This window comes from Bradyrhizobium sp. LM2.9 (assembly GCF_054056555.1).
The window spans coordinates 4,707,340-4,930,148 of record NZ_JBSRYJ010000002.1 but is presented as its reverse complement, the minus strand read 5'-3'; the positions used below and the strand labels follow the sequence as shown (position 1 = coordinate 4,930,148).

The 222,809-nt window shown below is 64.2% G+C and carries 199 protein-coding genes, 2 tRNA genes, 29 pseudogenes and 1 riboswitch (2 of these 231 only partly in view); of the genes and pseudogenes, 121 read left to right on the top strand and 109 right to left on the bottom strand.

Annotation, left to right across the window (positions count from 1 at the left end):
• Together ACVWW3_RS25710 and ACVWW3_RS25705 are read right to left on the bottom strand one after the other, a co-directional pair.
• Positions 1-681, bottom strand: partial view of a ribonuclease T2 family protein gene (locus ACVWW3_RS25710; protein ID WP_456648252.1) — the 5' portion only. Its footprint begins 12 nt before the window's first position; 681 of the gene's 693 nt are visible here — the first part of the coding sequence; its start codon is at positions 679-681; its stop codon lies off the left edge, out of view.
• A gap of 138 nt (positions 682-819) precedes the next feature.
• Positions 820-1,284: a hypothetical protein gene (locus tag ACVWW3_RS25705; RefSeq protein ID WP_456649747.1), complete on the bottom strand. Its 465-nt coding sequence runs from the start codon at positions 1,282-1,284 to the stop codon at positions 820-822.
• 181 nt (positions 1,285-1,465) lie between these two features.
• Between ACVWW3_RS25705 and ACVWW3_RS25700 the strand changes: the two genes are divergently transcribed.
• Together ACVWW3_RS25700 and ACVWW3_RS25695 are read left to right on the top strand one after the other, a co-directional pair.
• Positions 1,466-1,759 carry a hypothetical protein gene (locus tag ACVWW3_RS25700; RefSeq protein ID WP_247352976.1) on the top strand — a complete coding sequence of 98 codons (294 nt, stop codon included), beginning with the start codon at positions 1,466-1,468 and terminating at the stop codon, positions 1,757-1,759.
• Positions 1,760-1,804: 45 nt separating this feature from the next.
• On the top strand, positions 1,805-2,335 hold the full coding sequence (locus ACVWW3_RS25695; RefSeq protein ID WP_456648253.1) for a DUF3617 domain-containing protein: 531 nt from the start codon (positions 1,805-1,807) through the stop codon (positions 2,333-2,335).
• Positions 2,336-2,355: 20 nt separating this feature from the next.
• Here ACVWW3_RS25695 and ACVWW3_RS25690 read toward each other — a convergent pair whose 3' ends face one another.
• From ACVWW3_RS25690 to ACVWW3_RS25680, 3 genes are read right to left on the bottom strand one after another with little or no spacing between them, the layout of a single operon-like run.
• Complete coding sequence (locus ACVWW3_RS25690) at positions 2,356-3,744, bottom strand: ATP-binding protein (RefSeq protein WP_456648254.1); 1,389 nt, start codon at positions 3,742-3,744, stop codon at positions 2,356-2,358.
• A gap of 24 nt (positions 3,745-3,768) precedes the next feature.
• Positions 3,769-4,500, bottom strand: a complete 732-nt coding sequence (locus tag ACVWW3_RS25685) for a response regulator (protein WP_247352981.1) — start codon at positions 4,498-4,500, stop codon at positions 3,769-3,771.
• Positions 4,497-5,039, bottom strand: coding sequence for a MarR family winged helix-turn-helix transcriptional regulator (locus ACVWW3_RS25680; protein ID WP_247352983.1), 543 nt, complete (start codon positions 5,037-5,039; stop codon positions 4,497-4,499). The genes ACVWW3_RS25685 and ACVWW3_RS25680 overlap by 4 nt, the downstream gene beginning before the upstream one ends.
• Positions 5,040-5,378: 339 nt before the next feature.
• On the opposite strand from ACVWW3_RS25680, the gene ACVWW3_RS25675 reads away from it, so the two are divergent.
• A complete protein-coding gene (locus ACVWW3_RS25675) occupies positions 5,379-6,461 on the top strand; it encodes a branched-chain amino acid aminotransferase (RefSeq protein WP_456672175.1) in 1,083 nt (360 codons plus the stop codon).
• Between the two features lie 81 nt (positions 6,462-6,542).
• On the opposite strand, the gene ACVWW3_RS25670 is transcribed toward ACVWW3_RS25675, so the two are convergent.
• Positions 6,543-6,677: a hypothetical protein gene (locus ACVWW3_RS25670; RefSeq protein WP_456648255.1), complete on the bottom strand. Its 135-nt coding sequence runs from the start codon at positions 6,675-6,677 to the stop codon at positions 6,543-6,545.
• Here ACVWW3_RS25670 and ACVWW3_RS25665 point away from each other — a divergent pair.
• From ACVWW3_RS25665 to ACVWW3_RS25650, 4 genes are all read left to right on the top strand, one after another.
• Complete coding sequence (locus ACVWW3_RS25665) at positions 6,676-7,200, top strand: YegJ family protein (RefSeq protein WP_456648256.1); 525 nt, start codon at positions 6,676-6,678, stop codon at positions 7,198-7,200. The two genes, ACVWW3_RS25670 and ACVWW3_RS25665, sit on opposite strands and share 2 nt — an antisense overlap.
• A 50-nt stretch (positions 7,201-7,250) precedes the next feature.
• Positions 7,251-8,771 carry a histidine--tRNA ligase gene (gene hisS, locus ACVWW3_RS25660; RefSeq protein ID WP_456672174.1) on the top strand — a complete coding sequence of 507 codons (1,521 nt, stop codon included), beginning with the start codon at positions 7,251-7,253 and terminating at the stop codon, positions 8,769-8,771.
• A gap of 55 nt (positions 8,772-8,826) precedes the next feature.
• Positions 8,827-9,075 (top strand): tautomerase family protein, encoded by a 249-nt coding sequence (locus ACVWW3_RS25655; protein ID WP_456648257.1) that lies wholly within the window; start codon positions 8,827-8,829, stop codon positions 9,073-9,075.
• Between the two features lie 86 nt (positions 9,076-9,161).
• On the top strand, positions 9,162-9,557 hold the full coding sequence (locus tag ACVWW3_RS25650; protein ID WP_456648258.1) for a thioesterase family protein: 396 nt from the start codon (positions 9,162-9,164) through the stop codon (positions 9,555-9,557).
• A gap of 132 nt (positions 9,558-9,689) precedes the next feature.
• Here the strand turns inward: ACVWW3_RS25650 and proC are convergent, their stop codons facing one another.
• Positions 9,690-10,514: a pyrroline-5-carboxylate reductase gene (gene proC, locus ACVWW3_RS25645; protein WP_456648259.1), complete on the bottom strand. Its 825-nt coding sequence runs from the start codon at positions 10,512-10,514 to the stop codon at positions 9,690-9,692.
• Positions 10,515-10,697: 183 nt separating this feature from the next.
• On the bottom strand, positions 10,698-11,198 hold the full coding sequence (locus tag ACVWW3_RS25640) for a type III secretion system chaperone family protein (protein ID WP_354052651.1): 501 nt from the start codon (positions 11,196-11,198) through the stop codon (positions 10,698-10,700).
• A gap of 431 nt (positions 11,199-11,629) precedes the next feature.
• Positions 11,630-11,789: riboswitch (FMN riboswitch) on the top strand.
• A 76-nt stretch (positions 11,790-11,865) separates the two neighbouring features.
• On the opposite strand from ACVWW3_RS25640, the gene ACVWW3_RS25635 reads away from it, so the two are divergent.
• A complete protein-coding gene (locus ACVWW3_RS25635) occupies positions 11,866-12,429 on the top strand; it encodes a 6,7-dimethyl-8-ribityllumazine synthase (RefSeq protein ID WP_456648260.1) in 564 nt (187 codons plus the stop codon).
• 85 nt (positions 12,430-12,514) lie between these two features.
• On the opposite strand, the gene ACVWW3_RS25630 is transcribed toward ACVWW3_RS25635, so the two are convergent.
• The 4 genes from ACVWW3_RS25630 to ACVWW3_RS25615 all read right to left on the bottom strand — a co-directional run bounded on the left by ACVWW3_RS25630 (position 12,515) and on the right by ACVWW3_RS25615 (position 16,559).
• Positions 12,515-13,549 (bottom strand): D-alanine--D-alanine ligase family protein, encoded by a 1,035-nt coding sequence (locus tag ACVWW3_RS25630; RefSeq protein WP_456648261.1) that lies wholly within the window; start codon positions 13,547-13,549, stop codon positions 12,515-12,517.
• A complete protein-coding gene (locus ACVWW3_RS25625) occupies positions 13,546-14,574 on the bottom strand; it encodes a putative zinc-binding metallopeptidase (RefSeq protein ID WP_456648262.1) in 1,029 nt (342 codons plus the stop codon). Before ACVWW3_RS25625 ends, ACVWW3_RS25630 begins: the two co-directional genes overlap by 4 nt.
• Positions 14,575-14,788: 214 nt before the next feature.
• The gene (locus ACVWW3_RS25620; RefSeq protein ID WP_247352999.1) at positions 14,789-15,742 is read right to left on the bottom strand and encodes a ribose-phosphate pyrophosphokinase; all 954 of its coding nucleotides are present in this window, start codon (positions 15,740-15,742) and stop codon (positions 14,789-14,791) included.
• 193 nt (positions 15,743-15,935) lie between these two features.
• On the bottom strand, positions 15,936-16,559 hold the full coding sequence (locus ACVWW3_RS25615; RefSeq protein WP_354107044.1) for a hypothetical protein: 624 nt from the start codon (positions 16,557-16,559) through the stop codon (positions 15,936-15,938).
• A 93-nt stretch (positions 16,560-16,652) separates the two neighbouring features.
• On the opposite strand from ACVWW3_RS25615, the gene ACVWW3_RS25610 reads away from it, so the two are divergent.
• Complete coding sequence (locus tag ACVWW3_RS25610) at positions 16,653-17,225, top strand: hypothetical protein (protein ID WP_456648263.1); 573 nt, start codon at positions 16,653-16,655, stop codon at positions 17,223-17,225.
• Positions 17,226-17,228: 3 nt separating this feature from the next.
• Here the strand turns inward: ACVWW3_RS25610 and pgeF are convergent, their stop codons facing one another.
• From pgeF to ACVWW3_RS25590, 4 genes are all read right to left on the bottom strand, one after another.
• Complete coding sequence (pgeF, locus tag ACVWW3_RS25605) at positions 17,229-17,996, bottom strand: peptidoglycan editing factor PgeF (protein ID WP_247447854.1); 768 nt, start codon at positions 17,994-17,996, stop codon at positions 17,229-17,231.
• Entirely contained in the window at positions 17,993-19,111 is a 1,119-nt protein-coding gene (locus tag ACVWW3_RS25600; protein ID WP_456648264.1) for a class I SAM-dependent methyltransferase, read from the bottom strand. Before ACVWW3_RS25600 ends, pgeF begins: the two co-directional genes overlap by 4 nt.
• Before the next feature lie 21 nt (positions 19,112-19,132).
• Complete coding sequence (gene lgt / locus ACVWW3_RS25595; protein WP_456648265.1) at positions 19,133-19,975, bottom strand: prolipoprotein diacylglyceryl transferase; 843 nt, start codon at positions 19,973-19,975, stop codon at positions 19,133-19,135.
• A 210-nt stretch (positions 19,976-20,185) separates the two neighbouring features.
• Positions 20,186-20,917 (bottom strand): dienelactone hydrolase family protein, encoded by a 732-nt coding sequence (locus ACVWW3_RS25590; RefSeq protein WP_456648266.1) that lies wholly within the window; start codon positions 20,915-20,917, stop codon positions 20,186-20,188.
• Between the two features lie 167 nt (positions 20,918-21,084).
• On the opposite strand from ACVWW3_RS25590, the gene ACVWW3_RS25585 reads away from it, so the two are divergent.
• From ACVWW3_RS25585 to ychF, 4 genes are all read left to right on the top strand, one after another.
• Complete coding sequence (locus tag ACVWW3_RS25585) at positions 21,085-21,336, top strand: accessory factor UbiK family protein (RefSeq protein ID WP_456648267.1); 252 nt, start codon at positions 21,085-21,087, stop codon at positions 21,334-21,336.
• Between the two features lie 222 nt (positions 21,337-21,558).
• On the top strand, positions 21,559-22,278 hold the full coding sequence (locus tag ACVWW3_RS25580) for a 50S ribosomal protein L25/general stress protein Ctc (RefSeq protein ID WP_456648268.1): 720 nt from the start codon (positions 21,559-21,561) through the stop codon (positions 22,276-22,278).
• A 58-nt stretch (positions 22,279-22,336) separates the two neighbouring features.
• Positions 22,337-22,942, top strand: a complete 606-nt coding sequence (gene pth / locus ACVWW3_RS25575) for an aminoacyl-tRNA hydrolase (protein ID WP_247353017.1) — start codon at positions 22,337-22,339, stop codon at positions 22,940-22,942.
• Between the two features lie 5 nt (positions 22,943-22,947).
• On the top strand, positions 22,948-24,045 hold the full coding sequence (gene ychF / locus ACVWW3_RS25570; protein ID WP_247353018.1) for a redox-regulated ATPase YchF: 1,098 nt from the start codon (positions 22,948-22,950) through the stop codon (positions 24,043-24,045).
• 150 nt (positions 24,046-24,195) lie between these two features.
• Here ychF and ACVWW3_RS25565 read toward each other — a convergent pair whose 3' ends face one another.
• Positions 24,196-24,492, bottom strand: coding sequence for a DUF4282 domain-containing protein (locus ACVWW3_RS25565; RefSeq protein WP_211381495.1), 297 nt, complete (start codon positions 24,490-24,492; stop codon positions 24,196-24,198).
• Positions 24,493-24,649: 157 nt separating this feature from the next.
• Here ACVWW3_RS25565 and ACVWW3_RS25560 point away from each other — a divergent pair, with 157 nt between their 5' ends.
• From ACVWW3_RS25560 to ACVWW3_RS25550, 3 genes are all read left to right on the top strand, one after another.
• Positions 24,650-25,102: a MaoC family dehydratase gene (locus ACVWW3_RS25560; protein WP_456648269.1), complete on the top strand. Its 453-nt coding sequence runs from the start codon at positions 24,650-24,652 to the stop codon at positions 25,100-25,102.
• Positions 25,102-25,584, top strand: coding sequence for a MaoC family dehydratase (locus ACVWW3_RS25555; RefSeq protein ID WP_456648270.1), 483 nt, complete (start codon positions 25,102-25,104; stop codon positions 25,582-25,584). Before ACVWW3_RS25560 ends, ACVWW3_RS25555 begins: the two co-directional genes overlap by 1 nt.
• Positions 25,585-25,783: 199 nt before the next feature.
• Complete coding sequence (locus tag ACVWW3_RS25550; RefSeq protein WP_015688514.1) at positions 25,784-25,930, top strand: hypothetical protein; 147 nt, start codon at positions 25,784-25,786, stop codon at positions 25,928-25,930.
• Between the two features lie 40 nt (positions 25,931-25,970).
• Here the strand turns inward: ACVWW3_RS25550 and ACVWW3_RS25545 are convergent, their stop codons facing one another.
• The 5 genes from ACVWW3_RS25545 to ACVWW3_RS25525 all read right to left on the bottom strand — a co-directional run bounded on the left by ACVWW3_RS25545 (position 25,971) and on the right by ACVWW3_RS25525 (position 29,241).
• Positions 25,971-26,108 (bottom strand): hypothetical protein, encoded by a 138-nt coding sequence (locus ACVWW3_RS25545; protein WP_187437467.1) that lies wholly within the window; start codon positions 26,106-26,108, stop codon positions 25,971-25,973.
• Positions 26,109-26,396: 288 nt separating this feature from the next.
• The gene (locus tag ACVWW3_RS25540; protein ID WP_007596788.1) at positions 26,397-26,819 is read right to left on the bottom strand and encodes a hypothetical protein; all 423 of its coding nucleotides are present in this window, start codon (positions 26,817-26,819) and stop codon (positions 26,397-26,399) included.
• A gap of 193 nt (positions 26,820-27,012) precedes the next feature.
• On the bottom strand, positions 27,013-27,918 hold the full coding sequence (locus ACVWW3_RS25535) for a hypothetical protein (RefSeq protein ID WP_456648271.1): 906 nt from the start codon (positions 27,916-27,918) through the stop codon (positions 27,013-27,015).
• A gap of 215 nt (positions 27,919-28,133) precedes the next feature.
• Entirely contained in the window at positions 28,134-28,574 is a 441-nt protein-coding gene (locus tag ACVWW3_RS25530) for a nuclear transport factor 2 family protein (RefSeq protein ID WP_354107035.1), read from the bottom strand.
• A 214-nt stretch (positions 28,575-28,788) separates the two neighbouring features.
• Entirely contained in the window at positions 28,789-29,241 is a 453-nt protein-coding gene (locus ACVWW3_RS25525; RefSeq protein ID WP_456648272.1) for a nuclear transport factor 2 family protein, read from the bottom strand.
• Between the two features lie 303 nt (positions 29,242-29,544).
• On the opposite strand from ACVWW3_RS25525, the gene ACVWW3_RS25520 reads away from it, so the two are divergent.
• From ACVWW3_RS25520 to ACVWW3_RS25510, 3 genes are all read left to right on the top strand, one after another.
• Positions 29,545-29,787 (top strand): hypothetical protein, encoded by a 243-nt coding sequence (locus ACVWW3_RS25520; RefSeq protein ID WP_456648273.1) that lies wholly within the window; start codon positions 29,545-29,547, stop codon positions 29,785-29,787.
• Positions 29,788-29,956: 169 nt separating this feature from the next.
• Positions 29,957-30,307, top strand: a complete 351-nt coding sequence (locus tag ACVWW3_RS25515; protein WP_456648274.1) for a hypothetical protein — start codon at positions 29,957-29,959, stop codon at positions 30,305-30,307.
• 60 nt (positions 30,308-30,367) lie between these two features.
• Complete coding sequence (locus ACVWW3_RS25510; RefSeq protein ID WP_456648275.1) at positions 30,368-30,715, top strand: hypothetical protein; 348 nt, start codon at positions 30,368-30,370, stop codon at positions 30,713-30,715.
• 95 nt (positions 30,716-30,810) lie between these two features.
• Here ACVWW3_RS25510 and uvrB read toward each other — a convergent pair whose 3' ends face one another.
• From uvrB to ACVWW3_RS25490, 4 genes are all read right to left on the bottom strand, one after another.
• The gene (gene uvrB / locus ACVWW3_RS25505) at positions 30,811-33,801 is read right to left on the bottom strand and encodes an excinuclease ABC subunit UvrB (protein WP_456648276.1); all 2,991 of its coding nucleotides are present in this window, start codon (positions 33,799-33,801) and stop codon (positions 30,811-30,813) included.
• Between the two features lie 94 nt (positions 33,802-33,895).
• Positions 33,896-34,123, bottom strand: a complete 228-nt coding sequence (locus ACVWW3_RS25500; protein WP_247447888.1) for a hypothetical protein — start codon at positions 34,121-34,123, stop codon at positions 33,896-33,898.
• A 57-nt stretch (positions 34,124-34,180) separates the two neighbouring features.
• Positions 34,181-34,408, bottom strand: coding sequence for a hypothetical protein (locus ACVWW3_RS25495; protein WP_247320737.1), 228 nt, complete (start codon positions 34,406-34,408; stop codon positions 34,181-34,183).
• Positions 34,409-34,521: 113 nt separating this feature from the next.
• Positions 34,522-35,439: a LysR substrate-binding domain-containing protein gene (locus tag ACVWW3_RS25490; RefSeq protein ID WP_456672173.1), complete on the bottom strand. Its 918-nt coding sequence runs from the start codon at positions 35,437-35,439 to the stop codon at positions 34,522-34,524.
• 125 nt (positions 35,440-35,564) lie between these two features.
• On the opposite strand from ACVWW3_RS25490, the gene ACVWW3_RS25485 reads away from it, so the two are divergent.
• The 3 genes from ACVWW3_RS25485 to ACVWW3_RS25475 all read left to right on the top strand — a co-directional run bounded on the left by ACVWW3_RS25485 (position 35,565) and on the right by ACVWW3_RS25475 (position 37,447).
• Entirely contained in the window at positions 35,565-36,344 is a 780-nt protein-coding gene (locus tag ACVWW3_RS25485) for a TSUP family transporter (protein ID WP_456648278.1), read from the top strand.
• Complete coding sequence (locus tag ACVWW3_RS25480) at positions 36,341-36,571, top strand: hypothetical protein (protein WP_456648279.1); 231 nt, start codon at positions 36,341-36,343, stop codon at positions 36,569-36,571. Before ACVWW3_RS25485 ends, ACVWW3_RS25480 begins: the two co-directional genes overlap by 4 nt.
• 177 nt (positions 36,572-36,748) lie before the next feature.
• Entirely contained in the window at positions 36,749-37,447 is a 699-nt protein-coding gene (locus ACVWW3_RS25475) for a glutathione S-transferase family protein (RefSeq protein WP_456648280.1), read from the top strand.
• Positions 37,448-37,462: 15 nt separating this feature from the next.
• On the opposite strand, the gene ACVWW3_RS25470 is transcribed toward ACVWW3_RS25475, so the two are convergent.
• Positions 37,463-37,675, bottom strand: a complete 213-nt coding sequence (locus tag ACVWW3_RS25470) for a cysteine-rich CWC family protein (protein WP_456648281.1) — start codon at positions 37,673-37,675, stop codon at positions 37,463-37,465.
• A gap of 114 nt (positions 37,676-37,789) precedes the next feature.
• Between ACVWW3_RS25470 and ACVWW3_RS25465 the strand changes: the two genes are divergently transcribed.
• The 3 genes and pseudogenes from ACVWW3_RS25465 (at position 37,790) to ACVWW3_RS25455 (ending at position 40,976) form a co-directional block, all read left to right on the top strand.
• A complete protein-coding gene (locus tag ACVWW3_RS25465; protein WP_456648282.1) occupies positions 37,790-39,352 on the top strand; it encodes a DUF1800 domain-containing protein in 1,563 nt (520 codons plus the stop codon).
• A gap of 2 nt (positions 39,353-39,354) precedes the next feature.
• Positions 39,355-40,573 (top strand): annotated as a pseudogene (locus ACVWW3_RS25460) (DUF1501 domain-containing protein).
• Positions 40,574-40,652: 79 nt separating this feature from the next.
• Entirely contained in the window at positions 40,653-40,976 is a 324-nt protein-coding gene (locus tag ACVWW3_RS25455; RefSeq protein ID WP_247353042.1) for an antibiotic biosynthesis monooxygenase family protein, read from the top strand.
• 16 nt (positions 40,977-40,992) lie between these two features.
• Here the strand turns inward: ACVWW3_RS25455 and ACVWW3_RS25450 are convergent, their stop codons facing one another.
• From ACVWW3_RS25450 to ACVWW3_RS25425, 6 genes are all read right to left on the bottom strand, one after another.
• On the bottom strand, positions 40,993-41,934 hold the full coding sequence (locus tag ACVWW3_RS25450) for an aldo/keto reductase (protein ID WP_456648284.1): 942 nt from the start codon (positions 41,932-41,934) through the stop codon (positions 40,993-40,995).
• A 303-nt stretch (positions 41,935-42,237) separates the two neighbouring features.
• Positions 42,238-42,693 (bottom strand): GNAT family N-acetyltransferase, encoded by a 456-nt coding sequence (locus tag ACVWW3_RS25445; RefSeq protein WP_247447649.1) that lies wholly within the window; start codon positions 42,691-42,693, stop codon positions 42,238-42,240.
• 65 nt (positions 42,694-42,758) lie between these two features.
• On the bottom strand, positions 42,759-43,571 hold the full coding sequence (locus tag ACVWW3_RS25440) for a PAS-domain containing protein (RefSeq protein WP_456648285.1): 813 nt from the start codon (positions 43,569-43,571) through the stop codon (positions 42,759-42,761).
• A 129-nt stretch (positions 43,572-43,700) separates the two neighbouring features.
• On the bottom strand, positions 43,701-43,895 hold the full coding sequence (locus ACVWW3_RS25435) for a hypothetical protein (protein ID WP_456649841.1): 195 nt from the start codon (positions 43,893-43,895) through the stop codon (positions 43,701-43,703).
• A gap of 37 nt (positions 43,896-43,932) precedes the next feature.
• A complete protein-coding gene (locus ACVWW3_RS25430; protein WP_456648286.1) occupies positions 43,933-44,109 on the bottom strand; it encodes a hypothetical protein in 177 nt (58 codons plus the stop codon).
• A gap of 156 nt (positions 44,110-44,265) precedes the next feature.
• A complete protein-coding gene (locus ACVWW3_RS25425) occupies positions 44,266-44,916 on the bottom strand; it encodes a glutathione S-transferase family protein (RefSeq protein WP_456648287.1) in 651 nt (216 codons plus the stop codon).
• 595 nt (positions 44,917-45,511) lie between these two features.
• On the opposite strand from ACVWW3_RS25425, the gene ACVWW3_RS25420 reads away from it, so the two are divergent.
• The 8 genes and pseudogenes from ACVWW3_RS25420 to ACVWW3_RS25385 all read left to right on the top strand — a co-directional run bounded on the left by ACVWW3_RS25420 (position 45,512) and on the right by ACVWW3_RS25385 (position 54,163).
• A complete protein-coding gene (locus ACVWW3_RS25420; RefSeq protein ID WP_247447646.1) occupies positions 45,512-46,714 on the top strand; it encodes a pyridoxal phosphate-dependent aminotransferase in 1,203 nt (400 codons plus the stop codon).
• Positions 46,715-46,878: 164 nt separating this feature from the next.
• Positions 46,879-47,358, top strand: coding sequence for a DUF992 domain-containing protein (locus tag ACVWW3_RS25415; protein ID WP_247353057.1), 480 nt, complete (start codon positions 46,879-46,881; stop codon positions 47,356-47,358).
• Between the two features lie 138 nt (positions 47,359-47,496).
• Entirely contained in the window at positions 47,497-49,545 is a 2,049-nt protein-coding gene (locus ACVWW3_RS25410) for an elongation factor G (RefSeq protein ID WP_456648288.1), read from the top strand.
• A 175-nt stretch (positions 49,546-49,720) separates the two neighbouring features.
• On the top strand, positions 49,721-49,993 hold the full coding sequence (locus tag ACVWW3_RS25405) for a helix-turn-helix domain-containing protein (RefSeq protein ID WP_247353060.1): 273 nt from the start codon (positions 49,721-49,723) through the stop codon (positions 49,991-49,993).
• A 95-nt stretch (positions 49,994-50,088) separates the two neighbouring features.
• Positions 50,089-51,845, top strand: a pseudogene (locus ACVWW3_RS25400) (SulP family inorganic anion transporter).
• Between the two features lie 84 nt (positions 51,846-51,929).
• Positions 51,930-52,770, top strand: a pseudogene (locus tag ACVWW3_RS25395) (shikimate dehydrogenase).
• Positions 52,771-52,835: 65 nt separating this feature from the next.
• Positions 52,836-53,462, top strand: coding sequence for a hypothetical protein (locus ACVWW3_RS25390; protein WP_456648289.1), 627 nt, complete (start codon positions 52,836-52,838; stop codon positions 53,460-53,462).
• 73 nt (positions 53,463-53,535) lie between these two features.
• A pseudogene (locus ACVWW3_RS25385) lies at positions 53,536-54,163 on the top strand (hypothetical protein).
• Positions 54,164-54,293: 130 nt separating this feature from the next.
• On the opposite strand, the gene ACVWW3_RS25380 reads toward ACVWW3_RS25385, so the two are convergent.
• Positions 54,294-55,430, bottom strand: a complete 1,137-nt coding sequence (locus ACVWW3_RS25380) for an alpha-hydroxy acid oxidase (protein WP_354052584.1) — start codon at positions 55,428-55,430, stop codon at positions 54,294-54,296.
• Between the two features lie 132 nt (positions 55,431-55,562).
• On the opposite strand from ACVWW3_RS25380, the gene ACVWW3_RS25375 reads away from it, so the two are divergent.
• From ACVWW3_RS25375 to ACVWW3_RS25320, 12 genes and pseudogenes are all read left to right on the top strand, one after another.
• Positions 55,563-55,730 (top strand): hypothetical protein, encoded by a 168-nt coding sequence (locus tag ACVWW3_RS25375; protein ID WP_247353068.1) that lies wholly within the window; start codon positions 55,563-55,565, stop codon positions 55,728-55,730.
• 221 nt (positions 55,731-55,951) lie between these two features.
• Complete coding sequence (gene glmM / locus ACVWW3_RS25370) at positions 55,952-57,298, top strand: phosphoglucosamine mutase (protein ID WP_247447639.1); 1,347 nt, start codon at positions 55,952-55,954, stop codon at positions 57,296-57,298.
• Positions 57,299-57,394: 96 nt separating this feature from the next.
• Complete coding sequence (locus tag ACVWW3_RS25365; RefSeq protein ID WP_456664301.1) at positions 57,395-58,645, top strand: MFS transporter; 1,251 nt, start codon at positions 57,395-57,397, stop codon at positions 58,643-58,645.
• A gap of 226 nt (positions 58,646-58,871) precedes the next feature.
• Positions 58,872-59,699, top strand: coding sequence for an outer membrane protein (locus tag ACVWW3_RS25360; protein WP_247353070.1), 828 nt, complete (start codon positions 58,872-58,874; stop codon positions 59,697-59,699).
• Between the two features lie 231 nt (positions 59,700-59,930).
• A complete protein-coding gene (locus ACVWW3_RS25355; RefSeq protein ID WP_456648292.1) occupies positions 59,931-60,695 on the top strand; it encodes an outer membrane protein in 765 nt (254 codons plus the stop codon).
• Positions 60,696-60,766: 71 nt separating this feature from the next.
• Positions 60,767-61,357 carry a glutathione S-transferase family protein gene (locus tag ACVWW3_RS25350; RefSeq protein WP_247447637.1) on the top strand — a complete coding sequence of 197 codons (591 nt, stop codon included), beginning with the start codon at positions 60,767-60,769 and terminating at the stop codon, positions 61,355-61,357.
• 25 nt (positions 61,358-61,382) lie between these two features.
• Positions 61,383-61,848 (top strand): annotated as a pseudogene (locus ACVWW3_RS25345) (GNAT family N-acetyltransferase).
• A gap of 158 nt (positions 61,849-62,006) precedes the next feature.
• Entirely contained in the window at positions 62,007-62,213 is a 207-nt protein-coding gene (locus tag ACVWW3_RS25340) for a hypothetical protein (RefSeq protein WP_247353076.1), read from the top strand.
• 79 nt (positions 62,214-62,292) lie between these two features.
• Positions 62,293-63,465 (top strand): phosphoserine transaminase, encoded by a 1,173-nt coding sequence (locus tag ACVWW3_RS25335; RefSeq protein WP_456648294.1) that lies wholly within the window; start codon positions 62,293-62,295, stop codon positions 63,463-63,465.
• 119 nt (positions 63,466-63,584) lie between these two features.
• A complete protein-coding gene (gene serA / locus ACVWW3_RS25330; protein ID WP_247353079.1) occupies positions 63,585-65,174 on the top strand; it encodes a phosphoglycerate dehydrogenase in 1,590 nt (529 codons plus the stop codon).
• 159 nt (positions 65,175-65,333) lie between these two features.
• Positions 65,334-66,508: pseudogene (locus ACVWW3_RS25325) on the top strand (thiolase family protein).
• Positions 66,509-66,784: 276 nt separating this feature from the next.
• A complete protein-coding gene (locus ACVWW3_RS25320; RefSeq protein WP_456648295.1) occupies positions 66,785-68,350 on the top strand; it encodes an FAD-dependent monooxygenase in 1,566 nt (521 codons plus the stop codon).
• A gap of 67 nt (positions 68,351-68,417) precedes the next feature.
• Here the strand turns inward: ACVWW3_RS25320 and ACVWW3_RS25315 are convergent.
• Positions 68,418-71,854: pseudogene (locus ACVWW3_RS25315) on the bottom strand (PAS domain S-box protein).
• Positions 71,855-72,433: 579 nt separating this feature from the next.
• On the opposite strand from ACVWW3_RS25315, the gene ACVWW3_RS25310 reads away from it, so the two are divergent.
• Both ACVWW3_RS25310 and ACVWW3_RS25305 read left to right on the top strand, forming a co-directional pair.
• The gene (locus tag ACVWW3_RS25310) at positions 72,434-72,868 is read left to right on the top strand and encodes a phasin (RefSeq protein ID WP_456648297.1); all 435 of its coding nucleotides are present in this window, start codon (positions 72,434-72,436) and stop codon (positions 72,866-72,868) included.
• 194 nt (positions 72,869-73,062) lie between these two features.
• Positions 73,063-73,139 (top strand) — tRNA-His (locus ACVWW3_RS25305).
• Between the two features lie 135 nt (positions 73,140-73,274).
• Here ACVWW3_RS25305 and ACVWW3_RS25300 read toward each other — a convergent pair.
• Entirely contained in the window at positions 73,275-75,032 is a 1,758-nt protein-coding gene (locus tag ACVWW3_RS25300; protein WP_456648298.1) for a DUF262 domain-containing protein, read from the bottom strand.
• 159 nt (positions 75,033-75,191) lie between these two features.
• Between ACVWW3_RS25300 and ACVWW3_RS25295 the strand changes: the two genes are divergently transcribed.
• Together ACVWW3_RS25295 and ACVWW3_RS25290 are read left to right on the top strand one after the other, a co-directional pair.
• Positions 75,192-75,728: a DarT ssDNA thymidine ADP-ribosyltransferase family protein gene (locus ACVWW3_RS25295; protein WP_456648299.1), complete on the top strand. Its 537-nt coding sequence runs from the start codon at positions 75,192-75,194 to the stop codon at positions 75,726-75,728.
• Between the two features lie 17 nt (positions 75,729-75,745).
• The gene (locus ACVWW3_RS25290; protein ID WP_456648300.1) at positions 75,746-76,396 is read left to right on the top strand and encodes a DarT1-associated NADAR antitoxin family protein; all 651 of its coding nucleotides are present in this window, start codon (positions 75,746-75,748) and stop codon (positions 76,394-76,396) included.
• 134 nt (positions 76,397-76,530) lie between these two features.
• Here ACVWW3_RS25290 and ACVWW3_RS25285 read toward each other — a convergent pair whose 3' ends face one another.
• Positions 76,531-77,028 carry a hypothetical protein gene (locus ACVWW3_RS25285; RefSeq protein WP_456648301.1) on the bottom strand — a complete coding sequence of 166 codons (498 nt, stop codon included), beginning with the start codon at positions 77,026-77,028 and terminating at the stop codon, positions 76,531-76,533.
• A gap of 534 nt (positions 77,029-77,562) precedes the next feature.
• On the opposite strand from ACVWW3_RS25285, the gene ACVWW3_RS25280 reads away from it, so the two are divergent.
• From ACVWW3_RS25280 to tenA, 3 genes are all read left to right on the top strand, one after another.
• Positions 77,563-77,778 (top strand): antitoxin Xre/MbcA/ParS toxin-binding domain-containing protein, encoded by a 216-nt coding sequence (locus ACVWW3_RS25280; RefSeq protein WP_456648302.1) that lies wholly within the window; start codon positions 77,563-77,565, stop codon positions 77,776-77,778.
• A 55-nt stretch (positions 77,779-77,833) separates the two neighbouring features.
• Complete coding sequence (locus ACVWW3_RS25275; protein WP_456648303.1) at positions 77,834-78,283, top strand: GNAT family N-acetyltransferase; 450 nt, start codon at positions 77,834-77,836, stop codon at positions 78,281-78,283.
• A gap of 212 nt (positions 78,284-78,495) precedes the next feature.
• Positions 78,496-79,170, top strand: a complete 675-nt coding sequence (gene tenA, locus ACVWW3_RS25270) for a thiaminase II (protein ID WP_354105402.1) — start codon at positions 78,496-78,498, stop codon at positions 79,168-79,170.
• A gap of 500 nt (positions 79,171-79,670) precedes the next feature.
• On the opposite strand, the gene ACVWW3_RS25265 is transcribed toward tenA, so the two are convergent.
• The 5 genes from ACVWW3_RS25265 to ACVWW3_RS25245 all read right to left on the bottom strand — a co-directional run bounded on the left by ACVWW3_RS25265 (position 79,671) and on the right by ACVWW3_RS25245 (position 83,980).
• Positions 79,671-80,270, bottom strand: coding sequence for a mobile mystery protein B (locus ACVWW3_RS25265; protein WP_456648304.1), 600 nt, complete (start codon positions 80,268-80,270; stop codon positions 79,671-79,673).
• Entirely contained in the window at positions 80,267-80,734 is a 468-nt protein-coding gene (locus ACVWW3_RS25260; RefSeq protein ID WP_456648305.1) for a mobile mystery protein A, read from the bottom strand. Before ACVWW3_RS25260 ends, ACVWW3_RS25265 begins: the two co-directional genes overlap by 4 nt.
• Positions 80,735-80,936: 202 nt before the next feature.
• On the bottom strand, positions 80,937-81,881 hold the full coding sequence (locus ACVWW3_RS25255; protein WP_456648306.1) for an AEC family transporter: 945 nt from the start codon (positions 81,879-81,881) through the stop codon (positions 80,937-80,939).
• A gap of 6 nt (positions 81,882-81,887) precedes the next feature.
• A complete protein-coding gene (locus ACVWW3_RS25250) occupies positions 81,888-82,811 on the bottom strand; it encodes an HpcH/HpaI aldolase/citrate lyase family protein (protein ID WP_456672172.1) in 924 nt (307 codons plus the stop codon).
• 2 nt (positions 82,812-82,813) lie between these two features.
• Complete coding sequence (locus ACVWW3_RS25245) at positions 82,814-83,980, bottom strand: CaiB/BaiF CoA transferase family protein (RefSeq protein ID WP_456648308.1); 1,167 nt, start codon at positions 83,978-83,980, stop codon at positions 82,814-82,816.
• A 304-nt stretch (positions 83,981-84,284) separates the two neighbouring features.
• On the opposite strand from ACVWW3_RS25245, the gene ACVWW3_RS25240 reads away from it, so the two are divergent.
• Entirely contained in the window at positions 84,285-84,659 is a 375-nt protein-coding gene (locus ACVWW3_RS25240) for a hypothetical protein (protein WP_456648309.1), read from the top strand.
• A 460-nt stretch (positions 84,660-85,119) separates the two neighbouring features.
• Positions 85,120-85,797 (top strand): AAA family ATPase, encoded by a 678-nt coding sequence (locus tag ACVWW3_RS25235; protein ID WP_456648310.1) that lies wholly within the window; start codon positions 85,120-85,122, stop codon positions 85,795-85,797.
• A gap of 76 nt (positions 85,798-85,873) precedes the next feature.
• Here ACVWW3_RS25235 and ACVWW3_RS25230 read toward each other — a convergent pair whose 3' ends face one another.
• The 5 genes and pseudogenes from ACVWW3_RS25230 to trxB all read right to left on the bottom strand — a co-directional run bounded on the left by ACVWW3_RS25230 (position 85,874) and on the right by trxB (position 89,738).
• Positions 85,874-86,053, bottom strand: a complete 180-nt coding sequence (locus ACVWW3_RS25230) for a hypothetical protein (RefSeq protein ID WP_456648311.1) — start codon at positions 86,051-86,053, stop codon at positions 85,874-85,876.
• Positions 86,054-86,148: 95 nt separating this feature from the next.
• Positions 86,149-86,295, bottom strand: a complete 147-nt coding sequence (locus ACVWW3_RS25225; RefSeq protein WP_247339292.1) for a hypothetical protein — start codon at positions 86,293-86,295, stop codon at positions 86,149-86,151.
• A 175-nt stretch (positions 86,296-86,470) separates the two neighbouring features.
• Positions 86,471-87,379 (bottom strand): 4-hydroxy-tetrahydrodipicolinate synthase family protein, encoded by a 909-nt coding sequence (locus tag ACVWW3_RS25220; RefSeq protein WP_456648312.1) that lies wholly within the window; start codon positions 87,377-87,379, stop codon positions 86,471-86,473.
• A gap of 462 nt (positions 87,380-87,841) precedes the next feature.
• Positions 87,842-88,765 carry a LysR family transcriptional regulator gene (locus ACVWW3_RS25215; protein ID WP_247320655.1) on the bottom strand — a complete coding sequence of 308 codons (924 nt, stop codon included), beginning with the start codon at positions 88,763-88,765 and terminating at the stop codon, positions 87,842-87,844.
• 5 nt (positions 88,766-88,770) lie between these two features.
• Positions 88,771-89,738: pseudogene (gene trxB, locus ACVWW3_RS25210) on the bottom strand (thioredoxin-disulfide reductase).
• A 265-nt stretch (positions 89,739-90,003) separates the two neighbouring features.
• Between trxB and ACVWW3_RS25205 the strand changes: the two are divergent.
• On the top strand, positions 90,004-90,483 hold the full coding sequence (locus ACVWW3_RS25205; RefSeq protein WP_247339296.1) for an Lrp/AsnC family transcriptional regulator: 480 nt from the start codon (positions 90,004-90,006) through the stop codon (positions 90,481-90,483).
• 167 nt (positions 90,484-90,650) lie between these two features.
• Here ACVWW3_RS25205 and greA (ACVWW3_RS25200) read toward each other — a convergent pair whose 3' ends face one another.
• From greA (ACVWW3_RS25200) to ACVWW3_RS25190, 3 genes are all read right to left on the bottom strand, one after another.
• Positions 90,651-91,124 carry a transcription elongation factor GreA gene (gene greA, locus ACVWW3_RS25200; RefSeq protein WP_247339301.1) on the bottom strand — a complete coding sequence of 158 codons (474 nt, stop codon included), beginning with the start codon at positions 91,122-91,124 and terminating at the stop codon, positions 90,651-90,653.
• A gap of 200 nt (positions 91,125-91,324) precedes the next feature.
• Positions 91,325-94,789, bottom strand: a complete 3,465-nt coding sequence (gene carB / locus ACVWW3_RS25195) for a carbamoyl-phosphate synthase large subunit (RefSeq protein ID WP_247339302.1) — start codon at positions 94,787-94,789, stop codon at positions 91,325-91,327.
• 143 nt (positions 94,790-94,932) lie between these two features.
• Positions 94,933-96,102, bottom strand: coding sequence for an MFS transporter (locus ACVWW3_RS25190; RefSeq protein WP_456648314.1), 1,170 nt, complete (start codon positions 96,100-96,102; stop codon positions 94,933-94,935).
• Positions 96,103-96,213: 111 nt separating this feature from the next.
• On the opposite strand from ACVWW3_RS25190, the gene ACVWW3_RS25185 reads away from it, so the two are divergent.
• Positions 96,214-96,585 (top strand): ArsR/SmtB family transcription factor, encoded by a 372-nt coding sequence (locus ACVWW3_RS25185; RefSeq protein WP_247447614.1) that lies wholly within the window; start codon positions 96,214-96,216, stop codon positions 96,583-96,585.
• A gap of 229 nt (positions 96,586-96,814) precedes the next feature.
• Here the strand turns inward: ACVWW3_RS25185 and ACVWW3_RS25180 are convergent, their stop codons facing one another.
• Positions 96,815-97,516, bottom strand: coding sequence for a class I SAM-dependent methyltransferase (locus tag ACVWW3_RS25180; protein ID WP_247447613.1), 702 nt, complete (start codon positions 97,514-97,516; stop codon positions 96,815-96,817).
• Between the two features lie 113 nt (positions 97,517-97,629).
• Here ACVWW3_RS25180 and ACVWW3_RS25175 point away from each other — a divergent pair, with 113 nt between their 5' ends.
• Entirely contained in the window at positions 97,630-98,154 is a 525-nt protein-coding gene (locus ACVWW3_RS25175; protein ID WP_247447612.1) for a Dps family protein, read from the top strand.
• Between the two features lie 125 nt (positions 98,155-98,279).
• Here ACVWW3_RS25175 and ACVWW3_RS25170 read toward each other — a convergent pair whose 3' ends face one another.
• Both ACVWW3_RS25170 and carA read right to left on the bottom strand, forming a co-directional pair.
• Positions 98,280-98,801, bottom strand: coding sequence for a cupin domain-containing protein (locus tag ACVWW3_RS25170; RefSeq protein WP_456648315.1), 522 nt, complete (start codon positions 98,799-98,801; stop codon positions 98,280-98,282).
• 248 nt (positions 98,802-99,049) lie between these two features.
• Complete coding sequence (carA, locus tag ACVWW3_RS25165) at positions 99,050-100,240, bottom strand: glutamine-hydrolyzing carbamoyl-phosphate synthase small subunit (RefSeq protein ID WP_247447610.1); 1,191 nt, start codon at positions 100,238-100,240, stop codon at positions 99,050-99,052.
• 146 nt (positions 100,241-100,386) lie between these two features.
• On the opposite strand from carA, the gene ACVWW3_RS25160 reads away from it, so the two are divergent.
• From ACVWW3_RS25160 to ACVWW3_RS25145, 4 genes and pseudogenes are all read left to right on the top strand, one after another.
• A complete protein-coding gene (locus ACVWW3_RS25160; RefSeq protein ID WP_456648316.1) occupies positions 100,387-101,115 on the top strand; it encodes an alpha/beta fold hydrolase in 729 nt (242 codons plus the stop codon).
• Between the two features lie 33 nt (positions 101,116-101,148).
• On the top strand, positions 101,149-101,604 hold the full coding sequence (locus ACVWW3_RS25155; RefSeq protein WP_247339316.1) for a GatB/YqeY domain-containing protein: 456 nt from the start codon (positions 101,149-101,151) through the stop codon (positions 101,602-101,604).
• 63 nt (positions 101,605-101,667) lie between these two features.
• Positions 101,668-102,807 (top strand): epoxide hydrolase family protein, encoded by a 1,140-nt coding sequence (locus ACVWW3_RS25150; protein ID WP_456648317.1) that lies wholly within the window; start codon positions 101,668-101,670, stop codon positions 102,805-102,807.
• A gap of 10 nt (positions 102,808-102,817) precedes the next feature.
• Positions 102,818-104,430 (top strand): annotated as a pseudogene (locus ACVWW3_RS25145) (AMP-binding protein).
• 131 nt (positions 104,431-104,561) lie between these two features.
• Here the strand turns inward: ACVWW3_RS25145 and ACVWW3_RS25140 are convergent.
• On the bottom strand, positions 104,562-105,368 hold the full coding sequence (locus ACVWW3_RS25140; RefSeq protein ID WP_456648319.1) for a transglutaminase-like domain-containing protein: 807 nt from the start codon (positions 105,366-105,368) through the stop codon (positions 104,562-104,564).
• Between the two features lie 399 nt (positions 105,369-105,767).
• On the opposite strand from ACVWW3_RS25140, the gene ACVWW3_RS25135 reads away from it, so the two are divergent.
• On the top strand, positions 105,768-105,947 hold the full coding sequence (locus ACVWW3_RS25135) for a hypothetical protein (RefSeq protein ID WP_247339425.1): 180 nt from the start codon (positions 105,768-105,770) through the stop codon (positions 105,945-105,947).
• A gap of 18 nt (positions 105,948-105,965) precedes the next feature.
• Here the strand turns inward: ACVWW3_RS25135 and ACVWW3_RS25130 are convergent, their stop codons facing one another.
• From ACVWW3_RS25130 to ACVWW3_RS25120, 3 genes are read right to left on the bottom strand one after another with little or no spacing between them, the layout of a single operon-like run.
• A complete protein-coding gene (locus tag ACVWW3_RS25130) occupies positions 105,966-106,478 on the bottom strand; it encodes an SRPBCC family protein (RefSeq protein WP_456648320.1) in 513 nt (170 codons plus the stop codon).
• The gene (locus ACVWW3_RS25125; RefSeq protein WP_456648321.1) at positions 106,475-106,945 is read right to left on the bottom strand and encodes an SRPBCC family protein; all 471 of its coding nucleotides are present in this window, start codon (positions 106,943-106,945) and stop codon (positions 106,475-106,477) included. The genes ACVWW3_RS25130 and ACVWW3_RS25125 overlap by 4 nt, the downstream gene beginning before the upstream one ends.
• Positions 106,938-107,252 carry an ArsR/SmtB family transcription factor gene (locus tag ACVWW3_RS25120; protein WP_247339426.1) on the bottom strand — a complete coding sequence of 105 codons (315 nt, stop codon included), beginning with the start codon at positions 107,250-107,252 and terminating at the stop codon, positions 106,938-106,940. The genes ACVWW3_RS25125 and ACVWW3_RS25120 overlap by 8 nt, the downstream gene beginning before the upstream one ends.
• Before the next feature lie 116 nt (positions 107,253-107,368).
• Here ACVWW3_RS25120 and ACVWW3_RS25115 point away from each other — a divergent pair, with 116 nt between their 5' ends.
• Genes ACVWW3_RS25115 through ACVWW3_RS25105 form a run of 3 tightly spaced genes read left to right on the top strand, consistent with a single transcriptional unit; the run spans position 107,369 to position 110,017 of the window.
• Positions 107,369-108,814, top strand: a complete 1,446-nt coding sequence (locus ACVWW3_RS25115) for an LVIVD repeat-containing protein (protein ID WP_456648322.1) — start codon at positions 107,369-107,371, stop codon at positions 108,812-108,814.
• Positions 108,815-108,816: 2 nt separating this feature from the next.
• On the top strand, positions 108,817-109,365 hold the full coding sequence (locus ACVWW3_RS25110) for a hypothetical protein (protein ID WP_456672171.1): 549 nt from the start codon (positions 108,817-108,819) through the stop codon (positions 109,363-109,365).
• Positions 109,366-109,399: 34 nt separating this feature from the next.
• Positions 109,400-110,017, top strand: coding sequence for a LysE family translocator (locus ACVWW3_RS25105; protein WP_247339329.1), 618 nt, complete (start codon positions 109,400-109,402; stop codon positions 110,015-110,017).
• An 81-nt stretch (positions 110,018-110,098) separates the two neighbouring features.
• Here ACVWW3_RS25105 and ACVWW3_RS25100 read toward each other — a convergent pair whose 3' ends face one another.
• A complete protein-coding gene (locus ACVWW3_RS25100) occupies positions 110,099-110,905 on the bottom strand; it encodes an N-formylglutamate amidohydrolase (protein ID WP_456648324.1) in 807 nt (268 codons plus the stop codon).
• A 92-nt stretch (positions 110,906-110,997) separates the two neighbouring features.
• Here ACVWW3_RS25100 and ACVWW3_RS25095 point away from each other — a divergent pair, with 92 nt between their 5' ends.
• A complete protein-coding gene (locus ACVWW3_RS25095; RefSeq protein ID WP_456648325.1) occupies positions 110,998-111,909 on the top strand; it encodes a transglutaminase family protein in 912 nt (303 codons plus the stop codon).
• 45 nt (positions 111,910-111,954) lie between these two features.
• Positions 111,955-112,353, top strand: coding sequence for a gamma-glutamylcyclotransferase family protein (locus ACVWW3_RS25090; protein ID WP_456648326.1), 399 nt, complete (start codon positions 111,955-111,957; stop codon positions 112,351-112,353).
• Here the strand turns inward: ACVWW3_RS25090 and ACVWW3_RS25085 are convergent.
• From ACVWW3_RS25085 to ACVWW3_RS25075, 3 genes are all read right to left on the bottom strand, one after another.
• Positions 112,350-112,913, bottom strand: coding sequence for a chlorite dismutase family protein (locus tag ACVWW3_RS25085; RefSeq protein ID WP_456648327.1), 564 nt, complete (start codon positions 112,911-112,913; stop codon positions 112,350-112,352). The genes ACVWW3_RS25090 and ACVWW3_RS25085 overlap by 4 nt on opposite strands.
• A gap of 84 nt (positions 112,914-112,997) precedes the next feature.
• Positions 112,998-113,219, bottom strand: coding sequence for a BrnA antitoxin family protein (locus tag ACVWW3_RS25080; RefSeq protein ID WP_456664613.1), 222 nt, complete (start codon positions 113,217-113,219; stop codon positions 112,998-113,000).
• 34 nt (positions 113,220-113,253) lie between these two features.
• Positions 113,254-113,580: a BrnT family toxin gene (locus tag ACVWW3_RS25075; protein WP_456648328.1), complete on the bottom strand. Its 327-nt coding sequence runs from the start codon at positions 113,578-113,580 to the stop codon at positions 113,254-113,256.
• A 331-nt stretch (positions 113,581-113,911) separates the two neighbouring features.
• Here ACVWW3_RS25075 and dnaG point away from each other — a divergent pair, with 331 nt between their 5' ends.
• Positions 113,912-115,954 carry a DNA primase gene (gene dnaG / locus ACVWW3_RS25070; RefSeq protein WP_456672170.1) on the top strand — a complete coding sequence of 681 codons (2,043 nt, stop codon included), beginning with the start codon at positions 113,912-113,914 and terminating at the stop codon, positions 115,952-115,954.
• Between the two features lie 378 nt (positions 115,955-116,332).
• Positions 116,333-118,483 carry an RNA polymerase sigma factor RpoD gene (rpoD, locus tag ACVWW3_RS25065; RefSeq protein WP_247339343.1) on the top strand — a complete coding sequence of 717 codons (2,151 nt, stop codon included), beginning with the start codon at positions 116,333-116,335 and terminating at the stop codon, positions 118,481-118,483.
• Between the two features lie 107 nt (positions 118,484-118,590).
• Here the strand turns inward: rpoD and ACVWW3_RS25060 are convergent, their stop codons facing one another.
• The gene (locus tag ACVWW3_RS25060) at positions 118,591-118,827 is read right to left on the bottom strand and encodes a hypothetical protein (protein ID WP_007596614.1); all 237 of its coding nucleotides are present in this window, start codon (positions 118,825-118,827) and stop codon (positions 118,591-118,593) included.
• A gap of 582 nt (positions 118,828-119,409) precedes the next feature.
• Between ACVWW3_RS25060 and ACVWW3_RS25055 the strand changes: the two genes are divergently transcribed.
• Positions 119,410-120,216: a lytic murein transglycosylase gene (locus ACVWW3_RS25055; protein ID WP_354052539.1), complete on the top strand. Its 807-nt coding sequence runs from the start codon at positions 119,410-119,412 to the stop codon at positions 120,214-120,216.
• A 63-nt stretch (positions 120,217-120,279) separates the two neighbouring features.
• On the opposite strand, the gene ACVWW3_RS25050 is transcribed toward ACVWW3_RS25055, so the two are convergent.
• Positions 120,280-121,110 (bottom strand): SDR family NAD(P)-dependent oxidoreductase, encoded by an 831-nt coding sequence (locus ACVWW3_RS25050; protein ID WP_456672169.1) that lies wholly within the window; start codon positions 121,108-121,110, stop codon positions 120,280-120,282.
• A gap of 132 nt (positions 121,111-121,242) precedes the next feature.
• Between ACVWW3_RS25050 and ACVWW3_RS25045 the strand changes: the two genes are divergently transcribed.
• The 4 genes and pseudogenes from ACVWW3_RS25045 (at position 121,243) to ACVWW3_RS25030 (ending at position 124,742) form a co-directional block, all read left to right on the top strand.
• Positions 121,243-121,617: a response regulator gene (locus ACVWW3_RS25045; protein ID WP_247441517.1), complete on the top strand. Its 375-nt coding sequence runs from the start codon at positions 121,243-121,245 to the stop codon at positions 121,615-121,617.
• Positions 121,618-121,672: 55 nt separating this feature from the next.
• Positions 121,673-122,284 carry a LysE family translocator gene (locus ACVWW3_RS25040; RefSeq protein WP_456672168.1) on the top strand — a complete coding sequence of 204 codons (612 nt, stop codon included), beginning with the start codon at positions 121,673-121,675 and terminating at the stop codon, positions 122,282-122,284.
• Between the two features lie 568 nt (positions 122,285-122,852).
• A pseudogene (locus ACVWW3_RS25035) lies at positions 122,853-124,065 on the top strand (GGDEF domain-containing protein).
• Between the two features lie 37 nt (positions 124,066-124,102).
• Positions 124,103-124,742 (top strand): annotated as a pseudogene (locus ACVWW3_RS25030) (peptidoglycan recognition protein family protein).
• Between the two features lie 4 nt (positions 124,743-124,746).
• On the opposite strand, the gene ACVWW3_RS25025 reads toward ACVWW3_RS25030, so the two are convergent.
• The 3 genes and pseudogenes from ACVWW3_RS25025 to ACVWW3_RS25015 all read right to left on the bottom strand — a co-directional run bounded on the left by ACVWW3_RS25025 (position 124,747) and on the right by ACVWW3_RS25015 (position 127,405).
• Positions 124,747-125,088: a hypothetical protein gene (locus tag ACVWW3_RS25025; RefSeq protein WP_247339353.1), complete on the bottom strand. Its 342-nt coding sequence runs from the start codon at positions 125,086-125,088 to the stop codon at positions 124,747-124,749.
• A gap of 188 nt (positions 125,089-125,276) precedes the next feature.
• Positions 125,277-126,176 (bottom strand): RNA polymerase sigma factor RpoH, encoded by a 900-nt coding sequence (gene rpoH, locus ACVWW3_RS25020; protein WP_247339355.1) that lies wholly within the window; start codon positions 126,174-126,176, stop codon positions 125,277-125,279.
• A 219-nt stretch (positions 126,177-126,395) separates the two neighbouring features.
• Positions 126,396-127,405: pseudogene (locus ACVWW3_RS25015) on the bottom strand (RluA family pseudouridine synthase).
• Between ACVWW3_RS25015 and ACVWW3_RS25010 the strand changes: the two are divergent.
• The 3 genes from ACVWW3_RS25010 to ACVWW3_RS25000 all read left to right on the top strand — a co-directional run bounded on the left by ACVWW3_RS25010 (position 127,404) and on the right by ACVWW3_RS25000 (position 128,476).
• Positions 127,404-127,748: a hypothetical protein gene (locus tag ACVWW3_RS25010; RefSeq protein ID WP_354052551.1), complete on the top strand. Its 345-nt coding sequence runs from the start codon at positions 127,404-127,406 to the stop codon at positions 127,746-127,748. The pseudogene ACVWW3_RS25015 and the gene ACVWW3_RS25010 sit on opposite strands and share 2 nt — an antisense overlap.
• Before the next feature lie 57 nt (positions 127,749-127,805).
• Positions 127,806-127,880, top strand: a tRNA-Glu gene (locus ACVWW3_RS25005).
• 62 nt (positions 127,881-127,942) lie between these two features.
• The gene (locus ACVWW3_RS25000; RefSeq protein ID WP_456648330.1) at positions 127,943-128,476 is read left to right on the top strand and encodes a 2'-5' RNA ligase family protein; all 534 of its coding nucleotides are present in this window, start codon (positions 127,943-127,945) and stop codon (positions 128,474-128,476) included.
• Between the two features lie 59 nt (positions 128,477-128,535).
• Here ACVWW3_RS25000 and ACVWW3_RS24995 read toward each other — a convergent pair.
• Positions 128,536-129,562, bottom strand: a pseudogene (locus tag ACVWW3_RS24995) (alpha/beta hydrolase).
• 251 nt (positions 129,563-129,813) lie between these two features.
• Positions 129,814-130,515 carry an SEC-C metal-binding domain-containing protein gene (locus ACVWW3_RS24990; protein ID WP_456648332.1) on the bottom strand — a complete coding sequence of 234 codons (702 nt, stop codon included), beginning with the start codon at positions 130,513-130,515 and terminating at the stop codon, positions 129,814-129,816.
• Between the two features lie 774 nt (positions 130,516-131,289).
• Between ACVWW3_RS24990 and ACVWW3_RS24985 the strand changes: the two genes are divergently transcribed.
• Positions 131,290-132,780 carry an amidohydrolase family protein gene (locus ACVWW3_RS24985; protein ID WP_456648333.1) on the top strand — a complete coding sequence of 497 codons (1,491 nt, stop codon included), beginning with the start codon at positions 131,290-131,292 and terminating at the stop codon, positions 132,778-132,780.
• A gap of 3 nt (positions 132,781-132,783) precedes the next feature.
• Entirely contained in the window at positions 132,784-133,755 is a 972-nt protein-coding gene (locus ACVWW3_RS24980) for a CobW family GTP-binding protein (protein WP_456648334.1), read from the top strand.
• A gap of 10 nt (positions 133,756-133,765) precedes the next feature.
• On the opposite strand, the gene ACVWW3_RS24975 is transcribed toward ACVWW3_RS24980, so the two are convergent.
• Positions 133,766-134,143 (bottom strand): tautomerase family protein, encoded by a 378-nt coding sequence (locus ACVWW3_RS24975; protein ID WP_354105362.1) that lies wholly within the window; start codon positions 134,141-134,143, stop codon positions 133,766-133,768.
• Positions 134,144-134,253: 110 nt separating this feature from the next.
• On the opposite strand from ACVWW3_RS24975, the gene ACVWW3_RS24970 reads away from it, so the two are divergent.
• From ACVWW3_RS24970 to ACVWW3_RS24950, 5 genes and pseudogenes are all read left to right on the top strand, one after another.
• Positions 134,254-134,853 (top strand): TetR/AcrR family transcriptional regulator, encoded by a 600-nt coding sequence (locus ACVWW3_RS24970; protein WP_456648335.1) that lies wholly within the window; start codon positions 134,254-134,256, stop codon positions 134,851-134,853.
• Between the two features lie 190 nt (positions 134,854-135,043).
• Complete coding sequence (locus ACVWW3_RS24965) at positions 135,044-138,349, top strand: carboxyl transferase domain-containing protein (protein ID WP_456648336.1); 3,306 nt, start codon at positions 135,044-135,046, stop codon at positions 138,347-138,349.
• Between the two features lie 108 nt (positions 138,350-138,457).
• A pseudogene (locus tag ACVWW3_RS24960) lies at positions 138,458-140,331 on the top strand (sigma-54-dependent Fis family transcriptional regulator).
• 122 nt (positions 140,332-140,453) lie between these two features.
• Positions 140,454-141,341: a LysR family transcriptional regulator gene (locus ACVWW3_RS24955; protein WP_247339372.1), complete on the top strand. Its 888-nt coding sequence runs from the start codon at positions 140,454-140,456 to the stop codon at positions 141,339-141,341.
• Between the two features lie 176 nt (positions 141,342-141,517).
• Positions 141,518-142,948, top strand: a complete 1,431-nt coding sequence (locus ACVWW3_RS24950) for an FAD-binding protein (RefSeq protein ID WP_456648338.1) — start codon at positions 141,518-141,520, stop codon at positions 142,946-142,948.
• Between the two features lie 43 nt (positions 142,949-142,991).
• Here the strand turns inward: ACVWW3_RS24950 and ACVWW3_RS24945 are convergent, their stop codons facing one another.
• Positions 142,992-143,546: a flavin reductase family protein gene (locus tag ACVWW3_RS24945; RefSeq protein WP_354047669.1), complete on the bottom strand. Its 555-nt coding sequence runs from the start codon at positions 143,544-143,546 to the stop codon at positions 142,992-142,994.
• Positions 143,547-143,601: 55 nt separating this feature from the next.
• Positions 143,602-144,699, bottom strand: coding sequence for an LLM class flavin-dependent oxidoreductase (locus ACVWW3_RS24940; protein ID WP_247339375.1), 1,098 nt, complete (start codon positions 144,697-144,699; stop codon positions 143,602-143,604).
• Positions 144,700-144,939: 240 nt separating this feature from the next.
• On the opposite strand from ACVWW3_RS24940, the gene ACVWW3_RS24935 reads away from it, so the two are divergent.
• The 3 genes from ACVWW3_RS24935 to poxB all read left to right on the top strand — a co-directional run bounded on the left by ACVWW3_RS24935 (position 144,940) and on the right by poxB (position 148,317).
• Entirely contained in the window at positions 144,940-145,854 is a 915-nt protein-coding gene (locus ACVWW3_RS24935; RefSeq protein ID WP_456648339.1) for a 2-dehydro-3-deoxygalactonokinase, read from the top strand.
• Between the two features lie 13 nt (positions 145,855-145,867).
• Positions 145,868-146,500, top strand: coding sequence for a 2-dehydro-3-deoxy-6-phosphogalactonate aldolase (locus tag ACVWW3_RS24930; protein ID WP_456648340.1), 633 nt, complete (start codon positions 145,868-145,870; stop codon positions 146,498-146,500).
• 80 nt (positions 146,501-146,580) lie between these two features.
• Positions 146,581-148,317 (top strand): ubiquinone-dependent pyruvate dehydrogenase, encoded by a 1,737-nt coding sequence (poxB, locus tag ACVWW3_RS24925; RefSeq protein ID WP_456672167.1) that lies wholly within the window; start codon positions 146,581-146,583, stop codon positions 148,315-148,317.
• Here poxB and ACVWW3_RS24920 read toward each other — a convergent pair.
• Together ACVWW3_RS24920 and ACVWW3_RS24915 are read right to left on the bottom strand one after the other, a co-directional pair.
• Entirely contained in the window at positions 148,314-148,679 is a 366-nt protein-coding gene (locus ACVWW3_RS24920; RefSeq protein ID WP_247339388.1) for a hypothetical protein, read from the bottom strand. The two genes, poxB and ACVWW3_RS24920, sit on opposite strands and share 4 nt — an antisense overlap.
• A gap of 67 nt (positions 148,680-148,746) precedes the next feature.
• Positions 148,747-149,655: a PaaI family thioesterase gene (locus ACVWW3_RS24915; protein WP_456648341.1), complete on the bottom strand. Its 909-nt coding sequence runs from the start codon at positions 149,653-149,655 to the stop codon at positions 148,747-148,749.
• A 146-nt stretch (positions 149,656-149,801) separates the two neighbouring features.
• Between ACVWW3_RS24915 and ACVWW3_RS24910 the strand changes: the two genes are divergently transcribed.
• Positions 149,802-150,119, top strand: a complete 318-nt coding sequence (locus ACVWW3_RS24910) for a hypothetical protein (RefSeq protein WP_247339390.1) — start codon at positions 149,802-149,804, stop codon at positions 150,117-150,119.
• Between the two features lie 181 nt (positions 150,120-150,300).
• Here ACVWW3_RS24910 and ACVWW3_RS24905 read toward each other — a convergent pair.
• Together ACVWW3_RS24905 and atzD are read right to left on the bottom strand one after the other, a co-directional pair.
• A pseudogene (locus tag ACVWW3_RS24905) lies at positions 150,301-151,771 on the bottom strand (amidase).
• 132 nt (positions 151,772-151,903) lie between these two features.
• Entirely contained in the window at positions 151,904-153,007 is a 1,104-nt protein-coding gene (gene atzD / locus ACVWW3_RS24900) for a cyanuric acid amidohydrolase (RefSeq protein WP_456648343.1), read from the bottom strand.
• A 292-nt stretch (positions 153,008-153,299) separates the two neighbouring features.
• Here atzD and ACVWW3_RS24895 point away from each other — a divergent pair, with 292 nt between their 5' ends.
• The 4 genes and pseudogenes from ACVWW3_RS24895 (at position 153,300) to ACVWW3_RS24880 (ending at position 158,345) form a co-directional block, all read left to right on the top strand.
• Complete coding sequence (locus ACVWW3_RS24895) at positions 153,300-155,633, top strand: Tex family protein (RefSeq protein ID WP_456648344.1); 2,334 nt, start codon at positions 153,300-153,302, stop codon at positions 155,631-155,633.
• Positions 155,634-155,931: 298 nt separating this feature from the next.
• Positions 155,932-156,489: a hypothetical protein gene (locus ACVWW3_RS24890; protein WP_456648345.1), complete on the top strand. Its 558-nt coding sequence runs from the start codon at positions 155,932-155,934 to the stop codon at positions 156,487-156,489.
• A gap of 97 nt (positions 156,490-156,586) precedes the next feature.
• Positions 156,587-157,279 carry a response regulator transcription factor gene (locus ACVWW3_RS24885; RefSeq protein WP_354047650.1) on the top strand — a complete coding sequence of 231 codons (693 nt, stop codon included), beginning with the start codon at positions 156,587-156,589 and terminating at the stop codon, positions 157,277-157,279.
• Positions 157,266-158,345 (top strand): annotated as a pseudogene (locus tag ACVWW3_RS24880) (sensor histidine kinase). Before ACVWW3_RS24885 ends, ACVWW3_RS24880 begins: the two are co-directional and overlap by 14 nt.
• Before the next feature lie 12 nt (positions 158,346-158,357).
• Here ACVWW3_RS24880 and ACVWW3_RS24875 read toward each other — a convergent pair.
• Complete coding sequence (locus ACVWW3_RS24875) at positions 158,358-158,729, bottom strand: response regulator transcription factor (protein ID WP_456648347.1); 372 nt, start codon at positions 158,727-158,729, stop codon at positions 158,358-158,360.
• The gene (locus ACVWW3_RS24870) at positions 158,726-159,592 is read right to left on the bottom strand and encodes a S1C family serine protease (protein ID WP_456648348.1); all 867 of its coding nucleotides are present in this window, start codon (positions 159,590-159,592) and stop codon (positions 158,726-158,728) included. The genes ACVWW3_RS24875 and ACVWW3_RS24870 overlap by 4 nt, the downstream gene beginning before the upstream one ends.
• A 184-nt stretch (positions 159,593-159,776) precedes the next feature.
• Here ACVWW3_RS24870 and ACVWW3_RS24865 point away from each other — a divergent pair.
• From ACVWW3_RS24865 to ACVWW3_RS24855, 3 genes and pseudogenes are all read left to right on the top strand, one after another.
• Positions 159,777-159,968: pseudogene (locus ACVWW3_RS24865) on the top strand (VOC family protein); the annotation flags it as partial.
• Between the two features lie 100 nt (positions 159,969-160,068).
• Entirely contained in the window at positions 160,069-160,944 is an 876-nt protein-coding gene (locus tag ACVWW3_RS24860; protein ID WP_456648349.1) for a dihydrodipicolinate synthase family protein, read from the top strand.
• 115 nt (positions 160,945-161,059) lie between these two features.
• Positions 161,060-163,385, top strand: a pseudogene (locus ACVWW3_RS24855) (xanthine dehydrogenase family protein molybdopterin-binding subunit).
• A 107-nt stretch (positions 163,386-163,492) separates the two neighbouring features.
• Here the strand turns inward: ACVWW3_RS24855 and ACVWW3_RS24850 are convergent.
• The 3 genes and pseudogenes from ACVWW3_RS24850 to ACVWW3_RS24840 form a co-directional block, all read right to left on the bottom strand.
• The gene (locus ACVWW3_RS24850) at positions 163,493-164,689 is read right to left on the bottom strand and encodes an acyl-CoA dehydrogenase family protein (RefSeq protein WP_456672166.1); all 1,197 of its coding nucleotides are present in this window, start codon (positions 164,687-164,689) and stop codon (positions 163,493-163,495) included.
• Positions 164,690-164,704: 15 nt separating this feature from the next.
• Entirely contained in the window at positions 164,705-165,853 is a 1,149-nt protein-coding gene (locus ACVWW3_RS24845; protein WP_456648350.1) for an acyl-CoA dehydrogenase family protein, read from the bottom strand.
• A 5-nt stretch (positions 165,854-165,858) separates the two neighbouring features.
• Positions 165,859-166,714, bottom strand: a pseudogene (locus tag ACVWW3_RS24840) (enoyl-CoA hydratase).
• A gap of 185 nt (positions 166,715-166,899) precedes the next feature.
• Here ACVWW3_RS24840 and ACVWW3_RS24835 point away from each other — a divergent pair.
• The 3 genes from ACVWW3_RS24835 to ACVWW3_RS24825 all read left to right on the top strand — a co-directional run bounded on the left by ACVWW3_RS24835 (position 166,900) and on the right by ACVWW3_RS24825 (position 169,044).
• Complete coding sequence (locus ACVWW3_RS24835) at positions 166,900-167,502, top strand: LemA family protein (protein WP_456648352.1); 603 nt, start codon at positions 166,900-166,902, stop codon at positions 167,500-167,502.
• Positions 167,503-167,640: 138 nt separating this feature from the next.
• The gene (locus tag ACVWW3_RS24830; RefSeq protein ID WP_456648353.1) at positions 167,641-168,543 is read left to right on the top strand and encodes a TPM domain-containing protein; all 903 of its coding nucleotides are present in this window, start codon (positions 167,641-167,643) and stop codon (positions 168,541-168,543) included.
• Positions 168,544-168,546: 3 nt separating this feature from the next.
• Positions 168,547-169,044, top strand: coding sequence for a TPM domain-containing protein (locus ACVWW3_RS24825; RefSeq protein ID WP_456648354.1), 498 nt, complete (start codon positions 168,547-168,549; stop codon positions 169,042-169,044).
• Positions 169,045-169,231: 187 nt separating this feature from the next.
• Here ACVWW3_RS24825 and ACVWW3_RS24820 read toward each other — a convergent pair whose 3' ends face one another.
• Together ACVWW3_RS24820 and ACVWW3_RS24815 are read right to left on the bottom strand one after the other, a co-directional pair.
• Entirely contained in the window at positions 169,232-170,044 is an 813-nt protein-coding gene (locus ACVWW3_RS24820) for an MBL fold metallo-hydrolase (RefSeq protein WP_456648355.1), read from the bottom strand.
• A complete protein-coding gene (locus ACVWW3_RS24815) occupies positions 170,041-170,412 on the bottom strand; it encodes a Crp/Fnr family transcriptional regulator (protein ID WP_456648356.1) in 372 nt (123 codons plus the stop codon). The genes ACVWW3_RS24820 and ACVWW3_RS24815 overlap by 4 nt, the downstream gene beginning before the upstream one ends.
• A 289-nt stretch (positions 170,413-170,701) precedes the next feature.
• Here ACVWW3_RS24815 and ACVWW3_RS24810 point away from each other — a divergent pair, with 289 nt between their 5' ends.
• From ACVWW3_RS24810 to ACVWW3_RS24800, 3 genes and pseudogenes are all read left to right on the top strand, one after another.
• Positions 170,702-171,670 carry a hypothetical protein gene (locus tag ACVWW3_RS24810; RefSeq protein ID WP_456649749.1) on the top strand — a complete coding sequence of 323 codons (969 nt, stop codon included), beginning with the start codon at positions 170,702-170,704 and terminating at the stop codon, positions 171,668-171,670.
• A gap of 94 nt (positions 171,671-171,764) precedes the next feature.
• A pseudogene (locus ACVWW3_RS24805) lies at positions 171,765-173,316 on the top strand (hypothetical protein).
• A 21-nt stretch (positions 173,317-173,337) separates the two neighbouring features.
• Positions 173,338-173,508, top strand: coding sequence for a hypothetical protein (locus ACVWW3_RS24800; protein ID WP_456672465.1), 171 nt, complete (start codon positions 173,338-173,340; stop codon positions 173,506-173,508).
• Between the two features lie 9 nt (positions 173,509-173,517).
• On the opposite strand, the gene ACVWW3_RS24795 is transcribed toward ACVWW3_RS24800, so the two are convergent.
• The 3 genes and pseudogenes from ACVWW3_RS24795 to putA form a co-directional block, all read right to left on the bottom strand.
• Positions 173,518-174,165 carry a glutathione S-transferase family protein gene (locus ACVWW3_RS24795; protein ID WP_456648359.1) on the bottom strand — a complete coding sequence of 216 codons (648 nt, stop codon included), beginning with the start codon at positions 174,163-174,165 and terminating at the stop codon, positions 173,518-173,520.
• A gap of 190 nt (positions 174,166-174,355) precedes the next feature.
• Positions 174,356-175,561, bottom strand: a complete 1,206-nt coding sequence (locus tag ACVWW3_RS24790; RefSeq protein ID WP_354105336.1) for a CaiB/BaiF CoA transferase family protein — start codon at positions 175,559-175,561, stop codon at positions 174,356-174,358.
• Between the two features lie 301 nt (positions 175,562-175,862).
• Positions 175,863-178,863 (bottom strand): annotated as a pseudogene (gene putA, locus ACVWW3_RS24785) (bifunctional proline dehydrogenase/L-glutamate gamma-semialdehyde dehydrogenase PutA).
• Between the two features lie 114 nt (positions 178,864-178,977).
• Here putA and ACVWW3_RS24780 point away from each other — a divergent pair.
• Positions 178,978-179,439, top strand: coding sequence for an Lrp/AsnC ligand binding domain-containing protein (locus tag ACVWW3_RS24780; RefSeq protein ID WP_247348759.1), 462 nt, complete (start codon positions 178,978-178,980; stop codon positions 179,437-179,439).
• A 171-nt stretch (positions 179,440-179,610) separates the two neighbouring features.
• Here the strand turns inward: ACVWW3_RS24780 and ACVWW3_RS24775 are convergent, their stop codons facing one another.
• The 4 genes from ACVWW3_RS24775 to ACVWW3_RS24760 all read right to left on the bottom strand — a co-directional run bounded on the left by ACVWW3_RS24775 (position 179,611) and on the right by ACVWW3_RS24760 (position 183,595).
• Positions 179,611-179,811 (bottom strand): cold-shock protein, encoded by a 201-nt coding sequence (locus ACVWW3_RS24775; RefSeq protein WP_007596519.1) that lies wholly within the window; start codon positions 179,809-179,811, stop codon positions 179,611-179,613.
• A 208-nt stretch (positions 179,812-180,019) separates the two neighbouring features.
• A complete protein-coding gene (gene sorB / locus ACVWW3_RS24770; protein ID WP_247348761.1) occupies positions 180,020-180,328 on the bottom strand; it encodes a SorB family sulfite dehydrogenase c-type cytochrome subunit in 309 nt (102 codons plus the stop codon).
• A gap of 11 nt (positions 180,329-180,339) precedes the next feature.
• A complete protein-coding gene (sorA, locus tag ACVWW3_RS24765; protein WP_456648361.1) occupies positions 180,340-181,539 on the bottom strand; it encodes a SorA family sulfite dehydrogenase catalytic subunit in 1,200 nt (399 codons plus the stop codon).
• A 322-nt stretch (positions 181,540-181,861) separates the two neighbouring features.
• A complete protein-coding gene (locus ACVWW3_RS24760; RefSeq protein WP_456648362.1) occupies positions 181,862-183,595 on the bottom strand; it encodes an adenylate/guanylate cyclase domain-containing protein in 1,734 nt (577 codons plus the stop codon).
• 348 nt (positions 183,596-183,943) lie between these two features.
• On the opposite strand from ACVWW3_RS24760, the gene ACVWW3_RS24755 reads away from it, so the two are divergent.
• A complete protein-coding gene (locus ACVWW3_RS24755; protein WP_456649750.1) occupies positions 183,944-185,473 on the top strand; it encodes a glycosyltransferase family 39 protein in 1,530 nt (509 codons plus the stop codon).
• 30 nt (positions 185,474-185,503) lie between these two features.
• Here ACVWW3_RS24755 and ACVWW3_RS24750 read toward each other — a convergent pair whose 3' ends face one another.
• Both ACVWW3_RS24750 and ACVWW3_RS24745 read right to left on the bottom strand, forming a co-directional pair.
• Positions 185,504-186,532, bottom strand: coding sequence for a YcjF family protein (locus ACVWW3_RS24750; protein WP_456672165.1), 1,029 nt, complete (start codon positions 186,530-186,532; stop codon positions 185,504-185,506).
• Positions 186,529-187,999: pseudogene (locus ACVWW3_RS24745) on the bottom strand (YcjX family protein). Before ACVWW3_RS24745 ends, ACVWW3_RS24750 begins: the two are co-directional and overlap by 4 nt.
• 184 nt (positions 188,000-188,183) lie before the next feature.
• Here ACVWW3_RS24745 and trhA point away from each other — a divergent pair.
• Together trhA and ACVWW3_RS24735 are read left to right on the top strand one after the other, a co-directional pair.
• Positions 188,184-188,879, top strand: coding sequence for a PAQR family membrane homeostasis protein TrhA (trhA, locus tag ACVWW3_RS24740; RefSeq protein ID WP_247348766.1), 696 nt, complete (start codon positions 188,184-188,186; stop codon positions 188,877-188,879).
• 55 nt (positions 188,880-188,934) lie between these two features.
• Positions 188,935-189,729 (top strand): SDR family oxidoreductase, encoded by a 795-nt coding sequence (locus ACVWW3_RS24735; RefSeq protein WP_456648365.1) that lies wholly within the window; start codon positions 188,935-188,937, stop codon positions 189,727-189,729.
• A 172-nt stretch (positions 189,730-189,901) separates the two neighbouring features.
• Here ACVWW3_RS24735 and mdlC read toward each other — a convergent pair whose 3' ends face one another.
• The 4 genes and pseudogenes from mdlC to ACVWW3_RS24715 form a co-directional block, all read right to left on the bottom strand.
• Positions 189,902-191,524: a benzoylformate decarboxylase gene (mdlC, locus tag ACVWW3_RS24730; protein ID WP_456648366.1), complete on the bottom strand. Its 1,623-nt coding sequence runs from the start codon at positions 191,522-191,524 to the stop codon at positions 189,902-189,904.
• Positions 191,525-191,657: 133 nt separating this feature from the next.
• A pseudogene (locus tag ACVWW3_RS24725) lies at positions 191,658-192,510 on the bottom strand (FAS1-like dehydratase domain-containing protein).
• A gap of 15 nt (positions 192,511-192,525) precedes the next feature.
• On the bottom strand, positions 192,526-193,629 hold the full coding sequence (locus ACVWW3_RS24720) for a CaiB/BaiF CoA transferase family protein (protein ID WP_456648368.1): 1,104 nt from the start codon (positions 193,627-193,629) through the stop codon (positions 192,526-192,528).
• Positions 193,630-193,638: 9 nt separating this feature from the next.
• A complete protein-coding gene (locus ACVWW3_RS24715) occupies positions 193,639-194,808 on the bottom strand; it encodes an acyl-CoA dehydrogenase family protein (protein WP_456648369.1) in 1,170 nt (389 codons plus the stop codon).
• A gap of 125 nt (positions 194,809-194,933) precedes the next feature.
• Between ACVWW3_RS24715 and ACVWW3_RS24710 the strand changes: the two are divergent.
• Positions 194,934-195,855 (top strand): annotated as a pseudogene (locus ACVWW3_RS24710) (LysR substrate-binding domain-containing protein).
• A 242-nt stretch (positions 195,856-196,097) separates the two neighbouring features.
• Here ACVWW3_RS24710 and ACVWW3_RS24705 read toward each other — a convergent pair.
• Both ACVWW3_RS24705 and ACVWW3_RS24700 read right to left on the bottom strand, forming a co-directional pair.
• Complete coding sequence (locus ACVWW3_RS24705) at positions 196,098-197,372, bottom strand: cytochrome P450 (RefSeq protein WP_456648370.1); 1,275 nt, start codon at positions 197,370-197,372, stop codon at positions 196,098-196,100.
• 31 nt (positions 197,373-197,403) lie between these two features.
• Entirely contained in the window at positions 197,404-198,669 is a 1,266-nt protein-coding gene (locus tag ACVWW3_RS24700; RefSeq protein WP_247441615.1) for a cytochrome P450, read from the bottom strand.
• A 311-nt stretch (positions 198,670-198,980) separates the two neighbouring features.
• Here ACVWW3_RS24700 and ACVWW3_RS24695 point away from each other — a divergent pair, with 311 nt between their 5' ends.
• Entirely contained in the window at positions 198,981-200,126 is a 1,146-nt protein-coding gene (locus ACVWW3_RS24695; RefSeq protein WP_456649751.1) for a YjgN family protein, read from the top strand.
• Positions 200,127-200,129: 3 nt separating this feature from the next.
• Positions 200,130-201,239, top strand: a complete 1,110-nt coding sequence (locus ACVWW3_RS24690; RefSeq protein WP_456648371.1) for a M48 family metallopeptidase — start codon at positions 200,130-200,132, stop codon at positions 201,237-201,239.
• An 8-nt stretch (positions 201,240-201,247) separates the two neighbouring features.
• Here the strand turns inward: ACVWW3_RS24690 and upp are convergent, their stop codons facing one another.
• From upp to ACVWW3_RS24670, 4 genes and pseudogenes are all read right to left on the bottom strand, one after another.
• Positions 201,248-201,877 carry a uracil phosphoribosyltransferase gene (upp, locus tag ACVWW3_RS24685; protein WP_247348786.1) on the bottom strand — a complete coding sequence of 210 codons (630 nt, stop codon included), beginning with the start codon at positions 201,875-201,877 and terminating at the stop codon, positions 201,248-201,250.
• 99 nt (positions 201,878-201,976) lie between these two features.
• Entirely contained in the window at positions 201,977-203,215 is a 1,239-nt protein-coding gene (locus ACVWW3_RS24680; RefSeq protein WP_456648372.1) for a URC4/urg3 family protein, read from the bottom strand.
• Positions 203,216-203,222: 7 nt separating this feature from the next.
• Positions 203,223-204,480 (bottom strand): annotated as a pseudogene (locus ACVWW3_RS24675) (GTP cyclohydrolase II).
• Between the two features lie 281 nt (positions 204,481-204,761).
• A pseudogene (locus tag ACVWW3_RS24670) lies at positions 204,762-205,398 on the bottom strand (VOC family protein).
• 110 nt (positions 205,399-205,508) lie between these two features.
• On the opposite strand from ACVWW3_RS24670, the gene ACVWW3_RS24665 reads away from it, so the two are divergent.
• Positions 205,509-206,636, top strand: coding sequence for a threonine synthase (locus ACVWW3_RS24665; RefSeq protein WP_456648374.1), 1,128 nt, complete (start codon positions 205,509-205,511; stop codon positions 206,634-206,636).
• 89 nt (positions 206,637-206,725) lie between these two features.
• Positions 206,726-207,532: a class I SAM-dependent methyltransferase gene (locus ACVWW3_RS24660; RefSeq protein WP_247348791.1), complete on the top strand. Its 807-nt coding sequence runs from the start codon at positions 206,726-206,728 to the stop codon at positions 207,530-207,532.
• A 34-nt stretch (positions 207,533-207,566) separates the two neighbouring features.
• Here ACVWW3_RS24660 and ACVWW3_RS24655 read toward each other — a convergent pair whose 3' ends face one another.
• A complete protein-coding gene (locus ACVWW3_RS24655) occupies positions 207,567-208,382 on the bottom strand; it encodes a DUF2927 domain-containing protein (protein ID WP_247441632.1) in 816 nt (271 codons plus the stop codon).
• A gap of 83 nt (positions 208,383-208,465) precedes the next feature.
• Positions 208,466-209,044 carry a L,D-transpeptidase gene (locus tag ACVWW3_RS24650; protein WP_456648375.1) on the bottom strand — a complete coding sequence of 193 codons (579 nt, stop codon included), beginning with the start codon at positions 209,042-209,044 and terminating at the stop codon, positions 208,466-208,468.
• A 92-nt stretch (positions 209,045-209,136) separates the two neighbouring features.
• Between ACVWW3_RS24650 and ACVWW3_RS24645 the strand changes: the two genes are divergently transcribed.
• The 4 genes and pseudogenes from ACVWW3_RS24645 to ACVWW3_RS24630 form a co-directional block, all read left to right on the top strand.
• Positions 209,137-209,262: a hypothetical protein gene (locus ACVWW3_RS24645; RefSeq protein ID WP_256467659.1), complete on the top strand. Its 126-nt coding sequence runs from the start codon at positions 209,137-209,139 to the stop codon at positions 209,260-209,262.
• Positions 209,263-209,309: 47 nt separating this feature from the next.
• Positions 209,310-210,857 (top strand): acetolactate synthase large subunit, encoded by a 1,548-nt coding sequence (locus tag ACVWW3_RS24640; protein ID WP_456648376.1) that lies wholly within the window; start codon positions 209,310-209,312, stop codon positions 210,855-210,857.
• Between the two features lie 183 nt (positions 210,858-211,040).
• Positions 211,041-211,559, top strand: coding sequence for a hypothetical protein (locus ACVWW3_RS24635; protein WP_456648377.1), 519 nt, complete (start codon positions 211,041-211,043; stop codon positions 211,557-211,559).
• 43 nt (positions 211,560-211,602) lie between these two features.
• Positions 211,603-211,789 (top strand): annotated as a pseudogene (locus tag ACVWW3_RS24630) (hypothetical protein); the annotation flags it as partial.
• Between the two features lie 32 nt (positions 211,790-211,821).
• On the opposite strand, the gene ACVWW3_RS24625 reads toward ACVWW3_RS24630, so the two are convergent.
• The 4 genes and pseudogenes from ACVWW3_RS24625 to ACVWW3_RS24610 all read right to left on the bottom strand — a co-directional run bounded on the left by ACVWW3_RS24625 (position 211,822) and on the right by ACVWW3_RS24610 (position 214,782).
• On the bottom strand, positions 211,822-212,349 hold the full coding sequence (locus tag ACVWW3_RS24625; RefSeq protein WP_456648378.1) for a hypothetical protein: 528 nt from the start codon (positions 212,347-212,349) through the stop codon (positions 211,822-211,824).
• Positions 212,350-212,456: 107 nt separating this feature from the next.
• A pseudogene (locus ACVWW3_RS24620) lies at positions 212,457-212,952 on the bottom strand (DUF302 domain-containing protein).
• A 51-nt stretch (positions 212,953-213,003) separates the two neighbouring features.
• Positions 213,004-213,880, bottom strand: a pseudogene (locus ACVWW3_RS24615) (alpha/beta fold hydrolase).
• A 131-nt stretch (positions 213,881-214,011) separates the two neighbouring features.
• Positions 214,012-214,782, bottom strand: a complete 771-nt coding sequence (locus tag ACVWW3_RS24610; protein WP_247441643.1) for an alpha/beta fold hydrolase — start codon at positions 214,780-214,782, stop codon at positions 214,012-214,014.
• Between the two features lie 215 nt (positions 214,783-214,997).
• On the opposite strand from ACVWW3_RS24610, the gene ACVWW3_RS24605 reads away from it, so the two are divergent.
• On the top strand, positions 214,998-215,957 hold the full coding sequence (locus ACVWW3_RS24605) for a cupin domain-containing protein (RefSeq protein ID WP_456649752.1): 960 nt from the start codon (positions 214,998-215,000) through the stop codon (positions 215,955-215,957).
• A 90-nt stretch (positions 215,958-216,047) separates the two neighbouring features.
• Here the strand turns inward: ACVWW3_RS24605 and ACVWW3_RS24600 are convergent, their stop codons facing one another.
• Both ACVWW3_RS24600 and ACVWW3_RS24595 read right to left on the bottom strand, forming a co-directional pair.
• The gene (locus ACVWW3_RS24600; protein WP_456648380.1) at positions 216,048-217,583 is read right to left on the bottom strand and encodes a peroxidase family protein; all 1,536 of its coding nucleotides are present in this window, start codon (positions 217,581-217,583) and stop codon (positions 216,048-216,050) included.
• A gap of 318 nt (positions 217,584-217,901) precedes the next feature.
• Positions 217,902-218,135 (bottom strand): DUF3551 domain-containing protein, encoded by a 234-nt coding sequence (locus ACVWW3_RS24595; RefSeq protein WP_247348800.1) that lies wholly within the window; start codon positions 218,133-218,135, stop codon positions 217,902-217,904.
• A 245-nt stretch (positions 218,136-218,380) separates the two neighbouring features.
• Between ACVWW3_RS24595 and ACVWW3_RS24590 the strand changes: the two genes are divergently transcribed.
• From ACVWW3_RS24590 to ACVWW3_RS24565, 6 genes are all read left to right on the top strand, one after another.
• Positions 218,381-218,719, top strand: a complete 339-nt coding sequence (locus ACVWW3_RS24590) for a hypothetical protein (RefSeq protein ID WP_456648381.1) — start codon at positions 218,381-218,383, stop codon at positions 218,717-218,719.
• A 160-nt stretch (positions 218,720-218,879) separates the two neighbouring features.
• Entirely contained in the window at positions 218,880-219,365 is a 486-nt protein-coding gene (locus tag ACVWW3_RS24585) for a hypothetical protein (protein WP_247441648.1), read from the top strand.
• A gap of 92 nt (positions 219,366-219,457) precedes the next feature.
• Positions 219,458-219,940, top strand: coding sequence for a transcription elongation factor GreA (gene greA / locus ACVWW3_RS24580; protein WP_456648382.1), 483 nt, complete (start codon positions 219,458-219,460; stop codon positions 219,938-219,940).
• Between the two features lie 200 nt (positions 219,941-220,140).
• Entirely contained in the window at positions 220,141-221,727 is a 1,587-nt protein-coding gene (locus ACVWW3_RS24575) for a hypothetical protein (RefSeq protein ID WP_247348807.1), read from the top strand.
• Positions 221,728-221,750: 23 nt separating this feature from the next.
• Positions 221,751-222,311: a hypothetical protein gene (locus ACVWW3_RS24570; RefSeq protein WP_456648383.1), complete on the top strand. Its 561-nt coding sequence runs from the start codon at positions 221,751-221,753 to the stop codon at positions 222,309-222,311.
• A 180-nt stretch (positions 222,312-222,491) separates the two neighbouring features.
• Positions 222,492-222,809, top strand: the 5' portion of a protein-coding gene (locus ACVWW3_RS24565; RefSeq protein WP_456649753.1) for a hypothetical protein. Its footprint extends 360 nt past the window's final position; 318 of the gene's 678 nt are visible here — the first part of the coding sequence; its start codon is at positions 222,492-222,494; the stop codon falls past the right edge of the window.

The window sequence follows — 222,809 nt, the reverse complement described above, 5'->3', positions numbered from 1 at the left end:
GATCGGCGGCATCGTCACCTGGTCGCGGCGGCAGGCGCGGCGGTCGATCTCCTCGCAGGCGCGGAATTGCAGGTCCTTGCTGAGGCAGATGCGGACTTCGGACAGCCGCGTCCGGTTGCACGTGATTGAGACGGCGGCGTTGCCGAGGCCCGGATTGGCCTTGATGAAGGCCTCCTCCACCTCCGCCGGCGCCACGGTCTTGGCCTGCGATAGATCGAGATATTCGGCCGGAATCTTGATCGCGGCGCGCGCCTTTCGGATCGTTTCGAAATAGCTGCGGTCGGCGAGCCCCGAGCAGGTGCCGTGCTTGTCCCACTCGTTGAAAATCAGCCCCGGCGCCGGCATCAGATCGAGCATCGAGGAGACGATGCTGCGATTCAGCCGCGGCGACGGCCGCTGGCAATATTCCGGAAAACCGTTCTCATATTGCGGCCACAGACCATGCACCACGAAAGCGTAGGGCCGTCCGCTGCACTGGATCTGCGAGCGGCCGCCGCGCTCTGCCGCCTCCTCGCAGAAGGAGGGCGACCACGACAGCGACAGCACATAAAAATCGAATTCGCCGGGCGCGTTCTGCCGCTTGTCCTCGGCCTTCGCGCCGCCGGCCAGCGCAGCCAGCCCGGCCGCAAGCGTCAGCGAGATCATCAGGCGGGAGAACGAATGCAATCTGGAATGAAACATGGCGACCCCCTCAACTAGACTGTGCAGCAAGCCTAGCAGGCGATAGGAACATTTCAAGAACAAAATTCAGGCGGCCATTTCAGCCAACCGAATCAGAGCTTCTTGGACTGAGGCTGGGCTGCTTAAGGCTTAGGCTGCTTAAGGCTTGGCGGCGCGGCAGGACGGGTTGTAGGCCCAGTTGCGGTCGAGCCCGACCACGCACCATTCGACGCCCTGGCCGAAGCTGGCGAAGCCGCCATCCTCGATGATCGAGAAGTGCACCTTGCGCATCTTGCCGTCCGTGAGCATGGCCTCGCCGCTGCAAAAGCGGCGCGGAATGTTATCGGGTGCCCAGGGCCGGAACGCGGTCTCGCGAACCGCGGCGAAGCCGGTGATCTTCAACGAGGAATTCCAGAACGAGCTTTCCTTCTCCAAGAACTGGGAAGCGATCGTCGGCAGCGCCCTGTCGCATTCGGAGACGTTGCCGTCATAGCGCGGCCCGCTCAGCCAGAAATTCAGCTCCAGCGGATTGGCGGCCCTGGCCTCACCGAGCGACAGCGCCCCGAACAGGAGGCCGAGCACGGTGGCAAAGCGGAGCGATTTCAGGGAGGTCGAGGCGCGCATGGGCAATCCAGACAGCATGATCTGCGAGGGACGGACGGTGCCGTGAAGGCCGCGCGGGGTCAAGTGCAGCGCGGCAACACTCGCCGACGAGTTGACCACAAGGTCGCAGCAACCGGCCTTCCGTTCTTTCCACCGCCGCCCCGGCACCGTAAACTGCCACCAACCAATCGGAGTGACGGGAATGCGAATCATTGCGGCCGCGGGCCTACTTGCCTTGGGTATGATGGCGAGCCAGTCGGCGCGCGCCGATATCCTTCCGGTGCCTCCGTTCAAGGGCAACGACACCGGCGGCATCATCGCCTATTCGATGGCAACCCAGGTCGATGCGCGGCAGGTCGCGGTCGATCATTGCGCGCGCTACGGAAAAGTCGCGAAATTCCTGGGGGTGCAGGCCTATGAGGGCGGCTACATCTCGTTCTCGTGCCGCTGGGTGCCCTATGGCGCTGCCGACAAGCCGATCCGCACGCTCTACTGAGGCGTTTTCGTAACGCCAGCAATCTCTCAGCCGGGAGCTTCTCACATGACGCGCAAACTCGCTTTGCTCGGCTCGGCCCTTTGCCTCGTCTTGTCGGCCGGCGTAGCCAGCGCCGACGATCTGCCGATGCGCAAAGCTGGTCTCTGGGAATTGAAGATGCTCAGGACCGGTACGCCCGTGCCCGAAATGACCATGCAGCACTGCACCGACGAGACCGTCGACAAGGAGATGAACAACAACGTCTCCCCGATGGCCAAGCAGATCTGCGCCAAGCAGGACATCAAGAAGACCGCGACCGGCTATGTCAGCGATTCCGAGTGCAGTGTCGCCGGCATCAGCACGACCTCGCATGCCGAGATCACGGGCGATTTCAATTCGGCCTACACGGTGAAGACCTCGTCGCACGCACAAGGTGGCGCCGCCGGCGCCGCGGGGCGCGATTCCACGATGACACTCGAAGCCAAGTGGCTCGGAGCCTGCAAGCCCGAGCAGAAGCCCGGCGACATCGTGATGCCGGGCGGCTTCAAGATGAACGTGCGCGACATCGACAAGCTGAAGACGCTGCTGCCGAAATAGGACTGTTGCGGCTACATCCGTTATACCGGTATCCGCACGCTCGCCCTTAATCCGCCCATCGGGCTATCGCCGAGCGTGATGTCGCCGCCATGCGAGCGGGCGATGTCGCGTGCGATCGCGAGGCCTAGGCCGGTGCCGCCTTCGTCCTGGTTGCGGGCGTTGTCCAGCCGCAGGAACGGCTTGAACACCTCTTCGCGCAGATGGGCGGGAATGCCCGGCCCGTCGTCGTCGACCGTCACGGTCAAATAACGGTGATCGCGCTGGCCGGTGATGGCGATGCTTCTGCCGTAGCGGGCGGCGTTGGTGACGAGGTTGGCGAGGCAGCGCTTGAACGAGGCCGGCTTCACCGTGACCACGGGCAGCCCGTTGAACGCGACGGTCGCGGTGTGGCCGTGGCGTTCGGCGTCGCTGCGCAACTCCTCGAGCGCCTGTGCCATGTCGGTCGGCTGCGACTGCTCGCCGGAATCGCCACGGGCAAACGCGAGGTAATCTTCCAGCATCATCGACATCTCGTCGACGTCCTTGCGCATGCCCTCCATTTCAGGGCTGTCGCCGATCAGCGCCAGTTCGAGCTTGAACCGCGTCAGGATCGTGCGCAGATCGTGACTGACGCCGGCGAGCATCGCGGTGCGCTGCTCCATCGTGCGCTCGATGCGCGATTTCATTTCGAGGAAGGCGACCGACGCGCGCCGCACCTCGCGCGCGCCGCGCGGCCTGAAGTTCGGCGCCTCGCGGCCCTTGCCGAAGCTTTCGGCGGCGTCCGCAAGACGCAGGATCGGCTTGATCTGGTTGCGCAGGAACAGCACCGCGACGATCAGCAGGATCGAGGACGTTCCCACCATCCAGAACAGGAAAATCTCCGAGTTCGAGGCATAGGCGGCGCTGCGCTGCGCGAACACGCGCATCACGGCATCGTCGAGCTGGATCCGGATCTCGACGAGGTTGGAGCGGCCGACCGTGTCGATCCAGAACGAGCGCCCGATCTGGCGGCCGAGCTGCACCGACAGGGTCTGGTCGAGCAGCGAGAAGAACGGCTTTGGCCCGGGCGGCGGCATGTCGCCGGCCGGAAGGAAATCGACGACGAGGCCGAGGCGCTGCTGCGCGATGCGGCGGATCTGGTCGCGGTCCTTGTCTTGCGGATAGCCCTTGTAGACGTCGATCAGCGCGGCGATGTCCTGCACCACCGCCGCCGACAGGCGCCGCGTCACCGTGTTCCAGTGCCGCTCCATGAACACGAAGGCGACGACCGACTGCAGGATCACCATCGGCACGATCATGATCAGCAGCGCGCGGGCATAGAGGCCGGTCGGCATCCAGCCCTTGAATGCGTTGCCCATCCAGCCATTGACGGCGGACACGCGGCCGGCGGCGCTCTTCAAAAGCGTCAGGCCGGTATCGATCGTGCTCATAGGGGGCGCTTCACTTCACAAAACTCAAGGCGAGGCGACCAGCCGGTAGCCGATACCGCGCACCGCCTGGAGGAACAGCGGATTGGCGGGATCGGTCTCGATCTTGCGCCGCAGGCGGTTGATCTGCACGTCGACGGCACGCTCGTTGACGCTGCCATTGCCGGTCAGTGCGCTGCGCGGCACGGTCTCGCCGGGCGTCTCCGACAGGATCCGCAGCATCTCGCGCTCCCGGTCGGTGAGGTGGATGACGTCTTCGCCCTGGCGCAACTCGCCGCGGTCGAGATGGTAGACGTAGGGACCGAACGCGATCTTCTCGACCGCTGCGGCCTGCGGCGGCGGCGCGGCGCGCTTGAGGATGTTGTTGATGCGCAACGCGAGCTCGCGCGGCTCGAACGGCTTTGCGACGTAGTCGTCGGCGCCGATCTGCAGGCCCTCGATGCGGGCTTCGGCTTCATGCCGCGCCGTCAGCATCACGATCGGCACCGAGGAGGAGGTCCGGATGAAACGGGCGAGATCGAAGCCGGTCTCGCCGGGCATCATGACGTCCAGGATCAAGAGGTCGAAGTGCAGGCCCATGAGCTTCGCGCGCGCGTCGCTGGCGCTGCCGGCGGTCGAAACGCGATAGCCTTCGCCGGCGAGAAAGCGCGAGAGCAGATCGCGGATGCGGCGGTCGTCGTCGACCAGCAGGAGATGCGGGGCATCGTCGGCCGGGCGTGCCGGCGGGCGGGCGAGCGTGGCAGCGAGCGGCACGGTCACTCCTTGGCGTCGTGGTTGACGGAAGCGAAGATCGTCTCGAGCACCTTGTCCGGATCCTCGCGATCGATCATCGCGCGCAGGAAGCGCTTGACGGTCTCGGCATCCTGCGGCGCCATCTCGGCGAGCGCCCTGGTGATCCGCGTGGTCTGGAGGCCGGCGAGCTTCTGCACCAGCGCCTCGCCCTTCGGTGTCGCAAAGAGCAGGCGTTGGCGGCGATCATTGTCGCCGGTCTTCTGCACGATATACCCCTCGTCCAGGAGCTGCTTGAGCACCCGGCCGAGCGATTGCTTGGTGATGCGCAGGACGTCGAGGAGATCGGCGACCTTGAGACCGGGATAGCGATAGACGAAGTGCATGACGCGGTGGTGAGCCCGGCCGAAGCCGAACGCCTCCAGCTCCTGGTCGGGATCGCCGACGAAATCGCGATAGGCGAAGAACAGCAGCTCAATGATATCCCAGCGCAAATTGCCTCCGTCGCCTGCCGCCGGCCGTGGCTCGGCAGCGTCTTGAGGGGGAGTCGCGAAATTTATGTCAGGCATATTGACGTATCTTGGGTCCAATGTTACAAAACGATCAGCTCGCACGAAATTTTAAATCGTTTCACTGCGGGCGGCATTTCCAGGAGCGGTTGGTGAGCGCCGAACAGGCGGCGACAGCCGGATCAGATCTACCGTGCGATTGTCGAGCGGTGTTCGGCAAAACATACTGGACTTCTGCCTTCCGCAAAAGCATGTCCTCGGCGACATGCTGGCCACGGAAACCGGCCGTAACAAGGCTGGCGGTGGTCCGGCCAGTAACCTAGTCAAGCCAGCCGAGCCCGGAAAAGGGCAGGCGGGCGCCAGAACAGCGCCGCCACCGGCAGCGGGAGGCCTAAGGACATGAGCATGAAATTCGACATCCAGCCCGCATCCAATCCGATCCCCGAGAAGGACCGCGTCGCCAAGCTGGTGGACCCAGGTTTCGGGAGGGTCTTCACCGACCACATGGCGGTGGTTCGTTACAACCAGGCCAAGGGCGGCTGGTACGAGGCGCGCGTCGAGGCCCGCGCCAATTTCCAGATCGATCCGGCCGGCGCCGTCCTGCACTACGCTCAGGAAATTTTTGAAGGCCTCAAAGCCTACAAGCGCGACGACGGCGGCGTGAACCTGTTCCGTCCCGACGCCAATGCGCGGCGCTTCAAGGACTCGGCCGATCGCATGGCGATGGCGCAGCTCCCCGAAGACATCTTCATCGAGGCCGTCGAGCACGTCGTGCGCATCGACCGCGCCTGGATGCCGGGCGGCGAGGGCAGCCTTTACCTGCGTCCCTTCATGATCGCGAGCGAGACCTTCCTTGGGGTCAAGCCGTCCTCCGAATACATTTTCGCGGTGATCGCCTCGCCGGTCGGCTCCTACTTCAAAGGTGGCCCCGCGCCGGTGTCGATCTGGGTTTCAGAGAACTACACGCGCGCCGCGGTCGGTGGTACCGGCGCCGTCAAATGCGGCGGCAATTACGCTGCAAGCCTGCGGGCGCAGGCCGAAGCCATCCAGCACGGCTGCGATCAAGTCGTCTTCCTGGACGCGGTCGAGCGCCGCTACGTCGAGGAGCTCGGCGGCATGAACGTGTTCTTCGTGTTCGAGGACGGCTCGCTCTCGACGCCGCCGCTCGGCACCATCCTGCCCGGCATCACCCGCGACTCCATCATCGCGCTGGCCAAAGACGCCGGCAAGACCGTGCGCGAGGAGCCGTACTCGCTCGACCAGTGGCGCAAGGATGCGGCAAGCGGCAAGCTCAAGGAAGCGTTTGCCTGCGGCACTGCCGCCGTTATCTCGCCGATCGGCAAGGTGCGCTCGGTCAGCGGCGATTTCGAGATCAGCGGTGGCGCCGCCGGCCCTGTCGCCATGGGCCTGCGCAAGCAGCTCGTCGACATCCAGTATGGCCGCACCAACGATCCGCACAGCTGGATCAAAAAGGTGTTTTGAGGTCTCGTGCCCCGGACGCGCTGCAGCGTGAAACGCTGCTGCGCAGAGCCGGGATCCATTTCGCCGCGGATGGACCCCGGATCAGCAGCGCACCACGCCGCCAAGAGGCGGCGCGTTGCGCAGCATCCGGGGAACGCCAGCCGGCATGCCATGAACTCGCTTGCACGACCGCGCGACAAAGTCCGAGACATCAAGGCATTCGGACATCGCGATCATGGCTTCCACGCTTTCCCAACCCCTGAAATGGGCCGTTCTCGCCGCAATCACCGGCGTCACCGTCTTCGGCATCCTGAGCATCGGCCCCAAGCCGGATATCTCCGCTGAGGGCCGTTCGCCCGTCGTCGACGTGCGCACCACCGATCCGGAGATGAACGCCGCGATCGCGCGCGCCCGCGGCACGCTGCCGACATTCTGGGCCTCCTATGAGGCGCCGAAGCCGTCGGAGACAGGGCATGCCCTGAAGGTGCACTTTTCGACCCGCAAAGGCGGTGAGCACATCTGGATGGCCGAGGTGACGAAGCTACCGAACGGGGCTTATTCCGGTCTCTTCGCCAACGAGCCACGCGATCTGCCCGGCAAGCGGGCAGGCGACAAGGTCGAATTCACTGAAGCCGACATCTCGGACTGGATGTTCATGCGCAACGGCAAGATCGTCGGCGGCGAAACCATCAAGCCAACGCTGAAGTCGCTGCCGAAGGCGGATGCGGACGCGCTGAGGGCGCGGATGGAGCAGCCGTAGGGGGCAAGCCGGCAGTTGCCGCACCCCGCGTCGGCTGGTAAATGCCGCGCATGGCCGAAAAACCCAAAAAAACCCCGAAACTGAAGGCGCGGCTGCCGCGCGGGCTCGAGGATCGCGACCCTGCCGCGATCCGGGCGACGCGCGAGATGGTCGAAAAAATCCGCGCCGTCTACGAGCTCTACGGGTTCGAGCCGGTGGAAACGCCGGCGATGGAATACACCGACGCGCTCGGCAAGTTCCTGCCCGACCAGGATCGTCCGAACGAGGGCGTGTTCTCGTTCCAGGATGACGACGAGCAGTGGATCAGCCTGCGCTATGATCTGACCGCCCCGCTCGCCCGCTACGTCGGCGAGCGTTATGGGACCGACGGTCTTGTCCTGCCGTATCGCAGTTATCGCGTCGGCTACGTGTTCCGCAATGAAAAGCCCGGCCCCGGCCGCTTCCGCCAGTTCATGCAGTTCGATGCGGACACGGTGGGATCGGCGACGCCGGCGGCGGATGCAGAGATATGCATGATGGCGGCGGACACGATGGAGGTGCTTGGTGTTCAGCGCGGCCAGTACGTCGTGAAGGTCAACAACCGAAAGGTGCTCGACGGCGTTCTGGAAGCCATCGGGCTCGGCGGCGAAGAGAACGCGGCACGCAGGCTGACCGTGTTGCGCGCAATCGACAAGCTCGACAAGTTTCCCGCCGAGGAAGTGCGCAAATTGCTCGGTCCCGGCAGATGGGATGGCGGCGAAGAAGGCAAGGGCGACTTCACAAAGGGCGCCAATCTGGGCGCGTCTGAGGTCGACGTTGTTCTCGCCATCACCAAACCGCGCGATGATTGGAAAGAGGCCATCGCCGCGGCAGAAACTTACCTCGCCAAGAGCGAAGTTGGTCAGGCCGGCGTGAGCGAGCTGGAAGAGATTGCCAAACTGGTTACGACATCGGGCTACGGCGCTGATCGCATCCGTATCGACCCCTCCGTCGTGCGCGGCCTCGAATATTACACCGGCCCCGTCTACGAGGTCGAACTGCTGCTCGACACCAAGGACGAGAAGGGCCGTCCGGTGCGGTTCGGCTCCGTCGGCGGCGGCGGCCGCTATGACGGCCTGGTCTCGCGCTTCCGCGGTGAGCCGGTGCCGGCGACTGGATTCTCGATCGGCGTGTCGCGGCTTCAGGCCGCGCTGACGCTGCTCGGAAAGCTCGACACAAAACCCGAGTTTGGCCCCGTCGTCGTCACCGTGTTCGATCGCGACCGTGTCGCAGACTATCAGAAGATGGTCGCGAGCCTGCGCACCGCCGGCATCCGCGCCGAGCTCTATCTCGGCAATCCCAAGAACATGGGCAACCAGCTCAAATATGCCGACCGCCGCAACAGCCCTTGCGTGATCATCCAGGGCTCGGATGAGAAGGCGCGCGGCGAGCTGCAGATCAAGGATCTGATCGAGGGCGCGAAGGCGGCGGCTGCGATCGCTTCCAACCAGGAATGGCGCGAGAGCCGCCCGGCGCAGTTCTCGTGCAGCGAGGCCAATCTCGTCGCAAAAGTGCGCGAGGTGCTGGCGCGCCATGACGTGAGCTGGGGCTAGCCATTCGCTGACGCCGCCATGCCCGGGCTTGTCCCGGGCATCCGCCTCCTGTTTGATGGCGCCCGTCAACGGCCGGTGTTCGGCCCCAAGGGAGAGAAAAATGCCTGAGATCACTGTCAGCATGGCCGAAGGCCGCAGCGACGAACAAAAGGCCGGCATGATGCGCGACATCACCCAGGCACTGGTGAAGAATCTCGGCGTCGACGCCGATGCCGTCGTCATCCAGATCAACGAAGCCCCGCTCCGCCACAAGATGAAGGGCGGCAAGACCTTTGTGGAACGCGCGGCGGCGGCGAAGAGATAGCCACTGCTCGAGCGCCAATCACAACTGTCGTCCCGGCCTAGTGCGCAATTGCGCACGGGGGGCCGGGACGACGCCGAGCAAGCAACATGGACGCACGCGACTTCATCACAATCGGCATGAACGCCGAGCGCATGCTGGTGGTGCCAGTAGAGCGTACGGTCGGGCATTTCGTGCCCGGCATGCCCATGGTCTACGCGACGCCGATGATGATCCTGGAAATGGAGATGACGTCGGGCGATGCGATCCGCCCGGCGCTTCAGCCGGGCTGGGTCACCGTCGGCACCGAGGTCGACATCCGGCATCTTGCAGCAGCTCTGGTCGGCGCGACGGTGCGGACGACCGCGAAGGTCGTCGCGGTCGAGCGCCGCGTCATCCGCTTCGAGGTCGAGGCTTTCGAGGGCATGCGAAAGCTTGGCGAGGGCCGCCACGCGCGCGGGCTCGTCAATGTCGAGATGTTCAACAAGCGGTTGGGGACGACGTAGGAGCCGCTTGCTCTGCCTCATCCTGAGGAGACCGCGCAGCGGTCGTCTCGAAGGATGGCTCGCGGGCGAGAGCCGGGCCTGCATGGTTCGAGACGGCGCTTCGCGCCTCCTCACCATGAGGGGATAGCTTCCTTACTTCGCCAGCTCCTTTGACCGCTTCGTCGCCGCCGCGATCGCGCGGATCATCAGATCGCGCAGGCCGGGCTCGCTCATCAGCACGCCGAGGGCTGCGGCGGTGGTGCCGCCGGGCGAGGTGACGTTCTGGCGCAGCGTGCTGGAGGGAAGCTCCGACTGGTGGAGAAGTTCACCGGAGCCGGCGACGGTTTCGCGCGCGAGCTTTGTCGCGAGCGCCTCGGGCAATCCCGCCTCGACACCGGCGCGCGCGAGCTCTTCGGCGAGCAGAAACACATAGGCCGGGCCCGAGCCGGAGACGGCGGTGACCGCGTCCATCAGGCTCTCATCGTCGACCCATTCGACCGAGCCGGTGGCGCGCAGCAGCGCATCGGCCACCGCGCGCTGGGCCGCGCTGACGTTGTTCGCCGCGACCGCGACGGTGATGCCGCGGCCGATCGCGGCCGGCGTGTTCGGCATCGCGCGCACCACGGCGCCACCGCAGACCTCTTCAAGCGAGGCGATCGTGGTTCCCGCCATGATCGAGACCACCGAGGTTTTTTCAGAGACAAATGATTTCAGCTTCGCGCCGGCCTCGCGGAACATCTGCGGCTTCACCGCGACGACCATTGTCTCGACCGTGCCTACCGTCGTCACATCGGGATTGAGCGCAACGCCCTTGGCGGCAAGCGCGGTGATCTCGGGCGAGATGTGCGGATCAACCACAGCGACGCGGCGCGGATCGAGCCCGCCCGAAAGCCATCCGGTCAGCATCGCGCCGCCCATCTTGCCGGCGCCGGCGAGCAGGATGGTGCCGGTGATGTTTTTGAGAGTGCTGTTCGCCATCGCTGTTGCCAATGCCGTCGTCCTGGCGAAGGCCAGGACCCATTACCCCGGCTGGTTCTAGAGGAAGGATGGCAGGGCAACAAGCATCGCGAGCTACGCAAAGACCTCGCGGTATCGGTCCTGGCTTTCGCCAGGACGACGATGGAGAAAGCTGGGCTCGCTCGCCGCCTCGGGAGAGTGTGCTTACGCCTCGCCCACCGTGTCGAACATTGCCGCGTCCATGGCTTCCGTCGTGGTCTTGCCCGCCCACACCACGAACTGGAACGCCGGAAAATAGCGCTCGCAGGCGTGGATGGCGCCGGCGAGCATGGCTTCGCATTGCGCGGTGGAGGCGGCGAGCCCGCCCGGCAGCACCAGGGCCTGCCGGTGCATGATCATGCCGGTGTTGCTCCACAGGTCGAAGTGCCCGACCCACAACTGCTCGTTGACCGCGGCGACGAGCCGCTGCACCTCCGGTCGCCGCGCAACCGGAATCTTCATGTCGAACGCGCAGGCCAGATGCAGCGCCTCGATCTCGCCCATCCAGGTGAAGGAGATCTGGTAGTCGGTCCATTGTCCCTTGGAGACAATCGTGAGTTCGTCTTCGCCGGAGCGTTCAAACGGCCAGTTGTTGCTGGCAGCGATATCCTCGACCACCGCGAGCGGATGGTTTTTCGAATCGATAGTGCCTTCGAGCAGGGACATGCCGTCTCGACCTCTTGCCTTTTTGTTGTCTCTGATACGCACGCGCTTGGTCCGGCGCGCGCTTCCTTAACGTCGTTAAGGCGTTCCCCTCGGAGTCGCTGTAGCGATCCCGGGATCAGCGCGGGCTTGTCGCGGATCAACTGATGTGATTTGCGGAATCTGCGCAACCGGCTGCCGAGTCCGTCCACAAGCCATGACTCGTTCGTCCACAGCTCATCTCGGCCACAATTATTAACGTGGGATGTCCCAACCGGGATGGAGGAGAACAAACCGGAATCGGATTCGCGTGGAATGCCCGATCGTTAATTCCGCCCTGCGAGGGCCGGGTCGGCCAAAGCGGCATGGGACCATGCGATTTCCCCATGCGGAACGTACTTGCTGTGGCAGCTCGCCGGCGCCATATTTCCCTCAGGCCGTTCATTCCGGACGGCCGATGTTCTCAGGGCGGGGTGAAAGTCCCCACCGGCGGTAAGGGCCGAAAGGCCTAAGCCCGCGAGCGCCTTCCTCAAGGTCTTTTACCGAAGGGAAGGGTCAGCAGATTCGGTGCAACTCCGAAGCCGACGGTTAAAGTCCGGATGAAAGAGAACGGTCGGTGGCAGACGCATCGCAGGATGCGGCTGTTTGTCGTTCCGTGTGCCCTGATTCTGGTCCTTAACTGAGGAAAGCCATGAATCAGATGTTGCAAGACCCCCAAACCGAAACGCCCCAACCAACCCAAACGCCGCCGCCGGTTCCACAGGATCCCGCGACGGAGCATCCGCGCTTCGCAAAGCCGCAGCGGGTGGCCTTCGTGCAGGCCTGCTGGCACCGCGACGTGGTCGAGGAGGCCCGCATCGCCTTCGTGAGGGAGGCAGAAGTGCGTCACCTCAATCATGTCGACGTGTTCGAGGTGCCGGGCTCGTTCGAGATCCCGCTGCATGCGCAGATCCTCGCCAAGACACGGCGCTACACCGCGGTCGTCGCGGCCGGCCTCGTCGTCGACGGCGGCATCTACCGCCACGAGTTCGTCGCCGACACCGTGATCAAGGCGCTGATGGATGTGCAACTGCGTACCGAGGTGCCCGTGTTCTCCGCGGTGCTGACGCCGCAGCAATTCCACGAGACCGAGGTGCACTACGATTTCTTCCGCAGGCATTTTGCGATCAAGGGCGTCGAGGTCGCGGCCGCCTGTGCGGAGACATTGCTCGGTCTGGAGCGCCTGCGTGGCCAGGTCGCCGCGGGAATTGTGTAACGTAGCGCAATGACCAGCACCCCTCATCCCGAGGAGCGCGAAGCGCGTCGCGAAGGATGAGGGGCGATTGCTGCCGTGTTCGTCATCACCCCAGCGACACCCCCGCCTTGGCGCGGCTTATTCCGAGCATCAGGATGCGTTGCAGGAGAGCCGGATATTTGAGCCCGGCATGTTGAGCCGCCGTGGCGAACTCCTGGCTCTTGGCGATCTCGGGATTGGGGTTGGCTTCGATGAAATACGGCGTGCCGTCGGCGGAGAGACGAAAATCGATGCGCGCGTAGCCGTCGAGGCCAAGCGCCCGGTAGATGCGTTTCGCGGCCCGCTGAATGCTGGCGGTCACGTCCGGCGCCAGATCCTTCGCAGGCCCGTCGACGATGCCGACCTTCTCCTGATAGTCGGTGTCGTGCTTGGCCTTCTCCGTGGCGATGTGCCGTGACGAACGGCCGCCCATGCTGCCGAATTTCAACTCCCAGACCGGCAGAACGCGTAAGCGATTGTTGCCGAGCACGCCGACGTAAAGCTCTCGCCCCTCGATGAACTGCTCGGCGATGGCGGCGGATTCGCCCCGCTCGTGGATGAAGGCAACCCGCTCCGCCAGCTTCTCGTCGCTGTCGACGATCGATGCCTGCGAGATGCCGAACGAGCCATCCATGTTCAGGCTCTTGACGATCAGCGGCAGCGCAAGACGGGTCGGGCGCTTCACCTTGCGGCGCATCGGGAAGACGGCAAAGGCCGGCGCGGCGATCCGGCGGTGATGCACCAGCGTCTTGGACAAATCCTTCCCGCGCGCCAGGATCAGCCCGCGCGGATTGCATCCGGTATAAGGGACCTTCATCAGCTCGAGATAGCTCGCGATGTGCTGGTCGAAGGCGACGTTGTTGTGGAATTCCTCCAGCAGCGTGAAAACCACGTGCGGCTTGAACTCCTCGATCGCTACGCGCACCGGCTTGATTTCCTCCTGCGCGCCGAGTGGCCGCACCTCGTGGCCGGCCGCGCGCAAGGTGCTCACCACGTCGTATTCCGTTTTCCACGCATTGATCTCCTGTGCGGAGTATCCGTCGGAGGAGTCCGGGGGCAGGAAGTCCGGATGCATCAGCACGAGAATACGGAGACGTCTCATAGCGCGATCCATTTGCGCCGAGACGGGCCAAACAGCGCGTGCATCGTCTTGGCGGTCACGAGGACGGTGAAATCGAGGACGAGCTTCTGTTCGGGGCCGACGGCGCGGAGATCGAGCTCGCGGCAGCGGAAGATCATGTCGTCAAGCACGGCATCGAGCGTGAGCTGGTTCTCGCCCGTCCATCGCGCGACCAATTGCCTGATCTGGGCGCGGTGTCGCCTGATCAGGGTCGAAGCCGGCTTTGAGCGGTGATGCCGTGGATCGGCTGAAAACAGCCGGGAGAGATCGCGGTCGTAGGTCTTCGGGGGCGTGAAGGCGTAGAACGCCTGCTTCTTCTTGTAGTGCTCTTCGAGCGTCTGGCTGAGCCGGCCCAGCGGATCGACACGCTCCCGCGTCGTGACCGACGGCCGCTTTCCCGCGATCTCGCCCATCAGCTCGTCGATATATTCGAGCTTCTTCAGTGCCGGCCAGCCGGCATATCGCGTCCGCCAGTTCGAGCGCGGCCGCAGCCACACCGCAAAGGTCTCGGCGAAATCCTCGTCCGGATGGCTCTGCGCATACCACAGCCGCAGATGCTGGACGTAACGCCTGCTCGCCGGATTGGGCCGGTAATAGCGCGGATAGTGTTTCGACGACGGGCCGAACAATTGCTGCCAGCGCCGGCGGCGTTGCAGCTGATAGCCGTGCTGTATGGCGTGGCCCGCTTCGTGACGGAGGATGGCCATGCATTCGCGCCAGGTTCCGCCCTCGACGTCGAACATCATCTTCTTCTCGAGCTTCATCAGGCGGGGATGGGCGAGATAGAAGGGGATGGCGATGCCGGGGACGCCTCCCGGGCTGAACCATTCGCTCGAGATCCAGGTATGCGGCCGCAGCCGGATGCCGCGCTCCTCGAGCTCCTCGTGGAGCGTGCCGACACAATCATCGAGCCAGGTGCCTTCGACCGTAACCCTCAGGCTGGAGAGCCGTTGCTTGAGCAACTCGTCATCCGACAGCTTTTCCCAAGCGAATTTCCGGCGTGGCATCAGGCATCCAGAGGGCAGAGATGACTCGGTATCCGGATGATGTCATGGGGCGGGGCCGGCAACAACCCGCGAGGTCTTCGAGGCGTGCCGCGGCGCGTCGGCGCCCGTGGCCATGTGGTGCGCAAAGTGAAGCGTGCTCACCGATTGCGCCGCAAAGAAAAAGGTGGGCACGGCGCCTCGCGCCATTGCTCACCCTGCGACATCGCGAAGCTAATCAGTCGAACAGGCTCGACACCGATTCTTCCGCCGCCGTGCGCGCGATCGCGTCGGAGATCAGGCTGGCGATCGGCAGCGTGCGGATGTTCGGCGCCTTGCTCACCGCATCCGTCGGCAGGATCGAGTCGGTGATCACGAGCTCCTTCAGCTTGGAGTTTGTGATACGGGCGGCCGCACCGCCGGAGAGCACACCGTGGGTGATGTAGGCGTAGACGTCCTTGGCGCCCTTGGCGATCAGCGCGTCGGCTGCGTTCACCAGCGTGCCGCCGGAGTCCACGATGTCGTCGATCAGGATGCAGGTGTAGCCGGCGACGTCGCCGATCACGTTCATGACCTCGGATTCGCCGGCACGTTCGCGGCGCTTGTCGACGATCGCGAGCGGGGTGTTGATGCGTTTGGCGAGGCCGCGGGCGCGTGCCACGCCGCCGACGTCGGGCGAGATCACCATCGTCTTGGAGAGGTCGAACTTGTCCTTGATGTCCCGCACCATCAGCGGCGCCGCGTAGAGATTGTCGGTCGGGATGTCGAAGAAGCCCTGGATCTGGCCGGCATGCAGGTCGAGCGTCATGACGCGGTCGACGCCGGCCTGCGTGATCAGATTGGCGACGAGTTTTGCCGAGATCGGCGTGCGCGAACCTGATTTGCGATCCTGCCGGGCGTAGCCGAAATAGGGCAGCACCGCGGTGATGCGGCGCGCCGAGGAGCGCCGCAGCGCGTCGGTGATGATCAGCAATTCCATCAGATGGTCGTTGGCCGGGAACGAGGTCGACTGGATGATGAAGGCATCCGAGCCGCGGACGTTCTCCTGGATCTCGACGAAGATCTCCATGTCAGCGAAGCGCCGTACCACCGCCTTGGTCAGCGGCAGGTCGAGACCTTGCGCGATGGCCTGGGCGAGAGCCGGATTGGAGTTGCCGGCGACGAGCTTAATGGAGCCGTTCTTGGCCGACATGGACGCTTCCTCCCGCGCTTTGTTGGACAGGATGTTCAACATCAGAGAATACCCACTGGAAGCACGGTTACGACGGGCGAGGAAATATCAGGCGGAGGGCTGCAATGGCAACCCGGGATGCTACGTTTTCCCTGCGAAATCCTGAGTCCGGTCAACGGTTTGGCCTGAAGTTGGGGCCGTGGTTTAGCGGGGGTTATCGCTCGGCATAGCCGAGCGCCGAGGCCGGCATCCCGGCCGCCGGAGCCTCCGGGATCACGCTCGCCACGGCCGGCCCGCGCAAGCCGGGAGCCGAGCCCGGCGCATCCGGTGTGCCATTGATCATGTTGGAAAGTCCGCTGAATCCGGCCTGGGCGATCTTCCGCAGCACGAGGTCGTCAGCGGCGCCCCACGGATCGCGGCCGCCCTTGGCGGACGTGGGTTCCTCGCCGGAAAGGCGCAGCGCGCGCTGCTGGTTGGCGTCGTAGACGTCCCAGACCCAGGCGATCACGGTTTTGCCGCGGACAATCTGGGCGGAGAGGTAGCTGCGCACGCGGTAGGCGGCCGTCCCCTCGCGGGAGACCACGGACAGGCTGCGCAGCTTGGATTCGCTGTCGAGCACGCCGACCATGCGGTCGAACACTTGCGGCGGCGGCCCGTCGATCGATTCGAACGCGACCGTTGCTCCAGAGCCGGCGCTCGGCGCCATCGCATAGGAGTTCGCAGCACCACCGCCGCCGGCGCAGCCGCCAAGCGCGCAAGCAACCGCAATCGATGCGGCGGCGATCGCGGCGCGCATGATTGTCCCGGTTTGGAGCAGGCGGGTTGACGCTTCCCTCATCGCGCCTTGCGATATCGTTAAAATCGCTTAACGTCTAGGGCAGGCAGGACACAGGGCTTAACCGATCAGGCCAGCGTGCATGGGGAGCGGTCGATGAGAGACCCGGCTTTTGGCTTGATCATCGCGTGCCTTGCCGCAGGCCCGGTGGCCGCAGAGGAGAGCGCTGCGGAGGTCATTCAGTCCTTCGGATTGGTCGGGACGTGGTCGGTCGATTGCAAGCGCGATCCAAATCAGGCTTGCACGAGCAACGGCTGCGGCGCGCGGATGACATACATTGTGCCGCCCTCGGGATCGCCGACAATCAGGAACGTGATAGGGACGTTTTCGCCCGGCCAGGTGCGGACATTCATCAGCACGATCTACGCGGCGACCCGCATCGCGGCCGACAAGATCAAGTTCGTGTCCGTTCAGGATCCTCCGGCGAGCGTCGCGGCGGTGTGGTGGCGTCAGCCTGGCGAGCCTTGGGAGATTGTCCTGTTGAAGGTTGGCGACAAGTATCGAACATTTTCCGCGCATCGCGAGGACAAGAAGAAGTTCGACGTCGAAGAAGGCTTTTACGTCCGGCCGCCGCCGCCACCCCCGCCCGCCAAGACATATGACGAACTGCCGACGAAATGGGATCGCACCCAGCAGCAAGCGCCGTTGTTTGAAAAGTGCAGCGACTGACGCCTACCCTTCGAGCACGATCGCGTGAACGTGGCGGCCGTAATCCGGCTCCTTGCGATGCACCGAGCGGCGATAGCTGAAGAAGCGCTCGTCGGCGTAGGTATCGAGGCCGAGATCGTCGATCATCAGGATGCCCGCGGCTTCCAGACGTTTCCGGATGAAGCCGGCCAGGTCGAACATCGCGTGGCCTTCGCGCACCGACGGGATGAAGAACATGGCGTTGTCCGCATCCGCCTCGATGAAGCGGGCCACGAACTCGTTACCGACCTCGTAGCTGTCCTGGCGGATTAACGGGCCGATCGCGGCGATGATGCCGCTGCGCGAGGCGCCGAGCTTTTCCATCGCCGAGATCGTCGCCTCCAGCACGCCGGTGAGGGCGCCCTTCCAGCCAGCATGTGCGCCGCCGATCACGCGCGCGTTGGGATCGACGAACAGCACCGGTCCGCAATCGGCGGTGGAGACGCCAAGCGCGATGCCCGGCACCTTCGTCACCAGCGCATCGCCCTTCGGCCGCGGCCCGCTGGGCCACGGCGTGTCGGCGACGCGCACGTCGGGCGAATGGATCTGGTGCAGGCTGAGAAAGCGTTCCGGCGCGACGCCGACATGCTCGGCCATGCGGCGGCGGTTCTCTGCGACAAGGGCCTGATCGTCGTTGGAGCCGAGCCCGCCGTTCAGCGCCGAATAGATGCCGCGTGAAACGCCGCCCTCCCGGGTGAAGAAGGCGTGGCGCAGGCCGGGCACCGCCGACAGCAGCGACGAGCCAAGCGTCATGACGCGCCCCTGGCCTGTTCGAGATCGCTCAAGCCCGCAAGGCCGGTCAGACGCGGCTCGGAGATGCCGAGCACCTTGAACATCGAGCCCATGCCGCTGCGCCCGGTATCGGTCAGGCGCTTGAGCGCGATCGAAATGTCGGTGGCGACATCAGGCGTCGCCTTCTGCATCAGCGCGGCTGCACGGGTCTCGATGCCGACGCGCTTGAGGAAATCGCCCTGCGTCACCGGGCCGTGCACGTGGGCGCCGACATCCTCGGCCGCGCGCGCCAGCGCCTGGAAGTCGACATGGGCGGTGACGTCGGCCTGGCCCGGTGCCTTCAGGGGATCGGTAAAGGTGTGGCGCGCGATCGCCTGGAAGGTGTCGCCGGCATCGCTGCGCAGATGGCCGTAGTCGATGATCAGCGCCGCGCCGTCCTGGTCGCGCACGCGGCTGGCGAGCTTCATAACCTCCGCATCGGGCCGCCATTCGAACACGGCCCCGACTGGCGCGGCGCGCACCAGAGGCGGCAGCAGCACCTCGAAGCGCGGCGTCGGTTCGGCCGCAGCGCCGAACTGAAGTTTTCCGTTGGCGTCGACCTCGATCACGCGCTCGTGCCAGCCGTTCTCGTGACGGACCATCTGGTGGATCGGCAGCACGTCGAAATATTCGTTGGCGAGGATGATGCTCGGTCCCTCAGGCACGTCGTCGATGCTGTCGTGCCAGGCGATGTTGCGTACGCCCGCCAGCGTCGCACTCTGCCGGTCGCGCAGGACGGGATTAACCTCGACCATGTGGATGTGAAGCGCCTGGTAGAGCGGCGGCAGCACGCGGAGCGCACGCAGCGCATCCGCCATCATGGTGCCGCGGCCGGGGCCGAGCTCGATCAGCCGCAGGAATTGCGGCGAGCCCATCTGCTTCCACACCGAGGCGGTCCACAGGCCCAAAAGCTCGCCGAACATCTGGCTGACCTCGGGCGCGGTGGTGAAGTCGCCTTCTCGTCCCAGGGGATCGCGCGAAACGTAATAGCCATAGCGCGGGTGCATCAGGCACAGTTCCATGTACCGCCAGACCGGCATGGGGCCTGAGGATTTGATCAGCGCCTTGATCTCGTTGAGTAACGGCTGGTCGGTCACGGCCTATCTTCTCAAAACGAATTAACGAATAGCCCCTGCGGGCTCGGGCGCACCGCGCCTGATAGCCAATACAATAAGTATGCCGCCGACAATAAGCATCGGGATCGACAACAGCATGCCCATGGTTAATCCGCCCCAGAGGTAACCGAGCTGGACGTCCGGTTCGCGGAAATGCTCGCCGATGATCCGGGTCAGGCCGTAGATCAGGATGAAGCTGCCGAGAATGAGCCCCGGCCGCTTCAAGGCGCCGCGGCGGATCATCACGGCGAGGACGATGAAGAGCAGGAGGCCCTCCATGCCCGCTTCGTAAAGTTGGCTCGGATGGCGCGGCACGTCACCCCCGGTCGGAAAGATCATGGCCCAGGGCAGGCTCGGGTCGGCGGGGCGGCCCCACAGCTCGCCATTGATGAAGTTCGTCAACCGCACCAGGAAAATCCCGACCGGCGCAACGCCGCAGGTGATGTCGCCGAGCGACAGGATCGAGATGCCGTTCTTCCAGGCGAACCACATCACCGCCACGACGCATCCGAGGAAGCCGCCATGGAAGGCCATGCCGCCTTCCCACAATTTGAAGATGGCAGCCGGATGTTCGACGAAGAAGGGCAGGTTGTAAAACAGGACATAACCGGTGCGGCCACCGAGAATGATGCCGAGCGTCACCCACAAGATGAAATCGTCGATCTGCGGCAGACTGATCGGCGAGGTGCCGGCCCATAGCCTGTCGTTCTTGATCAGTGCACGTGCATAGAGCCAACCGAAGGTGATCCCGCAGATATAGCCAAGCGCGTACCAGCGGATCGCGAACGGTCCGATCTCGATCGCGATCGGACTGAACGATGGAAAGTCGATGAGCAGAAAGGGCATCGCGCCTTGCTTCTACAGAGTGAAGGGCAAGCAGCGGCCCCGTTGGAGCTGCGCCCCCTCTCCCGCTTGCGGGAGAGGGTTGGGGTGAGGGTGTTTCCGCGTTCGAGATAATCTCCGTGTGGAGAGAACCCCCACCCGGCGCTTCGCGCCGACCTCCCCCGCAAGCGGGAGAGGTGCACCGAGCTCGCGGATAGATCGATCCATCCCGTTCTACACGAGATTGCGGCGATAGAGCGCCAGCAGACGCTCCCAATGCCGCTCGGCGGCGTCGCGGTCATAGACCGGACGCTTGGGGAAGGCGAAGCCGTGATGGGTGCCCGGATAGATCTCGACCTCGGCTTTGGCGCCGCTCATGCCCTGCTTCACCTTCTCGATGATCTCGGCAGGCGCGTAGATGTCGGTCTCGGCGCAGGCGAAGTACAGCTCGGCTTTGGTCTTGGCTGCCGCGAGATGCGGGCTGTCGTCCTGGTCGGTTGCGAGCTGCGTGCCGTAGACCGAGGCGGCGGCCTTGACGCAATCGGGGAAATGCGTGGCGGCGTTGACGGCGTAGCGGCCGCTCATGCAGTAGCCGACGGTGCCGATCAGCTTGGTGTTAGCGGCCGCCTGGCCCTCGGCATAGGTCAGCAGCGCGCGCGTGTCGTCCATGATCATGGGGATCGTGAGCGATCCCATCAGCGCGAACATGCGCTTGCGCTCCGGCGCGTTCGGATCGGCCGGCAACGCGCCGAGCTCCATCACGCCGGAGCGGTAATAGAGGTTCGGCAGCATCACGTAATAGCCCGATGTCGCGAGCCGGCGCGCCATGTCGCGCAGCTCTTCGCGGATCGCCGGCGCGTCCATGTAGAACAGGATGACCGGAAACGGCCCGCCGCGTTCGGGATGGCTGATGAAGGTTGCGGTGTGACCGTCCTTGGTGGGGATCGCGATCTGCTGGTCGATCATCTCGAGCGCCTTTGTGATTCTTCTTATGCAGCGACGTTGAATACGATTGCAAGGAAACCGGGGCATGACAAGGATACCGCCGCTCGGCCCTTGAACCGGGCCAAACGGATTGCCATTGTCTCCCGGCGCGTTCGCGCAGAGTTATCGAAGGCCGCCAGGAGACCGACATGACCCAGACCAACAACCGGTTTTTCGACGAGATCGGCCGGCTGATGAACGATGCCGCCGGTGCCGCCCAGGGCGTCAAGCGCGAGGTCGACACCGTGTTGCGCACCCAGGCCGAAAAATTCCTGCGCGACATGGACCTGGTCAAGCGCGAGGAGTTCGAGGCGGTCAAGGACATGGCCCGGCTCGCCCGCGAAGAGAACGAGGCCCTGAAGGCCCGCATCGTGGCGCTGGAAACCAAGCTCGGCGGCTAAGGCGCCAACCGGGAACGAACCGCGGCATGAAGTTCCCGGGTTTCGCCGCTCCATCCGGTCTATCCGGTCCTCACCGGCGGCCCATTCTCCTTGTCATTTCCGCATCTTCCGGGTAAAAGCCCGCCACGTCCGCGGCCCCCGCACCCCTGGAGGCTTGCTGCGGCGTATGCCATGGGCCGCCTTGCGGCCCATTAACTTTTGCAAAAACAAGGACTTAACGTTATGGCGACCGTCAAGGAATTGAAGGCGACCGCACGTCCGAAGAGCGGCAAGGGGGCCGCCCGGGCTGAGCGTCGCGCCGGGAGAGTGCCCGGAGTGATCTATGGCAACAACCAGCCCCCGCTGACGATCTCGATCGAAGATCGCGAACTGCGCACGCGCATTCTTGCCGGCCGGTTCCTGACCACGCTGGTCGACATCGACCTCGAAGGCAACAAGCACCGCGTGATTCCGCGCGACTACCACCTCGATCCGGTCAAGGACTTCCCGATCCACGTCGACTTCATGCGGCTCGGCGAAGGCGCCACCATCCGCATCAGCGTTCCCTTGCACGTGGTGAAGGCTGAAGGTTCGCCCGGCGTGAAGCGCGGCGGCGCCGTGAACATCGTTGCGCATGCGATCGAGCTCGAGTGCGGTGTGGAGAACATCCCGCAGTTCATCGAGGTTGATGTCGGTTCGCTCGAAATCGGCCACTCGCTGCATCTCTCCGACGTCAAACTGCCGGCCGGTGTGAAGGCGCTGACCTCGGAGGACGCGACCCTTGTGACCATCGTGCCGCCGTCCGGCTACGCCGAAGAGCAGAAGGCTGCGGCTGCTGCTCCGGCTGCGGGTGCTGCTGCTCCGGCGGCCGGTGCTGCCGCTCCTGCTGCGGGTGCTGCTCCGGCAGCGGCTGCCAAAGCTCCCGCTGCCAAGGCTCCCGCCGGCGGCGACAAGAAGAAGTAATCTCTCAAAGCCGGCGCGCGGTCTCTGACCGCGCGCCGAGCGAGGGGCGCGCCGCGTCATGCGACTCTTTGTTGGGCTCGGCAATCCCGGCCCGAAATTCGCACGTAACCGGCACAATGTCGGCTTCATGGCCGTCGACGAGATCGCGCGGCGTCACGGTTTCGCGCCTTGGCGCCGCAGGTTTCAAGGCGAGACCTCGGAAGGCACGCTCGGTACTGAGCGCGTGATCCTGCTCAAGCCGGCGACTTACATGAACGATTCCGGCCGCAGCGTTCAGGAAGCGGCAAGCTTCTTCAAGATCGCACCGGGCGACGTCACCGTATTCCATGACGAGCTCGAACTGCCGCCGGGCAAGGTGCGGGTGAAGGTCGGCGGCGGCATCGCCGGCCACAACGGCCTGCGCTCGATCTCGGCGCATATCGGCAACGAGTACCGCCGGGTGCGGCTCGGCATCGGTCATCCCGGCGTCAAGGAACTGGTGCACGGCCACGTGCTGTCGGACTTCGCCAAGGCCGACAACGACTGGGTGGCGACGCTCTGCGACGCGGTGGCCGAGCACGCGGCACTGGTTGCCAAAGGCACGGACGCGACCTTCGCCAACAGGGTGCATCTCGCCATGCAGGCGAAGGGATTTTTGACCAAGGACGACAACGGCAAGGAATAACGCTCGTGGGATTTAAATGCGGGATCGTCGGATTGCCCAATGTCGGCAAATCGACCTTGTTCAATGCGCTGACCGAGACGGCCGCGGCGCAGGCGGCGAACTATCCGTTCTGCACGATCGAGCCGAATGTCGGCGAGGTCGCGGTGCCGGATCCGCGGCTCGACAAGCTGTCGGCGATCGCCAAATCGGCGCAGATCATCCCGACCCGGCTGACCTTCGTTGACATCGCCGGCCTCGTGCGCGGTGCGTCCAAGGGTGAAGGCCTCGGCAATCAATTCCTGGCCACCATCCGCGAGGTCGACGCCGTCGCGCATGTCGTGCGCTGCTTTGAAGACTCCGACATCACCCATGTCGAAGGCAAGATCGCCCCGCTCGCCGACATCGAGACCATCGAGACCGAGCTGATGCTCGCCGATCTCGACAGCCTCGAGAAGCGCGTCGACAATCTCTCCAAGAAGGCCAAGGGCAACGACAAGGACGCCAAGGAGCAGCTCGACCTCGTCAATCGCACGCTGGTGCTGCTGCGCGAGGGCAAGCCCGCGCGCCTCGTTGAGCGCAAGGCGGAGGAGGAGCGCGCTTTCGGGATGCTCGGCCTGCTGTCGTCCAAGCCTGTGCTCTACGTTTGCAACGTCGAGGAAGGCTCGGCCGCGACCGGCAATTCGTTCTCGAAGGCGGTGCAGGAGCAGGCTGCCAAGGAAGGCGCCATTGCCGTCGTCATCTCGGCAAAAATCGAATCCGAGGTTGCCACCATTTCACGTGACGAACGCGCCGACTTCCTGGAGACGCTGGGTCTCGAAGAGGCCGGCCTCGATCGCCTGATCCGCGCCGGCTATACGCTGCTCGACCTCATCACCTATTTCACGGTGGGCCCGAAGGAAGCGCGCGCCTGGACCATCTATCGCGGCACCAAGGCGCCGGGTGCGGCCGGTGTGATCCACACCGACTTCGAGAAGGGTTTTATTCGCGCCGAGACCATTGCGTATGAGGACTATGTCGCGCTCAACGGCGAAGCCGGTGCCCGCGATGCCGGCAAGCTGCGCCTCGAAGGCAAGGAATACGTCGTCGCGGACGGCGACGTGATGCATTTCAGGTTTAATACGTAAGATTCTGGAGTTCGTGCCCCGGACGCAGCGCAGCGCTTCTTCAGCGGAACGCTGCAGAGCGGGGGCCCAGGAGTCTTGATTGGAGATGCATGGGTCCCGGCTCTGCGTCGCGTCATTTCATGCCGCGCCGCGTCCGGGAACACGGAAGCCCTACCGCAATCCGCCGCCCTGGTCCCGGATCGCGCCGAGATGCTCGTTGATGCGGAAGATGATCAGGATCAGCTCCGCGACGATGCGCGAGAACACGATGCCGACGACGACGCTCGCGATCGACGACAGCAGCATCAGGAAACCGCCGAACGGGCTGATCGCCATCATCGCGAGGCCGGAGAAGATGCCGGAGAGGCCGAACAGGCAGATCAGCGCGATCACCAGCCAGTAAAAGGTCTTGATGATCGTCGGCGTGATAAAGCGGTCCCACTGAAACAGGTCGCTGAATGAAAACATCTCTTTCCCCCGGGCGAATCGCGCCCCCGCCGCGTCAATTGACCAAAAGGCGGGTCCGGCCCGACTCGTCGAATGTAGCACGAGCCATGCGGGCCGGCGGGTTGAGATTGCCGCAAAGTGCGGCCACAATCTGTCATTCCCTCAAAGCTTTCCCAAGATGACCCTGACCTTCGAAGATTTTCCGCCCGGCCGGTTCGGAACATTCGGCCCGCGCCATGTCACCCGCGACGAGATCCTGGCTTTCGCCGCCGAGTTCGATCCGCAGCCGATGCACCTCGATGAGGACGCGGCGAGCAAGAGCATGCTGCGCGGCTTGTCCGGCTCGGGCTGGCACCTCTGTTCGCTGATGATGCGAATGATGGCCGACGGCTTTATCACCCGCGTCGCCTCGCTGGGTTCGCCCGGCGTGGACGAGGTGCGTTGGCTGTCGCCGCTGAGACCCGGCGACGACCTCATGCTCGACGTCGACGTGCTGGAAGCGCGTACCTCCAGGAGCCGCTCCGAGCTCGGCATCGTCAAGTTCAAATGCACCGTGCGTAACGCGGCGCGGCAGGCGCTGTGTGAGATGACCTCGCCGATCCTGATCAAGCGGCGCGAAGGGGCGGTTTGATGCGGTTCTTCGAGGACATCGAGATCGGCCATCGTCGCGAGATCGGCGCCTACAATTTCACGGCGGACTCCATCAAGGCGTTCGCCGCGAAGTTCGATCCCCAACGTTTTCACCTCGACGAGGAGGAGGGCAAGAACTCGCTGTTCGGCGGGCTCGCGGCCTCGGGCTGGCATGTCGGCTCGGCCTGTATGAGCCTGCTTGTCGCGGACGGCCAGCGTTTGGCGCGTGAGGCCGCTTCGCGCGGCGAGGAGATCGCGGTGTGGGGTCCGTCGCCGGGCTTTCGCGATCTGCGCTGGATCCGGCCGGTGCTCGCCGGTGACACCGTTGCCTACGCCAACGTCGTCATCGACAAGCGCAGCTCGGCCTCGCGTCCCGGCTGGGGCATCTTGACCGCCCGCACCACCGGCACCAACCAGCGCGGCGAGGAAGTCTACGCCATCACCGCGAGCGCCTTCGTGCCGATGCGCGTGCCGGGCGGTTAGATTCGTTCCAGGATGAACGGCGAAAACAGCGTGCGAGTGTTGCCCCCGCGCTATGGACGCGATTCCAGGTGGCTGCCATAAGCCTGCGCAACATGGTTTTCCCGCGAAGCAGTTGGCGGAACCATCGAGTTGCTAACCAATTATGAACCTGTCGCTGTCTATTTGATCGATCTGGGCAGAGTACAGGGGACAGAGGACCATGGCAGACCGCGGCGCACTCAAGCTGGTCGGATTCATCTTTGCTACCGCGACGCTGGCCGTGATGCTGGTCGCCGGCATGGTGGTGAAGGGCTATGCCGATGGCGGCTACACCCTGGAAGCCTCGAGCGTCGACGCGAGCCGTTAAGAGTTCGTTAACTCCGCGGGCCGCAACGCGGCCTCCGCTTTCAGCGGCTATAGACGAACGCCAATATGGCGATCGCAACCGCCAGCAATCCGACAAAACGCAGCATGATCGTGCCGAACTGGTTCGGCGCCGGCCGCAGCGGTATCGGGTCCGTGTTGTCGGGCCGAATGCTTTCCATGAAATTTCCCCGGCCCGGCCGCAGGGTGCGGGCGCTCGGCATTGGTCGCCAGGGAGAGGTGGAAAGTTCAAATCGGGGAACTGGTCTCGTGTCCCGGACGCGCCGCAGCGCTCTTGCGTTGCTGCGCAGAGCCGGGACCCATCGCGACGCGCGCTCCGTATTGGTATGGGCCCCGGCTCTGCGGCGCGTCACTGCGTGCCGCGCCGCGTCCGGGGCACGAGACCCCACGAATCAAAACCGCCACGTCCCTTTCGGAACGCGGCGGCTGGTGATGCGTGATGCCAGCGATCAGCTGTTGCGCAGGCCGTCGGCGGCGCGCTTCCACTGCGAGACGTTGTCGGCGATCATGCGGGTCGACTTCATCGCGGCTTGGCTGAGCTGAGCGTAGCCGGAGATCTCGCGCTGGACGCGCTGGCCTTCGGCGTGGAGCAGGTCGCGCAAGCTCTCGAGCTCGGAGATCAAATTCTCGATCTCGGCGAGCGAGGTGCCGGCGACGCGCTGGATCAGCGAATTGACGTTGGTGACGGTGGCCTCCGCGCTCGGATCGAGCGGCGGCGCGTCCGTGGCGGTCGCTGCGGGACGGCGCAGATAGGCGATGTCGTTGCGGACGAAGTCACGGATGCCGGCTTCGACTTCCGTCACTGCGGCGAGGTTGGTGTCGATGGTCTCGGTCTCGGTGGTTTCGGTCTTTTCCGGACGCATGGCGTTCATCGTTATTCCCCTGTTCGCGTTGAGCGCAGCGCGAGTGTCCCCCGCACGACGACGTCGGTCAGTGGACTAGGGCGTCGGATTTTGGCGGCAACTTGGCCGAGGTGCGGCAAGGGTGGTCCATTCGGGGGTTTTGCCGTGGCGTATGGTTACGAGAGTCTGAACGCCGCTCGCGGGGAGGGATCCGGGCGCTCAGCTACCAGCTCTTCTTGAAACCCGCCGTCAGGCTCTTGTTGATCGCCCCTTGCGAGGTCTCGCCGACCGAGCCGGAGACGGTGACGTTGTCGAACAGCTTTTGCTCGGCGCCGACCTTGCGCAGCCATTTGTCGTCGGTGGTCGACAGCGACTGGCCCGCGGTGATGCTGGTGCCGGTGTCGATGATGGTGACCTTGGCCGACTGGTCGGTCTCGTAATTGCGCGTGATGTGGCCGCCGACGCCGGGGAGCGCGGTGGTGCCCTGCTGGTTGACGCTGTAGCCGTTCTGGAGTGTCAGCGACGTGTCGTTCGACAGCGGCACCGACTTGGTCAGCGACGCTCCGAGCTTGCTCTGTTCGGCGCCGGGGTCGACGCGGGCTTCCACCGCGGTCTTGTCCCAGATCGCGCCCGCGCCCGGCGCGGTCGCGGCCGCCCAGGCGCTGCCGGATGACTGAGGGACGCTGCCGCCATTGGTGGCCTTCTGTGCCAGGAGCTCGGACATCGTCCGCGGCTCGTTCGTCACCGTCATGTCGGCGCCGATACGGGCGTCCCAGAACGAGGATACCGACTGCTTCACCGTCACCGCCGAGGAGCCGTTGGCGTTGGCGTTCGTCGCCCAGTTCAGCCCGTCCTTGGCGGCGGCCTGCGCGCGCTTCTTGGCGGCAATGATGTCGTTGAGCGTGCCGGCGTCGATCGCGAGCTGGCCCCAGTCGAGCTTGTCGATGTCGATACTGCGGAGCACGTCGGGGTCGTTGACGTCGGGGGCCTCCGCCGCCTCGGCGTCCTCGTCGGGCACTGCGGCCGTGAGCGGAATGATCTGCGCCGAAACCGTCAGCACCGATCCCAAAATGAACGCGGCCGCCAGCACCGGCAGCCTGGTCCAGCCAAAACCCGTCGCGAATTCCATCGTCCTGCCCGTCAGCCCAGTTCACGCTGAGAATGCGGAACCATCGTTGCGAAATTGTGGCGGTTCCATCAACCGCGAACCAACGGGCCGCGCAAAAGGCGCGCGCCCGATGACGAGCTTCTCCACGATTGCATCCGGGCGGGGCTGGAGGCCAGGACGTGTCGCGGGGAGCATCAGCCATCGGTCCCGAACAGCGGGGCCCGTTGGTGTCCCTTTCAGCCGACGCTGGTCATCTTCGGCAGATGAATGGCGCGGCCGAGTGCCTGCTCGACCAAATCAAACGTGTCGATCAGCACGCGCATGCTGGTGAGCTTGCCCGCCCTGAATTGCGCGAACTGCGCGACCCGCAAGCTGATCGGCTTGCTGGAATCCAGCGCGGTCAGCGAATAGCGCAGCATCGACGCCGCGGAATCGACGCCGAGCATGATGCTCTCGCGGTCGAAGCGGCGGACCTGGAAATTGTCGGCGAGCTGGCGGATGACCTCGAGCACGGCGTCCTTGCCCTGGCGTGCGCCGAGGAACGGAAACATGTCGATCGGGCCGTACAGCGCCCATTCGACGTCCTCGTCGATCAGGGCCTCGATGTCCTCGAAATGCCGGTCGTTGATCGCGCGGTGTAACGCACGCGAGAAACGCCAGAGACTGTGCTCTGTCATTTTGGGCAGTCCTGAAGCTGGCTTGCGAAAAACAAAAAACCACCCCAAGCACACAGGAAAGATGCCGCGGGGTCGCCCTACTCATTTGTATACGAACAAAATACGCCATTTCGGCCAAAACGCAATTCACGTTTTCGCAATGCACAATTGATCCCGGTTTGTGGGATTTGCAGTAGACCCCGTAGTTTACCGGTCCGGCCGGTCGGAGAGAGAACTACGCCCTGTCCACCCGCTCGCCCACGATCAGCGGGCCGATCTCACGTTCCAGCACCTGCTGCACCAGGTCGAAGGAATCGATGATCTCCCGGATCTGCGCCACCTGGCCGTTGCGGAAAGTGTAGAACACGGCCATGTCGACCTGAATGATGCGGTCGTTGCTGCGCTTCCTGAAGAATACGCGCAGATAGGCGGCGACCGTGTCGCCTTCGGCGACGATCTGCGGCACCTCGTAGCGGATCTCGGCGTATCGCTCCTGCACGGTGCGCCAGAATTCGCCAAGTTCCTTCTTGCCATGGCAGGGACCCATGTGCGGCAGCACGTCGATTGGCGCGTGGGTGAGGAAGTCGACGTCGTCGGTGCAGCACGACAGCGCGGCCTGGAGGTCGCTGCCGGCGATGGCATCGAGCAGATGCAGCACGCGCTGCCGATTGAGCTTCTCGACTGTCATTCCGCCCGTCCCTCATTGGCCGTGTGGAGTTTGCGCGCAAAGCTAACGCGCGGCCTCGGACACCGGCAATCCGCAACACCACAGGGATGTTGCAGATGATATGACGCGCAAGCGCAATGCCAGGTTCATGGCTGCAATTTAGGGGTTGAGCGGCCTGGCGCCTGCACAAGTTCATACCGCGTTCGGCTGCATGGCGCGCGAAGCCTTGTACGAACGCACAACACCATGAGGCCTCACGCTTATGGAACCGCGACGCGCCCGCGCTCGTTGAAAGGCCGACACCGCATCCGGAGACATCGATCCATGAAATCGCTCGCAGCCATCGCCGCCGCACTTCTCATGCTGGGAGCGACCTCTGCCGCCGATGCCAAAGGCTGCATCAAGGGCGCCGTCGTCGGTGGCGTCGCCGGCCATTATGCCGGCCATCACGGCGTCCTCGGCGCTGCCGCCGGCTGCCTCTACGGCCGCCACCACGCGAAAGAGCAGCAAGAGCAGGAGAGGCAGCGGCCGCGGCAGAGCCAGGTGAACGGGCAGGGCAAGCTGTAGTCCTGTCATTTAGAGACGGCGACCCCGCCGCCGCATCGGCGGTCCACTCCCTCGCCCTGCTTGCGGGGCGAGGCGGAAAGCACCGTCCGCCGAACCAGCGTGACCCGTCTCACATCATGCCTCACACAGCGCAGCTAACGTCCTCCCCATGTCATCAGGAAGACGTGCCATGGCGGCCCTCGCCACCGTCAGAAAGTCCAGCCTGCACAACGCGCTCGAAGGCCTCGCGCTGACCGCGACGCTGCAGAGCTTCCCGACCTTCGCCGCCGCCGCCTTCCTGCTCAAGCTGGTCGGCAACCACGACCTCGTCGGCGATCCCGGCGTCGCCATCTTCGTCGCCATCGCCTCGCTCGCCCATGCACTGCTTGCGGTGACCCTGGGGCCGAGCTTCCCGGCCTTGTTCAAGACCATCTATGTTCAAGACCATCTACGAGCCAAAGTCCTTCGAGGCCCATTTGTCGCTCGCCGACAAGATCACCGCGTGGCGCACCCAGCCCGGTCGCCTCGCTCCAGCTCATGACCATCGTGCTGCTGCTGTCGGTGATGGCGGTAGTGACGGCGAGCGTGGGGTGATCGCATCATGCCCTTCATCACCGCGTCGAAATCCGGCTCGCTCAACTGGCTCGAAGGCTTTGCGCTCACCACAATCCTACAGGGCTTCCCGATCTTCGCCGCCGCTTCACTGATGATGAAGCTGCTAGGAGACTACCGCGGCAGCAGTCCCGTGCTCACCATCGCGTTGGCGTCGGTCTTCTACAGCATCTTCGCCGTCTCGGTCGGCTCGGCATTCCCGAGGCACTTCAAGAACGGCTATGAAGCGCAGTTCTTCGACGCCGGCCTGTCATTCTCCGAAAAAATTGCCCGCTGGCGCGCAAAGCCACGACGTCGGTGCAACTGGTGGCGTCAGTGCTGCTGCTGTCGCTGCTGACGACGATCGCGGGGTGAGGGGGCGTTGTCCTCATTCTAGGGCGCCGGCGAGCCTGGAATCTATAATCACGTGCGGTGCCGGCGGCTCTACGCTCCCTACCTCTTCTTCCACCCACCTCTATGCCCCGGCGCCCCTCCGCTCGAGCGCGGCGATGGCCCGAATTCCGGCCCCGACTGCTTCGAGTCCGTCGGCTGGATGATGCGGCTCTCGCCACCGAACGGCTTTGACGGCGGCGCGCGGTCTGCGCGGTAGGGCAGCGATTCCGGGCCGTGCATCTCGTCGAGATGCGGCTTGTGCACCTTCGAGCCGCTGCCGCCGCCGCTCGCCTTCAGCGCGGAGCTCACGGTCTTTTTCTTCATGGCGCTGACGGGCAGGTTTGCGGCGTCGCCGTATTTCTTCGCTCCCGCATAAGCACCGGCCTTGCCCTGCACCGTGCGCTGCTTGACGGTGGGGTCGTCGACCACGGCGAGCTCGGTGGCGCGCAGGCGCTTGACCTCGTCGCGCAGGCGCGCGGCTTCCTCGAAGTTCAGATCGGCGGCGGCCTCGCGCATCCTTGTTTCCAAATCGCCGAGCACGGCTTCGAAATTGTGGCCGATCGAGATGATGTCGTCGGTCATGTCGTGACCGCCGACCTCGACCAGCACGTGATCGCGCTCGTAGACGCTGTTCATGATGTCGCCGATCGACTTCTTGACGCTCTCCGGCGTGATGCCGTGGGCGGTGTTGTACTCGGCCTGCTTTTCGCGGCGCCGGTTGGTTTCCGCGATGGCGCGTTCCATCGACCCCGTCATCTGGTCGGCGTAGAGGATCACCTTGCCGTCGACGTTGCGCGCGGCGCGGCCGATGGTTTGAACCAGCGAGGTCTCGCTGCGCAAGAAGCCTTCCTTGTCGGCATCCAAAATCGCGACCAGCGCGCATTCGGGAATGTCGAGGCCTTCGCGGAGCAGGTTGATGCCGACCAGCGCGTCGAACGCGCCGAGGCGCAAATCGCGGATGATCTCGATGCGTTCGATGGTGTCGATGTCCGAGTGCATGTAGCGCACGCGAATGCCCTGCTCGTGCAGATATTCGGTGAGATCCTCCGCCATGCGTTTTGTGAGAACCGTGATCAGCGAGCGATAGCCGGCCAGCGCGGTGGCGCGGACCTCGCCGACGAGGTCGTCAACCTGGGTGCGGGCCGGACGAATATTAACCGGAGGATCAATAAGTCCGGTCGGGCGGATCACCTGCTCGACGAACACGCCGCCGCTCTCGTTCAACTCCCAGCCGCTCGGCGTCGCCGACACCGCGACCGTCTGCGGCCGCATCATGTCCCACTCCTCGAAGCGCAGCGGGCGGTTGTCCATGCACGACGGCAAACGGAAGCCATATTCGGCCAGCGTCGCCTTGCGGCGGAAGTCGCCGCGGAACATGCCGCCGATTTGCGGCACGGTGACGTGGCTCTCGTCGGCGAACACCAGTGCGTTGTCGGGGACGTATTCAAACAGCGTCGGCGGCGGCTCGCCGGGCAGGCGCCCGGTGAGATAGCGCGAATAATTCTCGATGCCGGCACAGCTTCCGGTCGCCTCCATCATCTCGATGTCGAAGGTGGTGCGCTGCTCCAGCCGCTGTGCTTCCAGCAGGCGGCCCTGGTCATGAAGCTGGTCGAGCCGCATCTTCAATTCGGATTTGATCGACTTGATCGCCTGCACCAGCGTCGGGCGCGGCGTCACATAATGCGAATTGGCGTAGATCTTGATGAATTCGAGCTCGTCCTGCTTGTGGCCGGTGAGCGGGTCGAATTCCTCGATGTTCTCGACGGTGTCGCCGAACAGGTTCACGCGCCAGGCACGGTCCTCATAGTGGGCCGGAAAAATGTCGATGACATCGCCGCGCACGCGAAAGGTGCCGCGGGTAAAATCGGCCTGGGTGCGCTTGTATTGGAGGGCGACGAGGTCGGCGATGAGCTGGCGCTGGTCGATGCGCTCGCCCTTCTTCAGCGCAAACGTCATTGCGGTGTAGGTCTCGACCGAGCCGATACCGTAGATGCAGGACACCGACGCGACGATGATGACGTCGTCGCGTTCGAGCAGCGCGCGTGTCGCGGAGTGGCGCATGCGGTCGATCTGCTCGTTGATCGACGAATCCTTCTCGATATAGGTGTCGGTCCGCGGCACATAGGCCTCGGGCTGGTAGTAGTCGTAATAGCTGACGAAATACTCGACCGCATTGTCGGGGAAGAAGCTCTTGAACTCGCCATAGAGCTGGGCGGCGAGCGTTTTGTTCGGTGCCAGGATGATGGCGGGCCGTTGCGTCTTCTCGATCACCTGCGCCATGGTGTAGGTCTTGCCCGAGCCGGTGACGCCGAGCAGCACCTGGGTGCGGTCGTGGCGCTGGATGCCTTCGACCAGCTCGGCGATCGCGGTCGGCTGGTCGCCGCGCGGCTCATAGTGGGACTTGAGCTCGAAGCGCACGCCGCCTTCGGACTTTTCCGGGCGGGGTGGCCGATGCGGCGTCCACACCTGCGTCGAACCGTCGTCCTTGCGGAACTCCGGCCGGCCATCGCGGATCAGCGCGTCCAGCGCATCCGCCGTTGCCTTGACGCCGAGCGCCTCCATCTTGCTGCGCGGCGGACGCGCCAGCGCTTCGGCATCGTCCTCTTCAGTCGGAAGTCCAAGCTGACGGGCCAGTTCCGGATCGAGCGTCGGGATCGTGGCCGCGGTTCCGTAATTGGCTTGCGGTGCCTCGTCGAAGCCGGCGTCGCGGGCCCCCGGCGGCTGCGGATTCGGCCGCAGCGGCATCGGCCTGGCATGAGTCCTGGCCGTATCCTGCGGAAACTCTCTCGGGGTCGACGCCCGTGCCCGATGCGCGGCGGCCTCGCCGCCGGAGCGGCGGTCGCGCGAATTGTCCGGCGGCGGCTGGAGCCCGGTACCCGACCCAAGCCCGGCATCGCCGCGATTGATCGCGGGATTGAGCAGATCGGCCAGCGCCGGCCCGATCGGCTGCACGTCAGGACGTGACGCCTTGGAATTTGGCGCCTTCGAGTTGGGGGCCTTGGCCTTGGGGGATTTGCCGGATTTATCGGAGGATGCAGGTTTCTTCGCCATGCACCGAATATGGGGCGAGTCCGCCTCGCAATAAAGAGCGAATGCCCGTCCTGGGTCAGCATGCTGACAGCAGGTTGGCAGCAGGCCGGAAAGATTACGCCGCCGGCACCGGCCCCTCGTCCCCGGCTGCCCGGCGCGGTTCGAGGATGTCGAGATGGATGCCGCCGCAATCGGTGCAGCGCATGGTCCAATACTCGCATCCGGCGCGGCCGCTGATCACGCGGAGCACCGTGAGATCGCCGTCGCATTCCGGGCAGCTGCACAACACATTGCGGGCGTAAATCCTCGGCCGCGGCGTGTCTTCGAATTCGATGACTGACATGAACCGGTCCCCCCTTTACCCTGCGCCGTCCCTGGGTTCGCTTGCAGTCCCGCTCGCTTATTCGTCGTCGCTGTCGTCGGCCCGTCGGCGGAAGCGATCGATGTGATGCTTGGCATCGGCAATCGCGGCGTCGGGATCGGGCCAGGCGAAGCCGACTTCCATGGCCGGAAACAGCACCCCGTCGATGGCAACCGGGCTGAAATCGGCGCGCCTGATCCGGGCGTGCCACAGCCCCTTGCCAGCTTCGAAGGATTCGATGTCAAAGCCGTCGTAGATGGTCGTCATTGTAGTCCCCAAAATGTCCCGCTTGAGCGTCTTGTTGAAGGGTCAGGGGACCACGTTTGCGGATTCCGGGATGTGAAGCCGTTCACAAGCGCCGGGCTTTTTTGGCAGCCAGCCTAGTTCCGCTCCGAGCTGCGGCCGGTTCGCCGGACGCGACGGGCGGCAGGTTCCGACGCCGCGCGCATGATCCAGCGGCGGAAGGCGGCAAAGTCGCGCTGCTCGGTCTGGAAGCTGCGGTAGAGCAGGTACCAGCGCATGCCCTTGGGCACCGAGAGGTCGAATGGTGCCACCAGCCGGCCGGCGGCGAGATCGTCGTCGATATAGGGCCGGATGCCCATCGCGATGCCGAGCCCGTCGGCAGCGGCCTGGAGTGCCTGGCCGTAGAACTGGAACTCCGGGCCGCGCGCGTTGATCCTTGTAAGGCCTGAGGCCTTCAGCCAGATCGGCCAGTCCTCGGGCGAATGCTCGACGCGAATCAGGCTGGGGCCTTTGAGGTCCGCCGGCCGCTTCAGGCTGGAAGCGAGCCGGGGCACGCAGACCGGCGTGAGGTCGCCGGCAAACAGCGGCTCGGCCACCAGCCCCGGCCAGTCGCCGGTGCCGAGCTTGATGCCGCAGCTCCAGTCCTCGCCGAACGGCACCGACGCGCCGCCGGTGGTAAAGCGCACCTCGATGTCGGGCTCTTCGTTGCGAAACTCCGACAGGCGCGGGATCAGCCAGCGCATCGCAAAGGTATGGCCGACGCCGATGGTGAGCACGCGGACGCCCGAGGGTGCCGTCACCTGGGCGGTGAGGCTTGCGAGCGCATCGAAGATCGGCGTCAGCCCGCTCTGATAGGCGCGGCCTGCCTGCGTGAGGAGCAGCTTGTTGGCCTTGCGCTCGAACAGCGCGACGCCGAGCCGTTCTTCCAGGATGTGCACCATGCGGCTGACCGCGGCGGCCGATACACTCAGCTCGAGGCCGGCCGCGGCAAAGCTGCCGGCCCGTGCCGCGGCTTCGAATGCCTTGATGCCGTTGAGAAACAGCAAGCGCCGCAATGACCGACCCTCAGGAAAGCTGATGCCAGGCCAAGATAACTCAGTTTGCGCGCCGGAGGCAAGCGCGGCACGTTCTCCTTCGCTTCTCCACCCGTGCGGGGAGATAGCCAACAGGAGATTCTCTCGTGACGCCGATCATGATCGCTGCCCTTGGATTTCTGATGGTCGGCACCGCGTTCCTGTCGGGCCTGTTCGGCATGGCCGGCGGGTTGATCTTGATCGGTGTGCTGCTGGCCTTGATGCCGCTGCCCACCGCGATGGTGCTGCATGCGATAACTCAGATGGCCTCGAACGGCTGGCGCGCGTTTCTCTGGCGCGCGCATATCCGCTGGCGGCCGGTCGCGAACTATATGGTCGGCGCGACTGTCGCGCTCGCAGCGTGGTCGATCACCCGCTATGTGCCGGATAAGCCGGTCGCGCTGCTGCTGCTCGGCACCACCCCGTTCATGGCGCGGCTGCTGCCCGCCAACATCACGCCGGATCCCGACCGTCTCTGGCAAGGCACCGTCTACGGCACGATCTGCATGGGCCTGATGCTGATGACCGGCGTATCGGGGCCGCTGCTCGACACCTTCTTCCTCGGCGGCGATTTCGGCCGGCGCGAGAAGGTGGCGACCAAAGCGATGTGCCAGCTCGTCAGCCATTTCACCAAGCTGATTTATTTCGGTGGCGTCATCGACCAGGCCGCGACGCTCGATCCGGTGCTCGCCGGGGTCGCGATCTTGGCGTCGATGCTCGGCACCACGCTGGCACGCCGCCTCCTCGAAGCCATGACCGACCAGCAATTCGTGGCCTGGTCGTACAAGCTGATCACCACCATCGCCTGCTACTACATCGCCTATGGCGGCTGGCTCCTGCTTCGTACGCCGGTGCTGGCGGCCTTCGACAAGGGAGGTTTGCAATGAGCGAGACCGCCGATCCGCTGGTGCTGGACTTCGTCGAATGGGTCGCGCGCGAGCCGCGCGCCTATGCCGAGGTCATTGCGACCTGGAAGACCTCGTGCCCGCGCCTCACCATCTGGGAAGACGCCGCCGACCGCGGCTACGTCGCGCGCGAAACGCGACCCGGAATAGGACTGATCATCGCGCTGACGGAAGACGGCGAAAGGCTGCTGCGCACGAACGGGCGTTAGCTCTCGCCACATCCGTCATTGCGAGCGCAAGCGAAGCAATCCAGAATAGGAGACCCTCACCCTGAGGAGCGCGCACCTTGCGCGCGTCTCGAAGGGCGAGGCCGAGATCGGCCTTCATCCTTCGAGACGCGCGTTCGCGCTCCTCAGGATGAGGGGCTGGCAGCTAAGGGCCCTTTCATGTCACTAAAACTCTTCGAACTCGTCGGCACCGACGCCGCGCGCCCGTTCAGCCCTTTCTGCTGGCGCACGCGGATGGCGCTGGCACACAAGGGGCTGGCGGCGGAATCACTGCCCTGGCGCTTCACCGAGAAGAGCGCGATTGCGCCGCACGGCTCGGAGAAGGTTCCGGTGCTGCTGCATCATGACGAGCCGGTGGTCGATTCCTGGGCGATCGCGAACTACCTCGAAGACCAGTTTCCGGATAGCCCGTCGCTGTTCGGTGGCGAGGGCGGCCGTGCCATGGCGCGCATGCTCAATGCCTGGGGCGACATCACCATCGTCGGCGGCATCTTTCCGCTGATCGTCGCCGACATCCCGAAGAATCTGGCCGAGGTCGACGCTGCCTATTTCCGCCAGTCGCGCGAGGCGCGTTTCGGCGGCAAGAGTCTGGAAGAGGTGATGTCGGGCCGCGATGCCGGCGTGGTCGCGTTCCGCAGATCGCTCGAAGTGATGCGTCAGACCCTGAAGAAGCAGCCCTTCATCGGCGGCGCCGCGCCGAACTATGCCGACTACATCGTGTTCGGCGGATTTCAGTGGTCGCGCGTGACGAGCCCGTTCAGGCTGCTGGAAGTCGATGACCCGGTTTATGCGTGGCGCGAAAAACTGCTGGATGCATTCGACGGCATGGCACGAGAATCGCCGGGGTATCCAGTCTAAGCTTCGTAGCCCGGATTACGCTTGCGCTCCATCCGGGCTTCGCGCCGCCGCAGCCTTGCGCAGGCACGCCCGGCACAGACAATCCTCGCCCTTGACCGGCATCGGCAACCGCGCCGTTTCCTCCGCGCACCAGCAGGTGCCGGAGAGGTCGCAACCGAACTCGGTGCCGCAGCGGGAGCAGGTGAGGCGGCGCGGTTCCTGCACTGGAATTTCTTGCGGATTTGTCATGATTTGCGCAAAAGCTGGGCCGTCAGTTTCATGCCGGGTTCATCTCCGGCTGCGGTATATTAGGCCTCGCGCCCGGACTCGGAAAGCGGTTAGCAACGCGCGAAGGACACATCGATGGCCCGCGATTCGCAAGCCGCCCTGGTTGCGCTCAACCGTTTCGGCTTCGGCGCCCGCGGCGGCGCGTCCGGCGATCTCATCAACGCGGCCTCGGATCCGCGCGGGTTCGTCAAGGCGGAACTGAGCCGCCCCAATGGCATACTGCTGGAGGCGCCAGGGCTGCAATCCACGCCGCAGCTCGGACAGGCCGTGTTCGCCTATCAGGACCAGGTCAAGCAGGCGCGCGAGGCCGCCGCCAAAGCCGGCGCGCCGACCGAGGCGCCGGCCGATCAGAAGCCTGGATTGCGTCGCAATCTCTCGCTGAATGCAGTCGCGACCGAGATTGCCGGCCAGATGGCGGAAGCCAAGCCGGCTGACAACAAGCCTGCCGACAATATGGCGAAGCCAGGCGCCATGCAGCCTAACGCGGCGACACCGCCTGTCGTAAGGCCCGCTCCGCAACCGCTCAATGTCATCCAAAAGACCTTTCGCGCCGAGGCGCTGGCGCGGTTGCAGCGCGCGACGCTGGTCGAGTGCGGCTTCACCGAGCGGCTGGTGGTGTTCTGGTCCAACCATTTCTGCATCTCCGCGAGCAAGGGTGAGCTGGCGCGGATTTGGGCCGGCGCGTTCGAGCGCGAGGCGATCAGGCCGAACGTGCTCGGGCGCTTCGCCGACATGCTCAAGTCCGTCGAGCAGCATCCGGCGATGCTGTTCTTCCTCGACAACCAGCAATCGCTCGGGCCGGACTCGCGCGCGGGCCAGAACCGCAAGCGCGGGCTGAACGAGAATCTCGCGCGCGAGATCATGGAGCTGCATACGCTCGGCGTCGGCGGCGGCTACACCCAGCAAGACGTCACCTCGCTCGCGCGCATCATCACCGGCTGGACCTTTGCCGGCCGGCAGGGGCAGTTAGGGGTGCCCGGCTCGTTCGTGTTCAACACCAATGCGCACCAGCCCGGGCCGCAAATGCTGCTCGGCAAGACCTATGAGCCGACGGGCCTTGCGCAGGGCGAGGCCGCGCTTGCCGACATTGCGCGCCATCCCTCGACAGCGAATTTCATTGCCACAAAATTGGTCCGCCATTTCGTCGCCGACGATCCGCCGCCTGCGTTGGTGGCGCGATTGCGCGATGTTTTCGTCAAGACTGACGGCGATCTCAAGGCGATGTCGACGGCGTTGGTCGATTCCGACGACGCGTGGAAGGCGCCGCTGACCAAGATGCGCAGCCCATACGATTTCGTGATCGCCAGCGGCCGGTTGCTCGCGCGCGTGCCGGAGGATCCCGGTAGCTATCTCAATAATCTCAATCTGCTGGGACAGCCGCTGTGGTCGCCGGCTGGGCCGAATGGTTTTGCCGATACCAGCGCCGCCTGGGCTGCGCCCGAAGGCATCAAGCTTCGGCTCGACATCGCCGCGCAAATGGGTGCGCGGCTCGGCAACAATATCGACCCGATCGACCTGCTGGAATTCGCGGCGGCAGATGCTGCCTCCATCGAAACGCGGCGTACCATCGAGCGCGCGGAGTCGCGGCAGCAAGCATTGGCGCTGCTGTTGATGTCGCCGGAAATGCAGAGGAGATGACGATGATCGACTGCGTCGAGAACCGGCTCATCACCTCGCGCCGTAACCTCCTGCTCGGCGGTGCGTCCTTCGCGGCCTGGGCCTATTTGCCGAAATTCGCGCGCGCGGCCGATGGCCGCGACCCCCGGCTGATCGTGGTGATCCTGCGCGGCGCGCTTGACGGCCTCTCGACCGTCGCGCCGGTTGGCGACCCCGACTATGCCGGCCTGCATGGATCGATCGCGCTTACCGCTGACGGTATGCATCCCGCGATCATGCTCGATACTTTCTTTGCGCTGCATCCGGCGATGCCTGAGTTCGCGCGGATGTATCGCGACATGCACGCCGCGGGTGATCCACGCGGTGGCGACGCCCTATCGCGACCGTTCGCATTTCGACGGCCAGGACGTGCTCGAAAGCGGCTACGCCGGCCCGGGGCGCGTGCAATCCGGCTGGCTCAACCGCGCGCTGGAAGCGCTGCCGCGCGGCGAGCGTGTGTCGAGCGGACTTGCGGTCGGCCCGACCACGCCGCTGGTGCTGCGCGGCAATGCGCCGACCGTCGGCTGGGCGCCGGTGGCGCTGCCGCAAGCCGATGACGACACCGCGATGCGTCTGGTCGATCTCTACCGTCACCGCGATCCGGCGCTGGCATCGGCCTTGTCGCAGGGCCTTCAACTCGAGAAGGCTGCGAGCGGCGACGACATGAAGCGGAAGCCCGGCAACGCGGCCGCGCAGATGCGGCAGGTCGCGCGCGGCGCCGCAAAACTGATGGCGGCCGACGACGGTCCGCGCATCGCCGCGCTCGCCTTCGACGGCTGGGACACGCACGCCAATGAGGGCGGGCCAGTGGGGCGCCTCGCGGTCCTGCTCGGCGGGCTCGACGGCGCGCTCGCCGAATTCGAAAGCGGCCTCGGCGAACGCTGGCGCGACACCGTCGTCGTGGTCGCGACCGAATTCGGCCGCACCGCGCGCATCAACGGCACCGACGGGACCGACCACGGCACGGGAACGATCGCGCTGCTCGCCGGCGGCGCGGTGAAGGGCGGCCGCGTCATCTCCGACTGGCCCGGCCTCAAGCTCGCCAACCTTTACGAGGGCCGCGACCTCAAGCCCACTACCGATCTGCGCTCCGTGATCAAGGGCGTGCTGCAGGGACAGTTCGGCCTGTCGGATCGCGTGCTGGCCGAGACGGTGTTCCCGGACAGCGCAGGCGCACGACCGATGAAAGGGCTGGTTGCCTAAACTGTCATTCCGGGTTCGCGCCTTGCGGCGCGTCCCGGAATGGCGACATGATCAGCCGAACATCAGGAGACCATCACCCATGTACATCGCCATGAACCGCTTCCGCGTCACCAAAGGCTCCGAAACCGCTTTCGAGCAGGTCTGGCTTTCGCGCGATACCCATCTGGACAAGGTGCCGGGCTTCGTCGAGTTTCATCTGCTGCGCGGTCCCGAGCTCGAGGACCACACCCTGTACGCCTCGCACACGATCTGGGCCAACCACGCCGCGTTCGAGGCCTGGACCCAGTCGGAGGCGTTTCGTGCCGCGCATCAGCGCGCCGGCGACAACAAGCCGCTGTATCTCGGCCATCCCCAGTTCGAAGGCTTTGAGGTGATGCAGACTGTGGGACGCGGCGCGAAGTAGCACGCCGCCGCAGAGTTCAGCCCAGCGTGATCTTGTCGATCTCGGCAAGATCATCCGCACCGAGCTTCCACGCGACCGCCCTCACGTTCTGCTCGACCTGCTCGACGCGGGTCGCGCCGGCGATCACGCTCGACACTTGCGGGCGTGCAGCGAGCCAGGAGAAGGCGAGCTCGAGCATGCTGTGGCCGCGTACCTTCGCGAAGGCCGTGAGCTTCTCGACGATGTCCTCGTTGCGCGGCGTGACGTAGCGGTCGCGCAGCCGCGGCACCTTGCCGAAGCGGGAGTCATCGGGCGCGGTCTCCCCCTTTCTGTATTTGCCGGTCAGAAGTCCGCTTGCGAGCGGGAAGAACGGCAACAGACCGAGCTTGTATTCCTGCGCGGCCGGCAGCAGATCCTTCTCGATGTCGCGCACGACGAGGGAGTATTCGTCCTGGCAGGAGATGAAGCGGCTGACATTCGTCGCGCGTGCGACGTACTCCGCCTCAGCGACCCGCCAGGCCGGAAAGTTCGAATTGCCGATGTAGCGAACCTTGCCTTGACGGACGAGATCGTCGAGGGCGCGCAAGCTCTCCTCGATCGGCGTCAGTGGGTCAAAATCGTGCTGCTGGTAGAGATCGATGTAATCGGTCTTCAGCCGCTTCAGGCTCGCGTGCACGGCGTCCATGATGTAGCGGCGCGAGGCGCCCTGCTTGGTTCCGTCTTCCGCCATCGGCTTGGAATATTTCGTCGCCAGCACGATGTCCTTGCGGCGATCGCCCAGCACGGCGCCGAGTACATTTTCCGAACCACCCATGTTCGAATAGACGTCCGCGGTGTCGAACAGCGTGATGCCGAGATCGAGCGCGCGATGGATCACCTTGCGCGAGGTCTCCAGGTCGGTGCGTTGGCCGAAATTGTTGCAGCCGAGCCCAACCGCAGACACGCGCAGGCCGGAGGCGCCGAGATTGCGAATTTCCATGGCAGATCCCTGTCAGATGAGCAGCGGCGCATTGTGACCGCCGTACGCCGCAGCAGCAAGCCGCCAGCCGCGTTGCTGCCATACCGACAAGGGACTGCCGACAAGGGACTGCCGACAAGGAACTGCCGACAAGGAACTGCCGACAAAAAAACGCGGCCCCTGTCAGACGCGGCGACTGACGGGGACCGCTTGGAGCGCTTGATCGGTAACGGGGGGCCTGATCAGACGCAGGTGCAACCTAGTCCCGCCATGTTACGCGCGGGTGACAGGCAAAGTTATCCACAGGGCTCGCGATCACGAGGATCAGAAGATCTTGCGATAGACGATGAAGCCGGAGCGCTCGGCGACCTTATCGTACAGGCGCTGCGCCGTGACGTTGGTCTCGTGCGTCTGCCAGTAGACGCGCGGGGCTCCCGCGAGTTTCGCGCGCTCGTAGACGCCGTGGATCAGCGCCGAGCCGACACCTTTGCCGCGAGCAGCCTCAGTCGTGAACAGGTCCTGCAAATAGCAGGACGGCTCGATCGCGGTAGTGCTGCGGTGAAAGAGATAATTCGTCATCCCGAGCAGGCGGCCGTCGCTCTCGGCGACCAATCCGTGCACCGGCTCATAGGCATCGAAAAAGCGCTGCCACGTCACGCGCGTGATTTCGGGGGCGAGCGCAGTCGGGCCCGAGCGGCCGTAGAAGGCGTTGTAGCCGTCCCACAACGGCAGCCATTGTTCGTAGTCCTGCCTCGTGACGGAGCGAATGGTGAGCGACATATGAAATTCCCGCGATCGATGAGCGTCCTTCATACTTGATGATGGACGTGCTGATCAATCGCGCACTACTCCGCGACGCGCAGATAGCGGATCAGCTTGCGGCCCGCGGGATCGCGCAGCGAGCGGTAGTAGTCGGCGCGGGACGGCGCATCGGTATGCCGCACGAGGTCGGTCACGGGCGTGTAGCTCAACATGCGCCCGCCATCGGGCAGCGCGGCGCACACGAAGCGCAACACCTCGCCATTGCGCAAGGCGATGTTGATCGGCGTGGCATCGCCGATCCGCACCATCTCCATGCGCTGGGCGATGAAGGTGCCGAGCTCGTCCTCGGGCAATTCGAACGCGCCGGTGTCGCGGCCGTGATACATCAGCGCGATGAATGGCGGCTTGCCGTCGGCGATGTCGTCCGGCACCGCAAAATAATCGCGGAACGCGCGGTTGATGAACTCGGCGCGCGTCTCGGCATCGAGCAGCACGATGCCGATATCGGCCTGGTCGAGCGCGGCCGACAGCCGCGCGGCGGTGGCGTGGCTCTGACGCTCGGCGGCAAAAATGCCGAGCAGCCGCCCGCGCTTCAGGCCGGTGATGCCTGCGGTGCCCGTGGCCGTCATTGCCAGGAGGCCGAGCTGAACCAGATTCGCCGTGGTAAGGTCGGAAATGCCGTGCTGGCTGAGCAACAGCAGCGCCGCGCCGATGACGGCGACGGCTGCGCTGGCGACGGCGGGCGCGAGACCCGAGAACGCGCCGGCAAGCGCCACGATGCAGACCAGCAGCGGCGCAGGCGAGGGAGTGGGGACAAAACGATCGAAAAGCATCGTCAGCAGCACAGTCGCTGCCGTCAGCGCCGGACCGAAGATCACACGCCATCCGAACCGCATGGGGCTGTCTCGCTCCTCCCCGAACGAGGTAAGGCGGCAACACTGACTGATCGTTGCGCCAATGCGATGCGGTTTCGCGCGGCGCGCTTAACGCGGACTTGCGTCCAAGCGCAAAGCTTTCGGATGATTTTAGACCAAGTGCGCGTGCTTGACGCGTTGTTGCAGCGCGGGCGCATTCAGGGTCGATGTCCCCGGGCCCTTGCGCGTGCCGACCAATATCAGCAGTGATGCCGCGACGAGGATGGCCGCAGTCAGGGTGATTGCAACGACTACCACAGGTGATTTCATCGACGTCCTGTCGCGATGCCGGTCGGCGCGGGGCATGCGGCGCCTTGAAGGCGGGTCCAGGATGAAACGGGAATCAGACCGGCAGGCCCATCGCCATGGTCGCCTTGGTCGACAGCACTGTCAGGGTGACGATCAGGCACAGCGAGAGCGCGGCGACGGCGAGCGAGGCCGCGACCGCGTTGGTCAGCCGGGAAGACGAAACGGTAGCGGGTTGGCCTTGAAAGCCCGCCGCGCCGGACGCCCGAACCATGGTCTAAATCCTTCAAGGCGCGAGCGAATCACCCACGACATCGAACAATTTCACCGTGGCAACCGGCAATATTGCGGCGGCCAGCACGCCGAAAATGGCGAGATTGCGGCAAGGAAGACCGTTGTGCCCGCTATTCGCCAGAGCGCGATCGCTCCGTCAGGCGCCCGCGGCGATGCTGGCGGGGTCCTCGATGTCGGCCGGCCGCCAGTCCATTGCGACGAAGCCGGGGGCCGCTTCCACGCGCTCCAGCCAGTCCCGGATCGCCGGGAAGGTCGAGAGGTCGAAGTCGCAGCGGTCGGCAAGGTGGGTATAACCGTACAGCGCGATGTCGGCGACCGTGAGCTGGCGGGCGGCGAAATAGGCGTTGGTCTTGAGGTGGTTTTCCATCACCTGGAGGGCGCCATAGCCGCGCTCCATCCAGTCCTCCAGCGAATGGGTCTGCAGGTCGCGGCCGCCCCTCACCAGCGACAGCCAGAAATAGGCCGCGCCGATGTTCGGCTCCAACGCGTGCTGCTCAAAGAACATCCACTGCAGCGCTTCGGCACGATCGATGCGGTTCTCCGGCGCGAGCGGAGTGCCGACGGCGACATACCAGAGGATGGCGTTGGACTCGGCGAGATAGCGATCACCGCCGACCTCGAGCAGCGGCACCTGACCGGACGGGTTCTTGGCCAGGAAGTCCGGGGTGCGGCTCTCGCCGCGCAGAATGTCCACCTCGACCGCTTCGTAAGGCAAGTTCAACAGCGCCAGCGCAAGGCGGACCTTGTAGCTGTTGCCCGAGCGTTGCATCGAATAGAGCTTGTACATTCTGAGGATGATTCCGGAAGACGGGAAGGCGCGGCGCTTGTTGCCCTGCAACGCGGCTAAACAATGATGCCGATGCGAATCCGCTGCAAGGGCCAGCCAATAGAAAAACTCGAAAACCCTACCGCATTGCAAACCGGCGGAAGATCATTTCCGTGCGACCATGCAATTCAGTTCACGCTTGCGTCAATTCGTGTGCGCATCGTTACGCACGAGGCGTGCGCTGAAGCCTTCACCTTGTTATGGCCGGGCATAGCCGCCCGAAAGACGGCGTCGCTTCCGGCCTATGTCCCGGCCATCCACGATCTCACTGCATCACCAAAGAACGTCGATACCCGGGACAGCCCGGGCAAGACGACCTGCTGTCGCCAACACGCAAAATTGCTCCGAGGACAAGCCTTGTCGGATATGTGGGATTTGCCTGGCAAAGTTGCGGAAAATTGCGAAGAATCCAGACTTGAAACGCTCCAGACCCGTAAACTTTTGCGAGATCGGACCGAAGTTTCTTGCGGTGCAACGGCACTCGTTTTAGGGTGGTTCATTCCCACAATCGGAGTCGTGAGGCCAAAGGGTTCACGACGCTTGTCAGGAGATGACGATGCCCTTCCTTGCCGCTGCGCTCGACCGTGTGAAGCCGTCCGCCACCATCGCGGTCACGGATAAAGCACGTGCGCTGAAAGCGGCGGGCCGCAACGTCATCGGCCTCGGCGCCGGCGAGCCCGACTTCGACACGCCCGCCAACATCAAGCTGGCGGCGATCCGCGCCATCGAAGCCGGCAAGACCAAGTACACTGCGGTCGACGGCATTCCCGAGTTGAAGGAAGCCATCATCGCCAAGTTTCAGCGCGAGAACGGCGTCGTCTACAAGGCAAACCAGATCATCGTCGGCACCGGCGGCAAGCAGGTGCTCTACAACGCGCTGATGGCAACCATCAATCCGGGCGACGAGGTGATCATCCCCGCGCCGTACTGGGTCAGCTATCCCGAGATGGTGGCGCTCGCCGGCGGCGAGCCGGTGCCGGTGGTCTGCACCGCCGCGGCCGGCTTCAAGCTCCAGGCCGATGCGCTCGAGCGCGCGATCACGCCAAAGACCAAATGGGTGATCCTGTGCTCGCCGTCGAACCCGACGGGAGCTGCCTACACCAGGACCGAGCTGAAGGCGCTCACCGACGTGCTGGTCAAGCATCCGCATGTCTGGGTGATGACCGACGACATGTACGAGCACCTCGTCTATGACGACTTCCAGTTCACCACGGTCGCGCAGGTCGAGCCGAAACTCTACGACCGCACGCTGACCGTGAACGGCGTGTCGAAGGCCTATTGCATGACCGGCTGGCGCATCGGCTATGCCGGTGGTCCGGCGCAGCTCATCAAGGCGATGTCGACGATCCAGTCGCAGTCGACGTCGAACCCGTCGTCGATCGCGCAATGGGCAGCGGTTGAGGCGCTGAACGGTCCGCAGGACTTCATCCCCGCCAACAACAAGGTGTTCAAGGAGCGCCGCGACCTCGTCGTCTCCATGCTCAACCAGGCCAAGGGCATCGAGTGCCCGCGTCCCGAAGGCGCCTTCTACGTCTATCCGTCCTGCGCCGGCACGATCGGCAAGACCGCGCCGTCGGGCAAGGTGATCGACAATGACGAGACGTTCGTGACCGAACTGCTCGAGACCGAAGGCGTTGCCGTCGTGCAGGGCTCGGCGTTCGGGCTTGGACCTGCGTTCCGCATCTCCTACGCGACCAAGACCTCGGACCTCGAAGACGCCTGCAATCGCATCCAGCGCTTCTGCGGCAATCTGCGCTAAGCCTGTCACGACGAAACGAACTGGAATGAAAAGGCCCGCTTCGCGCGGGCCTTTTTTATTCCTGCACGCAATCTGGCACCGCAGGGAATGTTGTGCCATAGACCATTGCGTCACGGGTAGGCGTGCATCTCTGCTCGCATCACGTTCATCGCCGGAGATATTTCATGCGCCGTTCACTCCTTCTCGCCGGGATCGCCGCCGCCAGCCTCGTTGCCTCGGTCGTGGTCGCCGACGCGCAGCAGCGGATGGTGCGGGTCGGCGTGCTCGAATGCCGCGGCGGCGCCAGCGTCGGCTTCATCGTGGGATCGGTGACCAATCTCGGCTGCGTGCTGCGCGCCGAGGGCTTGCCGGAGGATCGCTACGTCGCGACCATCCGCAAAGTCGGCCTCGATATCGGCATCACCCAGGAGACCGCGCTGGCCTGGGGCGTGTTCGCGCCGGTCGACCGGCTCGGACCGGGCGACCTCTCGGGCACTTATGCGGGTGCGCAGGGTAGTGCCTCGGTCGGCGTCGGTCTCGGCGGCAACGTGCTGGTCGGCGGCTCCAACAATTCGATCGCGCTCCAGCCCCTCAGCGTGCAGGGCCAGGTCGGCCTCAACGTCGCGGCCGGGCTTGAGAGCCTGGAACTTCGCCCCGGCCGTTAAGAGCTGGCCGTCAATAACCTGATCTCACTGACGACGCACCGCAGCGATTTTTGATGCTTGCCAAATCTCGGGGACGGGCAGAGCATCTGCGCTTGCCGACCCAATCATGGGCCGAGCTCCACACCAAGGAGGCGGCGAATGGGACAAGACGTCAGAAGTCCCCGAGGTCCACGGTGCATTGCGCTGGTGGGCCCTTTCCAAAGCGGTAAAACCACACTCCTCGAAGCAATCCTGGCGCGAACGGGCGCGATCCCGCGCGCCGGCAGCGTCGATGCCGGAACCTCCGTCGGCGACGCCAGTGCCGAAGCCCGTCATCATAAGATGACCGTCGGGCTCACTGCCGCCACCACGAATTTTATGGGCGACAGCTACACCTTCCTCGATTGTCCCGGTTCCGTCGAGTTCGCCCACGACATGCGCGCCGCGCTGCCTGCGGTCGACGCCGCAATCGTGGTCTGCGAAGCCGACGAGAAGAAGCTGCCGCAGCTTCAGATCATCCTGCGCGAGCTGGAGGAGCTGAATATCCCGCGTTTCCTGTTCCTCAACAAGATCGACCGCGCCAACAAGCGCATCCGCGAAACGCTCGAGATACTCCAGCCCGCCTCGCGCGTGCCGCTGGTGCTGCGCCAGATCCCGATCTGGAACAACGAGCTGATCGAGGGTTTCGTCGATCTCGCGCTGGAACGCGCGTTCGTCTACCGCGAGCACAAGGCCTCCGAAGTGGTCGCGCTCGAAGGCGGCGATCTCGATCGCGAGAAGGAAGCCCGCTTCTCGATGCTGGAGAAGCTCGCAGATCATGACGATGCGCTGATGGAGCAGCTGCTCGAGGACATCCAGCCGCCGCGCGATGCGGTGTTCGACGATCTCGCCCGCGAATTGCGCGAGGGGCAGATATGTCCGGTGCTGATAGGCGCCGCCGCACGCGAAAACGGCGTGCTGCGCCTGATGAAAGCGCTGCGCCATGAGGCGCCCGGTGTCGCGGAGACCGCAAAACGTCTCGGCGTTCCCGAGACCAGGGATGCGCTCGGCTTCGTGTTCAAGACGCTGCATTCACAGCACGGCGGCAAGCTGTCGCTGACGCGGCTGCTCGCCGGCCATCTCGACGACGGTGCCACGCTGCAATCCTCCTCCGGCGGAGCCAGCCGCATCTCCGGGATTCTCGCCGTCACCGGCGCCTACGACACCAAGCGTGGCGCGGCGGAAGCCGGCGACACGGTGGCGCTCGCCAAGCTCGATCCCATAAGCACCGGCGACACGGTCTCGAACGGCAAGACCCAGCCGGCTGCGCTCGCAGCCAGCGAGCCGACGCCGCCGGTGCTCGCGATCTCGGTTGCGGCCACCGACCGCAAGGACGACGTCAAGCTCGGCCAGGCGCTGACGCGGCTGCACGAGGAGGATCCTTCGCTCGTCTTCGTGATGAACGCCCAGACCCACGACACCGTGCTGTGGGGACAGGGCGAGATGCACCTGCGCGTCGCGAGCGAGCGGCTGCGCGACCGCTTTGGCGTCAAAGTTGCCTCGCATCCCCCCGCGATCGGCTATCAGGAGACCATCCGCAAGCCGATCGTCCAGCGCGGCCGCCACAAGAAGCAGTCCGGCGGCCACGGCCAGTTCGGCGATGTCGTGCTCGACATCAAGCCGCTGCCGCGCGGCGACGGCTTCAAGTTCGCCGAGAAGGTGGTCGGCGGCGCGGTGCCGCGCAACTACATCGGCGCGGTGGAAGAGGGCGTCGTCGACGGGCTCACACGCGGTCCGCTCGGTTTCCCCGTCACCGATTTGCAGGTGACGCTGACCGACGGCTCCTATCACAGCGTCGATTCCTCCGACCTCGCCTTCCGCACGGCGGCGCGGGTCGGGCTGAACGAAGGCCTTCCGTTATGCCAGTCGGTGCTGTTGGAGCCGATCCACGTGGTCGAGATCGTCTGTCCGACCGATGCCACCGCCAAGATCAACGCGATCCTGTCGGCGCGGCGCGGCCAGATCCTCGGCTTCGACACCCGCGACGGCTGGAGCGGATGGGACTGCGTCCGCGCCATGATGCCGGAAGCCGAGATCGGCGAGTTGATCGTCGAGCTGCGCTCGGCCACGGCAGGCGCCGGCAGCTTTACCCGCCAGTTCGACCACATGGCCGAAGTGACCGGCCGCGCCGCGGACCAGATCATCGCCGCGCATCAGCACGCGGCGTGAGCCGCCTCTCGCAGTAACAGACGCACGCTCTCGCCCTCTTCCCGTTGTTACGGGGAGAGGGAGACGCACAGCCCGTGGCGGCGAGCACCCTCTTGCGCTCGGCCCGGATTGATGTATTTTACATCATTGTGCATGCTCCAGACATCATTTATAATCTCTCATACGTGAGGCCAAGGTGATCACGTCGTTCCAGATGCGGGCAGCGCGCGCGCTGCTCGGCATTGACCAGAGGGCCTTGGCGGAACTCGCAGGCGTTTCGCTGCCGACCATTCAGCGGATGGAGGCGAGCACCGGCAACGTTCGCGGCGTGGTCGAGACCTTGATGAAGGTGGTCGAAGCCTTTGATCGGGCCGGCGTCGAGCTGATCGGCGAACAGGCGCGCAGCGAAGGCGGCGGACGTGGCGTTCGGCTGAAACAGCCGGGGCCGCCGCGTCGGGTTGGAGCGTGATCCCGCAATGATCATGCTCGGGAGCAGACTTAACTAACGCACCGTCGCGCCCCGATACGCGGCCGCACGATGCATCGGAGCGGTGTGGGCAGGGCATGAGCATCACAGGCGAACACGCAGGCAAGCTGCACCAGCTTCGTCGGCCGACCTTTACCGAACTCTATCTGCCGAAGCTCGTCACCGTGTGGCGCGAGGGCTATGGCTTGTCGGATTTCCGCGCCGATGTGTTCGCGGGCCTCACGGTCGCAATCGTCGCGCTGCCGCTGTCGATGGCGATCGCGATCGCTTCGGGCGTGACGCCGGACCGCGGACTCTACACCGCTGTTGTCGGCGGCTTCATTGCGTCACTGCTCGGCGGCAGCCGGTTCCAGATCGGCGGCCCGGCCGGCGCTTTCATTGTGCTGGTTGCAGCGACTGCCGACCGTCACGGGGTTGACGGCGTGGTCCTCGCCACGCTGATGGCGGGCCTGTTCCTGATCGCCGCGGGCTTCCTGCGGATCGGCACCTATATCAAGTTCATTCCGTATCCGGTGACGGTCGGCTTCACGGCCGGCATCGCCGTCATCATCTTCGCCAGCCAGCTGCGCGATCTCGGCGGGATCACGCTGGTCGCGAAAGAGCCGAGCGAATTCGTCCCAAAACTCGTCGCGCTCGCCGGGGGCCTGCACACCGTCAATCCGTCGGCCGTCGCGGTCGCGATCGTCAGCATTGCCATCATCGCCGGCCTGCGACGCTGGCGGCCGTCCTGGCCGGGCATCCTGATCGCGGTCGTGCTCGCGGCGGCCGCATGTGCCGTGCTGTCGCTGCCGGTGGAGACCGTCGGATCGCGCTTCGGCGGCATTCCGCGCGAACTGCCCGCGCCGGCCTTGCCTGCGTTCTCGCTCGCGAAGGCGACGGCCGTGCTGCCGGATGCGATCGCCTTCGCGCTGCTCGCCGCCATCGAATCGCTGCTGTCGGCGGTGGTGGCCGACGGCATGACTGGACGCCGTCACCGCTCCAATTGCGAGTTGGTGGCGCAAGGCGCCGCCAATGTCGGCGCGGCGCTGTTCGGCGGCATCTGCGTCACCGGGCTGATCGCGCGCACCGCGACCAACATCCGCGCCGGCGCGCGGGGGCCGCTCGCGGGCATGCTGCATTCGATCTTCCTGCTGCTGTTCATGCTGATCGCGGCGCCGCTCGCGAGCTACATCCCCCGCTGGCCGCGCTCGCCGCCGTGCTCGTCGTGGTGGCTTGGACCATGGCAGAGAAGCACGAATTCGCGACGCTCCTGCGCTCGTCGTGGGGCGATGCCGTCGTGCTGCTCGCAACCTTCCTGCTCACCATCTTCCGCGATCTGACCGAAGGCATTTTGGTCGGCTTCGCGCTTGGCGCGGTGCTGTTCATCCATCGCATGGCGGAAATGACGGGCATCGAGGAACGTTCGCCGCTGGTGGCCGCCGATCGTCCCGATGACGGCAATGGCGAGCGCGTGCCTTACGACCCCGCGCTCGCGGTCGATCGCGACGTGCTGGTCTATCGCATCACCGGCGCGTTCTTCTTCGGCGCCGCCTCGGCGATCGGCAGCGTGCTCGACGGCATTGCCGACAAGCGCAAGGGCTTCGTGGTCGACTTCGCCGCAGTGCCGTTCCTGGATTCGACGGCGGCCAACGTGCTGGGACGCGTCGCCGCAAAAGCCCACCGGCAGGGCATCCGGCTGTTCATCACCGGGGCATCGCCTGCGGTTCGCCGCGCGCTGCTCACCCATGGCGTCACGCCGCCGCGAGCGCGTTATCGCGAGACCATCGCGCGTGCCGTCGCCGACATCAAGGGCCGCACGGCCCAGCTCGCGGGCGATGACGCGGGCACGGCCTAGCGCCGCGGCCTTCCCGGGGCGTCCGCGCGCTTGACAGGGCCCGCGGGACGCGAAATGGATCGCCTCCGACGCTCCCAGGGAAGGATGACCGTGACCAATGCTCCCGCAGCCTGTCTGATCGGATGGCCGGCCGCGCATTCGCGCTCGCCGCTGATCCACCATTACTGGCTGCGCACGCTCGGGATCGAGGGCGGCTATCTCATCGAGGCGGTTCCACCCGATAATTTGCGCGACTTCGTGCTGCGGCTGTCACTGCGCGGCTTCGCGGGCGCTAATGTCACCATCCCGCACAAGGAAAGCGTGCTTGAGCTCTCGAAGCCCGATGCCCGCGCGCAGGCGGTCGGAGCGGCCAACACGCTGTGGTTTGCTGACGGCGAGCTGCGCTCGACCAACACCGACGTCGAGGGTTTCGTCGGCAATCTCGACGCCAGCGCGCCCGGATGGGACGCAGCCGGCGAGGCGCTGGTGCTTGGCGCCGGCGGCTCCTCGCGTGCGATCGTGTTCGGGCTGCTCGAGCGCGGCTTCAAGCGCATCCATCTCGCCAACCGAACCATCGCGCGGGCCGAGACGCTTGCAAGACAGTTCGCACCGAACGTGCATCCTGTTACATGGGACGCCGTGAACGACCTCCTGCCGCGCGCAAAACTTCTCGTGAACACGACCTCGCTCGGCATGCACGGTCAGCCTCCACTCGACGTTGAGGTCGCCCGCCTGCCGGACGGCGCCGTGGTCGCCGATCTCGTCTATGTTCCGCTGATGACGCCGCTGCTGGCGGCCGCAAAGGCGCGCGGGCTGAAGACCGCCGACGGCCTAGGCATGCTGCTGCATCAAGCGGTTCGCAGGCTTCGAGCTGTGGTTCGGCCAGCGGCCGCAGGTCACGGCCGAGCTGCGCGCGCTGGTCGAGGCCGATCTCACAAAGACTTGAGAGAATAGCGCGTAATCTCCGGCGTTCTATGTCCGTAGGGACAATAGGGACAATCGGAGACCATCATGTCTGTTCAACGTGCAACTTTCACACGTCCGCTCATCGCCGTCGCGATGGTGGCCGTCTCGACCCTCTCGGCACTTGCGCAAAGGGCGCCGGTGCCGACGCGCGTGCGCGGCACGATCGAAAGCGTCAATGGCGATACGATGCAAGTCAAGTCGCGCAGTGGTGAGGATGTCAAACTCCACATCGCCTCTGGCGTAAACGTGTCGGGCGTTACCAAAATTTCACTCGCCGACATCAAGACCGGCTCCTTTGTCGGTGCCACCACCGTGCCGGGACCGGACGGCGGTGCGAACGCGGTCGAGGTCCACGTGTTTCCGGAGAGCATGCGCGGCACCGGCGAGGGGTCGCGGCCCTATGACCTCAAGCCCAACTCCAGCATGACCAATGCGACCGTGTCGGAGAGCGTGGTCGGCAATGACGGCCATACGCTGCTGGTCAAATACAAGGACGGCGAGAAGAAGGTGTTCGTCGCTGACAACACCCCGGTGGTGACCTTCGTGCCTGGCGACAAATCCGATCTGAAGGCCGGCGCCAAGGTGATCGCCTTCATGAAGCAGTTGCCGGACGGCTCATTCGAGACCAACCGCGTCAGCGTCGGACGCGATGGTCTGACACCGCCGATGTGATTATTGCAGCCGGGAATAGCGGTGGTCACGCGGGGTTGCCGTACTGATCGCCGCAACTCCCTGGAGGGATATCATGCCGAAAGTGAACAACTGGATGCCACGCCTCGTCGTGGCCGCATTCGCCGCTTGCATCGTTACGTCATCCGTCTCGGCGCAGCAGGCGCCGACGGTCCGCATCCGCGGCACCATCGAGAGCGTCGACGGCAACATGCTCGATATCAAGAACCCGCGAAGGTACTGACGTGAAAGTGCGCATGACCGACAACGTCGCCGTCTTCGCGGTGGTGAAGACCTCGCTGTCGGAGATCAAGGACGGCTCCTATATCGGCGTCACCGGCCTGCCCGAGCCCGACGGCACCCAGAAGGCGATCGCCGTGCACATCTTCCCCGAAAACCAGCGCGGCGCGGCCGAAGGTTTTCGTCCCTGGGACGCCCGCGCCAATTCGACCATGACCAACGCCACGGTCTCACAGACGGTGAAGGGCACAGACGGCCAGAACATCACGGTCAAGTACAAGGACGGTGAGAAGAAAGTCGTGGTTCCGCCGGACACGCCGATCGTCACCTTCGTCGCGAGCGACAAATCCGAGCTCAAGCCGGGCGCCAAGCTGATCATTTTTGGTGCGGCGAAGAAGGACGATGGTTCGCTGGAAGCCAACCGGGTGAATGTCGGCAGGGACGGCGTGACGCCGCCGATGTGAGGCGTGAAACTGGCGGAGTCCGGCGCGCTAATACAAGGGTGGGCAAAGGCGCAACGCGCCGTGCCCACCAGCTTTCAACGATCGCAGCAAAATGGTGGGCATGCTTTCGCTTTGCCCACCCTGCGGCGCCTCACATCGCAATGATATGATCGTCGATCTCGTCGATCCTGTTGACGCCGCACAGGCCCATGGTGGTGAGCAGCTCCTTCTGGATGATGTCGATCGCCTTGGCGACGCCGGCCTGGCCCCCGGCGCCCAGGCCGTAGGCGTAGGCGCGGCCGATCATGCAGGACTTTGCGCCGAGCGCGAGCGCGCGCATCACGTCCTGGCCGGAGCGGATGCCGCCGTCGAACATGATCTCCATCCTGTCACCGACCGCGTCGGCGATCTCGGGCAGCACCTCGATCGATGACGGGGCGCCGTCGAGCTGACGCCCGCCATGGTTCGACACGACGAGGGCCTGCGCGCCGGTCTTGGCGGCCTCCTCGGCGTCCTCGACGTCCAGAATGCCCTTGATGACGAGCTTGCCCGGCCAGATGCTGCGGACCCACTCGATGTCCTTCCAGTTCAGCGAGGTGTCGAACTGCGAGGCGGTCCATTCCGCGAGGCGATTGAGGTCCTCGGTGTTCTTCACGTGGCCGGCGATGTTGCCGAAGGTGCGGCGCTTGCCCTGCAGCACGCCGGAGACCCACGCCGGCTTGGTCGCGAAATCCAAAAATTTCGACAGCGTCCACTCGGGGGGGATCGTCATGCCGTTCTTGATATCGGCATGACGCTGGCCGATGACCTGGAGGTCGACGGTGAGCACGAGGGCGCTGCACTTGGCGGCCATCGCGCGCTGGATCAGCTCCTTGATGAAGCCGCGGTCCTTCATCACGTAGAGCTGGAACCAGAACGGCTTCTCGACATTGGCCGCGATGTCCTCGATCGAGCAGATCGACATCGTCGACTGCGTGAACGGGATACCGGCGGCTTGCGCGGCGCGGCAGGCATGGATCTCACCATCGCCATGTTGCATGCCGAGCAGGCCCACAGGTGCCAGCATCAGCGGCATGGTCGAGGGCTCGCCGAGGATCGTGGTCGCGGTGTCGCGTTTGGAGACGTCGACCAGGATGCGCTGGCGGAACTTGATCGCCTGCATGTCATCGCGGTTGGCGCGCAGCGTTTCCTCGGCGTAGGAGCCGCGGTCGCAATAATCGAAGAACGCCTTCGGCACGCGGCGCTGATGCAGTGTGCGAAGATCGTCGATACAGGTGATATGCTTCATGAATTTTTCCCCGGCCCGTCTTTGCATCAGGAGTCTTGCATCGGAAGTCTTGCATCGGAAGATCGAGGGGTCATCTAGCATGGTTGGATGCTCAGCCAAATCGTTTGCATCCTTTGTGGAGAGGAGGTCGCCATGACGAGACCGCACGCCGGACCGACTCCGGAAGAGATCAAGGAGAAGCATGATCTCGAGGAAGCGCTGGAAGAAGGTCTGGAAGAGACCTTTCCGGGCTCCGATCCCGTCAACGTCACCCAGCCGGCGCCGAGCCGCGGCGACGGCCATGTGAAGCGCTCCAGCTAGGGGCGGGTTCCGCGCTGTTTCGGCGTTTTTCGCCGGGAATATAGTGTTAACAAGACGTTATCGGCGCCGTGGCGCGCCGGGTTCCGTAATGATTGATCATATTTTTTGAAGCCAAGTTAGCCGTGATGGCTCTATAAGAGCTCAGCAAATCAGGGATGCGGGGCCCGTTGGGGCACCCGGAGGTTGTAGTGGGGACCCCTGGTTGTTGCGTGGGGGACGATATGAGCCGCAAATATTTCGGGACGGACGGGATCCGGGGCCGCGCCAACGGACTGATCACGCCGGAGCTCGCGCTCAAGGTCGGCCAGGCCGCAGGCCTTGCGTTTCAGCGCGGTGACCACCGCCACCGGGTCGTGATCGGCAAGGACACCCGCCTGTCCGGCTACATGATCGAATACGCGATGGTCGCGGGCTTCACCTCGGTCGGTATGGACGTGCTGCTGGTCGGCCCGATGCCGACGCCGGCGGTGGCGATGCTGACCAAGTCGATGCGCGCCGATCTCGGCGTGATGATCTCGGCCTCGCATAATCTGTTCGAGGACAACGGCATCAAGCTGTTCGGCCCGCAGGGCTTCAAGCTTTCCGACGACGTCGAGAAGCAGATCGAGCAGCTGCTCGACGAGCCCATCGGCAAGCGTCTCGCACAGAGCGCCAGTCTCGGCCGCGCCCGCCGCATCGACGGCGTGCATGACCGCTATATCGAATTCGCCAAGCGCACGCTGCCGCGCGATCTGTCGCTCGACGGCCTGCGCGTCGTGGTCGATTGCGCCAATGGCGCCGCCTACAAGGTGGTGCCGGAAGCGCTGTGGGAGCTGGGCGCGGACGTGATTCCGATCGGTGTCGAGCCCGACGGCTTCAACATCAACAAGGAATGCGGCTCGACCTCGCCGGAAGCGCTGTCGAAGAAGGTGCGCGAGATGCGCGCCGACATCGGCATCGCGCTCGACGGCGACGCCGACCGCGTCATCCTGGTCGACGAGCGCGGCCATATCGTCGACGGCGACCAGTTGCTCGCGGTGATCGCGCAGAGCTGGAAGGAAGACGGACGGCTGTCGCGGCCGGGCATCGTCGCCACCGTGATGTCCAATCTCGGCCTCGAACGTTTCCTGAAAGAGCAGGGGCTCGATCTCGTGCGCACGCCGGTCGGCGACCGCTACGTGCTCGAGCAGATGCTGAACGGCGGCTACAATCTCGGTGGCGAGCAGTCGGGCCACATCATCCTGTCCGACTACGCCACCACCGGCGACGGCTTCGTTGCCGCACTGCAAGTGTTGGCCGTGGTGCAGAAGCTGCGCCGGCCGGTGTCGGAAGTCTGCCACCGCTTCGATCCGCTGCCGCAGATCCTCAAGAACGTCCGCCACAAGGGCGGCAAGCCGCTCGACGACACCAGCGTTAAATCGGCGATCTCCGACGGCGAGCAACGGCTCAACGGCCATGGCCGCCTGCTGATCCGCTCTTCCGGCACCGAGCCGGTGATCCGCGTCATGGCCGAGGGCGAAGACCGCATCCTGGTCGAGGACGTCGTCGACACCATCGTCTCGGCGCTCGGACAGGCAGCGGCGGCCTAGGCGCATCCCAGCCATCGACGATTGGCGGTGGTTTGGCCGCCCCGGTCATCGTAGTCAGGCCGTGCGGCGGTTCGCCGCGCCTGCCGGGATACTCCATTGAACAAGCCTGTCATCGTCTCCGAGGAAACGCTGACCGAGCCCGTCGTCATCAGCGACGTGACGCCGGCGGCGAAGTCGGCCGCAGGGCCGGCCTATGTCGTGCTTGCCGGCATCAGCTTCTCGCACTTCCTCAACGACACCATGCAGTCGCTGATCGCTTCGGTGTATCCTATCCTGAAGGACACCTACGCGCTCGACTTCGCGCAGATCGGCATGATCACGCTGGCGTTCCAGTTCACGGCCTCGCTGCTCCAGCCAGTGGTCGGCCACTACACCGACAAAAAGGCGCAGCCCTATTCGCTGTCGATCGGCATGGCCTCGACTTTCTTCGGTCTCTTGCTGCTCAGCGCCGCCCACCAATATCTCGTCATCCTCGTCGCCGCCGCGTTGGTCGGTCTCGGCTCGGCAGTGTTTCATCCCGAATCCGCGCGCATCGCGCGGCTCGCCTCCGGCGGCCGCTACGGCTTTGCGCAATCGGTGTTCCAGCTCGGCGGCAGTTTTGGCACCTCGATGGGACCGGTATTGGCCGCGCTCATCGTCGTGCCGTTCGGGCAGGGCAGCATCGCCTGGTTTTCCTCGATCGCTTTCCTCGCGATCCTCATCCTCTGGCGCATCGGCCGCTGGTACGAACCGCAGATCAAGGCGAAGAAGACGGTCGCGATCGAGACCCATCCCGACGCGCCGAGCTCGCGTCGCGTCACCGTTGCGCTCCTCGTGCTGGTCGCGCTGCTGTTCTCGAAACAGCTCTACGTCTCGAGCCTGTCGAGCTATTACATCTTCTATCTGATCGACCGCTTTGGCGTGTCGACCCAGGCGGCGCAGATGTATCTCTTCGTTTTCCTCGCAGCGAACGCGGTCGGCGCTTTTCTCGGCGGTCCCCTGGGCGATCGCTACGGCCGCAAGATCGTGATCTGGATCTCGATCCTGGGCGCGCTGCCGTTCACGCTGGCGCTGCCCTATGCGGGGCTCTATGCGAGCGCGGTGCTCTCGGTGATCATCGGCCTGATCATCTCTTCGACGACGTCGTCGATCATCGTGTTCGCGCAGGAGCTGGTACCGCATCGCTTCGGCATGATCTCCGGCGTGTTCTTCGGCGTCGCCTTCGGCATCGGGGGCCTGGGCGCGGCCGTGCTCGGCAAGCTCGCCGACCACACCTCGATCGAGTTCGTCTACCAGGTCTGTGCCTATCTGCCGGCGATCGGCCTGCTCGCGGTGTTCCTGCCCAAGCTGCCGCGGCACGTCCGTTAACGCATCCTGTCTTGCCGCAACGCGGCTTCATACAACGTTAGCGATTGCGACGTTCAGCCGCCGCATTTTTGCAGCGCTCTTGCCGCATCGGCGTGTGAGTTGAGAAAAAATCAACCTTAAAAATTAGGGTTAAGTGGCGCTTAAACATTTGCTGGCATCGTCCGGGCCGTGAGTTTCCAGAACGTGAGGCGCCGTATTTGCCTCACCGGCCAAAAGGACGAAGCCAATGCGTAGCGTTAAGTCTCTCCTTGCCGCGGGTGCGGCAACCCTGATGTCCTCGATGGCGTTCGCCGCCGACATGCCGATCGCAGCGCCCCCTCCGATGTACGCGCCCCCGCCGCCGCCCTCGGACTTCGGCGGCTGGTATCTGCGCGGCGACGTCGGCATGACCAACCAGAGCGCCAAGCGCATCGACAGTGCTACTGCAGCAGCGTTCCCGACCACGACGACGGGGCTCGGTTTCGACTCCTCGCCGCTGTTCGATCTCGGCGTCGGCTATCGCTTCAACAACTGGTTCCGCGCCGACTTGATCGGTCAGTACCGCGGCAAGGCCAATCTGCACGGTGCGGACAACGTCATTGCGCCCGGCTTCGTTGGTTCCAACAATTACAGCGGCAGCAAGTCCGAGTGGGTCGTCATGGCGAATGCCTATGTCGATCTCGGCACCTGGTGGTGCATCACGCCGTTCATCGGCGCCGGTGTCGGCGGCTCCTACAACAAGATCAGCGGCTTCCGTGACGACGGCGTGTCATACAGCCCGTTGCTGAACAACAGCGTCGCCTACTTCGCCGACAACGGGAAGTGGAATTTGGCCTGGGCGGCTCACGCCGGTCTCGCCTACAGGGTCAATCCCGGGTTCACGGTCGAACTGGCCTACAGCTACATGAACCTCGGAGACGCGGCGCCCGGCAACTACCGCTTGTTCGACAACAGCGCCTCCGGTCCGTCCACGATCAAGATCAAGGAGCTCACCTCGCACGATATCAAGCTCGGCGTGCGCTGGGATCTCAACAGCCCGCCGGCCTACATGCCGCCGCTCGTCACCAAGGGCTGATCGTCAGCCTGATCGCTTTAGACTTCTTAACGGCGCGGGATCATCCCGCGCCGTTTTGCTTTGCGTATTTTTCATGGCTTCACCGCGACGAAAGTCCGCGGCGCAACCATTGGTTAAGGTTAACGGGCCATGATCACGAGCGAAAGTTCGAGTTCGATGGAGCGTTCGATGCGTAGGCTTTTGTTGGCGGCGGCGATATTGGGGACGGTCTCTGCCGCGGACGCGGCCGACATGCCGGATCTTCCCGTCCTGCGCGGCGGCTTCACCGACGGCTTGAGCAAGTCCAACGTCAACTGGCAGGGAAGCTATATCGGCGCCCAGGGCGGCTATGGCTCGTCGGACGAGAACTTCAATGGCTCGACCAGCAACATGATGGCGGCATTGTTGGCCGATACCTTGATCGAAAGTTCGATGGGCGTATCGCAGTGGAACCTCGGACTTGGCAAAGCTTCACAGCGCACCAGCGGCTACGGCGCTTTCGTCGGCTACAATGCCCAGTGGGACGATGTCGTACTCGGCCTCGAAATCAGCTACCTGCACGGCAAGTTCGGAGGAATGGCGACAGCATCAGAGCGGCGCGTCAGCGCCACCGTCCTGTCCGACAACAATTTTCACGATGTCACGGCGACTTCCACGTCATCGATCAACATCAGCGACATGGCGACATTCCGCGGCCGCGCAGCTTACGCCTGGGGATGCTTCCTGCCCTACATGTTCGCCGGTCTCGCACTCGGGAATGCCGACATCATCCGCACGGCCAATGTGCAGGACCGCATCAGCGCGACCCAACTCGGTACCTATACCCCACTCGTGCCGCTGAACTCGACGGACGCCCAGCATAACCACTTGATCTACGGCTACACCGCCGGTCTCGGTGTCGACGTCAATCTGGTCGGTGGCCTGTTCTTCCGCGGTGAGTACGAATATGTTCGCTTCAGCTCGGCGGTCGACACCAGCATCAACACCGTCCGCGCCGGTCTCGGCTATAAGTTCTGACGCGCCTGCGCGGGCTGATTGACAGGCCGCTTCCGTCCTGATGCTCTGTCGCTGAACGCACGGGGGCAGAGATGCGGATCTACGGCGATACCAATTCCGGCAATTGTCTGAAGGTGAAGTGGGTCTGCGACAAGCTCGCGTTGCCTTACCGATGGATCGAAATAGATACGCGCAAGGGCGAGACGCGCACGCCGCAATTCCTCGAGATGAACGGCGCCGGCCAGGTGCCAGCCGTCGCCTTCGACGACGGTCGCACGCTGGCGCAATCCAATGCCATCATCCGCTATCTCGCACGCGACAGCGCGCTCGTTCCGCGCGATGCCTTCACGGCCGCCAAGATGGACGAGTGGCTGTTCTGGGAACAATACAGCCACGAGCCCTATATCGCGGTGTGCCGCTTCCAGCTCATCTATCTCGGCAAGGGCGCCTCCGAGCTCGATCCTGAAAAGGTCAAGCGCGGCTATGCGGCGCTCGACCGCATGGAGCAGCATCTCGCCGGCAGCCGTTTCCTTGCTGGGGACGCGGTTTCGCTCGCCGACGTGTCGCTGCTCGCCTATACCCGCGTTGCGCATGAAGGCGGCTTCGATCTCGGCCGCTTTGCCGCCGTCCGCCGCTGGATCGCCGAAACCGAGACCTTTCTCAGGCTTCCCAAGGTGCGGTAAGGCGCGCTGAGGCAGGAGTATCGCAATGAACGCTGAATCCGTCTCCATTCGTCCGGCGCGCCGCGAGGATGTTGCTGCGATCGTCGCGATGCTCGCCGACGATCGTCTCGGGAGCGCACGCGAGCGCGTGGAAGATCCGTTGCCTGGGGCTTATTACGAGGCGTTCGCGCGGGTCGGGCGCGATGAAAATCTCCAGCTCGTGGTTGCCGAGAGCGAGGGCAGGGTGGTCGGCTGCCTGCAACTCGCGATCCTGCCCGGCATCAGCTCGCAGGGCGGTATGCGCGGTCTGCTCGAAGATGTCCGCGTCGCTTCCGATTGCCGCAGCCGCGGGCATCGGCGAGCAATTGGTGCAATGGGCGGTGACCGAAGCGAAAGCGCGCGGCTGCAATCTGGTCGAATTGCTGACTCATCAGACGCGAACAGATGCGCAGCGCTTCTACAAGCGGCTCGGATTTACATCGAGCCACGTCGGCATGACTGTTCGCTTTTGATGCAACGCGCCGCGAGCGTTGCACGATCAGCGAAATCGGATCGCGTGTTCGGTCATGTTAAGAGCTGATAAACTACCCGTTCGTGGTTCACGTGGAACCGGGAGCGAACGGTGCTACGGCAGCGTCTGCAACCGGGCTCGGTCGGTTCGGGGATTTCGATGAAAAGCTATTCGATAATCAAGGTCGGCAACGATTACGTCGTGCAGGCCAATGACAAATGCATTTTGAAAGTCGGCAGCCGCCGCCGTGCCGCGCAATTGATCAGCGATGCCACGGGCTTGCTGAACGCGCTTGCAGTGGTCGAATCCCCGGATATCGCACCGGAGGCGCCATCACTCGCGCGTGAGGTCCCGGAACTTCCTTGACGACTCTTCCCGTTTCCCGTATCAGCCGCGGCGGGACACCTCCCCCCAACGGGAGGCTTACTATCTGGAAGGGTAGACTATGACTGTAGCGAAGCCCGCTTCGCGGCCGAACGTGCCGCATTTTTCCTCCGGCCCCTGCGCCAAGCGCCCCGGATGGAATGCCCAAAATCTCAAGGACGCAGCGCTCGGCCGTTCGCATCGCGCGAAGGTCGGCAAGACCAAACTCAAGCTCGCGATCGATTTGACGCGCGAAGTGCTTGAAGTGCCCGCCGATTATCGCATCGGCATCGTGCCGGCCTCCGATACCGGCGCGGTCGAGATGGCGCTGTGGTCGATGCTGGGTGCGCGGCCCGTCACCACGCTCGCCTGGGAATCCTTCGGCGAAGGCTGGGTCAGCGACATCGTCAAGGAATTGAAGCTCAAGGACGTCACCAAGCTCAACGCTGGCTACGGTGAACTCCCCGACCTCTCCAAGGTCGATCCGAAGTCCGACGTCGTCTTCACTTGGAACGGCACCACATCAGGCGTGCGCGTGCCGAACGCTGACTGGATCAGCGCGACCCGCGAAGGCCTGACCATCTGCGACGCCACCTCGGCCGCGTTCGCGCAAGCCCTCGACTGGGCCAAGCTCGACGTCGTCACCTTCTCCTGGCAGAAGGCGCTCGGCGGCGAGGCCGCGCACGGCATGCTGATCCTGTCGCCCCGCGCGGTGGAACGGCTCGAAACCTACAAGCCGGCCTGGCCGCTGCCGAAGATCTTCCGCATGACCAAGGGCGGCAAGATCAACGAGGGCATCTTCGTCGGCGAGACTATCAACACGCCGTCGATGCTCTGCGTCGAGGATTATCTCGACGCGCTGAACTGGGGCAAGTCGATCGGCGGCCTGAAGGCGCTGATCGCGCGCGCCGACGCCAACACCAAGGTGCTCGCCGACTGGAAGGCGAAGACGCCGTGGATCGACTTCCTCGCCAAGGACGCCGCGATCCGCTCCAACACTTCGGTGTGCCTGAAGTTCACCGATCCCGCGATCACCTCGCTCTCCGAGGACGCGCAGGCTGACTTCTCCAAGAAGCTGGTGGCGCTGGTCGAGAAGGAAGGCGCGGGCTACGACTTCGCGTACTATCGCGACGCGCCCGCCGGCCTGCGCATCTGGTGTGGTGCGACCGTCGAGGCCAGTGATGTCGCGCGGCTGACGCACTGGATCGACTGGGCTTTTGCCGAGACCAAGGCCGCGCTCGCCAAGGCGGCGTGAGCTTTCTTTCTTAGCCTCTCCCCGAACGAACGGGGAGAGGGAGAAGAAACCGCTCCGAGACATCAACTTATTCCGGTCGAAGGCCGCCCTGGTTTCAGGGAAGGTAGAGGATTATCCCCATGACCAAACCCAAAGTTCTCATTTCCGATGCGCTCTCTCCCGCAGCCGTGCAGATTTTCAAAGACCGCGGCGTCGAGGTCGATTTCCAGCCCAATCTCGGCAAGGACAAGGACAAGCTCGCCGAGATCATCGGCAATTACGACGGCCTTGCGATCCGCTCCGCGACGAAAGCGACCGCCAAGATCCTCGAGAAGGCCACCAACCTCAAGGTGATCGGCCGCGCCGGGATCGGCGTCGACAACGTCGAGATTCCCGCCGCCACGGCCAAGGGCATCATCGTGATGAACACGCCGTTCGGCAATTCGATCACGACCGCCGAGCACGCCATCACCCTGATGCTGGCGCTGGCGCGCGAGATTCCGCAGGCGGACGCTTCGACCCAGGCCGGCAAGTGGGAAAAGAATCGCTTCATGGGTGTCGAGATCACCGGCAAGGTGCTCGGCGTCGTCGGCTGCGGCAACATCGGCTCGATCGTCGCCGACCGCGCGCTCGGCCTGCGCATGAAGGTGATCGCGTTCGATCCGTTCCTGTCGCCGGAGCGCGCCAGGGACATCGGCGTCGAGAAGGTCGATCTCGACGATCTCCTGAAGCGCGCCGATTTCATCACGCTGCATACGCCGCTGACCGAGAAGACCAAGAACATCATCGATGCTGCCGCGATCGCCAGGATGAAGAAGGGCGTGCGCCTGATCAACTGCGCCCGCGGCGGCCTCGTCGACGAGCAGGCCGTGGTCGACGCCTTGAATTCCAAGCATATCGCGGGCGCCGCCTTCGACGTCTTCGTCGAGGAGCCCGCCACTGCGAACGTGCTGTTCGGTCACCCCAACGTGATCTGCACGCCGCATCTCGGCGCGTCCACCACCGAAGCGCAGGAGAACGTCGCGCTCCAGGTCGCCGAGCAGATGTCGGATTACCTGCTGACCGGCGCGATCTCGAATGCCGTCAACTTCCCCTCGATCACCGCGGAAGAGGCGCCGAAGCTGAAGCCGTTCATCACGCTCGCCGAGAAGCTCGGCTCGTTTGCCGGCCAGCTCACCGAGACCGGCATCCTCAAGGTCGAGATCACCTATGAAGGCCACGTCGCCGAGATGAAGATCAAGGCGATCACCTCTGCGGTATTGTCGGGCCTGCTGCGGCCGATGCTGGGCGAGGTCAACGTCGTGTCCGCGCCCGTCGTCGCCAAGGAGCGCGGCATGGTGGTCGACGAGATCGTGCGCGCCGCGCAGAGCGACTATGAGAGCCTGATCACCGTGACGGTCGCGACCGAACGCCAGGAGCGCTCGGTCTCCGGCACCGTCTATCACGACGGCAAGCCGCGCCTCGTCGACATCAAGGGCATCCGCGTCGACGCCGAGTTCGGCAAGTCGATGATCTACGTCACCAACGAGGACAAGCCGGGCTTCATCGGCAAGTTCGCAGGGCTTCTCGGCGACGCCAAGATCAACATCGCGACCTTCCATCTCGGCCGTGTCGAGCAGGGCGGCGATGCCATCGCGCTGGTCGAAGTCGACGGCGCGGTGCCGGCCGATCTGCTCGCAAAGGTGCAGGCCCTGCCGCAGGTCAAGCAGGTCAAGGCGCTGACGTTCTGATACGCCCACATATTCCGACCAGCGGAACAACGCCGCCCTCTCGCGAGGGCGGCGTTTTGTTTGGCTGGTAGGCCCCAGTAATTTCCCCGCCGCCTGCAAACTTTGTGTACCAATGGCGCCCAGGACGCTCCGTACCATCGTTCGAAAAGGGAGAAGACAATGCGTGAAGCCGTCATCGTTTCCTATGCGCGCACGGGCCTCGCAAAATCCGGCCGCGGCGGGTTCAACATCACGCCGCCGATGTCGCTGGCGGCCCACGCCATCCAGCACGCGGTGAACCGCGCCGGTGTCGAGAAGGACTATGTCGAGGATTGCTATCTCGGCAATTGCGCCCATGGCGCGCCGAACATCGGCCGCCAGGCCGCGCTGCTCGCCGGCCTGCCGACGACCACCGCCGGCGTCTCGGTGAACCGCTTCTGCTCGTCGGGGCTGCAGACCATCGCGATGGCCGCCAACTCGATCCGCTCCGACGGCGCCGATTGCATCGTCGCCGGCGGCGTCGAGAGCATCTCGATGCCGGGCGGCGGGACGCCGAAGGAGACGATCGATCCGGAATTGCTCAAGGTCGCGCCTGACATCTTCATGGCGATGATCGACACCGCCGACATCGTCGCCGAGCGCTACAAGCTCAGCCGCGAATACCAGGACGAGTTCTCGCTGGAATCGCAGCGCCGCATGGCGGCATCCCAGCAGGCGGGCAAGTACAAGGACGAGATCGTCCCGATGAAGACCAGGATGAAGGTCGTCGACAAGCAGACCAAGGCGGAGAGCATCGTCGACTACGTCGTCGATCGCGACGAGTGCAATCGCCCCGAGACCACGCTGGAAGGCCTCGCCAAGCTCGAGCCGGTGAAGGGCCCCGGCAAGTCCGTCACCGCCGGCAATGCCAGCCAGCTCTCGGACGGCGCCGCCGCCGTGGTGCTGATGGAAGCCAAGGACGCGGAGAAGCGCGGCCTGAAGCCGCTCGGCCGCTTCGTCGCCTGGGCGACCGCCGGTTGCGAGCCCGACGAGAGATGGGCATCGGCCCGGTGTTCGCGATCCCGAAGCTGCTCAAGCGCACCGGCCTGAAGATCGACGACATCGATCTGTGGGAGCTCAATGAGGCGTTCGCCAGCCAGTGCCTCTACTCGCGCGACAAGCTCGGCATCGATCCCGCCAAGTACAACGTCAACGGCGGCTCGATCGCGATCGGCCATCCCTTCGGCATGACCGGCGCCCGGCTCACCGGCCACCTCCTCCAGGAAGGCGCCCGTCGCAAGGCCAAGTGGGGCGTCGTGACGATGTGCATCGGCGGCGGCCAGGGCGGCGCGGGCCTGTTCGAGATCTATAGCTGAGATCAAGCGATATGAATGCGAAAGGCACGGCGCGGCAAGCGCCGTGCCTTTTTCGTTGCGCGTCGATCGCCACGAAACTATATAGCTCGTGTCGGAAAAGGCAGACTTGGTCTGGTAAGCCCAAGTCCTTTCGGTAACGAAAGCTCTGGTCTTTGGCCTTGTGCACGAGATCCCCGCGACGAACATCGGACGCCACCAAGGCGCCCCATCGTTCGTCCGTGTGATTCTCGAAGCCCAGGGAACGCTCCGGTCGAACATCGACCACAGGAGCGTCTCATGCAAACTCAATCGTCAAATCTGCAATCCTCTAGTCCATACGACGTCGTCATTGCGGGTGCCGGCCCCGTCGGCCTGTTTCTCGCGTGCGAGTTGCGGCTCGCCGGTCTCCAGGTCCTGGTGCTGGAGCAATCGCAAGACCCGCATTCGGCGCTGAAGCAACTCCCGTTCGGCCTGCGCGGCCTTTCGATCCCCACACTCGAGGCGTTCCACCGGCGTGGCTTGCTGGACGATATCGTGGCCGCGCAGCACCTTGCCTCAGGCGCCATCAAGTCCGCTGCCCATTGGATGCAGCAGACGCGACGGCCCGCAGGTCATTTCGCCGGCATCCAGTTCTATCAGGACAACATCGATGTCGCGAAGTGGCCCTGGCGTCTGCCAACGCCGGCCGATGCCAGCATCGCGGTCGATATGGAAACTCTCGAATCCGTTCTGGCCGCGCGCGCATCCCGCCTGGGCGTCGAGATCCGGCGCGGCTTCGGCGTCGATGCTGTTGCGGCCTCCGACCAAGACGTGATGGTGCAGGCGGCCGGCGAGACCTTCCGGGGACGCTGGCTCGTCGGTTGCGACGGCGGCCGCAGTACGGTGCGCAAGATGAGAGGCTTCGACTTCGTCGGCACCGCCCCCGAATTCACAGGCTATTCCGTCGAAGTCGAGCTGGCCGATCCGGATAAGCTAAGCCCGGGCCGCAACTACACGCCGACGGGCATGTATACCTTTGCGCAGCCTGGAACGATCGCGATGGTCGATTTCGACGGTGGTGCCTTCCACCGGACCGAGCCGATCACACCCGAGCATGTGCAGAAGGTCTTGCGACGAGTCTCCTGCACCGACATCACCATCACAGCGCTTCGGCTTGCCGCAACCTGGACGGATCGGGCCTATCAGGCCACGACATATCGCAAGGGGCGCGTGCTCCTGGCCGGCGACGCCGCCCACATTCACTCGCCGCTCGGCGGCCAAGGCCTCAATCTCGGTCTCGGCGATGCGATGAATCTGGGCTGGAAGCTGACGGCTGCGATCCGCGGATATGCACCCGCCGATCTCCTCGATACCTATTCGCGTGAGCGGCATCCTGTCGGCGCGCAGATCCTCGACTGGTCGCGCGCGCAGGTCGCGATCATGCGGCCGACGCCGAGCACGCGCGCGCTCCAGGCCATCATGCGCGATCTGATCGAGACCCGGGACGGTGCGAGCTATTTCGCCGAACGCGTGCGCGGCGTTTCGCTCCGCTACGATCCCGGCGGCAGCCATCCGCTTGTGGGCCGCAGTGTTCCCGATTTCGAATTGCTCGATGGAACGACGGTCGGAGAACGCCTCCGGACGGCGAAAGGTCTATTGCTGGATTTTGACGCTCGATCACCGCTTCAAGCGCTTGCGAGCCACTGGAGTGGTCGGATCGATTACGTCGCTGATGACACCAGGGATCGGCTGGGCCTGAGCGCCGTGCTGGTGCGCCCCGATGGTTTTGTCGCGTGGGCCAGTGACGATGCGGCCGACGAGGAGGAAGCTGCTCAGGCCGCATCGCGATGGTTCGGCGAATCCGCGGCGCGCGCATCCGCGTAGCCCGCATGAGCGGAGCGATATGCGGGACCTTTCACGGGTGTCGCTTCGCTCACCCTGACTACGCCGTTCACGCCTTCGCCAGCGCCGGTGCGAACACCACCTCGATCAGCGAGCCGGAGTTCGCCGCGCTCTTGATGTTGAACCGGGCGCGGTTGGCTTCGACCAGGGCTTTGGTCAGCGACAGGCTGAGCGCCGAATTGTCTTCGGCATCGCCGGGCGGTGGCGTCCGGAACGGCTCCATCGCGGCGGCGACTTCGCGCTCGCTAAGGCCATGGCCGGTGTCGCGGATGCGAAGGGCGACCTCGCCGTGGTCGGACAGCGCCGTCGAGACGATGACCTGGCCGCCGGCGCTGGCAAGCCGGATCGAGTTCGAGATCAGGTTCATGGTGATCTGCCGCATCGCGCGCGCATCCACGCTCACCTGCGGCAGCGCATGGCCGAGCGAGGTGCGGATGATGATGCGCTCGCGGTTGGCCTGCGGCTGCATCACGACCACGCAGGCTTCGACCAGGTCATTGAGGTTGAGATTGGCGAAGTTGAGGTCGAGCTTGCCGGTCTCGATCCGCGACAGCTCGAGCAGATCGTCGATGATGGCGATGACGCGCTCGCCGGAGGCGCGGATGTCCTTCATGTACTCGCCGTAGCGCTCGTTGCCGAGCGTGCCGAAACGTTCGGAGATCATCACCTCGGAAAAGCCGATGATGGCGTTGAGCGGCGTGCGGATCTCGTGGCTGATCCGCGCCAGCATGTCGGCCTTTGCATTCGCAGCGCCGTCGACGAGGCGGCGGGCCTGCGTCAGCTCGCTCTCGCCCTGCTTGCCGTGCGAGAGGTCGCGGAAACACGGCAAAGAAGTTCGGGCCGTCGGGCCTGGTGCGGCCCATGATCATCGCGAGCGGAATGACGCCGCCCTTCTTCTCGCGCCCCAGCACCTCGCGGCCGTGGTCGAGCAGGCTCGCGATGTCCTGGCTCTTGAGGTTTTCGAGATAGTCGACGACGACATGCTGGCTCTCCGGTGCAAACAGCGTCACCAGATTCTGCTGCATCAGCGTCTCGCCGTCATAGCCGAACAGCGCCTCGGCGCTGCGGTTGCAGGCGTGGATGTTGCCTTCAGCGTCGAACATGACGATGCCCTCGGCCGTGGTGTCGAGGATCGCGGCGAGATCTTCCGCGGCCGCATCGCCGGCCTCGGGCTCGGGCGCGAAGGGGACGGTCTCCGGGACAATGGTCTCGGTGACGACGGTCTCCGCGATGACGGATGCAGCGGCAACAGGTGAAGCCTGCGGCAGCGCGCAGATCAGCGCGTGCGCGCTCTCGCCGTCCCAGTCGATCGTGTGCAGATGCGCCTCGGTGGTTGGCAGCGGCGCTTCGCCATTGGCGAGCGTCGCGCTGATCGTAACAGGCGTGCCGCCTTGCGACGTGCTGCTGGCCGCGGACACGCCCGGCTCGACATAAAGCGCGTCGAGCCCGCCGGCGTTCTCCAGTGCGCTCAGGCCGGCATAGCCCATGCGCGCGAGGAAGGCGGGGTTGGCGTAGAGCAGGCGGTCGAGCCGATAGATCAGGATGCCCGTCGGCAGCAGGTCGAGCAACGCGCGGTCGCGCGTGCTGTGGCCGTGCGCGGGTGGCGCGGGTTCGTTCAACCATTCGGCCGGTGCGTGTGGGGCTTCCGTCTCCAGCGTCGGCGGTTCGGGCGTGATCTCTGCCGCCGGCGGCTCGGATGAAGCCGCGATGGTTTCCTTGTCGCGTTCGAGGCGCTCGGACAATTGCCGGGCCAGCTCGTTGAACGCGCTGTTCTCGACCGGCGTCAGCGTCGGCGATCTGGTGTCGCCGGGCGCTCGGAACTGGCAGGACATTGGGAGGCGTTTCCACTGGCGTTTCCGGATCGGTTGGGTGTGAATTCGCTTCGGTGACGGGTTCGGGCAGTTCAGCTTCAGGCTCAGGTGCGGGCGGCTCGATCGGTGGAGGCGGCGCCTCCGGTTCAGACTTCGCTTCGGGCTCGGGCTCGACCACATCGGCGGACAGGCTTTGCGGCGCCGGCGGTTCGGCCAGCAGTTCGAAACGCCTGAGCGCCTCAAGCCGGTTGAGGCCGTCGACATCGCGACAGACGCCAAATCCCTTGAAGCCCGCGAAATTGCGCGCGTGATCATAGACGGGCAGCCCTGCAAGCTCGACCGGCAGATGCTCGCCGCCATCGGCCGGCCAGTTCACGGTGATCCCGGCCCAGGTGTCCTCGCTTGCAAGCGCCTGCGCCACGCGGCTTTCAGGATCGAGCGCAAATGCGTCGGCGATCTCGCGCCACGGGCGGCCGAAGCCGGAGGCCGTGTGCGCGCCGATCAGGCGGATGAACTCGCTGGTTGCGAGCACAAAGCGGCCCTCTGCATCCATCTGCCAGAGAAAGCGCAGCGGATGCTGACGCGGTGCGGGCGGCTCTTCGTGGCCCGATGGCGGCTCGACCATGTGTGACGTGATCGGCGCGGCCTGCGGCGACACGATGGCCTCTGGCGAGTTTTCAACCGGAGTCTTTTCAACCAGAGTCTTGTCAACCGGAGTCTTGCACGCGGCTTCGGCGACGGCTTCCTCGACCGCTTCCTGGATCGTGGCGATCTCTGTCGTCGGCTCGCTCAAAGGCGGTTCGTGCGCGATGGTCCCGGTTGCTTCCGGCGCTTCGAGCGGCTCGGCAAAGGCGTCGAACAGCACGAATTCGGATGGAGCCTCGTTCGGCAGCGCGGGTTGCGCATGCTCCGGCACGGCGGCTGGAGGCGCGGGCGGCGCAGCCTCGGGCTGAGCGATCTCCTCGCGCGCGATGTCTTCTTTGGCTTCAGGCGCAGCATCCGCCTCCGCCGTCGCAGCCGCCTGCACGGCAGGCTCGATCAGCGCGACCAGGCCGACATCGGCCCCGCTGCCGACCCGTTGCAGCACCATCTGGCCGATGCCGATCGGCGTCTCGGCGCGGCCCTGGCGGAGCGCATCGCTGCGCGCCTGATCGAGGCCGGCATCAGTGAGATCGCGGAAGCCGAGCAGGGGACGGGCGGTCTCGCTGGCGCCGACGAACAGGCCGTCGGGCGCGAACGCCGCCATCGGCACCTTGGCGTTATCGACGAGACGAAGCAGGCGCTCGACCAGCGGCATGGTGCGTAAGCCGGGGTCCATCGCGGTGACGAGGACCGCGCGGCCGCCATCGGCGAAGTCGAGCCGCGCGCAGGCGCAGGTCATCAGGGTGCCGAGCCGCGCGCCGAAGCCGCGCAGCCGTTCGAGCCGGATGGCTCCGTTCGGAGGTAGCCGGCCGGCAAGCCGGACGACCTGGCGACGGTGGCTGTCGGCGGGCCCGAAGGTCTTGTCCGCCAGCGCAGTGGCATTGGCCGCGCCAAACAGCTTTGCGCCGACCGGATTGGCCCAGAGCACGCGCGTGCCGTCGATCGACCAGAGCCAGGCGGGCAGCGGGGAGGTCGCGTGCACGGCCAGCCGGGGATCGCCCACACCTCGCAACTGGAAATCCGAACTCGTCATCCGACCGGCTTCGCGTCTCGCTTGTCAGCATCAGGGTGCAAGGCTGCCGGGAATGACAGCCTTAAGAAAGGGTTAGTATCGCGCGCCGGCGCGGGCAGGTCCACGGCGCCGGTCCCTGGCGGCGGCCCAAAGCCGCGATAACCTTAATGTGGCTGACCCCGCAAGCCGCTGCGCGCTTGCATCCCCATCCTTCGAGACGCCCGCTTTTTGGCGGGCTCCTCAGGATGAGGGCGGATGACGCGGCACAGATCGGCAGGCACCCATGCCGCCCAGCCTCATCCTGAGGAGACCGCGCAGCGGTCGTCTCGAAGGACGAGGCGCGCGCTCAAATTCCCACCCAAATACCTCAACCAAGGGTTCCCCATCCTCGGAACCTCATCCTCGCCGCGATTAAATTTCGCAATGCACCCTTCCAGCCCGTTGCGTTGCACAATGTTGACATTTTAGGCAGGCATGGTCCCCGCGCTGGGCGAGCCATCATCCGTTTTGCGTTTCCAGTCTTCGTTCCCGTCACCCGGTTGGCCGGCGGGTGCGGCCTGAAGGCTCACTCCGCTTTTTCATTAGTGTGAGGGACAACCCATGACAGGTACGACTGATCCGTTTTCTGCCTCGATCATTCCGTTCGAGGTCCCCGAGCAGATGCGTGCGTTCGCCGAAAAGGGCGTGTCGCAGGCCCGCGAGAGCTACGCCAAGTTCAAGGACGCGGCCGAAACCCACAACGGCACCGTCGAGGCCGTGTTCACCTCCGCCAACAAGGGCGCGAGCGAGTACACCGCCAAGTTGGTGGAGTTCATGAAGGCCAACACCACCGCGCAGCTCGACTTTGCCCAGCAGCTGTTCAGCCTCAAGTCGCCGGCGGAAGCGCTGCAGCTGTGGACCGGCCATACCCGCACCCAGCTCGAGACCTTCCAGTCCCAGGCCAAGGAGCTGGTCGAGCTGACCCAGCGCGTCGCCGCCGCGACCGCCGAGCCGATCAAGGCCAGCGCCGCCAAGCTCTACACGCCCGCCGCCTGATCTGGCTGGCTGGTTTGAGTTAAGAAACCCGGGCCTAGAGCCCGGGTTTTGCTTTGGAAATAACGTCGTTGAGGGCACGATTTGGGCGTCTTGCGGCCTTGCCAAAAACGCCCGTTGCACCTAGTTTCCGCCCCGTCCAGCCCCCCTTAGGTCACGGCCCTTTCAGGGCGCCCAGAGGCGCGGCTCGCAAGGATGCAGTTGTAGCTCAGTTGGTTAGAGCGCCTGTCTGTGGAACAGGAGGTCGGTGGTTCGAGCCCACCCAACTGTACCAGCAATGCGGACGACTTTCCCATGTCAGCAACTTAGCCCGGACCAAGGGTCGGGCGTTGCTGCTCGGAAACCGCGCAATTTGATTTCCTCTGCTCTGACATGACTAACCGCGCTGGCCGCAAAGCCTATCCCTGCCTCAGTAAGGCCAGCGTTTCAGGGCCCAGTCAGCTACTATCTTTGAACGCGCTTGAATGGCCTTGGCATCCCACACCTTTGCCTTCGCCACTTCCCGTGCCGAGGCAAAAATCGAGTCTGCGTAAGCCTTCTTCTTGGTCGCAAATTCGCTCTGACCAGCCGATGGATTCATCGTACCGGTAAGGGGAAGTAAGTTACCCCAGGTATGCACAAGCTTTTCATAGCCGTCCGGAATTACCTTCTCCCAAACCTCCGTTGGCGTTTGAGGAGCAATGTGTTCGATTTGATGCTCGTCTGACGGAGACTCACCCTTAAGGCTCAGTTCGTACTCACGAAGAGCATAATTCGCGATCTTCCTTCTATAGAGTTCGCCCGTCTCGACGGCAGCACGAAATTCGGAATCCTTTGGCCAGTTGATCGTCGGCTTGCCGCTAATGATATCGCGCGTTCGTGTTGGCGTGACGATCTCGTCGAGATTGCTACCTTGAGCATCGCCAACAAGTTCTTGCCAAAGACTTTTAAACACCGCGTGGAGGCCCGTCGGCTCGATGCCCGCGATGGCTCGACGAAACAGAAACGACTCCACGGCATCGAGAGTTGCGCATGTATTTTTCTCGGATAAACGTCCGAGTTCAAACGAGCGCAGCAGCTTCAGCAGGAAGGGATAAATAGATGACGGGCGACCGGAGCGGTAGATGCGATTGACACGAAGCCCGAGTTCAGGGTGTTCGGACTGATAGTCAACACCCGAAGCCAGGGCTAAGTAGGCAGGCTGATACTGCTCTAGATCATCAATGATCGCCTTAGGATTGGATTGATCCCACGACTTTCGAAGCGCTGCGAAGAGGTCTGCCTTCTTCACGTTCGGATTGTGCATCAAACCATAGGGAAATAGAAATCTGTCGAGATCGGCATTCTTATCAGCGAAGCGACCGACGAAAGGCTCCCAACGTGACTCGAACAGGTGCAATGCGGTCTTAGGATCATCGCCCGATCGGGCAAATACTTCGTTTCGCACAAGGTCGGCGACAGTCACCGGTTCTGCGCCGTAGTTGAGTCGCTCAAAGATCTTCGGTGCAACAGTTGGATCGCGTAGCGAAATTGAAACTACGCTTAGTCGCGTCGCCACGACCTCAACTCGATGTTCGAGAGCCTTTAGCCCCTGATCGCGCATCAGTTTGGCCAAGTCCGATCTAATTCGCCGGTATTGCGCGGTCATTGTCCCATCTGCCTTGCCGCTTGGGACGGGTGGCTTCGGCAGATTGGAGGCAACGATCTGATGATTTGCGAAATTCTTGATTTCGATAATGCGCTTCCAGAGCGCAGCAAATTGCCCCCGATCATTGAATGAAGGGACTAGTTTTGTATTTACGTTGAGGCCGGACATCGGCCTCACCAGTAAGTATCGTCCCATAACATCGGACGCCCAGTCGAGTTCACCTGTTGCGGCCGCGACTTCAACAGCCGCCATGACGCAAAGGTAAAGCGTCGTCACACGCTGTTGCCCATCGACGATCATCCAAGTGGGCGGCCGTCCAGGGCCAGACCCTCTCCCGAATGATACTATGACACCCAGGAACTCGGCAGCATTCGTCTCGTCATCAATCTCGTCGATGTCCTGCAGAAGGGCCTTGTAATGGCTCTCCTTCCACATGTATGGACGCTGAAACAGTGGAATTTCCAGGACATTGTCCCCCGCGACAAGATCATAGAAACTAGACTCTTCGGGTACGTCGGTTACCTTCAGCTTGCTATCCATCGATACCCCTCTTGCGAACGCTTCCGCACATTTCTGCGCTGCCTAATTATGACGACGTGCAACCGACGCCTTGTTTGTTCTCGTTGTGTTCTATTACATCTCGATCGTTGCGTCTACCCTACGCCGCTCGCTAAAGTAGCGGCTTTCGAGGAGAGATGTATGGATTTGGATCGTTTTCTGACTCAGGTACTTGGAAAGAGTTCGCAGCATCAGAAATTCTATCATTTTACCGACCGCTGCAATTTGCCTTCTATACGTCAGAATGGCCTCCTTGCAACCGCACAGCTTCGAAGCAAGGGGATGTTTGATAAGATAAAAACTGGAGGGGACGACAACAGCTTGAGCAGTGATCGCGAGAAAGGCACCGACGGATACGTTTGCTTGTGCTTCACGCGCAATCATCCGATGGTCCACATCGCTACGAATGACGAGCGGAAGTTGGATGCTACGTATCTTGAGATCGATCCTTCGATAATCAAGCGTCCTGGCGTCATGATAACAGACGCACCGTCTAACCAATCAGGTGTTCAACGTGTTGCTGCCGCTGCAGCCCTAGATAGCTTGGATCTAGACGTAATCTATAATCGTACAGATTGGAGTGATGCCGCTGTTCAAGCTCGTCTGCAGAAGGCGGAGAAGTATGAAATATTGATCCCAAAGAACCTAGAAATTGCGCACATTGTTGGTGGGCTATAGCCCGATACGAGAGATTGATGGCTGAAAGACCGGTATTCGTGCCTTTGGAAAAGGGCAGCCAGCTTGTGCAAGAAGTCCTAGTTCGTTTTCAGTGGCATCCTGGACTCGCGGCATCTCAAAAGAAGAAGAATGTACAAGAGCTTCACCACTCTGCTTCGGAAATAGGTCTTTCACCTCTACTAGAGATATCGAGCAAATCTGAGTTGGAGGTGGGACAAAAACTAAGTGCGTTTCATTTGAAGATCATCGTGGAGGGTCAGTCGACGACAGTCGAATCCGCGTTCCAAGGCAGCAAGGTATTTGAGTTCGGCGGACCTTTTGTCGATCTCCTTCATAAACCCAGCAGGGAGGCGAAGCGCGACAATCGTGTCCGCGAGTCCGGGCGACTCATACGCTTTGAGCTCGAGGGTAGATCGTATCCCACGTCGCCGATGACCTTATTTTATGATTGGCTTTACTTTCAGGCTCTATCTCCGCACCGGGACTGGATATCGCGTCGGAACGAATGGGCGGGATTTACAGATATTGAGTTCAATCCTGAGCGCTCGGTGAATTGCCAGGCGCGTTCGTTCGCCGCGTTTATCGCTCTGTTAAAGCGGGGGCGATTAGAGCAAGTAATGTCGTCCTTCGAAGCATTTCGAGAACAGATGGAGACTGCATCACTTTAGCTGCCCCGGCGCATTCACCGACGCCCGTTATTGACGAACCTTCTTGCAGTAATAAAGCGCGATGTATGGAGGCATCACCTCATACGGCTCATCCGGCAACATAAACTAGTGCACTGGCACTATGATCTGCGGTGTCACTCTGATTGGTCAGAGCAATTCGTCAATGACTCCGCAATGACGTCGTCGAACAGTTCGATAAACGCCTTACCTCCGAGCAAAAGGTCGTCGTTATCGAATTTCCGGCTGTATTCGGCGACGCCCGGAACCAACCGGTCGAAAACATCCAAGTTTTCGATTTCAAAGGCGAACTTCGGATCATTCTCGCAGTAGATCCTGAAGGTTACCGGCGGCCGGATGCAGTAAGGATTTCCTCCAGTATCGACCCCAACTTCAAAAGTCAGAGCGTCACCAAAGTCTGGACTGGACTTCAGCCATCGATTGCGGCGGCGCTTGAATCCGAGCGCGATACAAAATTCATCCGCAAATGGAACGAAATCACGCTTCTTTCCGGACCAATTGACTGGTCTGATACCCAGACGCTCTCTTTCAGGCTTGTGCAGACTACGGAAAAAAGCAGTCTCGCCTTCACGAAATGCCGCATCGAAGTAGATTTTCTTGTAGCGCTCAAACAAGCACGAGATCAGCGGTGGAGCTCGAAACGGCTCTTCGACGACCCTGTTGAGAAAAAGTTCATCCAGAAGGCGCGAGCGTAGCGTGGCTGGACCATGAAGTTCCTGGTGTCAGGATCGCCCCGTCCAAGCGATTGCATCGTTTCCACAGCGACGTCATCCCAATATCGACTGAGGATATCCGTCTCTTCCTCGCCGCAGGAAGCGATGACCCTTGCTTGCCACGCTCGGTGGAGCGAGTAACCGCGTGCCTCGAAAGCAAGCTGTGTCGGACGACGACCGGGCCAGGTTTCCATTCTACGCAGAAGCCGATGCAATTCCATGAGCCGATGTTCTTTCCAATACTCATCTAAACGAGAGGCTCGTAGCCGTTCCTGCCGCGCCTCCCGCTGCATCACTCCAGGCAGAATTCGGCACGGTGACGGTGCTGGTCGCTCCACCGGACGGCTTGTCCCACATCCTCAATCTAACATAGGGTGCCTGAAGGATTTTCAGATATGCTTTTCAGCCACCTCGTTGGCTGTCGGAGGGCGAGCATTGACGGTCGAAGAGGGCAGCAAAGCCGTGCGGCTGGCGCGGGTCGATCGCCTGGCCGTCAACATGTTCGGCAAAACCGCGAAGGCGCATCGCTGGCTGCGCAAGCCCAAGAAGCTGCTTCGCGGGAAAACGCCGATGGCTTGCCTCACGACGGAGGCGGGCGCGCGCCTCGTCGAGGAGATGTTGCACCGGATCGATCACGGCATCCACGCGTGAGGATCTCGCCGCGTCTGATAGTATATCTGCAAAGCCACGATCCCGGTGTCGTTGCATGACCGAAGTCATTGTCCGCGCTGCGGCAGAACGCGATCGATCCGGGGTGTTAAACCTCTACCGTCACCTTCATCCGCACGATCCTCAGCTGGAGCCAGCTACTGCGGAGCGTGTCTGGTCGACGTTGCTTTCATCAAGTCTCATGACCGTGATCGTGGCGCAAGCAGCGGAGCTTCTTGTATCTTCGTGCACGCTTGCGATCGTGCCCAACCTGTCTCGAGGCGGTAGATCATATGGGGTGATCGAGAATGTCGTCACCCATGCCGACTACCGTCGGCTGGGGCTCGGTCGACGTGTTCTTGCCCATGCGCTCGATGTTGCCTGGCAAGCCGACTGCTACAAGGTCCTGTTGGCGACAGGTTCGAAGCGGGAGACCACACTGCGCTTCTATGAGGGGGCGGGGTTTGAGCGTGACGGCAAAACCTACTTCGAAGTACGCCGTCCCTAGCCGAGTTATACGTATTTGCAAATTGCGCATACTCTTCGGATTGGCTGGGGTTACGGTGACAGTGCACAAAACTCTCGACGCGGAGAGTGCCCTATCCGTAACGCTGCTCAAAGCCAGTTTTGTGCGCGGTCACCGTAGCTCGTCGGATCGCAATGCGCTATCGGTAGCGAACCAAAGGCGTTCATGGACAAGAAAGCCGGGCGAAAAAGATCGTGAGTTTCTTCGAGCGTCTCAAGACAGAAGCATCCGTTGAGTGGCGGGCCTACACCGAGCATCCCTTCACGAACGGATTGGCAGACGGCTCGCTCCCCGAAGCCGCGTTTCGTCACTATCTCGTTCAGGACTACCTGTTTCTCATCGAGTTTGCTCGCGCCTACGCGCTCGCGGTCTACAAGTCGCCCAGACTTGCCGACATGCGTGAAGCAGCGGCCGGACTTTCGGCCATCCTCGATGTCGAGATGAACCTGCATGTGAAGCTCTGTGCCGATTGGGGTCTGTCCCCGACCGACCTTGAACAGGCTCCTCCGGCGGCCGAGATGCTGGCCTATACACGCTACGTGCTCGACGCGGGAATGCGCGGCGACCTGCTGGCTCTCAAGGTGGCGCTTGCCCCCTGCGTGATCGGGTACGCGGAGATCGCAACGCGGCTCGCCTCGCTCCCCCTCGCGGACGCTGCGACGAACGCCTACCGCGTTTGGATCGCCGAGTACGCCGGCGTGCCGTACCAGGAGGTCGCTGCCAAAGCGCGGGCGCATATGGAGCATCTCGCCGATCTCTACGCCACGCCGGCCCGCGAGGCAGAGCTGATTGCGATCTTCAAGGAAGCCACCCGCCTCGAGGCAGACTTCTGGGAGATGGCCTGGCGCGCGGGCCAGCGTGTTCAATAGCCCTTTCGGCAGTCGTCAGGCTCATCACCTGAAAGTTATACAATGACGATTACAGTGCTACTCGATCTGTCGGGCCGAGCTTCCGTCACGATTCCTGAAAGCCTAGCCGAAACCACGTCTGTCGGCCGTCCCCGCTAGACCACATTCATTATTTCGCGTAGTCTTCTCGCACAGCAACATGTCAGCGGAGGTCCTCCGTGGAACATCGCGGCGTAAGCTTCTCCATCGTTGAAATGAGCTATTTATCCGGTTGGCAGTGGACGGTCGGAAAGGGCCGGACCGTATCGGTCGGTGTCTGTGCGACGAGGGGGGACGCGATCCGCCAGGCTCAGACTTTCATTGACGCGATTGTGGACTGGGCTGCCTAAGCGGATCACTCACCGCCCGACTGGTAACGTCACCGTCGCCAGCAGCGCCACCGCCCCGGACAGCGGGTTCACCAGCCGCTGGCATTGAACTGCACAAAGCACGATGACGATTCATCCCAATCACATCGCGCTTTAGAGATCATCTCGCGGACCGACGAACTTCATCAAAGGACCAATGTCATCCTGGTCCGCAGCCTTGAGAGCCGCGATGTAAGCGGTACGCCGCTCATTCATCTTTTGAAGATCATGTCCGCCTGTCCAATCGATTGGTTTTGCCTTGTAGACGCGGTTCAGAACAGCATCCGCCATGATACGGGCGTGCCTGCCGTTACCATTCGGAAACGGGTGAACCTTGACGAGGCGATGGTGCAATCGAATGGCAGCTTCGGAAGGCGAGTAGGTTTTGTTGTCAGCCCAAAACTGGGCGTCATCCATGAGGGTTCGAAGCGCTACAGGGATACGGATGGGATCGATGCCGATGTTTTTCCCCGTCTTTCGGAACGTTCCCACCCAGTCCCAGACGTCGCCGAACAAGCGCTTGTGCAAAATGATGGCGAAGTCGTCGGTCAGAACGTGAGCTCTCTGGCGACCAAGCCAACGCAAGCCGGACTCGATGTTGGCCTGTTCCAATTGATCGAGTTCGCCTTGCGTTGTGATGTGTTTATGCTTCAGCCCGCCAAGCTCGTTTGGGTCGAGCGGCGTCGCTCCCTCGGGATACCAGAGATCGATCATTGATCGCTCCAGAAATTCGAAGGCATTTCCAGCGCGATCTCACGGGTGAGACGTTCGACTTCCCGAGCAATTTTGTCGTCCGGCAGTTTCTGGTTTTCGAGGGCCATGTGCTTGCTGGCCGTGCCGACGATTGCCATGGCCTTTTTTCTAGCCTGAGCCGTAATGAGATCCTCGACATGTCCTGAGGCCGGAATGATCGCGTAGACGAAGCGGCACCCCATCGCCTCTGCTGTGGCTTGCATTGATTTCAGGGTGATGCCGCCCGTGAGTTCGGCACGTTCTGCCGTGGTGACGCGTGCGCGGGTGACGCCCATTTTCTTTGCGACGTCGGCTCCCGACATACCCAGCGCACTGCGGACCGTGCGGAGCCAGCCTTCCGGCGGTGCTTTCAGACTGGCAGCGTTTGCGGCGGCGCTGTCGACGATGTTGCGGTACTGCTGCTGAACGATGGTTTTGACGCTCATGTGGCAAGTCATCCGTATACATAGAGGTTCATTTGGAATACTTATATGTAGCCAAGCGGGGACGTTACGTATAGTTACATATATCCAAAATGTAAATTTATGAATACATATAAGTATTCGATTGAGTGGTGATTTCCGACCCCAGGAGAAGGCCGATTTTCCGGGTATCCCGGCTGAAGTCGCCAGGAGGGCATCGTGAGCCTTACCTCACCCCCGCCATCACCCACACCACCACCGGCAACGTCACCGCCGCCAGCAGCGTGCCCAGCGCCACCGCGCCCGACACCGGGTTCACCAGCCGCTGATACTGGACTGCGAAGATGTACGCGTTGGCGCCGGTCGGCATCGCCGCGAACAGCACGACCACGCCGGCCGCGAGCGGCGGCAGGTCGAGCAGCTTTGCGAGCACGAACGCGGCCGCCGGCATCGCCAGCAGTTTTAACGCGGACATCACGAGGATGCCGAGCTTCTCGCCCTTGACCTCGAACCGGAACAGATTGATGCCGAGCGCGATCAGCGCTGCCGGCGATCCCGCCTGCGCCAGCAGCTCGACGGTCCTGTCGACGACGGGATGAAGGCCGAGACCGGTCAAGCGCCAGAGCAGGCCGAGGCCGATCGCGAGCATGATCGGGTTGCGGGAGAGATCCAGCAGCACCGGCACGATCAGCGACACCGCCGAGGCGGTCTGCTTGCGGTCGACCAATTCCATCTGCAGCGTGCCCCAGAGCCAGAGCAGCGGCGTGTTCACCGACAGGATCAGCGCCATCGGCCCCGCGGCCTCATTGCCCAGCGCCGACAGCGTCAGGGGAATGCCGAGCATCACGATGTTGCCGTAGACCGAGCCGATCGCGAACACGACCCCGTCCTCGCGATCCTCGCGCCGCTTCCGCAGCAGCGCCGAGAGCGCCAGCGCCGCGATCCAGGTGAGCGCGAGCGCGCCGTAATAGGCGCCCCACATCCGCCAGGGGCTGACGCCGGAAAATTCCGACACCACGATGGTGCGGAACAGCAGCGCAGGTATGGCGATGCTGAAGGCGAATTCGGAGATGCCCTTGTGCGCGGTCTCGGAGACGAAGCGAAACAGCACCGCGGCATAGCCCGCCGCGATCAGCGCAAACACCGGCGCGACGATCAACATCGTGGCCATGCGACCCTACGACCCCAGCCCGATAATCCGTCGCGCCATGCGCACATTGGCATAGTCGATCATCTTGCCGTCGAGTGTCACCGCGCCCTGGCCCTGCGCCTCGGCCTGCTCCATGGCCTCGACAACCCGCCGCGCGTGCGCCAGTTCGGTGTCGGACGGGACGAACGCCCGCAGCGTCGGTTCGATCTGGTCGGGATGGATCACCTGCTTGCCGTCAAAACCCATCGCCGCGGCCTTGAGCGCGCTGCTTTCAGTCAATCTGGCATCCCGGAACGCGCCGCACGGACCGTCGATGGCGCGCAGGCCGAACGCGCGCGCGGCCACCAGCAGGCGCATCATCGGATAGGCGAACAGGTCGAGCGGGGCGGAAGCATAGCCGCTCTGGGCGGAGCCCACGTGCCGGTAGCCTTCCGGCGACGCGCCGATTTCCGAGGAGCGGGCGCCGATCGAGGCGGCGAAATCCCCGACACCGAGATGAAGGGCGGCGACGCTTTGGTGCGAGGCGGCGAGCGCGTCGACATTGACGAGACCCAGCGCGGTCTCGATCAGCAGTTCGAGCGTCACAGGCGAAGGTCGACCGGGCGCGGCCGCGCGCAGCTGATCGGCAATGGCGGCGATGTCGCTCGCGCGCTCCGCCTTCGGCACGATCACCGAATCCAGCCTGGGGAGCGCAGCGAGCTTGCGGATTTCCTGCGCGATGAAGGGGCTGTCGACGGCGTTGACCCTGACAGCGACGATCTTGTTGCCCCAATCCAGGGAGGACAGCGACCGCGCAGCTTCCTCCAGCGCCGCACTCTTCTCGGACGGCGGCACGGCGTCCTCGAGGTCCATGAACACCGCATCCGCGGCCGAGGCAGCTGCCTTGGCGACGAGACGGGAGCGATGCGCGGGAACGGCCAGATAGACCCGCGTCGGCCGCTGAGGGGCCATCGTCATGTCTCCTTTGCGAGACCGAGTTCGCTGAGGATGGATTGGTTGTGCTGCCCGACGCCAGGCACCGGATCCATCCGGGGCGACAGACCTGGAATGGTGAGAGCCGGCAGGAAGCTCATCACCGGTCCGCACGGTGAGCCAACCGTTTGCACCCGGGAGCGGGAGCGGAGCTGTTCGTGCTCCAGGAAAGCCTCGACCGAATTCAGATGCGCGTTGGCGATCGAGGCCTCGTCGAGCAGCCGCAGCACCTCGTCACTGGTGATCGCTGCAAAACGCTGCTCGATATGTGTTTGCAGATCGTCCCTGTTCTGCATGCGCAGCGGATTGGTGCGGAAGCAGGGATGGTCGGCAAATGCCGCATCGCCAAGGACAATGGCGCACAGCGATCGCCATTCCCGGTCGTTCTGGATGCCGAAGAAGATCGTGTTGCCGTCTCCGACGCGGAAAGGGCCGTATGGCGCTATCGTTGCATGCTTTGCCCCGGTTCGCGGCAGCGGCCGGCCCGCACTCTGGGTGTAGAAGGCGGGATAGCTCATCCAGTCCGTGATGGAATCGAACAGCGAGGCCTGGAAGGCGGTGCCCTTGCCGGTCCGCTCGCGGCGATACAGCGCCATCAGCACGCCGTTGAGGATGTACATGCCGGTGGCGATGTCGACCACCGAAAGTCCGACCTTCGCAGGCTCCGCCTCGGTGCCGTTGATGGCGAGGACGCCGGCCTCGCACTGGACCAGGAGATCGTAAGCCTTCTTGTTGCTGTAGGGTCCTCCCGCACCATAGCCCGAAACGTCGCAGGCGATGATCCGGGGAAATTTCCGCACGAGCGATGCGGCATCGAGGCCCAGCCGCTCCGCCGCGCCGGGCGCCAGGTTCTGAATGAAGACGTCGGCCTGCGGCAGCAAGGCGTCGAGCACCTTCTGGCCGTCCGGACTTTTGAGGTCGATGGCGAGGCTCTCCTTCGACCTGTTGGTCCAGACGAACTGGCTCGACATCCCGTTCATCACGTGATCGTAGTCGCGGCAGAAATCGCCGTCGCCCGGCCGCTCGATCTTGATGACCCGCGCGCCCCAGTCCGCAAGATGCCGGCTGGCCAGAGGAGCCGCAATCGCCTGCTCGAGCGAGACCACCGTCACGCCCGACAGCGGCAGGTCCGCCTCATTTCGCTCCATGCAATCCGCTCCCGCTTTCGACCAGCGCAGGAGCAAGCCGACCACCCCACGCACATGCTGTGATGATGACATGATGCCCCTGTTTTGCCCGACAAGTCAAACTGCATTTCGTTAAATCCTAAGATTTGAAAGGCCAGCAATCGCCGTGACTTGGCTACTGTGCATGGGGTTGTTTTCTCGTTTTTGTTCGCGAGGCCACCCTGTTGCCGAGACCGCACACGTCCCGGCTTTCGCATCTCCGCTCGGTTGCCAACGAACGCCCATTCACCCACTATTCCGTCCGACTCGACATTTTGGGGGATCAATGCCGGCGTTCCGCTTTAATACATCCATGATGAAATACATGGCTGCTGCGATCTCGGGTATCGCCCTGGCCGTCCTGATCCACCCGGGTGCAGGCTTTGCCTACTCCCAGGAGGAGCAGCAGGCCTGCACGCCGGATGCGATGCGGCTGTGCGGCGACTTCGTTCCGAACGTCGACGCCATCACCGCCTGCATGATCCAGAAGAAGTCGCAGCTCTCGCCGCAATGCCGGGCGTTCTTCCGGCCGGGACCGGAGCCCGGCATGGCGGCCGCGCCCCGCGCCGGCAAGCCGACCAGCATCGCGCCCAAAGCCGCGAAGAAGACCACCAAACCGGCGCCGAAGGTGGCCAAGAAGAAGAAACCCAGCGAAAGCTGAGGGCGCCGCACCGCGTTCCCTTTTTGAAACGCGATCATGCCCGGGCGAAGCGCGCACTGCGTTTGAAGTCCCGGGCATTTGCGTTTCCGGCCCCTCGTTCGACGGCCTTGAGTCAAAATGGCCAGGTCATCAGCCCCACACCAGCCACCGGACTCCTTTTGTTCGCCTCCGCTTGCGGACGCTTGCGACCACGGCGGGATGTAAACGAGTCGCGAAGGCGGTTTGCGCGGCGAGGTTGCATTCCGCATTTTCCCGCCCGCCTGCTCAAAAAACGCACGATTGCTGGGGTGAAGGGCGGTCCGCTGCAGTTGGTCGCTGTCCGTCGCACGCAGCAGTGTGACTCAAAAGCCAACGTGCTTTGTTATTTCATGGCTCCAGCATGACTTACGATAAATTTTTCTTTCCCGAATCACCGCGGTGATTCATTTTCGCTGCCTGGGGTCAATCTGGAGGCAGAGGTATGAACGTTATTGTTTTTGCATCGCGTAAAGGTGGCTCGGGCAAGAGTACCCTGGCCGCGCATCTCGCCGCGCAGATCAAGGCGACCAAGCCGATCCTGCTCGTCGATGCGGATCCGCAAGGCTCGCTCACGCTGTGGCACAAGCTGCGTGGCACCAACGAGCCGCCGATCAAGTCCGCGGTGAACTCGGTCAGCGGCATCGTCTCCACTGCCAAGCGCGACGGTTATGAATGGGTGTTGATCGACACGCCGCCGAACCTGTCGGCCGTCGTCGACGATGCCATCCGCAATGCCACCATGGTCGTGATTCCCGCCCGTCCCGGCGTGTTCGACGTCAACGCGGTGCAGGAAACGATCCAGATGTGCCGTGCGGCCCGCAAGCCCTACGCGGTTGTGCTCAACGGTGCGCCGGCGCGCCGCGACGAGTCCGAAAGCCCGATCGTCACCATCGCCCGCGAGGCGCTGGCGAAGTTCCGGGCTCCGGTGTGGGGCGGCCAGATCACCAACCGTTCGGATTTGCTGATGGCGCTGAGCCACGGCGAAGGCGCGCGGGAATATCAGGCCGAGAGCCGTGCGGCTCAGGAAATCGCAAGGCTGTGGGCGGCGATCGAACGTTCGGTGAAGGCTATTCGCGGCACGGCGTCGGCTTCCGGCGCAATGCACAAGCAGGCGGCGTAATTTCCATAAATCATTCCCCGGACGAAAAACGCGCGGATCTCCGCGCGTTTTGCGTTTCTGGAGATCACTATGAAAGCTAGGCCACCATCAGCATGTAGAACACGATCACCGGCGACAGGGTGAGGATCACCGACCAGATGCCGGCGGCCCAGAGAATGTCCTCGGTGGTAAAGCCCTGCTGTCCGGCGTCGTAATACGACGCCAATTCGTTATGACTATTCACAAACGCCCCCGCGATTTCTTCGCTTATGGGCATGAACGATAGGCGCGATGCTTTAAGATTCCGGGTCGCAATCTCGCGTGCATTCGAACACAGATGCTACCACGGATTAACCATCCGAACGCGCCGTGTCAGGCGAGCCAGACCCGAAACACCAGCACCGGCATCAGGCCGAGCATCACCGCCCAGAAGCCGAACGACGACACCACCAGAATTCCGCGCAACAGATCGGCGGACGCGAATATATCTGCCGCCGGCGGTCGGATGCGTTGCCCCATGGTCATTCCCCCATTTGAAAGACTTTGAATGAAGACGATAGGCGCGATTGCGTAAACGAGCCGTGGATGCGCCATGCGGCAGCAGCGAAGGCGTTGGGGCGCGGTTAACCACGGTGCGTCTTCCCTTCTCCCGCAAGGGAGAAGGGCGAGCGTGCGTGGATCGAAAGAGGAAGCTCTACGCCGCGACTTGCATCCGTCGCTCGATCTCGCGGTCGAGCTGGGCGGCGAGTTCGCTGCCGACTTCGACCATCGGCAGACGCACTTCGGGGCTGTCGATGAGGCCCGTGCGCCACAGCCAGTACTTTGCCGGCGCGGGACTGGGTTCAGTGAACAACAGGCGCGTCAGTTCCGCGACCTCCTGCCAGCGCGCCAGCGCCGCAGCGTGGTTGCCGCGCTTCAGCTCGGCATACACAGCCGCAAACGTCGCGGTCTCGAGATGCGCTGACAGCACGATGCCGCCCTCGGCGCCGTCGCTGAGTGCCTCGAAATAGTTCGCGTCCTCGCCGGTCAGCACGCGAAAGTTCTTGGGACGGTCGCGCAGCAGCGCGATGGATTGCTCGCGGCTCGCGCCGCAATCCTTCAGGCCGATGATGTTCGGATGCTCGGCAAGCCGCAGCAGCGTCTGGTTGGTGATGTTGACCGAGGTGCGATAGGGGATGTTGTAGAGCGCGAGCGGCCAGGCGGCGTGATCGGCGAGCGCCTCGAAATGCGCCAGCACGCCGCGTTGCGACGGCCGCACATAATAGGGGCTCGCGATCAGATAGCCGTCGATCGGCCAGTCCGCGGTTTCATCGAGGCGGTCCTTCAGCCGCGCCGTGTCCGCGCCTGATAGTCCGAGGCAGATCGGAAGCTTGCTGGGGCCGGTGGTCATCTCGTCGCGCACGATGGCGACGAGGCGTTCGAGCTCGGCATCGCGCAGCGTCATACCTTCGCCGGAGGTCGCCCCCAGGATGAAGCCGTCAACGGCCTGTCCGCTGTAATGCCGTGTCAGCCGCCGCAGCGACCTCTCGTCGAGAGCGCCGTCGCGAAACGGCGTCACCAGCGGCAGCCAGAGCCCGTGCAAATGTTCCTGTAGTCCGGTCATGTTCCATCTCCTTCTCGGGAAAAACCTGAGACGAGGGCACATGAAAAAACCCCGTCCAGGCGGCGGGGTTTTCGGGGTTTGGCTCGCGATGACGAAGCTTGTTTAGCGCGCGCAAAAATCCGAGGTCCCCGGATGGGGGACTTTTTTCGAGACGGCTGCCTCGAACGAAATTGCGCACGACTTCGTGATCATTTGAAAATGATGCGGGATGCGCGTGGAACTGTCAACACTCGCGGAACGCGAAAGCCGAAGAGGTCAAAAAAAAGCCGGGCTCGAACGAGCCCGGCTTAAGGTATTGGCCACGTGAGGCCGACACAATCACCTTCCAAGAGGGATTACTGAACTCCCGCGCCACTGGAGGAGGGGGACAAATGCGCAACGCGAAGGCTCAGCGTGCAAACAGTATGAGCTTGACGAGCGGCCTGCAGCAACAGCCGAGGCCGCATGTCAGTCATGCGGAAATTAGGACGGCCAGCGCTGCGCCTTGCTCACCACGAAGTCGCGGAACACCTGCACACGCGCGACCGTCTTCAGTTCTTCCGGATAGACAAAATACGTATCGAGCTGGATCGAATCCGATTCGCCGAACAGCTGCACGAGGCGGCTCTGTTCTTCGATCAAATAGTCCGGCAGCGCCGCGATGCCGAGGCCTTGCTGACAGGCGCGGACGAGGCCGAGGATGTTGTTGACCCTGAAATAGGCTTCGCGCGGACCCGAGCCGTTGCGTCCCGCTTCGACCAGCCAGTTGCGGTTCTGAAGATGCGGCGCGAAGGTGCCGTCGGAGAGCGTGATGATGCGGTGGGAATCGAGCTCCTCCAGCGTGCGCGGCGTGCCGAAGCGCTTGATGTAATCAGGCGAGCAATAGGCGTGGAAGCCCATCGCGAAAAGCTTGCGCTGAATGAGATCCGGCTGCGTCGGCTTGCGGGTGCGGATCGCGACGTCGGCCTCGCGCATCGAGAGGTCGAGCTCTTCGTCGGTGACGATCAGCGAGATCCGGATTTCCGGATAGAGCGCGGTGAATTCGCCGAGCCGCGGGATCAGCCAGTTGATGCCGACCCCGGGCGTGGTGGTGATCTTGAGATCACCGCTCGGCCGCTCGCGGCTGTCGGTCAGTTTGGCGCGCGCCGCCTGCAGCTGCATGAACACGTCATGCGCGGTGCGGAACAGGAGGTCGCCCTGTTCGGTGAGGATCAGGCCGCGGGCGTGGCGGTGGAACAGCGAGACCGAGAGTTCCTGCTCCAGCGCCGAGACCTGGCGTGACACCGCCGATTGCGAGAGGCCGAGCTGCTCGCCGGCATGGGTGAAGCTTCCCGCTTCCGCCGCCGCGTGAAACACCTTCAGCTTGTCCCAGTCCATATCCGTGAATCCGTCGCGTGTTCGTGCCATGATCTTTATTCCGCTGCCGCGCGCTCGCTGGCGCGCAGGGCCAAGAAACGTTCGGCTTCGAGAGCCGCCATGCAGCCGAGGCCGGCCGCTGTGACCGCTTGACGATAAGTCTCGTCGGCGACGTCGCCGGCGGCGAACAGGCCGGGCACCGAGGTGGCGGTCGAGTTCGGGGCGACCTCGACATAGCCCGACGGCTTGAGCTTGACTTGGTCTTTCACCAGCTCGGTCGCCGGCGCATGCCCGATAGCGATGAAGACACCGTCGGCCTTGTGCTCGGTGAGCGCGCCGGACTTGACGTTCTTGAGACGGACATGAGTGACCTTGCCCGGATTGCCTTCGCCGCAGATCTCGTCGATGGCGTTGTCCCAGACCACCTTGATCTTGGGATGCTTGAATAGGCGGTCCTGCAGGATGCGCTCGGCGCGCGGAAATGGTCGCGGCGGTGAACCACAGTCACCTGCGAGGCGAAATTGGTCAGGAACAGCGCTTCCTCGACGGCGGTGTTGCCGCCGCCGACCACGACCACTTCCTTGCCGCGGTAGAAGAAGCCGTCGCAGGTGGCGCAGGCCGAGACGCCAAAGCCCTTGAAGTTTTCTTCGGAGGAGATGCCGAGCCAGCGCGCCTGGGCGCCGGTGGCGAGGATCACGGTCTCGGCGAGATAGACGTCGCCGCTATCGCAGGTGAGGCGGAACGGCCGCTGCGTGGTGTCGAGCTTGATCACCAGATCGGTCTTGATCTGGGTGCCCACATGCAGCGCCTGCTTCTCCATCTGCTCCATCAGCCAGGGGCCCTGGATCACGTCGGCGAAGCCCGGATAGTTCTCGACATCGGTCGTGATGGTGAGCTGGCCGCCCGGCTGGATGCCCTGGATCAGGATCGGCTCGAGCATTGCGCGCGCGGCGTAGATCGCCGCCGTGTAGCCGGCGGGGCCGGAGCCGATGATGACGACCTTTGCATGGACAGCGGCGGACATTTCGACAGATGCCTTTCACGGGGGATTGCAGCGCGGGCGCGGAACGTGCCGGGAGGCCTCGCGGAGGCGCTGAAATATCAGAGCTAATCTAAGCCTTCTGGTGAGCTATGCAAGAATTGCATTCCCTGTCGGCGGATTTTTCCAACAAGGAACAAAAGTCGATTGCGCTGCACGCGCAATAAAATTGCGCTGGTCGGGCCGTCTGCGCTATGAGGATTGCGATAAACGCACCAATAGCGCCGCAAAAGCCAGGAGTTCCTATCACGTGTCGCGGAACCTAGACGAGATCGACCTGAAAATTCTCACCGAGATTCAGGCCGACGGTCGAATCACGAATGTCGAGCTGGCCAGGCGCGTCGGCATCTCGCCACCGCCCTGCCTGCGCCGCGTCCGGGCCCTGGAGGAGGAGGGGTATATCCACGGCTATCGCGGGCTCCTGGACGCGCGAAAGCTCGGCTTCGACGTCACGGTGTTTGCCGCAGTGCACCTCTCTAGCCAGGCCGAGGCTGATTTGCGCGCCTTCGAGGAGTTCGTCCGTGCCGAGCCGCTGGTGCGCGAGTGCTGGATGCTGTCGGGCGAAGTCGATTTCATCCTGAAATGCGTCGCACCCGACATGGCCACCTTCCAGGATTTCGTCACCCATTTGACCGCCGCCCCGCACGTCCGCAACGTGCGGACCTCGCTCGTGCTGCATAACTCGAAGTACGAGGCGGCCGTGCCGCTCGACGTGAGGGGAAGAAGGTAGCTCGCACGATCTCGTGCCCCGGACGCAGCGCAGCAGCGCAAGAACGCTGCAGCGCGTCCGGGACACGAGAGTGAGGGCGCGAGCCCATCACATTTCCAGCAACATGCAGAAACAAAAAAGGCCGCGCAGTGCGCGGCCCTTTTCAAATCACGCGCAACGGCAAATCGCTACCGCCACTCCACCTTGGTGATCTCATACGCCTTGGAGCCGCCGGGTGCGTTGACCTCGACGGTGGCGCCCTTCTTCTTGCCGATCAGCGCGCGTGCGAGCGGCGAGGTGATCGAGATGCGGCCCTTCTTGGCGTCGGCCTCGACTTCGCCGACGAGCTGCCACACGTTCTTTTTCTCGGTGTCCTCATCGACCAGCGTCACGGTGGCGCCGAACTTGATTGTGTCGCCGGACAGCTTGGAAATGTCGATGATGTCGGCGCGCGCGAGCTTGTCCTCGAGCTCGGCGATGCGGCCTTCATTGTGGGACTGCTCTTCCTTCGCGGCGTGATATTCCGCGTTCTCCGAAAGGTCGCCGTGCGAGCGCGCCTCCGCGATATGCTCGATGATGCGCGGACGGTCCTCCGACTGGCGCTTCTTCAATTCTTCCCCGAGCGCGGCAAAGCCGCTCGCTGTCATCGGTACCTTTTCCATCTCTTCTCTCGTCCTTCGGTCGCGCGCGCCCCGAAATGTCAGCGCGCACGCAACTTGATTCGTCAGTCTATCCGGGCTCGACGCCGGACGTTCATATGGGCTTGGCGCCGGAACTGAACAACCAAATGGCCGGACAGTTCCTCCGGTCATTGTGGCTTCATCGCCAGTCACTTAGCGGAAAGTGGGCCTTCCGCTCGCGATCAGGTTTCCGAAAAGTAGCTCTGCAGGGTCCGAACCTCAAGGTCCCCGCCCAGATAGGCGTGGATGCCCTGCGCGGCCGCCACGGCCCCGGAAAGAGTGGTGTAATACGGCACTTTATGCAAGAGGGCCGCGCGCCGCAGAGAACGGCTGTCGGCGAGCGCCTGCGGGCCTTCGGTGGTGTTGAAGACGAGCTGGACGTCGCCATTGGTGATGGCGTCGACGATGTGCGGCCGGCCCTCCAGCACCTTGTTCACCCTCTCGGTCGGGATGCCCTGGTCGGTCAGGAAGCGCGCCGTGCCCGATGTCGCCAGCACCTTGAAGCCAAGCGAATGCAGCTCGCGAACGGCCTCGGCGATGCGCGTCTTGTCGCTCTCGCGAACCGAGACGAACACCGTGCCCTTGCGTGGCACCCGCGTGCCGCCGCCGAGCTGACTCTTGGCGAACGCCACCGCGAAGGAGCGGTCGATACCCATGACCTCGCCGGTCGAGCGCATCTCCGGACCCAACACGGTGTCGACGCCGGGGAAGCGGGCGAACGGAAATACCGATTCCTTGACGCCGACATGCTTGAAGTCCGCCTTCTTCAACTTGAAGTCAGCGAGCTTTTCACCGGCCATGACCCGCGCCGCGATCTTCGCAACCGGCGTGCCGACCACCTTGGCGACGAAAGGCACCGTGCGCGAGGCGCGCGGGTTGACTTCGAGCACGTAGATATCGCCGTCCTTGATGGCGTATTGCACGTTCATCAGGCCGACGACGTCGAGGCCCAGCGCGAGCTCGCGGGTCTGCCGCTCCAGTTCCTCGATCATCTTGGCATCGAGCGAATGCGGCGGCAGCGAGCAGGCGCTGTCGCCGGAATGGATGCCGGCTTCCTCGATGTGCTCCATGATGCCGACGATGAAGGTGTCCTTGCCGTCGCAGAGGCAATCGACATCGATCTCGGTTGCGTCGGAGAGATAGCGGTCAAACAGCAGCGGGTTCTTGCCGAGCACAGTGTTGATCTGCCCGGTCTTGTCGTTCGGGTAGCGCGCCTTGACGTCAGACGGCACCAGCTCCGGCAGCGTGCCGAGCAGGTAATCGTTGAGCTGGTTCTCCTCGCGGATGATCTGCATCGCGCGGCCGCCGAGCACGTAGGACGGGCGCACCACCAGCGGCAGTCCGAGATCGGTGCAGACGAGCCTCGCCTGCTCGACCGAATAGGCGATGCCGTTCTTCGGCTGCTTCAGCCGCAGCTTGTCGAGCACCCGCTTGAAGCGGTCGCGGTCCTCAGCCAGGTCGATAGCGTCGGGCGAGGTGCCGAGGATCGGCACTTCGGCGGCTTCCAGCGCGCGCGCCAGCTTGAGCGGGGTCTGGCCGCCGAACTGCACGATCACGCCATGCAGCGTGCCGTTGGTGCGCTCCTTCGCGATGATCTCCAGCACGTCCTCGGCGGTGAGCGGCTCGAAATAGAGCCGGTCGGCGGTGTCGTAGTCGGTCGACACCGTCTCCGGGTTGCAATTGACCATGATGGATTCGTAGCCGGCGTCATGCAGCGCGAAGCAGGCATGGCAGCAGCAATAGTCGAACTCGATGCCCTGGCCGATGCGGTTCGGCCCGCCGCCGAGGATGATGACCTTCTTCTTGTCGGACGGCGCGCTCTCGTCCGCAGGCGCACCCGCGAACGGCGCCTCATAGGTCGAGTACATGTAGGCGGTGGGCGAAGCGAACTCGGCCGCGCAGGTGTCGATGCGCTTGTAGACCGGGCGGACGCCGAGCGCGTGACGCTTCGCCGTCACCTCCGCCTCCGTCGTCTCCGCGATCATCGCAAGCCGGGCATCGGAGAAGCCCATGGCCTTGAGCGTGCGCATGCCGAACGCGTTGCCCGGCAGGCCGCTCTTGCGGACCTTCGCTTCCATGTCGACGATGCCGCGCATCTCGCTGAGGAACCACGGATCGATCTTGCAGGAATTGAAGATCTCCTCGTCCGACCAGCCGAGCCGCATCGCCTGGGCGACCTGGAGCAGCCGGTTCGGTGTCGGCGTGCCGAGCGCGGCGCGGATCGCGTTCTTGTCGTCGTCGCGGCCGAGACCTTCGATCTCGATCTCGTCGAGGCCGGTGAGACCGGTCTCGAGCCCGCGCAATGCCTTCTGAAGGCTTTCCTGGAAGGTGCGGCCGATCGCCATGACTTCGCCGACCGACTTCATCGACGTCGTCAGTGTGGTGGAGGCGCCGGGGAATTTCTCGAAGGCGAAACGCGGCACCTTGGTGACGACATAGTCGATCGTCGGCTCGAACGAGGCCGGCGTGGCGCCGCCGGTGATGTCGTTGGAGATTTCGTCGAGCGTGTAGCCGACCGCAAGCTTGGCGGCGACCTTTGCGATCGGAAAGCCGGTGGCTTTCGAAGCCAGAGCGGAGGAACGCGACACGCGCGGGTTCATCTCGATGACGACCATGCGGCCGTCTTCGGGATTGACGCCGAACTGCACGTTGGAGCCGCCGGTCTCGACGCCGATCTCGCGCAGCACCGCCAGCGAGGCGTCGCGCATGATCTGGTATTCCTTGTCGGTCAGCGTCAGCGCCGGCGCCACCGTGATGGAATCGCCGGTGTGCACGCCCATCGGATCGAGGTTCTCGATCGAGCAGACGATGATGCAATTGTCTTTCTTGTCGCGCACCACCTCCATCTCGTACTCTTTCCAGCCGAGCACGGATTCTTCGATCAGCACTTCGTTGGTGGGAGACGCATCCAGGCCGCGCTCGATGATGTCGAGGAACTCTTCCTTGTTGTAGGCAATGCCGCCGCCGGTGCCGCCCATGGTGAAGGAGGGGCGGATGATCGCGGGCAGGCCGATCTCGGACAGCGCCATCAGCGCCTGGCCGAGCGCATGTTCCTGATAGCGCTTGCGGCGGTCGCTTTCGCCGAGGGTCCACTGCTGCTCGAGCTCTGCGAGCGCCGCGCCCGAGGCCTTTGCGCGTTCGGCTTGGTACTTGTCGCGGAAGGACTTCTTCAGGGCGGAGGCGTTGGCGAGCCGCGACTTCGGCGTCTCAAGCCCGATCTTGGTCATGGCCTCCCGGAACAGCTGGCGGTCCTCGGCCTTGTCGATCGCGTCCGCAGTGGCGCCGATCATCTCGACGTCGAACTTTTCGAGCGTGCCCTGCCGGCGCAGCGACAGCGCGCAGTTCAGCGCGGTCTGTCCGCCCATGGTCGGCAGCAGGGCGAAGCCGCCGGGGATGGCGTGACGTTCCTTCTCGATGATCTTTGCGACGATCTCCGGCGTGATCGGCTCGATATAGGTCGCATCGGCCAATTCCGGATCGGTCATGATGGTGGCCGGGTTGGAATTGACGAGCACGATGCGGTAGCCCTCTTCCTTCAGCGTCTTCACCGCCTGCGTGCCCGAATAGTCGAACTCGCAGGCCTGTCCGATCACGATGGGACCGGCGCCGATGATCAGGATGGTGGTGATGTCTGTACGTTTGGGCATCAACTCTCGCCGAAGTGGAATTTGGGCACAAAAAAAGGGCGCGCTTGCTGCGCGTCCCTTTGGCCGAGAGCGCGGTGGTCTCCCCTGCGCGCGGGTGGGTCTTAGACCAGTTTTCGGGGCGGCGAAACCCCGAAAAACGCCCATCAACCGGCAATTTTGACCGGTTTTGGTCGGGCCTGCCAGCCACGGGCGAGGTGCACCAGAAGGGCAGCCGAAACGCTCAATCCGCCGACCCAGCCGAGATCAGCCGGGCTCCACGCAGCAAGTACGGCGCCTCCGAAGGCTCCGCCGATCGCGAAGCCGAGATACATGGCCGAGGCGTTGAGGGAGAGCGCAATCATCGAGGCATTGGGGTCGATCCGGATGATGCTGGCGACCTGGGCCGGATAGAACGCCCAGCCCGAAAGGCCCTGAAGGAAGATCGGGCCCAGGATCGCGTAATGCGCCTGGCCGGGGAGGAATTTCAGCACCAGCGAATGCAGGAAGAGCGCGCTGGCCATGCCGGTCAGGCCGAGCGCCGCGGTGACGATGGTGCCCAGCCGGTCGGCCAACAGGCCGCCGAGCATATTCCCGATCGCCGCGGCGGCGCCGAACACCAGGAGCGCGAGGCTGATGCGCGAGGCATCGAAGCCCAGCGCGCGCAGCGGGACCGCGAAATAGGTGAACATTGTGAAGCCGCCGAGCGCCCATAAAATCGTGATCACGAGTGCGATCAGGACATTGCTGTGACGCGCCACCGCCAGCCGCTCGCTGAGCGAGGCCGTGTTGCGCGGCAGGCCGCGGGGTAGGCCGAGCAGGAGGCCGGCGAGCGCGACGGCGCCGATCAGGGCGACCATGGCAAAGGTCGCACGCCATCCGAAGAGGCTGCCGACGAGATTGCCGAGGGGAACGCCGATGACGGTCGCAACCGTGAGTCCCGACGTGACCAGCGCCACCGCGCGGCCGCGCCGCTCCGGCGAGGCGACGGCCACGGATACGGCCAGCGCGGTCGGCATGCACAGCCCGGAGCCCAGCGCCATCAGCATGCGCGAGGCCAGCAGCAGGCCGTAATTGGACGCCACCATCGCCGCGAGGTTTCCGGCGATGAAGGTCGATAGCGCCAGGGCCAGCACGGTGCGGCGGTCGATATTGTTCATCGTCACCGCCAGGATTGGCGAGCCCACGGCATAGGTGAGGGCGTAGGCGGTGACCAATTGGCCGGCGGCGGAGACGGAAATTGACAGGTCGGTTGCGATCGCCGGCAAAAGTCCTGCAATGACAAAGCCTTCCGTGCCGATCGCAAAGGCCGCCAAGGCCAACCAGAATACGCTCATCGGAAAATCCCCATGTTCAATGTTTATTGAACTATCAATTGGACCGGTGCATGAGTCAATTGGTTCAAGAACTATTGAACATCGAGGCCATTTCGCTATGATCGTCAGACCATGAGCCGCACGCCTCCCCACCCCACCCGCGAGCAGATCGAGCTGCCGATGGTTCTGGATTGCCTGAGCGATCCGATCCGGTTGGCGATCGTCTACCAGCTCGCCCAGCAGCAAGGTGTCAGTAGCGAATTGTGCTGTGGCGACTTTAACGCGCTCAGCGGCAAGTCGAATCTCGCCTATCATTTCGCGAAGCTGCGGGAATCCGGTCTGATGCAGACGCGCGTGGCGGGCACCAACCGCTTCATGCGGCTGCGCCACGAGGATCTGGATGCCCGTTTCCCCGGTCTGCTCGATGCGGTGGTGAAATCGGCAGCGAAGGATGCCGACCGGCTTCAGCTGCTGTCGGAGTGCGAAGTGCCTGCTGCGGGTTGAAGCTGAGACGATTGCGCGCCAACGCCGATTTCGCCCTTCGGGCTTCGTCGAGGCAGCCTTCGCTACGAAAGGGCTCGCCTGGCCGAAGCTGGCGAAGGCTGGAGACCCGGCCTGGATTTGAACCAGGATGAAGAGCGATGCACTGCTCTCGCGTAGACGCTTCCGCCACCGGGCCGTGGCGATCATTGCCGATCGGGGTGCGACAAGCCACCCCAGGCAATCGTTATGCTTAACGCACCAAAGGCGGCCGCGCGATGAAGGTCATCCGCCAGCGATTGTGGCCGATATTGCTGTCAGCGCGCTGGACCGCGAAGCCGGCGGTCTTGAGCCTGGCGGTGATCTCGTCCTCGCTATAGCGCTGCAGCCCGATGCGCGTACGCAGATGACGGTAATCTGACAGCGCGGTGCTGATCAGCCCGATCAGCGCATCTTTCAGAAAGCCGTGACGCAGGCCGAAGCTGAGCAGCGCTGTGACGTCCCTGAACATGCCGACGTCGGGCTGGAGGATGTCGCCGAGCACCAGCTTCCCGGAGGGCTTCAAAATACGTCGGAAGTTGAGGAGCGCGGCATCGAGCTCGTCCGGCGTCATGTATTGCGCGACCGAGTTCATCACGGCGAGATCGATCGACTGCTCCTGCATGTTGCGGACCTCGTCGAGCGAGCGGACGCGGATCTTCGTGTTCGGGGCAAACCGCGCGATCAACCGGCCGCGAACGCCGGGCGCGGGCTCGGCGAGGATCAACTTGCCGCAGGCCGCCGCCACTTGGCTCGCGGACAGCGCCTCGCCGCAGGCATAGTCGAGCACGGTCGCCTCGGGCGAGGAGATATAGCCGATGATGTCCCGTGCGATGATCTGGAAGTGCAGGTCGCGATGCAACTTGCTGACATAGATCGTATGCGTCGAGTCGTAATAATCGATCCAATCGTCCATGGTATCTGAGGGCCCCGGCCAAACGGTTCCGCCAAAGGAACCGGCGCTGCCCGCCTGCGTTAGGGGTGCGACGGCGCGCCGTCAATGTCCGCGTCCTAACAGGAAGGTTTCCCGTGAGCAAAGCCCCTACCAAGGTCTCGCCCGACCTCGATACCCCCACCGATCTGTCGCCTCAGGCGGTCAAGAAGGTTTCGGAGGCGCTCAACGTGCTTCTGGCCGATGCGTTCGCGCTGTATCTGAAGACCAAGAACTTCCACTGGCACATCAGCGGCCGGCATTTCCGCGACTATCATTTGCTGCTCGACGAACATTCCGACCAGATCTTCGCCACCACGGACCAACTCGCTGAACGGGTCCGCAAGATCGGCGGCACCACGCTGAAGTCGATCGGCCAGGTCGCGAAACTCCAGACCATCAAGGACAACAACGAGGACTACGTCCCGCCGCGCGAGATGTTGCGTGAATTGATGCAGGACAATAAGCACGTCGCGAGCGCGATGCGAAAAGCGCACGAGGTGTGCGACGAGGCCGGCGACGTCGCCAGCGCCAGCATCCTCGAGAACTTCATCGACGAGACCGAGCGCCGCACCTGGTTCCTGTTCGAAGCCACGCGTCAGGAAGGCGCCAACGAGGCGTAGGGCACGCTGTGGCAGGGTGGGTAAAGGCGCACTCTTCGCGCGCCGTGCCCACCATCTATCTGCAGTTCAAGTCATTTGGTGGACACGCTTGGCTTTGCCCACCCTCTGCGGCGCCGTCGTTGCGACTACCGCCACAACCGCATCAACGCGCCATTCTTGCCCGTCACCGGATCGGCCGGCGGCAGCGCGACGTTTGGAATCGTCTTCAGCGCTTTCGCGTGATTCTCCGGCGTCGCCCGGGTGATCTCCATCTTCGCACCCGTCGGATAGGCGCCGATCACGCAGAAATCCTCGCTCGCCTTGATGCATTGATGCCCGGTGCCGGCAGGGAGAATCGCGACGTCCCCGGCCTTGATCTCCAGCTCCTGACCGTGGTCGCCACCGAAGCGGACCCGCGCGCTCCCGCGCGCAACGCCGAGCACCTCATGCACCGTCGCGTGATAGTGCAGATAGTCGAAGACCCCATTGCGCCACGTCCCGCCCCAGCCGTTCGCTTCGAACAAACTTTCGATCGTCTCTTCCGGCTGTCTGGAATCGAGCTTCACCGCGCCCTGGTAGACCAGGAACGGGAGGATGTTGTTCGGCACGAGCCCGTCGTCCTCGAACACGATGGCGAGCGGCTCGGCATTGTCGCGGACGGCGGGCATGGCGGGGCTCCTGCTGCACGAAGGCGTCGAGACAACATTAAAGCAGGAGAAGGCGTTCCTCGGGAGGTCTCGTGTCCCGGACGCGCTGCAGCGCTCTTGCGTTGCTGCGCAGAGCCGGGACCCAGAGTGCCGCGGGCAGGGGCCCCGGTTCAGCAGCGCATCACGCCGCTAAGAGCGGCGCCTAAGGCGCGTTCACGCGCGTCTCGACGCGCTATGGCACTGCGCCCGGGGCACGGGAGCGGTGGTCCTTACGCGCTCTTGTTCTGCCGCATCAGGTCCGCAAAACGCTGGAACAGATAGTGCGAATCGCGCGGACCCGGTGAGGCCTCGGGGTGGTATTGCACCGAGAACACCGGTTTGCCGTCGAGCTGGATACCGCAATTGGAGCCGTCGAACAGCGAGATGTGAGTCTGGGTCGCGCCCGTCGGCAGGGTGCTCTCGTCCACGGCAAAGCCGTGGTTCATCGAGGTGATCTCGACCTTGCCGGTGGTCTCGTCCTTCACGGGGTGATTGGCGCCGTGATGGCCTTGATGCATCTTCCTCGTCTTGGCGCCGACCGCGAGGCCGAGCATCTGGTGACCGAGACAAATTCCGAACGTCGGCGTGCCCGACTTGATCACGTCCTGGATCACAGGCACGGCATATTTGCCCGTCGCGGCCGGATCGCCCGGACCGTTCGACAGGAACACGCCGTCCGGCTTCATCGCAAGAATATCTTCGGACGAGGTCGTTGCCGGCACCACCGTCACCTTGCAGCCGACGCCGGCGAGCAGGCGCAAAATGTTGCGCTTGATGCCGTAGTCGATGGCGACGACGTTGAACTCAGGCTTGTCCTGCCGGCCAAAGCCCTTCTCCCACAGCCACGGCGTCTCGTCCCAGGTGAAGCGCTGGCCGGAGGTGACCATCGGCACGAGGTCCATGCCCTCGAGGCCCGGCCATTCGCGCGCTTCTTCCTTCAGGCCATGCAGATCGAACTCGCCGTCCCTGGCGTGCGCGATCACGGCGTTGGGCATGCCCTTGCTGCGGATCAGCGCGGTCAGTGCACGGGTGTCGATGCCGGAGAGGCCGATGATGCCGCGCGCCTTCAGCCATTGGTCGAGATGCTTGGTGGCGCGGTAGTTCGAGGGATCGGTGATCGCGGTGCGCAGGATCACGCCGCGCGCGCCGGGCGTCGCGGCCATGTTCACCGTCTCGATGTCGTCGTCGTTGGTGCCGACGTTGCCGATATGCGGAAAGGTGAAGGTGATGAGCTGGCCGGCATAGGAGGGATCGGTGAGGATCTCCTCGTAGCCGGTCATCGCGGTGTTGAAGCAGACCTCGCCGACGGCTTGGCCTTCGGCCCCGAGACCAAAGCCTTCGAGCACCGTGCCGTCGGCAAGCACCAACAGCGCGGTCGGTTTGTGGTCCGGCCAGGCGGTATCGTTTTCGGATTGTGTCATAAGCCCGTTTCATAGTCCCCGCGGGCGCTGCCGTCAAAGCGGAGAAGCGCGGATTCACATGCGTTTTTGCATATTTGACAGCTCCCCTCCGGCCCTTAAGCTCGCTGGCATAATTTCCGGCAAATTCCGGGGCTTGGGAGGCAATAATGGACCAGACGACCCCAATTGTGCTGGTTCCGGGATTGGCGTCCTCGGCCCGGATCTATGCCCCGGTGATCCCCTCGCTCTGGCGGTTCGGCCCGGTGATGGTCGCCAACCATATCCGTGACGACAGCATGGCCGCGATCGCCCGTCGGGTGCTGAGCGAGGCGCCGCCGCGCTTCGCGCTCGCCGGCCATTCGATGGGCGGCTACGTCGCGCTCGAGATCATGCGCCAGGCGCCCGAGCGGGTGGCCAAGCTCGCGCTGATCAACACCCAGGCGCGGCCGGACACGGAGGAGGCAACCACGCGCCGCCGCGGCCTGATGGAGCGGGCCAAGCGCGGCGAGCTGCGTGCGGCTCGCGAGGAGATGTTTCCCGAACTGGTGCATCCCTCGCGCCGCGACGATGCCGGCATTCGTCAGCTCGTGCATGAACAGGGCGAGGATGTCGGCGTCGAAGGCTATCTGCGGCAGCAGACCGCGATCATCGCGCGGGTGGATTCACGGCCGACGCTTGCGACGATCAAATGCCCGACGCTGGTGCTGACGGGCGATGCCGACAACACCATCCCCAACGCGTTCTCGAAAGAGATGGCGGAGGGCATTGCCGGCGCAAAGCTCGTGGTCCTGTCGAATTGCGGACATCTGCCGCAGCCGGAGCAGCCTGAGGCAACGGTGCGAGCGCTGGTCGAATGGCTGGGAACCCCGGTTGTCTCAGGGCTGCGAACGGCCTAGATCAGGCGTCGGACATTCTAGGGGAGCACGATCATGCTGCGCGATGACATCAACAATGCGGTCAAGGAGGCCATGAAGGCCAAGGAAGAGCGCAAGCTGTCCACGCTGCGCATGGTCAACTCGACCATCAAGAACGCCGACATCGAGGCGCGCGGCAACGGCAAGCCGCCGCTGTCGGACGCAGACCTGCTCGGCGTTTTTCAGAAGATGATCAAGCAGCGCCAGGAATCGGTCGAGCTCTACGAGAAGGGCGGCCGTGCCGAACTCGCCGCGCAAGAGCGCGAGGAGATCGCGGTGATCTCGGCCTATCTGCCGAAGCAGATGTCGGACGACGACGTGAAGAAAGCGATCTCGGACGCGATCGCCGAGACCGGCGCGGCCGGCATGAAGGACATGGGCAAGGTGATCGCCGTGTTGAAGACGAAGTACGCCGGCCAGATGGATTTCGGCAAGGCCAGCGGTCTGGTGAAGGCGGCGCTGACGGGCTGAGCCGTCATTCCGGGATCGCGCTTCGCGCGCCTGGAATGACGAAAGAAACTCGGGAGGCAACCGATGACCGGCGCCATAAAACCCTTTCGCATCGCCATCGGCGACGACATCCTCACCGACCTCAAGTCGCGCCTCGCGCGCACGCGCTGGCCGGAGGCGGAGCTGGTCGACGACTGGAGCCAGGGCGCGCCGCTGAAATGGATCCGGGAGATCTGCACCTATTGGGCCAACGACTACGACTGGCGGGCGCGCGAAGCGAAACTCAATCGCTTCGAGCAGTTCACCACCGAGATCGACGGGCTCGACATCCATTTCCTGCATGTGCGCTCGAAGGAGCCGGCGGCGCTGCCGCTGATCATCACCCATGGCTGGCCCGGCTCGATCGTCGAATTCCAGAAGGTGATCGCGCCGCTGGTCGATCCCGCCGCGCACGGCGGCAATCCCGCCGATGCCTTCCATGTTATCTGTCCGTCGCTCCCGGGTTTTGGCTTCTCCGCGAAGCCGAAGGCCACCGGCTGGGGCGTTGATCGCATCGCCGCGACCTGGGCCAAGCTGATGGACCGGCTCGGTTACGCGCGCTATGGCGCGCAAGGCGGCGACTGGGGCTCGGCGGTGACGACCTCGCTCGGCATGCAGGACGGCGAGCATTGCGCCGGCATTCACATCACGCTCGCCTTCAACGCAACGCCGAAGGTCGAGGGCGAGCCGACGGCGGAGGAGAAGCGGGCGCTCGCCGGCCTCAAGCATTACGTCGATCTCGACTCCGGCTATTCGAAGCAGCAATCGACGCGGCCGCAGACGCTTGGCTACGGTCTGACGGATTCGCCGAGCGGGCAGGCGGCCTGGATTCTGGAAAAGTTCTGGGCCTGGACCGATTGCAACGGACATCCCGAGAACATCTTCACTAGGGACGAGCTGCTCGACAACGTCATGCTCTATTGGGCGACGGAGACGGCGAGCTCATCGGCGCGGCTCTATTGGGAAAGTTTTGGCAAGCGCCGCACCACACCGGTCGTCAAGGTGCCGACCGGCGTCGCCGTCTTCCCCAGGGAGATCATCACGCCGGTGCGGCGCTGGATGGAGCCGAACTTCCACAACATCACGCACTGGAGCGAGATGGAGAAGGGCGGGCATTTCGCTGCGTTCGAGCAGCCGGAGCTGTACGTCGGCGAGGTCCGCAAGTTCTTCGCGACCGTGAGGTAGGATCAAGACCATGCTCACCGAAGCCGCAACCTACGACGAGCTCTATCGCAACTTCCGCTGGGACGTCCCGGCGCGCTTCAACATGGCGGAGGCCTGCTGCGATCGCCATGCCGACGGCACCGGCCGCCTCGCGCTGGTCTATGCCGACGAGAACGGCGCCATCACGCGCACCTCCTTCGACGAGGTCGCGGAGATGTCGCGTCGCTTCGCCAATGTGCTGAAGGCGGATGGTCTTGCTCGCGGCGACCGCGTCGCGGTGTTCCTGTCGCAATCGCTGGAGCTGCCGATCGCGCACATGGCGGCATTCCGTTCGGCGATGATCTCGATCCCGCTGTTCGCACTGTTCGGCGAGGACGCGCTGGAGTTCCGGCTGTCGAATTGCACAGGCCAAGGCGATCGTCACGGACGAGGGCGGCTGGGAGAAGCTTTCGAAGATTCGCGACCGCCTGCCGGACCTGACGAACGTCTATGTCGTCGGCGAGCGCGCAGCCGCGGGCACGAAATCGTTCTGGGATTCGATCAAGGCCACATCGCCCGACTTCGCGCTGATGGACACGTCTGCGGATGATCCCGCGCTGATCATCTACACCTCGGGCACGACAGGCAATCCGAAGGGCGCGCTGCATGCGCATCGCGTCGTGCTCGGCCATCTCCCCAATGTCGAGATGTGCCACAACTTCCTGCCGCGCCCCGGCGATCTCATGTGGACGCCGGCGGACTGGGCCTGGATCGGTGGACTCGTCAACGGCCTGTTCGCGTTCTGGTATCACGGCATTCCCCTGGTCGGTCACCGCGCGCGAAAATTCGAGCCGCAGGCGGCGATGCAGATGATGGCCGACCTCGGTGTCCGCAACGTCTTCCTGCCGCCGACTGCGCTAAAACTGATGCGGCAGGCCGGCGTGACGCATTCCGGTGTCAAGCTGCGCAGCATCTTCACCGGTGGTGAATCCCTCGGCGGCGAGCTGCTCGGCTGGGTGCGCGAGACTTTTGGCATCGACGCGCATGAGGTGTTTGGCCAGACAGAATGCAATCTCGTGATCGGCAGCAACGCGAATCTGTTTCCGATCCGCCCCGGTTCGATGGGCAAGGCGACGCCGGGTTTCGATGTTCGCATCGTCAACGACACAGGCGAGGAGCAGCCGAGGGGGCAGCGCGGCATCATCGGGGTGCGCCAGCCGTGCCCGTGCACGATGATCGAGTACTGGCGCAATCCGGACGCGACGGCGAAGAAATATGCCGGCGAGTTCCTGCTCACCGGCGATCTCGGCATCCAGGATGAGGACGGTTACTTCTGGTACGTCAGCCGCGAGGACGACGTCATCACGACCGCCGGCTATCGTGTCGGCCCGTCCGAGATCGAGCACACGCTGATGAAGCACCGAGGCGGTGGCGATGGCAGCGGTGGTCGGCATTCCCGATCCGATCCGCACCGAATCGATCAAGGCCTGGATCGTGCTGCGCCCGGGCTTTGCCGCCGGCGATGCGCTCGCGCGCGAGATCCAGGAGTTCGTCAAGGTGCAGCTCGCCGCCCACGAATATCCGCGCTTCGTGGAGTTCGCGGAGACACTGCCGATGACGGCGACCGGAAAGGTGCTGCGGCGCGAACTGCGGGCGCTCGGGTAGAGCACGTCGTCGCAACGGCAGCGAGCTATTCGCCCGTTGCTAGGCGGCGAGCGCCGGATGAGGTCGGTTCGAGTTAATCTCGGCCAATGATGCAAATTCATCGGCGCTGAGGGCGGCGCTGCTGCCGGTCATCAGGCAACCTCGTCGGTCCATACCTTGAAATTGAGCAGGGTGTTCGGACCGAATGTCTGGGTGATCGGGACGTCCGCGGCGTCGCGTCCCTGTGCGATCAGCACGCGGCCGATCCGCGGCGTATTGTTGCGCGGATCGAACATGTGCCAGCTTCCACCGAGATAAGCCTCGAACCAGCCGGCGAAATCTCCCACGGCCCAGGGCTTCGGCGTGCCGATGTCGCTGAGATAGCCGGTGCAGTAGCGCGCCGGGATGTTCATGCAGCGGCAGAACGTGATGGCAAGATGCGCATAGTCGCGGCACACACCCTTGCCTTCGTCGTAGGCTTCCCGCGCCGACTTGGTTGGGCGCGCGTGTTCATAGCCGAAAGCGATGTGACGGTGAACGAAATCGCAGATCGCCTGGACCCGCGCCCAGCCAGGCGGCGTGTGCTCGAACAATTTCCATGCGATATCCGACAGGCGATCGGTCTCGCAGTAGCGACTGCCGAGCAGATAGACCAGCGTGTCGGCCGGCAGCGCTTCGACGGCGTGCTGAGACGCGTTCGGAAACACCGGGTCGGGCAGGCCGCTGTCACTCACGACGCCGTCGCCGGCAAGGCGAAAGGCGCCGGCCGGCGCCACGATGCGGCTGCACCAATTGCCGAAGAGGTCACGATAGGGACTGATCGCCACCGAGGGTCTGGTGGTCAGCAGGTCGGGCACGATGACATCGGAGGCGCGCGTGAAGTGCGTGCCCAACACCATGAGCATAGGCGTGGGCTGCGGGAATTCGTACAGCATCTCAAACCCGACGCGGAGCTTCATACGTTTTTCCCTTGGCTAAGCTCCCAACATGGCTACGGAGCGGTCGCACACAAGGCTTTCGACGGCTTATTGGATCGAAAGCGGCATTTGGCGCCCCAAAAGCGCGGCGCGGGCGAGAAAGCGATAGCTAATTGCAGCGATTGCGCGCACGGTGCGGGAATGTCGGAAAGGCCTGTCTTCTCTGCGCATACGCAGCGCCACGACTATTCGCGCGCGACGTGAAGCGCCTCACTCCCTCGCACCGGTAAAGTCAACTCGTCGCCGACGTCATAACAGCGGTCGTTGCGCATACTGCCCATTCCAGCGGGTGAGCTGGATGCGGCAGGCTCATGCCGCGGACGCCCGAAGGTTCCACCGCGATTCGATCATGAGATCGAACGCCAACCGAAAGCACCCCTGATGCAAACGTTCTCCCCACGGCACGTCAAGACAGAAGAAGCGCTTCGGCTCGGCGTAGAGTCGGGCTGGTACGCGATCAAGGTCAGCGGGACCTTTGTCTCGGGACCGCACGACTCGGAAGCGGATTGCAATCGCAAGATCGACGAGATCAATCCGCCGGCGGTGAAGAAGAAGCGATGAGGGCCCAGGGCCCGCCCGCTACGGTGTCTTGATCCCCATCGCCTTCAACGCTTCCAGCATCTGCACCGGCGGCGCCGTCTTGATCTGCGGCGCCTTGCCCGTTTCCAGCAGGCTCTTCAGCCCCGACAGGATTGCGGGCCAGCCGGTGCGGCCGCCGGAGAGGATGTCGTCGCTGAGCGGACGGTCGTGGCCTTCGCTCATGGTGAGGCGAACGGCTTCGCCGACCGGTTCGATCTCGTAGGTGACCAGGGTCGGTCCGAGCTTTTCGATCAGCTCGGGCCAATTGACGTTGAAGGTGACCGAGAGCTTTCGCGGCGGATCGTATGCGAGCACCTCGCCGCTGATGTGCAGGGCGCCATCGGGCGTGCGAACGATGAACGCGCCGCCAAGTCGCGGCTCGACCTCCACGGCGTTGCCGAAGAAGTACTGCTTGCTGAACTCGGCCGAAGTCAGTGCTTCCCACACCTTTTCCGGCGTCGAGGCAATGTAGATGGTGTAGACGGTGAGCGGCTTGAATTGGTCAAGGTTCATTTTGCATCGAATCCCTTGTTGAGGGCTGCGCGCGGAATGGCGAGCACTTTGCCTCTTTCCAGCAGGCTCTTGAGCCCGGACAGGATCGCCGGCCAGCCATTGGAGACGGCCCCGAGATACTTCCCGCCTTCGATGAATCCGTCATGCAGCACGGTCAAACGGACGAGCGAGCCGAACGGCTCGAGCGTGAACACGACGCGGGATATCGGCTCACCGCGCAGCTCCTCGTATTTCTGGTGCTTGAAGCTGTAGGACAGTCGCCGCGGCGGATCAGCCTCGAGGATCTCGCCGGAATCGGTGGTCTCGCCCTCCAGCAGGAGCGCGAAGGGGGAACCGACCTTCCAGTCCGACTGGACCTCGGCGCCGAACCAGTATTGCCTCGTGAATTCGCTCGACGTCAGCGCCTCCCACAGTGTCTCCGGAGTGGTCTCGATGTAGGTGACATAGACGAATTGCGGCTTACTCATCGCGCTTCTCCAACTGGCGTTTCAACTCGCTCAGCGCGGCGAGCTTGCCGCGCTCGAATTTTTTGATCCAGCGTTCGCCGATCTGATGGATCGGCACCGGATTGAGATAGTGCAGCTTCTCGCGGCCATGCCTGATGGTCGTGACCAGATTGGCCTCTTCCAGAATCACAAGGTGCTTGGTCACGGCCTGGCGCGTCATCGCGAGATCTTCGCAGAGCTCGTTCAGCGTCTGGCCGTTCCTGGCGTGAAGCCTGTCGAGCAGCGACCGTCGTGACGCATCGGCGAGCGCTTTGAAGACGTCATCCATGGCGGGGATAATAGGCAACCAAATAGTTGCATGTCAAGATGGTGTCTTTGGGGCGCGCAAATGGCTGTGCTAGAAATAAATCTCAGCCAACGTAGATTGGTTCCGGGAGGACTTCGATGTTCCGTTGCGTCTTGACTGCCGCAGGCCTCGTTCTTTTCGCCTGCAGCACCGCGGTACATGCACAGAAGCAGACCATCGGCGCGCCGCCCGAAGCTTCCAACATGAAGCTGGTCGGTGCGAGCGACCTCCAGGCGCGTAGCGCCTATCAGCCGACCATCCATCACCAGGGCGACCGCTGGATCACCTATATCGGCCATCACGGCGGCACCGACGATGTGCCCGCTCCCGTCAATCCGATGACCGGGCAGGCCGAACCGAACGGCACCTCGATCGTCGACGTCACTGATCCCGCGCGCCCGAAATATTTGCGGCACCTGCCGGGACAGGAGGGCAAGTATGAATCCGGCGGCGCGCAAATGGTGCGCATCTGCGACGGCAAGTCGTTGCCGAAGGGCGATCCCAACGCCGTCTACATGCTGCGCACCTTCGGCAGCCAGGCGCATGAGATCTGGAACGTCGCCGATCCCGCAAGCCCGGTGCTCGTCACGCGCATCGACGGCCTGAAGGACACGCACAAGAGCTGGTGGGAGTGCGACACCGGCATTGCCTTCCTCGTCTCGGGCGCGCCGGACTGGCGCACGCGGCGCATGACGCAGGTCTATGATCTCAGCGATCCCGCGCATCCGCAGAAGATCAGGGATTTTGGCTTGCCCGGTCAGGAGCCCGGTTCGACCGGCGCGGTGCCCACCGAATTGCACGGGCCGATTTCGACGGGGCCGCAGGGCAATCGCGTCTATTTCGGCTACGGCACCAACAAGGGCGGCATCCTGCAGATCGTCGATCGCGACAAGCTTTTGAACGGGCCGAAGGAGCCGACGCCGGACAATCTGCGCTTTCCCGAGATTTCGCGCATGCCGATGTCGGCCTTCAACGGCGCGCATACCACGTTTCCGATGCTCGACATGCCGGTCGCGGAATTTGCCGAGGACAAGGACGGCAAGACCCGCGACATCGTCATGATCGTGGACGAGGCGATTTTGAATGAATGCGGCGAGGCGCGGCAGATGGTGTGGTTCGCCGACGTCACCACCGAGACGCGGCCGATGATGATCTCGAGCTACACCGTGCCGGAGGCGAGCGGACAGTTCTGCCGGCGCGGCGGGCGCTTCGGCTCGCATTCGGCGAACGAAAGCATGGCGCCGGTCTATTACAAGAAGATGGCCTTCATCGCCTTCTTCAACGCCGGGGTGCGCGCGCTCGACATCCGCGATCCCTATCATCCAAAGGAAGTCGGTTACTTCATTCCGTCGATCACGAGCGCGACCGACAAACGCTGCATTCCGATCGAGGGCGGCGAACGCTGCAAGGTCGCGATCCAGACCAACAATGTCGAGACCGACGATCGTGGCTACGTCTACATCGTCGATCGTGCCAATACCGGCCTGCACATTCTCGAACTGACCGGACCGGCGCGCGCGGCTGCCGGTCTGCCGAAGACCTGACGATGCGGCGCGGGGCGGCGATCGCAGCTGTGGTGTTTGCGCTGGGCGCGTCCGGCGTCGGGGCCTATCAGCTCGCGCCGGCACCGGCGGAACAGACAGCGCGCTGGCGCGAGATCGCCTGGCCGTTCCCGCGCGACGGCTGGTCCGCCGGCCGCGCGTTTCGTTGCGATGGCGCCTGCGCCGGCGCTGAGCTGTACCTGCGCGCGAAACGCGGCTTCTGCAATTGCGACCGCGGTGTCGCTGACGACGATGAGGTGGATCGTGTCGCCGATATCGATCTGATCAGTCCGCGCTTTGCGGCCGTCGCGCCGGGTGAGGAAGTGGGCATCGGAGCGATGCACGGCCGTGTCAGGCGCTATGATCTGGACATGCCCGACGGCGCTCGTCTTGCCGCGATCGGCATCGCCGTCTCGCGGCGCTGCGATCTTTTCGTTGCAGGGACGTGGGGAAGCAGGCGTGATGCAGCGCGCGGCACTCGCGTTCCTCGAAACCCAGGAGATCAAGACGTGGGTGATGGCGGCGCTGGACGGAAAGTGAGTGCCATGCATTAATGCCGCAAACTGCCCTCAGCGAGTCCTCCCCACGATGTCTATGCAAGCCTATTTCGCCTTCGTCGCCGCCTGCATTGCGCTGGCGCTGCTGCCGGGTCCCATCGTCACCCTCGTCATCGCCAATGGCCTGCGCCACGGCACGCGTGCGGCGCTGACCAATGTCGCCGGCGCGCAAGTAGGCCTCGCCATCGTCATCGGCATCGTCGCGGTCGGCCTGACCTCGCTGATGGCGACCATGGGCTACTGGTTCGACTGGGTTCGCTTTGCCGGTGCCGCCTATCTGATCTGGCTCGGTGTCAAGCTGATCTGGGCGCCGGTCGAGGGCGTCAATGTCGACCAGCCGCCGGCGCCGCCGCGCGGCGGGTTCTTCCTGCAAGGTTTCCTGGTGCTGTTGTCGAACCCAAAGGTGCTGATCTTCTTCGGCGCCTTCATTCCTCAGTTCATGGACATGAACCGCGACCACTTCCCGCAGGTCGCGCTGTTGGGGGCGACTTTCATGGTCACCGCTGCGATGACGGATGCGCTCTACGCCATCGCGGCCGGGCGCGCCCGGAAATTCTTCTCGGCCCGCCGCACGCGGCTGATGTCGCGCGTCTCCGGCGGCTTCATGATCGGCGGCGGCATCTGGCTGGCGCTGACCAGGGCGAAATAGCTCCATCGGGCCGGTTGGCCCTGAACCCTTTGCGGCGGCGATACGCATCTCGATCGGCGAGGATATCGTTGCGACGCGGGGCTAATCGACCAGCCGCTCCGCCCTCAGCTCCACCTCGATCTCCGCAAAAATCCTTGCCAGCCGCTCGGCCCATTGTTGCTGGCCGGATTGGTCGGCAATGAGGTCTTGGCGGATCTCGATGCCGGTGTTGACGAGGCCGCGGGCCTCGCCGTGAACAGGGATGGTGTAGTCGGTGAGGTCGCTCACTGCATAGGGCTCGTTGTCGCCGACGACGAGATCGCCCTGGCTGCGCAGGTGCCTGAGCAGCAGATGCGGCAGCACGGTGTCGCGATTATACAGCGCGCCGATGTGCCAGGGACGGGCGACGCCGGCATAGACCGGCGTGAAGCTGTGCAGCGACACCAGCACCGTCGGCCGCTTGTCGTGCAGGCGGCGGTCGATCGCGGCATCGATACGGTGATGATAGGGCTCAAAAATCTCGCGGTGCCTCGCGGCGCGCTCGCCCTCGGAGATGCCTTCGTTGCGCGGAATCGCGGTCGCTTCGGAAATGACGGGGATCGAGCTGACGGCGGCTGGCGGGCGGTTGCAATCGATCACCAGCCGCGAATAGCGCTGTGCGATCAGATGTGCGTCGAGCATTTTTGCCAGCCGATCGGCGACGCCGGCGATGCCGATGTCCCAGGCGATGTGCCGCGTCAGCTCGGCCTCAGTGACGCCGAGGTCGCCGAGCGCGCGCGGCACAATCCGTCCGTAGTGATCCGAAGTGAGCAAAAACGGCGATGTCGCTTGCGCATTCACCTCATGCACTGGCGGAATGTCACCCCCGCCGAGGAGTTGATCGGTCGCGTTGATTGTGTCTAAAGCCATCCAGATTGCCTATGGAAAAAGCAGTCACCCCGAAAAATCGGACGGGAATCGCTATAGATTGGTCCGCCTGACATCACCATGATTGCCTGACGATGCCGCTGCTGACGATTCATCACAAGACCGAATATCGCTACAAGCGCTCGGTGGCGTTCGGCGAGCACAGGATCATGCTGCGTCCGCGCGACGGGCACGATCTGCGCGTGCTCGATTCTCAGCTCGAGATTTCGCCGGAGCCGATGTCGCTGCGCTGGATCCACGACGTGTTCGGCAATTCGGTCGCGATCGCCGATTTCGACGAGCGCACGGATTGCCTGACCTTCGATTGGTCCGTCACCGTCGAACACAATCCGGTGGAGGAGTTCGCGCTGACGGCGGACGATGCGGCCTACTTCTACCCGTTCGTCTATGACGACGAGGAATATCCCGATCTGGTCCAGTACACGACGCCGCACTATGCCGATCCCGATGGTGAGCTCTCGGAATGGGCGCGCGGTTTTCTCGACGAGGACGCGCCGACGCCGACCTTCAAGATCCTGAGCGGCATGACGCACGCCATCCGCAAGCAGTTCAAGTACCGCAAGCGCCACGAGCCCGGCACCCAGCATCCGCTCGACACCTTGCAGTCCGGCACCGGCACCTGTCGCGATTATGCGCTGTTCATGATCGAGGCGCTGCGCCGGCTCGGCATCGCCGCGCGCTTCGTTTCCGGCTACATCTTCGTGCCTGAAAACATCGCGCAACGTCATGTCGGCGGCGGCTCGACGCATGCTTGGGTGCAGGTCTATCTGCCGACCGCGGGCTGGATGGAGTTCGATCCGACCAACGGCATCGTCGGCACCCGCGACCTCATCCGCGTTGCGGTCGCCCGCGACCCGCGCCAGGCGATCCCGCTGCACGGCACCTATATTGGCTCGCAGGATGCCTTCGACGTCATGGAAGTGAACATCAGGGTGGTGTCGGACGAGCAGCGCAGCGGCCGGAAGCTGAAGGCGGAAGTTTCGTAGATCTGCTGCGATTTGCATGCCGCTGATTGACGGTTATAGAAGGCCATGACCTCCGATCGTCTTTTCGTTTACGGCACGCTGATGCGCGGCTTCGACCATCCGATGGCGCGGCTGCTTGCGGGCCACGCGGATTTCCTGAGTGAAGCGACCTGCCGCGGCCGGCTCATCCTGGTGAAGCATTATCCTGGGCTGTTGCTGTCGGATGCGGCCTCGGACATTGTGCACGGCGAGCTCTTTCGCCTTCACGTGCCCGACGAGCTGTTGAGCGAGCTCGACATGTACGAGGCCTGCGGCGAGGGCTTTCCTGAGCCTACCGAATATCTGCGCAAGCTGGTCGAGGTGACAGGCGCGGACGGCGCGACTGCACCGGCCTGGACCTACATCTACAACTGGCCGGTCACCGATCTGCCGCGCATCGAGACCGGTCGTTTTCTTCAACACTAAGCCGACAGCACTTCCTTCACCGCGCGCACGTCCACCTCGCGCTCGACATAAGTCCACTCCTCGGTTCGCCTGAGCATCGCCACCAGCTCCTCGAACAGCGAGGCGTGCGCGGGCGCGAATTCGAACCAGGTCAGGAAATCGAAGGGCTCCCCGAGGTCGCGGCTATGATAGAGCTGTCGCGCAATCGCAGGCAGGAAGCGCAGGCTGCTCGCGATGTGGTGCGATTTGTCTTCGAATATCCTGCGGCGCTCTTCCTGGGTCAGCTCCCACCACGCCTGCGACTTGCGGATCGGGATCAGCGCCGCGCTGGTTGCTTCCAGCCGGCCAAGGCCCGCCTGCACGGACGTGAGCTGCTGCTTTTCGGCACGCTCGGTGTAGCGCAGCGTGCTCGCGACGCCGACCAGCCGCCAGGCATTGCGCGAGGGTACCAGCGGCAATGAGATGGCCTCGCTGTCGGTGACCGACAGCGCCGGCATGAAGGCGAGGGGCTCGCCCCTCACGGGCGAAATCGAGGTGATGCGCCAACCCCCGCTCTGGCCGCCTCGGAAGGTCCTGAACATGGCCCATGGAAGCGTGGAACCGGGTCGGGTTCAAGTGGCTCGTCATTATCTCTACGGGATTTATCTCTACGGGATTTGCCCGGATCAGGCCCGCTTCTTCGGCTTCGACTTCTGTTCCATGTAGGAGCGCAGCACCGCATTCATGCGCCGCTGATAGCCCTCGCCATCGCGCTTGAAGAAGTCGAGCACATCCTCGTCGACGCGGATGGAGATGGCCTTTTTTTTCGGCGGTATCACCAGCACGGCATCCGACCAATCGATGTCAATCGGCGCTGCGTCGGGATCATTGGCGACGGCCTTGGCGATGTCCTCGTCGGTCAGTGCGTCGACGCGGGCCCAGTCAGTCTTGCCTTTCCTTGGGTAGTCCCTTGAAACGGTTATAATATTTCTTTCGTTCGTCTTCGCGCGCGCGCCGGACCGAGATGAACCGGCAGACCGCCCCGCGGATCGCGCAGACTGCCGTGACTTCCCGCCCGGCGACGTAACCGAAGATTTGGTACCTGACTTCGTCATTGCGATCCGACCGGCGGATGAAGGTGTAGCCGTCGAGAATTCCGCGCGCGTCCTCGAAGTCGATTCCGTGAATCCGCAGGTTGGACGCGCGCTTCTTCGGATCCCATCCAAAGTCGCGAACGCCTGCGAACAGCAGCTGCAAGTCTTCCGTCATGGCAAATCATCCAAATGACACCGCATCTTGCCGCGCATGAGGTTTGCTATGACGTCTGAAGCCGTAGCCGCGACTTCATCGTTTTCTGTATATACAAACGTAATCGTCGGATGTCAACGATTTCGGATTCCATGGAAAAAGTCAAGAGCTGTTTGCTCGTCGAGAACAGTCCAGGGGTTCCGGGGGCATTCCTTTGCGTGAGAGATTTTCTGCCCTGTGCATAGGTCGAATAACCTGCATAACCCGGAGAAACCTGACTTCTAGCCCTGTCGCACCTATATCCCTGATCCTTCACCCTGACTCATGCTGATTCGCGCTAGACCCAGAGCCCATGCGCTTCACGCCCCAATTCCTCGACGAGCTGCGTGCCCGGCTTTCGGTCTCCGAAGTCGTGGGCAAGCGCGTCAAGCTGAAGAAGGCGGGGCGGGAGTGGAAGGGGCTGTCGCCGTTCCAGCAGGAGAAGTCGCCGTCGTTTTTCGTCAACGACCAGAAGGGTTTTTACCACGACTTCTCCTCCGGCAAGCACGGCGACATCATCAGCTTCGTGATGGAGACCGACGGCCTGCCGTTTGCCGAGGCCGTGGAGCGGCTCGCCAACATGGCGGGCCTGCCGCTGCCGGCGGTGACGCCCGATGCTGCCAGGCACGAGCAGCGGCGGAAGTCGCTGCATGACGTGATGGATCTCGCGGCAAAGTTCTATGCCGAGACGCTGGCCTCACGTGTCGGCGCCAAGGGGCGCGGCTATCTCGCCGACCGTGCGATCTCGCCCGCGACGCAATTGCAGTTTCGGCTGGGCTATGCGTCACCCGATCGCTTTGCGCTGAAGGAGCATCTCGGCAAGCTCGGCGTCTCCGTCGACGACATGGTCGAGGCCGGCATGCTGGTGGCCGGCGACGACATCCCGGTGCCCTATGACCGCTTCCGCGATCGCGTGATGTTTCCGATCACGGATCTGCGCGGCCGCGTCATCGCCTTCGGCGGGCGCGCGCTGGAGAAGGACATTCCGGCCAAATATCTGAACTCGCCGGAGACGCCGCTCTTCCACAAGGGCGACAATCTCTACAACCACCAGACGGCGCGCAAAGCCACCCATGACGGCAGCGCCCTGGTCGTGGTCGAAGGCTATGTCGACGTCATCGCCATGGTTACTGCGGGCTTTGCCGGCAGCGTGGCGCCGCTCGGCACCGCGCTCACGGAAAACCAGCTCGCGCTGCTCTGGAAGATGGCGGACGAGCCGATCCTCTGCTTCGACGGCGACCGCGCCGGCCAGAAGGCGGCTTATCGTGCGGCGGATCTTGCCTTGCCATTCCTCGCACCGGGCAAGAGCCTGCGGTTCGCGCTGCTGCCGGAAGGGCAGGACCCCGACGATCTCGTGCGCTCCGGCGGCCGCGGCGCGATCGAGGAGGTGATCGCGGCGGCGCGTCCGCTCGCCGAGATGATCTGGTCGCGCGAGCTCGAAGGCGGCAATTTCGCAACGCCCGAGCGCCGCGCCGCGCTGGAAGCGCGCATCAAGGAGCTCTCCAACGGCATCCGCGACGAGGTGGTGCGGCGCTATTATCGGCAGGATCTTGCCGAGCGGCTCCAGCGCGCCTTCGCCCCCGACGGCGGACGCGGCGGCTTTGGCGGCCGTGGCAATTTCCGCCCCGGCCCCGGCGGTCGCCAGTTCCAGCCCCGCGGTGGCGGAAGCGCGAATCGATTCGGCGGCCAGGGATTTGGTGGCCAAGGATTTGGCGGCCAAGGATTTGGTGGAGGCCGCCGAGGCCCGCCCGGTCCCATCCAGCTGCCCTCCGGGCCCTACCAGGCGGCGAGCGCCCAGCTGGCGGCAAGCCCGATCATGCGCAGCCAGCGCAGCGCCATCTCGCGCCGGGAAGCCCTGATCCTGCAGAGCCTGATCAACCACCCCTGGCTGCTGCACGACCATCTCGAAGAGGTCGCGGCCCTGGAATTCGCCCATCCCGAGGCCCATAAGCTCAGGGCCGGCATCATCGCCGCCTTTGCCAACGACCATCACCACTCGCCGGACCCCGGCGAGCAGGCCGAAAAGATGCGCGGCGACCTCGAGAAGGGCGGGTTTTCGCAGGTTATTCAAAAGGTTGATGGCAGCATCACGACCGCGGCGGTGTGGGGCGCCCGCGAGGGCGCCGCACGGGACGACGTTCTCTCCACCTGGCATCAGCTGGTTGCCTTGCATCGGCAGTGGCATTCACTACTTAGAGAGCTGAAAGACGCCGAGCTGGCCTTGGGGGAGGATTCCAGCGAGGCCAGTATGGCGTGGCTGCGTGACGTCAAGGCTCGGATAGGCGAAGTCGACGGCACCGAAGCCCTGATCGAGGGTTTTGGCGAGCTGTCGGGCCGGTTCCAGAAGAGCGTGTGATGAAAGAATCATGCGGACGGCTGCGGCCGGGACCGCTAAAAGACTCGCCAAATCTGAGGTTTGGCGGCAAAAACAGGGTTAATCGAGGCTTAACGGTCTTGTAGCACTTTGGCCACCAGGCGGCCGCAGGCAGAACAGACGCGTCAGGAATGAATCCGCGCAATTGCTGTTGGCACTACACCTGCATCCGCTGCGACAAAGAGGCTCTACGAAGCGTTAGGCAAATCCGGCGAGAGATAAGGTCGGGGGTGGCGACAAGAGGTTCGCGCCGCCCTTTCCGTGTCGAGATCTGACGAAGCGAGAGCAGCGAGCAACAGGTTCAAGTGATTTCACGCGGGCGCGGCGAACGTCTGTGTGAAACGCGTTTAGGAGCAATGGATGGCCACCAAGGCAAAGACGCTGCAGGCGAAGGACAAGGAAAAAGACGACAAGGCAGCGGACGCGCCGGAGAAGGACTCCCAGGACGCGCCCTCGCCGTTGCTCGATCTGTCCGACGCGGCCGTGAAGAAGATGATCAAGCAGGCCAAGAAGCGCGGCTTCGTGACCTTCGATCAGCTCAACGAAGTTTTGCCGTCCGACCAGACCTCGCCCGAGCAGATCGAGGACATCATGTCGATGCTCTCGGACATGGGCATCAATGTCACCGAAGCCGACGATAGTGAAGGCGAGGAGGACAAGGACGAGGGCGGCGAGGACGAGACCGACAACGAGCTCGTCGAAGTCACCCAGAAGGCCGTCACCGAGGTCAAGAAGAGCGAGCCGGGCGAGCGCACCGACGATCCCGTGCGCATGTATCTGCGCGAGATGGGCACCGTCGAGCTGCTCTCGCGCGAAGGCGAAATCGCGATTGCGAAGCGCATCGAGGCTGGCCGCGAGGCGATGATCGCAGGCCTCTGCGAAAGCCCGCTGACCTTCCAGGCCATCATCATCTGGCGCGACGAGCTCAACGAAGGAAAGATTTTCCTTCGTGACATCATCGATCTCGAAGCGACCTATGCCGGGCCCGAAGCCAAGGCCGGCATGAACACTGCGATGATCGCCGGTCCCAGCGGCGAGACCGGTGAAGCTTCGGCCGAAGGCGGCCAGGTCACTGGCGCCGCGCCCGCGCATGTCGCCCCGCCCGCCGCACCGCCGTCGCCGACCCCGTTCCGCGCCGCGCCTGCGCCCGGCAATGCCGGCGAAGCCGCGAAGGATCCTGCGGAGTCCGCCGCCGAAGCCGATATGGACGAGGACGACGAGTTCGAGAACCAGATGTCGCTTGCGGCGATCGAGGCCGAGCTCAAGCCGAAGGTCGTCGAGATCTTCGACAAGATCGCCGATAGCTACAAGAAGCTGCGCAAGCTTCAGGAACAGGACATCCAGAACCAGCTCGAGAGCACCTCGCACGGGCCCTCGCTGTCACCGCACCAGGAGCGCAAATACCGCAAGCTCAAAGACGAGATCATCGTCGAGGTGAAGTCGCTGCGCCTGAACCAGGCGCGTATCGACAGTCTGGTCGAGCAGCTCTACGACATCAACAAGCGCCTCGTCTCGCATGAGGGTCGCCTGATGCGCCTTGCCGACAGCCACGGCGTCGGGCGCGAAGACTTCCTGCGCAACTACACCGGCTCGGAGCTCGATCCGCGCTGGCTCAATCGTGTCTCGAAGCTGTCGGCCAAGGGCTGGAAGAATTTCGTCCATCACGAGAAGGACCGGATCAAGGACCTCCGCCACGAGGTGCATCAGCTCGCGGCGCTGACCGGCCTCGAGATCATCGAGTTCCGCAAGATCGTGCACTCGGTGCAGAAGGGCGAGCGCGAAGCACGCCAGGCCAAGAAGGAGATGGTGGAAGCCAACCTCCGTCTCGTGATCTCGATCGCCAAGAAGTACACCAACCGCGGCCTGCAGTTCCTCGACCTGATTCAGGAAGGCAACATCGGCCTGATGAAGGCCGTCGACAAGTTCGAGTACCGCCGCGGCTACAAGTTCTCGACCTACGCGACGTGGTGGATCCGGCAGGCGATCACCCGCTCGATCGCCGACCAGGCGCGCACCATCCGCATTCCCGTGCACATGATCGAGACGATCAACAAGATCGTGCGCACCTCGCGCCAGATGCTCAACGAGATCGGCCGCGAGCCGACCCCGGAAGAGCTGGCCGAGAAGCTCGGCATGCCCTTGGAGAAGGTCCGCAAGGTCCTCAAGATCGCCAAGGAGCCGCTCTCGCTCGAAACCCCCGTCGGTGACGAAGAGGATTCACACCTCGGCGATTTCATCGAGGACAAGAACGCGATCCTCCCGATCGATGCCGCGATCCAGTCGAACCTGCGCGAGACCACCACGCGCGTGCTCGCCTCGCTCACCCCGCGCGAAGAACGCGTGCTGCGCATGCGCTTCGGCATCGGCATGAACACCGACCACACGCTGGAAGAAGTCGGCCAGCAGTTCTCGGTGACCCGCGAACGTATTCGTCAGATCGAAGCGAAGGCGCTGCGCAAGCTGAAGCATCCGAGCAGGTCAAGGAAGCTGCGGAGCTTTTTGGATAACTAGTTCAGGCGTGCCTGGACTCGATCCGGGCATCCATCCAAACGAAAACGGCGGGCTGAGGCCCGCCATTTTTGTTTGTGCCGATGCTCTAGGTGTCGCGCGAGCGGAGCCTATTTCTTCTTCGCCCCGACCCGCTCGAGGTTCTTGATCTCAAGCGCCGGGCGGCCGGATTTTTCGGCGATCTCGCGGTCCTGCTCCATGATGAAGGCGCGTGCAGGCTCGTCGCCGTCGAGGCCGCCCAGCAATTCGGCGGGCACGCGCCGGTTGGAGCGTTGAGAGCCGTCTTCATAGAAGACGTTGAAAAAGGCGAATTCGCCTTTGGGATTGGTTCCAGGTTTTTTGGCCATGGCGGCTTGTCGTCGATCAGGGCGCCGCAGTCAAATGGTGAATTGCCCGTATTCACGCGGAGCGGGGTGCCGCGCGCGAATGAAATCGTTTTGCCGGCGGGGCGCCGGGCGCCCTCTTGCCGTCTGCCGAGACCCTTCCTCAATAAACGGCGGGCCGCGAAGCCCGCCGTTTATTTTTGGTCTTCAGCGTCGCCCGGGGCTGGCGGGGCGACAACCTAGAATAGAAGATTATAGGCTGCGCCATGCCATGGCAAGGCAAATCAGGGCGGCGTCGATGTCGCAGCCGGCGGATCAGACATGCGTCGGATTTCGACGTTCATGAGTTCCCAAACGAACTGCTTCGATGAGCAAATGTTTGTTCATCTATCGCGCTGCTGCAACGCAGCTAGCGTTATGTGCACTATGTAGAAAGCGCGTTGGCCTGCGCGTCTTCCCGTCGATGCGCAGAAGTGGCGAGCGCATTTCATTTGTCGCAGCCAAGATGCGACCGGTTCTGGCGAGGTTTGCCGCTTTGACGCGAATCCGGTTCCCGGGCATGATCGCGTGCCGCTTTCGCGCTCATTCTTCAAAGGATTTTCCCGTATGTCGAGACCCGCTTTGGCCATCGCCTTCATTGCCTGTCTGGCCAGCGGATCGGCCCAGGCCGCGCGCTGCGGCGGCGACTTCAACAGCTTTGTCGCCAGCATGACCGCGGAAGCGCAAGGAGCCGGCGTCTCGGCGGGCGTGACCAGCGCGGCGCTCAGCGGAGTGGCCCAGGATGGCGCGGTGCTCGCCTTCGACCGGCGCCAGCGCTACACCTTCAACAAGAGCTTCGAGCAGTATGTCTCGACCCGGGTCGGCCCGGGCCGCATCAATGGCGGCAAGGCGCTGTTGCAGCGCCATGCCGCGCTGCTCTCGCGCATCGAGCAACAATTCGGCGTGCCCCGCTATATCCTGGTCGCGATCTGGGGCTTGGAAAGCGATTTCGGCAAGGGCGACATCGGCAAGCTGCCCGTGATCCGCACGCTGGCGACGCTCGCGCATGACTGCCGCCGCACGGATCTGTTTCAGGGCGAGCTGCTTGCGGCGCTGAAGATCGTGCAGCGCGGCGACCTGCCGCTGCGCGACCTGATCGGCGCCTATGCCGGCGAGATCGGCCAGACCCAATTCCTGCCGTCCTCCTACATCAAATACGGCGTCGATTTCGACGGCGACGGTCACGTCGATCTCCGCCACAGCGTCCCCGACGTGCTCGCCTCGACCGCGAACCTGCTCCACACCAGCGGCTTCAAAATGGGCCAGCCCTACGGCGAAGGCACCGCAAATTTCGAGGCGATGCGCGAATGGAACAGGGCGGTGATCTATCGCAAGACGATCGGGTATTTTGCCGATCGGCTGGCGGGGCAGTGAGGGGCGTGATGTCTCTCCGCCTTCGCCGGGACGACGTTGAAAGTGAGGCGGCGGACCACGCGGCTAGCTCCCCTTCGCCATCTTCTCCAGCTTGCGCTGCAACGGCGCCCAGTACGTCCCCGGACGGAAGCGCTGCAACAGATCCATGAAGCGGGCGTCGTTGCCGATCAGGATACGCGGCTCGTTTCTCTCGATGCCCTTGATGATGCGCAGCGCGGCGTCCGTCGGCGTGGTCTTTGCCGCGTTCTCGAACCGCTCGATCGATTGCGACCGACGCGCGTTGTCGGTGACGCCGACCCCGGTGCGCGAATTGCGCGCGATGGCGGTGGCGACGCCGCCGGGGTGCACGACCGACAACCTCACAGGGCTTCCCGCCATCGCAAGCTCGTGCCGCACGCTCTCGGAAAAGCCGCGCACCGCGAATTTAGCCGCGGCATAAGCCGACTGTCCCGGCGGCGCGATGATGCCGAAGATCGAGGAGAGGTTGACGATGTGGGCCTCGCCCATCGTCTTCAGATGTGGCAGGAAGGCGCGCGTGCCATGCACCACGCCCCAGAAATTGATGTCGAACAGCCAGTCCATCTGCGCCTGGTCGATCTCCTCGAACGAGCCCATCAGCGCCACGCCGGCATTGTTGACGACGATGCCGAGCGCGGGATGCGTTGTTGTCGCCTCGCTCGCGAACCGCGCGATGTCGTCGGGCTCGCCGACGTCGACGCGGTGCAGGCTGACCTTGCATGCGGCTCCGATCTCGGCCGCGAGCGTCTTCAGCCCGGCCTCGTCGCGATCGGCGAGCGCGAGATCGCAGCCGCGCCGCGCAAGCTCGATCGCCAGCGCGCGGCCGATGCCGCAGGCCGCTCCCGTGATGGCGGCGGCGCCGCGAATCGGAGTCATGAATCCCCCAATCAAGCCCCTCGTGCGGAACTATGATTTACATTTTTTCATAATGGAACTGAACCGCATGGCTGTTCCCACCTTAACCTACGTTACTTGATAGAGACAGACAGGCAGCATTGGGAGCCGCCAATGGGACAAGCAAAGCCATTTCGAGCAACCGCACTGATTGTGGAAGACGACCTCATGCAGAGGGAGATGCTCAGTCTTCTTCTCGAAGAAAGCGGCTACGACGTCATTCAATGCGAGAGCGCCGAAGCAGCCGAGCTTGTGCTCGACGAGAGCGCCGGCGCGCTCTGCTTGATGATGACCGACGTCCAGCTTGCCGGCCGCATGAACGGGGTCGAGCTGGCGCACGTCGCCAAGGACCGAAATCCGAAGCTCGACATCGTCGTCACCTCCGGCCGCCCCTTGATGCAGCCCTTGCCGAACGGCGCAAAGTTCTGGGCCAAGCCATGGGCGCCGCTGGACGTGCTCCGCGAGGCCGAGCTCGCGCAGCTATCCTGACGGCGATCCCGCGGGCCGGCTTTCTTGCCCCGAGATGCGGTGATAGGGTCCGTGCATGACCTTGTCTTTCCTGCTGACCTCGCTGATCGTGGTCGCCTCGCCCGGTACCGGCGTGCTCTACACGCTGGCCGCCGCGCTGACACGCGGCTCGCGCGCGAGCATCGCGGCCGCCTTCGGCTGCACGTTCGGAATCGTGCCGCACATGATTGCCGCGATGCTGGGGCTCGCCGCCGTGCTCCACACCAGCGCGCTCGCCTTCGCCGCGCTGAAATGGTGCGGCGTCGCCTATCTGCTCTACATGTCCTGGCAGGCGCTACGCGAGACCGGCGCGCTGGCGGTCGACGGCGAAATTCGCGAGCGTTCGGCTGGCCGTGTGATCGTGACCGGCTTCCTGATCAACATCCTCAATCCAAAGCTGTCGATCTTTTTCCTCGCCTTCCTGCCGCAGTTCATCGCCGCGGACGAGGGTCATGTGCTGGCGCAGATGCTGGAATTGAGCGGCGCCTTCATGGCGATGACGTTTGCCGTGTTCGTGGTCTACGGCCTCTGCGCAGCCTCGGTGCGCGAGCGCGTCATCTCCCGTCCGCGCGTCATGGCCTGGCTGCGGCGGAGTTTTGCCGCCGGCTTCGCCGCACTTGGCGCCAAGCTCGCGTTCGCCGAGCGGTAGTTTTCTTCACCCCATAAAAAAGCGGGCCTCGCGCCCGCCGCCTTCAATCTCTCGCTTCTGCCGAAGCCCGGGCGGAGCGAACTCCACCCGGGCAAAAAATAAGAAGCCTCGTTACTTCTTCTTCGCTGCCTTCTTGGCCTTCTTCTTTGTCGCCTTCTTCGCCTTCTTCGCTTTCTTAGCCATAGGATCCTCTTCAGGGTTAATGGTGAAACGCGACACGAGGGATGCTCGGCGGAGGGCCAGCCTCGCAACATCCTCAACCACAAGCTCAGCAGATTCGCGCCCATATGCCCCGCGCTGTCACATCCGTGTCATCGCGTTATCCACAGCTCAGATGCATTTCCGGCGCTTTTGGTTCTTGAATCCGCATCACGGCCGACATGCCTAACGATCCGACAACCGCGCCGGCCGTTCATGAATCCAAAACCAAAGGCATGCTTTTAAAGTTCGCAGTGAGACTCCGTTAAGCGCGACGGCCGCATTGTTGCCCGCAAGAAAACGGGGACGGGGTCATGGACGGACGGCTGCCAGGGACGGAAGGCACGACGCAGCGCGTGCGGCACGCGCCATGCTGAACGTGCCGACACTCTGGACGGTGTTCGTCGTCAACTTTCTGGCGCTCGGCCTGATCTGGGCCTATGTGACGCGCTCTTATCCGAAATTCGCGGCCGCGCGGTTCTGGATGGCATCGTCCTTCATCGGTGCGACCGGCGCGATGACGGCCCTGATCCGCCTGTTCATCGCATCTCCGCTGCCACTTCTACTTGGCGCGGCCGGCGTCATCGCGGCGAGCTGCCTTGCCGCCATGGGCATCCAACGCTTCTATCACCGGCCGGTCTCGTGGCGCATGATGACCGCGGCGGGAGCGCTGAGCCTCGCCGGCGTCGTGTTCTTCATGGTCGGGCTTCGAGCACATGCCGCTGCGCATGCTCTGCTACACGCTCGGTCAGGGCCTGCCGCTGGTGCTGTCGCTGCGTCTGTTGCTGGCGCCGCCGGAAGGCCGCGTCAGCCCGGGCGCCCGGTTGTCCGGCATCGTCATCCTCGTCATTATCGCGATCCTCGCGGTCCGCACGGTGGGCAATCTGCTCGGCGGCGATTTCTCGGCGAGCGCCGGCGGCCAGGCTCATGCGGTTATGGTGCTGGGGCTGCTGTTCCTGTCGATGACGCTCAATTTCGGCTTCCTGCTGATGGCGATGGACCGCCTGCGCAACGAGGTGGCCGACCTCGCGCTACTCGACGATCTCACCGGTGTCGCCAACCGGCGGCATCTGTTGCAGCGGCTGGGTGAAGAATGCGCCCGCTCGGAGCGCAGCAGCGAGCCGTTCTCGCTGCTGGTGATCGATCTCGACGGCTTCAAGACCATCAACGACACCCATGGCCATGCCGCGGGCGATGCCTGCCTGCAGCATTTCACCCTGATGGCGCAAACGCGGCTGCGGCCGGGCGACATGCTCGCCCGCACCGGCGGCGACGAATTCTGCGTCGTGCTGCCGTCGTCGTCCTTGCGCGAGGCGGCCGCGATCGCCCGCCGCGTGCTCGAGGTCTGTCGTCAGGATGCCGTCAGCTGCACCGGGGGCGACATTCCGATCGCGATCTCGATCGGGCTGGCGCAGTGGGATCGCGGCATCGGCCAATTTCCGGACCGCCTGATCGCGCATGCCGACCACGCGCTCTATGCGGCCAAGAAGAACGGCAAAAACGACTTTGCCGTCTACGAGCCGGCGCCGCCGCTCCTGCCTGAGCCGATCGGTCCAGGCGAGGCCTTGCGCAAATTCGCGTAAGGGCGTGCTAATGTCTGGTCCGCATTGGACCCGCACGATGATCTCCCGCCTGCTCGCGGCCATACTCGCCGCTCTCATTCTGATCGCGCCCGCAGACGCAACCGACGCCGATCTGGCCAAACTCGCGCGCGCCTCCGGCACGCCCGACATTCCCGGCCTGAAAATCGTGTGGCTGGCGCCATGGGGCGATGTCGGTAACGCAAGACCATGGCGCAACATCATCGTGCACCAGACCGAGGGGCCGGCGGGCTCGGCCCGCGGCGGCGCCGAGGCGCAATCGAAGAATCCCACGCGTCGCGGCGTCACATTGTGGGTCGAAACCGACGGCACGGTCTATTGGGCGGTGGCGGAGAATCTGGTGCCGACCCATGGCGACGGCGCCAACCGCAACGACAACAAGTACATCGACAACAAGCCGACCTATCGCCAGGTGGTGCGCGACAATTCGATCGGCGTCGAGTTCGCCGGCAACTATCCCGACGTCACGACCGGCCCGACCGCGGCGCAGGTCGCCGCGTGGAAGATCCTCGTCCAAATCCTGCGCGCGCGCTACGGCATTCCGCTCGACCACGTCTATGCGCACAACTGGATCGACTACAAGGACGCGCGCTATTGCGAAGGCTTGCTGGCTCGCGACGCTGGCGAGGACTTGGGGGAAAGAATTTAGGGGCGAGTGACGAGCTACACCGGCTCCGACATCCATCCAAAGAGCCGCCGCATCAATCCCGGCCGCCGCGGCAATTGCGGCGGCTCATCCGCCGCCAGCACGCGGTTGATGAAGTAATCCAGGAACACCATGTCGTTCGGCTCGGTGACGGTGAATTCTTCCTCGCCGAAGAAGACGCTGTAATTGAAGAAGAACGGGCCCATGATCGGGATCGTCGCGGTCGAGGCGTAGTCCTTCGAGATCACGAACTCCGACGGCTCGAGGCCGTGGTCGCGCATCGCCTGCTCGACCAGCGGCAACTTGCGCATGAACTGGGCGGAAAACCCGCCCACGGTAGATTGCAAAATGATCGACACAGTGCGTGTCCGTTCTCTTGATGCTGTCGGTCCGATGTTTTTGGTCGGCCGACCGGCAGTGCGGGTTCAAGGTGCCTGGCCCCGCGCCTCCAAGAACATGCTGCACCTCACACACAAAAAAGCCGGCGTTGCCGCCGGCTTTCTGTCTCTTGTCGATCCGCCAATCTCTGGCGCCGGAGCAACCTCGCTTAGAGCGCGGCTTCCAGCGCGGCCTGTTCGGCCTTTGCGATCGTGCCCTTGACCGCGGCCTGCACCTTTTCAAAAGCGCGGACCTCGATCTGGCGGACGCGCTCGCGCGACACGCCGAACTCGGCGGCAAGGTCTTCCAGCGTCATCGGTTCATCGGCGAGGCGGCGGGCCTCGAAGATGCGGCGTTCGCGCGGGTTGAGCACGCCCATGGCGCCATTGAGGGCGTCACGGCGGTGATCATATTCCTCGTGCTCGGCCAGCATGGCTTCCTGGTTGGGCGAATTGTCGACCAGCCAGTCCTGCCATTCGCCGGCTTCGCCGTCGTCGCGGATCGGAGCGTTGAGCGACGCGTCGCCACCGAGGCGGCGGTTCATGTCGACCACGTCCTGAGCCGTGACGCCGAGACGCTTGGCAATGATTGCCACCTGGTCGGGGCGCAGATCGCCTTCGTCCAGCGCGGAAATCTTGCTCTTCGCCTTCCGCAGGTTGAAGAACAGCTTCTTCTGGTTCGCGGTGGTGCCCATCTTCACGAGCGACCAGGAACGCAGAATGTACTCTTGTATCGACGCCTTGATCCACCACATGGCGTAGGTGGCGAGACGGAAGCCCTTCTCGGGCTCGAACCGCTTCACCGCCTGCATCAGGCCGACATTGCCTTCCGAGACGACCTCGGAGATCGGCAAGCCGTAGCCACGATAGCCCATGGCGATCTTGGCCACGAGCCGGAGATGGCTGGTGACGAGTTGATGTGCGGCGTCGCGATCATCGTGCTCGCGCCAGCGTTTGGCGAGCATGTATTCCTGCTGGGGTTCCAGCATCGGGAACTTGCGGATTTCGCCGAGGTAACGGGAAAGGCCGGATTCTCCATTAAGGACCGGCAGTGCAGCGGTACGGGCCATAGTTAAGCCCTCCAAAGGTTCAGGCCCCCGATAGCGGCGGGCCAGGCAGACGACCGCTTTGTTAAAGCCGATCGTAGCTGCGATGTTCCGCGTTGGTCATTTCCAACGCAGACGCAATATACCCCATCGGGGGGCAAAAAGGGAAGGATTGCTGACGTCACGTCCCCGTGTGGCAGCTATAACTTTTTGTAAGGTAAGGGTTTTCTGAAACTGCCTGCGTCATAGCGCCGCTTTCAAGGCTCCCTGGAGGAGAAGCAAATCCTCCGGCAGCGGCGTCTCCCAGTGGAGTAATTCTCCAGTCCTGGGGTGCTCCAATACCAGCAAATAAGCGTGCAGGGCTTGCCGTCCGAGGGCGGCCAGCGCTGCTTGCGACTCGGGGCCGAGCTGGTTCGCCTTGGTCTTGAAGTGCGGGCCGTAGACGCCGTCGCCCAGCAGGGGATGGCCGATATGGGCGAGGTGGACGCGGATCTGGTGAGTGCGCCCGGTCTCGAGCTCGCAGGCGAGCAGGCCCCGCGATCGGCTTGCCGTCCCGCCCGGCAAAGCGCTCCAGAAGCTCCCAATGCGTCACGGCCTCGCGGCCGCCCTGGCGCACCGCCATCTTCTCGCGCGCATGCGGGTGGCGGTCGATCGGCGCATCAACGGTGCCGCGATGGCGGCCGGGCAGCCCCCACGCGAACGCCATGTAGCCGCGCCGCATCGGTCCGGTGCGGCCGTGATCGGCGAATTGCGCGGTGAGCGAGGCATGCGCGAGGTCGTTCTTGGCGACCACCATCAGCCCCGTGGTGTCCTTGTCCAGCCGGTGCACGATGCCGGGCCGGCGCACGCCACCGATGCCCGACAGCGAGCCTCCGCAATGGGCGATCAGCGCGTTCACCAGCGTGCCGGTCTCGTGGCCCGCCGCGGGGTGCACCACCAACCCCCTGGGCTTGTTGAGGACGACGATGTCGTCGTCCTCGAACACGATGTCGAGGGCGATATCCTCGCCTTTCGGCTCCGGCGGGACTGCTTCCGGGCACGTCGATTGTGATCGTATCGCCGGATGCGACGTGATAAGCGGGGTCGCGGATCGCGGCGTCCTTGAGGCTCACCGCGCCCGCCAGGATCAGGGCTTTCAGCCTCGATCGCGACAGGTCGGCGAGGTGCGCCGCCAACACGCGGTCGAGCCGGGTCGAGTCCTCGTCGCCGGTGACGACAACCTCCAACCTTTGCGCAGAGCCTGAATTTTCCATGACGACGTCTGATACCGCTGTTCCCGAACCGAGTCCCGAGCAGGCCGCGATTTTCGCGCGGGTGCGGCGGATGATGCTGATCGCGGGGTTGACCACGGCGCTGGCAATCTGCGCCGTGCTGATCGCGGTGGGCTACCGCCTTTTCAAGTCGGAGGGAAGGGCACCCGAGCCGGCAGGTGACGTCATTGCCACCCTGCCGAAGGGATCCAAAATCGTCTCGACCGGGATCGCCGGCGACCGGCTCGTGGTCACGCTCGATATCGGCGGGGTCACCGAGATCCGCACCTTCGACGCCCACACCTTGAAGCCGGCCGGAAAGCTGAAATTTGCCAATGAGCCGTAAAAGGCCCGTTCGGGTCCTTGCGGCGGACAAATTTCGAGGTTATTGGCTAGCCCTCACGCTCCCTTCGTCTAGCGGTTAGGACGCGGCCCTCTCAAGGCTGAAACAGGGGTTCGATTCCCCTAGGGAGCGCCATTGTCTTGAAGCCGGCCTTTTCCCTGATCTCGATCTGATTGTTCCACCCCTTGGGTGAGCCTGTGGCATTGGCGATCAATATCCGGGCCGACAACGATTCAGCAGGCGAGATCGAGCGGCTGTGGGATCAGGTTGCCGTCTTCGAGGCCGAGCCCTCGATGCGCGCCCTCGGCTACCGGCCTCATTTTACGTTTGCCATCTACGACTCGCCTGCGGTTGACGAGAAGGCTGCGTGGGACGTGATGCTGGCAGCTATCGCTGGCGAGACGCAACTGCGGATCAGGTTCAAACGAATTCGCTGGTTCGAAGGTTCTCCGCTCGTCCTCTGGGCGGAGCCGGAGGTCAACGAAGCCCTGGCTCGCATCCACGGCATCATCAGCGCGGCAATCGATCCAGCGCATTGTCGTCCTCACTACCGGCCCGGCGCGTGGACGGCCCATTGCACGCTCGGCACTGCCATTGCCGACGAACGGCGCGATGATGCGATGGCCTTCGCACAGGCGTTTGATCGCAACATTGAAGTGCTGTTCGACGTGGTGGATTGCGTCGCCTTTCCGCCTGTGCGGCTCGTCGCCGAGCGAAAATTACCATCGTAGTTGGGAGTGGCCTCGGCGTCGTTCATCACGCATCGAACTCATGCCGCAGAGCCGCCCTCTCACGCGGTCGTGCCGTCGATCGAGCGGCGGATCACCCGCTGCACTTCCGTATTCGACAGAAACAGATCATGGTTGATGAGGCCCCAGCCTTCCTGCGAGGCATCGACCACGCGCACACCGAGCTGCGCGATGACGGCCTTCTCGGCGGCGCCGGACCCTGGTCATTCCACCTGCGATTTGTCCCGACAGCGCAAGGGCGCGATCGTTCGTCGCGGCGATCACGGTGATCTTGCCGGCAAGCGGACCGATGCGGTGGATCGCCGACGAGAACACGTCCATGTCGATATCGGGCGCGGCAAACACCACCGCGCCGATCTTGCCCGTCACCGTGTCGCCGTAGCGAGCATAGAGCTGACGCAGGCTTTCGAGCGCCAGCATGGTTCCCATGCTGTGCGCAACGATGTGCACGCGGCCGGCGCCTGGAGCCGACACCAGCGCAGAGAGCACGCGCTCGAAATCGTCGCGGGACCACATCGCGCTGTCGCGGTCATAGGCATAATCGAACAGCCCTGCCTTGGACGGCCAGGCAAACACCATGGTCCGGCCGCGGAACTTGATCCCGTCGGAGAGATGGGCGGCATCGAGCACCGCCGTCTCGAATGTCTGCTTGAAGCCGTGCACATAGATCAGCACGTCGCCGCCGCCGGCCTGCGCCACAAGATCGCCAACGTCGACCGATACCGGTTCGACCCGGTCGAGGCGCCAATCGCCAAGTCCAACCGAGGCGAGAGAAAGTCGGCTCTCGTCCGGCGCCACCAGCTTCGCCCGTGCGACCGTCATGGCGGTCGCGCGCTCCGGGCCGAACCAGGGTTTCGTGCGAGCGCCGTTCGCGGGCTTGCGTGTGGTGGCGACGAGCAAGGTTGGATCAATGGAGAGCGATGACGCGTCGAAGCGCGCGCCGGTCGCACCCAGGCCGGCGCATCCGCCGAGCGCGAGGGCACTTCCCGCCGACACAAATCCGCCGAGCAGAGCGCGGCGCGAAACAGAATGACCGGAGTCGCGTTGCAGGAGACGTTGGATGATCACACGGAACCTTTGGGAACTTCGCCCACCGTAACGCCGCCCCGCCAATTCCCTGGATGACAATGGGGGCGAGAAGACGGCGGAGCCGCTTCGCTGTCGGTTGCATGGTCTCTTACCGCTCCGTTGGATCTGATTTTCCTCATCAGTGGTGCGAGCACTCTCGGCCGTTTCGAGGTCGAAGCGCGGCGTCTGGATAGGACCCGCTGACGTCAGGCAGGGAGCGCCATTCCAGCCCGACTGTATTGACGGGCTGATCAGCCGGACTGAAGCCAATCGTCCGCGGTCAGAGCTTCCAGCTCGGCGAAATACGCCTCGTTCGGATCGGACCTCGTGTCGGGGTCGCTGCCCGATTCGGCTCCATGGATCAGATCGTGCATGTGGGCGGCAAGCACCGAGCCGATCGCATGAATGGCTTCGTGGCGGTCGAGCCCTTCGGACATCAGCCGCTCGGCCGTGCCGCGCACCGGCAGCTCGGTATCGGCAATCTGGCGCTCGACGATGGCGTGAAAGATGGCGTGCGCTTGCTCGCGCGGAAAGCGGATCCCGGCGCGCCGGTGGTACGCGACGACGAGATCAATCTGTTCCTGCTCGTCCAGCGCAAGCCACTGATCCGGGTCCGGCTCCACGAATGGATCATACTCCAGCATGGCTTCATCTTCCTGCGGCCACCCGGCAACGTCGGGGGCCTGCGCATCGACTTGGGGCAATCCGGATGACGGCTCGTCCAGCCTTTGCGAGATGAGGCAGCACTTCTTGAACTTCCTACCGCTGCCGCAGGGGCAAGGATCGTTTCGTCCCACCTTGTTCGAATTCATCATTACGAACACCAGCGACCGGGTCGGCCGTAAAAATGCTCTGCCAAGCGAAGAGACAATATGCGCGCCGGCGGCGAGCCGAGCAACTCCCCGGCCGATCGCGCAGCAGCCACGCGGCCGCCATTGCGCGGTTGTGATCACGGGACGCTGCCGTCCTGTTCTCCAGGCGCCAACTGCCTGACGGGCAAAACACCCCGATCGCCGTCAACCCCTTCTCACAAAAATATTCCACTTTACCGAAATTCTGATTTGGCGTATCTCTCGCCCATCCCAGCCCAGCAAAGGGGCGGTCGTACGTCGTCACGAACGCGGGCTGGAGTGCGGTGGACGCGGGCGGCGTTAAAGGCGGGATTGTGCGTGCAGGGCGAGATGAACCTCGTGAGCATGGTACGAACCGCGATAGACGGACGGCGCTCAAGTCTTGCGGACCCTTTGGCGACGCAAGGCAGCTCGCGTACGGCGAAACCGTGTGGTCCTGGCCGTCGTTGCTACGGTCAAGCCTTTGCGAAGGCGTCAGCGCGTCAACCGGCGCGTTGCCCTGGATTTCGCGGGGGTGACGGAGGCAAGAAGGAACTCGTCTCCGGGGAGAGCGCGGCATAGGCCGTCAAACCATCGCGCAGGGAAGGCCTGGTCTCGGCTGCCCTGTGTCTCCCCTGTGCATTGCGTGTGCAATCAGTTCGCATAGGGGTTTTTATGGGTGCCAGCCGGCGCCCGGTCTTCCCTGCGCCCTTTCTTTCGAGAGGGGTGAAGCGAGAAGCATAGCTCGGGCAAACCTGCCGCGAGACTGCGAGCGCGTGTCTGCGACGCGCATGTGAATTGACCTCCCTTGCGAGCATGATGCGTCGGCATCGGTGGAGGTGGTCGGACCTTCCGGAATCTGCCTTGATGCGAATTCAGCGTGGAGGGAGTGACGATATGAGCGGCTTGGTGATCTCTGGCGGCCGGGTGGTGGATCCCGCCAGCGGAATGGACGCCATCGGGGATGTGGCGGTGGTGGACGGCAAGGTCGCCGCGGTCGGCTCCTCGCTCGGCGGCGCCGAGCGGGTGATTGACGCGACCGGGCTCGTGGTCGCACCTGGCTTCATCGATCTGCACGCACATGGCCAGTCGATCCCGGCCGACCGCATGCAGGCGTTCGACGGCGTGACGACGACGCTCGATCTCGAAGCAGGCGTGCTGCCGGTCGGGTCCTGGTATGAGCGCCAGGCGCGGAAGGGACGCGTGCTGAATTATGGCGCCGCCGCCAACTGGGCCTTTGCGCGCATCGGCGCGATGACCGGCTCCAACGCGGAAAGCTCGCTGGAGGCGTTCGGCAACGCCATGCGCGATCGTCGCTGGATCGACAACGTGGCGAGCGATGCGGAGGTCGCCGGCATCCTCGAGCGCCTCGCACGCGGCCTGAACGAGGGCGGCATCGGTATCGGCATCCTCAACGCCTACGCACCGGGCGCCGGCGTGCAGGAGCTGACCGCGGTCTGCCAGCTCGCGGCTGCGCAGGACGTGCCGACCTTCACCCACGTCGCCTACATGTCGCGCGTCGACCCCGAGAGCGCGGCGGAAGCCTACATCCGCCTGATCGGCTATGCCGGCGCCACCGGCGCGCATATGCACATCTGCCATTTCAACTCGTCGAGCAAGACCGATGTCGAGCGCTGCCGCGTGCTGATCGCGAAAGCCCAGGCGCAGGGCCTGCCCATCACGGTCGAGGCCTATCCGTACGGCACCGGCTCGACCGTGCTGGCGGCTGCCTTCTTTAGCGACCCCGAATTCGTCGAGCGCAACGGCACCGGCTACGATTCCGTGCAGCGGGTCACCGACGGCCATCGCTTCAGCGATCGCGAGGAGCTCTTGAAGGCGCAGGCCGAAGAACCGTCTTCACTGGTGCTGTGGCACATCCTCGACACCGAGAACAACGCGCATCATCGCGACCTCCTCGACATGTCGGTGCTCTATCCCGGCGGCGCGATCGCCTCCGACGCGATGCCGTGGACGACCTCGGACGGCAAGACCTACACCGGCGATGCCTGGCCGCTTCCCGATGACGCCACCTCGCATCCGCGCTCGGCGGGCTGCTTCACGAAATTCATCCGCGAATGGGTGCGCGAGCGCAAGACCGTGTCGCTGCTGGAAGGCGTGCGCAAATGTGCTCTGATCCCGGCGGAAATCCTGTCGCAGAGCACGCCCGCGATGCGCGCCAAGGGCAGGCTTGCGAAGGACGCCGATGCCGACATCGTCGTATTCGACTACGAGAAGCTCAGCGACCGCGCGACGTTCACGGCGATGAACCGTCCCTCGGAAGGTGTGCGGCACCTGATCGTCAGCGGCCAGCCGCTGATTACAGATGGTGTGCTGGACGTGGCCGCGCGGCCCGGCCGGCCCGTGCGCCGACCCGTCGTCGAGGGCTGAGACATGCCGGTCCCCATTCTTCTGGTGACAGGCTTTTTGGGAGCGGGCAAAACGACTGTCGTCAACCATCTGCTGGCGCATGCGGAGGGGCGGCGGATCGCCGCCGTGGTCAACGATTTCGGTGCGATCAACATCGATGCCGAGCTGATCGCGGGCGCGAGCGACGGCGTGGTCAGCCTCGCCAATGGCTGCATCTGCTGCTCGCTCGAAGGCGACCTCCTGCGCACGCTTTCGACGCTGCTGCGTCGTGATCCGAAACCGGAATACATCGTCATCGAGACCAGCGGCGTCGCCGATCCCGCCGACATCGTCCGCAATCTGATGGATCCCGTGATCCTGCGCGAGGCGCCGCTCGAAACGGTGCTCTGCGTGATGGACGCGGCGACACCGCTGGCCGCCCTGGACGATGCGCTTCAGCGTTCGCAATTGCGCGTTGCCGACATCGTGGCGTTGAGCAAGCTGGATCTGGCGGAAGAGGGCGCGGGCGGGCGGATGCGCGAGGCCATCCGCGCGCAGCGCGTCCCCGCCGTGGTGGTCGACGCGCCGCACGGCGAGATTCCGTCCGCGCTGCTGTTCCCCGCGACCGTCGATCGCGCGTCCGCGCCGCGCGATCCCGGGCCGCGCCGGCCGGCAGAAGAGCGCTTCGAAACGCTGAGCTGGACCTCGGACCAACCGCTCTCGCTGCCGCGCTTGCAAAAGGCGATCGGCAAGCTGGCGCCAAAACTCGCGCGGGCAAAAGGCCTGTTCGAGACCGTCGAGCAGCCCGGGCGCCAGATGCTGTTTCAATTCGCCGCCGGCCGCGCCACGCTCGTCCCTGGCGATGCCGCGCTCGCCCCTGGCGATGCCGCGCTCGCCCTTGGCGATGCGCCGGCCGAAGGCGTGCCGCGCGCGCGGATCGTCTTCATCGCCGAACTCGGGGTGCTCTCGAAAGCGGAGCTCGATGGAATCATGGAGACGTGCGTTGCGGATCGGTGAAGCTGGCGCTTCAAGCGAATTGCGCGACGCCGTGGCCGACGGACCAGTTCTCTGCCGGCGCATCGAGCACGTTGACGAACACGTCTTCGGGACGGATGCCCGGATTTTCGCCGAGCAGGTCCGCGATCCGCCGGTACAGGGCCTTCTTCTGCTCAGGAGTGCGCGAGGCGAATACGGTGATCTGGATCAGCACGGCGTCGTCGCTGCGCTTGACGTCGTAGGCATTGCCGCAGCGGAAGTTTGCGGCGGCGTGTTCGGTGATCGTCATGAACTCGTCGCCTTCCGGCACGTTCAGTGCCTCGCGCATGGCGCGGTAAAGGCCGTCGAGGATCGCCTGCCGGTAGGCTTCCGGCTTTCCGGCGCGCATCGAGATGTGAAGGAGAGGCATCGCGACTTCCTCATTGACGAAAGGGGGCGTCGGCCCCAATTTGTTTTTGACGCAGCGTCTAGAATGCATGTTTTTGACACCGTGTCAAATATACCGGACAGGAGCGAAGCTTGAGGCCGCGCGAGTTCGACCACGCCGATGTCCTGCGCATCGCGTTCGATCAGTTCTGGCGCAACGGCGTGCGCGGCACTTCGCTGTCGGACATCGCGCGCGACGCCGGTGTCCAGCGCGGCAGCCTCTACAACGCGTTCGGCAGCAAGGAGGCGCTGTTCCTGCAGGCCTATGAGCGCTATGCGGGCGACTATCTCATCGCCTTGCAAAAGGCGCTCGGTACGGGCTCATTGCGCAAGCGCCTCACCGCGTTCTTTGACTTGACCATCACCAATTTCCGCTCCGGCTCACCGCCGCGGGGATGCCCGACCACGCGCGGATTGATGGAGCTCGGCGCGGTCGAAGGCGAGGGGCTGGATGAGCACGCGCGCCAGGCCTTTGCGAACCTCATCTTGCGCATCACTGCTCTGGTTCAGGATGCGTTGTTGGCGGGCGCAGAGCGCGGCGAATTCAGCGGCAACCCCGCGGCCGCAGCGCTGCACATCATCACCGTGACGCGCGGCCTCGCCGTAATCGAGCGTGCCTTCGATGACGAGCCGCAGCTGCGCGAGATCGCCGCCCACACCATCGATCTCGTGCTCGACAAACGGGGCCGCTAGGTGTCAGCAGAAAGCGCGCGCGATGCCGCAGGCCGTGCAAGGCAGCGCGCGCGACCAACTGATATTCCGGCTCGCGGGAACGGGCATCGCGACCGGCGTCCTCCACCCTTGACGGCCTCGGCTAAAGCGACGAAGCAGAACCATCGGACCTGCCGACCCGCGCTTGGACACGCGGGCATGGAGACGCTGCATGTCGTTCAAAAAACTCCTGATCGCCAACCGCGGCGAGATCGCCATCCGCATCGCGCGCGCGGCGGCTGATGCGGACATCGCGACGGTCGCGATCCACCCGGCCGACGATGCGCTGTCGCTGCATGTGCGGGTTGCCGATGAGGCGACCGAAATCCCCGGCCGCGGCGCGCGGGCCTATCTCGACATCGAGGCCATGGTGAAGGCGGCAATGGCCTGCGGCTGCGACGCCGTGCATCCCGGCTATGGCTTCCTCAGCGAGAACGCTGCGTTTGCGAAGGCCTGCGCCGATGCAGGCATCGCCTTCGTCGGACCGAAGGCTGCGGCGCTCGAACTGTTCGGCGACAAGGTCGCGGCGCGGCAATTGGCAAGACGTTGCGGCGTGCCGATCATCGCCGGCATCAGCGGGCCTTCGTCGCTCGGGGAGATCACGGCATTCTTCGAATCCCTTGGCGAAGGCGCCGCGATCGTGATCAAGGCGATGGCCGGGGGCGGCGGCCGCGGCATGCGCGTGGTCGAGAACGCATCCGATCTCGCGGAGGCCTATGCGCGCTGCCAGTCCGAGGCGAAGGCCGCGTTTGGCTTCGACGGCGTCTATGCCGAGCGCCTGATCGGGCAGGCGCGCCATATCGAGGTGCAGATCATCGGCGACCGCCACGGCGCAATCTCTCATCTCTGGGAGCGCGAATGCACCATCCAGCGCCGGCACCAGAAGATGATAGAGGTAGCGCCGAGCCCGTCGCTCGGCGACGGCTTGCGTGGCCGTATCATCGAGGCAGCGAAGCAACTCGCCGCAGCCGCGTCTTACGACAGTCTCGGCACGTTCGAGTTCCTGGTCGACGGCACCGCCGAAGACAGTTTTGCCTTCATCGAAGCCAATCCGCGGCTGCAGGTCGAGCACACCGTGACGGAAGAGGTGCTCGGCCTCGATCTCGTCCGCTCTCAGCTCGCGGTCGCTGCCGGTAGCACGCTCGCTTCGCTCGGCTTGGCGCAGGGCTCGATCCCGAAGCCGCGCGGCTATGCCATGCAGCTCCGCGTCAACATGGAGACGCTGGACGAGCTAGGCGCGACTCATCCGACCGGCGGCGTGCTTGCCGTGTTCGAACCGCCGTCGGGCCCCGGCGTCCGCGTCGATAGTTTTGGTTATGCCGGCTACAAGACCAGCGCCGCCTTCGACTCGCTCTTGGCGAAGGTCATCGTGCATACGCCGGGAGAGGCTTGGCACGACGTGGTTGCAAAAGCCTCGCGGGCGTTGCGCGAATTTCGGATCGACGGCGTCGTTACCAACATCGCCTTCCTTCAGGCGGTGCTGGCGCATCCCGATTTCAGGACCAACCGCATCGCGACCGACTTCATCGACCGCAATATCGCGAAGCTCGTGGAGGCCGCCGATGGCGCTGCAAAGCCTCTCTATTTTGCGGCGACGGAGCGAAGCGGCGGCCACGGCTCCGAAGCGCATACCGCACAGATCGTGCCGGAAGGCGCGGTGATGGTCGCGGCTCCCTTGCAGGGGACCATCATCACCATCCAGGTCAGGGAAGGCGAGATCGTGCGCCCCGGCCAGCAGCTCGCCGTGATCGAGTCCATGAAGATGGAGCATCTCGTGATGGCCGAGCAGGGCGGCCGGGTGATGAAGCTCGTCGCCGGCGACGGTGTCACGCTGATGCATGGCGAGGCGATTCTCTACCTCGAGCCGCTCGACGTCGCCGCCGATCATTCCGCGCAGGAAGCGGATATCGATCTCGACCACATCCGTCCCGATCTCGCCGAAATGATCGCGCGCCAAGCCAACACGCTCGACGAAAATCGCCCGGCCTCGGTCGAGCGCCGCCGCAACACCAATCAGCGCACCGCACGCGAAAACGTCGCGCAGCTCGTCGACGACGGCTCGTTCATGGAGTACGGCAGCCTTGCGATTGCGGCGCAGCGGCGCCGGCGCAAGCTCGACGATCTCGTCAAGAACACACCGGCCGACGGCCTCGTCATGGGTGTCGCGACCGTCAACGCCGAGAAGTTCGGCCCTGAGGGCGGGCGCTGCATCGTCGTGGCCTACGACTACACGGTGCTCGCGGGCACGCAGGGCCACATGAACCACAAGAAGATCGACCGCATGCTGACGCTCGCGGAAGACTGGCGCGTGCCTCTGGTGTTCTACGCCGAAGGCGGCGGCGGCCGGCCCGGCGATACCGACCGGCTCGGCATGACCGGCCTCGACGGTCCGTCGTTCGTGCAGTTCGCAAGGCTCTCCGGCCTCGTGCCGGTCGTCGGAATCGTCTCCGGCTATTGTTTCGCCGGCAATGCCGCGATGCTCGGTTGCTGCGACGTGATCATCGCCACCAAGAACGCCTCGATCGGCATGGGCGGCCCGGCCATGATCGAGGGCGGCGGGCTCGGCGTCTATCACCCGGCCGAAGTCGGCCCGGTCTCGTTCCAGTCGCCGAATGGCGTCATCGACATCCTCGTCGAGGACGAGGAGGAGGCGACGCGCATTGCGCAAAAATACCTGTCCTATTTCCAGGGTGCGGTGACGGAGTGGCAGGCCGCCGACCAGCGGCTGCTGCGCCGCGCGATCCCCGAGAACCGCCTGCGGGTCTACGACATCCGCAGCGTGATCGACCTCGTCGCGGACAAGGATACCGTGCTGGAGCTGCGCCGCGACTATGGTGTCGGCATGATCACCGCGTTGATCCGCATCGAGGGCAGGCCGTTCGGCCTGATCGCCAACAATCCGCGCCATCTCGGCGGCGCGATCGACGCCGATGCCGGCGACAAGGCCGCGCGCTTCCTCCAGCTCTGCGACGCGTTCGACCTGGCGATCGTCTCGCTGTGCGACACGCCCGGCTTCATGGTCGGCCCGGAAGCCGAGAAGACCGCGATCGTGCGCCACGTCTCGCGCATGTTCGTGACAGGTGCGAGCCTCACCGTGCCGTTGTTCGGCATCGTGCTGCGCAAGGGCTACGGGCTCGGGGCGCAGTCGATGATCGGCGGCGGCTTCCATGCCTCGTTCTTCACCGCGGCCTGGCCGACCGGCGAATTCGGCGGCATGGGCCTGGAGGGTTATGTCCGCCTCGGCTTCCGCAAGGAAATGGAGGCGATCGCCGACCCCGCCGAGCGCGAAACCTATTATCGCAACAAGGTCGCCGAGCTCTATGCCAACGGCAAGGCGGTCTCGATCGCATCCGTGTTCGAAATCGACAACGTCATCGACCCCTCCGAGACGCGACGCTGGATCATGGCGGGCCTGCGGTCGGTGCCGAAGCCGCCTGCGAGGACGGGCAAGAAGCGGCCGTGCATCGATACGTGGTGAGGGCGGTGCAGCAATCTTGATTGCTGCACGACCGTTTCCGGTTCCCGATTGACATCCCCGCCTGCGGTGCCAGACTTTGCACAATAATACAGGGTGGAGACGTCCGCGATGGCCAGCCTTTCGGCCTCGAACCATGTCGCCCGTGTCTTGTCCGTCGCCAATCACGTGGCCGAGGTCGATGCCTCGTCGCGCATTGCCGATTCCTGGCGGCGCTGCCTGATCAGCCACAAGCTCGATCCCGCCCGCCAGGGCCCGCCGCAGACGCTGACCGAGGCGGAGGTCCGGCATGTCGCCGAGCCGATGGAGCAGCTGATCCGGCTCGCAACGCCGGAGCTGGAAGATCTCGCCCGCGTGCTGCGCCAGACCGGCTATTGCGTCAATCTCGCCGATCCCAGCGCCACGATGCTGTGGAGCCGGGTGCCCGGCGCGGCCGATGCCGAGATCTTCATGCGCTGGAAGGTCTATACCGGCTCGAATTTTTCCGAGGCCTTCGAAGGCACCAATGGGCTCGGCACAGCGCTTGCGGAGCAGAAGCCGATCCTGGTGCATCGCGACGAGCATTTTCGCGCGCAGTGGCACATGTTCTCGTGTGCCGTGGCGCCGCTGTTCGACCAGGCCGGTCGCCTCGCCGGTGCGGTGAACATCACCTCCTGCCGCGAGGACCTCGAACGCACCGCGCATCAGCTTGCGCTCGCGGTGACGATGGAGGCGACGCGGCGCATGGAGGGTGCGATCTTCCGCGGTCATTTCCGCAACGCCTGGATCGCGACCGTGCCGGGCGACGGCGGCAGCGGCCTGCTCGCCTATGACGACGATCGCCGCATCGTCGTGGTGCCTGCCGTTCGGCGCGCGCACTGCTGGGTCTCACCGACGGCTTGATCGCATCCGGCATCGATCTGTCGCGCTACGTCAAGTTCGATCATCCTGCCGCGCGCAACGCAGACGACACCGTCGAGCTGCGCCGGGCCGATGGCAGTCCGTTGGGGCATGGCCATGTCGCGCCGCCGCTGCGGGCGAGGTCATCGACCCGTCCGCTCGCGCCGCGCCGCGATGCACCTGCCGATCGCTTCGACGCGCTGCACCGGCTCGCCGGCCGCGACCCCGGCTTGATCAAGAGCGTGAAGCGGCTCAGGAGCATCGGCGATCACAATCTGCCGTTGCTGCTGCACGGCGAGACCGGCGTCGGCAAGGATGTGTTCGCGCGCGCCATTCACGCGGCCGGCAATCGCGCGCGCCACAACTATGTCGCGCTGAACTGCGCGGCGATGCCGGAAAGCCTGATCGATGCCGAGCTGTTCGGCTACGAGGCCGGCGCCTTCACCGGCGCGCGCCGCGACGGCTCGAAGGGCCTGATCGTGCAGGCCGACGGCGGCACGCTGTTCCTCGACGAGATCGGCGACATGCCGATCGCGCTGCAGACGCGGCTCTTGCGCGTGCTGGAGAATCGCGAAGTCTGGCCGCTCGGCGCGCCGAAGCCCGTGCCGGTCGACATTCGCCTGATCAGCGCCACCCATCGCGACCTCGGGCGCATGGCCGAGCAGGGCGCCTTCCGCGCCGATCTCTATTTCCGTCTGCGCGGCATGGAAGTGCGGCTGCCGGCCTTGCGCGAGCGCGCCGACCGCGACGACGTCATCCGCCAGATCGCGCGCGAGGAAGCGCCGAACTGCCGGCTCTCGGACGAGGCGTGGTCGCAGCTCGCGGCCTACCCCTATCCCGGCAACATGCGCCAGCTCCGGCATGTCCTGCGGCTCGCCGGCTGCACGGCGGAGGACGGCGTCATCACCGACGCCGACCTCGATCTGCCGCCGTTTGGTGGACGGGCGGCGGAGCCGGACCTTGCCGTAGCCGAACGCGCGACCATCATTGAGGCGTTGCGCAAGCATGGCGGCCGTGTCACCGATGCGGCGCGTGCGTTGAAACTCAGCCGCGCGACGCTGTATCGCAAGATCAAGCAGTTGAAGATCGACTCGGGTTCATACTAGACCGGTTCGACATCCCGGCTCCGCTGAAAGCAGTCGGAAAATGCTGGCGCGCCTGGGTCTTCGCGCGGCGGACAGGCCGTCGCGAACGTGCATTTCCAGAAATTGCGAGAGGAGAGGATTCGATGGAGGAGATCGAAGTCTTTCTGGCTGTCGTCGAGGCCGGCAGCCAGACCGCGGCCGCGCGACAATTGGGACGGTCGCTGCAGTCCGTCAACCGGGCATTGGCGGCGCTGGAACGCAACGTCGGTGTTGAGCTGGTGCGGCGGACCACGCGGCGATCGCTGGCGACTGAAGCGGGACTTGCGTTCTATCATCGCGTCAAGCCGGCCTTTGCCGAAATCAGCGAGGCGCGCCTGGAAGCGGCCAACCGCCGCGTCGAGCCGTCGGGTCTTCTCAGGGTCGCCGCGCCCGTCCTGTTCGGATCGACCCACGTCGTGCCGGCGATTGCGGATTTCATGGCGCGCTTTCCGCGGATCGAAACCGATCTCCATGTCTCCGATCGGCCCATCGACGTCGTCGCCGATGGATTCGATCTGGCCGTGCGGATCAGGGAATTGCCGGATTCCTCGCTCAAGGCGCGGCGGCTCGGCGAGCTTCGCACGGTTGTCTACGGCGCACCCGGCTATTTCGCGCGCCATGGGCGTCCGCATCATCCCGACGACCTGACAGACTATCAATGTATTCTGCGCAGGACCGGCCCGGGTGACACGGAAGCGTGGCGGTTTCAGATCGGCGGCGAGGTGAAGATGGTGCAGGTGAACGGCCGCTTCCGGACCGATAATACGACGGCGGCGCAGGCGGCTGCCTGCCATGGCATCGGCGTCGGCTATGCGCCGTTCTGGCTGATACGCGATCGCGTCGATGATGGCGCGCTGGAGATCGTGCTGGAGGATTTCGAGGCACCGCGCATGCCGGTGTACGCCGTAGTCCCGCCGAGCGCGGCGCCGCCGGCCAAGACGCGCCTGTTCGTCGATCTGCTGGCGGGGCGATTGAAGCGCGAGCGGCTCTAAGAGCCCCGGCTCTCTTACCCATTGGCCACGTGCATCGCCGGCGTGCGTTCCGTCCGCATTCTCCCGGTTTGCGGGAATGTGTATCCCGCGATGTGCCGGTTGTTCGGAGGCGCGGGCGATCGCAGTTTGCGGGCCACGGGCACTTATCCGCCCGGTCCGGCGTGAAGGACCGCACCATGACCCCCAATCGACGCGCGCTGCTGCATGCAGGTGTCAGCGCCACCGCGACGCTAGCTTCCCTCGCTCTTGCCGGCCAGTCGCGCGGCCCGGCCGATGGACCATTTGCCAGTGCCGCATCGAACTGCAACCCGGAAGCTTGCGCGGCCGCGGGTGAGGATTTCGGTCACATCATCCACAAGCAGCCGCGTGCCGTGTTCAGGCCGACGACGATTCCCGGGATCGCGGAGATTCTGCGATGGGCAGCGGAGCAAGGGCTGACGGTTGCCGCGCGCGGGCAGGGCCATAGCATCTATGGTCGTGTCATGACGGAAGGCGGCATTGTGATCGACCTCGGCGCGCTGGCCACCATCCATCGGATCGAGCCGGACCGTGTCGTGGTCGATGCAGGTGCGATCTGGCACGCGGTGCTGGAAGCGACCTTGGCCAAAGGGCTGGTTCCGCCGGTCCTGACCAACTACCTCGGCCTGTCCGTGGGCGGCACCCTCGCCATCGGCGGAATCGGCGGATCGTCGTCGCGACATGGCCTGCTGACGGACCAGGCTATCGAGCTCGATGTGGTGACGGGCGAGGGCCGGCAATTGACCTGCTCGCCAACGTCCAACGCCGAGCTCTATGATGCCGTTCGGGCCGGGCTTGCCCAATGCGCGATCATCACGAGGGCGACGCTTCGGCTGGTGCGTGCGCCCGAACGGGTCCGACGCTTCCAACTCTCTTACCCGGATCTCCCCTCGCTGACGGCCGATCAGCGCCGTGTCCTGGCGGAGGCGCGCTTCGATCAGCTGCAGGGAGCCGTCGTGCCAGAGGCGGCCGGTGGCTGGCGATACCTGCTGGAAGCAGGCGTGTTCCATGACGGCGATTCTCATCCCGACGACGAGGCGCTGCTTGCAGGTCTGTCGGATCGCCGCGGGAGCGCCGTCGTCACCGACTTTGCCTTCCGCGACGACGCCAATGCGTTTGCAAAGCTGGAAGCGCTTCTGAGGGCGAACGGTCAATGGTTCAATCCGCATCCATGGCTTCTCGTGTTCCTGCGCGGCAGCAACGCGCTGGAGATCGCGAGCGAGGTCGTTGCCGGGACGAAGAGTGAGGACATCGGCCCGTTCGGACGGATCACCTGCTATCCCATGATCACGGATGAATGCCGCACGCCACTGGTCCGGTTGCCCGACGAGCGGATCGTGTTCGTGTTCAATCTGATCCGTATCCCGGTATCGGCAGACAAGACGAATGCCGAACGGCTGGTCGCGCAGAACCGCGAGCTGTACGACCGTATTCGCGGCGCCGGCGGCGTGTTGTACCCGGCGAGCGCGTTTCCCATGTCGTCCCAGGATTGGGCCGATCATTTCGGGGTGCAGTGGCCGTTGCTGCGCGATGCCAGGCGGCGCCACGATCCAGGCAACCACCTCACGCCCGGCTACAATCTGCTCTAGCGGGAACGGATCCCGGCGGCCGCATTCGCATGGCGTCGCGAATTCAGGAGAAATCGCTCCAGCTCAGATGTCGCGAATCGAGATCGCCGACTGAAACTGTGCCGCGGATTTCGTGCGGTACGTGGAAACTGCTGCGGAGATACACGAGCGCCGCGGCTGCGTCGGAATGTGACACGTAGCGCACCTCGCCGACGAAGATCGAATGCGTCTTCGTTTCAAATTCCTGCGCCAGTACGCAGTCGAATGCGGCGACCGCATCGCTCAGCACCGGCGCGCCGGTCTCGCCGCGCTTCCATTGGCCGAACGCAAAACGATCGTCGCCGTTGACGCCCTTCTGGCCGCTGAAGGTGAGCGCCAGCAGTGCATGGTCCTCGTGCAGGAAATTGATCGCGAAGGCGCCTTCCTCGCGGATGCGGGCATGCGCGCTGGCGTTGCGGTTGACGCAGACGATCAGGGACGGCGGTGAGTCCGATAGCGAGCAAGCCGAGGTCACAGTTAGCCCGGTGCGCTTGCCGTGCTCGGCGCCGACCGTCACCAGCGCGACGGCACCGGCGCATTGGCGCATCGCCTGCTTGAAATCCTTTGCGTCCACGCTCAAGCGATAATCTCCAGAAAGAACGGGTGCGGCACGATGGCGCCGCACCCGCGTCGGGTCAAGCCGCCTTCATCGCGGAGCCGAGATGCTTCAGGCGCGGCATCACCTCGTTCCTCAGCAACGACAGCGAGTGATGCCAGGCTTCAGCCTTGTGCTTGTAGTCGAAGCCGAACACCAGCAGCACGCCGAAGCCGCCGACTTCGTCGTAGATCTTCTCGATCTTCTCGGCGACGGTCGCGGGCGAACCGACGATCCAGTTCCGCTTGGCGCAATATTCGACGGTGACGTCGCTATCGGGCACGTCGGGCGCGTGCTTCAGATAGTCCTTGAAGCCGAAATGGCCGAGCAGCGGCAGGAAGTACTCGCCCATCATCCGGCCCATCATGTCGCCGGTCGAGAGCTTCCAGGCCTCCTCGTCGGTGTCGGCGACGAACACCTCGCGAACCAGCCGCCAATCCGCGCGGTTCGGCTTGCGACCGGTCTTGGCGGCACCTGCTACGACCGAATCCCAATGGCTGCCGACATAGGCCGGGTTGAGGTTGAGGCTCATCGGGATGAAGCCGCGCTCGCCGGCGAGCTTCAGCGTGTCCGAGTTCTTCGAGAGCCCGGCGACGCCGATCGGCGGATGCGGTGTCTGCAACGGCTTGATGTGAGGCTTGAGGAAGTCGAACATCGTGTCCGGCTTGGTCACCGTCCAGAATTTACCCTTGTAGGTCCAGGGCGCGGGGTCGCTCCACATCTTCAGGATGATCTCCAGCGCCTCGCGCGTCATGTCGCGGTTCTGTCCACTCATGCCGTCGACGTTGAACATCGCCCAGTCGCTCGGCAGGCCGCTGGCCGCGACCCCGAAATTGAGCCGGCCCTCGGAGAGATGATCGAGCATGGCGACGCGGTTGGCGAGCTCGGCCGGGTGGTGATAGGGCAGCAGGAAGCCGCCCGGTCCGATGCGCAGGCGCTTGGTCTGCATCAGCGCCTGTGCGATCAGCAGATCGGGCGTGGGATTGGGCTCCCAGGGCGCGGTGTGGTGCTCGCCGACCCAGGCCTCCTGATAGCCGAGCTCGTCGAGCCAGCGCATGACCTGCAGGTCCCAGTCGTTCCCTTCCTTCAGGCCGCACTCCGGCGGGTGCGAAGGCATCGTGAAATAGCCGATCTCCATGGGGTTCCTCATCTGATGTTGACGCGTCTTGTTGCGCGGTTCACGGACGTGAGCGGGGACACTTTAGCAAGCGGTGTGCCACCTCTTCGCAAGCAGTGTGCCAGCGCGAGCGGCACCTCAGACCCGCGAGAAAACGCTGGTTTGCAGCCGCAATAGCCGATATCCCGGGGCAGATTTGCGGGGCCTCGTCTCAGTGTCGCGAGACGGCGTCTTGGCAGTGAGACGAGGATACGAATTGAGATGACCGAACCTGCCTATGTCGCGGTGGACTGGGGCACCAGCAGCTTCCGGCTCTGGTTGATCGACCGCGCCGGCAAGGTGCTGACCGAGCGCCGCAGCGACGAGGGCATGCTGGCGGCGGCGAAGGCCGGCTTTCCCGCCGTGCTGCAATCGCATCTTGCGGCGGTCGAGGCTCCGGATCATCTGCCTGTGCTCGTCTGCGGCATGGCGGGTGCGCGTACCGGCTGGGTCGAGGCCGGTTATGTCGACACGCCGGCGCCGCTCTCCGCCGTTCTGAAGCAGGCCGCGCGGGTGCCGGGCGAGACGCGCGATATCCGTATCCTGCCGGGCATCGCGCAGCGCGATACAAAAGCGCCGGACGTGATGCGAGGCGAGGAGACGCAACTGCTCGGCGCGCTCGGTCTCGATACCGCCGGCGAGGCGCTGGTCTGTATGCCCGGCACACATTCGAAATGGGTGCGGGTGAAGGACGGAACGGTCGCGCATTTCTCCACCTTCATGACCGGCGAGTTGTTCAGCGTCGTGTCGCGCGAAACGATTTTATCGCTCGCGGTCGCAGGCGCCGATGACGCCGAAGATGTCGCGAGCTTCAAGGCGGCGGTGAAGGCCGCGTACGAAGCTCCGGCCTTCGCGGCCAATCTTCTGTTCACCGCGCGGTCGCGTCAGCTCCTGTTCGAGGGCACACCGGCCGCGGCGCGCGAAACGGTGTCGGGCACGTTGATTGGTGTCGAGCTGGCAGCAGGGCTCTCCGGCGTGGTGCCGAAAGCAGGCATCACGCTGATTGCCTCGGGGCGGCTCGCGATGTTGTATAGGCTGGCTTTCGACGCGCTGTCAGTGACAGCCATGCCGATCGATGCGGATGAAGCCGTTCGCCGCGGTCTGTCGATGGCCGCTGCCGCGATCTGGGCGAAATGAGAGGACTATTGAGATGAGCGTTCCCTTTCCGGCGATGAAGCGACCACTTGTCGCGATCCTGCGCGGCGTGAAGCTTGAGGAGATCCAGGCCATCGTCGGCGTGCTGATCGAAGCCGGCATGACCGCAATCGAGATCCCCCTGAACTCGCCGGATCCGTTCCGTTCGATCGCCACGGCCGTGAAGCAAGCGCCCGCCGGCGTGCTGATCGGCGCCGGCACCGTGCTGACGACGGCAGATGTCGATCGTCTCAACGACGTCGGCGGCAAGCTGATGGTCTCGCCGAACGTCGACACCCAGGTGCTGGCACGCGCGCATCAGTACGGCATGATCACGATGCCCGGCGTGTTCTCGCCGACCGAAGCTCTGCTCGCGGCGCGATCGGGGGCATCGGGCCTCAAATTCTTTCCAGCCAGCGTGCTCGGTGCGTTCGGCATTGCCGCGATTCGCGCCGTGCTTCCGGCCGGCGTGACGATCGCCGCCGTCGGCGGCGTGTCCGATCAGAATTTTGCCGAGTACATCAAGGGTGGCGTGACGGCGTTCGGGCTGGGCTCCAGCCTCTACAAGCCCGGCATGACGGCAACGGACGTTGCCGCTCGCGCGAAATTGACGATCACCGCCTACGATCGGGCGATTGCGAAAGACTGAGCCCGCAATAAACAAGCCGTGATGCCGTCACGGTCGCGCGTTATCCTATCTTGCTGCACCAGCGAGATCAGGAGACCGACATGGCGATCAACAATGTAGCCGATCTGTTCGTGGCAACGCTCGAACAGGCCGGCGTCAAGCGCATCTACGGCATCGTCGGCGACAGCCTGAACGCGCTGACCGAAGCGTTGCGGCGGCGCGGTACGATCGAATGGATTCACGTCCGGCACGAGGAGGTCGCGGCCTTCGCCGCTGCCGGGGAAGCGGAGATGACGGGCAGCCTTGCGGTGTGCGCGGGCTCGTGTGGCCCCGGCAATCTGCATCTGATCAACGGTCTGTTCGACGCCCATCGCAGCCGCGTTCCCGTGCTGGCGATCGCTGCGCAAATCCCGACCGCCGAGATCGGCGGCGGCTATTTCCAGGAGACCCATCCGCAAAACCTGTTCCGCGAGTGCAGCCATTATTGCGAGCTGGTCTCCGATCCGAGTCAGCTACCTTATGTGCTGGAAAACGCCATCCGCGCGGCGGTCGGTATGCGCGGCGTTGCCGTCATCGCCATGCCCGGCGATGTCGCCTTCCGTAGCCCACCCAAGCGCGCGCTGTCGACGGCGCGTGGCCTTACGCTGTCGGCGCCAAAGGTGGTGCCGCAGGCCGATGAACTGAAGGCGCTCGCGGACCTCCTCAACGGCGCCGAGCGCATCACCTTGTTCTGCGGCCGCGGCTGCGCCGGCGCGCATGCGCCGTTGATGCAGCTTGCGGAGGCCTTGAAGAGCCCGATCGTGCATGCGCTTGGCGGCAAGGAGCATGTCGAATACGACAATCCCTACGACGTCGGCATGACCGGCTTCATCGGCTTCTCCTCGGGCTACGCCGCCATGCACGCCTGCGACGTGCTGGTGATGCTCGGCACTGATTTTCCATACAAGCAATTCTTCCCGACGGATTGCCAGGTCGCGCAGATCGACATTCGTCCGGAAAATCTCGGGCGGCGCTGCAAGATCGATCTCGGTCTCGTCGGCGACGTCAATCTCACCATCGAGGCGCTGCTGCCGCTGCTCAAGGCCAAGACGCAGCGCAAGCATCTGGACGATGCGATCGTGCACTACAAGAAGGCGCGCGAAGGTCTGGATTCTCTCGCCAAGGGCACACCGGGCAGCAAGCCGATCCATCCGCAATATCTCGCAAAGGTCATCAGCGACCATGCGTCTGACGATGCCGTCTTCACCGCCGATGTCGGCACGCCGACGGTGTGGGCCGCGCGCTATCTCGACATGAACGGCCGCCGCCGGCTGATCGGCTCCTTCGTGCACGGCTCGATGGCCAACGCCATGCCGCAGGCGATCGGCGCGCAGGCCGCGCAGTCCGGCCGCCAGGTGATCTCGCTCTCGGGCGATGGCGGCTTCACCATGCTGATGGGCGACCTGATCACGCTGACGCAGATGAAGCTGCCGGTGAAGGTGGTCATCTTCAACAACGGCGTGCTCGGTTTTGTCGCGCTGGAGATGAAGGCGGCCGGCTTCGTCGACACCAATGTCGATCTGGATAACCCCGACTTCGCGGCGATGGCGCGCGCGATGGGCATCTTCGCGAGGCGCGTCGAAGATCCCGGCGAGCTTCCAGGCGCGGTGAAGGAGATGCTGGCTCACAACGGACCGGCGCTGCTCGACGTCGTCACCGCAAAGCAGGAGCTGTCGATGCCGCCGACCATCACCCCCGAGCAGATCAAGGGTTTCAGCCTTTGGGTGCTGCGCGCCGTGATGAACGGCCGCGGCGATGAGGTGCTCGATCTCGCCAAGACAAATCTGTTACCGCGCTAGCCCCGTTTGACCGACGGCACGGGCAGCCGCTCGTGGCGGCGCTGGAAGCGTTGCCAGTGCAGCACGATGCCGATCAGCAGCGCCGGCACGAAGCCGAGTGCGATCAGGAAATGCGGCAGCTGCGTCGGCGAGATGAACGCGATGCCGATATCGGAGATCAGCCACAATGCGGCGAACATCACCACGAAATCCAGGCGCGGGCAGCGCAGATAGTAGAACACGGCGGTAATGACGACGGCGGGTCCGATGGCGATGCCGATCATCACCGCCGTCAGCTCCTTCGGCGTCAGCGCGTCGAGCACCATCGATGCCAGCAGCCAGAGCGCGGCGAACATGGCGACGATGTCGAGCGGATGCCGCAACCCAATACCTCTCGCAGAATCGCGCTATCGTTGTGGCCCGGGCCCCGGCCGTCAAGGGAAAATGCGCCTATTCCTCGTCGTTTCCGGGCGTCGGCCGCAGCATGAAATGGCCGAAGGCGGTGGCGATCGGCTTGTCCGCATCGTCCTGCCAGGCGCGCGCCTCGAAGGCGACGATGCGCCGGCCCTGCTTCACGATCGAAACGTTGGCGAACGTGTCGAGCGCGCGGCCGGAGCGCAGATAGTTGACGGTCAGTCCGATCGGCTTGGGCAATGCGGCCGCGCCGAGCTCGCGCGCCACTCCGAAGATCGCGGTGGTCTCGAGGAAGGCGCCGGTCATGCCGCCATGGATCGCGGGCAGGATCGGGTTGCCGATGATCTTTGGCGAGAACGGCATCGTCAGTGTGCCGTCGTCATTGACGCGAATGCCGAGACAGCGCGCGAACGGGCTGTTGGCGAACGGGCCCGCCGGATCGTCCGGCGCTTCCAGCGACGGGATGCTGGGCGAATCCGTCCTGCGATCCGCGAGCATGTTGGTGCGGTTGGCGCCGATCATGAAGCAGGCGGTGGCGGTCGCGACCGGATCGTCCTCGGATTCCTGATAGGCGGTGGAGCGCACGAAGGCGATCGAGCGCGTGGTGCGGTAGCAGACTGAATGCGCCTTGATGTCGAGGCCCGGCGTTGCCGGCTTCTGGTAGTCGATGCGCAGATCAAGCGTCGCGATGGCGCTCGTGCCGTCGAGCGCGAGCTGCACCGCCATGCCGCAGCTCTCGTCCAGCATCGCGGTGACGACGCCGCCATGCAGCACGCCGGTCTCGGTGTCGCCGACGAAGACGGGGCGGTAGGGCAGGCTGGACCAGGCCTCGCCAGGCGCGAAGCGGTCGAGCTGGAGCCCGCTGATATGGCCGTAATCGGAGCGGCGTCCCCGGATCGCCTCGGCGAGTTCCTCAAACAGAAGTGTGGTCGGTGAGCTGGACATGACGACGTTCTAGACCAGTGTCGGGTGCGGCGCAAAACCCCGAATGCGCGTCCACGGCAGGTGTGCCGGGTTTGGCCTCGACAGAGCGGGCCGAAGCAACGATGGTGGGCGCTTCGTCCTATCGACTAGCCGTAAGGAGTGTGCCCATGGCCGATCCCGAAACGCCCGCCACCAGCCAGGGGCCCGTCATCATTTCGACCTCGAGCTCGGAGCGGGCGCCGATCATCTATTTCGACGGCGCATCCTGCTTCGGCCACCACAACGGCGCGATCCAGATCGAGCTTGCGGCGAACCTGTTGATGCCGGTCGGCGCCGCCGTGAGGGTTGACGTCGTTCAGACCGCGCATCTGCGCTGCAGCGTGGCCGCCGCGCTGGCGCTGCGCGAAGCGCTCGAAAAGGCGCTGGCGATGTATCAGCAGGGCCAGCAGCAGCCGGCCGAGGAGATCCCGACGGTGAAGAATTGAAGCAGGCAACGTGATCGCAGAGGGCCTTCATGGTTCGAGACGCGCCGTAAGGCGGCGCTCCTCACCATGAGGGTCAAAGATCACGCCGCGAGGATGGCCTCATCCTGAGGAGCCCGCCAAAGGCGGGCATCTCGAAGGATGGCCGCAAGCATGTCGATTGTCGGATGCAGATAGCCTTCCTTCAGCCCACATGCACCTTCGGCTTTCTGCCTTCGTTCCACTTGCCGTCGAGCGCGCGCTCGATCTGGGCGGCGAGTTGCAGCAGGAGGCCGTCATTGGCCTGCTTCGCAATCGCCTGGATGCCGAGTGGCAGGCCGTGTTCCTGCGTGGCCATCGGCATCGATATCGCCGGCATGCCGCAGAGATTGGCGAGCGGCGTGAAGGCGAAGAAGCGCCAGAGATTGCCGAACCAGTCGAGCACGTCAGGATTGTCGGAGATGGTGAGATATTCCCTGGTGCCGACCTTCGGCGTCGGCAGCGCGGTGATCGGCGTCAGAATCACGTCCCACTGCTCGAAGAAGGCGCCGAAGGCGCGTGAAGTCGTGTTGAACACGCCTTGCATCTTCGCCCGCCTCGGCAAAGCTCGTGTTCCGGCCGGCTTCCCAGATCCGGATGTTCATGGGCTCGATGAGATCTACCGGCGGCTTTTCCAGCCCGCGTGCGGCGAGCATATTGGAGATCACCACGGCAAAATTCGAGATGTAGCAGGTGGTCTGCGCTTCGAACGCGGCGCGGAAGTCGAGCTCGGGCAAGGCGTAATCGACGTGATGGCCGAGGCCTTCGAGGAAGCGGCCAGATTTCTCCAGCTCGGCGGCGATCTCAGGCGTCGCGGTGTAGTCGCCCCAGGTGTGCGACAGCGCGATGCGAAGCTTTGACGGATCGCGCTTGATCATCTCGGAATAGGGCTGTGCCGTGGTCCAGAACGGCATGAATTCGCCGGGTGCCGCTCCCCTTGCATGATCGACGAAGGCGGCGGTGTCGCGCACGCTACGCGACTGGCAGCCCTGGATCGAGACCAGCCCGGTGAGGTCCGACATGTGCGGGGCGAGCGAGAACACGCCGCGCGAGACCTTAAGACCGATATTGCCGTTGACCCCGGCGGGAATGCGGATCGAACCGCCGCCATCGGTTGCATGTGCGATCGGCACCACGCCGGCCGCGACCATCGCGGCGCTCCCCGCGGACGAGCCGCAAGTGGTGTAATCGGTATCCCAGGGATTGCGCGTGACGTAGACGGCCGGATTGTCGGCCGAGCTGCATACGCCGAATTCCGGCGTCGTGGTGCGTCCGATCAGGTTCAGCCCGGCCTGGCGGAATTTGCCGGTCAGGAACGTATCGGCCGCGGCGCGATTGCCGCGCATCAACAGCGAGCCCATTTCCTGGAGCCGGCCCTTCATGGTGGGGCCGAGGTCCTTCACCAGGAAAGGCAGGCCGGCGAACGGCCCGGCGAGATTGGCGCCGTCCTTGGCCGGATCGGCGATCACGTCCTCGAACAGCTCGACCACGCCCGACAGTGCCGGATTGACCTTGGCGACGCCCGCAGCGGCTTGGCGGGCCAATTCCTTCGCCGTCAGCTCGCCCTTGCGGACGCGCGCCGCCAGTCCCACGCCGTCGTGCTGCGCCCATTCATTCCAGCTCATCGGGAAAGTCATGCGATCCAAACCTCTTCGTGCGGCGCCATCTTAGTTTCGCAGAGGAGCACTTTAAACAACTGAGGCGACGCGAAGGGCAGGGTTGCGCCGGATGGAGAGGTCGGCCGCAAACCCGCATTGCATGCGGATGCATCAATTCGAGAGCTTTGCGATCGCCGCGACCGGCCCGCCGCCGGCCGGCCCCTGATGCTCGGCGCCGCCGGAGACATAGATCGCGCCGGTGCCGGCGAGGCCGGCGATCAGGCCGCCGACGGCGGCACGGGCGTGGCGCGTCGAGCTGATGTCGGTATCTTCCAGCATGGTGTGGCGAAAGCCGCGCACGTTGCCATCAGGCGAAGCCTCGGCCTTGGCGAAGATGTTGACGAGCTCGCGGCCCGTCGTCGCGGCGTCCAGCCCGACGCTCTCCAGCGCGGCAAGTACGGCGGCGGCGTCGATGGCATCGCTCATCACGGCATGCCCGATCTCGAATTCGCTCGTCGATGACATCGCGTTGCCGAGCACGATGACGACGTTGTGCATCAGCTCGATCCCGGACGAAGTCGAGGCGACCCTCGAGAACAGATCGTAACGTTGCAGCACGTCGTCGTCGCGAATGTCGGAGGCGATCTCGCCGAGCGCGACCGCAACCCCGAGCGCGGAGGCGCCGCGCGAATAGGCCATCGAGCTGTAAGCGCTGGTCGTCACCGTCTTGTTGCCGCGCGCGTTCGCCGCCTCGACGCGATCGCTGGTGAGCAGCGGGCACTTGATCTGCACGAAATGGATGTCGGTGGGGTCAGCAATGCCGGCATCCTCCATCGCGGCTTTCACGGCCTTGGCCGTCTCCGTGATCTGCGCGGAGCGGCCGAGCTCTTCGGGCAGGAAATCCCGGGTGTGCGCCATGCCGATGCTCAGGCGTTTGCCTGATAAGCCCGCCGGTCGCTGCGAGACGTCCTGGCGCGTGAACACGGTGATGTGCGGGCTGAGCACGCCCTCGGTGCCGCCGGACATCACGAAAGCGATGCGCTGCTCGACTTCCTGCGGCGACAGGCCGAGCTGCGGCGCCAGCGCCGCGCACAGCGCGGCAACGGCATATTCCCGGGTAAAATCGTTGACGCCGCCATTGCCCTCGGTCTTGCCGAGGATGGCCAGGATGGAAGTCGGATCGATCGCGCCGGAGCCGATCATGTCCAGGAGGCCGGAGACGTCGCCGGGGCCCTTGGTGACGATCCTGATCACGCCGACCGATGTCGTCCGCATTATGGTCCTCACATGGAGTTCAGGAGCCCGGCGGACAAAACAGCCGCTGAACCGGGCCGCCTGTCAAGGTGTCGAGGCAATCCCCATCGTCGTCCTGGCTTTTGCCAGGACGACAGCAGGATGTGCGTCGTCTTCGACACCCCCACGATTGTGGCGAGATCGCATCGCTTCGACAAAAAATCCCATTGTCGACGGCCGCTCGCCGCACCTTGATGAATCAGCCCCGGTTGGTCCATAAGCGGCGTCCCGTAGCCGGTGGTTCGCCGCCGCGGTTGGATAGAGGGGTTCGCGCGTGGCAAATATCAACCAGAAAATTGCGCAGGAGCTTGGGGTTCGGGCGGAGCAGGTCGAGGCGACGGTGACGCTGCTCGACGGCGGCGCCACGGTTCCCTTCATCGCCCGATACCGCAAGGAAGCGACCGGCGCGCTCGACGACGCGCAATTGCGGACTCTGGAAGAGCGCCTGGGTTACCTGCGCGAGCTCGAAGACCGCCGCAAGGCCATCCTCGAATCGGTCCGCGAGCAGGGCAAGCTCGATGCCGCGCTCGAAGCCTCCATTCTCGCTGCCGACAGCAAGGCGCGCCTCGAAGACATCTATCTACCGTTCAAGCCGAAGCGCCGCACCAAGGCGGAGATCGCCAGGGAAGCCGGCCTCGAGCCGCTCGCCAATCAGCTCATGGCAGAGCCCACCAACGATCCGAAGGTGGTGGCGGAAACCTTCGTCAATGCCGAGAAGGGCGTTGCCGACGCCGCTGCGGTGCTCGACGGCGCCCGGGCCATCCTGGTCGAGCGTTTCGACGAAGACGCCGACCTGATCGGGAGCCTGCGCGAGGAGGTGTGGACCAATGCGCGCATGGCCTCCAAGGTGCGTGACGGCAAGAAAACCGAGGGCGAAAAGTTCGCCGACTATTTTGAGTTCTCCGAGCCGCTGACCAAGCTGCCCTCGCACCGTATCCTCGCGATGTTCCGCGGCGAAAAGGAAGAGATCCTCGACCTTCAGATTCAGGCCGAGGCCGAAGCATCGCCGCCGAGCGTGCCGAGTGCCTATGAGCTGAAGATCATGAAGCGGTTCGGCATCGCCGACCTCAAGCGCGCCGGCGACCGCTGGATGATCGACACGGTGCGCTGGGCCTGGCGCACCAAGATCCAGGTGCATCTCAACATCGACCTGCGCATGCGGCTGTGGAATGCGGCCGAGACCGAGGCCGTGCGCGTGTTCGCCTCCAATTTGCGCGATCTATTGCTGGCCGCGCCCGCCGGCACCCGCGTCACCATGGGGCTCGATCCCGGCTTCCGCACCGGCGTCAAGGTCGCCGTCACCGACGCGACCGGCAAGGTGGTCGATACCGCTGTGATCTATCCGCACGAGCCGCAGCGGCAGTGGAACGAGGCGCTGGCGATCCTCGGCAAGCTCGCGCTGAAACATCGCGTCGAGCTGATCGCGATCGGCAACGGCACCGCCTCGCGCGAGACCGACAAGCTCGCGGGCGATCTCGTCAAGGGCCTCGCCGAACTGAAGATGACCAAGATCGTGGTGTCGGAGGCCGGCGCCTCGGTCTATTCGGCGTCGGCTTTCGCGTCAGAGGAATTGCCTGATCTCGACGTCACCCTGCGCGGCGCGGTCTCGATCGGCCGCCGCCTTCAGGATCCGCTCGCCGAGCTCGTCAAGATCGAGCCCAAGGCGATCGGTGTCGGCCAGTATCAGCACGATCTCGGCCAGGCCAAGCTCGCCAAATCGCTCGATGCAGTGGTCGAAGACTGCGTGAACGCGGTCGGTGTCGACGTCAATACCGCCTCGGCGCCGCTTCTTGCCCGCGTGTCGGGCGTGGGCTCCGGCCTTGCCTCGAGCATCGTGGCGTACCGTGACGCCAACGGCCCGTTCAAGTCGCGCAAGGCGCTGAAAGACGTGCCGCGGCTCGGACCCAAGGCGTTCGAACAGTGCGCGGGCTTCCTGCGCATCGTCGGCGGCGAGGATCCGCTCGATGCCTCTGGTGTGCATCCGGAAGCGTATCCGGTGGTGCGCCGGATTCTTAGCGCCACCAAGAGCGACATCAAGGCGTTGATCGGCAGCAGCGAGATCGTGCGCACGCTGAAGCCGAAGGATTTCGTCGACGAGACGTTTGGTCTGCCGACCGTGACCGACATCCTGCGCGAACTCGAAAAGCCCGGCCGCGATCCGCGTCCGGCGTTCAAGGCCGCGGTGTTCATGGACGGCGTCGAGGAAATCAAGCATCTCAAGAAGGGCATGATCCTCGAGGGCACCGTGACCAACGTCGCCGCGTTCGGCGCATTCGTCGACATCGGTGTGCACCAGGACGGCCTCGTGCACATTTCGGCGATGTCCAAGACCTACATCAAGGATCCGCGCGAGGTGGTGAAGCCCGGCGACATCGTCAAGGTGAAGGTGCTGGACTTCGAGGTCGCGCGCAAGCGCATCTCGCTGACATTGCGCCTCGACGACGAGGTCGGCGCCAAGGAGGCGCCCGGCATGCAGCGCGACAACAGCTCGCGCAACCCCTCCCGCATGACCTCGTCCGCACCGCGCCAACAGGAATCTTCCGGCGGCGGCGCCCTCGCCGAAGCGCTGCGCCGTGCCGCCGAGAAGAACGGCGGCAAGCGGGCGTGACGTCTTAACTTCTCTCCCCGTCCTTCTGCGGGAGAGGTGAGCCGCTCGACGTATGGCGAGCTCCATCCGTGTCGTCATTGCGAGCGAAGCGAAGCAATCCAGTCTGCCTGCGTGGAGGCACTCTGGATTGCTTCGTCGCAAGAGCTCCTCGCAATGACGGAGGAGAGCGCGCGCGGGTCCGCCTTTCTAACTCCCGCGTCAGAATCTGGCGCATTTGTAAGTTGAAGGTGAGGGCGGGTTTTCCTCATCTGAGCCTCTGGAGTGGCGAGACCATCGCCGCGACAAGGAGGATACTTAGATGAACAACAGGCTTCTCACAGGCATCGTCGCAGCGGCAGTTGCTGCGACGCTGGCGGTCGCCTCGCCCGTTCTCGCCCGCGGGGGCGGCGGTGGTGGCGGACATGGCGGTGGTGGTTTTGGCGGTGGCGGTTTTGGCGGTGGTGGCGGCGGGCATTTTGGTGGCGGGGGGATGCACGCCGGCGGCATGGGCGGCGGTGGCATGCACTTCGGCGGCATGGGCAGTGCTCACTTCGGCGGCATGGGCGGTGCTCACTTCGGTGGCGCCCGCTTTGCTGGCTCGCCGATGGCGGCCCACGCTGCCTTTGGGCCGCGCTTTGCCGGTGCGCCACTAGCGACCCGCGCCGCCTTCGGGCCGCGTTTCGCCGGTGCCGGCTGGCACGGCAGGCCCTTCATCGGCCGCCACGCGTTTTTCTCCCGCCACCATCGCTTCCACCGGTTCGCCTTCGTTGGCGCCCCCTTCTACTACGCCAATTATTATGACGACGGTTGCTGGCGCAGGAACTGGACGCCCTATGGGCGGCAATGGGTCAATGTGTGCGGAGACTCTTGGTACTAGCATCGCCGTACCGCACCATTGTCGCGATCGTCATCGGGCGGTTCCGCTCAGCCCCGGAACGGGATAGTCTGATGGCGATCGTCGCGCGGAGTTTGTCATGACCGGAGGTCACCGCCGCATTCTGGTCGTCGAGGACGATGCGGAAACCGCAGGCCAGCTCGTCGAGGAGCTGACGATTTCTGGCTACGACGTCGATCTCGCCGCCACGGGGCGTGAAGCCCTCAGCCACGGCGCCGCGCGCGACTATGCCGTGATCACCATCGACCGCATGCTGCCCGACATCGACGGCATCACCGTGATGCGCCAATTGCGCGACGACGGCATCGCAGCGCCGTTCCTGATCATCTCGGCGCTGGGCGAGGTCGACGACCGCGTGCGCGGCTTGCGCGCCGGCGGCGACGACTATCTCGTCAAGCCGTTCTCCTTCGTCGAGCTTCTGGCGCGGCTGGAGGCACTCGGCCGCCGCAGCGACACGGTCGCCAAGGAGACGATTTTGCGGGTCGGCGATCTCGCCATCGACCTGATCGCGCGCAACGCCAGCCGCCGCGGCCGGAAGATTCCGCTATTGCCGCGCGAGTTTCAGTTGCTCGAATATCTCGTCCGCAACGCGGGCCGGGTCGTTTCCCGCGCGATGCTGCTCCAGCATGTCTGGGATCTGCACTTCGATCCCTCCACCAACATCATTGACGTCTATGTCGGCCGCGTCCGCCGCAAGGTCGACGATGCCCAGGCCTATCCGCTGATCCACACCATTCGCGGCATCGGATATTGTCTCCGTGCTCCTGGTTAAAACGCTCCGCTCCTCGACCTTCCGCCTGGCACTGATCGCGATCGCGGCATTCGGGCTGATCGTCGCGGCGATCATGGCCTATGTCTATTTCGGCACGATGGCCTATGTGAAGAGCCGTGTCGGCGATGCCGGCGATCACCGCGGCTTCACCGCGATGATCGAGCTCGCGATGGCCGCGGTCGCCGTGCTGATGCTGGTGCTCGCCGGGCTCGCCGCGGTGCTGGTGACACGGCGCACGGTCGGGCGAATCGAGGAGATCAACGCCACCAGCCGCGCCATCATGATGTCCGGCCTCGATCAGCGCATTCCCTTGCGCGGCAGTCACGACGAGTGGGACCGCGTCGCCGAAAACCTCAACCAGATGCTCGACCGCATCGAGACGCTGATGGGCGAGGTCAAGCAGGTCAGACGACAACGTCGCGCACGATCTGCGCACGCCGCTGACGCGCATGCGGGGCCGGCTGGAAAAGGCCTATCATGCCTCGCGCAACGGTGAGGCCGACGCAGCGCTGATCGGTGACACCATCGCCGATCTCGACGCGGTGCTCGGCATGTTCGCCTCCATCACCCGCATTTCGGAGATCGAGACCCGCGCCCGCCGTAGCGCGTTTCGCACCCTCAATCTCGCCGGGATCGCCGGCGAGGTCGTCGAGCTCTACGATGCCGCCGCCGAACAGGTTGCGACCCGGCTCAACCTGGGTGGCGACCGCGAGGTGGCGATCACGGGCGATCGCGACCTGCTGTTCGACGCCATCGCCAATCTCGTCGACAACGCGATCAAGCACGGCTGCAAAGGCGGGCAGGTGAGCGTCACCTGCCGCAGCGCCGACGGCGGTGCGACGATCGCGATCGCCGACGATGGTCCGGGTATTCCCACTGAGGAGCGCGATCACGTGTTCAAGCGCCTCTCTACCGGCTCGAACAGAGCCGCTACACGCCGGGCAACGGCCTCGGCTTGAGCCTGGTGGCGGCCGTTGCCGGCCTCCATGGCGCCGAGATTGCGCTGCATGACAACGCGCCGGGCCTCACGGTCCGGCTAAGCTTCCCCAAGACGTCGGCGCAATGAAGCCCGATCGTGTCAAAGCTCGATCACGCCGCGCCGTGCCGCATGAGCCACCGCATCGGTGCGGCCGGTGGCATCGAGCTTGTCGAGCAGCGAGCCGACATGGAACTTCACGGTGTGCACGGAGATGTTGAGCTGACGCGCGATCATCTTGTTGGAGCCACCTTCCGCCATCAGCGCCAGCACGTCGAGCTCGCGCTGCGTCAGCGCGATATCGTCGGGCATGATACGTGGATCGCGGGTGACAATCGTCGCCGTGGCTTTCTCGCCGGGTCCGGCGAGGCGAACCCCGGCGATATTGCCGAGCAGAGCCGCCAGGCGATCGGCGAGGGCGGGATCGTCGATCTCCAGGGACAGCACGATCTCGGGCGCGATGTCCTCGCTCACGCCTCGGGCCTCTCGCCGACGGTGACCTTGAAGCTGACCGGCTCGCCGCCGCGGCGCGCGGCCACGTCGACCACCGCGCCGACGCTCGCCGGACCCAGCGTCCGCGACAGTGCACGTACGCCTGACAGTTTCTGGTCGTTGACGGCGACGATGACGTCGCCCTGGCGGATGCCGGCCGCGGCCGAAGGTCCGGCCTTGTCGACGTTCATCACCATCGCGCCGACGCCATCGTCGAGCCGGACCGGCTGGAGCCCGAGGCCGAGATATCCGCGCGCGATGCGGCCGCGCGCCTCTAATTGCGCCGCGACCCGCTCGATCGTCGCTGTCGGGATCACCAGCACGCGCCTCGGGCCGAGCACGGCCATGCCGAAGGCTTCGCCCGATGCGTCGAGCGCGAGGCCGCCCTGTTGGCTGGAGCGCAAGCGGACGTCGAGCTCGATCCGCGCGTCGATGTCGCCGCCGCGCAGGCTGCGCCAGCTCTTGCCGGACAGCGATACCATCCCCAGCGCGGCGCTCGGCGTGTCGCGGTTGGTGGCGATGACGACCGACAGCGCGCCGAGGGGCGGGACCGTTGTGGCCAGCTTGACCGGGGCAAGCGCAGTATCGGCGCGCAGCAGTGCGATATCCGTCGTATGGTCGCGGCCGGCGATCGTGGCAGCCGTGGTGCTGCCGTCGGGGAGTCCGATCTCGACTTCGCCCTCGTCGGCCAGCGCCTCGTCGGCGGTGACGATCAGGCCGGGTTTCCAGACGAAGCCGGTGGCGCGGGCGCGATGCGAACGCACGGCGACGACGGACGGCGCGGTGCGCGCCACCACATCCGCAAGTGCGGACGACAGTGAAGACAGCGGAGTGGGGTCGGTCATGGCAGGCTCCTGTAAGCTGCCCCCAATCTGGGATGTCGCGGCGAATTGTGAAACTGGCCGGATGGCCAGGAAAGCTGATCTGGAAAGCTGGTCCGTAAGACCACGGTCGACGAGTATGTGATTGGGAGCCGCTCACGCGAACGTGTTGCAATCGCGAAATTGCGTCGCCTCCACGATTTTCAGCGAGCCACGCAATGCCCCCGGCCTTTACCACACCGCATTGCTGATGCCGACGCGCAAGGACCTCGCGCGCTGGCTGGTGCACGCCGCCTCGTATCGGGTGCCGATGTCGGGCTTCGCCGATCACCTCGTCAGCGAGTCGGTCTATCTCGACGACCCCGAGGGTAACGGTATCGAGGTCTATGCCGCCGTCGATTCCTGGGGCACGCGAGTGCGGCTGATCAGGGTTTGATCGCCGGCGCGAGCGTTGGTAAGACCGGTCAGGCGTCAGCCAGTTTCCGGGATTCACACCTGCCATGTCCGACTTTCACGGCGTCTTTCCCTATCTCGTCTCGCCTGTCGATGCCGATGGCGCGGTGCGGACGAACGTGCTCAGCAGGCTCTGCGTCGATCTGATCGGCGCCGGCGTGCACGGCCTGACGCCGCTGGGCTCGACCGGCGAGTTCGCCTATCTCGACGCCGTGCAGCGCACGGCGATCGTGCGGACCACGATCGAGGCGGCGAAGGGACGTGTGCCGGTCGTCGCGGGCGTCGCCTCCACCTCGACGGCGGACGCGGTGGCGCAGGCGAAAGCGTATCAGAAGCTCGGCGCCGACGGCATTCTGGCGATCCTGGAAGCGTATTTCCCGCTCGCCGATGCCCAGATCGAATCCTATTTCCGCGCCATCGCGGATGCCGTGGACATCCCCGTCGTCATCTACACCAATCCGCAATTCCAGCGCTCCGATCTGACCCTCGATATCATCGCGCGCCTCGCCGAGCATCCGCGCATCGGCTACATCAAGGACGCCTCGACCAATACCGGCCGGCTGCTCTCGATCATGAACCGCTGCGGCGATGCCTTGCGGGTGTTCTCGGCCTCCGCCCACATCCCGGCCGCGGTGATGCTGATCGGCGGGCTCGGCTGGATGGCGGGCCCTGCCTGCATCATCCCGCGCCAGAGCGTGGCGCTCTACGACCTCTGCAAGGCCGGCCGCTGGGACGAGGCGATGGCGCTCCAGCGCAGGCTGTGGCGCATCAACGAGGCTTTTGCCCGCTTCAATCTCGCCGCCTGCATCAAGGCCGGATTGGCCATCCAGGGCTACGACGTTGGCGATCCCGTCCCGCCGCAGGCCGCTCTCACCGAAGATGCGCGCAAAATCGTGGAAGCGGCGTTGCGGGAGCTGGGCTAGCCGCCATACCCGGCATGACGAAATCGTGGATATACCGCCCAAAACCGCGGCTGGCCTCGCATGCCTCGATCCGCTAAAAGGCTGCCGCATTTGAGAGATTAAGGGACCCCACGGAATGAACATTCTTCCCGGCAATTTGCGTTTCGGAGCGGGGCAGCCCGTCAAGCGTTTGGAAGACCAGCGGCTGCTCACCGGGAAGGGGCAGTTCATCGACGACAAGCCGGAAGAGGGCGCGCTGTGGTTGTACCTGCTGCGCTCGCCGCACGCCCACGCGAAGATCGTCTCGATCGACACCGGCGCCGCCACTGCGATGCCCGGCGTGACCGCGGTCTATACCGGCGCCGACCTCGTCAAGGACGACATCGGCGTCATCCCGACGCTGAGCATCTTCAAGCGCCCCGACGGCAAGCCGATGACGGTGCCGCCACGCCGCCTGCTGGCGCACGAAATCGTGCGCTACGCCGGCGAGGCCGTGGCCGCCGTGGTGGCCTCCTCGCGTGCTGACGCCCAGAACGCGGCCGAAGCGATCGTTGTCGAATATGACGTGCAGCCGGCGGTGGTCGATCCCGTCGAGGCGGTGAAGCCGGGCGCGCCGGTGGTGTGGGCGGAGGCACCCGACAACATCGTCGGCGCGATGGCTTACGGCGATGCCGCCAAGGTTGGCGAGGCTTTTGCCAAGGCGGCGCATACCGTCGAGCTCGATCTCGTCAGCCAGCGCCTTGTGCCGTCGGCCATGGAGCCGCGCTTCGACCATCGCCGAGATCGACAAAAAGACCGGACGGCTCCTCTTGCACGTGCAGTCGCAGACGCCCGCCTCGACCCGCGACGTGCTGGCCGAAGCCGTGCTGAAGCGTCCCAAGGATAGCGTGCGCGTGCTGGTCGGCGATATCGGCGGCGGCTTTGGCCAGAAGACCAATCTCTATCCGGAAGACGGCATCGTCGCCTATGCCGCGACCAAGCTGAACAAAAAAATCCGCTGGCGCGGCGACCGCACCGACGAATTCGTCGGTGGCACTCATGGCCGCGATCTGACCTCGACCGCTTCTTTCGCGCTCGACGAGAAGGGCAAGGTGCTGGCCTATCGCGTCAGCTCGATTGGCTGTACCGGCGCGTATTCCTCGGGCGCGGCCAACATCATTCCGCTGGTGCTGGGGCCGTTCGTTCAGACCGGCGTTTACGATTTGCCGCTGGTGCATTTCGAGGTGAAGTCGGTGATGACCCACACCGCGCCGGTCGGGGCCTATCGCGGCGCCGGCCGTCCCGAAGCGGTCTTCATCGTCGAGCGTCTGTTCGACGCTGCCGCGCGGAAAATCGGCATGGATCCGCGCGCGATCCGCAAGGCCAATTACATCAAGCCGGCGCAACTGCCTTACACCAATGCGGCGGGACAGGTTTACGATTCCGGCGCCTTCGCGCACATGCTCGACCGTGCCGTGAAGCTTGCGGACTGGGACGGCTTTGCCGCGCGCAAGAAGGCGGCGAAGAAGAAAGGCCTGCTCTACGGCCGCGGGCTCACCTCCTATATCGAATGGACCGGGGGCCGCGCTCATACCGAGACGGTCAGTATGCACGCGACCGCGCAGGGCCGCGTTGTCCTGCATTCCGGCACCATGGCGATGGGGCAGGGGTTGCAGACCACCTACACCCAGATGATCTCCGACACGCTCGGCATTGCCATGGACAAGATCGACGTGGTCCAGGGCGACACTGATCTGGCAACAGGCTTTGGCAGCGTCGGCTCGCGTTCGCTGTTCGTCGGCGGCACGGCGGTTGCGGTCTCCTCCAACGATTTGATCCAGAAGGCGCGCGAGAAGGCGGCGAACGTGCTGGAGACCTCGGTCGAGGACATCGAATACCAGGGCGGCATGCTCACCGTGGTCGGCACCGACCGCCGCATCAGCCTGTTCGATATTGCCGAGAAGGAGAGCGGCGCAAAGCTCAGCGTCGATTCCGAAGGCGAGGTCGATGGTCCGAGCTGGCCGAACGGGACGCATATCTGCGAGGTCGAGATCGACCCGGAGACCGGCGTCTCCAAGGTCGTGCGCTACACTACGGTTGACGACGTCGGCGTCGCTGTGAACCCGATGCTGGTGACGGGGCAGATCCATGGCGGTGTTGCGCAGGGAATCGGCCAGGCACTGTACGAGGGCGTGTCCTATGATTCCGACGGCCAGCTTCTCACCGCGAGCTACCAGGACTATTGCATCCCGCGCGCCGACGACGTCCCGCCGATCATGGTGACGCTCGACGATTCCGCGCCCTGCCGCACCAATCCGCTCGGCGCCAAGGGCTGCGGCGAATCCGGCGCCATCGGCGGTCCCCCTTGCGTCACCAACGGCGTGATGGATGCGCTCGCCGAGCTCGGCATTAGCCAGCTCAACACGCCCCTGACGCCGCAGAAGATCTGGCAGGCGATCCGGGACGCAAAGGTGGCGGGTTAATACCGTTATTGCGAGCGCAGCGAAGCAATCCAGAATCCCTCCGCGGAGGCAGCCTGGATTGCTTCGTCGCAACGGCTCCTCGCAATGACAGGCGAGAGGGTCGCGCGCTAAATCCCCAGCATCATCTTCGCAATAATATCGCGCTGGATCTCCGAGGTGCCGCCGAAGATCGTGTAGGCGCGGCCGTTGAGATATTCCGGCACCACCGTCAGCATCTCCTCCGGCATCGCCGGCTCGTGGTTGAGCCTGTAGAGCGGGCGCATCGGCTCGACCGCGAGCGCGTCGTGGCCGATCACATCGGCCCCCAGCCGGGTCACCGCCTGGCGGATCTCGCTGTTGCGCAGCTTGAGGATCGACGACACAGCGCCGGGATTCTGCCCGGTCTGCAGCGTCGACAGCACACGCAACTCCGTCATCTCCAGCGCGTCGATGTCGACCTCGACCTCCGAGATGCGCGTCGCGATGTCGGGACTGTCGATCGCGCGTCCCGTCAAATCCGACTCGGCAAGCTCCGCAATCGCCTTCAGCCCTTCGCGCAGCTTCGCCGACGCGATGCCGGAGCCGCGCTCGAATTCGAGCAGGTACTTGCCGTAGGTCCAGCCCTTGCCTTCCTCGCCGACGCGATTGGCAACGGGTACCCGCACGTCGTCGAAGAACACCTGGTTGACCTCGTGGTCGCCGCCGATGGTGAGGATGGGGCGCGTCGTGATGCCTGGCGCATTCATGTCGATCAGGACAAAACTGATGCCGTCCTGCTGCCGCGGGCCGTCGCTGGTGCGCACCAGCGCGAACATGCGGTTGGCGTGATGGGCATGCGTGGTCCAGATTTTTGTGCCGTTGATGATGTAGTCGTCGCCGTCGCGCACCGCGCGCGTCTTCAGCGAGGAGAGGTCGGAACCGGAGCCCGGCTCGGAATAGCCCTGGCACCAATAGTCCTCGCCGGAGAGGATGCGCGGCAGGTAGAAGTTCTTCTGTTCAGGGCTGCCGAAACCGATGATGACGGGCCCGACCATCTTCACGCCCATCACGTTGACGTTCGGCACGCCGGCGCGCGCGCTTTCGGCCTCGAAGATCCAGCGCTGCGCCGGCGTCCAGTCCGGCCCGCCATGCTCGACCGGCCAGCCCGGCGCGCCCCAGCCTCGCTTGTGCAGCGTCCGCTGCCAGGCCATGCCGATGTCGGGGTCGGAGAACACCGACGGCGTCAGCGCCGTCGCGCGCTTCATCTCCTCGGCGAGGTTTTTCGCAATGAAGCCGCGCACCTCGTCCTGAAAGGCGCGCTCCTCAGTGTTGAACGACAGGTCCATGATCCGCTCCTTGTGTCAGGCAGGCATGACGTTGCGGCCGAGCTGGGCGTGGCGGCTATAATGGTGAGCGCTGCCGCCGAACAGCGTGTCGAAAGCGACCAGCCGCTTGAAGTAGGCGCCGACCTCGAGCTCCTCGGTGACACCCATGCCGCCGTGGAGCTGGATCGACTGCTCGCCGATAAAGCGCGCACATCTGCCGATCTTCGCCTTCGCGCCCGACGCGGCCCGCGCGCGCTCGACTGGATTGGCATCGACCTTCAGCGCGGCGCGCAGCGCCATCGAGCGCGACTCGTCGACCTGCACCGCCATGTCGGCGAGGCGGTGGCGGATCACCTGGTTGGCCGAAAGGGGCCGGCCGAACTGCTTGCGGATTTTTGTGTACTCCAGCGTGGTCTCCAGGAGCACCTGCATGATGCCCACGGCCTCGGCGTCGAGCGCGGCCATGGCGCGATCGACGGCCCATTCGATCGCGGGCAGCGCGTCGTGTCCGTCACCGAGCAAGGCGGCTTGCGGCAGTTGCACGTCCGACAGTTCGATATTGCAGGCGCGCCCGCCGCCCAGGCGCTCATAGTCGCTGACGGCAACGCTCGGCGTCTTTGCCGGCACCAGGAACAGGCCAATCCGGCCCGATGGCCCCCGATGATCATGGATATGCGCGGAGACGATAATCTCGTCGGCGGCGTGGCCGTCGAGCACCGCGATCTTGCTGCCGGAGAGTCGCCAGCCTTGCGCCGTCTTGTTGGCAATGGTCGCGACCTTGGCGAGATCGAACCGCGCCCCGCGCTCCGAATGCGCAAACGCCAGTTTCAGCGATCCGTCGGCGACCTTCGGCAGGATTGCCTGCTTCTGCACCGTGCCGCCGCATCGCTCGACCAGTGCTGCGCCAAGCACCACCGTTGCGATATACGGCTCCGACACCAGCCCGCGGCCAAAGGCTTCCGTCAAAATGCCGATCTCGACCGCGCCGCCGCCGAGCCCGCCAAACTCTTCCGCGATCGGCAACGCCAGCCAGCCCAGCTCGGCGAATTGCTTCCACACCGCGGGGCTGAAGCCGAGCGGATCGTTCGCCATCTTGCGGCGGTGATCGGCATCATAGCTTCCGGCCACGAAGCGCTCCGCGCTTTCGCGCAGCAGACGTTGCTCGTCACTGAGATTGAGATCCATCCTGTCTACTCCGCGGCTGCCGGCGGCTTGCGCACGGAGGGATGCAGGCCGGATGGATCGACCACCATTCCGAATTCCTGAAGATTATGGGCGTGGCAGAGCTGATGCAGCGCAAAGGCCTGGTCGATCGCCGCCGGCTGGCCCATCACATCGACCGAGCGGTTCACGGCTTCCTTGGTCAGCTTCAGCGCAAAGGACGGTTTTGATGCGATTTTGCGCGCCAGCGCCAGGACGGCGGATGAAAGATCTGCGCGCGGTACGACCCGGTTGACCATCCCGAGTTGATGCGCCTCTTGTGCACTCCAGCTATCGGCGGTGAACAGAAACTCCTTGGGCCTTGCGCGGGCCGAGCTCCCAGGGATGCACGAACCATTCGACGCCGCAGACGCCCATGGTGACCACGGGATCGCAGAACTGCGCATCGTCACTGGCGACGATGAGATCGCAGATCCAGGCCAGCATCAGGCCGCCGGCGATGCACTTGCCGTGCACCTCCGCAATTGTCGGCTTGGCGAGATTGCGCCAGCGCCGCGTGATCTGGAGATAGATCTCCTGCTCGCGCGCGAAGCGGCCATGCGCGTTCGGTTCAGCGAAGCCGCCCCAATTTCCGATCGGCGGAAAATCGACACCCGCAACATTCTTGCTGCCGGGGCGCAGATCATGCCCTGAGGAGAAGTGCGGACCGTTGCCGGCGAGAATGATCACCTTGACCGCATCGTCCTGCACCGCCTCATCGAACGCGGCGTTGAGATCGTATGTCATTTGCAGGTTCTGCGCGTTGCGCGCGTCGGGCCGGTTCATCACGATCCTCGAGATCGCCGGCTCCGGCCTCTCCACGAGGATGGTCTCGAACGAGGTCATCGCGTTCCCCCCGGCGTTTCCGTCTTGGTATTATTGTTCTCTTGAGTTGACTATTACAGCCGGGATTAAGCAAGAGGCTTGCGTAAATCGGCTGCTTTTCGCAAGCCTCAGCCTGGATGCAAGATGTCTGGCATCTCGCGCACGCAATCTGGTAGTTTGCGCCCGATTCCACCGGGAGAAATTTGATGCGCAAGATCCTGACCGTGCTGGCGGCGCTGGCCTCGCTGAGCCTCACCAATTGCGGCTACAACGCCATCCAGAGCGAGGACGAGCAGATCAAGGCCAACTGGTCCGAAGTCGTGAACCAGTATCAGCGCCGCGCCGATCTGGTGCCCAACCTCGTCAACTCGGTGAAGGGTTTTGCGCAGCAGGAGAAGGACGTGCTGCTCGGCGTCACCAATGCCCGCGCCAAGGTCGGCAGCATCCAGGCGACGCCCGAGGTACTGAACGATCCCGCCGCATTCCAGAAATTTCAGGCCGCCCAGGGCGAGCTCTCCGGCGCGCTGTCGCGACTGCTCGTGGTCACCGAAAACTACCCGCAGCTCAAGTCGGATGCGCTGTTCAAGGATTTGATGTCGCAGCTCGAAGGCACCGAGAACCGCATCACGGTGGCGCGCAATCGCTACATCAAGGCGGTGCAGGATTATAACGTCACCATCCGCTCATTCCCGAACAACCTCACTGCGATGATGTTCAGCTACAAGGAGAAGCCGAACTTCTCGGTCGCAAACGAGAACGAAATCTCGACCGCACCGAAGGTCGATTTCAATCCGGCGCCCTCGAAGTAAGTGCGTTCGATTTCGCGCATGCGCCCAACCCCGACCACAGCCGTCATTCCCCGCGAAGGCGGGGAATCCAGTACGCCGCGGCTCCTCGGTTCAAGCGCTGCTGCTTCTGGAATACTGGATCGCCCGCCTTCGCTGGCGATGACAGCGATATTGTGGCGTGCCGTTTCGAGCTTCTCATTGTTCGTCTTCGCACTGCTCTTCGCCTTTGCTTTCCCGGCCTCAGCCGATGTCGCCGTGCCGCAACTGACCGGCCGCGTGGTCGATCAGACCGGCACGCTCTCCAGCGGCGACATCGCCGCGCTGTCGCAAAAGCTGCAGGACTTCGAGACGCGCAAGGGCAGCCAGCTCGTCGTCCTGATCGTGCCGACGACGGAGCCGGAGACGATCGAGCAGTTCGCGATCCGCGTTGCGGAGGCCTGGAAGATCGGGCGCAAGAAGGTCGACGACGGCGCGATCCTGGTGGTCGCCAAGAGCGACCGGCATTTGCGCATCGAGGTCGGTTACGGCCTCGAGGGCGCGCTCACCGACGTCACCTCGCGGCGCATCATTGACGAAGATATCACGCCGAAATTCAGGAGTGGCGATTTCGCCGGCGGCATCGCGGCGGGCGTCGATCGCGTGATTCGCGTCATCGACGGCGAGCCGCTGCCGACGCCCTCGCGCAGCGTGAATTTCGGCAACTGGAACGACATCGAGCCGCTTTTCTTCTTCCTGCTGTTCGGCCCGCTGGTCATCGGCGGCATCCTGCGCTCCATGTTCGGGCGGCTATTCGGCTCGGGGATAACTGGAGCGATCGTTGGTGTCCTCGCCTGGTTCGTGATTGGCTCTGCGGTCATCGGGTTGGGCGTCGGTGTGCTTGGCGCTATCCTGACGTTTATCGCCGATCTGTTTGGGGCGGGATCGGGCACGGGGTCCTCGCGCGGCCGCTCCTGGTCGAGCGGCTCGTCATCCGGCGGCTGGAGCAGCGGATCGTCGTCGAGCGGTGGCTTCAGCGGCGGTGGCGGCAGTTTTGGCGGCGGCGGCGCCTCGGGGAGCTGGTAGGTCATGAGCATCAAGCGCATCACCCGGCATCTGCTCCAGCACCATTGGCGGGCCAAGCGGGTGTTTCCAAAAGGGGTGCTCGACCGCATCGAGCAGGCGATCAAGCGCGGCGAAACCATGCATTCCGGCCAGGTCCGGTTCGTCGTCGAAGGCGCGCTCGACGGCGGGCCGCTGTTTCGCAATCAGCCGGCGCGCGAGCGCGCGCTCGACGTGTTCTCGCATTTGCGCATCTGGGACACTGCGCACAACAACGGGGTCCTGATCTATCTCCTGCTCGCCGACCGCGATGTCGAGATCGTCGCCGATCGCGGCATCGACGCGAAGGTTGATGTGAAGCGCTGGGAACAGATCTGCCGCGCGATGGAAGCCGAGTTCAGGTTGGGCCAGTTCGAGCGCGGCGTGATCGGCGGCATCGAGGCCGTGTCGCAGGAGCTGGCGCGGCATTTCCCGCCGCATGGACCGCATCGCAACGAATTGCCAGATGCGCCGGTCGTGATCTGACGGGAGCGGTCGTAGCGCGCGACTATCGATCACCGTCACCCTGAGGTGGCCGCCCCTTCAGCGGCCCTCGAAAGGCGACGGCCCGGCTGCATCCCGGCCGCTCATCCTTCGAGGCTCACTCAGCGGTGCAAGCGCACCGCAGAACTCGCGCCTCAGGATGACGGAGTTAGCGGGATGTGCTGTGGCCCTAATCATCCAGCTTGTTCAAATCGCGCACCGACTGCATGATCGGCTCGAAGTTCGAGCGCGCATCCAGCGCATCGAACAATTGTGCGGTGTCCTCCAGTAAGCCGTGTGACCTCGCAATCGCAATGCGGACGTCCTCCTGTGGCGTGTCCGACAGCCGCCCGTGTCCCGACAGCAATGTCTTCGAATTCAGCCCCTTGAGCCGCTCGAGTGACTGGATGTAGTCGGCGATGCTGCCCGAGCCGAACACGCCGCCCATCACGCCGCCGGGCATGAGTGTATCGGCGGCAAACAGCAGGCCCTTGTCCTGGTCGTACAGCGTGATGCAGGCCGAGGTGTGCCCCGGCGTGTGCATCACGTTGAGACGGAAATTGCCGAGGTCGATCAGATTGCCTTCCTCTAGCCAGATGTCGATATTGATCGGCACGTTCGGCTCGTTGAACATCTTCCGCAGCATCGAGAAGTCGTCGCGCAGCATGATCTTGTTGGCGGCAAGCCGATGGGCGGCGACAAAAGTGCGGCGCTCGTTGAAGTGCCAGGCGGCACCGATGTGGTCGAGATGCTCGTGGCTCAGCACCACCATGTCGATCTTCTCCGGCGGGCAGCCGGCGAAGTTGAGACATTCCACCATCGCAGGGTAATTCGACGACAGCCCGACATCGATCAGGATGGTGCGCACCGAGCCACGAACGAGATAGACGTTGGCGGCGCGGTTGGAGAAGCGAATTTGATAGACGTCGTCCGCCGCCTGGATCAGCGAGCAGATGTCGTTCTTCATCAGGATTGGAAACGAAGTGGGCTTGCGCTCGCTCATGACTGCGCTGCTCGGTAGGTGACATCATTGGACGCGCGCAGGCGTTTGGAGAGTGCATCCATCACCATCAGCGCAAAGGCCGGTTGCTGGCTGACGAGATAGACGAAGCGGGCGTGATTGATTCTCATCACTTTCGTGCTCGGCGCCGCCGCGATTGCGGTCGCCGAGCGGGCCGAGCCGTCGATCACGGCCATCTCACCAAAGAATTCGCCCCTGCCGAGCTTGACGATGGTGGTCTTGCTGACGCCGCTCAGCTTGGCGATCTCGACTTCGCCGTCGAGCACGACGAACAGCTCGCGGCCGGTCGAGCCCTCCTCGAAGATGATGTCATCGAGGCCAAACTCGTTGATGCACTTCTCGATAGCCATGACACCCCCAAGGGCCTTCTGCAGCCGTTCTGGCTGACAGGACAGTCATGTTAGCCGGGTAACAGGGGCGGGCAAACAGCCCGTTCGGAGAGAGCGTGGCCTGCCGCAGGGCAGCATCCGCTGACGATTTGTTGCACGCCGCCACACCGGTTCCACTTTGCCGGCCAAATTCGGCCCCGGATGAGTTCCTAAAATTTTGGTAAGCGGGTCCGCAGGTAAGGAATTCGCAAGCAATGAAAGTTACCAAAAAGTCAACCGAGACTGGAGTATTCGAGCCGTGAGCGAAACAATGCCCGAGCAGGCCGTCCAGGATACTGGCGCCGTTGAAGCCGCAGCGACCGTGCCGCAGGCCGTCGAGGCTGCTGCCGGTATCGAGGCCCCCTCGATCGCCCCCGACCACGAGGTGCTGCCCAAGCCCGATCCGCTCAGGGTCGAGCCGCCAAAAATCGAGGCATCGAGGATCGATGTGCCGAAGCTCGAACCCAGGGCAGAGACCAAGCCCGAGCCAAAGCCCGGCAAGCTCATCGTCATGGCGCCCGCGGAGCGGTCCTGGGACCGCGAAGAATTTGCCCCGCATGTGAAGGCCGACGAGCCGCGCGAGGCCGGCGGCAAGCGCCGCCTGTCGGCTATGGCAGCTGTGGTGGCGATCGCGGCCAGCGTCGGCGCGATCAGCGGCGCGCTCGCGACCGCCGGCATGATGCACTTCGCAAGCCCCGCGCCGGCGCAGGTCGCCGACACCAGCGCGCTGGAATCCTCGGTCGCCCGGATCGACGCCGATGTCGTCGCGCTCAAGGCGAATGTCGAGCACACCTCCAAGACCGGTCTGGGTCAGTTCAACCGGACCAACGACCGTCTCGAGAAGCTCGAGAAAGCGCAGGCCGAGCCGATGGCCAAAATCGCAAAGCTGTCCGAGTCCGTCGACAAGCTCCGTGCCACCCCGCCCGCGGCGCCCACCCAGGCCGCGGCCGCCGTGCCCGCCAGGGAGACCACCGGCTCGATCGCGCCGACCCAGGCTGCGACCGCCGCAGCCGCGCCGGCTCCTGCCGCACCCAAGACCGAGATCGGCCGGCTGCCGACGGTTGAGGGCTGGGTGCTGCGCGACGTCTCCAACGGCGGCGCGCTGGTCGAGGGCCGCAATGGCCTCTACGAGGTCTATGCCGGTGACCCCATCCCCGGGGTCGGCCGCGTCGATGCGATCCGCCGCCAGGACGGCCGCTGGGTGGTCGTCACCAGCAAGGGGCTGATCGTCGCGCGCTGAGCGACTGATATCCGAATTCCAAAGAGGCGCTTCACCACGATGTGAAGCGCCTTTTTTGCTTGAATAGCCGTCCCCGCGCGGTGTTACCTAAGGCATGAACCGCGCGTTGCGAATTCTCGTTGCTGCCGTCGTATTTTTTGGCGGCGTTGTTTCGCTTTTGGCGGCAGAGACCGCGTCACTCACGCGCGGCACGGCGATCACCGATCCCGATCTCCTGCGCAAGCTCGACCAGCACGATGCACTCACGATCTCGCGCCTGCTGTGGCCGGAGCGGAACGCGAACTTTCCGCTGACAACCGATCTGATGTTTTCGTGGTTGTCGCAGCTCAAGGAAATTCCCCCAGCAATCGACGCGGAACTCGACCGCTACGTGGCCCGGCAAAAGGCGGCCTATCCGACCGAGACCATCGGGGTCGGCGAAGGCTTTGACGTGCAATTGTTCGATCGGGCCAATCTGAAATCCCGCGATACCCGGTTCGTGCTGGCCGGCATCGTCAACCGCATGGACCGAGCCTACGTCGCGGAAGACTCGTGCGGCGAGATCAGGCTGATCTACCGTCTTGTGCGTTTCGAGACCAAACCGGACGGCACCAGGGCAGCAAGGCGGCTGCCGATGACGCTCAATCTGGTGATGAAGGCGCGCGATGCGCGCCAGACGGACGGGAGCGGCAAGCCGGTCACCTGCGCCGAGGTCGCGCGACGCTGGCTCGACAATGGCGACTGGCAGGGGCTGATCGCCGGCAGCTTCTATCCTTACGATGCGATGCTCGACCGCATCGAGACCAACGTTCAGATCTCGGTTGCAGCGAAATCGGCGCTGCATGATTTCCGCTCCGACTATCTGCTCAAGGTGTTCAAATACGACGCCGCTTCGAAGTCGTTCGAGGAATCGACGCTGGAGAACCAGATCGACCGTGACCGCATCCTCGCCGACCACGATCTCTGGCGCGACCTCAGGGATTGGCTGCTCGCGCCCGATCATCTTCGCGACTTCGATCGCGGGACGGTGCTGATCCCGGAAAAATTCCTGGCCAAGGCTGCGGTGGTGCCGACGCCCGCCGGCCTCGATGCTTCCTCGTTGCAGCCAGAGTTCGGCATGATGCAAGGGGAGGGCAAGGAAGAGAGCAAAGGCGAGCCTGTTTTCACCGACAATGACGTGGTCGGTGCGCTGAAGCAGGCGGCTGCGCGCGGCATCGACTTGCAGAACGTCCGCTCGGTCGCAGGCTTCCAGCGCCGCCTCAACGACGTCACCTGTGCCGGCTGCCACCAGACCCGCGGCATCGGCGGCTTCCATTTCCCGGGCGTTGATTGGCTTGCGGACAAGCCGTCCAACTCCGCCATCGTGCCGGCCTCGCCGCATTTTCTCGGCGACCAGGTGCGCCGCCGCGACATCCTGACCGCGCTTGCCGCGGGCAAACGTCCTGATTTCTCACGTGGATTTGCCAGCCGGCCGCAAACCCGGGGCAATAGCGAGTTGGCCGGGACCGAGTATCAGGACGGCTGGGGCGCGCATTGATTCCCTGGAAAATGCGGGATCGGGATCGGCCGACAGGAGTTTTACGTCATGGAGCTGTGCTAAAGGTTTGACCTGTCAGGCTGCCGCGGCCTCGCGCCGCATCGGCATGTGTTTCATCAAGACGCGTTAGCGCTATCTCCAGCCGGTTTGGATGACCATGACGGACTCCAGCGAAGCCAACAAGGAGCGCAATCGCGAGATCGCGCGCAATGAGGAAGCCAAGCAGGTCACCGGCAGCGTCCGCGTCAGCATTTCGGCGGTCGCGGTCGTCGTCATCGTCGGCGGAATCCTGTTCACGCTCGGCTGGCTGGCGCTGCGATAGCGAGCGCCCTCACTTCGCGTAATTCGTCATCCGCTTGCCGGGCAGCAGCTCGTAGGCCGGTTGCCAGCCGGGGAGCGCGGCCATGCGGCCAAGCCAGGCGTGGATGGCGGGATAGCTCGTCGCGAAATCAAAACCGTGCTCGTCGCTCGGATAGTGCAGATAGGCCATCATCGAGATATCGGCGACCGTAGGCCTGGTGCCGATCGCGAATTCATTGTGCTGGAGATGGCCGTCGAGAATGCCGAGGAAATCCTCGAGCCGCCGGCGAAAGTGCTTCAGCACCTGCGGATCGTTGTTTTGCGTGAAGGCGCGCATGAAGCGGTAAGTCGCCATGTAGCCGGTGAGCTTGTGATTGTCCCAGAACAGCCAGCGCAGCAGATCAAATTTTTCCTCCGCCGTCTCCCCGCCGAAACGGCCGTATTGTTCGGCGAGCTTGAGCAGGACCGGCGCGGTCTGCGTCATCTTCACGCCATCGACTTCGAGCACAGGAATCTCGCCCATCTCGTTCACGGCCTTGCGCCATTCCGGCGTACGCGTGACGCCGCCGCCAAAGTCGGTCCAGACCGGCTCGAACTTCTCGCCGCAAAGCGTCAGCATCAGCGCCAGCTTGTAGCTGTTGCCGGATTCGGGGAAGTAGTGCAGGCGGTAGCTGGGCATGGGACCTCAGGGGATGATGGCAGTTGTCGAAGCAAGCTATTCCCTCACCGTCGTCCCGGCGAAGGCCGGGACCCATAGCCACCGAATGTGGTTTGGCGAGGACTCGGAGTTATCGGTTTTGCGCGACAACTCTCACTCTGGGTCCCGGCCTTCGCCGGGACGACATAGTAGATGCAGCGAGCCGTCGGGCCTAACCAACCGCCCCCTTCGACCGCAGCTGCTTGATCGCGGCCTCGTCGTATCCCGCGCCACGCAAAATCTCGTCGCTGTGCTCGCCGACGCCGGGCGGCTTGCGTGGCTGCACTTTCTTGGCGCCGTCGATCCAGATCGGGCTGGAGATGGTGAGCATGGTGTCGTTCTCGAACGGCACCAGAACCTCATTGTCGAGCATCTGCTTGTCGTTCGGGATGTCGTCCAAAATGCCCACGATGCCGAACACAAGGCCGTTGCCATCGAGGAGCTTGCGCCATTCGGCGAGATCCCTGGTCGCAAAGGTCTCGTCAAATATCTTGATCAGCTCGACCGAGCGGGCGTGACGGTCGGGTTTGGTGGCGAAACGCGGATCGGTGATGAGGTCTTCGCGGCCCAGACACTTGGCCAGCGTCGGAAACTGCTTCTCCTCGCTCAGCAGCGACAGGATCAGCCAGCGGCCGTCCTTGCATTGATAGTGGTTGGCGACCGCGTTCAACGCGCGTTCGCGCGGCCGCCGCTCGGCGAACTTGGCGCCGCAGAGCTTTGCCTGCGCCAGCACGCTCGCAGCCCACACGCCATTCGCCATCAGGTTCGAGGCGACATGCGAGCCCTTGCCGGTCTTCTCGCGCTGATACAGCGCGGTGACGATGGCTCCATAGAACGCCATGGCGCAGGGATGATCGCCCATGCCGGCGACCGAACGGGCCGGCGTCGTGTCGGTATCGGCGCGGACGAGATCCATCAGGCCGGAGCGCGCCCAATAGGCGTTGCTGTCGAAGCCGGGTTTGTTGGCTTCCTCGCCCTTCTCGCCATAGCCGGTGAAGGAGGCGTAGATCAGCCGGTCATTGAGATGGGCGAGGTGATCATAGGTGATGCCGAGCTTTGTCCGCACCGGCGGCGGCATGTTGGTGATGAAGACGTCGGCCTCTTCCACGAGCTTGTAGAGCACTGCCTGCGCTTCCGGCTTGGAGAGGTCGAGCGCGATGCTCTTCTTGTTGCGGGCCTCCAGCAGCCAGGCGAAATTGTGCTCGCTGCTCGGATAGCCCGGAATGTTGGGCAGATTGCGGTAGGGATCGCCGGCGCCGGGCGGCTCGATCTTGACGACATCGGCGCCGAAATCCGACAGCACGGTCGCGGCCGCGGGCGCTGCAATGAAGCTCGCGCAGTCCAGAACCTTGAGCCCTGCAAAAATGCCCTTTTCCATCGCGGCGTTGCTCCCTCGCTCTTGTTGTTTCCGCGCGCTGGAATTGGCGCGGGGCACGTCATGGGCAGCATTAGACCGATGTTTTGCCGGGATGCAACGGCGCCGGGCGCAGGGCTTTGCTGCGGTGTCCCGTCACCCTGAGGTGGCCGCTTCTTTAGCGGCCCTCGAAGGGCGACGGCCCGGCTGCATCTAGGCCGTCCATCCTTCGAGGCTCCCCATGGTGCACTTCGCGCCCCACGGCTCGCACCTCAGGATGACGGAACTGAGGTCGCGCGTTGTTGTGAGGGCTCCAGAAGCAGCCTCACTCATCCCCTGCGAGCAGGGCGGCGTTGCCGCCGGCTGCTGCGGTGTTGATCGTCACGGTCTGCTCGGTCGCAAAGCGCGCGAGGTAGTGCGGGCCGCCGGCTTTCGGGCCGGTTCCGGACAGGCCGTTGCCGCCGAACGGCTGCACGCCGACCACGGCGCCGATCATGTTGCGGTTGACATAGATGTTGCCGATCTGGAGACGGTCGATGATCGCCTCGATCGTATCGTCGATGCGGGAATGGACGCCGAGCGTCAGCCCGTAGCCGCTGCGCTCGATGGCTTGCAGGACGCGTTCGAGATTTTCGGCAGGGTAGCGCACGACATGCAGGACCGGGCCAAACACCTCCTCGGTGAGCTGGCCTGCATCCGTAAGCTCGAAAATATGCGGCGCGACGAAGCAGCCCTCCGGGGCGGTGCCGGCAAAGTGCAGCCGCGCCGCGGCCTTCATTCGCGCGATATGCGCATCGAGGCGCTGCTTGGCCTCAACGTCGATTACCGGACCGATATGGGTCGCGACGTCACTCGCGTCGCCGATCTTCAGCTCGCGCGCCGCACCCGCGATCATCTCGATCATGCGGTCGGCGACGTCCTCCTGCACGAACAGCAGCCGCAGCGCCGAGCAGCGCTGGCCGGCAGAACGAAACGCCGAGGTGACGACGTCGTCTGCGACCTGCTCGGGCAACGCAGTCGCATCCGCGATCATGGTGTTGATGCCGCCGGTCTCCGCGATCAACGGCACGATGGGCCCATCCTTGGCCGCCAGCGCCCGATTGATGCTGCGCGCGACCTCGGTCGAGCCGGTGAAGACGATTCCAGCGATATCGGGGTGCGCGGCCAGCGCGGCGCCGATCCGGCCGTCGCCGGTGACGAGGTGCAGCGCGCTTGCGGGGATGCCGGCCTCGTGCAGCAGAGCTACGGCTTCGCGCGCGATGCGCGGCGTCTGCTCTGCGGGTTTTGCGACCACGCTGTTGCCGGCAATGAGCGCGGCCGTGACCTGGCCCAGGAAAATCGCCAGCGGAAAATTCCATGGCGAGATCGCCACGAAGACGCCGCGGCCGCGCAGGGCGAGCGCATTGCTCTCGCCGGTCGGGCCGCGCATCGCGACCTCGTTGCCGAACAGCTTGCGGCCCTGCGCGGCATAATAGCGGCAGAAGTCGGCGGCCTCACGCAGCTCCGACAGCGCATCGTCGAGCGTCTTGCCGCCCTCGCGTTGCAGCAGCGCGATGAAATGGGGCGCGCGGTTCTCAAGAAGATGCGCGGCCTGCTCGAGCGCTGCCGCGCGCGCGGCTGCCGGAGTCCGGCTCCAGGCGGCAAAGCCCCGCGCGCGCCGCGGCCACTGCCGCGTTGGCCTGATCCGGCGTTGCCTCAGTGACAGGCTTGAGGTCGGCCGTCTCGGCCTCGACGTCCGCCAGCAACCGGTCGAGCGCTGCGCGCGCGCCGAATTCGACGCCGCGCGAATTGCGGCGCTCCGGCGCGTAGAGATCGCAGGGAAGCGGAATTTTTGGATCGGCCGCCTGCTGCGGCCGGACGATGGCGTCGGCCGGCCGTTGCAACAGCGCCGGGAGCGGCACACGATAATCGGCCGCTTGGGCTACGAAGGAGGAATTGGCACCGTTCTCCAACAGGCGCCGCACCAGATAGGCAAGCAGGTCGCGATGGCTGCCGACCGGCGCATAGGTGCGGTAGGCAATGTCGGGGTGATCCTTGGCAAACTGCTCGTAGAGCGCCTCGCCCATGCCGTGCAGGCGCTGGAATTCGAAGCCGCCGCTCTCGCCGGCAAGCTCCAGCACGGTCGCGACGCTCAGCGCGTTGTGGGTGGCGAATTGCGGGAAGATCCGTGGCCGCAGACTCAAAAGCTTTTGAGCACAGGCGACGTAGTTCAGATCCGTCATCGTCTTGCGCGTGAACACGGGATAGCCGTCGAGCCCGCGCTCCTGCGCGCGCTTGATCTCGGTGTCCCAATAGGCGCCTTTCACCAGCCGCACCATCAGCTTGCGGTCATGCGCGCGGGCGAGCGCATCGACATAGTCGATCACGGCGCTTGCACGCTTCTGATAGGCCTGGATCGCGAGCCCGAACCCGTCCCAACCGGCAAGGGAGGGATCGGCGAGCGTTGCCGCGATCACGTCGAGCGACAGCTCCAGCCGGTCGGCTTCCTCGGCATCGACGGTGAAGTTGAGATCATGGGCCCTGGCGCGCTGCGCGAGGTCCAGCAGTTGCGGCACCAGCTCGCGCATCACGCGGTCGCGGCTGATCGCCTCGAAGCGCGGATGCAGCGCCGAGAGTTTGACGGAGATGCCGGGCCGGTCGGGCAGGGGATGGTTACCGGCCGCCTTGCCGATCGTCTCGATGGCACTGGCATAGGCGTCGAAATAGCGCTTGGCGTCAGTGGCCGTGCGCGCGCCTTCGCCGAGCATGTCGAAGGAATAGCGCGGTGTCTCGCCGGAGCGCGGCCGGCCCCGCTCCAGCGCTTGCTCGATGGTCTCCCCCAGCACGAAATGATTGCCCATCAGCCGCATCGCCTGGCGCGTGGCGGTGCGCACGGCCGGCGCGCCCAGCCGCTTCACCAGTCGGCCGATGGTGCCGTCGGGCGTCTCGCCGGGCTGGATCACCCGTGCCGAGAGGCCGAGCGCCCAGGCCGAGGCGTTGACCAGGAAGGCGGTGGACCTGGTCTCGTGATGGATGAAGTCGCCTTCGCCGAGCTTGTCCTCGATGAACTGGTCGGCGGTGCGCGCGTCCGGCACGCGCAGCAGCGCCTCGGCCAACACCATCAAGGCGAGACCCTCCTTGGTCGAGAGCGCGAACTCCCGCAGCATGTCCTCGACCCCACCAAGCCGGTCGTCACGCTTGCGGATGGCCTCGATCAGCCGCGTCGCGGTGCGATCGATCCGCGCCTCCTGTGGCGGGTTGAGATGTGCAGCCGGCAAAAGACGCGCGGCGATCTCAGCATCATCGGGCGCGTAAGCGGCGGAGAAGGGAGGCGGAATGTTCGGCATGGCGTGTCCTGTGGCTGGAATCCAGGATAATGCCCGCGCTACCGTAGCTCGATAGACAAATTAGCTGATCTGCCTTAGAAAACGAAGCATACCAGCGACTTGGCCTTACAAAATATGGAACTTGATCGAACCGACCGGAAAATCCTCTATATTTTACAGCAGGATGGGCGCATCGCCAATGTCGAGCTCGCCGAACGCATCGGGCTGTCTCCGACCTCGATCGGCGAACGGCTGAAGCGGTTGCAGCGCGAGGGCTTTATCGAGGGCTATGGCGCGCGGCTCAACCCGCACCGGCTCGGCCTCGGGCTCCTGGTGTTCGTCGAGGTGCTGCTCGACAAGACCACGCCGGATAATTTCGAGCGTTTTGCGCGCGCGGTGAAACTCGCGCCCGAAGTGCTGGAGTGTCACATGGTTGCCGGCGGCTTCGACTATCTTGTGAAGGCGCGGCTGGCGGACATGACCGCGTATCGGCGTTTCCTCGGCGAGACCTTGCTGTCGATGCCGGGCGTGCGCGAGACGCGAACCTATGCGGTGATGGAAGAGATCAAGCGCGACGCACCGTTGCCGGTGGATTAACGAAGTGCTGTCGCGATTGTCATTGCTGCGGCGTTGAACGAGCGGTGTTCGCGGGGAAAATAGTTCTCCGTGTGCAATCGCAACGCCTGTCGTCGAATGCACTGACCGTCTTCTAAAATTCTCTTGGCCCGGCTCCCGGATCGACCCGGGAGGTAGCAAAAGCTGGCGGGCTTATACTTTGAGGTTCTCTGCGGAGCTTTTGCCTCGGTTTGCGATCTCTTCGTATTCCACCGTCTGTCCTTCGTTCAGGGACGACAGACCTGCTTTCTGCACTGCCGAGATATGCACGAACACATCCTTGCCGCCCGACGCAGGCTGGATAAATCCATAACCCTTCGTCGGGTTGAACCACTTGACCGTACCTTTAGCCATCACGACTTCTCCGCGGGTCTTCCTCCGAGATATCGAACCGCCAGTCCCCGCCAACCGGCCGGTTCGGTCCTAATACGATACGCGGAATGTCGTTGGCTTGGTAGCTCAAACCACATCGGCCTTTCGCCGAATTCCGCTCAACTTCGCGGCGTTTTTGCCGGTTTTGCCCGTTTCGCGGTCAATCGGTCCGCGCGCTGCGCGCCATCCGTCAATAAGTCGCGGCCAGGTAATCGACGATCTTGCCGACATCGGCATCGTCGATCGGCGCGCCATAGACCTTGATCATCTTTGTGACCTCGGCCTGCCAAAAACCTTTCTTGTCCTTCATCGGCGGCTGCGTGTTGATGTAGTCGGAGGAGTGGCAGGCCGTGCAATTGCCCTGAACCACTTCAAGATTGGGCCCGGGCTTGAACGCCGCGACCTCATCGGGGGTCTTGTAGTTGACCGGTGCTGCAATTGCCGAACCCACTACGGCGGCGAGGGCGAGCGTGATGGCGGGGAAAACGGTGCGCTGCATGATCATTCCCCTCAGGCCACGGTGACGCGGACGGTTTCGACGACGTTGCGTAGATAGCCCGCCGGATTCCAGCGCGGTGTATCCGGCTGGGTTTCGCCGCCATTGCCGGTGGCGCGCACCTTGAGCTCGTGGGAGCCGGCCGCGAGCTTCACCGGCAGCTTCCATTCACGGAACGAGTATTTGCCAAGATCCTTGCCGAGCCTGGCGCTGGTCCAGGTCTTGCCGCCGTCGGTGGAGACCGCGACCTCCTTGATGCCCTTGCCGCCGTCGAAGGCGATGCCGCGCAGCGTCGTGCCGCCTGATTTCAGCTTGGCTCCGTCACTGACGCTGGTGATGAAGGAGCGGATGGTGAAGCGGTTGATCGGGATCGTCGCCTTCGGCGCTGTGCCGGGCTCGATCGCATTGTTCGGGGTGTCCGGAATGCGATAGGCCGACTTCATCCAGAAGCCGTCATAGACATTGTCGATGACGGTGATCTCGTTGAGATGCTTGACCCAGTAGGTGCCGTAATAACCGGGCACGATCAGGCGCAGCGGGAAGCCGTTGAGGAACGGCAGATCCTCGCCGTTCATGCCATAGGCCAGCATCACTTCGCCGTCGGTGGCGTGGTCGAGGTCGAGCGCCTTGGCGAAATCCGGTGTCTTGTCGCTGACCGGGCCGTCCAAGCCCCCGAACACGACTTGCTTGGCGCCGGCCTGCACGCCCGCCATCTCCAGCACGGCCTTTAGCGGCACGCCGCGCCAGCGCGCATTGCCCATCGCGCCGTTGGCGAGTTGGCCGCCGGCGACGCGCGGCTCTACGAGGCCGCGGCTGTTGCCGGAGCACTGGTTGACGGCGACGATCTCGCTCGCCTTCATTTTCTTGATGTCTTTCAGCGACAGCTTGAGCGGCTTGTCGACCTTGCCCTTGATCTCGAGCGTGAACTTGTCGGGGTCGAGATCGTAGGGCAGGTCGGAAAGGTGATAGCGCACGAAGAACGCGTTGTTCGGCGTGATCGGGCCATCGTTGAACACCGCGAACGGCGTCTCGAGCTGCGGCGGCCGGGCGGTCAGGCCGATCATCGGCCGCTTCTGCGGATATTTCACCAACGGCCGTTCGCCATTGGCGAAGGGCAGGGTGACGGTGTCGAGTGCCAGCGCCTTGCTTGAGTTCAATGCGGCCGTAATAGCGGCAAGGCCCGCTCCTTTGAGCAGGTCGCGTCGATCGAACATGTGGTCTCCTCCCGGAGCTTTTCGTTGGATCGCGGTCATCACCGCGTTCCTGCGCCCATCTGTCGCAACGACTCAGTTGAAGTCAATTCGTGCTTTCGCAGCAGGCCCATGCCGCTGCGTTGCAGCAAGCCGGTGTTACGTTTGTAACGAGATTGAGCCGAGCCGTAGCCGCAGGCGACGGTGCACCTCTCCCGCTTGCGGGAGAGGTCGCGCCGAAGGCGCGGGTGAGGGCTTTCTCCTCTCGGGGATTGTCCCTACGCGGAGACACCCTCTCCCCAACCCTCTCCCGCAAGCGGGAGAGGGAGCGCACCTCTCGCGCGGCTTACGCGGCCACGCGCTCGCTCCGGTCAACGAGCGCCGACAGCTCCCTGGCGTCCGCGACGACGCGCACGGCCATCGGTTCGTCGCGGCCGCGGATCGCGACCTCCTGCTGCGGCAGCGCGTCGTCGGCGAGGCCCGCGGTGCGGCGGACTTCCTCCGAGACGATCGCTTCGCAGGCCAGTGTCTTGGTCATGTCCTGGAGGCGGGCCGCGACGTTGACGGCATCGCCCAGTGCCGTGAAGACGATGTGATCCCGATAGCCGATGTCGCCGATGATGACCTCGCCGCCGTGAATGCCGATGCCGAAGCGGATCGGCTGGCGCAGATCGTGGCCCAGCAGCTCGTTGAGCTCGTCGATCTGCGTGGCGATCCCGGCGGCGGCCTTCAGCGCCTGGCGGCAGGCGTTCTGCGGATCGGCGGAGAGCCCGAACAGCGCCAGCATGCCGTCGCCGACGAACTGGTTCGGCTGGCCGCCGTTCTCGATCACGGCCTGCGAGACGGCGCCGAGGAAGCGGTTGACGATGAACACGGTATCGAACGGCAGCCGCTTCTCGGCCAGCTGCGTCGAGCCGCGCATGTCCACGAACAGGCTGACGAGATAGCGCTCCTGGCCGATTCTGGCGGGTGTCGAGGCCTGCGCGTTCGCCGATAGAGTGTGCGAGGTGAAGAGCTGAAAGAAGGAGAGGTCCGATGTCGGCCGCAGCTGGCAGGCCAGCCTGATCGAGGGATCGCTGGTGCCGACACGGGTGAGCACGAACGCCTCGCGCTGCGACGGCTCGGGTAGGGCGCCGTGATCGCCGATGACGCGGATGCGGCAGGTCGAGCAGCGGGCGCGGCCGCCGCAGACGCTGGCATGCGGCACATTGTGGCGCAGGCTCGCTTCCAGTACGGAGAGGCCCTTGGGGACGCGCACCGTCTTGCCGTTGCCGTAGGACAGCGCGATCATGCCGCCGCGCCGCTCGCGCAGGGCGCGCGCGCCGCGCGCCAGCAGCGCCAGGGCGAGCAGTCCGAGATAGCCGGCGGTGAGGCCGCCGGTGATGCGGTCGAGCGTCGCGGCCTCGGCAGCGGTGCCGACCTGGCGGTGCGTGAGATTATGGGTCCGCCATTCCCCGTCGTCGGCCTCGACCTCGACGCTGCGGCCACCCTGGTAGACACCAAGCAGCGACAGCGTCGGGATCAGCACAGCCGCCGCGAGCAGATAGGGCGCCGCGCGCGTGAAGAATGATTTGAGGCGGAGCCAGAAATAGATGCCGATGCAGCCGTGCACCCAGGCAATGATCAGCAGGATCGTCATGGTCCAGATACGGTTCGATGCGACGAAGAACAGATAGAGTTCCTGCGGATAGAGTTTTTGGTGTCCGTAAAGCGTCTGGCCGAGCCGCACGCCGATCACATGCGCCATGACCAGCGCGGGGATGCTTAAGCCCAGCACGAGTTGCAGCGGCTCGACCGTCCGCCAGCGGAACTGCCGGCGCTGATACAGCGCGTAGATGCCGAGCCCCATATGCGTGAGCGCCGCCGCGTAGAACACGATCGCAACCGGCAGGAACTGCCAGAACAGCGTGTGGTAATAGACCCCGATCTCCATGGCATCGACCGAGATGTTGCCGAGCGCATGGTTGAGGAAATGGCTGACCACATAGGCGAACAAAATGACGCCGCAGACCAGCCGCACCTGCCGCAAGCTGATGGCGCGGGAAAGCTCGAAAAATCGTGAGGATGCGGTGGCGGCCATGATTCTGTTCTATCAGTTCATGAAGGAGAACAGCCAGCGTCGCGTTTAATTCCGGGGCTGGACAGCTTGCGGGATCACATACGCGGCACGGTTTACGAAATCGTAGGTTGGGCCGAGGCGCCTTGGCGCCGTGCCCACCAATCGGCACTTATGGTGGGCACGCTTCGCCTTGCCCACTCTACGGTCTCCTCGTCGGGGCTGGGATCGTCGCTCGCTTGTCCGGCCCGACACCAGGTGCACGGTACCCCCGCATTGACTCCCCGTCCCGGGTTGGCGAAAAGCGCGGCCGTGACGACAGCTTTCGATATCACCGTGCTCCCCAATGGCGCCGCGCGCCGGCCGCTCGTCATGGCCGCTGCGATCATTGCCGCGATGACGCTGCTGCGCATCGTCTACGCCTCCGCAATCGAGCTGCGCACGGATGAGGCCTATTACTGGACCTGGTCGCAGGAGACAGCCCTCAGCTTCCTCGATCACCCCCCGGGCATCGCCTGGCTGATCCGGTTCGGCACCGCCATCTTCGGCGACACCACGCTCGGTGTGCGCTTCGGCGGCATCGTCGCGATGCTGGTGATGCAGCTCCTGCTCGCCGATATCGTCCGCCGCCTCACCCATGATGTGCGCGCCGTCGTGCTCGCGGTGCTGATGCCGGAGGCCGCGCTCTACTACGGCCTGCTGATGGCCAAGGTCGCGCCCGATGTCGCCATGATCCCGTTTGCGGTGGCGATGATATGGTCCCTGGTGCGGCTTGCGCAGGGCGGCGACGGCCGCTGGTGGCTTGCGGCCGGCCTGTTCGCCGGGTTGGCGATGCTGTCGAAATTCACCGTGATCATGTTCGCGCCGGCGGTTGCGGCCTTTCTGCTGGTGCCGGATTGGCGCTGGCGCTGGCTGCGCAGCCCCTATCCGTACCTCGCGGTCCTGATCGCAATCGCCGTGTTCTCTCCGGTCCTGATCTGGAACGTGCAGCACGACTGGGCCGCGATCCGCTTTCAGGGCGTGCGCGCCACCACCAGCTACGGCATCTCGCTCCGCACGGTCGGCGATTACATCGGCCTGCAATTCGGGCTGGTCGGTTTCGTCATGCTGCCGGTGGTGATGACGGGGCTGGTGCTGACGGCATGGCGCGGCTATCGCACGCGCGAGCCGGTCGCGATTTTGCTGTCGACCGCGGTCTTGGTGCCGTTTTTGTATTTCCTGGCGAAATCGCTGACGCTTCGGGTCGGCGACACCTGGCCGATGTTCATGTGGCCGGTCGGCTTCGCCGCTGCCGCTGTCAACCTCACCATGATGACGCGTGAAAAATGGTCGGCGCGGATGCTCAGATCGTCGCTGTTCTGGGTCAACACGGCGGTGGTGTCGGGCATCGCTTTCGTCGTGGTCGTGTTCCTCTATTACGTCGCCGCGCCCTGGAATTTGCTCGGCAAGATCGATCCGATCGGTGCCGAGTCCGGTTACGAGCAGGTCGCAGCGCGCGCGCAGGCCGCGCTGGATGAGACCGGCGCAACCTGGATCGCAACCACGGACTACCGCACCTACGCCATGATGCGCTGGCTGTTCAGGGGCCGCGTGCCCGTGATCGAGATCAACGAGCGCGGCCGCTTCCAGGATTTCCGCGATCCCGGCATGGACCGGATCAGAGAACACGCGGGCATTTATGTCGGGCGAGAGCCGGACAATCGCTCATCGCTATGGGATTCGATCCCGGCCAAGCGCGAGCAACTCGGTCAGGTCGAACGACGCTGGCGCGGCCTCGTGATGGACAATTATGTGGTAGAGAAGCTGACTGGCTGGACCCCGGAGCTGTCGCCGCCGAAGGACTCGCCGCTATTCCAGTGGCGCGTGCTGGCGGGCGAGTTCGAGAAGCGCGTGTTAGCCTGACGAGCGAAGCGAGCGCGCGCAAGCAAAGCGCTACTCCTCGTCGTCCCTCTTCCGCAACAGATCCGTCGCGAGATCCGACAACTTCGGCGGCGGCAGTGCCGCGAACGGCAGCGGCCGTGTGACGTCGATCGCAGCGAGGCCCAGCCGCGCCGTCAGCAATCCATTCAGCACGCCTTCGCCCAGCCGCTGCGACAGCTTCGCCGCAATTCCGTGGCCGAGCATCTGCTGCACCAGGCTGTCGCTAGCGGCCATGCCGCCGGTGATGGCGAGATGAGCGATGACGTGGCGGAGCAGGCGGATCATGCCGAGCGCGCCGGGGCGGCCGCCATAGAGCCGGGCAAGTTGGCGGATCAGGCGCAGCGACGCCACGAACACGAACAGCACATCGATCAGCGCGCGGGGCGAGACCGCTGTGACGATCGAGACTTTTTGCGCAGCCGACGACACCAGCCGCCGTGCCTCGATGTCCAGCGGCGACATCAATTCGCGCTCGGCGAGCCGGATCATGTCGGCGCCGTCGATGATCTCGCCGGCATGGCTCTCCAGCGCGGCGCGGGCGCGCGCGAGCCGCGGGTTCTGATGCGCGATCTTGAGCAGATCCTGCACGATGATGCGGCTCTCCTTGCGGTCGTCGCTGGCGAGCACGGCGGCTGCACGCTGATGCAGCTTCTCGATCGTTGCGAGGCGCGCCAGTCCGAACGCCTCGCGTCCGATCACCACCGCGAGCGCAAGCGCAGTGACAAACGCAAGAGCCAGTCCGACAAAGCCGAGGCTCTCGCTGCGCGCAAACAAATCCTCGATCAGATGCACCACGCCGAGCCCGATGCCGAGCAGCGTCAACCCGGCGACGCCCGACCAGAACAATGCGCCCCAGGGAAAGCCGCGTCGCGCCGGAAGCGCCGGCGCGATCGGCACCGGCAAGTTCGCCGGATCGGGCTCCGGCGTGATCTGGATGGTGGTGCGGCCGAGGCGCGCCGTCTCGTCGCCTTCGGTGACGACGACGCCGGGATCGTCGAGCCGGAACGTCGCCGGCCGCCGTGGCTTCGATCGGTCGTTCATGACAGCTTGTCTCCGATCAGGAACTGCAAGGCACGGTCGAGGCGGATGTGAGGCAGCACCGGCGCGTCGGAACCCTCGCGCTCGAGCTTTGGCGGGCGGAAGCGCAGGAAGCGGAAATCGCTCTTCGCGGCGGCCTCGGTCGAGAGCCCGCGGAACGCATCGATGCCGTTGAACAGCGGCTCGGGGTCGAGCGGCAGGTCGCCCGGAAAGGTCGCGACCTCGGTGTTGCCGTCGAAGAACTCGCCGCCGGTGCTTTCGCCCGCGGCCGGTGTCCCCAAAATCGACGGCAATTTATCACGGCCATGCGCGACCTGCGCCTCGCGCGTGGCGCGGACGGCGGCGAGCGCGACGACGTCGATCTCCGCGCCGGTATTTTCCGCGCGCGCAACGGCACCCGAGACGGCGCGGCGCAGCACCGCCTCAAGCCGGTCGTGGCTGGAATGATGCAGATGGTCGGCCTTGGTCGCCGCGAACAGGATGCGGTCGATGCGCGGCCTGAACAGGCCGGAGAGGAACGTGCTGCGGCCGATGCGAAAGCAGTCGAGAATGCCGGCGAGTGCGGCTTCGAGATCGTGCAGCGCTTCGGGGCCGGAGTTGAATGCCGCGAGCGCATCGGCCAGCACGATCTGGCGATCGAGCCGGGCAAAATGATCCCTGAAGAACGGCCGCACCACGACGTCCTTGTAGGCCTCATAGCGGCGCACCATCATCGCCCACAGCGACCCCTCCGGCGCCTGCCCACCCGCGGGCACGTCGAGCGGCGCAAAGGTCAGCGCCGGTGTGTCGGCGAGGTTGCCCGGCATCAGGAAGCGGCCGGGTGGCAGCAGGCTCATCGCAAACCGCTCGTCGCGGCAACCTTGCAGATAGCCCCTGAAGAGCTTTGCGGCCGTCAGCGTCGCCTGCTCGTCCTCGCACGCGTCGGGCTTGAGCGTTGCGAGATGCGCGTGCCAATCCGCGGCCAGATGCGCGCGCGGCACCTCGCGCGACAGCGCCAGGCTTTCGGCCGACCATTGCTCAAAACTCTTGTGGAGCAGCGGCAGGTCGAGCAACCATTCGCCGGGATAATCCACGATGTCGAGCGTCAGCGTGCGATCCGCGCCGTTCTGGCGCTGGTAGTCGATCACGAGCCTGAGCTCGCTGATGTCGACCGTCGAGCTTCGGCCAGCGCCGCTCCTCGATCAGCGCGCGCAAATGGCTCTCATAGGCAAAGCGCGGCACCGCGTCGTCCGGCTGCGGCGCCAGATGCGCCCGCGCGATCCGGCCCGATGAATAGGCCTCGAACACCGGAAACCGGCCGCCACGGGTGAGGCCGTGGATCAGCGCGGTGATGAACACCGTCTTGCCGGCCCGGGACAGGCCGGTAACCCCCAATCGTACCGTCGGATTGAAGAAATGCTCGCCGTAGTCGATCAGCGCCCGAGCCGACAGGCGCGCCTCCTCGACCATATCCTGGAAACTAAATGCCATATGAACGTCGGGAATCCCGGGCGAGGGCGAATACGCAAAAAGGACCAGTCACAAAAGTGGCAACTGCCTGAGGAAAATCAAGCTTCATACTTTCACCGCCTTTGTCGGCAAATCACCCGTTTGAACGACGCGCCGATCCCGAAACACCCATACAAGAGCGTATTGTCTCGCCTTGCGGATTGCCATGACCGTCTTCCAGTTGAAACAGCTCGCATCCACCTCCGTCCATGCCGCCGCCGACGCGATCGGCCGGAATTTTGATCGCGCCGAACTGATTGCCGATGGCGTCGTCCACGCGATCGGCGTGCTCTGCGGCATCATCGCCGCGACCGTGCTGGTGGTGCTGACGGTGCTCTATGCCGACGCGACCGACATCGTGGGTGTCTCGATCTACGTCGCCGGCCTGCTCTCGATGCTGGTGTTTTCGGCGTCCTATAATCTCTGGCCGGTCTCGCCGGCAAAATGGCTGCTGCGGCGGTTCGACCATTCCGCGATCTATCTCCTGATCGCCGCGACCTACACGCCGTTCATCCTGGAGGTGAAGGACAGCGGGTTCGCGCTGGTGCTGCTCGCCGGCGTCTGGTGCGTGGCGATGCTCGGCATCGTGCTGAAACTTCTCTACCCCGGCCGGTTCGACCGCGTCGCGGTCGGCATCTACCTCGCCATGGGCTGGAGCGGCGTGATGCTCTACGATTCCGTGGTCAAGGCGCTGCCTGCGCTGGTGCTGAGCTTCATCCTGGCGGGCGGCCTGCTCTACAGTTTTGGCGTGATCTTCCATACATGGCGGCGGCTGCGCTTCCAGAATGCGATCTGGCACGGCTTTGTCTTGGCCGGGGCGGCGTGCCATTATACCGCGGTGCTCGACCTCGTGTTGAGCTGAGCAAGATCCGCGAAGCGGAATAAGCGAAGCGGTATAAGACAAGAGGAGACGTCGCATGCAGGTGACCGGCAAGGTCGTGGTCGTCACGGGCGGCGCCAACGGCATCGGCAAGGCGCTGTGCGAGGCGTTTCACAAGGCTGGTGCGGCCAAGGTCGTCGTCGCCGACATGGACGCCGCCAACGCGAGGGCGGTCGCAGCCACAATGGATGGCGCGGCCTTCAAATGCGACGTCGCGCAGGAAAAGGATATTTCCCACGTCATCGAGGAGACCGAGCGGCAGTTCGGCCCGATCGAATTGTTCTGCTCCAATGCCGGGATCGGCGGCGGTTTCGATCCGATGTCGGAAAATGCCGGCGGCGCGTCCGACGAGCCGTGGCAGCGAAGCTGGGCTATCCACGTCATGGCGCATGTCTATGCGGCGCGGCATCTGATCCCCCGCATGAAAGCGCGCGGCGGCGGCTATTTCCTCAACACGATCTCGGCCGCAGGCCTGCTGTCGCAGGTCGGCAGTCCCGCTTACTCCACCACCAAGCATGCGGCGGTCGGCTTTGCCGAAAACCTCGCGATCTCGCACAAGGCCCACAACATCCGCGTCTCGATCCTCTGCCCGCAGGGCGTCGACACCAACATGCTGCGCGCGATCCCCAAGGGCCCGCAATCCGGCGACGGCGATCTCACGCCGGAGCAGGTCGCGAAGGACGTGCTCGCCGGCCTCGATCAGGAGACCTTTTTGATCCTGCCGCACCCGCAGGTGCTCGGCTACATGCGCAAGAAGACCGAGAATTACGACCGCTGGATCGGCGGTATGGCCAAGATCCAGGCGAAGATGCGGGACGAGTTCGGGACGTAGGGAGCGCGCACGACAACTTCAGTGTCGTCCTGGCGAAGGCCAGGACCCATACCGCGTGATCTAACTGGAGCGCGCGGTCGCAATACCAAATGAAAAGCCTTCGCCAAGCTACCTCTTGGGGTAATGGGTCCTGGCTTTCGCCAGGACGACGACATGAAATCGCAGCGCGCTGCTAATGCTTCTGCCCGTACAGCACCGGCACCGCCGAATCCACGACCACCTCCACAAGGCTCGTCCCCGCGAACGCCAGCCCGCGCTTCAGCGCCTCGCCAAGCTCCGCCGCCTTGCTCACCCGCACTGCATGGCAACCCATGCCTTCGGCGAGCCGCACGAAATCGATCCCCGGCAGCTCGAGTCCCGGTACGTTCCTCACCTGCATCACCTGGCTGAACGAACGCATCGCGCCGTAGCCGGAATTGTTGATGACGACGATCGTGAGCGGCAGCTTGCGTTGCGCGGCGGTCCACAGCGCCTGGATCGAGTACATCGCCGAGCCGTCGCCGATCAGGCACACCGTGCGGCTGTTCGGCTTGCCGAGCGCCATGCCGACAGCGGCGGGCAGGGAGTGGCCGAGGCCGCCGCTTGCCATCGTGTAAAAGCTGTCCTGGCCGCGCATCGGCATGAATTTTTGCATCGCCGGCCGGTGCGAGGGCGCTTCCTCGACCAGTGACGCGCCTTCCGGCATCGCCTGCGACAACGAATGCAGCAGAAATTCGACCGGCAGCGGATCGGCAGCCTGTGGCGCCGGCGGCAGCGTGCGGCCCGTCGGCGCGGCGCGTTTGCTCTCCGGCAACAGGTCGAGCAGCATTGCGAGCGCCGGCTTCATCGTCGCGATGATGCTGGTGCCGACCGGCGTCACCGCCGCGGCATCCGGGTCGTCGGTGATCTGGAAAATCGTCGCGCCGCCGTCGAAGATCGCGGCGTGGCCTTCGACGTGGAAGGTGAAAACCGGCGCGCCGATGACGACGACGAGATCGTGCTCGCGCAGCGCGTCGGAAAGTTGCGCCGGCGACGCATGCAGGAAACCTGCGAACTGCGGATGCCGCTCGGGGAACGAGCAGCGCGCCGAGAACGGGCTGACCCACACGCTGGCCTTGGCCTTCTCGGCGACGCGCACCATCAGGTCGACGGCGCCGGCGCGGTCGACGCCGGGGCCGACGACGAGGGCGGGGTGCTTGGCCGAGGCCAGTGCTGCGACCAGCGCCTTCATTGCATCAGGCTCAGGGCCGATCTCGCGGCTGACCTTGCGCGCTTCGACGGGAGCTGCCGCATGGGCCCAGTCGTCGACCGGGATCGACACGAAGGTCGGCCCGCATGGCGGCTGCATCGCGGTGTAATAAGCGCGCGCGATCGCCGCCGGCACGTCCTCGGGCCGCGCCGGCTCGACGCTGTACTTTACGTAAGGCCGCGGAAATTCGGACGCGCGCTCCGCAAACAGGAACGCCTGCAAGGGAACGATCGAGCGCGCCTGCTGGCCCGCGGTGATCACCAGCGGCGTCTGGTTGCGATGCGCGGTATAGATGTTGCCGAGCGCGTTGCCGACGCCGGCCGCCGAATGAAGATTGACGAAGCCGGCATTGCGTGTTGCCTGCGCGTAACCGTCGGCCATGCCGACGGCGCTCGCTTCTTGCAGCGCCAGCACGTAATCGATGTCATCGGGCCAGTCGCTCAGGAACGGCAGCTCGGTCGAGCCGGGATTGCCGAAGACTTTCTTAATGCCAAAGGATCGCAGCAGGTCGAGCGTGGCCTGCTTGACGGTGACGGATTTGTTGCCGGTCTTGCCGCTCTTGGACATTGGTTTCCGTCCCCTGTTATTTATCGACGCTCCCAGCCCCACCGTCATTGCGAGGAGCCCTTGCGACGAAGCAATCCAGACTATCTCCGCGGAAAGATTCTGGATTGCTTCGCTGCGCTCGCAATGACGAGGATTACCACACCGCCGTGCCCTTCATGGTCGGCTGTCCCTCCGCGTTCGCGGTCCACAGCTCCATGCCGGCCTCGGTCTCGTTGGCGTTGATGGAAAACTCGCTGCCTTCGAACAGCGGCTGCACGCCGCGATAGGTGAACTTCTTCGGCGCCTTGCCGCCGCGCAGCTTCGCCGCCATCTCGATGATGAACGTTGCCTGCAACGGTCCGTGGAAGATCAGGCCCGGATAGCCCTCGACCGCAGTGACGTAATCGCGGTCGTAATGGATGCGGTGGCCGTTGAAGGTCAGTGCAGAATAACGAAACAGCAGCACGGGATCCGACACGTAGGTCTCGCGATGCTGCGCCTGCGGCGGCGGAGGCGGGGCCTTTGTAATCGTGGCCTGCGTGGTCGTCATCTCGCGATAGACGATGTCCTGGCGCTCGCGGATGGCGACTCCCCGCGGCGAGGAGATGCTGTGCTCAACCGAGACGAAGCACAGCGTGCCGGTCGATCCCGTCTTTACCTGCACATCGGCGATGCGCGAGGTCCCGCGTCGATTCGTCACCGACGCGCAGGGGCTGAAAAAATTCGATCTCGCCGCCGGCCCACATCCGGCGGGGCAGCGGCACCGGCGGCAGGAAGCCGCCGCGGGTGGGGTGGCCGTCTGGGCCGAGCATCGACATCGGAAACACCGGCTGGGCCAGGCACCAATGCACCGTGAACGGCGCCGCATCGCCAGCCTTGGGCGCGCCGACCTCCTGGAACAGCGTCGCGCGCAAACCCTTGACGAGCTGCGCGGTGACGGTGTCGGTCGCTTCTTCGCTGCGGCCGATCCATTGCCTGAGATGATCGATGTCGAGCTTCCCGGTCATGACGCCTCGCTCTGGTTATTTCCTGGATTGGGGATTTTCGCCGATGCCGGGCACTGCGCCATAGGCGCGCGTCTCGCCGATAATGATCGGCGCCGGCGCGGGATAGCTGACACGTCCCTGCGGCGTGTCGACCTCGATGCGGCGCAGATGCGGATGGTTGGTGAGGTCGGCCATGGTGTTGACCTCGGCAAAGGCGATATCGGCATCGGACAGCCGCTTCAGGAGCTCATCGCGCGTCAACTTGCCGAAGGCATCCGCGACCGTCTGGTCGGTGAAGTCGCGGTTGCGCACGCGCTCGACCATGTTGGCGACGCGGGGATCGGAGGACAAATCCGGCTGGTCCAGCACTTTTGCGCAAAGCGTCTTCCACTCGCGCTCGCTCTGGATCGAGATCAGAATGTCCTTGCCGTCGCTGGAGGTGAACACGCCGTAGGGTGCGATCGAGGGATGACGCAGGCCCATGCGCTTCGGTGGATTGCCGGCTTCGGAGTTGAGCAGCGGCACGGTGCACCAGTCCGCCATCACGTCGAACATGGAGATACGGATGTCGGCGCCCTTGCCGGTGCGCCCGCGCCCGATCAGCGCTTCCAAAATCGCCGCATGCGCCGTGGCACCAGTCGCAACGTCGACAATCGACATGCCGACGCGCGAGGCGCCGTCGGGATTGCCCGTGATCGAAGCCAGTCCGCTCTCGGCCTGGATCAAGAGATCATAGGCCTTGCGGTGCGCGTAGGGGCCCTCATCGCCATAGCCGGTGATCGTGCACGAGATCAGCGTTGGATAATCCTTCAGCAGCCGCTCGCGCGAAAAGCCGAGCTTGTCCATCGAGCCCGGCTTGAGGTTCTGGATCAGCACGTCGGCGCTCGCGATCAGCCTCTCGAGCTCCGCGCAGCCTTCCTTGATGGCGAGATCGACCACCGCCGATTGCTTGCCGCGGTTGAGCCACACAAAGTAGCTGCTTTGACCCTTGGCCGCCGCGTCATAGCCGCGGGCGAAATCGCCTTCCGGCCGCTCGATCTTGATGACTTCCGCGCCGGCGTCCGCCAGGCGCGACGAGCAGAACGGCGCTGCCACGGCCTGCTCGACCGCAATCACCCTGATCCCGTCAAGAGCTCCCATGATGCGGCCTCAATACGAGCGGGGCATGCCGAGCACGTGCTCGGCGATGAAGGACAGCACGAGGTTTGTCGAGATCGGGGCGACCTGGTAGAGCCGCGTCTCGCGGAACTTGCGCTCGACGTCGTACTCCTCGGCGAAGCCGAAGCCGCCATGGGTCTGGACGCAGGCATTCGCCGCTTCCCAGGACGCATCGGCCGCCAGCATCTTCGCCATGTTGGCTTCAGCGCCGCAGTCGAGCTCGGCTTCGTATTTGCGCGTCGCTTCCTTCACCATCAGCTCGGCCGCACGCATCGCGGCGTAGGCCTTGGCGATCGGAAACTGGACGCCTTGATTCTGGCCGATCGGCCGGCCGAAAACGCTGCGCTCCTTGGCGTAGTTGGTGGCCTTGGCGATGAACCATTTGGCGTCACCGACGCATTCGGCCGCAATCAAAATGCGTTCGGCATTCATGCCGGAGAGGATGTAGCGAAAGCCCTTGCCTTCCTCGCCGATCAGATTTTCCGCCGGCACCTTCATGTCGGTGAAGAACACTTCGGTGGTGGCATGGTTCATCATGGTGCGGATCGGACGGATCTCGAGACCCTTGTCCTTGGCTTCGCGCATGTCGACGATGAACACGGAAAGGCCGTCGGTGCGCTTCTTGACCTGGTCCTTCGGCGTGGTGCGCGCCAGCAGGAGCATCAGGTCGGAATGCTCGGCGCGGCTGGTCCAGATTTTCTGGCCGTTGACGATGTAGCCGGCATTGCCATCCTTGCGCGCAAAAGTCTTCAGCGAGCTGGTGTCGGTGCCGCTGGTCGGCTCGGTGACGCCGAACGCCTGCAGCCGCAGTTCGCCGCTTGCGACCTTCGGCAGGTATTTTGCCTTCTGCTCGTCATTGCCGTGCCGAAGCACGGTGCCCATTGTGTACATCTGGGCATGACAGCCGCCGCCGTTGCAGCCCGCGCGCTGGATTTCTTCGAGGATTGCGGCGGCCGCAGAAAGCTTGAGCCCTGCGCCGCCATATTCCTCGGGGATCAGCACCGAGAGATAACCGGCCTCGGTCAGCGCATCGACGAACGCCTTGGGGTAGGCCATCTCACGGTCGAGCTTGCGCCAGTATTCGCCGGGAAACTGCGCGCAGAGCTTTGCGACGGCTTCGCGGATGTCGGCATGATCTTCGCTGTGGTGTTCTTCACTCATGGCGTTTTCCGTTGGGTGCGGCAGTTAAGATAACGCCGGCCGATCCTCTGGCGTTGTGAAAACAATGCCAGCCCCCTATGCTCATTTGCTATAGCGTATGGAGTAGCCTTCCAGGATTGGCAAGCATGGATTTCCGTCAGCTCAGGACCTTCAGTTGCGTGGCGGAGCTCGGCAGCCTCTCCAAGGCGTCCGACACGTTGCGCGTGGCGCAGCCGGCGCTCAGCCGGCAGATCAAGCTGCTGGAACACGAGCTGCGCATCGAATTGTTCACTCGCAACGGCCGCGGCATGGTGCTCACGGACGCCGGCCGCCTGTTGCTGGCGCGCACCTCCGGCATCGTGCGGCAGATCGACCAGATCCGCGACGACATCCAGTCGTCCAAGGGGCCGCCTTCCGGCCAGGTCGTGCTCGGCCTGGTTCCGACCGTGAGCTGCGTGCTGTCGGCGCGCTTCGCGCGGCGCTGCGTCGAAAAGTTTCCCGGCATTTCGCTGCGCATCGTCGAGAGCTACAGCGGTCATCTGGTCGAATGGCTGCATCGCGGCGAGATGGATCTCGCCATCCTCTACGGCCGCTCCGCCGATCTGCATCTCAACGTCGAAAGCCTCGGCCGCGACAACATCGTTGCGGTCGGGCCGCGCGGTTGTGGTCTCGCGCGCAAGAAGAGCGTCGATGTCGGCTGGCTGCTGCGGCAACGCCTGGTGCTGCCCAGTCATTCCCACGGCCTCCGCGCGCTGATCGAGCACGCGGCCGCCCAGCGCAAGATCAAGCTCAACATCCAGCTCGAGGCGGATTCGTTCCGCGTGCTCACGAGTCTCGTCGAAGAAGGCCTCGGCTTCGCGCTGCTGCCGCCCTCGTCGGTCCACGGCGAGGTCGCGGACGGGGCGGCTGGAAACCGCTGTCGTCTCGAAGCCGATGACGCGCGAGCTCATATTCGCCTCTCCGATCGACCGTCCGGTTTCGACGGCCTCGCTCGCCGTCACCGCCCTCCTGCGCGAGGAGGTCGCCGCCTGCCGCAAGGACGGCGTGTGGGACATCAAGTTGAGCTAGATGCTTTCAGTGCGGTTTAGGACAGAAGGCCGTGTGCGACCCATCGCATGTTGTGCGAGCTGTCATGCCGGAATTTTATATCCGCGCGAAAGGTGTTCATCCTCATCCTGAGGAGCGCGCTCTTGCGCGCGTCTCGAAGGAGGCAGGCCCCGCTCTCGGCCTCGCCCTTCGAGACGCCCGCTTCGCAGGCTCCTCAGGGTGAGGGGATAGAGTTGAACGCGCCGCAATGACGGCGTAGCCGCCTACCCCGGAATCCTCACCGGCAGCGACTCGTATCCCTTGATGAAGCTCGAATAGATCCGCTTGGGTTCGCCGACCACCTCGATGCGGTCGAAGCGCTTCAGCATCTCCTCCCAGACGATCTTGAGCTGCAGCTCGGCGAGGCGCATGCCGACGCAGCGGTGGATGCCGAAGCCGAAGGAGAGGTGGGTGCGCGGCCGCGGGCGGTCGATGACGAAATCGTTCGGCCTCTCGAACATCCCCTCGTCACGGTTGCCCGAGACGTACCACATCACGACGCGGTCGCCTTTCTTGATGTGCTTGCCGCCGATCTCGGTATCCTCAAGCGCGGTGCGCCGCATATGCGCGAGCGGGGTCTGCCAGCGGATCACCTCGGGCACCATGGAATCGATCAGCGCCGGATTCTGCCGCAGCATGTCGTACTGGTCCGGGTTCTCGTTCAGCGCCAGCACCGAGCCGGTCATGGTATTGCGGGTGGTGTCGTTGCCGCCGACGATGAGTAGGATGATATTGCCCATGAGGTTGTCGGGGTCCATGAAGCGCGTGGCGTCGTTGTGTGCCATCAGCGACAACAAATCGTTGCGCGGCGCGGAGTTGACGCGCTCGTTCCACAGCTTGGACATGTAGGCATAGCATTCGTCCATCTCGCGGCGGCGCTCTTCGGCCGAGGCCACGATGCCGCTCTTGGGCAGGGCGGTCGCGACATCCGACCAGCGCGTCAGCTTGCGCCGTTCTTCCCAGGGGAAATCGAACAGGGTGGCCAGCATCTGCGTCGTCAGCTCGATCGAGACGCGCTCGACGAAATTGAAGGTTTCGTTGCGCGGCAGGTTGTCGAGCACGGTCTGCGCGCGCTGGCGGATCAATTTTGCCAGTTCGTCCAGATGCGTCGGCGTGAACATCGGCGACACCGTCTTGCGCTGCGACGAATGCCGCGGCTGGTCCATCGCGATGAAGCTGGGCCAATCATAACCCTCAGGCACGTCGCGGATTCCGATACCGCCGAGCGTCGAATCGGAAGAGAACAGGCTGTGGTTGGTGTCGACATGCATGATGTTGTTGTACTTCACCACCGACCAATACGGGTCGATCGGCGCATTGGTGCAGTAGTGCACCGGCTCTTCCTGGCGCAGCCGTTCGAACCACGGCCACAGGGTGTCGTCCTGGAACAGCCTGGGCGCGCCGGGATGGAACTGCGCCAGCGGCGTCGCATAGGCCTCCTCGCGGGCCCTGCGCACGCGTTCGGCCTTGTCCACGTTAACCGGCGCTTGGATGTTCATGGTCGTGGCTCCAGTTGGTTCTTCCTTCGCCTCACGCCGTAATCTTCACCGGCAGCGTCTCGAGTCCCTTCACGAAACTCGAATAGACCCGCTTGGGTTCGCCGACCACGTCGATATGGTCGAATCGCTTGAGGATCTCTTCCCAGATAATCTTGAGCTGGAGTTCGGCAAGCCGCAAGCCGACGCAGCGGTGGATGCCGAAGCCGAAGGAGAGATGGGTGCGCGGACGGGCGCGGTCGATGATGAACTCGTAGGGCTTTTCGATCGCGTCGGCGTCGCGGTTGCCCGAGACGTACCACATCACGACCTTGTCACCTTTCTTGATCTGCTTGCCCCGGAACTCGAAGTCCGCAAGTGCGGTGCGGCGCATATGGGCCAGCGGTGTCTGCCAGCGGATCACTTCCGGCACGAAGCTGTCGAGCAGTGCGGGGTTTTCGCGCAGCTTGCGATATTGCTCCGGATGCTGGCTCAGCGCGTGGAGCGAGCCCGACATGGTGTTGCGAGTGGTGTCGTTGCCGCCGACGATCAAAAGGACGAGATTGCCGAGGAAGTTTTTCGCGTCCATGTCGCGCGTCGCGGCACCATGCGCCATCATCGACAGGAGGTCGCTCTTCGGCGGCTGTGCGATGCGCTCCTTCCAGAGCCGCGCGAAATAGCCCGCGCATTCGGTCAGCTCCGCCTGACGCTCGTCCTCCGTGGCGACGAGGCCGTCGGGTCCGGGAATGGTGGTCGCGATGTCCGACCAGCGCGTCAGCTTGCGGCGATCCTCCCAGGGGAAGTCGAACAGCACGGCGAGCATCTGCGTGGTGAGCTCGATCGAGACATGGTCGACCCAGTCGAACACCTCGCCGCGCGGCAGATTGTCCAGGCACTCGGCCGAGCGCTCGCGGATGCTCAGCGCCAGATTGTCCAGATGCGTCGGCGTGAACATCGGCGCCACGGTCTTGCGCTGCGCCGCGTGGCGCGGCGGGTCCATCGAGATGAAGCTCTCGCGGCGCAGTTCCGGATCGATGTCGCGGATGGTGATGCCGCCGAGCGAGGAGGCCGAGGAGAAGACCGAATGATTGGTCTCGATCTCCATGATGTCGTTGTAGCGCGTCACCGACCAATACGGCCCGAACATCGAGTCCTTGCAGTAGTGCACGGGATCTTCGCGGCGCAGGCGATCGAAATAGGGCCAGAACGTATCGGTCCTGAACAACTCAGGATCGCCCGGGTCGAATTGCTCCAGCGGCAGTGACGTCGCACGCTCGCGCAATGCGTCGAGCTTTGCCGCGCTCTCGATGGTCCCGTGCATGACCGTTCTCCCTGGCGTGAACCGCGCGTTCTCGTTGAATTTTGCGCTGCGGTATTTGATTTGCAATTACAGCCGGTTGTCTGCGTCGGAGCAAGGGAGAGTTTTGCCACATCCAACCTTCACGAAAGCGACGGACGGCCGTCACGCCGCCCCGCGAACGTGATCTCGCGCACTCCGTTGGGCGAGGAATCGTGCAAGAAATCGACTGGAATCGAGCCAAATCGAACCCGGCCATCTTGGGGATCGACTAATCTCTGATCTATAGTTTGATCGAACCAGGTCCGCACCCCGAGGTTGCTGCCGTGAACGATATGCAATGGGCCCCCATCGGCTCCGAACCCTTACCGCCGCCGCTGCCGTCCACGCGGGTCGATTTCACCGGCAACCGCACCGAGTTTCGCAAATTGGTCACCAAGGGTGCCCTGCTGGAGCTCGTCACCTTCGGCTTCTACCGGTTCTGGCTCGTCACCGACATCCGCCGTCATCTGTGGGCGAACACTGCGATCGATGGCGATGCCGCCGAGTATACCGGCCGGGCCAAGGAGCTGCTGGTCGGCTTTCTGTTCGCGCTCGCGATCCTGGTGCCGATCTATCTCGCCTATTTTCTCGTCGGCATCGAGTTCGAGCGCTGGCAGGGTTTTGCCTCGACGCCGCTGTTCATCAGTTTCTACGCCTTCGGCCAGTTCGCGATCTTTCGCGCGCGGCGCTATCGCCTGACGCGCACGGTCTGGCGCGGCGTGCGGTTCTGGATGGACGGATCTGGCTGGGCCTATTCGTTCCGCGCCATGCTGTGGGGCCTGCTGGTGTTCCTGACGCTTGGTCTCGCATTGCCGTGGCGCGAGGCGTCGCTCGAACGCTACAAGATGCGGCACACCCATTTCGGCGATTTGCGCGGCGAATTCGCAGGCGCCGGCTGGACGTTCTTCAAGCGCGGCTGGTGGCTGTGGCTGCTCAGCCCGATCGCGCTGGTGATCTTCCCGCTCGCGCCGTTCTTCTATGCCGAGTTCAAGGCGCGCGAATGGCGCTGGTGGCTCGACGGCATCCGCATCGGTGGCGTCAGCCTGTCCTCGGATTTGCCGCACAACGCATTCTACGGACTGTACTGGAAAGTGATCGGCTGGTGGACGCTGCTCTCCGCCATCTTCGGCGCCTATATCGGCGGAGCGACCATGCTCGTTGTCACGCTGAGCGGCCTTTCGGTCGAGCAGGCGTTGGGGCCCGGCAATGCCGCCAAGAGCATCCCGACGCTGGTGATGATGGTCGTCGGCTATTTCGCACTCGCCCTTGCCCTTAACATCGTCATGCGCATCTATCTCCAGCGCGATCTCTGGGCCAAGCTGCTGGAAACCGTCGATGTGCACAACATCGCGGCCGCGGCGGATGTGCGTGGGAGCGGCGAGCTCGCCAGCGCACTCGGCGAAGGTTTTGCCGATGGACTCGATGTCGCGGGATTTTGAGCTGTGAGTGAGTTGCCCACCGATGTCCCGGCGCAGTCCGCAAAGCCGACCATCTTCTTCGACGGCGTGTCGAGCCGCAGGCGGCAGGTGACGCTGGTGCTCGGCGACGCGCTGGAGATCCTCGAAGAGGGCGGGACGCCCGTTGTCTGGCCCTATACCGACATCCGCCGCGCCGACAGCCCGGCCGGCATTTTGCGGCTCGCCTGCGCTTCCGCGCCGCCGCTGGCACGGCTGGAAATTCGCGACGCTCTGCTCGCCTCAGACGTGACCGTCCGCTGCGTACGGCTCGACGAGCACCAGACTTCGCGCCGCGGCGTCGCAAAAATCGTCGGCTGGTCGATGGCTGCCGCCGTCTCCATCGTCTGCGTCGTGCTGTTCGGTGTGCCGCTCGCTGCCGACCGCCTCGCGCCGCTGGTGCCGAAACCAATCGAGCGGCGCATTGGCGATGCGTCGGAGGTTCAGGTCAAGACCATCTTCGGCCGCAATCTGTGCGAGGATGCGGCGGGGAAAGCGGCCTTCATCAAACTCGTCAATCGGCTGCGCGATGCCGCCGGTCTCGACGACGATTCCATGACGGCCGGCGTGCTGCCGACCCCGGTGCCGAACGCGTTCGCGCTGCCGGGCGGCAAGGTCTTCGTGTTGAAGGGCCTGCTCGACAAGGCCGAAAGCCCGGACGAGCTCGCCGGCATCCTCGCCCACGAGCTCGGTCATCTCAAGCATTACGACAACATGCGCGGCCTGATCTACAACGGCGGCACCTCGTTCCTGATCGGCCTGTTGTTTGGCGACGTCACCGGCTCGAGCGCCGTGATCTTCGCCTCGCGCAGCGTGGTCGAGGCTTCCTATTCGCGCGAGGCCGAGACCGCTGCGGATACGTTTGCCATCGAGATCATGCACAAGCTCGGCCGCTCGCCGAAGCCCGCGGCCGAACTGATGTTCCGCATCACCGGCAAGGAAGGCGGCGGCCTCACGTCGATCCTCGCGAGCCATCCGCTGACCGAGGACCGCCTCGCCCGCATGACGAAAGAAGGCCGCCCCGCCAGCGGCCCGCCGCTTCTCACGGATACGGAGTGGCAGTCGCTGAAGTTGATTTGCGGCAGCGGGAAGATCTGAGCTTCGCCTTATCGCGTCCCATAGGCGCGGTCGCCGGCGTCGCCGAGGCCCGGCAGGATAAAGCCGTTCTCGTCGAGACCTTCATCCACCCCGGCCGTCCAGATCGGGACGTCCGGATGCAATCCGCGCAGCCGTTCCAGTCCCTCCGGCGCGGCGATCAGGCAGGCCAGCCGAATATCCTTGGCGCCACGCTCCTTCAGCCGATCGATTGCGGCGACGGCCGTGTTGGCGGTCGCAACCACAGGCGTCACCACGATTGCGAGGCGTTCGCCGAGGTCGGACGGCGATTTGAAGAAGTATTCGACCGCGGCAAAACTGTGCGGCTCGCGGTAGAGCCCGATATGCGCGACGCGCGCGGTCGGCACCAAATCCATCATGCCGTCGACGAAAGTCGTGCCGGCGCGCAGCATGGGAACGAACACCAGCTTCTTGCCCGCGATCTTGGCCGAGTGCATCCGTGCCAGCGGCGTGTCGACCACGACGTCGGTGAGCGGCAGGTCGCGCGTCACCTCATAGCACAGGAGCATGCCGATCTCCTTGATCAGCTCGCGGAATGACTTTGTCGAAATGGACTTGTCCCGCACCAGCGTCAGCTTGTGCTGCACCAGCGGATGATCGACGATCGTGACGCCTTCCATAGTGGATGCTCTTGCTTTTTCCCTTCTCCCCTTGTGGCAGAAGGTGGCGCGAAGCGCCGGATGAGAGGTCTGTTTCCGCGAATTCAAACGATCTGGTTATCAGAACACCGTGCCGTCGCTGATCACCTTGAGCGGCGGCGAACCGTCGGGCCGGCGGGAGAACGCGATGGCGCGGCCCGCGGCCCAGGTGCCGCCTTCCAGAATGCTGGCGAGCGGCAATGTATCGGGGGTGCGGCCGAGTTTTGCGCGAACCAGTTCGGCAAGCCGGTCGAGCAGCGCCACGGTGAGCGCGCGCCACTCCACGACGAGAGCTGAATCCACCGCATGCGCGCGCTCGGCGTCAGCCGCATCGCGCAGGCGCAGCACCTCGTGATCGACGAACAGGCCGCCATTGCGGTATTCGGCAAGCCCGGTCAGGCCGTCGATGTCGGTGACGTTGAATCCGGCGCGCTGGAGCGGCTCGATTAGCGAGTAGCTCAGCCATTGCGATAGCTTGTGCAAGGGCACAAGGCCCGCAGTCGCATCGTCCGTCTTGATTGCAGGATGGCGCCAGCAATCTCCGAGCGGAATTCCCGCAAGTTCCAGCCGCGAAGGCCAGATCGGTCCGAGCTGGTTCAGCACGGCGGACAGGATCGCGGCTGCGGGAAGCGCGCCGCCATTCGCCTGCGCCGCGATGTGATCGAACAGGCCGCCCGGCCGCGGCGTGTCGTGCGAGCCGAACACGTCCGCTCGCTCCGCCACCAGCTTGCCCAGACGCCGCAGCAGATCGGTACGTCCTTCGAGCCCGAGCAGCGGATTGGCATCGCTCACCTGAAAGGCGGCTGTGAGCGCGGCGAGCGGCAGTTTTGCGAGCACGTCCGCATCGGCCCTGAACGATGCGCTGGCATCGCGGGAAAAGAGGCCGCTCGCGAACATGTCGAGGCTTGCGATCGCAAGCCCTTCGGATCGGCCAATGCCCTGTCCCGTCACGGCGTCGCGGTATCGCCACGCCGCACCCGCGCCGGCATCGAGCAGCACGCTGACGATGGCAAGGTCAAACTCCGCACGCGCTCGCGCCGCGCGATCGGGCCATGAGGCCGCGTCCGCAAGTCGCGCCCAGCGGTCGATGCCACCGAACACGAAATGCCGCCACCGCGCGTGGAACGGGATCTCAAGCGTCGGATAGGCTTTTCGCGTGACCGCGAGCACGGCCTCCGCAACGCCGTCCATGCGATCGAGATCGATCGTGAAATGCGTCAGCCCGCCGTTCAGGCCGATCTCGAGCATCTCGCCGGCACGCGCGCGAACCGCTGCTGCGCTGAGCAGCGAACGGGCCTGCAATTCCAAAGCGTCTGCCATCAATTGATCAGTATTTTTCCAGCGAACGCCCGACCACGTCGTCGACGTCCTTCGCCGGCGCGATGTCGTCCGAATAATAGCCGGCGGCCTTCTTCGCGGCGATCTCGACATAGGCGTCGGCCGGGATCAGCTCCGGCGGGATCGGCACGCGCTCGACGATGTCGATGCCCTGCGAGGTCAGCGCGTCGTGCTTCATGTCGCTCATCGACAAGAAGCGGTCGATGCGCTTCAGGCCGAGCCAGTGGATCGTGTCCGGCATCAATTGCTGGAAGCGCGCGTCCTGGACGCCGGCGACGCATTCGGTGCGCTCGAAATAAGCGGCAGCCGCATCGCCGTCCTCCTGGCGCTTGCGCGCATTGTAGACCAGGAATTTCGTGACCTCGCCGAGCGCGCGGCCTTCCTTGCGGTTGTAGATCACGAGCCCGAGCCCGCCCTCCTGGGCGCCGCGCGCGGATTCCTCGATGCCGTGGATGAGATAGGGCCGGCAGGTGCAGATATCGGAGCCGAACACGTCGGAGCCGTTGCACTCGTCATGGACGCGGCAGGTGATCTTGGTGCGATGGTCCGGCAGCTTGGTGACGTCGCCGAACATGTAGATCGTTGTGCCGCCGATCGGCGGCAGAAACACCTTCATGTCCGGCCGCGTCACCAATTCGGGGAACATGCCGGCAGTCTGCTCGAACAGCGTGCGCCGCAGCTCGGTCTCGTTGGTCGCAAAGCGTTCCGCAAGGCCGGGCAGATACCAGACCGGATCGATCGCGATCTTCACCACCGACACGCTGCCATTGGCGTGGACGACATCGCCGTCGGCGCGCAGGCGTTTTGCGGCGAGCGCCTCGCGGATCTCCGGCAGGTCCAGCCGCGCGCGCGTTACCGCGATGCTCGGTCGAATGTCGATGCCCTCGGCGATGTCCTTGCCGAAATTCTCGGCGACGAGATGCCCCCAGGGATCGAGCGCGACGATTTTTGCCGGGATCGCTCCATTGCGGAAACGGCCCGATGGTCGCCGCGGGAAAGGTGTTGGTGAGATCGGGACGCCGGATAGGATCGAGCGCGCCGGCGGACACTGCGAGCGCCCGGTACATCGCATAGGAGCCGCCATGGCTGCCGATCACGTTGCGATCCCCTGCGCGCGACACCGTGCCGATGATCGGCCCGCGGGCGCGTGCGTCGGCGGCGCCCCAGTGGATCGGGAAGGCGGCCTTCCGGCCCGGCTCCGGATGGGAGGTCAGGCGGATGTGGTCGGTACGGTTCGCGCGGCTCATGACCAAACTCCTAAAAAGCCAACGGCCCGCCGCTCGGACGGGCCTGGCTCAGTCGCGTTGCCGGTCCGGTCACCGGCGGCGCAAGATCAATCCAACATATTGTAGCGGTGAGCTGCGACAGACAAGTTAATCGTGCCCGCGCAGGCTCGCCCTTGCCGATGCTGCTCATCCAGGTATTCGCGCGCTATGACCGGCGCGCGACGCCGGCACGGGCCACGGGCTGTGAGCTATATCTATGTAATTGTTTGTGTTTTTAAAGGGGCGGGCGTCCCGTGGCGCGCCTAAGCCAGTTGCCGCTCGCCCCCGGGCGTCCGGATCACCGCGCGAAACGACGGCTCGGGCTCACGGCTGAAACGGATACGCGGATCGTCCAGAAAGCCCGTCAGCGACGACCGGATCGTGTCCGCCTCGGGGTGCCGTATCTCGAACGCCAGCAGCGCGCAGCCGAGGTCGGGCATGCGCGAGGCCGGATGCGGGCCGGCCGGCCACTCAATCACGGTCGGAAACGCGCCATCGAACGGCATCGAGCCGTCGGGCGGGACGGAGATCAGCCATTCGAGATTGCCGCGCGTCACAGGAATCGCCGGCCGGGCGGCTTGCGGGATCTTCGCAAGCGCTGATGCGATATCGGACGTGCTCACGACCCAGGTCATCAGCCGCGGCGAGGATGCGAGCGCTGCATGCGTTCGCGGATCGTCCATCGCGTAACCAGCGCGGCCGGGTTGGCGCCGGGGCCGACGGGTTCGGCGCGATGACTTCGAGGAACGCCGTCTCGCTCAGCCGCAGCAGATGATTATGCGTTCCCATCAGCGGATGCGCACCGCCCGCCGGCGGCGCTATGCCGAGCGCCTGCTCGACATAGGCAACGCCCTCGGCAAGGTCTTTGGCGGCGACGGTGATGTGGTCAAGACGAAGCATGGTCAACATCTTGCACAAATTGGCCGCGTCCACACCATCCAAACAGGTGACTGGATAAAACCCGCATATTCGGACATATCGACAGATCGGCTCTGTCCCCGGAGAACGCCATGCCTGCCGCCAGCTACGTCGACCCCCGCAACGCAAAGCTCTATCCGCTGGACCAGCCGCGCTGGTGCTCGGACGAGCGCACGCCGCTGCTGGTGACGCCGGGTGCGGGCATATCGCCCGAGGACATCGAGCCCCGCACCCGATCGCTCTGGCGCTACCGGGCGGCGTTGCCGGTCGAGATCGCAAAGCCGATCACGCTCGGCGAAGGCTGCACGCCGCTGGTGCAGCAGGATTGGGGCGACCTGCGCCCGTTCTTCAAGCTCGAATGGTTCAACCCGACCGGCAGCTTCAAGGACCGCGGCTCGGCGGTGATGCTGTCCTTCCTCCGCCAGATCGGTGTCGACGCCATTCTGGAGGATTCATCCGGCAATGGCGGCTCCTCGATGGCGGGGTTGGGTGCCGCCGGCGGCATGCGCGTGAGGATTTTGGCGCCGGCATCCACGTCGCCGGCCAAGATCGCGCAGGTGCGTGCCTATGGTGCGGCGGTGCAGCTCGTCGAGGGCCCGCGCGAGGAATCGGAGGCCGAGGCCATCCGCCAGTCCAGCCAGACCTTTTACGCCAGCCACAATTGGCAACCGTTCTTTCTCGAAGGCACCAAATTGCTCGCCTATGAGATATGGGAAGATTTCGGCTTTCGCGCCCCCGACAACGTCATTGTCCCCGTCGGCGCCGGCAGCTCGCTTCTCGGTTGCGCCTTCGGCTTCCGCGAGCTGCTGAGGGCAGGCCAGATCGCAAAGCTGCCGCGGCTGTTCGCGGCGCAGCCTCAAAATTGTTCGCCGATCGATGCGAGTTTTCAGGCGGGCGTTGACACGCCTGTCGCGCGCGAGGTGAACAAGACCATCGCCGAAGGCACCGCCATCAAGAATCCCTTGCGCCTGCGCGAGATCATCGGCGCCTTACGCGAGAGCGGCGGTGGCACAGTTGCGCTCACGGAGGATGAGATCGTCGCCGCCCTGCGCCGCCTGGCACGGCAGGGCCTGTTCGCCGAGCCGACCAGCGCCAGCGCGGCCGCGGCCCTGGAAAAACTATCCGCCACAGGCGCCATCAAGGCGAACGAGACCACGGTCGCGGTGCTGACCGGCACCGGCCTGAAGGCCGCGACCACAGTTGCCGATCTCGTGCAGTAGGGCTGGCGCGACCGCCTTTGCGGTGCGTTGAACCTTTGGTATCCTTGGTTAGCCTCATGAAAACTGACGTCGAGCGAAGGGAGAGTTCCATGACCGCGCAAGACCCGTTTGCTGGTTTCAAGGCAGTCCAGAAGGAGGCCTGGTCGCTGTTCACGCCAATGGAAGTGTTCACGACGCCCGCGGCGGCCAAGCTCGTGAGTTTCGCCGGGGTCGCTACCGGCCAAAGGCTGCTGGATGTCGGATGCGGCACCGGCGTTGCCGCGATCACGGCGGCGCGCCGCGGTGCAAAGGTCAGGGGCCTCGACCTGTCTCCGGTTCTGATCGAGCGCGCCCGCGAGCACGCGCAGCTGGCGAACCTCGATCTCGACTTCGCCGAAGGCGACGCCGAAAGCCTGCCCTACGGCGACAACGAGTTCGACGTGGTGCTCAGCCAGTTCGGCCACATGTTCGCGCCGCGCCCCGAGGTCACCATCGGCGAGATGTTGCGCGTGCTGAAGCCCGGCGGCACCATCGCCTTCTCCACCTGGCCGCCGCATCTCTATGTCGGACGGATGTTCGCGCTGATCGGCCGCCATCTGCCGCCGCCCGAGGGCGTGGCCTCACCGGTGTCGTGGGGTGATCCGAAGATCGTCGCCGAACGTCTCGCAGGGAAGGTGAAGGATATTTCGTTCGAGATGGACATCATGAATCCGTCCGCACTCAGCCCGCAGCATTTCCGCCGCACCATGGAAACGACGATTGGGCCTTTGATCAAGCTCGTGGCCCAGTACAAGGACGAGCCGGACAAGCTGCGAAGTTTGCGCAGCGAGTTCGAGGCGCTGATCTCCGAATATTTCGACGGAAGCAACAACGTGATGCGCCAGCAATTCCTGATGACGAAGGCGAGGAAAGTGTGACTGCTTTCTCTTCTCCCTTTGTAGGGAAGGCGCCTCACTCTTTCAGATCATTCACGCGCGTCACCCAAATGCGCACATCGGTGAGCACGTCGGGCAGCACCGCCTTGACTTCCTGTATAGTCATGCCGGCCTTGATGCGGGGATCGTAGAGCAGGTTGAGGATGTACTGGTCGTAAACGTCGAAATACCCCATCGAGACGTTGTCGTTGAACATGGTCCAGGGCACGCTCGCGGTGTCGTTGATCGGGCCGAGCGATTGCAGCAGCTCCTCATAGGCGCAGTCGAGGAAGGTGAAATCGCCGTTGTCGACGGTGAGGATGACGTCGGAATGCTCGATCTCGTAATTGTCGTTCTTGCGAAAGCCGGACAGGCATTGCGGATCGAGCGAGGTGCGGATCTCGCGGGCCTTCGCCGCGCCGTAGAAGCTCGAGATGGTGCGGAACAGATCGCTGTCGCGCACGAGCTTCACCCGCACATTCGCCGCCTCGCTGGTGTCGATCATGGCGATGTCGAGATGCTGCACGCGCTTGCCGATGTCGGCCACGACTTTTGCGAGCTGCGCCTTGCGGTCGGCGCGGTCGCTCTCGGCGAACACGCGCACCGGCCCGTCGAACTTGCGGATGCGGTCGACACGGCCGGCAAGGTGGTATTCGGCGCCGAACGCCGTCTTCAGAAAGCCATCGACGATCTCGCCGTCGGTAAAGCTCTTCTTCTCGGCGCGCTGGCGCGAGGCGATCGCGGGCAATTCGCCCGCGACGGCGATGGTAGCGGTGTCAGGGACGAACGCGACGGTGGCGAGCGCCAGCAGGGCGATGCGAAAGCCGGACGAAGACGGGGCCAATGCGCTCATTGCCGGGCGACGCTGCCGTATTCGCAAGCGACGCACAAGACCGCATATTCACGCGCTCGCGGTTTCCTGCGGTTCGTCGCCCGCTAGTTGTTGAGCACGACCACGGTGGTGCCGACCCCGACGCGGCCGTAGAGGTCGCTGACGTCGTCATTGGTCATGCGGAAGCAGCCTGAGGACACCGCCTGGCCGATCGTCTCCGGCTCGTTGGAGCCGTGGATGCGGTAGAGCGTCGAGCCCAGATACATCGCGCGTGCGCCGAGAGGATTCTCGATGCCGCCCTTCATGTGACGCGGCAGGTCCGGCCGGCGGGCCAGCATCTGCGACGGTGGCGTCCAACCCGGCCATTCCTTCTTGGCGGTGATCCTGTGCACTCCGCCCCAGCGGAAGCCGTCGCGGCCGACGCCGATGCCGTAGCGCAGTGCCTGGCCGTTCTCGAGTACCAGGTAGAGCCGGCGCTCGCTGGTGTTCACGACGATCGTGCCGGGGGCGTATTTGCCGTTATACATGACGGTGGTCCGGGGGACCGGGCTCGAGCCGCCGCGGAAGAAGTTCGGGCCGCCGCCCATGATGTCGCGCGTGTCGAACTCTTCGGCGAAGGCGCCGCCGGCGGTGGCCGACAGCAGTGCGATGGCGGCGATCGGTGCGGCAAAAAACCGGATCATTGTTTCCCCCAGCAAAAATCGATTCAACTGAAGTCACAGGCCATATTTGCGGGCTTTCCGCAAGCCACGGCCCCGTGAGGCAGGCATCCTTAATGAAGGAAGTTACCAAATCGGCAACCACGCCAATTTGGCGAAAAGCATTAGCCAAACCGGCGCATCGACGCGCGGGGCAGGGCGGCGATGCCGGCTATTGCTTTGACGAGACGAGCGAACAATGATTGATCGGACGGATTGTTGGAAAATTGCCGGTTACGGGAGCTGACGGATGAACGGTGCGGAAAGTCTGGTGCGGACGATGGTCAAGGGCGGGGTTGACGTCTGCTTCTCCAACCCCGGCACCTCCGAGATGCATTTTGTCGCAGCGCTCGACCGCGTGCCCGGGATGCGTTGCGTGCTCGGCCTGTTCGAGGGCGTGGTGACCGGCGCTGCCGACGGCTATTTCCGCATGAAGGGCACGCCGGCCTCGACGCTGCTGCATCTCGGTCCCGGTCTCGCCAACGGCCTTGCCAATCTGCACAACGCCAAGAAGGCGAATTCCGGCATCGTCAACATCGTCGGCCAGCACGCCGTCTACCACATCGCCTACAACGCGCCGCTGACCTCCGACATCGAGGGTTTGGCCCGGCCGATGTCGTCCTGGGTGCGGACCTCGCCGAACTCCAAATCGGTCGCCGCCGATGGTGCCGCGGCGATCGCCGCCGCCAGAAGCGCGCCGCCGCAGATCGCGACACTGATCCTGCCCGCGGACACTGCGTGGAACGAGGCCGAGGGCATCGCCGAGGTTCCGGCCGAGCAGCAGCGCGCGAGCTATTCGCCGCAGGCGGTCGAGCAAGCCGCAAAGATCCTGCACGGCGACGGAGAGGGTACGCTGCTGCTGATGACCGGCAGTGCGCTGAGCGAGCAGGGGCTGGCGCTGGCCGAGCGCATCGCCGCCAAGACCGGCTGCACCGTGATGGGCCCGACCTTCCGTCCCAGGATGGCGCGCGGCCGCGGCCGCTTTTCGATTGATCGGATCCATTACGTGATCGACAACGCGCTGCAGATGCTGGCGAAGTTCCGTCACATCGTGCTGGTCGAGTCCGACGATCCCGTGGCGTTCTTCGCCTATCCAAACAAGCCGAGCATACTCAAGCCCGAGGGCTGCGACGTGCATCGCATGACCTCCTGGGGCGAGAATTCGGTCGCAGCGCTGGAAGCGCTTGCGGGCGCGGTGAAGGCCAGTGCGAAGGACGTCAAGCCGCAGGCCGCGCAGGAGCTGCTCAAGCCGACCGGCGCGCTCACCCACGCCTCGATCGCGCAGTCGATCGCCTACGCGATTCCCGAGAATGCGATCCTGATCGACGAATCGCTGACCACCGGCCGCGCCTTCTTCCCGCCGACGGCGGCCGCCGCTCCGCACGACTGGCTCCAGAACATGGGCGGCTCGATCGGTTTCTCGACGCCGCTCTCGATTGGTGCCGCGATCGCCTGCCCGGATCGCAAGGTGATCTGCATGGTCGGCGACGGCAGCGCGATGTACACGATCCAGTCGCTGTGGACGCAGGCCCGCGAGAATCTCAACATCGTCACCATCGTGTTCGCCAATCGCATTTACCAGATCCTGCGCGGCGAGTTCGACAATGTCGGCGCCGGCGAGCCCGGCCAGCGCGCCAACGACATGCTCCGCCTCGACCGGCCGACGCTGGATTTCGTGGCGCTGGCCAAGGGCATGGGCGTCCCCGGCCGCGCCGTCACCAACGCGGACGAGTTCAACAAGGCGCTGGCCGAAGCCGTCGCCGAGCCCGGACCGCGGCTGATCGAAGTCCAGATGTAGGATCTGGTCGATCGCGCCGCGAATTCCGGCCTCATCCTGAGGAGCCCGCGTTACGCGGGCGTCTCGAAGGATGGTGACAGGCGGGATACGGACCTTCATGGTTCGAGACGCGCGTTCCGCGCTCCTCACCATGAGGGTCTGGTGACGGCGCATCGGAATGCGCGTGATGGGCCGGGGAGCACGATGCAGACCGAGCTGAACAAGGTGATCGCGGCGCTCCGGGACTTCTACGCGCACGAAGCATTCCTGTTCGAGAAGGACATCGGCGAGCGGGCGGTGACCCACCGCTTCGCCGTCTATCTCGAGCGGCAGTTTTCGGGCTGGGCGGTCGACTGCAACTACGACCGGCTCGGCGAGCGCACGCTGCATCTGCCCCACGGCACCATCATCTCGACCGACGATCATCTGGGCAAGTCGATCTATCCTGACGTCGTCGTGCATCAGCGCGAGATCCCGAACAATTTGCTCACCGTGGAGATCCGCAAGGCGAGCAATCACACCCCGCTCGATCACGACCAGCACAAGCTGATGGCGCTGACGGATGCGCATGTCTGGTTCGCCTACTGGATCGGCGTGCTGCTGGTGCTGGACAGGCACCATGTGACGATCTCGGAGGTCTATGTCAGCGGCGTCGTCGATCAGCCGCTGTCGCGCTGGTTCGCGACGCGGCTGGAGGAGAGCGGCCTCGGGACGGCGCGTTAAGTGGGACGTGACGTGCAACTGCGACGCGATCGGCTGGCGTCGAGCGAAAGTGATCGTGCTTCCGCCAACCGCTGCCCGCCGGCCATTCCAGCCACGACGCCGCTCTCCGATTGCCGGACCCGGCATCGCCGTCGAAACGACTCTCGGCAGCTAACGCGCAGATGCCGTCATCCGGACCGAAGATCGCCGAGGCCCGGTCATTCGGTCCTCCGTCCTCGGTCTGCAGCTGAGGCGTCGGTGCCGAACAATTGAGGCCTCGCGCCTAGCCCTTCGCTGCGGGTACGGGCGGCACCGGCAGAATGATTTCGGAAGCGACCTTCCAGTCCTTCCCGACGCGAAGCCAATTGATGATCATCAGAAACGGCCTCGCTGTTCCATCCTGCCCCGCATAAGAGACCGTGATGTTCATCGGCACGTAGGACTCGGCGACGTCGCGCGTCAGGCCGACAACCCGCAGCTTCGCATAATCTGGCTCGAGCACGACCGGACCGGAGCTGCCGATATCATGCAGCTTTTGATCAATCGCCTCGTTGCCCCAAAAGCCGGCCCAGTTTCCCTCGGACGGAATCGCGCTCTTGGCCACCAGCAGGGTCGAGGGCGATTGCCAGAACATCTCATGCAGAGCCTTGAAATCATGCTTGTTGGCCAATTCCATCAGCCTGCCGAACTTCGATTTGATCGCGCTGAGGGTCGCAGCATCCAGCGGCTCTTTGCTGACGGCGGGAGCGGACGCGACAGGCCCGATGGAAAGAGCCGCGACAGTCAGAGTGACAAGAAGCGTCTTGTACATGCAGGAATTTCCCTTCCAATGTCTGGCCCACGTCATGACAACGTCCATCGCGCCGCGATGGGTATGAGTTACCCACTCCCATCGGCCGAAGACGTCATAAGGACGTTTTAGCTTGCACATTCGCTTAGCAAGGTTGTGATCTTCGCATCGAGATTTCGAGCGACGGCCAAGGCGTCCGAGTTGCCATTATGCAGCAGATAACTCTCCATTTTGTCATAGGAGACGTGCACGCCATCGGGACGTTCGTCGATAAGCACGGTGACCGGAGCGTAAGATCCGGCATCTGGCACGTGCTTGACCATCTCTTTCATGATGAGTGGATTGCCGACCACAAGCCCGTATGATCCTGGGTGTCCTGGATCCGGTTTCACGACGCAGAATGTCGCCGAGGTCGAATTCCGCGAAGAGCATGAGGTTCGTTCGGCCGAGGCCGCTTTGTACGACGTGCTCCAGGTCCGCGAAGGAATTCGTTGCCCTCGTCTCCTTGAAAAATTCGATCATGTCGGGTTGCCCGACCGCCGACTTGAACGCGGCCACGACAGTGTCGAATGGTTTCGAGCTCGTGAGGCTGAAACGCTCCACCTCGAATTTGGCGATTGTCATCTGTCCTCCGTAACAACTCTCAGGGATGATCGCGTCGGAACGTGCCGGGTGTTACGTAGAAGCGGGCTGTGCATCCAGGAAGGTTCGGACGTGGCTGACAAAGGTCTCGTGGTGCTGAAACAGCGCGCCGTGTCCTGAATCGGGATAGAGGACCAGCTGAGCGTTGCCGAGTTCCCTAGACATGGCATAGGCGTTGTTTGCGGGCAGCATGGTGTCGTGGCTGCCGCTGACCACGAGAGCGGGCTGGCGGATGGCGCGCAGAATGGCGTGCTCGGGATCAGGGGTTGCGCACCAGGTGATCAGCGCCTTGGCCTGCGGATCGGTGACCGCGCTGCCGTTATCGGTGTCGCGGTCGTCCTTCCGCACCTTCGTGCGCTTCAGGAACGCCAGGCCGGACGACCGGCTGGCGGACGAATTCGTGAAGAACAGTGGCAGACGTGGGTCCGGCGCATCGGTCTGGGAAAACGCCTGCTGCAGAACCGCTAACAGGTGTTCTTCCCCGCCTTTCGGCGCGGTGCCGACGAGGATGAGCTTCCGGACCAGCCGTTGGTGCTCGGCGGCGATCTGTTGGGCGACGCAGCCGCCGAGCGAAAAGCCCAGCAGGTCGACTTCGGAGAGGCCGAGCAGGTTGATGAAGGCGACTGCATCTCTCGCCATCGCTGCGATGTTGTCAGGCGTTTGGCCCGTCGAGCGACCGACCCCGGCGTTGTCGAATGCGATAACAGGGCGATCGGCTGGCGATGGCGTTGACGACCGCGGGATCCCATGCATCGATGTTGCCCGAGAAATGCTGCAGGAGAACCAGCGGCGTTCCGGTAGTGGGGCCGAGGCGACGATAGGCGAAGCGGATTCCGTGGCCTTCGATGTAACGGGTCGGCGCCGCTTCGAGCGTGGCGGCGTCCTGGCTCGCGATGTCGAGTTGAGTCATGTCATCCTCCGGATGCTTGGCACAAATAATCGAGTGGGGAGACTGGTGTGGCGCAGCGACCGAGGCCTTCCTCTGTAGGCCTCTGAGCGAGCGTGCACGCTCCCGGCGCAAAAGCGCCGGGAGCGGTACCGTCACTTCGCGAGCGCCGCCTTTTCGATGACCTCAGCGACTTGCTTGGCATGGACGACGAGCGAGGCATGGCTGCCGGCGACTTCCGTCGTCTGAGCCTTGATCCTGGCTGCGAACGACTTCTGGGCCTCGGGAGCGAGGACCTTGTCCTTCGTGCTGATGACATAGAACGTCGGCTTGTCATGCCAGGCCGCAACGTCGACGGGGGCTTCGAACGCAACGTGGTTCAGTGGAAGCTGCGAGTTGGCGAGGTGCGTGGCGATCTCCGGAGGAAGGTCAGCCGCGACGGCCGACGGAAACACCTTTGGATCGATGTACAAATTGCCCTTCGCGTCGGGATGGATCGCATTGCCGCCTTCGGTCGGCGGGCCGGCCTTTGCCAGCGACGCCAGGGATTCACCGACCTCCGGCGCGAAGGCGGAGACATAGACCAGCGACGCAACCTTGGGATCGTTGCCGGCTTGCGTGATCACCACGCCGCCCCATGAATGGCCGACCAGAACGGTCCTGCCGTCCTGCTTCGCGAGCGCCTGTTTGGTGGCATCGACGTCGGCGGCGAGCGAAGTGAGCGGATTTTCCACGAGCGTGACGCGGTAGCCTTTCTTTGTGAGAATATCGGCAACGGGCTGCCAGCTGGTCTGGTCCACGAAAGCGCCGTGCACGAGCACGATGTTGTGGGCTGCTCCCTTGGGTAGTTCGGCGGAACGAGCGGAGCCGACGAATGTCGTTCCGGCCAGGAGCACGCTGGCGGCTGAGAGAAGGATATGTCGCATTGATTGTTCCTGTTGGCATGTCGGACGAACAGAGTCCGGAGGAATGGACAGGCGTTTCCAGCAAAAGCGCGGTTCTTCCATCTGCCGTTGGCGAAATGGTTGCCGCACGTAACGTCGGCCCGCCGCGACATGAACTATTCTGCGGTCCTTCCGGACGATAGGGATCAATCGTCCGGATGTTGTGTCCAATCGTCCACCGGTCTAATCTCGGCGGCATGGACATCCTCGCTCAAGTGCTCGATCGCGTTCGTCTCGGCGGGACGCTGCTGTTTCACTTCGAGCTCGGCCATCCCTGGAGTCTGGAGTTGCCGGCGCGCCCCTACGCCCTGTTTCACTATCTCAGCCAGGGCTCGGCAACCCTCGCGCTCGCGGGTCAGGAAATCCAGATGAGCGAGGGCGATTTTGTCGTGATCACACGCGGCGAGCCCCATGTGTTTTATTCGGACCGCCGGGCGAAGCCTTTGCGAATTGCGGATATCGATCGATCGTCGCCGCGTCTTGGCGTCGTTCGACATGGCAGCCGTGCAAAGCCGCTCTCGACCATGATCTGCGGCAATTTCACGGTGTCACGGCCGCTGTTCGGCAGCGTGCTGGAGCTGCTGCCGCCCGTGCTCCTGTTGAAGCCGACGGCGGAGCGTGGATGGCTTGAAGCAATCCTGAGCCGCATGGTCGGCGAGTCCGCGCATCAGCGTCCCGGCCAAAGCGTCGCGCTCTCACGGCTGACGGAAGTGCTCTTTGTCGAGGTGCTCCGAAGCTGGATTGCGTCTCTCAGTCCCGGACAAGGCGGCTGGCTCGGCGCGATATCGGACCCGCATATCGGACCGGCGCTCAAGCTGATTCACGAGAACCCGGAGCGGCCCTGGACCCTGAGCGACCTTGGCCACCGCGTGGGGCTCGGCCGCTCGGTATTTTCGGCGCGCTTTACCAAGCTCGTCGGCCAGTCCATGCACCGTTATGTGATCGAACGCCGGATGGCGGAAGCGGCGTTCCTGCTCGAAACCAGCGGTGAGCCGATCGCACGGATTGCGAGCCAGGTCGGTTACGAGACGGCCGCGGCGTTTTCAAAACTGTTCCACCGGCATCACGGATTGTCGCCCGGCCGCTACCGGGCCAACCGACACCTTGACGGAAGCCCCCCGCAACCGGACGGCTCGGCGGTAACAGTGTCCGATTGACCTCGACGAGGCGCGCCGGCCGACGCGGCGCGGTGGGCCACGAGGCCGCTCGCATGACACGAGCGGCCTTGCGTCACGTCCGTCACCCGCTCAATGCAGCGGATCGCCCTGGCCGAGCGCGTAGGCGACGATATCCTTCAGCGCGAAGCTGGATCCGGTCACCGGCGTCCATTGCGGGTCGAGCGACAGCATAGAGGAGTTTGCGCCGAACATCATACCGAGGAAGACCTCGGCGACGATGCGACCGCCGACGGGGCCGAGCTGCGGCGTGTTGATGGGGCCGGGCGCGCCGGTGACGGGGATCGTGACGGCGGTCTGGAACTGCCGCGCCTCGGCCAGGATGTAGGCCCAGAGCGGGCAATTGCCGGCAAACGCGCCGTTCGCGATGGTCGCGATCTTGACTTGCGGATCGCCCGTGCCGGGCTCGTCGACGGCCTTGCCGATGATGATCTCGTCGTCCGTCAGCGGGATCAGATTCATCGCCTTGGCGACGTCCTGGCCGGATGGCAATCCGAGCCGCCAGCTGCGCTCGAGATTGCGCAGCGCGAGCGACGACGGATTGGACGCGACTTCCGGCGGCAGCTTGCGCAGCGGGTCCACCAGCGAGGCATCGATGCGATAGGCGAACTGAAGCCGCCTCTTGTTGTCGGCATTGGTGTCGTCGTCCTCGACGCCATAGGCGCGCGTGTCCAGATCGATGAAGCGGCCCCAGTCCATGGCGCGTCCCGGGCCCATGGAACGGAAACCGGTCAGCGCGTTGTGGTCGGGATTGTTGGGGTCGGGGAAAATCTGCAACAGCATGTTGCCCGCATCGTTCATCCGGTAGCCGGGGCGGATCATGGAGTGCCCGAGCCGATAGGCCGCGACCGAGAACTCGACCGGCATGAACGGATAGGTCTTCCAGTGGTAGTAGGCGAGCTTGCTGCGGTCGTAGCGGCCCGCGGTCTTCAATTCGTCCAGCACGCTGGCATGAACGATGCGTGGCAGGAAGTCGTTCAACACGACGTACTGATAGTGGAATCGAACGCGCTGCTGCACGTCCTCGAACGACAGGCTGTCATTGTCGTCGACCATGCGGTTGTGAAAGCGTAGCATCAAGGCTTGGAACTGCGAGACGATGCTGTTCTCGTCGTTGCGGGGATCGCCGATCAGCGCGCGGCCCTTGAAGCGCGGCAGGTCGCTGGCATCGGGCACGCCCGCGCCGGTCACCTTCTCGCCGAGGCGGAATTTGATGCCGTCATACATGTAGGGCTGGTCGTTCGGACCGCGGCCGTAGAGATTATCCAGATCGAGCGACGGCGTGCGGAAGTCGACCAGCCCGTCGGGGTCCTGCTGTTTGGTCAGCGAGCTTACCGGATCGAAGGTGATGTCGTGGTCGATGAACTGGCCGAAATAGGTGTAGAGCGCGGGAATGCCGCTCTCTTCGGCGTCCGGGCCGTCCTTCGGTCCATCGAAGCCCGCGACCATCTTGTCGGCCAGCGCCGACAGGTTCGCAACATTGTCGGAATCGTTCGGGCCGAATGTCGCCGGTTTGATCTTGCGGAACATGCGACCGAAGCGGCCTTGCGAAAGCGGCGAACGCGTTGCGTTCAGACCGCGCGGGACAATTGCGTGGCGGCTGCTCATTGAAACACCTCCCTGAAAAATCGAATGAAACGGGCTAGTTTCTTGCGCTGGAGTTTGCAGCCTAAGCGCGATCACGCGTGCCACGAGCGAGATGGATCACAATTGCCGGGCATCGGAATCTTCGGAGGAGCCGCCTTGCCCGCAAGCCACGGCCGCGCATCGTGAATTTCTCCGTCGCGGCGACGGATAACATTCTCGTCATAGACGGACGCAGGCGGCTTCGCACAGTTTCCAATTCGCCGGGGCGTTGGCGAAGCGGATCGGCTTCACGTAAAAATTGTAGCGGCGCGCGCGTGGTGCGCGCACGCCGCGAACCTGTCAGTAGTCGCGCTGCTGCGAGAACGCGTAGCGCGGATTGACGCCGCAATAAGCGGACGTCCCGGAGGCGGTGGCCTGGCACTGCTGATAGCTCGTGAACTGGCAGTTGCCGGGATAGCCCCACATGCGCCCCTGCAGGCAATATCGATCGTTTGCAGGATGTGCCTGGGCGGCCGGGGATGCCACGGCGATCAGGGCCGCGAGCGATGCGAGAGTGAGGATGGTGCGACGCATTTCAGTCTCCTTCGAGAGCGAGTGGATAGGACTATGAGCTCGTCTGATGCAGGATCATGCCTGTGTTGGTGTCGGCGGAACGCCTTGCGTTCGCGACAAGGTACATCATGACGCAGCCGGCCACCGGCAATGTGATCTCGGCCACAGTTCACGATGGGGTTCCGGCCTATTGTGAGCGGACTTGCACGCATCGATCCCGGCGAACTACGCTTGCCTCATTCGGATCAGGAATTTTGGAGATTATGATGCAAAGTTCATGCTTGCTGGCTGCGACAGCAGCGCTGGCGCTTCTCATGCAAACACCGCTCGCGCTGGCGCAGGGCGCACCGGCTGCCGGCGGAACCGCGGCACCCGCGGCGACAACCGCCGCGCCGGCAGCGACGACGACAGCGCCGGGCGCAACCAATGACGCTTCCAGCCAGCCGACCGACCCCAAGAAGAGTGCGTCGAAGAAACCGGCGAAGAAGAAGATGACGCGGCAGCAGGAGATCGATCACTCGGTCGACAGCGGCACGGTGCCCGCGCGCTACCGCAGCTCGGTGCCCAAGCAGTACCAGCAATACGTTCCGTTCGATAAACGGTGACGGATCGCACGACCGCGCGAGGTGATCAGCCGTTGCGCCGCCGCTGCCATCCGCGTGACAGTCTTGAAACCAGGACCTTGGCCGGGCGGAATCCGGTCATACGTCCCCAGTGGCGGTCCGTGCGAGCGGTGCTAGAGTAGGCCGAAGCCTGGGGGGAGTAATGAGTGACGACGTGAAGGATGCTGGCCTTGTGGCCATGATCAGCAGCATCCTGGGAGGCAACAAGCGCGCAGCAGACAGTGCACCGCCGCCGCTCATTGAGGTTCCGCCGACGGCGCCGACGAACGGGTTTGAACTGGCCGAGCCGTCAACTCCCGATCTTGCGCCGGCCAAACCCGAGAACGAGCCCGATGCGGTGCCGGCTGTCACCAAGCCGGCCGAGCCGCCGGCGAAGATCGCCACCACGCCTGACGGCAAGCAGTTGCTGCCGGCCGAAGCGATCGCCGATCTCGTCCTGGGCGAGCTGCGCAAGCTCGAGAATTTTCCGGCGACCGGCGCCTCCGTGACGGTCTACGGTTACAGGCACTGGAACGCGATGATCACCTTCGCGCCGTTCTCGACCACGTTCCGGAATGCAACGCGGTTCCGCCAGGCCATGCCGGACCTCGTCTTCAAGCTGCGCCGGTTCGTTGAACTTGAGATATAGTCCGGGATAATCGCCAGCGGACGTCCGGGGGCGATTCCTCGCGGCGGGAAAGCGCAAGCGGTGAGCCCCAACAGTTCGACAGGATTTTCGACTTGAGCGTCGCCTTTACCAAAGAAGAGAGCGCGGAAACCGCCGCCGAGACGCTATTGCCGGATCGGCCGATCTCGCCGCATCCAAATCTCGTGACGGAAGCAGGCTTGCAGGCATTGCAGACGCAGCTTCAGGATGCGCGCGAGGGCTATGAAGCCGCGCAGCGCATCGAGGACGTCAACGAAAAGCGCCGGCAGTCGGCGGTGCCCTTGCGTGACGCCCGCTATCTCACCGAACGGTTGCGCACGGCGCAGGTCATTCCCGCCCCGGTGTCGACCGATATCGTCGCCTTCGGCAGCAGCGTGACGTTCAGCCGCACCGATGGCCGCGTGCAAACCTATCGCATCGTCGGCGAGGACGAAGCCGATCCCAAGGCCGGCTCGATCTCGTTCGTCGCGCCTGTCGCGAGGTCGCTGATGGGAAAGGCCGTTGGTGACGTCGTGGGGGCGGGCGCGCAGGAGATCGAGATTCTGTCGATCGGGTAGGGATGCGATCTGAGGCCTAATGGTGGGCGTATAAGGATCGAACCCCGACAGCTCTGGCTTCGGACCGGTTTCGCCAACTCCGAGGCGCCGCTGGGTCAGTCGCGCTGCCGCGATTCACTTCGCTGTTCAAAAGCCGCGAACGTCATATAGTGAGGGCCATCAAGACCAATACATTGCGTGTCAAGCAAAGGGAGGGATCCATGCGAAAGTCCCTGTTCTTCGTCATCGTAGCCGGTCTCGGCCTATCAGGACCGCAGGCTCTGGCCGCGCAAGACGATGTAGATCAGCAGCTCGGCAGCGTTCATTTCCAGACCTCTTGCAACGATGTGGCCCAGCGCCGCTTCGATCGCGGGATGCGCTATCAGCATTCCTACTGGTATCTCAACGCCAAGGAGATCTTCGGGGATGCCATCAAGGCTGACCCGACATGCGGCATGGCCTATTGGGGCATTGCGCTCACCTACATGGACAATCCGCACAATGCGATTCCAAAGCCGAACCTGGCGCCGGGCCTCGCCGCGATCATGAAGGCCAAGGAGATCGGAGCCGCGACCGAGCGCGAACGCGATTACATCGATGCGTTGATGGTGATGTATGCCGATTACGACAACATCCCTCACGCCCAGCGGATGCGCATGCTGCGTGACGCGCAGGCGCGCGTCGCGGCAAAATTTCCAGACGACGAGGAAGCCCAGATCGCCTACGCCATTACGCTCAATACGTCGGCGGATCTGAACGACAAGACTTACGCGCAGCAGACCAAGGGCGCGGCGATCCTCGAGCCGATTTCCAGGCGGCTGCCGCAGCATCCGGGCGTGACGCATTATCTGATCCACCTCTACGACTACCCGGCGCTGGCGCAGAAAGGGCTCGATGCAGCCAATCGTTACGCCAAGATCGCACCGGCCGCGCCGCACGCCCAGCACATGCCCTCCCACATCTACACACGCGTCGGCTATTGGAAGGAATCGATCGAGTCCAACACCGCTTCCGTGAAAGCCGCGATGGCCGAAAAGTCGGTCGGCAACTACCTGCACGCGCAAGACTACATGGTTTATGCTCACCTGCAGCTCGGCCAGGACAAGCAGGCGCGCGCCGTCATCGACGACATGATCAAGGAGACCGGCTTCAAGGCGACAGTCGCAGCGGCAGATTACGCGCTGGCGGCTTCGCCGGCGCGTTATGCGATCGATCGTAGCGATTGGGATGATGCATCGCAGCTGCCGGTCAGGCCGAGCGGCCTCAACTTCGCGATGGCAGTATCGCATTTCGCGCGCGCCCTCGGCGCGGCACGGTCCGGCAAGCCGGAAGCCGCCAAGGCCGACATCCAGAAGCTGGCGGAATTGCGCGACAAGCTGCAGGACGCCAAAGACAATTATTGGTCCGGAATCGTCGACGTCCAGCGTCAGGTCGCCGTCGCCTGGGTGCTTTACGCCGAGGCCAAGTATGACGAGGCCCTCAATGCGATGAGTGCCGCGGCGGATGCCGAGGACAAGACGGAAAAGCACGTGATCACGCCCGGACCACTGGCGCCGGCGCGCGAGCTTTACGGCTTCATGCTGCTCGATCGCGGCATGGCCAGGGAGGCGCTTGCTGCATTCGAGGCAACCAAGGCGAAGGAGCCGAACCGCCTGCACGCTTTCGCGGGAGCGGCCAAAGCGGCCGAAGCCCTTGGTGACAAGGAAGCGGCACGACAGAACTGTCAACAGCTCGTAACGCTGACGGCCAGTGCCGATTCGGAGCGCCCCGAGGTTGCGGCGGCGAAGAGATATCTCGCCAGCAACTGAGCCGGAACGAGAACGGTGGAGTGATGAGAAGGGCAGCCGCCATCGCCGTCGCCGCAATCGCGCTGGGAAGCACGCTGGCGGCATCGCTGTTGTGGCTCTATGTGCCACGGCATGCCGCCGCAAATTCCGCCACGCCGGTGTGGCAGGAGGTGACGTGGCCCTTCTCGATTGACCAATGGGGCAAAGGAAAGTCGTTCCGCTGCAAGGCGGCCGACTGCGGTGTCGAGGTGACGCTGTACCTGCGTGCCAAGATAGGTTTCTGCAATTGCACGACGGGCGTCGCCGATGATGATGACCTCGATCGTATGGGCGATACCGTTCTCCTGGGCGAAGTCTCTCCACTCGGTTCCGGCCATCCCATCACGATTGGGTGGATGAAAGGTCGCAGCCGCGCCTACACGCTCAACTCACGTGGCGCTCCCGGCAAAACGCTGGTGTCGGTCGTCTACAATGAGCGTTGCGACATGATCGCAGCGACCGCGGTCATTGGCCACGATCGGCCGGAGACCATCGAACCCCGCGTGATCGAGTTTCTGGGCGGCAGCACTGCGATGCACTGGGCCGAAGTCACACTGGGTCTGTGATTGACTGCGCCTTCCCGATCGGCGGGCATTTCAATGCGGCGAATGGCCCGCGCAGCTGAGGCGAGCATTGCTATCGACAGGGGCAATCTCATTCGCCTAAACATAAACCATGCGTTTCCGTTGTCTTGTGCTGATATCGAAGGTCTCCGCCGTGTCCGCGAAGCAAAGCATGGCGGCTGGATGAGACGGTTTCTCTCGGGGGCGTTGCCGTTCTACGCGCTGGCCGGATTGGCCATGTGCATGTACCTCGTCCTGTACAAGACTGACCTCTTCGACTTGAACGCCATCGTCCACGATGCAACGGCTTCGTCATGGTTTCCGGTCTTCGTGTTCGTCTGCGTGCTCCTGGAGTCGGTCTTCCCGTATTTTGGCTATTTTCCCGGAACCGCCCTCATCCTGATGTCCGTGGCGCTCAATCCGAAGCCCGCTGATGTCTCGGTTTTTATCGTGGCGTGGCTGGCCATCATCGTGGGCGCCGTCCTGAGTTACGGACAGGCT

Bases quoted from the DNA above. Each gene is read 5' to 3' on its own strand.
- ACVWW3_RS24975 (WP_354105362.1), bottom strand. From the start codon at position 134,143: ATGCCTCTCCTTCACATCTCGATGCGCGCCGGAAAGCCGGAAGCCTAC.
- ACVWW3_RS24835 (WP_456648352.1), top strand. From the start codon at position 166,900: ATGCGCAAGATCCTGACCGTGCTGGCGGCGCTGGCCTCGCTGAGCCTC.
- ACVWW3_RS25520 (WP_456648273.1), top strand. From the start codon at position 29,545: ATGAAATCGCTCGCAGCCATCGCCGCCGCACTTCTCATGCTGGGAGCG.
- ACVWW3_RS25550 (WP_015688514.1), top strand. From the start codon at position 25,784: ATGGCAGACCGCGGCGCACTCAAGCTGGTCGGATTCATCTTTGCTACC.
- ACVWW3_RS25680 (WP_247352983.1), bottom strand. From the start codon at position 5,039: ATGCCTGACATAAATTTCGCGACTCCCCCTCAAGACGCTGCCGAGCCA.
- ACVWW3_RS25670 (WP_456648255.1), bottom strand. From the start codon at position 6,677: ATGATCGCGATGTCCGAATGCCTTGATGTCTCGGACTTTGTCGCGCGG.
- poxB (WP_456672167.1), top strand. From the start codon at position 146,581: ATGGCGATCAACAATGTAGCCGATCTGTTCGTGGCAACGCTCGAACAG.
- ACVWW3_RS25125 (WP_456648321.1), bottom strand. From the start codon at position 106,945: ATGAGTAAGCCGCAATTCGTCTATGTCACCTACATCGAGACCACTCCG.
- ACVWW3_RS25150 (WP_456648317.1), top strand. From the start codon at position 101,668: ATGACCGGCGCCATAAAACCCTTTCGCATCGCCATCGGCGACGACATC.
- ACVWW3_RS25225 (WP_247339292.1), bottom strand. From the start codon at position 86,295: ATGGGGCAACGCATCCGACCGCCGGCGGCAGATATATTCGCGTCCGCC.
- ACVWW3_RS25510 (WP_456648275.1), top strand. From the start codon at position 30,368: ATGCCCTTCATCACCGCGTCGAAATCCGGCTCGCTCAACTGGCTCGAA.
- ACVWW3_RS25290 (WP_456648300.1), top strand. From the start codon at position 75,746: ATGGCTGAAAGACCGGTATTCGTGCCTTTGGAAAAGGGCAGCCAGCTT.
- sorB (WP_247348761.1), bottom strand. From the start codon at position 180,328: ATGCAGCGCACCGTTTTCCCCGCCATCACGCTCGCCCTCGCCGCCGTA.
- ACVWW3_RS25620 (WP_247352999.1), bottom strand. From the start codon at position 15,742: ATGTCGGCCAAGAACGGCTCCATTAAGCTCGTCGCCGGCAACTCCAAT.
- ACVWW3_RS24825 (WP_456648354.1), top strand. From the start codon at position 168,547: ATGAGCATCAAGCGCATCACCCGGCATCTGCTCCAGCACCATTGGCGG.
- proC (WP_456648259.1), bottom strand. From the start codon at position 10,514: ATGGCGAACAGCACTCTCAAAAACATCACCGGCACCATCCTGCTCGCC.
- ACVWW3_RS25650 (WP_456648258.1), top strand. From the start codon at position 9,162: ATGGACGCACGCGACTTCATCACAATCGGCATGAACGCCGAGCGCATG.
- ACVWW3_RS25090 (WP_456648326.1), top strand. From the start codon at position 111,955: ATGACCTCCGATCGTCTTTTCGTTTACGGCACGCTGATGCGCGGCTTC.
- ACVWW3_RS24935 (WP_456648339.1), top strand. From the start codon at position 144,940: ATGACCGAACCTGCCTATGTCGCGGTGGACTGGGGCACCAGCAGCTTC.
- ACVWW3_RS25050 (WP_456672169.1), bottom strand. From the start codon at position 121,110: ATGACTCCGATTCGCGGCGCCGCCGCCATCACGGGAGCGGCCTGCGGC.
- upp (WP_247348786.1), bottom strand. From the start codon at position 201,877: ATGGAAGGCGTCACGATCGTCGATCATCCGCTGGTGCAGCACAAGCTG.
- ACVWW3_RS25425 (WP_456648287.1), bottom strand. From the start codon at position 44,916: ATGTACAAGCTCTATTCGATGCAACGCTCGGGCAACAGCTACAAGGTC.
- ACVWW3_RS25375 (WP_247353068.1), top strand. From the start codon at position 55,563: ATGACGAGACCGCACGCCGGACCGACTCCGGAAGAGATCAAGGAGAAG.
- ACVWW3_RS25635 (WP_456648260.1), top strand. From the start codon at position 11,866: ATGAATCAGATGTTGCAAGACCCCCAAACCGAAACGCCCCAACCAACC.
- ACVWW3_RS25500 (WP_247447888.1), bottom strand. From the start codon at position 34,123: ATGTCAGTCATCGAATTCGAAGACACGCCGCGGCCGAGGATTTACGCC.
- ACVWW3_RS25220 (WP_456648312.1), bottom strand. From the start codon at position 87,379: ATGACCGGACTACAGGAACATTTGCACGGGCTCTGGCTGCCGCTGGTG.
- ACVWW3_RS25155 (WP_247339316.1), top strand. From the start codon at position 101,149: ATGCTGCGCGATGACATCAACAATGCGGTCAAGGAGGCCATGAAGGCC.
- ACVWW3_RS24680 (WP_456648372.1), bottom strand. From the start codon at position 203,215: ATGGCAGACGCTTTGGAATTGCAGGCCCGTTCGCTGCTCAGCGCAGCA.
- ACVWW3_RS25590 (WP_456648266.1), bottom strand. From the start codon at position 20,917: ATGATCGACCAGCAGATCGCGATCCCCACCAAGGACGGTCACACCGCA.
- ACVWW3_RS24610 (WP_247441643.1), bottom strand. From the start codon at position 214,782: ATGCGACATATCCTTCTCTCAGCCGCCAGCGTGCTCCTGGCCGGAACG.
- sorA (WP_456648361.1), bottom strand. From the start codon at position 181,539: ATGTTCGATCGACGCGACCTGCTCAAAGGAGCGGGCCTTGCCGCTATT.
- ACVWW3_RS25695 (WP_456648253.1), top strand. From the start codon at position 1,805: ATGACGCGCAAACTCGCTTTGCTCGGCTCGGCCCTTTGCCTCGTCTTG.
- ACVWW3_RS25335 (WP_456648294.1), top strand. From the start codon at position 62,293: ATGACTGTAGCGAAGCCCGCTTCGCGGCCGAACGTGCCGCATTTTTCC.
- ACVWW3_RS25010 (WP_354052551.1), top strand. From the start codon at position 127,404: ATGACGACGTCTGATACCGCTGTTCCCGAACCGAGTCCCGAGCAGGCC.
- ACVWW3_RS25340 (WP_247353076.1), top strand. From the start codon at position 62,007: ATGAAAAGCTATTCGATAATCAAGGTCGGCAACGATTACGTCGTGCAG.
- ACVWW3_RS25445 (WP_247447649.1), bottom strand. From the start codon at position 42,693: ATGTCGCTCACCATTCGCTCCGTCACGAGGCAGGACTACGAACAATGG.
- ACVWW3_RS25515 (WP_456648274.1), top strand. From the start codon at position 29,957: ATGGCGGCCCTCGCCACCGTCAGAAAGTCCAGCCTGCACAACGCGCTC.
- ACVWW3_RS24605 (WP_456649752.1), top strand. From the start codon at position 214,998: ATGGACATCCTCGCTCAAGTGCTCGATCGCGTTCGTCTCGGCGGGACG.
- ACVWW3_RS24790 (WP_354105336.1), bottom strand. From the start codon at position 175,561: ATGGAAAAGGGCATTTTTGCAGGGCTCAAGGTTCTGGACTGCGCGAGC.
- ACVWW3_RS25300 (WP_456648298.1), bottom strand. From the start codon at position 75,032: ATGGATAGCAAGCTGAAGGTAACCGACGTACCCGAAGAGTCTAGTTTC.
- ACVWW3_RS24795 (WP_456648359.1), bottom strand. From the start codon at position 174,165: ATGCCCAGCTACCGCCTGCACTACTTCCCCGAATCCGGCAACAGCTAC.
- ACVWW3_RS24910 (WP_247339390.1), top strand. From the start codon at position 149,802: ATGGCCGATCCCGAAACGCCCGCCACCAGCCAGGGGCCCGTCATCATT.
- ACVWW3_RS24955 (WP_247339372.1), top strand. From the start codon at position 140,454: ATGGAGGAGATCGAAGTCTTTCTGGCTGTCGTCGAGGCCGGCAGCCAG.
- ACVWW3_RS24915 (WP_456648341.1), bottom strand. From the start codon at position 149,655: ATGTCCAGCTCACCGACCACACTTCTGTTTGAGGAACTCGCCGAGGCG.
- ACVWW3_RS24965 (WP_456648336.1), top strand. From the start codon at position 135,044: ATGTCGTTCAAAAAACTCCTGATCGCCAACCGCGGCGAGATCGCCATC.
- ACVWW3_RS24700 (WP_247441615.1), bottom strand. From the start codon at position 198,669: ATGCACGGGACCATCGAGAGCGCGGCAAAGCTCGACGCATTGCGCGAG.
- ACVWW3_RS24570 (WP_456648383.1), top strand. From the start codon at position 221,751: ATGAGAAGGGCAGCCGCCATCGCCGTCGCCGCAATCGCGCTGGGAAGC.
- ACVWW3_RS24985 (WP_456648333.1), top strand. From the start codon at position 131,290: ATGAGCGGCTTGGTGATCTCTGGCGGCCGGGTGGTGGATCCCGCCAGC.
- ACVWW3_RS25265 (WP_456648304.1), bottom strand. From the start codon at position 80,270: ATGATCGATCTCTGGTATCCCGAGGGAGCGACGCCGCTCGACCCAAAC.
- ACVWW3_RS25675 (WP_456672175.1), top strand. From the start codon at position 5,379: ATGAGCATGAAATTCGACATCCAGCCCGCATCCAATCCGATCCCCGAG.
- ACVWW3_RS24755 (WP_456649750.1), top strand. From the start codon at position 183,944: ATGGCCGCTGCGATCATTGCCGCGATGACGCTGCTGCGCATCGTCTAC.
- ACVWW3_RS25390 (WP_456648289.1), top strand. From the start codon at position 52,836: ATGTCTGTTCAACGTGCAACTTTCACACGTCCGCTCATCGCCGTCGCG.
- ACVWW3_RS24775 (WP_007596519.1), bottom strand. From the start codon at position 179,811: ATGGCTAAAGGTACGGTCAAGTGGTTCAACCCGACGAAGGGTTATGGA.
- rpoD (WP_247339343.1), top strand. From the start codon at position 116,333: ATGGCCACCAAGGCAAAGACGCTGCAGGCGAAGGACAAGGAAAAAGAC.
- ACVWW3_RS25055 (WP_354052539.1), top strand. From the start codon at position 119,410: ATGTCGAGACCCGCTTTGGCCATCGCCTTCATTGCCTGTCTGGCCAGC.
- ACVWW3_RS25215 (WP_247320655.1), bottom strand. From the start codon at position 88,765: ATGGCACGAACACGCGACGGATTCACGGATATGGACTGGGACAAGCTG.
- ACVWW3_RS24750 (WP_456672165.1), bottom strand. From the start codon at position 186,532: ATGAACGACCGATCGAAGCCACGGCGGCCGGCGACGTTCCGGCTCGAC.
- lgt (WP_456648265.1), bottom strand. From the start codon at position 19,975: ATGCCCTTTCTGCTCATCGACTTTCCATCGTTCAGTCCGATCGCGATC.
- ACVWW3_RS24800 (WP_456672465.1), top strand. From the start codon at position 173,338: ATGACCATGACGGACTCCAGCGAAGCCAACAAGGAGCGCAATCGCGAG.
- ACVWW3_RS25235 (WP_456648310.1), top strand. From the start codon at position 85,120: ATGAACGTTATTGTTTTTGCATCGCGTAAAGGTGGCTCGGGCAAGAGT.
- greA (WP_247339301.1), bottom strand. From the start codon at position 91,124: ATGGAAAAGGTACCGATGACAGCGAGCGGCTTTGCCGCGCTCGGGGAA.
- ACVWW3_RS24720 (WP_456648368.1), bottom strand. From the start codon at position 193,629: ATGGGAGCTCTTGACGGGATCAGGGTGATTGCGGTCGAGCAGGCCGTG.
- ACVWW3_RS24980 (WP_456648334.1), top strand. From the start codon at position 132,784: ATGCCGGTCCCCATTCTTCTGGTGACAGGCTTTTTGGGAGCGGGCAAA.
- ACVWW3_RS25075 (WP_456648328.1), bottom strand. From the start codon at position 113,580: ATGACGGAAGACTTGCAGCTGCTGTTCGCAGGCGTTCGCGACTTTGGA.
- atzD (WP_456648343.1), bottom strand. From the start codon at position 153,007: ATGCGGACGACATCGGTCGGCGTGATCAGGATCGTCACCAAGGGCCCC.
- pth (WP_247353017.1), top strand. From the start codon at position 22,337: ATGCGACTCTTTGTTGGGCTCGGCAATCCCGGCCCGAAATTCGCACGT.
- glmM (WP_247447639.1), top strand. From the start codon at position 55,952: ATGAGCCGCAAATATTTCGGGACGGACGGGATCCGGGGCCGCGCCAAC.
- ACVWW3_RS24645 (WP_256467659.1), top strand. From the start codon at position 209,137: ATGAAGGAAGTTACCAAATCGGCAACCACGCCAATTTGGCGAAAAGCA.
- ACVWW3_RS25060 (WP_007596614.1), bottom strand. From the start codon at position 118,827: ATGGCCAAAAAACCTGGAACCAATCCCAAAGGCGAATTCGCCTTTTTC.
- ACVWW3_RS25705 (WP_456649747.1), bottom strand. From the start codon at position 1,284: ATGCGCGCCTCGACCTCCCTGAAATCGCTCCGCTTTGCCACCGTGCTC.
- ACVWW3_RS25435 (WP_456649841.1), bottom strand. From the start codon at position 43,895: ATGCCCCGCGCCGACCGGCATCGCGACAGGACGTCGATGAAATCACCT.
- carB (WP_247339302.1), bottom strand. From the start codon at position 94,789: ATGCCCAAACGTACAGACATCACCACCATCCTGATCATCGGCGCCGGT.
- ACVWW3_RS24595 (WP_247348800.1), bottom strand. From the start codon at position 218,135: ATGCGTCGCACCATCCTCACTCTCGCATCGCTCGCGGCCCTGATCGCC.
- ACVWW3_RS25085 (WP_456648327.1), bottom strand. From the start codon at position 112,913: ATGTTCAGGACCTTCCGAGGCGGCCAGAGCGGGGGTTGGCGCATCACC.
- ACVWW3_RS25455 (WP_247353042.1), top strand. From the start codon at position 40,653: ATGTACATCGCCATGAACCGCTTCCGCGTCACCAAAGGCTCCGAAACC.
- ACVWW3_RS24590 (WP_456648381.1), top strand. From the start codon at position 218,381: ATGCAAAGTTCATGCTTGCTGGCTGCGACAGCAGCGCTGGCGCTTCTC.
- ACVWW3_RS24575 (WP_247348807.1), top strand. From the start codon at position 220,141: ATGCGAAAGTCCCTGTTCTTCGTCATCGTAGCCGGTCTCGGCCTATCA.
- ACVWW3_RS25320 (WP_456648295.1), top strand. From the start codon at position 66,785: ATGCAAACTCAATCGTCAAATCTGCAATCCTCTAGTCCATACGACGTC.
- ACVWW3_RS24760 (WP_456648362.1), bottom strand. From the start codon at position 183,595: ATGGCCGCCACCGCATCCTCACGATTTTTCGAGCTTTCCCGCGCCATC.
- ACVWW3_RS25135 (WP_247339425.1), top strand. From the start codon at position 105,768: ATGCAAACGTTCTCCCCACGGCACGTCAAGACAGAAGAAGCGCTTCGG.
- ACVWW3_RS24830 (WP_456648353.1), top strand. From the start codon at position 167,641: ATGACAGCGATATTGTGGCGTGCCGTTTCGAGCTTCTCATTGTTCGTC.
- ACVWW3_RS24665 (WP_456648374.1), top strand. From the start codon at position 205,509: ATGCCTGCCGCCAGCTACGTCGACCCCCGCAACGCAAAGCTCTATCCG.
- ACVWW3_RS25665 (WP_456648256.1), top strand. From the start codon at position 6,676: ATGGCTTCCACGCTTTCCCAACCCCTGAAATGGGCCGTTCTCGCCGCA.
- ACVWW3_RS25255 (WP_456648306.1), bottom strand. From the start codon at position 81,881: ATGGCCACGATGTTGATCGTCGCGCCGGTGTTTGCGCTGATCGCGGCG.
- ACVWW3_RS25115 (WP_456648322.1), top strand. From the start codon at position 107,369: ATGTTCCGTTGCGTCTTGACTGCCGCAGGCCTCGTTCTTTTCGCCTGC.
- ACVWW3_RS24600 (WP_456648380.1), bottom strand. From the start codon at position 217,583: ATGAGCAGCCGCCACGCAATTGTCCCGCGCGGTCTGAACGCAACGCGT.
- ACVWW3_RS24815 (WP_456648356.1), bottom strand. From the start codon at position 170,412: ATGGCTATCGAGAAGTGCATCAACGAGTTTGGCCTCGATGACATCATC.
- ACVWW3_RS24810 (WP_456649749.1), top strand. From the start codon at position 170,702: ATGCCCGAGCAGGCCGTCCAGGATACTGGCGCCGTTGAAGCCGCAGCG.
- ACVWW3_RS25690 (WP_456648254.1), bottom strand. From the start codon at position 3,744: ATGAGCACGATCGATACCGGCCTGACGCTTTTGAAGAGCGCCGCCGGC.
- ACVWW3_RS25180 (WP_247447613.1), bottom strand. From the start codon at position 97,516: ATGGACGATTGGATCGATTATTACGACTCGACGCATACGATCTATGTC.
- ACVWW3_RS24885 (WP_354047650.1), top strand. From the start codon at position 156,587: ATGACCGGAGGTCACCGCCGCATTCTGGTCGTCGAGGACGATGCGGAA.
- ACVWW3_RS24860 (WP_456648349.1), top strand. From the start codon at position 160,069: ATGTCCGACTTTCACGGCGTCTTTCCCTATCTCGTCTCGCCTGTCGAT.
- ACVWW3_RS25640 (WP_354052651.1), bottom strand. From the start codon at position 11,198: ATGTCCCTGCTCGAAGGCACTATCGATTCGAAAAACCATCCGCTCGCG.
- ACVWW3_RS24735 (WP_456648365.1), top strand. From the start codon at position 188,935: ATGCAGGTGACCGGCAAGGTCGTGGTCGTCACGGGCGGCGCCAACGGC.
- ACVWW3_RS24585 (WP_247441648.1), top strand. From the start codon at position 218,880: ATGAGTGACGACGTGAAGGATGCTGGCCTTGTGGCCATGATCAGCAGC.
- ACVWW3_RS25105 (WP_247339329.1), top strand. From the start codon at position 109,400: ATGTCTATGCAAGCCTATTTCGCCTTCGTCGCCGCCTGCATTGCGCTG.
- ACVWW3_RS25350 (WP_247447637.1), top strand. From the start codon at position 60,767: ATGCGGATCTACGGCGATACCAATTCCGGCAATTGTCTGAAGGTGAAG.
- ACVWW3_RS24695 (WP_456649751.1), top strand. From the start codon at position 198,981: ATGCAATGGGCCCCCATCGGCTCCGAACCCTTACCGCCGCCGCTGCCG.
- mdlC (WP_456648366.1), bottom strand. From the start codon at position 191,524: ATGTCCAAGAGCGGCAAGACCGGCAACAAATCCGTCACCGTCAAGCAG.
- ACVWW3_RS25700 (WP_247352976.1), top strand. From the start codon at position 1,466: ATGCGAATCATTGCGGCCGCGGGCCTACTTGCCTTGGGTATGATGGCG.
- ACVWW3_RS24640 (WP_456648376.1), top strand. From the start codon at position 209,310: ATGAACGGTGCGGAAAGTCTGGTGCGGACGATGGTCAAGGGCGGGGTT.
- ACVWW3_RS25610 (WP_456648263.1), top strand. From the start codon at position 16,653: ATGAGAGACCCGGCTTTTGGCTTGATCATCGCGTGCCTTGCCGCAGGC.
- ACVWW3_RS25275 (WP_456648303.1), top strand. From the start codon at position 77,834: ATGACCGAAGTCATTGTCCGCGCTGCGGCAGAACGCGATCGATCCGGG.
- ACVWW3_RS25040 (WP_456672168.1), top strand. From the start codon at position 121,673: ATGACCTTGTCTTTCCTGCTGACCTCGCTGATCGTGGTCGCCTCGCCC.
- rpoH (WP_247339355.1), bottom strand. From the start codon at position 126,176: ATGGCCCGTACCGCTGCACTGCCGGTCCTTAATGGAGAATCCGGCCTT.
- ACVWW3_RS24625 (WP_456648378.1), bottom strand. From the start codon at position 212,349: ATGTACAAGACGCTTCTTGTCACTCTGACTGTCGCGGCTCTTTCCATC.
- ACVWW3_RS25140 (WP_456648319.1), bottom strand. From the start codon at position 105,368: ATGAAGCTCCGCGTCGGGTTTGAGATGCTGTACGAATTCCCGCAGCCC.
- uvrB (WP_456648276.1), bottom strand. From the start codon at position 33,801: ATGGCGAAGAAACCTGCATCCTCCGATAAATCCGGCAAATCCCCCAAG.
- ACVWW3_RS25420 (WP_247447646.1), top strand. From the start codon at position 45,512: ATGCCCTTCCTTGCCGCTGCGCTCGACCGTGTGAAGCCGTCCGCCACC.
- ACVWW3_RS24655 (WP_247441632.1), bottom strand. From the start codon at position 208,382: ATGAGCGCATTGGCCCCGTCTTCGTCCGGCTTTCGCATCGCCCTGCTG.
- ACVWW3_RS25355 (WP_456648292.1), top strand. From the start codon at position 59,931: ATGCCGGATCTTCCCGTCCTGCGCGGCGGCTTCACCGACGGCTTGAGC.
- ACVWW3_RS25555 (WP_456648270.1), top strand. From the start codon at position 25,102: ATGCGGTTCTTCGAGGACATCGAGATCGGCCATCGTCGCGAGATCGGC.
- trhA (WP_247348766.1), top strand. From the start codon at position 188,184: ATGACCGTCTTCCAGTTGAAACAGCTCGCATCCACCTCCGTCCATGCC.
- ACVWW3_RS25245 (WP_456648308.1), bottom strand. From the start codon at position 83,980: ATGGAGCGAAATGAGGCGGACCTGCCGCTGTCGGGCGTGACGGTGGTC.
- ACVWW3_RS25190 (WP_456648314.1), bottom strand. From the start codon at position 96,102: ATGAGCGTATTCTGGTTGGCCTTGGCGGCCTTTGCGATCGGCACGGAA.
- ACVWW3_RS25185 (WP_247447614.1), top strand. From the start codon at position 96,214: ATGAGCCGCACGCCTCCCCACCCCACCCGCGAGCAGATCGAGCTGCCG.
- ACVWW3_RS24890 (WP_456648345.1), top strand. From the start codon at position 155,932: ATGAACAACAGGCTTCTCACAGGCATCGTCGCAGCGGCAGTTGCTGCG.
- ACVWW3_RS25545 (WP_187437467.1), bottom strand. From the start codon at position 26,108: ATGGAAAGCATTCGGCCCGACAACACGGACCCGATACCGCTGCGGCCG.
- ACVWW3_RS25380 (WP_354052584.1), bottom strand. From the start codon at position 55,430: ATGAAGCATATCACCTGTATCGACGATCTTCGCACACTGCATCAGCGC.
- ACVWW3_RS25310 (WP_456648297.1), top strand. From the start codon at position 72,434: ATGACAGGTACGACTGATCCGTTTTCTGCCTCGATCATTCCGTTCGAG.
- ACVWW3_RS25465 (WP_456648282.1), top strand. From the start codon at position 37,790: ATGGCCCGCGATTCGCAAGCCGCCCTGGTTGCGCTCAACCGTTTCGGC.
- ACVWW3_RS25580 (WP_456648268.1), top strand. From the start codon at position 21,559: ATGGCGACCGTCAAGGAATTGAAGGCGACCGCACGTCCGAAGAGCGGC.
- ACVWW3_RS25540 (WP_007596788.1), bottom strand. From the start codon at position 26,819: ATGAACGCCATGCGTCCGGAAAAGACCGAAACCACCGAGACCGAGACC.
- ACVWW3_RS25625 (WP_456648262.1), bottom strand. From the start codon at position 14,574: ATGCCACGCCGGAAATTCGCTTGGGAAAAGCTGTCGGATGACGAGTTG.
- ACVWW3_RS24635 (WP_456648377.1), top strand. From the start codon at position 211,041: ATGCAGACCGAGCTGAACAAGGTGATCGCGGCGCTCCGGGACTTCTAC.
- ACVWW3_RS25120 (WP_247339426.1), bottom strand. From the start codon at position 107,252: ATGGATGACGTCTTCAAAGCGCTCGCCGATGCGTCACGACGGTCGCTG.
- ACVWW3_RS24705 (WP_456648370.1), bottom strand. From the start codon at position 197,372: ATGAACATCCAAGCGCCGGTTAACGTGGACAAGGCCGAACGCGTGCGC.
- ACVWW3_RS25495 (WP_247320737.1), bottom strand. From the start codon at position 34,408: ATGACGACCATCTACGACGGCTTTGACATCGAATCCTTCGAAGCTGGC.
- ACVWW3_RS25360 (WP_247353070.1), top strand. From the start codon at position 58,872: ATGCGTAGCGTTAAGTCTCTCCTTGCCGCGGGTGCGGCAACCCTGATG.
- serA (WP_247353079.1), top strand. From the start codon at position 63,585: ATGACCAAACCCAAAGTTCTCATTTCCGATGCGCTCTCTCCCGCAGCC.
- ACVWW3_RS24780 (WP_247348759.1), top strand. From the start codon at position 178,978: ATGGAACTTGATCGAACCGACCGGAAAATCCTCTATATTTTACAGCAG.
- ACVWW3_RS24850 (WP_456672166.1), bottom strand. From the start codon at position 164,689: ATGGACCTGTCGTTCAACACTGAGGAGCGCGCCTTTCAGGACGAGGTG.
- ACVWW3_RS25585 (WP_456648267.1), top strand. From the start codon at position 21,085: ATGACCCAGACCAACAACCGGTTTTTCGACGAGATCGGCCGGCTGATG.
- ACVWW3_RS25095 (WP_456648325.1), top strand. From the start codon at position 110,998: ATGCCGCTGCTGACGATTCATCACAAGACCGAATATCGCTACAAGCGC.
- ACVWW3_RS25530 (WP_354107035.1), bottom strand. From the start codon at position 28,574: ATGACAGAGCACAGTCTCTGGCGTTTCTCGCGTGCGTTACACCGCGCG.
- ACVWW3_RS25525 (WP_456648272.1), bottom strand. From the start codon at position 29,241: ATGACAGTCGAGAAGCTCAATCGGCAGCGCGTGCTGCATCTGCTCGAT.
- ACVWW3_RS25630 (WP_456648261.1), bottom strand. From the start codon at position 13,549: ATGAGACGTCTCCGTATTCTCGTGCTGATGCATCCGGACTTCCTGCCC.
- ACVWW3_RS25560 (WP_456648269.1), top strand. From the start codon at position 24,650: ATGACCCTGACCTTCGAAGATTTTCCGCCCGGCCGGTTCGGAACATTC.
- ACVWW3_RS24930 (WP_456648340.1), top strand. From the start codon at position 145,868: ATGAGCGTTCCCTTTCCGGCGATGAAGCGACCACTTGTCGCGATCCTG.
- ACVWW3_RS24950 (WP_456648338.1), top strand. From the start codon at position 141,518: ATGACCCCCAATCGACGCGCGCTGCTGCATGCAGGTGTCAGCGCCACC.
- ACVWW3_RS25450 (WP_456648284.1), bottom strand. From the start codon at position 41,934: ATGGAAATTCGCAATCTCGGCGCCTCCGGCCTGCGCGTGTCTGCGGTT.
- ACVWW3_RS25295 (WP_456648299.1), top strand. From the start codon at position 75,192: ATGGATTTGGATCGTTTTCTGACTCAGGTACTTGGAAAGAGTTCGCAG.
- pgeF (WP_247447854.1), bottom strand. From the start codon at position 17,996: ATGACGCTTGGCTCGTCGCTGCTGTCGGCGGTGCCCGGCCTGCGCCAC.
- ACVWW3_RS25415 (WP_247353057.1), top strand. From the start codon at position 46,879: ATGCGCCGTTCACTCCTTCTCGCCGGGATCGCCGCCGCCAGCCTCGTT.
- ACVWW3_RS25470 (WP_456648281.1), bottom strand. From the start codon at position 37,675: ATGACAAATCCGCAAGAAATTCCAGTGCAGGAACCGCGCCGCCTCACC.
- ACVWW3_RS25410 (WP_456648288.1), top strand. From the start codon at position 47,497: ATGGGACAAGACGTCAGAAGTCCCCGAGGTCCACGGTGCATTGCGCTG.
- ACVWW3_RS24660 (WP_247348791.1), top strand. From the start codon at position 206,726: ATGACCGCGCAAGACCCGTTTGCTGGTTTCAAGGCAGTCCAGAAGGAG.
- ACVWW3_RS25240 (WP_456648309.1), top strand. From the start codon at position 84,285: ATGCCGGCGTTCCGCTTTAATACATCCATGATGAAATACATGGCTGCT.
- ACVWW3_RS25430 (WP_456648286.1), bottom strand. From the start codon at position 44,109: ATGGTTCGGGCGTCCGGCGCGGCGGGCTTTCAAGGCCAACCCGCTACC.
- ACVWW3_RS25100 (WP_456648324.1), bottom strand. From the start codon at position 110,905: ATGGCTTTAGACACAATCAACGCGACCGATCAACTCCTCGGCGGGGGT.
- hisS (WP_456672174.1), top strand. From the start codon at position 7,251: ATGGCCGAAAAACCCAAAAAAACCCCGAAACTGAAGGCGCGGCTGCCG.
- ACVWW3_RS24845 (WP_456648350.1), bottom strand. From the start codon at position 165,853: ATGGATCTCAATCTCAGTGACGAGCAACGTCTGCTGCGCGAAAGCGCG.
- ACVWW3_RS24940 (WP_247339375.1), bottom strand. From the start codon at position 144,699: ATGGAGATCGGCTATTTCACGATGCCTTCGCACCCGCCGGAGTGCGGC.
- ACVWW3_RS24650 (WP_456648375.1), bottom strand. From the start codon at position 209,044: ATGATCCGGTTTTTTGCCGCACCGATCGCCGCCATCGCACTGCTGTCG.
- ACVWW3_RS25565 (WP_211381495.1), bottom strand. From the start codon at position 24,492: ATGTTTTCATTCAGCGACCTGTTTCAGTGGGACCGCTTTATCACGCCG.
- ACVWW3_RS24715 (WP_456648369.1), bottom strand. From the start codon at position 194,808: ATGAGTGAAGAACACCACAGCGAAGATCATGCCGACATCCGCGAAGCC.
- ACVWW3_RS25170 (WP_456648315.1), bottom strand. From the start codon at position 98,801: ATGCCCGCCGTCCGCGACAATGCCGAGCCGCTCGCCATCGTGTTCGAG.
- ACVWW3_RS25475 (WP_456648280.1), top strand. From the start codon at position 36,749: ATGTCACTAAAACTCTTCGAACTCGTCGGCACCGACGCCGCGCGCCCG.
- ACVWW3_RS24870 (WP_456648348.1), bottom strand. From the start codon at position 159,592: ATGACCGACCCCACTCCGCTGTCTTCACTGTCGTCCGCACTTGCGGAT.
- ACVWW3_RS25535 (WP_456648271.1), bottom strand. From the start codon at position 27,918: ATGGAATTCGCGACGGGTTTTGGCTGGACCAGGCTGCCGGTGCTGGCG.
- ACVWW3_RS25045 (WP_247441517.1), top strand. From the start codon at position 121,243: ATGGGACAAGCAAAGCCATTTCGAGCAACCGCACTGATTGTGGAAGAC.
- ACVWW3_RS25655 (WP_456648257.1), top strand. From the start codon at position 8,827: ATGGCGCCCGTCAACGGCCGGTGTTCGGCCCCAAGGGAGAGAAAAATG.
- ACVWW3_RS25615 (WP_354107044.1), bottom strand. From the start codon at position 16,559: ATGAGGGAAGCGTCAACCCGCCTGCTCCAAACCGGGACAATCATGCGC.
- ACVWW3_RS25110 (WP_456672171.1), top strand. From the start codon at position 108,817: ATGCGGCGCGGGGCGGCGATCGCAGCTGTGGTGTTTGCGCTGGGCGCG.
- ACVWW3_RS25130 (WP_456648320.1), bottom strand. From the start codon at position 106,478: ATGAACCTTGACCAATTCAAGCCGCTCACCGTCTACACCATCTACATT.
- ACVWW3_RS25250 (WP_456672172.1), bottom strand. From the start codon at position 82,811: ATGGCCCCTCAGCGGCCGACGCGGGTCTATCTGGCCGTTCCCGCGCAT.
- ACVWW3_RS25440 (WP_456648285.1), bottom strand. From the start codon at position 43,571: ATGCGGTTCGGATGGCGTGTGATCTTCGGTCCGGCGCTGACGGCAGCG.
- ACVWW3_RS25260 (WP_456648305.1), bottom strand. From the start codon at position 80,734: ATGAGCGTCAAAACCATCGTTCAGCAGCAGTACCGCAACATCGTCGAC.
- ACVWW3_RS25230 (WP_456648311.1), bottom strand. From the start codon at position 86,053: ATGCCCATAAGCGAAGAAATCGCGGGGGCGTTTGTGAATAGTCATAAC.
- ACVWW3_RS25160 (WP_456648316.1), top strand. From the start codon at position 100,387: ATGGACCAGACGACCCCAATTGTGCTGGTTCCGGGATTGGCGTCCTCG.
- ACVWW3_RS24820 (WP_456648355.1), bottom strand. From the start codon at position 170,044: ATGAGCGAGCGCAAGCCCACTTCGTTTCCAATCCTGATGAAGAACGAC.
- dnaG (WP_456672170.1), top strand. From the start codon at position 113,912: ATGCGCTTCACGCCCCAATTCCTCGACGAGCTGCGTGCCCGGCTTTCG.
- carA (WP_247447610.1), bottom strand. From the start codon at position 100,240: ATGACACAATCCGAAAACGATACCGCCTGGCCGGACCACAAACCGACC.
- ACVWW3_RS25480 (WP_456648279.1), top strand. From the start codon at position 36,341: ATGAGCGAGACCGCCGATCCGCTGGTGCTGGACTTCGTCGAATGGGTC.